The sequence below is a fragment of the Bradyrhizobium sp. USDA 3315 genome (assembly GCF_054056795.1).
In genome coordinates this window covers 5,897,341-6,123,807 of record NZ_JBSRYP010000001.1, presented here as the reverse complement: position 1 = coordinate 6,123,807, position 226,467 = coordinate 5,897,341, and the positions used below count along the sequence as shown (strand labels likewise).

The 226,467-nt window shown below is 64.1% G+C and carries 212 protein-coding genes, 4 tRNA genes, 2 pseudogenes and 2 riboswitches (2 of these 220 cut by a window edge); of the genes and pseudogenes, 99 read left to right on the top strand and 119 right to left on the bottom strand.

The window, feature by feature from the left end; genetic code table 11:
• The 6 genes from tssM to ACVIYL_RS28510 all read right to left on the bottom strand — a co-directional run.
• Positions 1–1,649, bottom strand: the 5' portion of a protein-coding gene (gene tssM / locus ACVIYL_RS28535) for a type VI secretion system membrane subunit TssM (protein WP_456780363.1). It extends 1,903 nt beyond the left edge of the window; only the first 1,649 of its 3,552 coding nucleotides appear in the window; the start codon lies at positions 1,647–1,649; the stop codon falls past the left edge of the window.
• 45 nt (positions 1,650–1,694) lie between these two features.
• Positions 1,695–2,930: a type VI secretion system protein TssL, long form gene (gene tssL, locus ACVIYL_RS28530; RefSeq protein ID WP_456780362.1), complete on the bottom strand. Its 1,236-nt coding sequence runs from the start codon at positions 2,928–2,930 to the stop codon at positions 1,695–1,697.
• A 284-nt stretch (positions 2,931–3,214) separates the two neighbouring features.
• Positions 3,215–4,552 carry a type VI secretion system baseplate subunit TssK gene (tssK, locus tag ACVIYL_RS28525; protein WP_028335406.1) on the bottom strand — a complete coding sequence of 446 codons (1,338 nt, stop codon included), beginning with the start codon at positions 4,550–4,552 and terminating at the stop codon, positions 3,215–3,217.
• A gap of 48 nt (positions 4,553–4,600) precedes the next feature.
• Positions 4,601–5,977 (bottom strand): type VI secretion system-associated FHA domain protein TagH, encoded by a 1,377-nt coding sequence (tagH, locus tag ACVIYL_RS28520; RefSeq protein WP_253608166.1) that lies wholly within the window; start codon positions 5,975–5,977, stop codon positions 4,601–4,603.
• A 12-nt stretch (positions 5,978–5,989) separates the two neighbouring features.
• On the bottom strand, positions 5,990–6,553 hold the full coding sequence (locus ACVIYL_RS28515) for a DUF6931 family protein (RefSeq protein WP_225160378.1): 564 nt from the start codon (positions 6,551–6,553) through the stop codon (positions 5,990–5,992).
• Positions 6,554–6,558: 5 nt separating this feature from the next.
• Positions 6,559–8,427 (bottom strand): type VI secretion system Vgr family protein, encoded by a 1,869-nt coding sequence (locus ACVIYL_RS28510; RefSeq protein WP_253608164.1) that lies wholly within the window; start codon positions 8,425–8,427, stop codon positions 6,559–6,561.
• Between the two features lie 350 nt (positions 8,428–8,777).
• Here ACVIYL_RS28510 and ACVIYL_RS28505 point away from each other — a divergent pair, with 350 nt between their 5' ends.
• The 9 genes from ACVIYL_RS28505 (at position 8,778) to ACVIYL_RS28465 (ending at position 20,744) form a co-directional block, all read left to right on the top strand.
• A complete protein-coding gene (locus ACVIYL_RS28505) occupies positions 8,778–10,091 on the top strand; it encodes a type VI secretion system protein TssA (protein ID WP_456780361.1) in 1,314 nt (437 codons plus the stop codon).
• Positions 10,092–10,219: 128 nt separating this feature from the next.
• Positions 10,220–10,747: a type VI secretion system contractile sheath small subunit gene (gene tssB / locus ACVIYL_RS28500; RefSeq protein WP_092082334.1), complete on the top strand. Its 528-nt coding sequence runs from the start codon at positions 10,220–10,222 to the stop codon at positions 10,745–10,747.
• A gap of 17 nt (positions 10,748–10,764) precedes the next feature.
• Positions 10,765–12,267, top strand: a complete 1,503-nt coding sequence (gene tssC / locus ACVIYL_RS28495; protein ID WP_057019596.1) for a type VI secretion system contractile sheath large subunit — start codon at positions 10,765–10,767, stop codon at positions 12,265–12,267.
• 52 nt (positions 12,268–12,319) lie between these two features.
• Complete coding sequence (locus tag ACVIYL_RS28490; RefSeq protein ID WP_016843423.1) at positions 12,320–12,805, top strand: Hcp family type VI secretion system effector; 486 nt, start codon at positions 12,320–12,322, stop codon at positions 12,803–12,805.
• A gap of 68 nt (positions 12,806–12,873) precedes the next feature.
• A complete protein-coding gene (gene tssE / locus ACVIYL_RS28485) occupies positions 12,874–13,422 on the top strand; it encodes a type VI secretion system baseplate subunit TssE (protein WP_253608162.1) in 549 nt (182 codons plus the stop codon).
• A 1-nt stretch (position 13,423) separates the two neighbouring features.
• Positions 13,424–15,391 (top strand): type VI secretion system baseplate subunit TssF, encoded by a 1,968-nt coding sequence (gene tssF / locus ACVIYL_RS28480; RefSeq protein WP_253608160.1) that lies wholly within the window; start codon positions 13,424–13,426, stop codon positions 15,389–15,391.
• Entirely contained in the window at positions 15,355–16,419 is a 1,065-nt protein-coding gene (gene tssG / locus ACVIYL_RS28475) for a type VI secretion system baseplate subunit TssG (protein WP_456780360.1), read from the top strand. The genes tssF and tssG overlap by 37 nt, the downstream gene beginning before the upstream one ends.
• Before the next feature lie 96 nt (positions 16,420–16,515).
• Positions 16,516–19,152: a type VI secretion system ATPase TssH gene (gene tssH / locus ACVIYL_RS28470; RefSeq protein ID WP_141339672.1), complete on the top strand. Its 2,637-nt coding sequence runs from the start codon at positions 16,516–16,518 to the stop codon at positions 19,150–19,152.
• Positions 19,153–19,157: 5 nt separating this feature from the next.
• Complete coding sequence (locus ACVIYL_RS28465; RefSeq protein WP_456780359.1) at positions 19,158–20,744, top strand: methyltransferase regulatory domain-containing protein; 1,587 nt, start codon at positions 19,158–19,160, stop codon at positions 20,742–20,744.
• Positions 20,745–20,800: 56 nt separating this feature from the next.
• On the opposite strand, the gene ACVIYL_RS28460 is transcribed toward ACVIYL_RS28465, so the two are convergent.
• Positions 20,801–21,430, bottom strand: a complete 630-nt coding sequence (locus ACVIYL_RS28460; RefSeq protein ID WP_141339674.1) for a hypothetical protein — start codon at positions 21,428–21,430, stop codon at positions 20,801–20,803.
• A gap of 129 nt (positions 21,431–21,559) precedes the next feature.
• Here ACVIYL_RS28460 and ACVIYL_RS28455 point away from each other — a divergent pair, with 129 nt between their 5' ends.
• The 3 genes from ACVIYL_RS28455 (at position 21,560) to ACVIYL_RS28445 (ending at position 25,060) form a co-directional block, all read left to right on the top strand.
• Complete coding sequence (locus ACVIYL_RS28455; protein WP_057019602.1) at positions 21,560–22,438, top strand: hypothetical protein; 879 nt, start codon at positions 21,560–21,562, stop codon at positions 22,436–22,438.
• 90 nt (positions 22,439–22,528) lie between these two features.
• Positions 22,529–23,650, top strand: a complete 1,122-nt coding sequence (locus ACVIYL_RS28450; protein WP_229189337.1) for a type II toxin-antitoxin system VapC family toxin — start codon at positions 22,529–22,531, stop codon at positions 23,648–23,650.
• 27 nt (positions 23,651–23,677) lie between these two features.
• Positions 23,678–25,060 carry a hypothetical protein gene (locus ACVIYL_RS28445; protein WP_456780358.1) on the top strand — a complete coding sequence of 461 codons (1,383 nt, stop codon included), beginning with the start codon at positions 23,678–23,680 and terminating at the stop codon, positions 25,058–25,060.
• A gap of 17 nt (positions 25,061–25,077) precedes the next feature.
• On the opposite strand, the gene ACVIYL_RS28440 is transcribed toward ACVIYL_RS28445, so the two are convergent.
• From ACVIYL_RS28440 to ACVIYL_RS28410, 7 genes and pseudogenes are all read right to left on the bottom strand, one after another.
• Positions 25,078–26,013: a hypothetical protein gene (locus ACVIYL_RS28440; RefSeq protein ID WP_456780357.1), complete on the bottom strand. Its 936-nt coding sequence runs from the start codon at positions 26,011–26,013 to the stop codon at positions 25,078–25,080.
• Positions 26,014–26,420: 407 nt separating this feature from the next.
• Positions 26,421–26,878, bottom strand: a pseudogene (locus ACVIYL_RS28435) (cupin domain-containing protein).
• Positions 26,879–27,007: 129 nt separating this feature from the next.
• Complete coding sequence (locus tag ACVIYL_RS28430; RefSeq protein WP_456780356.1) at positions 27,008–28,267, bottom strand: ABC transporter permease; 1,260 nt, start codon at positions 28,265–28,267, stop codon at positions 27,008–27,010.
• Complete coding sequence (locus ACVIYL_RS28425; RefSeq protein ID WP_310881669.1) at positions 28,264–28,959, bottom strand: ABC transporter ATP-binding protein; 696 nt, start codon at positions 28,957–28,959, stop codon at positions 28,264–28,266. Before ACVIYL_RS28425 ends, ACVIYL_RS28430 begins: the two co-directional genes overlap by 4 nt.
• A gap of 23 nt (positions 28,960–28,982) precedes the next feature.
• Positions 28,983–30,155: an efflux RND transporter periplasmic adaptor subunit gene (locus ACVIYL_RS28420; protein ID WP_310881668.1), complete on the bottom strand. Its 1,173-nt coding sequence runs from the start codon at positions 30,153–30,155 to the stop codon at positions 28,983–28,985.
• A gap of 199 nt (positions 30,156–30,354) precedes the next feature.
• Positions 30,355–30,714, bottom strand: a complete 360-nt coding sequence (locus ACVIYL_RS28415; protein WP_253636031.1) for a hypothetical protein — start codon at positions 30,712–30,714, stop codon at positions 30,355–30,357.
• 468 nt (positions 30,715–31,182) lie between these two features.
• A tRNA-Gly gene (locus ACVIYL_RS28410) sits at positions 31,183–31,256 on the bottom strand.
• 491 nt (positions 31,257–31,747) lie between these two features.
• On the opposite strand from ACVIYL_RS28410, the gene ACVIYL_RS28405 reads away from it, so the two are divergent.
• Entirely contained in the window at positions 31,748–32,134 is a 387-nt protein-coding gene (locus ACVIYL_RS28405) for a YciI family protein (RefSeq protein WP_456780355.1), read from the top strand.
• A 73-nt stretch (positions 32,135–32,207) separates the two neighbouring features.
• On the opposite strand, the gene ACVIYL_RS28400 is transcribed toward ACVIYL_RS28405, so the two are convergent.
• Together ACVIYL_RS28400 and ACVIYL_RS28395 are read right to left on the bottom strand one after the other, a co-directional pair.
• On the bottom strand, positions 32,208–32,615 hold the full coding sequence (locus ACVIYL_RS28400; RefSeq protein WP_026192921.1) for a hypothetical protein: 408 nt from the start codon (positions 32,613–32,615) through the stop codon (positions 32,208–32,210).
• Between the two features lie 86 nt (positions 32,616–32,701).
• Positions 32,702–33,499 (bottom strand): lytic murein transglycosylase, encoded by a 798-nt coding sequence (locus ACVIYL_RS28395; RefSeq protein ID WP_038383190.1) that lies wholly within the window; start codon positions 33,497–33,499, stop codon positions 32,702–32,704.
• A gap of 344 nt (positions 33,500–33,843) precedes the next feature.
• Here ACVIYL_RS28395 and ACVIYL_RS28390 point away from each other — a divergent pair, with 344 nt between their 5' ends.
• The gene (locus ACVIYL_RS28390; protein ID WP_225160192.1) at positions 33,844–34,074 is read left to right on the top strand and encodes a hypothetical protein; all 231 of its coding nucleotides are present in this window, start codon (positions 33,844–33,846) and stop codon (positions 34,072–34,074) included.
• An 89-nt stretch (positions 34,075–34,163) separates the two neighbouring features.
• Here ACVIYL_RS28390 and ACVIYL_RS28385 read toward each other — a convergent pair whose 3' ends face one another.
• Both ACVIYL_RS28385 and ACVIYL_RS28380 read right to left on the bottom strand, forming a co-directional pair.
• Positions 34,164–34,391 (bottom strand): hypothetical protein, encoded by a 228-nt coding sequence (locus tag ACVIYL_RS28385; protein WP_016843397.1) that lies wholly within the window; start codon positions 34,389–34,391, stop codon positions 34,164–34,166.
• Between the two features lie 63 nt (positions 34,392–34,454).
• Positions 34,455–34,751: a hypothetical protein gene (locus ACVIYL_RS28380; RefSeq protein ID WP_076831506.1), complete on the bottom strand. Its 297-nt coding sequence runs from the start codon at positions 34,749–34,751 to the stop codon at positions 34,455–34,457.
• A gap of 342 nt (positions 34,752–35,093) precedes the next feature.
• On the opposite strand from ACVIYL_RS28380, the gene ACVIYL_RS28375 reads away from it, so the two are divergent.
• The 4 genes from ACVIYL_RS28375 to ACVIYL_RS28360 all read left to right on the top strand — a co-directional run bounded on the left by ACVIYL_RS28375 (position 35,094) and on the right by ACVIYL_RS28360 (position 38,916).
• The gene (locus ACVIYL_RS28375) at positions 35,094–35,489 is read left to right on the top strand and encodes an NUDIX hydrolase (protein ID WP_076831509.1); all 396 of its coding nucleotides are present in this window, start codon (positions 35,094–35,096) and stop codon (positions 35,487–35,489) included.
• A 525-nt stretch (positions 35,490–36,014) separates the two neighbouring features.
• The gene (locus tag ACVIYL_RS28370; protein ID WP_456780354.1) at positions 36,015–36,203 is read left to right on the top strand and encodes a hypothetical protein; all 189 of its coding nucleotides are present in this window, start codon (positions 36,015–36,017) and stop codon (positions 36,201–36,203) included.
• Between the two features lie 861 nt (positions 36,204–37,064).
• Positions 37,065–38,378 carry a chloride channel protein gene (locus ACVIYL_RS28365; protein ID WP_456780353.1) on the top strand — a complete coding sequence of 438 codons (1,314 nt, stop codon included), beginning with the start codon at positions 37,065–37,067 and terminating at the stop codon, positions 38,376–38,378.
• 337 nt (positions 38,379–38,715) lie between these two features.
• Positions 38,716–38,916 (top strand): hypothetical protein, encoded by a 201-nt coding sequence (locus ACVIYL_RS28360; RefSeq protein ID WP_253608104.1) that lies wholly within the window; start codon positions 38,716–38,718, stop codon positions 38,914–38,916.
• 78 nt (positions 38,917–38,994) lie between these two features.
• Here ACVIYL_RS28360 and ACVIYL_RS28355 read toward each other — a convergent pair whose 3' ends face one another.
• Positions 38,995–40,185, bottom strand: coding sequence for an adenylate/guanylate cyclase domain-containing protein (locus ACVIYL_RS28355; protein ID WP_456780352.1), 1,191 nt, complete (start codon positions 40,183–40,185; stop codon positions 38,995–38,997).
• A gap of 323 nt (positions 40,186–40,508) precedes the next feature.
• Between ACVIYL_RS28355 and ACVIYL_RS28350 the strand changes: the two genes are divergently transcribed.
• Complete coding sequence (locus tag ACVIYL_RS28350) at positions 40,509–43,853, top strand: autotransporter family protein (RefSeq protein WP_456780351.1); 3,345 nt, start codon at positions 40,509–40,511, stop codon at positions 43,851–43,853.
• Positions 43,854–44,043: 190 nt separating this feature from the next.
• Here ACVIYL_RS28350 and ACVIYL_RS28345 read toward each other — a convergent pair whose 3' ends face one another.
• Positions 44,044–45,288 carry an amidohydrolase family protein gene (locus tag ACVIYL_RS28345; protein WP_456780350.1) on the bottom strand — a complete coding sequence of 415 codons (1,245 nt, stop codon included), beginning with the start codon at positions 45,286–45,288 and terminating at the stop codon, positions 44,044–44,046.
• Between the two features lie 22 nt (positions 45,289–45,310).
• Positions 45,311–46,666: an MFS transporter gene (locus ACVIYL_RS28340; protein WP_456780349.1), complete on the bottom strand. Its 1,356-nt coding sequence runs from the start codon at positions 46,664–46,666 to the stop codon at positions 45,311–45,313.
• 118 nt (positions 46,667–46,784) lie between these two features.
• Between ACVIYL_RS28340 and ACVIYL_RS28335 the strand changes: the two genes are divergently transcribed.
• Together ACVIYL_RS28335 and ACVIYL_RS28330 are read left to right on the top strand one after the other, a co-directional pair.
• Positions 46,785–47,711, top strand: coding sequence for a LysR family transcriptional regulator (locus ACVIYL_RS28335; RefSeq protein WP_028335380.1), 927 nt, complete (start codon positions 46,785–46,787; stop codon positions 47,709–47,711).
• A gap of 165 nt (positions 47,712–47,876) precedes the next feature.
• Entirely contained in the window at positions 47,877–48,737 is an 861-nt protein-coding gene (locus ACVIYL_RS28330; protein WP_253608099.1) for a sterol desaturase family protein, read from the top strand.
• A gap of 36 nt (positions 48,738–48,773) precedes the next feature.
• On the opposite strand, the gene ACVIYL_RS28325 is transcribed toward ACVIYL_RS28330, so the two are convergent.
• The gene (locus ACVIYL_RS28325; protein ID WP_456780348.1) at positions 48,774–49,958 is read right to left on the bottom strand and encodes a glycosyltransferase family 87 protein; all 1,185 of its coding nucleotides are present in this window, start codon (positions 49,956–49,958) and stop codon (positions 48,774–48,776) included.
• A 381-nt stretch (positions 49,959–50,339) separates the two neighbouring features.
• Positions 50,340–50,425 (bottom strand) — tRNA-Tyr (locus tag ACVIYL_RS28320).
• Between the two features lie 308 nt (positions 50,426–50,733).
• On the opposite strand from ACVIYL_RS28320, the gene rlmB reads away from it, so the two are divergent.
• Positions 50,734–51,558: a 23S rRNA (guanosine(2251)-2'-O)-methyltransferase RlmB gene (rlmB, locus tag ACVIYL_RS28315; RefSeq protein ID WP_253608097.1), complete on the top strand. Its 825-nt coding sequence runs from the start codon at positions 50,734–50,736 to the stop codon at positions 51,556–51,558.
• 704 nt (positions 51,559–52,262) lie between these two features.
• Here rlmB and ACVIYL_RS28310 read toward each other — a convergent pair.
• From ACVIYL_RS28310 to ACVIYL_RS28300, 3 genes are all read right to left on the bottom strand, one after another.
• Entirely contained in the window at positions 52,263–52,682 is a 420-nt protein-coding gene (locus ACVIYL_RS28310) for a hypothetical protein (RefSeq protein ID WP_253608096.1), read from the bottom strand.
• 98 nt (positions 52,683–52,780) lie between these two features.
• A complete protein-coding gene (locus ACVIYL_RS28305) occupies positions 52,781–53,254 on the bottom strand; it encodes a hypothetical protein (RefSeq protein ID WP_057019618.1) in 474 nt (157 codons plus the stop codon).
• Between the two features lie 255 nt (positions 53,255–53,509).
• Entirely contained in the window at positions 53,510–54,250 is a 741-nt protein-coding gene (locus ACVIYL_RS28300; RefSeq protein ID WP_057019619.1) for a sulfite exporter TauE/SafE family protein, read from the bottom strand.
• Positions 54,251–54,444: 194 nt separating this feature from the next.
• Here ACVIYL_RS28300 and ACVIYL_RS28295 point away from each other — a divergent pair, with 194 nt between their 5' ends.
• The 9 genes from ACVIYL_RS28295 (at position 54,445) to ACVIYL_RS28255 (ending at position 58,161) form a co-directional block, all read left to right on the top strand.
• On the top strand, positions 54,445–54,885 hold the full coding sequence (locus ACVIYL_RS28295) for a hypothetical protein (protein WP_253608095.1): 441 nt from the start codon (positions 54,445–54,447) through the stop codon (positions 54,883–54,885).
• 162 nt (positions 54,886–55,047) lie between these two features.
• Positions 55,048–55,122: transfer RNA gene (locus ACVIYL_RS28290), tRNA-Thr, on the top strand.
• Positions 55,123–55,699: 577 nt separating this feature from the next.
• Positions 55,700–55,957, top strand: a complete 258-nt coding sequence (locus tag ACVIYL_RS28285; protein WP_253608079.1) for a hypothetical protein — start codon at positions 55,700–55,702, stop codon at positions 55,955–55,957.
• A gap of 14 nt (positions 55,958–55,971) precedes the next feature.
• Positions 55,972–56,205 carry a hypothetical protein gene (locus ACVIYL_RS28280; RefSeq protein ID WP_168856709.1) on the top strand — a complete coding sequence of 78 codons (234 nt, stop codon included), beginning with the start codon at positions 55,972–55,974 and terminating at the stop codon, positions 56,203–56,205.
• A gap of 68 nt (positions 56,206–56,273) precedes the next feature.
• Complete coding sequence (locus ACVIYL_RS28275) at positions 56,274–56,519, top strand: hypothetical protein (RefSeq protein ID WP_076831538.1); 246 nt, start codon at positions 56,274–56,276, stop codon at positions 56,517–56,519.
• A 175-nt stretch (positions 56,520–56,694) separates the two neighbouring features.
• On the top strand, positions 56,695–56,883 hold the full coding sequence (locus ACVIYL_RS28270) for a hypothetical protein (protein WP_057019624.1): 189 nt from the start codon (positions 56,695–56,697) through the stop codon (positions 56,881–56,883).
• Between the two features lie 55 nt (positions 56,884–56,938).
• Complete coding sequence (locus ACVIYL_RS28265; protein WP_253608078.1) at positions 56,939–57,118, top strand: hypothetical protein; 180 nt, start codon at positions 56,939–56,941, stop codon at positions 57,116–57,118.
• A gap of 138 nt (positions 57,119–57,256) precedes the next feature.
• Entirely contained in the window at positions 57,257–57,487 is a 231-nt protein-coding gene (locus tag ACVIYL_RS28260; RefSeq protein ID WP_253608077.1) for a hypothetical protein, read from the top strand.
• Between the two features lie 134 nt (positions 57,488–57,621).
• A complete protein-coding gene (locus ACVIYL_RS28255; RefSeq protein ID WP_253608076.1) occupies positions 57,622–58,161 on the top strand; it encodes a hypothetical protein in 540 nt (179 codons plus the stop codon).
• A 36-nt stretch (positions 58,162–58,197) separates the two neighbouring features.
• Here the strand turns inward: ACVIYL_RS28255 and ACVIYL_RS28250 are convergent, their stop codons facing one another.
• The 3 genes from ACVIYL_RS28250 to ACVIYL_RS28240 all read right to left on the bottom strand — a co-directional run bounded on the left by ACVIYL_RS28250 (position 58,198) and on the right by ACVIYL_RS28240 (position 60,673).
• A complete protein-coding gene (locus ACVIYL_RS28250; RefSeq protein ID WP_253608075.1) occupies positions 58,198–59,358 on the bottom strand; it encodes a DUF2652 domain-containing protein in 1,161 nt (386 codons plus the stop codon).
• 101 nt (positions 59,359–59,459) lie between these two features.
• Positions 59,460–60,308 carry an alpha/beta fold hydrolase gene (locus ACVIYL_RS28245; RefSeq protein ID WP_253608074.1) on the bottom strand — a complete coding sequence of 283 codons (849 nt, stop codon included), beginning with the start codon at positions 60,306–60,308 and terminating at the stop codon, positions 59,460–59,462.
• Positions 60,305–60,673 (bottom strand): hypothetical protein, encoded by a 369-nt coding sequence (locus ACVIYL_RS28240; protein WP_229162601.1) that lies wholly within the window; start codon positions 60,671–60,673, stop codon positions 60,305–60,307. The genes ACVIYL_RS28245 and ACVIYL_RS28240 overlap by 4 nt, the downstream gene beginning before the upstream one ends.
• Before the next feature lie 492 nt (positions 60,674–61,165).
• Between ACVIYL_RS28240 and ACVIYL_RS28235 the strand changes: the two genes are divergently transcribed.
• Positions 61,166–61,414 (top strand): hypothetical protein, encoded by a 249-nt coding sequence (locus ACVIYL_RS28235; RefSeq protein ID WP_016843366.1) that lies wholly within the window; start codon positions 61,166–61,168, stop codon positions 61,412–61,414.
• Between the two features lie 69 nt (positions 61,415–61,483).
• Here ACVIYL_RS28235 and ACVIYL_RS28230 read toward each other — a convergent pair whose 3' ends face one another.
• The 4 genes from ACVIYL_RS28230 to ACVIYL_RS28215 all read right to left on the bottom strand — a co-directional run bounded on the left by ACVIYL_RS28230 (position 61,484) and on the right by ACVIYL_RS28215 (position 64,724).
• A complete protein-coding gene (locus ACVIYL_RS28230) occupies positions 61,484–61,723 on the bottom strand; it encodes a DUF6719 family protein (RefSeq protein WP_026192929.1) in 240 nt (79 codons plus the stop codon).
• Positions 61,724–62,672: 949 nt separating this feature from the next.
• Positions 62,673–63,389, bottom strand: a complete 717-nt coding sequence (locus ACVIYL_RS28225) for an outer membrane protein (RefSeq protein WP_057019633.1) — start codon at positions 63,387–63,389, stop codon at positions 62,673–62,675.
• Positions 63,390–63,747: 358 nt separating this feature from the next.
• A complete protein-coding gene (locus tag ACVIYL_RS28220; RefSeq protein ID WP_253608073.1) occupies positions 63,748–64,173 on the bottom strand; it encodes a hypothetical protein in 426 nt (141 codons plus the stop codon).
• Between the two features lie 230 nt (positions 64,174–64,403).
• On the bottom strand, positions 64,404–64,724 hold the full coding sequence (locus tag ACVIYL_RS28215) for a His-rich protein BRANT (RefSeq protein WP_063790156.1): 321 nt from the start codon (positions 64,722–64,724) through the stop codon (positions 64,404–64,406).
• 286 nt (positions 64,725–65,010) lie between these two features.
• On the opposite strand from ACVIYL_RS28215, the gene ACVIYL_RS28210 reads away from it, so the two are divergent.
• Positions 65,011–65,559 (top strand): tetratricopeptide repeat protein, encoded by a 549-nt coding sequence (locus tag ACVIYL_RS28210; protein ID WP_253608072.1) that lies wholly within the window; start codon positions 65,011–65,013, stop codon positions 65,557–65,559.
• 177 nt (positions 65,560–65,736) lie between these two features.
• Here ACVIYL_RS28210 and ACVIYL_RS28205 read toward each other — a convergent pair whose 3' ends face one another.
• The 14 genes from ACVIYL_RS28205 to ACVIYL_RS28140 form a co-directional block, all read right to left on the bottom strand.
• Entirely contained in the window at positions 65,737–66,015 is a 279-nt protein-coding gene (locus tag ACVIYL_RS28205; RefSeq protein ID WP_038381721.1) for a hypothetical protein, read from the bottom strand.
• Between the two features lie 141 nt (positions 66,016–66,156).
• Positions 66,157–66,906: a cation transporter gene (locus ACVIYL_RS28200; RefSeq protein ID WP_253608071.1), complete on the bottom strand. Its 750-nt coding sequence runs from the start codon at positions 66,904–66,906 to the stop codon at positions 66,157–66,159.
• Between the two features lie 151 nt (positions 66,907–67,057).
• On the bottom strand, positions 67,058–67,360 hold the full coding sequence (locus ACVIYL_RS28195) for a copper-binding protein (RefSeq protein ID WP_456780347.1): 303 nt from the start codon (positions 67,358–67,360) through the stop codon (positions 67,058–67,060).
• Positions 67,361–67,389: 29 nt separating this feature from the next.
• On the bottom strand, positions 67,390–67,863 hold the full coding sequence (locus ACVIYL_RS28190) for a cupredoxin domain-containing protein (protein WP_253608070.1): 474 nt from the start codon (positions 67,861–67,863) through the stop codon (positions 67,390–67,392).
• 44 nt (positions 67,864–67,907) lie between these two features.
• Positions 67,908–69,263, bottom strand: a complete 1,356-nt coding sequence (locus ACVIYL_RS28185; protein ID WP_253608069.1) for a multicopper oxidase family protein — start codon at positions 69,261–69,263, stop codon at positions 67,908–67,910.
• Between the two features lie 12 nt (positions 69,264–69,275).
• Positions 69,276–70,700 (bottom strand): TolC family protein, encoded by a 1,425-nt coding sequence (locus ACVIYL_RS28180; protein ID WP_456780346.1) that lies wholly within the window; start codon positions 70,698–70,700, stop codon positions 69,276–69,278.
• A gap of 9 nt (positions 70,701–70,709) precedes the next feature.
• Positions 70,710–71,009 (bottom strand): hypothetical protein, encoded by a 300-nt coding sequence (locus ACVIYL_RS28175; RefSeq protein ID WP_456780345.1) that lies wholly within the window; start codon positions 71,007–71,009, stop codon positions 70,710–70,712.
• Between the two features lie 77 nt (positions 71,010–71,086).
• A complete protein-coding gene (locus ACVIYL_RS28170) occupies positions 71,087–71,530 on the bottom strand; it encodes a hypothetical protein (RefSeq protein ID WP_456780344.1) in 444 nt (147 codons plus the stop codon).
• 127 nt (positions 71,531–71,657) lie between these two features.
• Entirely contained in the window at positions 71,658–74,825 is a 3,168-nt protein-coding gene (locus ACVIYL_RS28165) for an efflux RND transporter permease subunit (RefSeq protein WP_456780343.1), read from the bottom strand.
• The gene (locus ACVIYL_RS28160) at positions 74,822–76,255 is read right to left on the bottom strand and encodes an efflux RND transporter periplasmic adaptor subunit (protein ID WP_456780342.1); all 1,434 of its coding nucleotides are present in this window, start codon (positions 76,253–76,255) and stop codon (positions 74,822–74,824) included. The genes ACVIYL_RS28165 and ACVIYL_RS28160 overlap by 4 nt, the downstream gene beginning before the upstream one ends.
• Before the next feature lie 11 nt (positions 76,256–76,266).
• A complete protein-coding gene (locus tag ACVIYL_RS28155) occupies positions 76,267–76,668 on the bottom strand; it encodes a FixH family protein (RefSeq protein WP_168856722.1) in 402 nt (133 codons plus the stop codon).
• 99 nt (positions 76,669–76,767) lie between these two features.
• Positions 76,768–77,169 carry a hypothetical protein gene (locus ACVIYL_RS28150; protein ID WP_168856723.1) on the bottom strand — a complete coding sequence of 134 codons (402 nt, stop codon included), beginning with the start codon at positions 77,167–77,169 and terminating at the stop codon, positions 76,768–76,770.
• Between the two features lie 87 nt (positions 77,170–77,256).
• Positions 77,257–79,434: a molybdopterin cofactor-binding domain-containing protein gene (locus ACVIYL_RS28145; RefSeq protein WP_456780341.1), complete on the bottom strand. Its 2,178-nt coding sequence runs from the start codon at positions 79,432–79,434 to the stop codon at positions 77,257–77,259.
• A gap of 3 nt (positions 79,435–79,437) precedes the next feature.
• Entirely contained in the window at positions 79,438–79,899 is a 462-nt protein-coding gene (locus tag ACVIYL_RS28140; RefSeq protein ID WP_057019645.1) for a (2Fe-2S)-binding protein, read from the bottom strand.
• Between the two features lie 181 nt (positions 79,900–80,080).
• Between ACVIYL_RS28140 and ACVIYL_RS28135 the strand changes: the two genes are divergently transcribed.
• Together ACVIYL_RS28135 and ACVIYL_RS28130 are read left to right on the top strand one after the other, a co-directional pair.
• Positions 80,081–80,962, top strand: a complete 882-nt coding sequence (locus ACVIYL_RS28135) for a LysR substrate-binding domain-containing protein (RefSeq protein WP_253608062.1) — start codon at positions 80,081–80,083, stop codon at positions 80,960–80,962.
• A 372-nt stretch (positions 80,963–81,334) separates the two neighbouring features.
• Positions 81,335–81,841 carry a hypothetical protein gene (locus tag ACVIYL_RS28130; RefSeq protein ID WP_456780340.1) on the top strand — a complete coding sequence of 169 codons (507 nt, stop codon included), beginning with the start codon at positions 81,335–81,337 and terminating at the stop codon, positions 81,839–81,841.
• Between the two features lie 78 nt (positions 81,842–81,919).
• Here ACVIYL_RS28130 and ACVIYL_RS28125 read toward each other — a convergent pair whose 3' ends face one another.
• From ACVIYL_RS28125 to ACVIYL_RS28090, 8 genes are all read right to left on the bottom strand, one after another.
• Positions 81,920–82,357, bottom strand: coding sequence for a DUF5658 family protein (locus tag ACVIYL_RS28125; RefSeq protein WP_225160229.1), 438 nt, complete (start codon positions 82,355–82,357; stop codon positions 81,920–81,922).
• A gap of 149 nt (positions 82,358–82,506) precedes the next feature.
• Entirely contained in the window at positions 82,507–82,671 is a 165-nt protein-coding gene (locus ACVIYL_RS28120; RefSeq protein WP_168856726.1) for a hypothetical protein, read from the bottom strand.
• A 454-nt stretch (positions 82,672–83,125) separates the two neighbouring features.
• Positions 83,126–84,034: a heme o synthase gene (locus ACVIYL_RS28115; RefSeq protein ID WP_456780339.1), complete on the bottom strand. Its 909-nt coding sequence runs from the start codon at positions 84,032–84,034 to the stop codon at positions 83,126–83,128.
• Positions 84,035–84,174: 140 nt separating this feature from the next.
• A complete protein-coding gene (locus tag ACVIYL_RS28110; RefSeq protein WP_050384760.1) occupies positions 84,175–84,582 on the bottom strand; it encodes a cytochrome C oxidase subunit IV family protein in 408 nt (135 codons plus the stop codon).
• An 8-nt stretch (positions 84,583–84,590) separates the two neighbouring features.
• The gene (locus tag ACVIYL_RS28105; RefSeq protein ID WP_438072362.1) at positions 84,591–85,313 is read right to left on the bottom strand and encodes a heme-copper oxidase subunit III family protein; all 723 of its coding nucleotides are present in this window, start codon (positions 85,311–85,313) and stop codon (positions 84,591–84,593) included.
• A gap of 15 nt (positions 85,314–85,328) precedes the next feature.
• Complete coding sequence (locus ACVIYL_RS28100; protein WP_456780338.1) at positions 85,329–86,033, bottom strand: cytochrome c oxidase subunit 3; 705 nt, start codon at positions 86,031–86,033, stop codon at positions 85,329–85,331.
• A complete protein-coding gene (ctaD, locus tag ACVIYL_RS28095; protein WP_229159874.1) occupies positions 86,030–87,805 on the bottom strand; it encodes a cytochrome c oxidase subunit I in 1,776 nt (591 codons plus the stop codon). Before ctaD ends, ACVIYL_RS28100 begins: the two co-directional genes overlap by 4 nt.
• Positions 87,806–87,888: 83 nt before the next feature.
• Entirely contained in the window at positions 87,889–88,722 is an 834-nt protein-coding gene (locus ACVIYL_RS28090) for a cytochrome c oxidase subunit II (RefSeq protein ID WP_076831602.1), read from the bottom strand.
• A gap of 546 nt (positions 88,723–89,268) precedes the next feature.
• Here ACVIYL_RS28090 and ACVIYL_RS28085 point away from each other — a divergent pair.
• Entirely contained in the window at positions 89,269–90,165 is an 897-nt protein-coding gene (locus ACVIYL_RS28085) for a DUF2189 domain-containing protein (protein ID WP_026192934.1), read from the top strand.
• 413 nt (positions 90,166–90,578) lie between these two features.
• Here the strand turns inward: ACVIYL_RS28085 and ACVIYL_RS28080 are convergent, their stop codons facing one another.
• On the bottom strand, positions 90,579–92,180 hold the full coding sequence (locus tag ACVIYL_RS28080) for a S10 family peptidase (RefSeq protein ID WP_456780337.1): 1,602 nt from the start codon (positions 92,178–92,180) through the stop codon (positions 90,579–90,581).
• 163 nt (positions 92,181–92,343) lie between these two features.
• On the opposite strand from ACVIYL_RS28080, the gene ACVIYL_RS28075 reads away from it, so the two are divergent.
• From ACVIYL_RS28075 to ACVIYL_RS28065, 3 genes are all read left to right on the top strand, one after another.
• Positions 92,344–93,123 (top strand): NAD kinase, encoded by a 780-nt coding sequence (locus ACVIYL_RS28075; protein WP_253608058.1) that lies wholly within the window; start codon positions 92,344–92,346, stop codon positions 93,121–93,123.
• A 105-nt stretch (positions 93,124–93,228) separates the two neighbouring features.
• Complete coding sequence (locus tag ACVIYL_RS28070; protein WP_456780336.1) at positions 93,229–93,774, top strand: response regulator; 546 nt, start codon at positions 93,229–93,231, stop codon at positions 93,772–93,774.
• Between the two features lie 9 nt (positions 93,775–93,783).
• On the top strand, positions 93,784–94,362 hold the full coding sequence (locus ACVIYL_RS28065; RefSeq protein WP_456780335.1) for an Hpt domain-containing protein: 579 nt from the start codon (positions 93,784–93,786) through the stop codon (positions 94,360–94,362).
• A gap of 68 nt (positions 94,363–94,430) precedes the next feature.
• Here ACVIYL_RS28065 and ACVIYL_RS28060 read toward each other — a convergent pair whose 3' ends face one another.
• The 11 genes from ACVIYL_RS28060 to folE all read right to left on the bottom strand — a co-directional run bounded on the left by ACVIYL_RS28060 (position 94,431) and on the right by folE (position 104,204).
• Entirely contained in the window at positions 94,431–95,612 is a 1,182-nt protein-coding gene (locus ACVIYL_RS28060) for a DUF2336 domain-containing protein (RefSeq protein ID WP_456780334.1), read from the bottom strand.
• A gap of 180 nt (positions 95,613–95,792) precedes the next feature.
• Positions 95,793–96,550 (bottom strand): IS5 family transposase gene (locus ACVIYL_RS28055; RefSeq protein ID WP_256558577.1). Its coding sequence is split into 2 segments (ribosomal slippage): positions 95,793–96,214 and positions 96,214–96,550, totalling 759 coding nucleotides; the frame shifts between segments, so codons are not numbered across the junction.
• An 80-nt stretch (positions 96,551–96,630) separates the two neighbouring features.
• Entirely contained in the window at positions 96,631–97,635 is a 1,005-nt protein-coding gene (locus ACVIYL_RS28050) for a transglycosylase SLT domain-containing protein (RefSeq protein WP_456780333.1), read from the bottom strand.
• A 92-nt stretch (positions 97,636–97,727) separates the two neighbouring features.
• Positions 97,728–98,519 carry a c-type cytochrome gene (locus tag ACVIYL_RS28045; protein WP_456780332.1) on the bottom strand — a complete coding sequence of 264 codons (792 nt, stop codon included), beginning with the start codon at positions 98,517–98,519 and terminating at the stop codon, positions 97,728–97,730.
• Complete coding sequence (locus ACVIYL_RS28040) at positions 98,516–100,141, bottom strand: b(o/a)3-type cytochrome-c oxidase subunit 1 (protein ID WP_456780331.1); 1,626 nt, start codon at positions 100,139–100,141, stop codon at positions 98,516–98,518. The genes ACVIYL_RS28045 and ACVIYL_RS28040 overlap by 4 nt, the downstream gene beginning before the upstream one ends.
• Positions 100,131–100,694 (bottom strand): cupredoxin domain-containing protein, encoded by a 564-nt coding sequence (locus tag ACVIYL_RS28035; protein ID WP_057019660.1) that lies wholly within the window; start codon positions 100,692–100,694, stop codon positions 100,131–100,133. The genes ACVIYL_RS28040 and ACVIYL_RS28035 overlap by 11 nt, the downstream gene beginning before the upstream one ends.
• On the bottom strand, positions 100,694–100,873 hold the full coding sequence (locus ACVIYL_RS28030) for a hypothetical protein (RefSeq protein ID WP_016843914.1): 180 nt from the start codon (positions 100,871–100,873) through the stop codon (positions 100,694–100,696). The genes ACVIYL_RS28035 and ACVIYL_RS28030 overlap by 1 nt, the downstream gene beginning before the upstream one ends.
• 115 nt (positions 100,874–100,988) lie before the next feature.
• Complete coding sequence (locus ACVIYL_RS28025; protein ID WP_456780330.1) at positions 100,989–102,239, bottom strand: c-type cytochrome; 1,251 nt, start codon at positions 102,237–102,239, stop codon at positions 100,989–100,991.
• Between the two features lie 13 nt (positions 102,240–102,252).
• On the bottom strand, positions 102,253–102,951 hold the full coding sequence (locus tag ACVIYL_RS28020; protein WP_456781900.1) for a c-type cytochrome: 699 nt from the start codon (positions 102,949–102,951) through the stop codon (positions 102,253–102,255).
• A gap of 115 nt (positions 102,952–103,066) precedes the next feature.
• The gene (hisI, locus tag ACVIYL_RS28015; RefSeq protein ID WP_057019662.1) at positions 103,067–103,495 is read right to left on the bottom strand and encodes a phosphoribosyl-AMP cyclohydrolase; all 429 of its coding nucleotides are present in this window, start codon (positions 103,493–103,495) and stop codon (positions 103,067–103,069) included.
• Positions 103,496–103,523: 28 nt separating this feature from the next.
• Positions 103,524–104,204 (bottom strand): GTP cyclohydrolase I FolE, encoded by a 681-nt coding sequence (folE, locus tag ACVIYL_RS28010; protein WP_016843918.1) that lies wholly within the window; start codon positions 104,202–104,204, stop codon positions 103,524–103,526.
• A gap of 240 nt (positions 104,205–104,444) precedes the next feature.
• Between folE and ACVIYL_RS28005 the strand changes: the two genes are divergently transcribed.
• Positions 104,445–104,891, top strand: a complete 447-nt coding sequence (locus ACVIYL_RS28005) for an iron-sulfur cluster assembly scaffold protein (RefSeq protein ID WP_057019663.1) — start codon at positions 104,445–104,447, stop codon at positions 104,889–104,891.
• A gap of 126 nt (positions 104,892–105,017) precedes the next feature.
• On the opposite strand, the gene ACVIYL_RS28000 is transcribed toward ACVIYL_RS28005, so the two are convergent.
• The gene (locus ACVIYL_RS28000) at positions 105,018–105,941 is read right to left on the bottom strand and encodes a hypothetical protein (RefSeq protein ID WP_456780329.1); all 924 of its coding nucleotides are present in this window, start codon (positions 105,939–105,941) and stop codon (positions 105,018–105,020) included.
• A 282-nt stretch (positions 105,942–106,223) separates the two neighbouring features.
• Between ACVIYL_RS28000 and yidD the strand changes: the two genes are divergently transcribed.
• Together yidD and ACVIYL_RS27990 are read left to right on the top strand one after the other, a co-directional pair.
• Positions 106,224–106,535, top strand: coding sequence for a membrane protein insertion efficiency factor YidD (gene yidD / locus ACVIYL_RS27995; protein WP_076831624.1), 312 nt, complete (start codon positions 106,224–106,226; stop codon positions 106,533–106,535).
• Positions 106,536–106,681: 146 nt separating this feature from the next.
• Entirely contained in the window at positions 106,682–106,849 is a 168-nt protein-coding gene (locus ACVIYL_RS27990) for a hypothetical protein (protein WP_016843922.1), read from the top strand.
• An 81-nt stretch (positions 106,850–106,930) separates the two neighbouring features.
• On the opposite strand, the gene ACVIYL_RS27985 is transcribed toward ACVIYL_RS27990, so the two are convergent.
• Positions 106,931–108,067, bottom strand: a complete 1,137-nt coding sequence (locus ACVIYL_RS27985) for an MFS transporter (protein WP_253609985.1) — start codon at positions 108,065–108,067, stop codon at positions 106,931–106,933.
• 106 nt (positions 108,068–108,173) lie between these two features.
• Positions 108,174–109,460, bottom strand: a complete 1,287-nt coding sequence (locus ACVIYL_RS27980) for an ATP-dependent Clp protease proteolytic subunit (protein ID WP_456780328.1) — start codon at positions 109,458–109,460, stop codon at positions 108,174–108,176.
• Positions 109,461–109,687: 227 nt separating this feature from the next.
• Here ACVIYL_RS27980 and thrS point away from each other — a divergent pair, with 227 nt between their 5' ends.
• Positions 109,688–111,736: a threonine--tRNA ligase gene (gene thrS, locus ACVIYL_RS27975; RefSeq protein WP_456780327.1), complete on the top strand. Its 2,049-nt coding sequence runs from the start codon at positions 109,688–109,690 to the stop codon at positions 111,734–111,736.
• An 84-nt stretch (positions 111,737–111,820) separates the two neighbouring features.
• Positions 111,821–112,384: a nitroreductase family protein gene (locus ACVIYL_RS27970; RefSeq protein ID WP_076831733.1), complete on the top strand. Its 564-nt coding sequence runs from the start codon at positions 111,821–111,823 to the stop codon at positions 112,382–112,384.
• Between the two features lie 109 nt (positions 112,385–112,493).
• Here the strand turns inward: ACVIYL_RS27970 and ACVIYL_RS27965 are convergent, their stop codons facing one another.
• Both ACVIYL_RS27965 and ACVIYL_RS27960 read right to left on the bottom strand, forming a co-directional pair.
• The gene (locus ACVIYL_RS27965) at positions 112,494–114,977 is read right to left on the bottom strand and encodes a putative bifunctional diguanylate cyclase/phosphodiesterase (RefSeq protein ID WP_310881616.1); all 2,484 of its coding nucleotides are present in this window, start codon (positions 114,975–114,977) and stop codon (positions 112,494–112,496) included.
• 178 nt (positions 114,978–115,155) lie between these two features.
• Positions 115,156–116,232 carry a hypothetical protein gene (locus ACVIYL_RS27960; protein WP_253608046.1) on the bottom strand — a complete coding sequence of 359 codons (1,077 nt, stop codon included), beginning with the start codon at positions 116,230–116,232 and terminating at the stop codon, positions 115,156–115,158.
• A 268-nt stretch (positions 116,233–116,500) separates the two neighbouring features.
• Here ACVIYL_RS27960 and ACVIYL_RS27955 point away from each other — a divergent pair, with 268 nt between their 5' ends.
• A complete protein-coding gene (locus tag ACVIYL_RS27955) occupies positions 116,501–117,547 on the top strand; it encodes a patatin-like phospholipase family protein (RefSeq protein WP_456780326.1) in 1,047 nt (348 codons plus the stop codon).
• Positions 117,548–117,550: 3 nt separating this feature from the next.
• On the opposite strand, the gene ACVIYL_RS27950 is transcribed toward ACVIYL_RS27955, so the two are convergent.
• Both ACVIYL_RS27950 and ACVIYL_RS27945 read right to left on the bottom strand, forming a co-directional pair.
• The gene (locus ACVIYL_RS27950) at positions 117,551–117,979 is read right to left on the bottom strand and encodes a CBS domain-containing protein (RefSeq protein ID WP_057019670.1); all 429 of its coding nucleotides are present in this window, start codon (positions 117,977–117,979) and stop codon (positions 117,551–117,553) included.
• A 191-nt stretch (positions 117,980–118,170) separates the two neighbouring features.
• Positions 118,171–118,968 (bottom strand): rhomboid family intramembrane serine protease, encoded by a 798-nt coding sequence (locus ACVIYL_RS27945; RefSeq protein ID WP_057019671.1) that lies wholly within the window; start codon positions 118,966–118,968, stop codon positions 118,171–118,173.
• Between the two features lie 485 nt (positions 118,969–119,453).
• Between ACVIYL_RS27945 and ACVIYL_RS27940 the strand changes: the two genes are divergently transcribed.
• Together ACVIYL_RS27940 and ACVIYL_RS27935 are read left to right on the top strand one after the other, a co-directional pair.
• On the top strand, positions 119,454–120,008 hold the full coding sequence (locus ACVIYL_RS27940) for a PAS domain-containing protein (RefSeq protein WP_057019672.1): 555 nt from the start codon (positions 119,454–119,456) through the stop codon (positions 120,006–120,008).
• Between the two features lie 129 nt (positions 120,009–120,137).
• Entirely contained in the window at positions 120,138–121,871 is a 1,734-nt protein-coding gene (locus ACVIYL_RS27935) for an adenylate/guanylate cyclase domain-containing protein (RefSeq protein WP_456780325.1), read from the top strand.
• A gap of 28 nt (positions 121,872–121,899) precedes the next feature.
• On the opposite strand, the gene ACVIYL_RS27930 is transcribed toward ACVIYL_RS27935, so the two are convergent.
• Positions 121,900–122,286: an ester cyclase gene (locus ACVIYL_RS27930; RefSeq protein WP_253608044.1), complete on the bottom strand. Its 387-nt coding sequence runs from the start codon at positions 122,284–122,286 to the stop codon at positions 121,900–121,902.
• Positions 122,287–122,543: 257 nt separating this feature from the next.
• Between ACVIYL_RS27930 and ACVIYL_RS27925 the strand changes: the two genes are divergently transcribed.
• The 4 genes from ACVIYL_RS27925 (at position 122,544) to ACVIYL_RS27910 (ending at position 127,536) form a co-directional block, all read left to right on the top strand.
• A complete protein-coding gene (locus ACVIYL_RS27925) occupies positions 122,544–123,140 on the top strand; it encodes a tetratricopeptide repeat protein (protein WP_375166734.1) in 597 nt (198 codons plus the stop codon).
• A gap of 201 nt (positions 123,141–123,341) precedes the next feature.
• Positions 123,342–124,493, top strand: a complete 1,152-nt coding sequence (locus ACVIYL_RS27920; protein ID WP_456780324.1) for a DJ-1/PfpI family protein — start codon at positions 123,342–123,344, stop codon at positions 124,491–124,493.
• Between the two features lie 106 nt (positions 124,494–124,599).
• The gene (locus ACVIYL_RS27915; protein ID WP_456780323.1) at positions 124,600–126,957 is read left to right on the top strand and encodes an Orn/Lys/Arg family decarboxylase; all 2,358 of its coding nucleotides are present in this window, start codon (positions 124,600–124,602) and stop codon (positions 126,955–126,957) included.
• A gap of 18 nt (positions 126,958–126,975) precedes the next feature.
• The gene (locus tag ACVIYL_RS27910; RefSeq protein ID WP_141341544.1) at positions 126,976–127,536 is read left to right on the top strand and encodes a GNAT family N-acetyltransferase; all 561 of its coding nucleotides are present in this window, start codon (positions 126,976–126,978) and stop codon (positions 127,534–127,536) included.
• 323 nt (positions 127,537–127,859) lie between these two features.
• Here the strand turns inward: ACVIYL_RS27910 and ACVIYL_RS27905 are convergent, their stop codons facing one another.
• The gene (locus tag ACVIYL_RS27905; RefSeq protein WP_026192947.1) at positions 127,860–128,081 is read right to left on the bottom strand and encodes a dodecin; all 222 of its coding nucleotides are present in this window, start codon (positions 128,079–128,081) and stop codon (positions 127,860–127,862) included.
• 245 nt (positions 128,082–128,326) lie between these two features.
• On the opposite strand from ACVIYL_RS27905, the gene ACVIYL_RS27900 reads away from it, so the two are divergent.
• Entirely contained in the window at positions 128,327–128,908 is a 582-nt protein-coding gene (locus tag ACVIYL_RS27900) for an HdeD family acid-resistance protein (protein ID WP_057017581.1), read from the top strand.
• Between the two features lie 167 nt (positions 128,909–129,075).
• Here ACVIYL_RS27900 and ACVIYL_RS27895 read toward each other — a convergent pair whose 3' ends face one another.
• Entirely contained in the window at positions 129,076–129,462 is a 387-nt protein-coding gene (locus tag ACVIYL_RS27895; protein ID WP_210262721.1) for a COG4315 family predicted lipoprotein, read from the bottom strand.
• A gap of 259 nt (positions 129,463–129,721) precedes the next feature.
• Positions 129,722–130,462 carry a bestrophin-like domain gene (locus ACVIYL_RS27890; protein WP_253608040.1) on the bottom strand — a complete coding sequence of 247 codons (741 nt, stop codon included), beginning with the start codon at positions 130,460–130,462 and terminating at the stop codon, positions 129,722–129,724.
• Between the two features lie 158 nt (positions 130,463–130,620).
• Between ACVIYL_RS27890 and ACVIYL_RS27885 the strand changes: the two genes are divergently transcribed.
• Positions 130,621–131,565: an ornithine cyclodeaminase family protein gene (locus ACVIYL_RS27885; protein WP_456780322.1), complete on the top strand. Its 945-nt coding sequence runs from the start codon at positions 130,621–130,623 to the stop codon at positions 131,563–131,565.
• Positions 131,566–131,642: 77 nt separating this feature from the next.
• On the opposite strand, the gene coaA is transcribed toward ACVIYL_RS27885, so the two are convergent.
• The 5 genes from coaA to ACVIYL_RS27860 all read right to left on the bottom strand — a co-directional run bounded on the left by coaA (position 131,643) and on the right by ACVIYL_RS27860 (position 137,055).
• Positions 131,643–132,575 carry a type I pantothenate kinase gene (gene coaA / locus ACVIYL_RS27880; RefSeq protein WP_253608038.1) on the bottom strand — a complete coding sequence of 311 codons (933 nt, stop codon included), beginning with the start codon at positions 132,573–132,575 and terminating at the stop codon, positions 131,643–131,645.
• A 159-nt stretch (positions 132,576–132,734) separates the two neighbouring features.
• A complete protein-coding gene (locus ACVIYL_RS27875) occupies positions 132,735–134,993 on the bottom strand; it encodes a xanthine dehydrogenase family protein molybdopterin-binding subunit (RefSeq protein WP_253608037.1) in 2,259 nt (752 codons plus the stop codon).
• On the bottom strand, positions 134,990–135,484 hold the full coding sequence (locus ACVIYL_RS27870) for a (2Fe-2S)-binding protein (RefSeq protein WP_253608036.1): 495 nt from the start codon (positions 135,482–135,484) through the stop codon (positions 134,990–134,992). The genes ACVIYL_RS27875 and ACVIYL_RS27870 overlap by 4 nt, the downstream gene beginning before the upstream one ends.
• A 4-nt stretch (positions 135,485–135,488) precedes the next feature.
• On the bottom strand, positions 135,489–136,349 hold the full coding sequence (locus tag ACVIYL_RS27865; RefSeq protein ID WP_253609983.1) for an FAD binding domain-containing protein: 861 nt from the start codon (positions 136,347–136,349) through the stop codon (positions 135,489–135,491).
• Positions 136,350–136,596: 247 nt separating this feature from the next.
• Positions 136,597–137,055, bottom strand: a complete 459-nt coding sequence (locus ACVIYL_RS27860; RefSeq protein WP_456780321.1) for a hypothetical protein — start codon at positions 137,053–137,055, stop codon at positions 136,597–136,599.
• Positions 137,056–137,372: 317 nt separating this feature from the next.
• On the opposite strand from ACVIYL_RS27860, the gene ACVIYL_RS27855 reads away from it, so the two are divergent.
• Positions 137,373–138,983: an ABC transporter substrate-binding protein gene (locus tag ACVIYL_RS27855; protein ID WP_456780320.1), complete on the top strand. Its 1,611-nt coding sequence runs from the start codon at positions 137,373–137,375 to the stop codon at positions 138,981–138,983.
• A gap of 496 nt (positions 138,984–139,479) precedes the next feature.
• Here the strand turns inward: ACVIYL_RS27855 and ACVIYL_RS27850 are convergent, their stop codons facing one another.
• Positions 139,480–140,832, bottom strand: coding sequence for a transposase (locus ACVIYL_RS27850; protein ID WP_456780319.1), 1,353 nt, complete (start codon positions 140,830–140,832; stop codon positions 139,480–139,482).
• A 199-nt stretch (positions 140,833–141,031) separates the two neighbouring features.
• Entirely contained in the window at positions 141,032–143,530 is a 2,499-nt protein-coding gene (locus ACVIYL_RS27845; RefSeq protein ID WP_253608033.1) for an autotransporter outer membrane beta-barrel domain-containing protein, read from the bottom strand.
• A gap of 500 nt (positions 143,531–144,030) precedes the next feature.
• Between ACVIYL_RS27845 and ACVIYL_RS27840 the strand changes: the two genes are divergently transcribed.
• The 4 genes from ACVIYL_RS27840 to ACVIYL_RS27825 all read left to right on the top strand — a co-directional run bounded on the left by ACVIYL_RS27840 (position 144,031) and on the right by ACVIYL_RS27825 (position 149,663).
• On the top strand, positions 144,031–145,470 hold the full coding sequence (locus tag ACVIYL_RS27840) for an IS1182 family transposase (RefSeq protein ID WP_253607763.1): 1,440 nt from the start codon (positions 144,031–144,033) through the stop codon (positions 145,468–145,470).
• Between the two features lie 213 nt (positions 145,471–145,683).
• The gene (locus ACVIYL_RS27835; protein WP_456780318.1) at positions 145,684–146,982 is read left to right on the top strand and encodes a peptidase M15; all 1,299 of its coding nucleotides are present in this window, start codon (positions 145,684–145,686) and stop codon (positions 146,980–146,982) included.
• Between the two features lie 39 nt (positions 146,983–147,021).
• Positions 147,022–148,215, top strand: coding sequence for an aspartate kinase (locus ACVIYL_RS27830; RefSeq protein WP_253608030.1), 1,194 nt, complete (start codon positions 147,022–147,024; stop codon positions 148,213–148,215).
• 227 nt (positions 148,216–148,442) lie between these two features.
• Entirely contained in the window at positions 148,443–149,663 is a 1,221-nt protein-coding gene (locus ACVIYL_RS27825; RefSeq protein ID WP_253608029.1) for an ABC transporter substrate-binding protein, read from the top strand.
• Positions 149,664–149,820: 157 nt separating this feature from the next.
• On the opposite strand, the gene plsY is transcribed toward ACVIYL_RS27825, so the two are convergent.
• The 4 genes from plsY to ACVIYL_RS27805 all read right to left on the bottom strand — a co-directional run bounded on the left by plsY (position 149,821) and on the right by ACVIYL_RS27805 (position 154,927).
• Positions 149,821–150,474 (bottom strand): glycerol-3-phosphate 1-O-acyltransferase PlsY, encoded by a 654-nt coding sequence (plsY, locus tag ACVIYL_RS27820; protein ID WP_253608028.1) that lies wholly within the window; start codon positions 150,472–150,474, stop codon positions 149,821–149,823.
• Positions 150,475–150,508: 34 nt separating this feature from the next.
• The gene (locus ACVIYL_RS27815; protein WP_456780317.1) at positions 150,509–151,654 is read right to left on the bottom strand and encodes an amidohydrolase/deacetylase family metallohydrolase; all 1,146 of its coding nucleotides are present in this window, start codon (positions 151,652–151,654) and stop codon (positions 150,509–150,511) included.
• A 58-nt stretch (positions 151,655–151,712) separates the two neighbouring features.
• Positions 151,713–153,608 (bottom strand): patatin-like phospholipase family protein, encoded by a 1,896-nt coding sequence (locus tag ACVIYL_RS27810; RefSeq protein ID WP_253608027.1) that lies wholly within the window; start codon positions 153,606–153,608, stop codon positions 151,713–151,715.
• Positions 153,609–153,775: 167 nt separating this feature from the next.
• Complete coding sequence (locus ACVIYL_RS27805; RefSeq protein WP_253608026.1) at positions 153,776–154,927, bottom strand: zinc-binding dehydrogenase; 1,152 nt, start codon at positions 154,925–154,927, stop codon at positions 153,776–153,778.
• Between the two features lie 169 nt (positions 154,928–155,096).
• Here ACVIYL_RS27805 and ACVIYL_RS27800 point away from each other — a divergent pair, with 169 nt between their 5' ends.
• The 5 genes from ACVIYL_RS27800 (at position 155,097) to ACVIYL_RS27780 (ending at position 160,312) form a co-directional block, all read left to right on the top strand.
• The gene (locus ACVIYL_RS27800) at positions 155,097–155,693 is read left to right on the top strand and encodes a hypothetical protein (RefSeq protein WP_456780316.1); all 597 of its coding nucleotides are present in this window, start codon (positions 155,097–155,099) and stop codon (positions 155,691–155,693) included.
• Positions 155,694–155,854: 161 nt separating this feature from the next.
• Positions 155,855–156,814, top strand: a complete 960-nt coding sequence (locus ACVIYL_RS27795) for an acyl-CoA desaturase (RefSeq protein WP_225160270.1) — start codon at positions 155,855–155,857, stop codon at positions 156,812–156,814.
• Positions 156,815–157,069: 255 nt separating this feature from the next.
• Positions 157,070–158,689, top strand: coding sequence for an FAD-dependent monooxygenase (locus ACVIYL_RS27790; RefSeq protein WP_456780315.1), 1,620 nt, complete (start codon positions 157,070–157,072; stop codon positions 158,687–158,689).
• Positions 158,690–158,746: 57 nt separating this feature from the next.
• Positions 158,747–159,364: a PilZ domain-containing protein gene (locus ACVIYL_RS27785; protein ID WP_028342942.1), complete on the top strand. Its 618-nt coding sequence runs from the start codon at positions 158,747–158,749 to the stop codon at positions 159,362–159,364.
• Positions 159,365–159,697: 333 nt separating this feature from the next.
• Entirely contained in the window at positions 159,698–160,312 is a 615-nt protein-coding gene (locus tag ACVIYL_RS27780) for a transglutaminase-like cysteine peptidase (RefSeq protein WP_026192955.1), read from the top strand.
• Between the two features lie 290 nt (positions 160,313–160,602).
• Here ACVIYL_RS27780 and ACVIYL_RS27775 read toward each other — a convergent pair whose 3' ends face one another.
• Positions 160,603–161,013: a hypothetical protein gene (locus tag ACVIYL_RS27775; protein WP_456780314.1), complete on the bottom strand. Its 411-nt coding sequence runs from the start codon at positions 161,011–161,013 to the stop codon at positions 160,603–160,605.
• A 98-nt stretch (positions 161,014–161,111) separates the two neighbouring features.
• Between ACVIYL_RS27775 and ACVIYL_RS27770 the strand changes: the two genes are divergently transcribed.
• From ACVIYL_RS27770 to ACVIYL_RS27760, 3 genes are all read left to right on the top strand, one after another.
• A complete protein-coding gene (locus tag ACVIYL_RS27770) occupies positions 161,112–161,741 on the top strand; it encodes a TetR/AcrR family transcriptional regulator (protein WP_253608021.1) in 630 nt (209 codons plus the stop codon).
• Between the two features lie 33 nt (positions 161,742–161,774).
• Positions 161,775–162,305: a bifunctional 3-hydroxydecanoyl-ACP dehydratase/trans-2-decenoyl-ACP isomerase gene (fabA, locus tag ACVIYL_RS27765; RefSeq protein ID WP_456781899.1), complete on the top strand. Its 531-nt coding sequence runs from the start codon at positions 161,775–161,777 to the stop codon at positions 162,303–162,305.
• A 190-nt stretch (positions 162,306–162,495) separates the two neighbouring features.
• Positions 162,496–162,987: a hypothetical protein gene (locus ACVIYL_RS27760; protein ID WP_076830140.1), complete on the top strand. Its 492-nt coding sequence runs from the start codon at positions 162,496–162,498 to the stop codon at positions 162,985–162,987.
• A gap of 456 nt (positions 162,988–163,443) precedes the next feature.
• On the opposite strand, the gene ACVIYL_RS27755 is transcribed toward ACVIYL_RS27760, so the two are convergent.
• From ACVIYL_RS27755 to ACVIYL_RS27745, 3 genes are all read right to left on the bottom strand, one after another.
• On the bottom strand, positions 163,444–163,593 hold the full coding sequence (locus ACVIYL_RS27755; RefSeq protein ID WP_253608020.1) for a hypothetical protein: 150 nt from the start codon (positions 163,591–163,593) through the stop codon (positions 163,444–163,446).
• A 371-nt stretch (positions 163,594–163,964) separates the two neighbouring features.
• A complete protein-coding gene (locus ACVIYL_RS27750; protein WP_456780313.1) occupies positions 163,965–164,477 on the bottom strand; it encodes a hypothetical protein in 513 nt (170 codons plus the stop codon).
• A gap of 155 nt (positions 164,478–164,632) precedes the next feature.
• Positions 164,633–164,947, bottom strand: a complete 315-nt coding sequence (locus tag ACVIYL_RS27745; RefSeq protein WP_456780312.1) for a hypothetical protein — start codon at positions 164,945–164,947, stop codon at positions 164,633–164,635.
• Between the two features lie 87 nt (positions 164,948–165,034).
• Between ACVIYL_RS27745 and ACVIYL_RS27740 the strand changes: the two genes are divergently transcribed.
• Entirely contained in the window at positions 165,035–165,289 is a 255-nt protein-coding gene (locus ACVIYL_RS27740; RefSeq protein WP_456780311.1) for a hypothetical protein, read from the top strand.
• Between the two features lie 4 nt (positions 165,290–165,293).
• On the opposite strand, the gene ACVIYL_RS27735 is transcribed toward ACVIYL_RS27740, so the two are convergent.
• The gene (locus ACVIYL_RS27735) at positions 165,294–165,824 is read right to left on the bottom strand and encodes a gamma carbonic anhydrase family protein (RefSeq protein ID WP_028336118.1); all 531 of its coding nucleotides are present in this window, start codon (positions 165,822–165,824) and stop codon (positions 165,294–165,296) included.
• Between the two features lie 192 nt (positions 165,825–166,016).
• Positions 166,017–166,346, bottom strand: a complete 330-nt coding sequence (locus ACVIYL_RS27730; protein WP_028336117.1) for a DUF6949 family protein — start codon at positions 166,344–166,346, stop codon at positions 166,017–166,019.
• 219 nt (positions 166,347–166,565) lie between these two features.
• On the opposite strand from ACVIYL_RS27730, the gene ACVIYL_RS27725 reads away from it, so the two are divergent.
• On the top strand, positions 166,566–167,276 hold the full coding sequence (locus ACVIYL_RS27725) for a hypothetical protein (protein WP_168856765.1): 711 nt from the start codon (positions 166,566–166,568) through the stop codon (positions 167,274–167,276).
• A gap of 118 nt (positions 167,277–167,394) precedes the next feature.
• On the opposite strand, the gene ACVIYL_RS27720 is transcribed toward ACVIYL_RS27725, so the two are convergent.
• Both ACVIYL_RS27720 and cysE read right to left on the bottom strand, forming a co-directional pair.
• A complete protein-coding gene (locus ACVIYL_RS27720) occupies positions 167,395–167,607 on the bottom strand; it encodes a DUF3126 family protein (RefSeq protein WP_021077729.1) in 213 nt (70 codons plus the stop codon).
• A gap of 150 nt (positions 167,608–167,757) precedes the next feature.
• A complete protein-coding gene (cysE, locus tag ACVIYL_RS27715) occupies positions 167,758–168,585 on the bottom strand; it encodes a serine O-acetyltransferase (protein ID WP_092089661.1) in 828 nt (275 codons plus the stop codon).
• A gap of 182 nt (positions 168,586–168,767) precedes the next feature.
• Between cysE and ACVIYL_RS27710 the strand changes: the two are divergent.
• Positions 168,768–170,159 (top strand): annotated as a pseudogene (locus tag ACVIYL_RS27710) (hypothetical protein); the annotation flags it as partial.
• 3 nt (positions 170,160–170,162) lie between these two features.
• On the opposite strand, the gene ACVIYL_RS27705 reads toward ACVIYL_RS27710, so the two are convergent.
• Positions 170,163–170,915: an alpha/beta fold hydrolase gene (locus tag ACVIYL_RS27705; RefSeq protein WP_456780310.1), complete on the bottom strand. Its 753-nt coding sequence runs from the start codon at positions 170,913–170,915 to the stop codon at positions 170,163–170,165.
• Between the two features lie 57 nt (positions 170,916–170,972).
• Positions 170,973–172,106: a hypothetical protein gene (locus ACVIYL_RS27700; protein ID WP_456780309.1), complete on the bottom strand. Its 1,134-nt coding sequence runs from the start codon at positions 172,104–172,106 to the stop codon at positions 170,973–170,975.
• Positions 172,107–172,340: 234 nt separating this feature from the next.
• Between ACVIYL_RS27700 and ACVIYL_RS27695 the strand changes: the two genes are divergently transcribed.
• Together ACVIYL_RS27695 and ACVIYL_RS27690 are read left to right on the top strand one after the other, a co-directional pair.
• Positions 172,341–172,586, top strand: coding sequence for a zinc-finger domain-containing protein (locus tag ACVIYL_RS27695; RefSeq protein ID WP_018272338.1), 246 nt, complete (start codon positions 172,341–172,343; stop codon positions 172,584–172,586).
• Between the two features lie 7 nt (positions 172,587–172,593).
• On the top strand, positions 172,594–173,796 hold the full coding sequence (locus tag ACVIYL_RS27690) for an FAD-dependent monooxygenase (protein WP_456780308.1): 1,203 nt from the start codon (positions 172,594–172,596) through the stop codon (positions 173,794–173,796).
• A 39-nt stretch (positions 173,797–173,835) separates the two neighbouring features.
• Here the strand turns inward: ACVIYL_RS27690 and ACVIYL_RS27685 are convergent, their stop codons facing one another.
• Complete coding sequence (locus tag ACVIYL_RS27685; RefSeq protein ID WP_456780307.1) at positions 173,836–174,270, bottom strand: twin-arginine translocation pathway signal; 435 nt, start codon at positions 174,268–174,270, stop codon at positions 173,836–173,838.
• A gap of 224 nt (positions 174,271–174,494) precedes the next feature.
• On the opposite strand from ACVIYL_RS27685, the gene ACVIYL_RS27680 reads away from it, so the two are divergent.
• Positions 174,495–174,581: transfer RNA gene (locus tag ACVIYL_RS27680), tRNA-Leu, on the top strand.
• A gap of 169 nt (positions 174,582–174,750) precedes the next feature.
• Positions 174,751–175,071 (top strand): hypothetical protein, encoded by a 321-nt coding sequence (locus ACVIYL_RS27675; protein WP_456780306.1) that lies wholly within the window; start codon positions 174,751–174,753, stop codon positions 175,069–175,071.
• 278 nt (positions 175,072–175,349) lie between these two features.
• On the opposite strand, the gene ACVIYL_RS27670 is transcribed toward ACVIYL_RS27675, so the two are convergent.
• Positions 175,350–176,969 (bottom strand): ABC transporter substrate-binding protein, encoded by a 1,620-nt coding sequence (locus ACVIYL_RS27670; RefSeq protein ID WP_456780305.1) that lies wholly within the window; start codon positions 176,967–176,969, stop codon positions 175,350–175,352.
• A gap of 265 nt (positions 176,970–177,234) precedes the next feature.
• On the opposite strand from ACVIYL_RS27670, the gene ACVIYL_RS27665 reads away from it, so the two are divergent.
• The 10 genes from ACVIYL_RS27665 to ACVIYL_RS27620 all read left to right on the top strand — a co-directional run bounded on the left by ACVIYL_RS27665 (position 177,235) and on the right by ACVIYL_RS27620 (position 189,920).
• On the top strand, positions 177,235–178,365 hold the full coding sequence (locus ACVIYL_RS27665; protein ID WP_456780304.1) for a M20/M25/M40 family metallo-hydrolase: 1,131 nt from the start codon (positions 177,235–177,237) through the stop codon (positions 178,363–178,365).
• Positions 178,366–178,457: 92 nt separating this feature from the next.
• A riboswitch (glycine riboswitch) is annotated at positions 178,458–178,564 on the top strand.
• A gap of 3 nt (positions 178,565–178,567) precedes the next feature.
• Positions 178,568–178,682, top strand: a riboswitch (glycine riboswitch).
• Between the two features lie 66 nt (positions 178,683–178,748).
• Positions 178,749–180,107, top strand: a complete 1,359-nt coding sequence (locus ACVIYL_RS27660) for a D-amino acid dehydrogenase (protein WP_456780303.1) — start codon at positions 178,749–178,751, stop codon at positions 180,105–180,107.
• A 160-nt stretch (positions 180,108–180,267) separates the two neighbouring features.
• Positions 180,268–181,209, top strand: coding sequence for an ABC transporter permease (locus ACVIYL_RS27655; RefSeq protein WP_028336105.1), 942 nt, complete (start codon positions 180,268–180,270; stop codon positions 181,207–181,209).
• A 3-nt stretch (positions 181,210–181,212) separates the two neighbouring features.
• The gene (locus ACVIYL_RS27650) at positions 181,213–182,100 is read left to right on the top strand and encodes an ABC transporter permease (protein ID WP_057019082.1); all 888 of its coding nucleotides are present in this window, start codon (positions 181,213–181,215) and stop codon (positions 182,098–182,100) included.
• Positions 182,101–182,241: 141 nt separating this feature from the next.
• Complete coding sequence (locus ACVIYL_RS27645) at positions 182,242–183,891, top strand: ABC transporter ATP-binding protein (protein WP_253608010.1); 1,650 nt, start codon at positions 182,242–182,244, stop codon at positions 183,889–183,891.
• A 222-nt stretch (positions 183,892–184,113) separates the two neighbouring features.
• Positions 184,114–185,634, top strand: a complete 1,521-nt coding sequence (locus ACVIYL_RS27640; protein WP_253608009.1) for a M81 family metallopeptidase — start codon at positions 184,114–184,116, stop codon at positions 185,632–185,634.
• A 6-nt stretch (positions 185,635–185,640) separates the two neighbouring features.
• Positions 185,641–186,813, top strand: a complete 1,173-nt coding sequence (locus tag ACVIYL_RS27635; RefSeq protein ID WP_016846360.1) for a M20 aminoacylase family protein — start codon at positions 185,641–185,643, stop codon at positions 186,811–186,813.
• On the top strand, positions 186,806–188,224 hold the full coding sequence (locus tag ACVIYL_RS27630) for an amidase (protein ID WP_456780302.1): 1,419 nt from the start codon (positions 186,806–186,808) through the stop codon (positions 188,222–188,224). The genes ACVIYL_RS27635 and ACVIYL_RS27630 overlap by 8 nt, the downstream gene beginning before the upstream one ends.
• Positions 188,225–188,346: 122 nt before the next feature.
• Positions 188,347–189,237, top strand: coding sequence for a crotonase/enoyl-CoA hydratase family protein (locus tag ACVIYL_RS27625; RefSeq protein ID WP_057019086.1), 891 nt, complete (start codon positions 188,347–188,349; stop codon positions 189,235–189,237).
• Positions 189,234–189,920, top strand: a complete 687-nt coding sequence (locus tag ACVIYL_RS27620; RefSeq protein ID WP_456780301.1) for an esterase/lipase family protein — start codon at positions 189,234–189,236, stop codon at positions 189,918–189,920. Before ACVIYL_RS27625 ends, ACVIYL_RS27620 begins: the two co-directional genes overlap by 4 nt.
• Here the strand turns inward: ACVIYL_RS27620 and ACVIYL_RS27615 are convergent.
• The 4 genes from ACVIYL_RS27615 to ACVIYL_RS27600 all read right to left on the bottom strand — a co-directional run bounded on the left by ACVIYL_RS27615 (position 189,917) and on the right by ACVIYL_RS27600 (position 193,411).
• Positions 189,917–190,843 (bottom strand): ketopantoate reductase family protein, encoded by a 927-nt coding sequence (locus ACVIYL_RS27615; protein WP_253608005.1) that lies wholly within the window; start codon positions 190,841–190,843, stop codon positions 189,917–189,919. The two genes, ACVIYL_RS27620 and ACVIYL_RS27615, sit on opposite strands and share 4 nt — an antisense overlap.
• 175 nt (positions 190,844–191,018) lie before the next feature.
• Positions 191,019–191,996 (bottom strand): NADPH:quinone oxidoreductase family protein, encoded by a 978-nt coding sequence (locus ACVIYL_RS27610; RefSeq protein ID WP_456780300.1) that lies wholly within the window; start codon positions 191,994–191,996, stop codon positions 191,019–191,021.
• Complete coding sequence (locus ACVIYL_RS27605) at positions 191,996–192,607, bottom strand: 2-hydroxychromene-2-carboxylate isomerase (RefSeq protein WP_168856778.1); 612 nt, start codon at positions 192,605–192,607, stop codon at positions 191,996–191,998. Before ACVIYL_RS27605 ends, ACVIYL_RS27610 begins: the two co-directional genes overlap by 1 nt.
• Before the next feature lie 99 nt (positions 192,608–192,706).
• Positions 192,707–193,411, bottom strand: a complete 705-nt coding sequence (locus ACVIYL_RS27600; protein ID WP_076830192.1) for a glutathione binding-like protein — start codon at positions 193,409–193,411, stop codon at positions 192,707–192,709.
• Positions 193,412–193,509: 98 nt separating this feature from the next.
• Here ACVIYL_RS27600 and ACVIYL_RS27595 point away from each other — a divergent pair, with 98 nt between their 5' ends.
• On the top strand, positions 193,510–194,532 hold the full coding sequence (locus ACVIYL_RS27595; RefSeq protein ID WP_253639494.1) for a methionine synthase: 1,023 nt from the start codon (positions 193,510–193,512) through the stop codon (positions 194,530–194,532).
• 16 nt (positions 194,533–194,548) lie between these two features.
• On the opposite strand, the gene ACVIYL_RS27590 is transcribed toward ACVIYL_RS27595, so the two are convergent.
• The 3 genes from ACVIYL_RS27590 to ACVIYL_RS27580 all read right to left on the bottom strand — a co-directional run bounded on the left by ACVIYL_RS27590 (position 194,549) and on the right by ACVIYL_RS27580 (position 196,612).
• Complete coding sequence (locus tag ACVIYL_RS27590; protein WP_456780299.1) at positions 194,549–195,172, bottom strand: hypothetical protein; 624 nt, start codon at positions 195,170–195,172, stop codon at positions 194,549–194,551.
• Positions 195,173–195,325: 153 nt separating this feature from the next.
• A complete protein-coding gene (gene gpt, locus ACVIYL_RS27585; RefSeq protein WP_057019092.1) occupies positions 195,326–195,853 on the bottom strand; it encodes a xanthine phosphoribosyltransferase in 528 nt (175 codons plus the stop codon).
• A 6-nt stretch (positions 195,854–195,859) separates the two neighbouring features.
• Positions 195,860–196,612, bottom strand: a complete 753-nt coding sequence (locus ACVIYL_RS27580) for a competence/damage-inducible protein A (RefSeq protein WP_028342907.1) — start codon at positions 196,610–196,612, stop codon at positions 195,860–195,862.
• Between the two features lie 225 nt (positions 196,613–196,837).
• On the opposite strand from ACVIYL_RS27580, the gene ACVIYL_RS27575 reads away from it, so the two are divergent.
• The 4 genes from ACVIYL_RS27575 to ACVIYL_RS27560 all read left to right on the top strand — a co-directional run bounded on the left by ACVIYL_RS27575 (position 196,838) and on the right by ACVIYL_RS27560 (position 201,014).
• Positions 196,838–198,256, top strand: coding sequence for a circularly permuted type 2 ATP-grasp protein (locus tag ACVIYL_RS27575; protein ID WP_168856780.1), 1,419 nt, complete (start codon positions 196,838–196,840; stop codon positions 198,254–198,256).
• Between the two features lie 170 nt (positions 198,257–198,426).
• Positions 198,427–199,371: an alpha-E domain-containing protein gene (locus tag ACVIYL_RS27570; RefSeq protein WP_016846373.1), complete on the top strand. Its 945-nt coding sequence runs from the start codon at positions 198,427–198,429 to the stop codon at positions 199,369–199,371.
• 187 nt (positions 199,372–199,558) lie between these two features.
• A complete protein-coding gene (locus ACVIYL_RS27565) occupies positions 199,559–200,401 on the top strand; it encodes a transglutaminase family protein (RefSeq protein WP_253607999.1) in 843 nt (280 codons plus the stop codon).
• A gap of 187 nt (positions 200,402–200,588) precedes the next feature.
• Positions 200,589–201,014 carry a carboxymuconolactone decarboxylase family protein gene (locus ACVIYL_RS27560; RefSeq protein WP_456780298.1) on the top strand — a complete coding sequence of 142 codons (426 nt, stop codon included), beginning with the start codon at positions 200,589–200,591 and terminating at the stop codon, positions 201,012–201,014.
• A gap of 29 nt (positions 201,015–201,043) precedes the next feature.
• Here the strand turns inward: ACVIYL_RS27560 and ACVIYL_RS27555 are convergent, their stop codons facing one another.
• Genes ACVIYL_RS27555 through pdhA form a run of 3 tightly spaced genes read right to left on the bottom strand, consistent with a single transcriptional unit; the run spans position 201,044 to position 204,232 of the window.
• Positions 201,044–202,141, bottom strand: a complete 1,098-nt coding sequence (locus ACVIYL_RS27555) for a dihydrolipoamide acetyltransferase family protein (RefSeq protein WP_456780297.1) — start codon at positions 202,139–202,141, stop codon at positions 201,044–201,046.
• A 20-nt stretch (positions 202,142–202,161) separates the two neighbouring features.
• The gene (locus tag ACVIYL_RS27550; RefSeq protein WP_456780296.1) at positions 202,162–203,142 is read right to left on the bottom strand and encodes an alpha-ketoacid dehydrogenase subunit beta; all 981 of its coding nucleotides are present in this window, start codon (positions 203,140–203,142) and stop codon (positions 202,162–202,164) included.
• The gene (gene pdhA / locus ACVIYL_RS27545; protein WP_176937213.1) at positions 203,135–204,232 is read right to left on the bottom strand and encodes a pyruvate dehydrogenase (acetyl-transferring) E1 component subunit alpha; all 1,098 of its coding nucleotides are present in this window, start codon (positions 204,230–204,232) and stop codon (positions 203,135–203,137) included. Before pdhA ends, ACVIYL_RS27550 begins: the two co-directional genes overlap by 8 nt.
• A 170-nt stretch (positions 204,233–204,402) precedes the next feature.
• On the opposite strand from pdhA, the gene ACVIYL_RS27540 reads away from it, so the two are divergent.
• Both ACVIYL_RS27540 and ACVIYL_RS27535 read left to right on the top strand, forming a co-directional pair.
• Positions 204,403–204,621 (top strand): hypothetical protein, encoded by a 219-nt coding sequence (locus ACVIYL_RS27540; RefSeq protein ID WP_253607995.1) that lies wholly within the window; start codon positions 204,403–204,405, stop codon positions 204,619–204,621.
• A gap of 341 nt (positions 204,622–204,962) precedes the next feature.
• The gene (locus ACVIYL_RS27535; RefSeq protein ID WP_026192964.1) at positions 204,963–205,256 is read left to right on the top strand and encodes a GYD domain-containing protein; all 294 of its coding nucleotides are present in this window, start codon (positions 204,963–204,965) and stop codon (positions 205,254–205,256) included.
• A 188-nt stretch (positions 205,257–205,444) separates the two neighbouring features.
• Here the strand turns inward: ACVIYL_RS27535 and ACVIYL_RS27530 are convergent, their stop codons facing one another.
• A complete protein-coding gene (locus tag ACVIYL_RS27530; RefSeq protein ID WP_456780295.1) occupies positions 205,445–207,055 on the bottom strand; it encodes an ABC transporter substrate-binding protein in 1,611 nt (536 codons plus the stop codon).
• Positions 207,056–207,353: 298 nt separating this feature from the next.
• On the opposite strand from ACVIYL_RS27530, the gene ACVIYL_RS27525 reads away from it, so the two are divergent.
• Together ACVIYL_RS27525 and ACVIYL_RS27520 are read left to right on the top strand one after the other, a co-directional pair.
• Positions 207,354–208,115, top strand: a complete 762-nt coding sequence (locus ACVIYL_RS27525; protein WP_456780294.1) for a peptidase — start codon at positions 207,354–207,356, stop codon at positions 208,113–208,115.
• 12 nt (positions 208,116–208,127) lie between these two features.
• Positions 208,128–208,889 carry an SDR family oxidoreductase gene (locus tag ACVIYL_RS27520; RefSeq protein ID WP_016846385.1) on the top strand — a complete coding sequence of 254 codons (762 nt, stop codon included), beginning with the start codon at positions 208,128–208,130 and terminating at the stop codon, positions 208,887–208,889.
• Positions 208,890–209,238: 349 nt separating this feature from the next.
• Here ACVIYL_RS27520 and ACVIYL_RS27515 read toward each other — a convergent pair whose 3' ends face one another.
• On the bottom strand, positions 209,239–210,462 hold the full coding sequence (locus tag ACVIYL_RS27515; RefSeq protein WP_456780293.1) for an MFS transporter: 1,224 nt from the start codon (positions 210,460–210,462) through the stop codon (positions 209,239–209,241).
• A gap of 116 nt (positions 210,463–210,578) precedes the next feature.
• On the opposite strand from ACVIYL_RS27515, the gene ACVIYL_RS27510 reads away from it, so the two are divergent.
• Positions 210,579–211,835, top strand: a complete 1,257-nt coding sequence (locus ACVIYL_RS27510; RefSeq protein ID WP_456781898.1) for a NupC/NupG family nucleoside CNT transporter — start codon at positions 210,579–210,581, stop codon at positions 211,833–211,835.
• A 101-nt stretch (positions 211,836–211,936) separates the two neighbouring features.
• Here ACVIYL_RS27510 and ACVIYL_RS27505 read toward each other — a convergent pair whose 3' ends face one another.
• Positions 211,937–212,167 (bottom strand): MGMT family protein, encoded by a 231-nt coding sequence (locus ACVIYL_RS27505; protein ID WP_092089686.1) that lies wholly within the window; start codon positions 212,165–212,167, stop codon positions 211,937–211,939.
• A gap of 352 nt (positions 212,168–212,519) precedes the next feature.
• Here ACVIYL_RS27505 and ACVIYL_RS27500 point away from each other — a divergent pair, with 352 nt between their 5' ends.
• Positions 212,520–215,021 (top strand): arylsulfatase, encoded by a 2,502-nt coding sequence (locus ACVIYL_RS27500; RefSeq protein ID WP_456780292.1) that lies wholly within the window; start codon positions 212,520–212,522, stop codon positions 215,019–215,021.
• 222 nt (positions 215,022–215,243) lie between these two features.
• Positions 215,244–216,593 (top strand): IS701 family transposase, encoded by a 1,350-nt coding sequence (locus ACVIYL_RS27495; RefSeq protein WP_225648232.1) that lies wholly within the window; start codon positions 215,244–215,246, stop codon positions 216,591–216,593.
• Between the two features lie 146 nt (positions 216,594–216,739).
• Here ACVIYL_RS27495 and ACVIYL_RS27490 read toward each other — a convergent pair whose 3' ends face one another.
• Positions 216,740–217,306 (bottom strand): cupin domain-containing protein, encoded by a 567-nt coding sequence (locus ACVIYL_RS27490; protein WP_225163768.1) that lies wholly within the window; start codon positions 217,304–217,306, stop codon positions 216,740–216,742.
• A gap of 99 nt (positions 217,307–217,405) precedes the next feature.
• A complete protein-coding gene (locus ACVIYL_RS27485; protein ID WP_026192965.1) occupies positions 217,406–217,696 on the bottom strand; it encodes an usg protein in 291 nt (96 codons plus the stop codon).
• 392 nt (positions 217,697–218,088) lie between these two features.
• On the opposite strand from ACVIYL_RS27485, the gene ACVIYL_RS27480 reads away from it, so the two are divergent.
• From ACVIYL_RS27480 to ACVIYL_RS27465, 4 genes are all read left to right on the top strand, one after another.
• Entirely contained in the window at positions 218,089–218,403 is a 315-nt protein-coding gene (locus ACVIYL_RS27480; protein WP_038383333.1) for a co-chaperone GroES, read from the top strand.
• A 43-nt stretch (positions 218,404–218,446) separates the two neighbouring features.
• Positions 218,447–220,087, top strand: coding sequence for a chaperonin GroEL (groL, locus tag ACVIYL_RS27475; protein ID WP_244071133.1), 1,641 nt, complete (start codon positions 218,447–218,449; stop codon positions 220,085–220,087).
• A 670-nt stretch (positions 220,088–220,757) separates the two neighbouring features.
• Positions 220,758–220,973, top strand: coding sequence for a hypothetical protein (locus ACVIYL_RS27470; RefSeq protein WP_028352345.1), 216 nt, complete (start codon positions 220,758–220,760; stop codon positions 220,971–220,973).
• Positions 220,974–221,013: 40 nt separating this feature from the next.
• Positions 221,014–221,211 (top strand): hypothetical protein, encoded by a 198-nt coding sequence (locus ACVIYL_RS27465; protein ID WP_057018449.1) that lies wholly within the window; start codon positions 221,014–221,016, stop codon positions 221,209–221,211.
• Positions 221,212–221,229: 18 nt separating this feature from the next.
• Here ACVIYL_RS27465 and ACVIYL_RS27460 read toward each other — a convergent pair whose 3' ends face one another.
• The 3 genes from ACVIYL_RS27460 to ACVIYL_RS27450 all read right to left on the bottom strand — a co-directional run.
• A complete protein-coding gene (locus ACVIYL_RS27460) occupies positions 221,230–221,967 on the bottom strand; it encodes a Crp/Fnr family transcriptional regulator (RefSeq protein ID WP_082653883.1) in 738 nt (245 codons plus the stop codon).
• 337 nt (positions 221,968–222,304) lie between these two features.
• The gene (locus ACVIYL_RS27455; RefSeq protein WP_456780291.1) at positions 222,305–225,667 is read right to left on the bottom strand and encodes an adenylate/guanylate cyclase domain-containing protein; all 3,363 of its coding nucleotides are present in this window, start codon (positions 225,665–225,667) and stop codon (positions 222,305–222,307) included.
• A 225-nt stretch (positions 225,668–225,892) separates the two neighbouring features.
• Positions 225,893–226,467: the 3' end of an SPFH domain-containing protein gene (locus ACVIYL_RS27450; RefSeq protein ID WP_456780290.1), read on the bottom strand. 577 nt of this gene lie beyond the right edge of the window; 575 of the gene's 1,152 nt are visible here — the last part of the coding sequence; its start codon lies off the right edge, out of view — the gene reads right to left on this strand; the stop codon is at positions 225,893–225,895.

The following is a 226,467-nucleotide window of genomic DNA, read 5'->3' as shown; positions in this document are numbered from 1 at the left end:
AGCAAGCGAGGCCTGAACATGCGCTCAAGCGCGGTGTGATAGGCTGCCTTCGCGGGCGACAACAGGCGCGCGTGCTGACTGAGCCCGTAGCGCGCCGACAGTGCGACCGGCTCATTCCGTGAGGCATAGCCGGCCGGGGCGTTCCGCAGCCGATAGAGCAGCGGCAGCACCTTGTCGAGATCGTGATCGGCGATCAGCGTTTGCTTGATGAGCGGCGCCCCGGCGGTCGCATACTCGTTGTCCGCCTGCAAACTCTGCTCGATCAGGTCGGAGTTGCGCTTGTAGCTGGTCAGCCACGCACCGACCAGTCCGATCGCCACCAAACCTATCAGCGACAGCGCCGCGGTCTTGAGGATCAAGGCGCGGCGCACCGCAGCGCGGTCGGTCGAGACCCAGTCGGCCTCGCCGATGATGACCTTCGAAATCAAATCGGCAAGGAAATAGCTCTTGCCGGTTCCGGAGTACGATCCGGCACCGACTTCCTCCGCGCCGAACGTACGCGCCAACGATCCGATCAATTGATCGATCGGCGTGCCCTGCTGGGTGCCCGACGTGAAATAGAACCCACGCAGATTGGCATTCACGTGATACCGTGTCGGCTCAAAAATCTGGTTGAGGAAATCGTGTATCTGCGGCTTGAGCCGCGCCATCTGCGCCGGGAAGCCGAACAACTGCACCCGGTGCTGCGGCGTCGGCTCGTCCTGCAGACGGTCGAGCGTTTCCTCGCTCAGACGCTCCAGCAGGCGATCGAACTCGACCGGGACCTGTCCCACCAGATTCTGGGTCTTGTCGGCGGTCTGGAACGTGGCGCCCCAGACCTGGCGCCGGCCGGCCTCGCTGAGATAGGCGAAATATTCGGTGAAACCGGCAACGAGATCGGCCTTGGTGAACAGCGCGTAGACCGGGAAGCTCACTTTCAGCCTTTGATGCAGCTCGAGGAGCCGCATCCTGATGGCATCGGCATGAAGCGCGAGTTCCTGCTTCGGCAGCGTCAGCACGTCTTCCAGACTGATTGCGACGAGAACGCCGTTGATCGGCTGGCGCGACCGATTTTTTTTCAGGATGTCCAGGAAGGACAGCCAGCTTTCCTTGTCGGCCTTGCTGTTTGAATCCTGGGTCGTATAGCGACCGGCGGTATCGATCAGCACCGCTTCCTCGGTAAACCACCAATCGCAGTAGCGAGTCCCGCCGACCCCGGCGATCGCCGCCGGCGTCGCCCCGCGCGCGAGCGGAAACTTGAGCCCCGAATTGACCAGCGCAGTGGTCTTTCCCGCACCTGGCGGACCGATAATGACGTACCAGGGTAGATCGTAGAGATATCCGGACTTGTTGCCGCTCGCGGTCTTGAGCGTTGCGAGCGCATCCTTCATGCGCTCCTTGAGCACCGGCTCGTCGCTGACAGCCTGGTCCGCAGCGCTGACGCCGTCGGCGATCTCTTTGGCATTCTTGCGTCGCTTGAAGAAATGAAGGCCGGTGATGCCTGCCGCCGCCGCGCCGAGCAGCAGGATCGCGATCTGGCGAACGATGTGATTTTCCAACGGATGCCAGTCGCCGAAAGCAACGAAGGGACCCGCAAGGTAGATCACTGCTCCAAGCGAGCTGAGCCCGACTCCATAGAGAACGATGCGTAGAATGTCCTTGGCGAGCATATTGACCGGTACCTGTCGCTTATCGCGTGAGCTTCTGGCGTCCGCTTATTCGCTACGTTCGATGAAAATTTCGACCCGACGGTTTTTGGCACGTCCCTCGGGCGTCGAATTGCTGGCAATTGGTGAATCCGATCCCTTGCCGTCGACATCAACGCGCGAACCATCGGCCAGGCCGGGTTTCAGCGCGGCGGCAACCGCCTTGGCGCGCTCGACCGACAATTCGAAATTCGAGGGGAAACGCACGGTGCGGATCGGCGAGCTGTCGGTATGGCCAACCACCCGGATTCGCCCCGGCTCCTTGTCGAGCGTCGCCGCGACGCGGGCCGCGATCGGCTTGAAACCATCCAGGATGGTTGCCTGGCCCGAGGCAAACAGTGCGAGATCGCACACCCTGATCACGATGAAGCTCGCGGTCTGATCCGCGGTCATGGCGCACGCCGTCTTCTCCTGCGCAAGCGCGTTGCGAATGCGCTGCAGCTGGGTGATGCGGTCCGGCGGTGGCGGCGGAGGCGGTGGTGGCGGCGGCGCAACGACGCGGCGCTTGAGCTCGATCGGATCGCCGGGATGCAGTGCCAGCGCGACTTGCGCAGCATTCTCGGCGCGGCCAGCCAGCAACGTTCGCAGAACGAAATAGGATCCGGTCAGCAGCGCGGCGACCACGGCCGCCACCAGCCAGACCGGAATGCGCAAGTGCTTCCGCCGACCGGCCAAGGCCTGTCCGCGCCAGTGCGGCGACAGATCGTTGGTCGGCTTGGGCCGAACCCGGCGTAGCGTTTCATAGAGGTTGCGCTGGATCATCTGGAGGTTCGCAAGTCCGCCCGGCGACGTCCGGTGGATGCCCTGGAATCCGAGCGCAAGGCAGGCGTGCTGAAGCTCGAGCACCGGATAGTTGACGAGCGGATCAGTCTTCAAATGGTCGAGAATCTCGAAGAAGCGTACGCCGCCCACGCGCTCGCCGAAGAACCGGCTGAGCATCGAGTATTGGGCCCAGACGTGCCGGTCGTCGGTCGGAATGTGCTGCACAATATCGTCGGCGGTCGCGCACAGGATATACTTTGCCGTATTGGCCTGGTGCTCGGAAATGCCCGCCGAGCGGATATCCTTTTCGAAGAACTTGATGGCGTCGGCGACCTGCTCCATCAGGCTCGCGAATGACGCCCGCATCAGCGCGACGCGCAGCCGGCCGAGCAACTGCAGCAAAGGGCCGCCGGCGCGCATTACCGGATTGGCGTTTGGCGCAACCAGATCGTCGACACGCAAGGGCGGTCCGGGCGGCAGCATCGGTTGCGGCGCCTGAGCCTGCGCCGGCGTCGAAATCCATTCCTCTGAGGGCTGGCTGGTCGGCGGGGCGGCGTAGCTTGCGCTCTGCGGTGTGGGAGAAAATGAGGGCGGCGAAGGGGCACCAGGCGAAGCCATGGGCGATGGTGAGTACGCTGGACGGCTGGCAGGTCCCTCGCCTGCCGGAGGTTGAGGGGCCGGAGCCGGCGGCATCTTCCCGCCGGGGTTCGGACGGATGATGGTCCGCTCACCCCGACCGAAAGGATTAACCGGCTTGTCCCTGTCGGTCATGGCCGCTCTTCCAGGATGGCCCAAAGGTACAACTCAAGCTCCGGCCAGTCGCCGGAAAAATGCATCCCGATCGAGGCCGCTGTGCTGAACTCGGGCCACAGCGGCGACTTGCGATCGAGATAGAAATAGACGTGGTCTGTGATGGCTCGGATGTGCGGTGGCGGCGTCGGCAGATGCACCAAGGTCAAACCCGGCAGGTTTGCGTGCACGATCTCGGTCATTTTCGTGTTGGGCCCGACCTTGAACAGATGCGGGAATTCATTCTGAATCTCCACGAGAGGTCGCCGCGCGGCGACCTCCAGCACCAAGGTCGCATTTCGGAACAACGCGCGATCGCGGATCGGCGATACAAATGCGTTCTGGGCGCGTTCGATGATCTCCAGACGAATCGCCCGCCTGCCCAGCCGCGCGCTCAGGAAATCCTGGATGTCGCGCACCAGGGGCGTGAAGACGTATTCGAGGTTGTCGTGATCGTATGCCGGGTAGTCACGTGCGCGTCGTTCGGTGGTCGCGAAGGTCGCAAGCTCACCGGCAAACCTCAGCAATTCCTCGTACAGCCGCTCGGGATGTACGCTGCCGGATCGCTTGAAATGAGTCAGCACCGGAATGGTCCGGTTCAGTACCTGCAGCACGAGATAATCGACGCTCTGCAAACCGCCGCCGGACGACGGATCGACTGCGTAGCGTGCAAGCTCGTCGAGCTTGGTCTCGACCCAGCCGATGATTCGATTGAGCCAGCCATCGACAACCGGATGCGCGGCGCAGACCAGCATCGGCGGCACAAACTTGTCGTCGAACAGGATATTCTTGTCGCGCACTTCGAGGATGCGAGCGATGCCGAGACCCATGTATCCCGGCTTGCTCGTCTTGCGCAGCTCGAACGACAGGCGTGGATAGACAACGTCGATCTCTTCTTCGATGCGCAGCGCCGAGGTTGAATCGATAAACGTTTCGGCAGTCCGAACGTAGCGACTTGCGCTGTCGGTGCGATCCTCATCCACCTCCCGCGTATTGGGCGCCGCGACCGGCATCATCAGCCAGACGATCTGGCCTGCGGCCGAATCCGGCACTTCGATGGCTTCCGGGATCGGGCTGTCGGCAGGAATATCGAACGGCGTTCCGTCCGGCATGACGCCGGTCGCACTGCGCACGGCGAATTTGCTCTGCTGGGTAAGATCGTTATCGATCTCGAGCTGGGCAAAGCCCCAGGGATACGGTGTCGTGTAACGAACGCGCTTTTCCAGCAGATGCTCGAGATAGCGATCGTTCTGCTGCAAATGATGCGGTCGCAGGAACAGGCCTTCCGACCAGAAAACTTTGCTGTACCAGGACATTCCTACATCCACTTGGCAATGATCGGCGACTGCATCGTCACCGACAGTTCACTTTGACCCCGACTTGTCTGCGCGGTCGTAATATTCGGAGAAATGCAGCATGAAGGTATCGATCGGCGCGCTTTCGTCGCGACCGAGATGCGCGTTCCAGCGCGTCAAAAATTCGTCCCAGAGCTTGCTCTTGTTCGAGCCAAACAAGGATCTTGCGCCGCGCTGAAGCTCGAGCTCGCGCGCCATCAGCGTCGGATCGATACTGGCGATCAGTCCCCGGACGGCATGCTGCATTGCCGCATAAGTCTTCAATTGATGGGTTTTGAGGTCCTTGAAGCCCTGGGCGAAGGCATGCGGCGCATCGAGGTAACTGCGGGTCGGCGGCCCGAACAGGATACGCATCGCGTCTTCCGCGGTCGGCGAGAATTTCAGCGGATTGTTCTCGATGGCCTGGATGGTGGTTTGACTGGTGCTGCGCGTCAGCTGCTTGGCCTGGGTGCGCGCCTGCAGCAGGGCCATCAAGTTTTCCACCGTCATGCGCAGGATGACGCCGAGCTGTTCCGCGAGTTCAGCTTCGGTCTTGTCGGCGAAGAAACCGTCCGGCAGCCCGGCAGCACGTGCGACCAGGCGCGCAAACTCCGGATTGCCGATCGACGCGGCCGTGGCCGGTGCCGGCTCGGCCAGTTGCGGCCGCGGCGCTCCCACATGCCCTGCCGGTGAAGGCGCCGGCGGTGGCGGGGCAGCCGCTTCGTCGTCGGCCCATACCGACGGTCGGCGCGGCGTCGGCATCGCGTGCAGCACGTCGACCGGCGGTTTTGGCGTGGCGACCGGACCGGCTGCCCAGCTCATGTCGTCGTGCAGCGGCGGCTCGCGTTGAGGCATCTGCGGCGAATGGCGGACAGGATCCACACCCGCCGCGGGAACGCTCGCTGCCCAGTCCAGGAATTCCGGATTGACGGGCCGCGCGGCCTCGCGCGGTTTTCGCAACTGCTGCGGGTCGATTGGCGGCGGCACGTCGCGACCGGGAGCCCACAGCTCGTGGTAATCGGCGTGCTGCTGAGCGAGCGGAGCTTGCTGCTGCGCACCATGGCTCGGCGTGCCCTCGGCAGGCTCATCCAGGTCCAGCGAAACGCCAATGACATAGTGGCCGATGACGAGCCGATCGCCGTTGCGCAGCCGATGCGCTCCCCGCATACGCTGGTCGGCACCATTGAGAAAGGTGCCGTTGGTCGAGACGTCGTGCAGCCAGTAGCCGCCGTCGCGATAATGGACCTCGCAATGCTTCCCCGAAATCATCCGTGCCGGATCGGGCAATGTCCAGTCGAGATGGCGGTCCCGGCCAATGTCGACCGAACGCCTTCCGGTGACAGTAAATGACACAGGGCCGCCGTCTGGAAGGTTCGGCTCGTTCTCGATGTTGAAGCGAAGCACCATCACATCGTCTCGTCAGCGTGGAGGGCGCGGTTCGCCGCGTGCCAATTGAATACCATCCTCCAGGCAGGCCGTCATTATCCGGTCCCTGGACTCACGGGTAAGCCGGCAGAGGCCGATCAAAAGGGCTGCGCGAACCGCTCGCGCTGTCTGGTCCGGCTTGGCTTCGACCGGTGCAAATTCCGCGGGAACCACGCTTCCGCCAGACCAACCCGCCGCCAGCGCCAGCCAGGTCGCCGGCTGCTCGGGATCGTTGGCGTTGCCGACCGCCAAAGCCTTGTTGCGCGATTGCTCGTCCGGTTGCCGGACCCAGGTCTCGGCAAAACTGAGCGACCTGCCTTCATTGCCGTCGAAATGGTCGAACATCTGCCGCAACGAGCGACAGCCCCAGGCGACGGCCACGCGCCTGGGGAGCAGATACGCGCAGAAGGATACAGCCTGGTGCCAGTTGCCCGCATCGGCCGCCTCCTGCAGGAAATCCAACGACAGTTTATCCGGAGCGGCTTTGCCGACGTCGTAGCGCGCCAGCGGATAGGCTTCAAAGAGATCGTGGACTGTGCTGAACCGAACCTGATTCATGGCTGTCAGCCGACAATGGTTGGCGTGCCGTGGGCAACCAGCGGGCCGCCGGCCGCGAGCGCCATGGCGGCCTGCGCGGTCATGGTGATGGTTGGCGCGTTGATGACGATGCCGGCTGGAGACAGGATGATCTGGCTTGGGCCAACCTGCAGGGTGATGTTGACGTTGGCCGTGAGGGTGATGCTCAGGCCCGCATCGACGGACTGATCCATCGCCAGCTTGACGTGCTGACCGCCCAATTGGATATCAAGCTTGTCGTTGCCGTTCTTGAGCGTGGTCTTACGAGTATCGCCGCCGAACGCCGCCTCACCGATGGTCCTGGTCTCGGTGTCGCGGACCGTGACGTCGTAGTCCTTCTCGGCGTGCACGGTGATCTTCTCGGACCCCTTCTTGTCCTCGAAGTTCCATTCGTTGTAGCCGCCTCCTCCCTTGGTCGAGTCGGACTTCAGACCCGCAATCGTCTTCTTGGACGGCAGGTCGTAAGGCAGCTTGTATTCATCGTTGTAGACGGTCCCTATCACCAGGGGCCGGTCGGGATCCCCTTCCAGGAATTCCACGACCACCTCCTGCCCGACGCGCGGGATGATCTGACCGCCCCAGCGCTTGCCGGACCAGACTTGCGCCACGCGCAACCGGCACGAGCGCTTCTTCTTCCGATCCCAGAAAAAGCGAACATAGATTTCGCCCAGCGACTCGACGTCGATCTCCTCGCTCGAATTGTCGTCCTTGGTCACCACCTTGGCTGTCTGAATGCCGTTGATCCTCGGCTTCGGCGTCGTCATGGGAGTTCGAAACGGCCGATCGCTCGGCAGAAATTCGTAGCTGCCGAAGTAGACATGCTGTCCGGCGTCGCCGGGGCCGCCAGTGCGATAGGATTCGATGGAAAACGAATGCGCGGCTCGTACCACGAGATATTCGACGTTCTGCGAGTCTTTCGAGTGCTTCTCGAGCTTGGTTAGTCCGCCGGGGAAAAGGTTGACGGCGTCGCCGTTGCCCCGACGGCGCCGATCCATCGCCTGCTCGGCCTGGAGCTGGATCTTCGCATATCGCTCGCCGTCGGACTTCTCCTTGAACTTGCCGGGATAGTCGTAGAACTCCATCTCGGATCGTGTGTAGTGCTCGGAGCCCTTGGCGTCGCTGATCATCTGCGCGTTGGGCTTCTGGTAGTTGTAATCGTTGAGCTCGATCTTCCCGGTGCGGAACCGGCGCTCGGACGCCCATTCATAAATATGCTGCTCGCCGCGACGATCGGAGCCGGTGAGCGGGATGTAGGGGATCTTCGCGAGGCCGTTGATTGGACTGTGCGAGGACTTGGAATCGGCCAGCACCAGCGTGTGCTTGCCGCCTTCATGCTTGAAGAAGTAGTAGATCCCGTGCTGTTCCATCAACCGGCACACGAAATCCAGATCGGTCTCGCGATATTGAACGCAGTATTCGAGCTTTGGACATGAGCCCTCTTCGGTAAGCTTGGACTCATAATCAGTGAAGCCGCGCTCGTTGAAGACTTCCTTGATGATGTCGGGCGCCTTCTTGTCCTGAAAAATCCGGCAATCGGTGGTCCGCGACAGCAGCCACAACCAGGGCCTCAGCACGATCCGGTAGCTGAAATAGTCGTTCTTCACCCCCAGCCATTGGGCTTCCGTGAGAATGCCGCTGAACTCGCGTTCCTTCTCGTGCAATTTGATGGTGAGGGTGCACTGCTTGCCGATGGCCCGATCGAAGTCGAGATCGGCTTCCTCGCTGAGACATTCGATGCGGTATTCGAACAGTTCGCTCAGACCTTCGGCGGCCTCGAACCGGGCAAAAACCAGAACGTCCTTGCCAAGGGGGGTCTTGAGCTCGCAGAGGCGGGTATCCTGGGTAAGCTGGCCCATGTGGGCGTTAAACTCCCTCGTTGACCGCACGAGCTGCGCAACCGGCGCATCGGGCGGTCAAGCACGAACGACCGAAATCCGAGCCGGCCATCGGTGGGATGGCCGGCAAGTCCGCTCGGTGTCACCTCTCCTGACGCGGCAACGCACCCGCCCGGGGAAGCCACTGCGGCACTCATGTAGTCGGTTCCAAGCGCTTGCTGGTTCACGGGAAACCGCCATCATCGCGGGAATGAACCGAGGCCGGCGTTGATCTGACCTACCAGTCAATCGGATCATGATCCCCCGCGTGATCCGCTAGATGTCATGGACCTGGCAGAGGGGCCAGGGGCCCGCAGACGGATCCTCTTTGCATGCTCGACGTCGTATCCCTGACCCAGCCCATCGACCCCGACGATCCCTGCGGGCCAGACCTCGATGCGGCCGGCGACGTCCAGTACCTGAACTTCTTCGCAGCTGCGGAATCGCTGCTGCCGATGTCGTATTTCGAGGTCGTCAACGCGAATGGAGAGCGCGGACGCTTCGACCCGAAGGCCATCGATATTGCCGGCCAGTTCGCCGCTGCGCAGCCCCTGTTGGCTCGCACCCGCGATCTGCGCCTGACCATGCTGCTCGCCAAGTTTTCCATCCTGAACCGCGATCTCGACGACTTCCTCGGCTGCCTGCGGGCAACCACCCTGCTGCTCCGCGAACAATGGGAAGCGGTTCACCCGAGGGGCGAGGACGGCGACTATGCCTTTCGTGCCGTCACCATCGAGGCGATCGACGTGTTTCCGACGGTGATCAACCCGCTCCAATTCCTCCCCCTGATCGAAAATCGAAGGCACGGCAGCCTCAACTACCGTGCCTATCAGATTGCCAAGGGCGAAATTCCCGCCGGCGATGCCGATGTCGACACGCCAGATCTCGGAACCATCGAGCGCATCGTCAGCGAGACCGATCTCGACACCCTCAAGGCGGTGAGCGCCCGCTGTTCCGCGGTCGCTGCCGAGATCGCCGGCATCAAATCGGTTTGGCACGAAAAGTTGAACTCGGGGCAACCCATCAGTCTCGACCGGCTGGCGGGTGTCGCGAATGGCATGGCCGGCTGGCTCGCGACTCTGGTCGCTGCACGCGATCCGGCCGCAATTGCCCCGTCTCCGGACGAGACTGCTCAAGACGGCCCGCAGCCTCCGATCGAAATCGCCGGCGCAGTGATGTCACCCGGACAGGCGTCCGCGGCGCTGGCGGCGGCTGCCGACTATTTCGCTCGAAAGGAACCGTCGAGCCCGGCGCTGTTGCTGGTGCGGCAGGCGCAGGACATGGTTGGCAAATCGTTTATCGAAGTGATGCGGATGCTGATGCCGGCCCACGTCGAGAGCGCCGCCATCAATATCGGTCGCGACAAGGTCTTCGACCTGCCGATCGAGCGCATGGCGGAGTTCGCCACCTCGCTCCCATCCGCGGCCGAAAACGAGGCTCAAGACGCTGTTTTTGCAGCCGAAAACAGAGCCCAGGCGTTGGACCTGCTGAGCAAGGTCGCGTCGTTCTTCCGAGCCGCGGAGCCGTCCAGCCCGATCCCGTTCCTGGTCGATCGCGCACGCGAACTCTCACAGCGAGACTTCCTCAGCCTGCTGAACGAAGTGCTGCCCGAGGGCGCTCTGAAGGCGATCGACAAATCGAATTGAACCCGCCTTCCGTTCGACGGGACTAACTGAACGGAAGGAAGCTCCGCCGACGAAAGACCGAGGCACTTCCCTGCCTGCGTCGTGCAAGTCGGCTTCCGCAGAGATTTTTTTGTGAAGAGGGCAACCCAATGGCAACCGACAGCGGTCAAAAATTCATTCGCCGAAACCGCGCACCGCGCGTGCACATCACTTACGAAGATCCCTACGATGCCGAGCGGCTGATCGAACTGCCGTTCGTCATGGGCGTCCTGTCCGATCTTTCCGGCAACAACCCCGGCATCGAGAAGACGAAGGTCGAGGAGCGCAAGTTCCTCGAGTTCGACATGGACAATTTCGACAACCGCATGGCGGCGATCCAGCCCGGCGTGACGGCGCGCGTCGCCAACCGTCTCAGCGACGGGTCCGACGAAAAGATCTCCGTCAACCTGCGCTTCAACAAGATATCCGACTTCACGCCGGTGGCGGTCGCCCGCCAGGTGCCGGCGACGGCCAAGCTGCTCGAAGCGCGTGAACAGCTCGCCAACCTGCTGCGCTACATGGATGGCAAGGTGGGTGCCGAGGACCAGCTGAAGAAGCTCCTCGCCGATCCTCAACTGATGGCCGCACTGCGCGAGCGCGCGACCAGCCAGTCCACCGAATCCGACAGCAACAGCTAAGGGAAGGAATGGGGACCATGGCAAAAGAAGCAATCCACAAAGAGACCACCGCCAAGGTCGGGACCGTCGAGGCTGACGAGTTCGCCGCCCTGCTGAAGCAAAGCTTCAAGCCGCGCACCGAACGTGCGGCGACCGAAGTCGAGAACGCGGTGTCCACGCTCGTTCAGGAAGCGCTGAAAGATACGAGCGTCATCAAGTCGGACGTGCTCGACACCATCGAGGAGATGATCGCGCGGATCGATCAGAAGCTGACCGCGCAGATGAACGAGATCCTGCACGCGCCCGAATTCCAGGCGATCGAAAGTGCCTGGCGCGGCCTCCACTACCTCGTCTTCAACTCCGAGACCGACGCCAACCTCAAGATCCGGGTGATGAACGTCTCCAAGAACGAGCTGTATCGGAACCTGCGGCTCTATCCCGATGCGCGCTGGGACCAGAGCCCGCTGTTCAAGCAGATCTACGAGTACGAATTTGGCCAGTTGGGCGGCGAGCCGTTCGGCTGCCTGATCGGCGACTACTATTTCAGCCACCTCCCCACCGACGTGCAGTTGCTCCGCGATCTCAGCAAGATCGCCGGCGCCGCGCACGCCCCCTTCTTCAGCGGCGCCGAGCCTACGCTGATGGGAATGGACTCGTGGACCGAACTGTCCAACCCTCGCGACATCGGCAAGGTGTTCGACACGCCGGAATACGCCGCATGGAAGGGACTGCGCGATCAGGACGACTCGCGCTATCTCGGTCTGTGCATGCCGCGCGCACTGGGCCGCCTCCCCTACGGCGCCAAATCGGAGCCGGTGGAAGAGTTCGCCTTCGAAGAGGAGACGGACGGGCACACCGGTGACAAATACGGCTGGATCAACGCCGCCTATGCGATGGCGGTCAACATCAACCGCGCCTTCAAGGAGTTCGGCTGGTGCACGCGCATCCGCGGCGTCCAGTCCGGCGGCGAGGTCATCAACCTGCCGACGCATACGTTCCCGACCGACGACGGTGGCGTCGACCTGAAATGCCCGACCGAGATCGCCATCAGCGATCGTCGCGAGCACGAGCTTGCAAAGGCGGGACTGATCCCGCTGATCCATCGCAAGAACACCGACAAGGCCGCCTTCATCGGCGCCCAGTCGCTCTATAAGCCGAAGAAGTATTTCGGCGACAAGGGCGTGGATGCAACCGCGTCCGACAACCTGTCGTCACGCCTGCCCTACATGTTCGCAGTATCCCGCTTTGCGCATTATCTGAAGTGCATGGTTCGCGACAAGATCGGATCCATGAAGGAAAAGGATGAGCTGACGGTCTGGCTGCAGACCTGGATCAACGAATACGTTGATGCCAATCCGGCCTTGTCGTCAGAAGCTCAGAAAGCGCGCAAGCCGCTGGCCGCTGCGAAGGTTGAGGTCATAGCAAACGAGGAGAACCCGGGATATTACAACGCGCGCTTCTTTCTCCGTCCACACTTTCAACTGGAAGCGATGGACGTCGGTCTCAGTCTCGTTTCGCGCCTGCCAGGCCCGAGCTCCTGACGCCGCGCTATTGCAACCGTCACTCATCAGAGAATTTTGAAAGGGCTATGCTATGGCTGTCGACATCTTTTTGAAACTCGATCCGATCAAGGGCGAGTCGCTCGACGACAAACACAAGGACGAAATCGACATTTTGAGCTGGTCGTTTGGCGAGAGCCAAAGCGGCACGTTCCACAGCGGGTCGGGCGGCGGCGCCGGCAAGGTCGCGGTTCAAGACCTCCACTTCACGCACTTCGTGGACAAGGCGACGCCCGAGCTTTTCAAGGTCTGCGCCAATGGAAAGCACATCGACAGCGCCATCCTCACGGTACGCAAGGCCGGTGAACACCCGCTCGAATATCTCAAGATCGAGATGAAGCACGTTCTGGTCTCGAGCGTCTCGACGGGCGGATCGCACGGCGAGGATCGCCTCACCGAAAACGTCAGCCTGAACTTCCAGAAGGTCAAAATGACCTACAAGACCCAGACGGAAAAAGGCGGCGCCGGCGCGTCTCCGGTGTTCGGATGGGACGTTGCGGCCAACAAGGAATGGGCCTGATCGCAGGCTTCCTGCCCGGCGCCGGTTGTCCATAGCGGCAATCGGCGCCGGCTGTACGGGGACCGTCAATGACCGTTACGCCAAGGAAGGATCGGCTCTCTCCGCCATTGATGCTGGCCTTTCGTGCGGCTCATGACGCGCGCGATGCGCGCAAACCACTCGAACTGCGCGATCAGTTCGGTGAGCGAGTCATAGCGGGACGGCGCAGCGCCGGTCGATTCCCGATCTCGGAGACGCTGCTAAGGCGCGAGGTTTCGCAGGACGTCGAAACTCTCCTCAACACCATTGCCCTCGAATCGACGCTTGACCTGACGGGTCGCAGCTGCGTCCGCACCTCGATCTTGAACTATGGTTTCCCCGATATCGCAAACCGTTCGATCGACGAAGTCACCGACGAGGAGCTCAGCGATGCCCTGCGCATGTCGCTGACGACTTACGAGCCGAGACTCGATCGCAAGTCCATCCGGGTGCGGCGCGACACCTCCGTGGGCCCCGAGCAGCTCAAGCTGCGCTTTGTCGTGCATTCCGACCTGAAGTGCGAACCGCTCAACGTCCCCGTGGAATTCGTCGCAGACGTCGACCTCGACAGCGGCGATATACAGATCAACCGATTATAGCATGAACCGCGAATTCCTCGACTTTTACAATCGTGAACTGTCGCTGCTGTACGAGCACGCGGAAGGTTTTGCCGAGGAATATCCTGGTATCGCCGAGCGCCTCGGCGGTCTGGTCCGCGACCGCTCGGATCCGATGATCTCAGGCCTGCTGGAAGGCGCTGCATTTCTCGCCGCCCGTGTCCAGCTCAAGCTCAAGCACGAGTTTCCGGAATTCACGGCGAACCTGCTTGAGCAGTTGGTTCCGAATTATCTCGCGCCAACTCCGTCCGCCATGCTGGTCAGGATTCAGCCGACCTACGCCGATCCGGCATTGCGCGACGGCAAGAAGATTGCGCGGGGCGCCTATTTCGACGCGAACTATCGCGAAAGGGAACGGAGCCTCGCCTGCCGATTCCGGCTTTGCCGCGATATCGTGCTTTGGCCTTTTGACGTCACCGGCGCCGAATATTTTGCGACCGCGGGCGCGTTGCAGGCCCTCGGGATTCCAGTCGGCGGAGAAGTTATCGCTGGGCTCAGGCTCTCCTTGACGCACCGTACCGCCGCGCGGCTCGACGAGGAGCCGGCGGACGCCGAGACTCGCAACAAACCGGAGACCTGGTTCGCCGGCTGCCGCACCAGCGAACTGCCCATCTACCTGACCGGCGCCGAGTCGGATGCCATCGCACTCTACGAGCAACTGACCTCGAACTGCGTCGGGCTCTATTTTCGCTATCTCGACGATTTCGGCGATCCGGTCGTCATCCGGGCTCCGAACGACTGTGTGCAGCAGGTCGGCTTCAGCGAGAACGAATCCCTGTTTCCGAACGACAACCGGGTCTTTCGCGGCTCGGAGTTATTGCGGGAATATTTCGTGTTTCCGCGCAAGTTCCTTGGCGTCAATCTGACGCAGCTTCGCGCTGTGATGCCGCGGTTGCGCAGCAAATCCATCGATATCGTCTTCGCGTTCGATGAACACAACTCGCGTCTCGCCGCCTCGGTCCGGGCGGATACGTTCAGTCTCTACACCGCCCCGGCGATCAACCTGTTCGAAAAGACCAGTGATCGCATCCCGATCAAGTCGAACACCTACGAATACCACGTGGTGCCCGACCGAAGCCGCTACCTCGAATACGAGCCGCACCAGGTGCTGGAGGTTTACGCGCACTTTCCGGCGGAAAAGGACAAGCGGCGCGTGCGTCCGCTGTACTCCGCCGCCGTCGACAGGACGGCCGGATCGGTCGAGGGACTTTATTACACGGTTCGTCGGCTGCCGCGGCGGCGCACCGTCGAAGAGAAGACCTATGGCGCGGCCTCGGACTATACCGGGACGGACATGTTCCTCTCGCTGCTCGAGCCCGGCGACCCGAGCGGCGACGGATCCGCCGCCGAGCTGAGCGTCCGCGCGCTGTGCTCCAACCGGCATCTCACGGAACATCTGCCGGTCGGCCAGGGCGGAGCCGACTTTCGCCTGCTGGACGACACCTCGCTCGAGCTGATGTGCATCGCCGGCCCCACCCGACCACGCGAGCCGGTGGTGGCGCAGTTGCGCAGCCGCAGCGAAATCGCCAATAGCGGCGTCGTCAGCTGGCGCCTGATCAACATGCTGAGTTTGAACTATCTCGGCCTCGTGGAACGCAGCGGCGGCAAGAACGCCGGAGCACTGCGGGAGATGCTGTCATTGTTCGCCGACCAGTTCGACGACGCGACGGAGCGAAAGATTCGTGGTGTGCGCAGCGTCGAGAGCAGGCCCGTGGTGCGGCGGGTGCGTGAGCGTACCGGCAGTGGCGCAGCGCGCGGCCTGGAGATCACGGTCACGCTTGACGAGAAGGCATTCGAGGGCAGCGGCGTGTTCCTGCTCGGGGCTGTGCTGGAACGCTTCTTCGCCGACTATTCAGGCTTCAACACCTTCACCCAGACCGTCATCTCGACCCCGGAGCGCGGCGAGATCATGCGTTGGCCGGCCCGCATGGGCACCCGGAGGCCGCTGTGACGCTGATCGACCAGATGAAGGCCGAGCCGTGGCGGTTCGATTTCTTTCAGACGCTCCGCCAGCTCGAGCGATGCAATCCGGATCGACCGCGGATCGGCGACAGTGCAGCGCGTCGCGAGGAGTTTGTCGACCTCGGTCAAACCCCCTATCTGGAATTTCCCGCCTCCAATCTGAGCTCGGTCGACGATCGTGATGGCAGGCTCAAAATTCTGGTCAAATTCCTCGGCCTGCTCGGACCGCAGGGCGCGCTGCCGCTGGCTACCACCGATGAGAGCGTCGGCTGGCAGTTGATGCGGGACGACGCTTTCCCCCGTTTTCTCGACCTGCTGAACGGACGCTTTCTGCAGTTGTTCTTTCGAGCCTGGGCAGACGCACGGCCGATCGCCCAGCATGATCGGCCATCCGACGACCGCTTCATCGCTTATGTCGGCTCCTTCGCCGGCCTCGGCTCCGATATTTTTGCCAATCGGGATACCGTGCCTGACATGGCGAAGCTGAGCTTCGCCGGGCTGGTTTCACCGAGAGCGAAATCCGCATCACGACTGGCGCGGCTGCTGCAAGGGCTGTTCGATGTCAGGGTCGAGATCGACGAGTTCGTCGGCACGTGGCTCCCATTCGACCCAAGCCATTGCAGCCGGCTCGGCGGGACGCACGCCAAGCTTGGTCACGACGCGCTCCTGGGCTCGCGTGTGTTCAGCGTCGAAGACAAGATCAGGGTTCGCGTGTTCGTGAAGGATTTTGCTCAATACGAGCAGTTCCTGCCCACCGAAGCGCCGAACCTGTCCGAGCCCCTGGCTGACGCCGCCTACTTCTACATCGGCGACGAACTCGAGTGGGAGGTGGAACTTGCCATTCCGGCGGGAGCGGTTGTCCCGATGAAGCTCGGGCAGAGCGGACGCCTTGGATGGACCAGCTGGGTTTCGCCGAACTGGGCCTCGACCGAGGAGTATCGGCGCGATGCACGCTTTCACCTTGCCGAGCGTCTCAGAGCCCGGCGCAACGCTGCGACTGATCAGCAGCCGATTTGAACCTAAGCATCGCTCCGATTGTCCTAACATCATGGGAATTCGAGCCGATTTCCGCGACGACCCGGCATCGTCCGGGATTGAGCAGGAGGCGCCATCGTGACCGATATCAGCCTTGAGGCCGTGACTGGCAAACTGAACCGGGCCGGCTACGATGCCTTCATACAGGCCCTGCGCCACGCCAAGAGCGTCAGCAACCGTAACGTGGAGCTTGCGCACTGGCTGTTTCACATCCTGCAACAGGAGCGGACCGACCTCAGCCTGTCGGTGGATCACTACAAGCTCGACCGCGCGCGGCTGCTGTCGGACCTCGCGGGCGTCATCAACGGTTTCCGCAAGAACGAAACCGACATGCCGGGCGTCGCCAATTCGGTCATCGATATTCTCGACCGTGGCTGGCACTACGCCACGCTGTTCTTCGGCGAGACCCAGATCCGCACCGGACATCTCCTGGTCGCCGGATTGAAATCGAACGAGATCCGTCGTGCGCTCAACAACATCTCGCAGGAATTCGCCAAGATAAATGTCGACGCATTGGCTGCGGAGCACCGCGCCATCTGGGCAGGCTCCGAGGAGGAGACCATGCGTCCGATGGACGGCTCCGGATTGGCCGGTGCCGGTACTGACGGTACGGACCGGGCGAATCCCAAGGGGACGACGCCGCTCGACCGGTTCTCCCAGGATCTGACCGCCAAGGCCAGATCGGGCCAGATGGACCCGATCCTCGGTCGAGACGACGAAATCCGCCAATTGATCGACGTGCTGATGCGCCGGCGGCAAAACAATCCGATCCTCACCGGCGAGGCCGGCGTCGGCAAGACTGCCGTGGTCGAGGGATTTGCCCAGCGCATTGCCGCCGGCGAGGTGCCGCCGCCGCTGCGCAACGTCAGGCTCTGCGCGCTGGATATCGGCCTGATGCAGGCCGGTGCCTCGATGAAGGGCGAGTTCGAGCAGCGCCTGCGCTCGGTGATCGACGAGGTACAGAACTCGCCTACCCCGATCATCCTGTTCATCGACGAAGCGCACACGCTGATCGGGGCCGGTGGCGCCGCCGGCACCGGCGACGCGGCCAATCTCCTCAAGCCTCCCCTCGCCCGCGGCACGCTGCGGACCATCGCCGCCACCACCTGGGCAGAGTATCGCCAGTACATCGAAAAGGACCCCGCACTCACACGGCGCTTTCAGCCGATCCAGGTCGATGAGCCGGATGTCGAGACCTGTTGCATCATGCTGCGCGGTCTCCTGGGCCCGATGGAGAAGCACCACGGCGTTCGCATTTCGGACGCCGCGATCGTGACCGCGGTCAACCTGTCGCATCGCTACATTCCGTCCCGACAGCTGCCGGACAAGGCGGTCAGCCTGCTGGACACAGCTTCAGCACGGGTAGCCATCAGTCAAAGCGCGACGCCGGCCCTGATCGAGGACGCTCGCGTCGCGATCGCGGCCCGCGAGGCCGAACGATCAGCGCTGGTCAGCGACGGCGATCTCGGGGACGAGAACAGCGAGCGCATCACCACAATCGACGGCGACATAGCGACGCTGAAGGCCAAGCTGTCCGGCCTGGAGGCCGACTGGGCCAAGGAACAGGAGCTCGTCAAGGACATCCGCAGCATTCGCGAAATCCTCTCCGAGAACGGCGACGAAGATCGAGCGACGAAGCGCGTCGAGTTGCGCGGCAAGTTCGAGACACTGGAAGGCATCAATCCGGAAAAGCGGATGATCTATGCCCATGTCGACCAGCAGTCGGTGGCCTCTGTCGTGTCCGACTGGACCGGTATCCCGACCGGCAGAATGATGCGCGACGAGATCGAAACCGTCCTGAAGCTACCCGAAATTCTCAATCGCCGCGTGGTCGGCCAGTCCCACGGGCTGACGATGATTGCGAAACGAATCGAGACCAGCCGCGCCAAGTTGGACAACCCGTCCAAGCCGATCGGCGTTTTCATGCTGGCCGGACCGTCCGGCGTGGGTAAGACAGAAACCGCCCTCGCGCTTGCCGAAACCCTTTATGGCGGCGAGCAGAACATGATCACGATCAACATGTCGGAGTTCCAGGAGGCCCATACGGTCTCGACCTTGAAGGGCGCACCTCCGGGTTACGTCGGCTATGGTGAAGGCGGCCGGCTCACCGAAGCGGTCCGGCGCAAGCCCTACAGCGTTATCCTGCTCGACGAGGTGGAGAAGGCCCATCCCGACGTCCATGAGATCTTCTTCCAGGTGTTCGACAAGGGAGTCATGGAGGACGGCAACGGTCGGCGAATCGATTTCAAGAACACATTGATCATTCTGACCACGAACGTCGGCACCGATCTCATCATGAGCCTGGCGCGCGATCCGAAGTATCGCAACGAGCCGGAAGAACTCGCCAGGCTGCTGCGGCCGGAATTGCTGAAGGTGTTCCCTGCCGCGTTGCTTGGGCGCATCGTCTCGATCCCCTACTTTCCGCTTTCGGACGAGATGCTTGCCGGCATCGTCAGATTGCAGCTCGACCGGATCGGACAGCGCCTCCGCGATAATCACAAGGCTGCCTTCGGCTACGACGATGCAGTCGTCGAGCACATCGTATCCCGTTGCAACGATCCGGACTCCGGCGGGCGGATGATCGACAACATCATCACCAACACGCTGCTGCCCGAACTGTCGCGCGAATTCCTCAGCAAGTCTCTCGCCAAGGAGGAGGTCAAGCAGACGCGCGTCTCGATCGTGAACGACAAGTTTGCATATTCGTGGAACTGACTGCGATGAACATCCAGACCGAGCACCGCCAGCCGACCACCGGCACCACACCATACGATGAGGTGTATTATCCCGGGCATGTCTACGGGCTCACCCACCCGAACCATCTGGCAACGCTCGCTGCGGTCTACGGCATGCAGCCGGCTCCGGTCGAGCGCAGCCGGGTCCTGGAGCTCGGCTGCGGCGTTGGCGGCAATCTGTTGCCGATGGCTTTTCAATATCCGGACAGCGAGTTCATCGGTATCGACCTGAGCGGCGTTACGATCGAACGCGGACAGCGGAACATCGCCGCATTGGGCTTGAGCAACGTCAGGCTTCTGCATTGCGACATCATGGATGTCGACGCTGCCTTCGGACAGTTCGACTACATCATCGCCCATGGCGTGTATTCATGGGTACCACCGATCGTGCGCGAGAAGATGATGTCCATCTTCAAACGGAATTTGGCGCCACAGGGGCTCTGCTACGTCAGTTATAACGCGCACCCGTTCTCGCATCTTCGCGACATGGTCCGCGACATGATGCGCTACCACACCCGGCGCATCACCGGGATGAAGGAGAAAGTGGGACAAGCTCGCGCCATCGTGAAATTTCTCAGCGAAGGATCGAAGTCCAGCTCGGTGCACGGTACAGTCATGCGCGACCAGTGCAACCGCGTGCTCAAGGCTCCGGACGAGTTGCTTTTTCACGACGATCTCGATTCTGGCGCGACGGCGTTCCTGCTGCACGAAGTCGTCGAAGACGCCGGCCGACATGGGCTGCAATATCTGAGCGACGCCGATTTCTCACGACGCTATCTTGCCGGTTACACCGAAGAGGTCCGCGCCACGCTGCAGCGCTTTCCCGAAAGCGAGTTCATGGCGCGCGATCAGTATCAGGACTTCATCGACGGCAACGGGTTTCGGCGTACGTTGCTCTGCCACGAAGGCATCTCCCTTGACCGCAAGGTCGATCTCGACTTCATCACCGCCTTCTATCTGCTGAGCACCACCAGCCCACGTCGCCCCGACGCCTGCCTGACCGACGATTCCGAGATGGAATTTGAAAATCAGGACGGCAGCCGAATCACCGTGACCAATCCGCTCCTGAAGGCCGCACATCTTTGTCTCGGCCGGGCCTGGCCGCGCGCACTCTCGTTCACTGAACTGCTCGATGGCGCCCGGACGCTGCTGGAAGGCCGGCAAACAGCCGATGACCAACGGATATTGACGGAAGCGCTCTATATCCTGGCCTGCAGCGGCGAGGTCTCCTTTCTGAAATCACGGCCGTTTCTCGTGAAAGAAGTCACGGATTGTCCGCAGGCGAGTCTCCTCGCCCGCAGACAGGCGCAGAGCGGCCCGCTGGTCACCAATCTGCTTCACCAAACCGTGCAGTTGGAGGACGACAGGACGCGCCACTTTCTGCAACTGCTCGACGGCTCCCGGACGATCGAGCAAATCACAGCCGAAATGACTGAAACCTTCGGACCGACCATCCAGGTCAAGCAATTGGATGATGCCGGGCAGCCCGCCGAGCCGTTGCTGCTGTCAACCCGACAAAGCGTTGACCGTTCGCTGGCGACGGTCGGCAAACTGGGTTTGCTGGTGGCCTGAGGACGGGCGGCAAGGAGCCGGCCCGTCATTTTGTGGAGCGGACGCCCCACGTCCCATCAGCCGTCGTGGGTGTATTGTTGGCCGAGCAGCCACCCGGTGAGAATGCCGCCGGGTCCGCTGGCATAGACCGCGCTAAGGCCGACACCGGCGCGCAGCATCTGCCATTCATGCTCGCCGACCCAGGGAATGCCGGGATCACCCTTCTGATATTGCGACAGCAACGTTCGGGCGACTTCCGCGGCATTGGCGTAGATCGGGCCGTTCGCCCAGCGGGGTCGCGGCAGGCCCGTCATGCGGCAGTAGAGCGCGGTACAGACATAGGCGGACGCCTCCTCCGCATTGCCGTCAAGGCCAGTACGCAGCAGATCGTAAGCCGCATGCAAGGCCTCGTGGACGATATAGGCTTCGTCCATTCGCCCCGTCGCCGACACGACCTCCAGCGTATTCGCCGCGACGACCGTACCGTCCGCCCGGGTCCGCGCGACGTCGTTATATTGTGCCGCAACATTTGCCGCGAGGTCCGTCGGAACTCTGACGCTGACCTGTCCCAACCGGATCGCGCGAGCGACGTGATGGAACGTTTGCGGTGCAATCGTCACGTGGCTGCCACGGATCGGAAACCGGAAGCGAATGCGTGCGACCGCCGGGCCATTGAGTACGTCTAGCACCCTGCTCCGAAGTGACATCGGATCGTCCTTGCTGTTGACACTGCTCCACGAATGGTGGTCGGCGTTTCCGGTTGGGAGGTTCAGTTGAACCCGGCCCCGGCCGGATCAGACAAATCGGGGACTGGCTTTCACTCGGAGGGCAGCCCCGTGACGACCACCGACCCGACCACGACCGACACTTACCGCAAGATCGCGGCGCGGCTGACCATGCTCCGGCCGCAGATCGATCTGTCGAAATATTTCGCGGGGCCGAATCCCAATGTCCGCCTCTATGACGAGAAGGCCTATATCCGACGCCAATTGGAGAAGTATGGCGTCGCGGCCGCGACGAGCACGCTCGACGGCGTCACGTTCCTGCCCAAGGACTGGGAAGACCTGATCAAGACGCTGCGCATTGCCAAGACGTCGGACGGATTCGACGCCTTCGCCGAAGGCAAAAGCCCGGAGAAGCCGTCGCATTGGGCCCTCGATCTGTCGATGGCAGCCACAATCGGCAAGGGATTCCGGGAGATCTGGCGCCCAAAGCTATCCGACCGGCCGCTCTCGACGCGAGACCTTCCGGGCCGGCACGGCTTCGGGCTCGGGCGCGGCCGAGGGCAATGGAGCGACGACTATAGCGCGCAGTTCGGCAAGGACCCGCAGCCGCAGGACATCACGTCGCTGCATTTCGCGGTAGCGCCGGACCGGGTCAATGTTCACATCGACGAGACCGGCTTCGTGTTTGAGGGCGCAGACGGCGCCCTCACGGTCGGACCGAATTTCGGCCACCACGCCGTCAATGAACTGTTCTGGAAGAGCAATCCTCACCTGCCGCGCTGGGCGATCGATCACATCGACCTGATCCTGCCGAACAGCGCCAACGATTTTTCGCGATTTGGCGTTTCGGTCGACCTGTATCAACGCAAGGACTTGCGCGTCACCGTCACCGGCTCCTGCGGCATTTTCGGAGGATTCGAGTGCTCGGGAACGTTAAGCGTCAGTGGAACGCATGATCTGCTTGGCTCCAAGCCGAAAGGCGCGCGCTGACGATCGCATGTCTGCGATCGAGGGTGCGGCAGAGCCGCTTGAACCGGCGCTTCAGCAGACGCGACTGAGGGATAGGCTCGCCGACGCAAAATGCGTCCTACAGTTTATGCCAATGGTGTTGTTGCAATGGCGCCCTTAAAGCCCCCCGTCTGGCTCGATACCAATATTCTTATAGACATACAGAACGGGCAAAGAGCTGCGGCGAGCACCGCCGAGAAAGCGCTCAGCCGACGCTTCGAGAATGAAATTCTCAATCTGGCCAAGGACGGTCACGAGGTTCTGATCTCACCGCGGGTCAAGTTTGAATTTCTAAAGGGAGCGCGTGCTCAGTCCGGCGAAAAATTGCTCACTGACTTGCGGATCGTCGAAGACAAAATGATGACCCAGGTGCCCCGCGCGCAAGTTTGGAAGTGGGGCAATGAGGGTTTGAATCACGGGCTTTCCGCGTTCGATTCCGATGTTGTTGCCCAGGTCAGGGCAGGCGGAGTGGCTCGCGGCATCAAGAATCCGGTGTTGCTGACCAGGGACAGCGGAGGAACGCTCATTGCGATGCGCAGGAGAGGCGTTCAAGCGCTCGACTTCCGGGCACCGGAGGTGAGACTGAAGGTCCCGCGGAACACACCGACCCCGCCAGAGGTCCCGCCGCCGCCGGCAGGCTCCGTCGCTGGCGAAGGATTTTGGAGCGCGGCCAAGGCCGGCTTCAAGGCGGGTTTAAAGGAGGCTTTCAAGGCCGAGAACATCGCTGCGATGATCCCCGATCTGGTCCTTATGGTGGCTGACAAGGTCGCGGCCCGAGAGGCACTCAAGAACATTCAAGTCAAGTTCATCAAGGAGGGGTTCGCAAAGGGCGTTGCAGCGGGCGTCATGGGTTGGTCCGAGGAGGAAGTTGCATCAAATCTGATGAACCGCATCACCGCGTTCAGAGTTCAAGGTCTGGAAGACCCTGCTGGCATCCTGACGCGCGCGACCATTCTGCAAGTGGCCGAAGCGTACGAAAACTATGCGGTGGTGATTGGATTTCAGTTCAGCTCTGCCAAGGACCTGAAATGGAAGCGCGAGATGGTCGCCAAGGGCTCCAAGATTCTGCATCAGTATGGATATTATTTCGGAACCGATCCGCAGGCGCTATTTGAGTACGAGTTCATCGACAAGCTAGCGTGGACGCTTCAGCCGACCACCAATGCGATAGTTGAACCTGCAATCCGCCACTGAAAACGATCATATTGCTGGTGATTGCTCATGCCGCAATTGAAAGACAAAGTCGGTCGGTTTGCCGCGACGGGTCGCAGCTGCCAGAACTGGAAGCAAGACCAGGAGCTGGTCATCTCGCTCCTCAACAAGATCGCCATTTCCGACGGAGGAGCCGAGACCACGCTCAAACCGCAAATGGTCGTGACGGGTCACGCCAGCGACAGCCTCTACAACTCGATCCTGTATTTCCAGCAGAAGAACTTCCCGGGCACGCCGGACGGCTATATCCGGCCCGGCGGGCCAACATTCACTCGGCTGGTCGACCTCGCGACAAAGGCAGCCGCCAAGCCTCCTCCTCCCAAGGGTCAATGGGACGGGATCGCGACGCCATCCGTCGATGCCGCACTTCGCAAGGGTCTGCTCGACGATTCCAGGCTGGACTACGCGGAAGTCGTCGACATCATCAGGGCGACCGTCACGGACGGCATGGTCACCGCATTCGAGCTGGACGACCTGACCACCATTGCAAACACCTCCAGAACGCTTTCTCCGACTTCGAAGAAACTCATCACGCTCTTCGTCGGCGACGAAAAGAAGAAGTGGCTCGGGGTTGGACCGTACGACCTCAACTCGGATCAAAAGAAGCTTGCCGCGGAGATGGTCTGCGATTTCCTCAAGAACACGAGGACCACGTTCTTTCCGAAGCTCGACCCGCACCGCGTCGGGATAGGTATTCTCAGGCGAATTGCGAAGCCGAGCCTCATAGATCAGGATCAAGCGAGCATGTGCGGTCCGTCCGCGCTGATGTTCAGCTACGCATCCGACAAGCCGGGGCAATATGCGCGGTTCGCCATCGATCTGTATCAGAAGGGGCAGGCAAACCTCGGCCGCCTGCTGATCAAGCCGGGAAAGGACGTGAAAAACTACACGCCGCCCTACTCGCTGGACCACGTCGATTGGCTGACTTGCGCCTCCATTCGCGACTCCGAAAATTGGTTCCTCGATTTTGACGACACCGGCAGAGTAAGCGACGTCGCGGGGATCACCTTGCCGAGCGAAATGGAGCAATGGTTCCGCAAGGCGGGATACCAGGACGTGCGCGAGGAGACCAATCTGAAATTCAGCAAAGGCATCGACAGCGTCAACGAAGCCAACGCCCTGCTCGCCAGTGGATACCGCGTATGCCTGTTCATAAGCGCCAACATGATCGAATATGACGACCAGTCGGACGAAGGCTCGGTGTTGACGCGGCACTGGGTCGTCTTGCGTGACAGGATACAAGTGTCGAATGGAAACGTGACGACAACGATCTTCACATGGGGCAAGGGAGATTACGCGATCCCGCATCCGGGCAAGGGTGGCGCTCAGAAGCCTCTCTCGATTGTGGACTTCCTTATGAATTATTACGGGTACATTGCTGCCAAAGCGTGAGCGGAGAACGAGCGCTCTCACCACGCGTTGAGGTCGGTGACGAGTTGCTTGTCCAGGGACAGGCTTTCCATGCCGCTGGAAAGCAAGATGCCGCTTCGATTATGGTGCCCACTGCCGGGAATGTTCCGCTTGTGGTGCAGGAAGTGACCGACCTCGTGCGCCATGACGCCAATGAACGCCTCGCCATAGTCGAACACGGGTGGATTGCCCTGATCGACAACCACGAAGACCTGCTCGTCGGGCAGATATTCTCCAGCCGCCTCGTTATCCATTGCGTCATAGTCGCCGACGAGAAAACACGTGAGATCGGCGCCGCGTACCTTGAACGGGACGATCTCCTTGCGGAAAACATCCCGCGAGATTTTTGGCCCCAGGGCTTTCCGGACCGTCATCCAAGTCGCCTCTGCCGGGGTGAAGAAGATATTTGCCTGAGCCCCGAACGTCCAGTTCAGCTTGGTGAGGAACCAGGGCACGTCGTCCGGCGTCCATTTCGTGGCGTTGATCAGATTGCCGGATTGATCGAGGTACTTGAGGAATTTGAACGCGATCGTGAAATCCTTGCGCGGCAGAATGGCGACATCCAACTTGATGCTTGTGCTGCCGCGTACGGCTTTAAGCTCGGGAATGCCTTTATCCTTGGGCGAGACCTTGAGGCCGCGCGCAGGGCCGTCCGGCCGTGCAGTGGCATACAGCGCTGTACGCAGACGCAGCAACTGGTCGTCGCGCTCCTGGCCTTTTTGCTCCCTGAAGCGGGTCTTGATGTATTCCTGAGCGACACGTTCGACGTCATCGAGCCGCACATCCTCGACCAGTAATCGATTGCGATCATACGACAGGCCAACGTCCTTGCTGTCGCGGTGACAGACCAGGTTGAAGCCTTCCCGAGGAACGATCATGAAATTTTGCGCAGCGTACACACCCGAATTCTGCAGGAACTGAACGAAGCTCGGCATGGCTCCCCCCCTCCTAATCCACGTACGGGATCTCGCACGGTCCATCGCGCCGGGCATATCCATCCGGGATCATCTTGTCCGGTTGAGCGAGCAAGATAGCGGAAATTGGCCTTGCGAGGCAGTTGATTTCGCTTGGTGTCGTGGAGCAGCAAGGGCGAATGCCGACTCAAGCCGAGCGCATTCGGCCTCGCGATCGCTCAGGGGAAAACGCACAATCACGTCCTGACGCGCGAGCTGGCCCCACAGCGCGTCCGACGACCATTTCTGCGGCTCGGGTCCGCGCGGACCGTCGACCCAGATGAAATACCATTCCGCCATGGACGCGACCAAAGCTCCCTTGCCGGAACATTGGTCCTTCGCCGGCCAATCCGCAACGCCCGATTTCGCGCCCGGCGCGGCTGGTGCGGCTATTCGTACGGCGTGCCGTCCTTGTGCAGGAAGCGGCCGTCGGAGCTCGGGCTCATCATGTCGATGTCGGAGCAGGTGATGACGTCGCCGCGCGAGCGCGAGCCGACCTCGAGATGGGTTGCCGTCATCTGCGATCTGTTGATCAGATGATGCCCGTTGCCGGAGTTTTTTTTGGAAACGCCGCGCAATCGCCGGCGCGCAGCACCGTCTCGCCGCCGTCTTCCACCAGCACCACTTCGCCCGCGAGCACATAGACGAACTCGTCCTCGTCCGAATGCCAGTGGCGCTGGCTCGACCAGTTGCCGGGCGGCAGCCGCATCAGGTTGACGCCGAAGTCGGCGAGCCCGCCGGCATCGCCGAGACGCTGCCGCACCCGCTCGGCGCACGGCGCGGCGAACTCCGCCGGATAGCCGGTCTCCTTGCGTTCCGGCACTTTTGTCAGATCGATCCTGGGCATGGCATTTCCTCGGACGATGGCAGCAAGCGAATGCGCGACCATAAGCGTGGATCTGCGCCTATCGCAATGGCCCGCCCCGTCTCGCAAAGCTCATGGCCACCACCCAGCGACGCGGATCACGCGCCCGGACTACCCGGACCTTAGCAGCGTCGCCGGATCCAAACGCGCAGCCCGTTCGGCGGGCAGAAGACCGAAGACAATACCGACGAGACTGGAGCAGGCGATCGCGATCAACGCCATCTGTCCATTGAACTCGACAGGCCAGCCTAGAGCGGAGGGGATCACGCGTGCGCAGAGGTAACCGACAACGAGTCCCAACAGTCCGCCGATGGTACACAGGAGTACCCCTTCCAGCAAAAACTGTGCGCGGATGTCTTGTGGGCGGGCGCCGAACGCCAACCGGAGTCCAATCTCGTTGATCCGTTCTGTGACCGATACGAGCATGATGTTCATCACACCAATGCCGCCGACCAGCAGGGAGATTCCCGAAAGCGTGGACACCAGCAAGGTGAACTGGCGATAGGCCCGGTCGCTCGTCTGGGCGATCTGGATGAGGTTCTGGATGCGAAAATCGTCAGCCTTGCGCCCCACGATCTTGTGGCGCAGCCGCAGGACTTGCGCAATTGCCGCCTCCGCGGCTTGCATCGATTGAGCGGACTCCGTCTTCACGAGAATGCTATGCACGGCATCCGGGTTAGCCTGGCTGCGTCCAATCGTGAAGATTTTCGCGGACGACAACGGAATGAACATGACGTCGTCCTGGTCCCGACCGGTGAAGTCCTGGCCTTTCTCGGCGAGCACTCCGATCACGAGATAGGACGAACGATCAATACGGACGAAACGGCCAAGCGGGTCGCTGCCCTTGAACAGTTCACGGGCTAAAGTGCGGCCGAGAATTGCAACTTTTGCGGCCGATACAACGTGATCGTCGCTAAGCAGTTGGCCCTCCGCGAGCCTCCACCCCCGCGCTTCAAAAAAATTCGGCGTCACACCGGCTACGAGGGTCGACCAGTTCATGTCCCCTGATATTGTCGTCTTTTGCTCACCGACGAACGGTGCCGCAACGACAATATCGGGCACCTCGCGAGCGATCGCCAGCGCATCAGCCGTTGTGAGCGAGAGGATGGTGCCGGCCTGATGCCGGACGCCCTGCGCGAGTTGCGCACCGGGCTGCACAAGCATCAGATTTGAGCCAAGCGAATTTATCTGCTTCGAGATTTCTGCACGCGCGCCTTCCGCCACCGCAACGACGACCACGACGGCGGCAATGCCGATGATAATGCCGGTCACAGCGAGAATGGAGCGCAATATGTGCGCACGTACCGACCGAAACGCCAGAGCAACATAGCCGAACGATCGCATCGAAATCCCATGTGGATCGAGGCTCATGACGTGACGTGGCGTTCCGGTTCGCCGACGACCGCGCCGTCCCGTAACCTGATGATGCGCCGCGCGCACGCTGCGACCTCGGGGTCGTGCGTCACCAGCACTACCGTGAGTGCGGTGCGCTGCAACTGGCAGAGCAGCGCGAGAATGGCGTCACGCGTGCTCGTGTCCAGCGCGCCTGTCGGTTCATCCGCCAGCAGAAGGTCCGGGCCGTTGACGATGGCTCGTGCGATTGCAACGCGCTGCTGCTCTCCCCCCGACAGTTTTGCGGGCACGTGGTGCATCCGAAGGCCGAGCCCGACCCTTTCGAGCACGGCGCGCGCACGCGCCAGCGGATTGCGCAGCGGCTCGGTCCGGTAGAAGAGCGGCAGCGCGACATTCTCGAGCGCGGTGAGGCGCGGCAACAGGTTGAAGTTTTGAAAGACAATTCCAACGCGTCGATTGCGCAGCTCGCTCAGGCGGATCTTCGACTGCGCAAACACATTCTCGCCGTGGAGAAGGTAACGCCCGCGCGACGGCTGGTCGAGGCAGCCCAGGATCGAAAGCAAGGTCGACTTGCCCGATCCCGATGGACCCACGACGGCGACGAATTCTCCGCGATCGATCTCCAGACAGACGTCCGAAAGCGCCTGAACGGCTTGGTTGCCGAGCCGATGTTGCTTGTGGATATGATCGAGGATGACGAGCGGACTCATGCGCTAACCGCCGGGCGGCTCCACTAAGGTTTGCTCCGATAACCGATGGCGACCCGTTCGCCGATCTTTATATCTGGCGACAGAATCTGGGTCAGGGAATCGCCGCTGGCGCCCAGTGAAACGGCAGTGGACTTCAAAGCGCCCGATTTCATGCGAACCCAGATCACCCCTGTTCCGGGAGTGGGGTGGCTTGCGCCTTCCTGCCTTGGCCGAAAACTCAGCGCAGCATTGGGAACGACTATCGCGTCTTGCTGCTCCTGCACCACGATGCGGACGTCTGCAGTCATGCCGGGAAGCAACAAGCCTTCGGGATTGGGCGCTGAAATCATCACGGTGTAGGTCACCACGTTTTGCACCATCCGTGCCGCCTTTCGGATCTCAAGCACGCGCCCTTCGAACGTGCGCCCGGGATACGAATCGACGCCGAATCGAGCGCGCTGCCCGGTTCGCACCGCACCGATGTCGGCCTCGCTCACCGATGCGTCGACCCGCATGTCCGAAAGATCGCGCGCGATCGTGAACAGCGTCGGCGCCTGCAGGCTCGCGGCCACGGTTTGACCGAGTTCCACGCTGCGCCGGATGACAACGCCATCGATCGGCGATTTGATGATGCTTCGCTCGAGATCGAGCTGAACCCGTTCGAGTGAAGCCCGCGCGGCCGTCACTCCGGCCGCGCGTATCTGCTCGCGCGCCTTGGCCGCGGACAATTCGGAGGCGAGCGACCGCGCCGCCATCTGGGCGCGCTCGGCGTCACGCTGGGAAACGCTGCCGTTTCTGCTGAGCGTGCTCTTGACCTGAAGATCACGCAGAGCGTCATCGTGACGTGCCTGTACGCCCTCGATCGCCGACTTGGCCTCCTCGTGCTGCGCCAATGCGACCTCAAGGGCAGCATCCGCCTCCTTGACCTGGACTTCAAAGGTCGCGCTGTCGAGCGCCGCAAGCGGCTCGCCGGCCCGGACGGGGGAATTGTGATCGGCCATCAACCTCGCGACCTGACCCGACAGCTGGGAGCTGACCTCGACCGTGTCGACCGCTTCGAGCGTTCCGGAAGCGGTGACATTCTGCACGACGTTGTCGCGGGCGATGCTGACATAGCGCAGGTCATCCTGACCGTCCCCGATCGCGGAGACCGGACTATCCGGAGCCCACAACGGATAGGTTGCGGCAACCGCAAGAACTCCCAGCGCTCCACGCACCAGAAGCTTTCGCGGGACGTTCGGTTGATCGACCTTACGAATGATGATCTCACCGCGCCGACCGATGCGGTCCTCCGTGCTGAGAGCAGGCGTAGCTGCCGCGCTTTCCGATGCCGCAGACGGCGCGACGAGACCCAGATAGCCTGGGACGTCGCCACGCCGCCGCGGCCGCGATCCGAAGTGATCGCCCTGGGCCGGATCAGGGCATGAAGACCGCTGTATGTGGACTGTTGGCTGAGGGCGCCGTCTTTCCGGCCGTGACCGGTGGAGGGGTCTTCAGGGTGCCGTTGCCGGGATTGGCATTGGTGTTGGGCTGAGTGAAGTGATGCGTGAGCAACGACTCTACTTCGGCCGCCGGGGTGGTGTGATCTGCGCCGGACAGCGGACTTCCCTGCCCCGGCACGATGTCGGCTGATCGACCATTGGTTTTGACGAACGGATTGCTGGAGGTCGTCAGGCCGCCCGCACCGACCGCCGTGAACAGATGGTCGGATGCCTGGCCGGGGTAAGTGCCCGCGAGCAATGATACGCCCGCCGCAAGGATTGCGAGTTTTCTCATCATCAACTCCTGTTTGGTTTGCGTCGCCGGGGCGCCAAGTTGGCTGACGGCGCCGAACGCTTGAATGCCGTTGACCCGCCGCGGTTCCTATTTCTCGCCGGAATCGAGCAATGTCCGAGATGACGAATGAGATAGTTTCTGACAGGGAAGTCAGAATCGTCGAAGTCGCGAACGATCTCTTCTTCTGAAATCAAGAATTCGTTGAGCACTGCCTACGGACGTGACTCGTCCCGTCGGCATTTGACAGGTCCTCCGTGAAATCGGGTGGCGTTACGGCCAGGGCCATCTCACGCCCGAAGGTCGTCTCACAAAGCTGTTCCGGAAGTTGGCGCAGGACCAGCAGTTGCGATCCGGGCGCTGAGCTGAGCCAGCCATCCGTCGAGATCGGTCTGTGTTTCGAGGAGATCAGCCAGCGAGCGCGGCGTCCAAAGCGCGCCAAATGCACATGACCGTACCGCAAGCGGATGTTGGAGCGGGTGAAGGGAATCGAACCCTCGTATTCAGCTTGGAAGGCTGCTGCTCTACCATTGAGCTACACCCGCATCTCGGGTTCACCTAACACGGCCGGGCGGCGGCCTCAACTGCCCGGCGTGCGTTCTGTTCTCCGGTAAACGAAACCATTTCGCCGCAATCCGGCCGCTTTCCTGGCGCGGCTGGGCCGGAGGCGGCCTTAACAGCGGCGGATTCGGCACCTATATTCGAAGTCCCATCAACAAAGAAAGGAGGTGATCTAGTGTCTTGTCTCAAGCGCTGTCACCTCGCTGGGATCGCCCGCTAGGCCCTGAGCAATCAGCCTGGCATCGGGGCGCTCTCAGCCCTGGACCAGCGAGACATCAAAATCGGGGGCGCGGCGGAAGCTCATCCGCCGCGCCTTTTTGCTGTCTTGGCCTGCGCGATTCGCCGCCGCCATGCCGGACGGCGGGATACCTTGTCGCAACACAGAGACCGTCCGATCCGCTACAGATGAAATGTCGGCTCGGATCGCCGCGAGACGTCCTTGGGCCAGTCGCATCAGAAATAAGGAGCACATCAGATGCTTTATGCCATCCTGGCCTATCACGTCGAAGCCGAGGTCAAATCGTGGAACGCCGAGGAGGACGCTGCCGTGATGACGGGTCTGCGCGAGGTCCATCAACGACTGAAGGGCAAGCTCGGCCCAGCTGCGCGGCTCGGCGATACCCGCAATGCCGGCACGCTGCGTGGGCCCGGCCACGGCATGGTGATCGACGGGCCGTTCTCCGAAACCAAGGAGCAATTGCTCGGCTTCTACGTGATCGATTGCGCCGATGAGGCGGAGGCGATCGCCGCGGCGCGCGACCTGCGCAGCGTCAACCCGTCGGCGGTCTACGAGATCCGCGCGCTGAAGCTCTACATCCCCGGCGCGCCGTTTCCGGAGACCGCGGGCCCGAGCGATGCGTAGCGCGTGATCCCCGCGCAAACGGCTTTAGCGTTTGTCGCGAGGGAAACCGCTTCGCACTTTTCCGGATCATGCCTTAGCGGCTGGAGCGTTTCGGCAGCTTCGGAAGCTTGCTCGGGTCGAACTTCGGCAGCGGCAAATCCGGCGGCGGCTCGGGTGCCACCTCCTGGCTCGGAATCAGCGTCACCTCGAAGGCGAGATCGGGCACGGCATCCGCCCTGCCCGTGCAGGTCGCGATCGCGCCGGTCCAGATGCCCTCGAGCCGCACCACGAGGTCGTCGGTGCCGAACACGGTCGTGCCGTCTCTCGAGTGCCGCTGCGTGGTGAGCACCGCGGAGAAGCGCTCGCCGTCGACCTCATAGGTGCCGCTGTAGAGCATGACCGCGTCGCTGCCCCACAGCCTGCCATCGGCGACGTGCACGATGCCGGTGCCGTCCGCAAGCGACGTTCGAAACCACGCCGCGTAGGTGCCGTTCTTGAGCATGGAGCCGGTCTCCATCTGCTCCGTTTCACAGCGCACGATCTGGGCATCGTTGCGTTAACAGGCGATGAAGGAACTCGCGCCTGCGCTCATTGGCCGTCGATCTGCCGCCCCATGATGGCGATCGCCTTCTGGTAAACGCCTGCCGCGTTCCACGCCTCGATCGCGGCGAAGTTGGGTTCCCCGGGCTGATAGCCGGCACCGGCGCGCCAGCCATGGGCGCGCAGGAAGTTCGCCGTCGAGCTCAGCGCGTTGGCCGCGACGTCGAGATTGCCGGTGCCGTAGGCGAGGACGTTCTTCGGCATGAACTGGGTCTGGCCGATCTCGCCATGCATCGAGCCGCGCGTGCTCCCGGACAAAGTGCCGCGGTCGACGAGTTTCAGCGCTGCATAGAGCTGGTCGGTGAAGAACTCCGGACGGCGGCAGTCATAGGCAAGCGTTGCGATCGAGGACAGCATGTTCTGGTTGCCGCGCTGGCTGCCAAAGCCGCTCTCCATGCCCCAGATCGCGATCAACGGTCCCGGCGGCACGCCATAGCGCTGCTGGATCGAGGCGAACAGCGCGGCTTGCGACTGCTTCAGCGATCGGCCGCGCGCCACGATGGTCGCAGATCCCCGCTTGGCCATGAACTGCTCGAGCGACAGGCCGAAGCTGCGCTGGCCGCGATCCGCTGCAATCGTCGCACTGGCGTAATGGGTCTGCATCAGCGCGGCGATCGCGGTGGCGCCGATCCCCTTGGCGCTCGCCTCGCCCGAGAACTGCTGCTTCCAGGCTTCGAACCCGCCGGGCCCGTTGCCGCACTGCGCCGCGTTCGCTTCAGCCCCCAGCGTTGCAACCATCACGACGATGGCGAGCGCCGACGTCGCAACCTGCCAGCCCCTGATCATCCGAAACTCCTCCGCAAATATGCCGCCGCCCTCGCGGGCGCGGCGCTGACGATGGCCGGATGGACATGACCCGGCGATGAACGGTCCGCCTCAGATTCGGCCTCGGACCGTCACGATATGTCGCTGGCAGCGGATTGGCCATCCCGACCGCCTCAGGCAGGCCGGGACATTTGGCCCCTGCGCCCGGAAGGCGTCACGCGCCGGGCATAACGACGAACACGGCGTGCGTGACGATGCAGATCGCGCGTGAGACTCGCGAAATCCAGTGGTGAACGGCGTGCGATGTAGTAGGTTCTCCGCGGGGACGGCGGCCCCGCTGTCCTCCAACTTGGGAGGCGATGGCTATGATGAAGACCCTGTCACTTCTAGCGGTCCTGCCCTTTATCGGCGTCCTGTCGATGTCGACGGGCCACGCCGCATCCACATGCTCGACCAGCAATTTCGGCATCTCTGCAGTACCGTGCGGGAAGCGGTATGCGGTCAGCTACGAAGCCTGCCGGAAATACGTGATCGAGCATGGCGCATCGCCCGCCGAATCCTGGTGGTACTGCAGCAGTCAAGGCTACACGAAATAGTCGGTACTTCCTGAGCGAGGCTTTTCGCCGCCGCGGACAGCGCGTCGAGCTGCCGCGACGTCGAACACGCGTGCCTGCCGGTCAGCATGTTAAGGCACGTCGCCTCTTCTCACTGGACCGACGGTCTGCGGCCGGTTGAGGAAGAACTCGCGATTGCCGAGCGCGGCCTCCGCATACTGGTCGATCGCCACGATGATCGCCTGCACGTGGTGAAAGCACCAGCCTTCCCGCGTCGCCATGTGCCGGACCTCGGCCAGCGCCTTGATCCAGGGCGCGTGATCATCGCTGTCGTGGAAATACCGAAGCGGCTCTCTCATCTTTTCCTCCGGCACATCACGTCTTGCAGCTCGGCGCGCAGCCGCCGCGTCCCGAGCACTCGGTCATGCACGCGCTTCGCCGGCGGCCAGCTCTCGCTTCGCCGGGCGAATGAAGGCTGACGTCGCGGCGCGACGGCGCGGTGCAACGCTCGCATGCACGATGATCGGATCGCGGTCGCCCAGGACCTCCCGCTCCTCGACCAGGCGGCTCATGACCAGCCGCATCTTCAGGAGGTCCCCGGCGACGAAGGCGCAGTCCTCATCGCGGTTGATCTGCTGGCGCATGATGGCTTCGGCCTCGAGCATGCTGACGCGCAGCGCCCTGATCTGCCTGCGAATTTCGCTGATGCGGTTGTCCATGGCGTCCTCCAATTCCGGGTGGAGGGCAATTAGAACAAAACAAGAACATTGAGTCAAGCAGTGAAAGCCGTCCGTCATGGGTATCGTTATCACGACGCAACCGGGTGAGTTGCAGTCACGGGCCGTAACAGCTTTCACGAATTCAACGTGAGGTACCGAACATCAAGCCGGATCAGAGAAGCCACGGGCGACCGCGCGCGGCGAGGATCGCAGCCGTCAAAGACAAACGGCCGACATACGACTGTGGAACAATGTGGGCATCGAACTTGTCTACACAAATAGACAAGTTAAAATGGGTCGATTCTATTTCGATCATTGCGCAGCAAATGCCCAAGTACTCCGATGCCCAAGTCCTCCAAGCTGGTAGCCGCGAAGCGTGGCAAGGTTCTTCTGGTTAGACGCCGATCTGACGGGCTGTGGATGTTTCCCGGCGGGCGCAGGCGCGCGCGAGAAACCGGGAAGGATTGCCTCAAGCGCGAGATCAAGGAGGAGCTGCCGAAGCTCAAGCTCGGCAGGCTCAGCCTGTGGAAGGAAGTGACGGCCAGGAACAAGCGTTCCGGCCGCAGGATGAGCGACGCGATCTTCATCGCCAAGAACGCCAAGGGCCGACTGGCGATCGGCGACAAGAAGGAGATCGACCGCGCCGCCTGGCAGAAGCCGCGGGGCCTTCGCCTGACGCCGACCTCCCGCTACATCCGCGACCGGCTGTTTCCGAGCAAGCAACGGCGCCGGAGATAGGCGGCGGGATCATCGCTGCTTGAAAGTGCCGCGCTTCCACCCCAAAGAAACGGCCCCAGCGAGGGGCACAAGCTGGGGCCGCGAGTTTACCTTGATCGTCCAGACGCTGCCGGCAGGGACAGCACCGAACGTGTGACAATCATGCTCCGCCGCGTCGGTTCCTCGCCGGAGGGCCCTGGCTTTTTAGCTAGGCGACAACGCACGTTATTTATCTGCGCTCGCTGACCCGCAATTTGACGCGACGTAAGTTTGTTTAATCGTTGCGTGGAGTCATGGAACCGAAAACCGAGATTTGCCCGAAATGCGGGCGCAAACTGGAATTCGCATTGCCTCCGGGCGGCAAGGGCAATCGCCTCTATCGGTGCTTCAATTGCGGAGGCCCGGACCCTCTGAAGGATCACACGGCGGGACGGCTATCTGCCCGGTCTGAAGTCCCCCGAAAAATAACACAGGTTAGTCAGCAACCAATTCCCTCGGCGGTGCTTGTCGCGTACGCAGGCCGCCCTTGAGGTTCATTTGGTACGCGTGACCACCGATGACGGCGAGGTCCAGATCTGGCTTGCCGCAACCTCGCGAGATCAAGCCCTCGATCTGGTGCTGGACGCGATCCCGGAAGGATGGGCCGTGAGCCTCATGCAGCGGCAGCTCACGGCCGAGCACATCTCGATGCTCAACATGATGCTTGGCGAAGCGCGGCGACATGAGATGTCCTGATTCCCCGCGGCGAATGTCCTGACCAGCGCAGCACCCTCTCCGGTGCGCCATCATTGATCGTCGGATACACATCCGCAGACCAAGAGTTCCACCGCAGGAACACCGTACTGATCCGGATTTCCGGAGAGATAGGACGGTCGTAATACCAACCCTGCCGGCGTTGCCGTTCTTTGCAGAGCATTTTTTCACGACTGAGTTTTTTGCAGACCTATTATGACCGGCAGAAAAGGGCCGCCGATGCGACGGCCCTTTTCGATTCAGTGCCCCATGTCATTCGCGCGGCAATGATCCCGGTAACGTACCCAACTCGGTACCAGGCAAAAGAAGGAGGCCGCCAACCGGCGGCCTCCTTCTTGAGTGGCCCCAGCAACCTATGGGGGCCTGGGAGGGCAGGCGCTGGGGCCGTCTACCGGCCCGGTTGGCGCGGTCGGGCCAGGTGAGCTTCCATCAAATGAACAGAGCAACGGCAACCATTGCGATTGGGCAAAGTCCCAATACGACGATGCCCGCTCGAACAATCACTTCGGACATGACATGCGCCCTTCAATGGGGCAGTCAAAATACGCCGCGGCGGAAGCCGCGCAAAGTGCAGTTTGTGCCAGATTTTCCGCGTCCCTCAATCATGCGTCACGGCGGGGAAGTACGCGCCAAGGCGGAGTCGTTGAGACACCAAAACTCACGCGCGAGCCGCCCGGAGATCGCCGAAGAGTGAGGCCTCAGGCGGTAGATTTCGGCCCTGGAGTTTGGCGGCTGCGCCGGCACACCGTGCTGATTTCTTCAGCTTCGCATACCGCCGACGCGTGCTAGGAATGACGTGATCCGCTGCGTATCGGACCACGACATGAGCCAGAACTCGTCAGAATGACCTTCCCCTCCAACCGCCAGAGGCGGCTGTTCAGACTGGTCTCCGCGCGCTGGCAGCGCCGCGCCCTGTTCTTGCTGGGCGGCATTGCGGTCGGCGCGGCGGCCGTCGCGCTGGCACAGCTCGCCGATCTGGCACAGATCGCGTTCGGCGCGGTGGTATCCCGTTTCCATTATGCCTCGCTGGTGCTGACGCCGGCCGGGTTCGCGCTGTCGGTGTTTCTGACCAACCGCTTCTTTCAGAACGCGCAAGGCAGCGGAATCCCGCAGGCGATCGCCGCACGCCATCTGACCGACCAGACCGCGCGCGAAAGCCTGGTTTCGCTGCGCGTTGCCGCCGGCAAGATCCTGCTGACTCTGTTCGGCCTGTTGTGTGGCGCGTCGGTCGGGCGCGAGGGACCGACGGTGCAGATCGGCGCCTCGATCATGTTTGCGCTCGGCCGCTTCTCGCCGCGGCGCCAACCCGGCCTGATCCTTGCCGGCGCGGCCGCAGGTGTCGCGGCCGCTTTCAACACCCCGCTGGCCGGGATCGTGTTCGGCATCGAGGAAATGAGCCGTGCCTTCGAGACGAGAACCAGCAGCCTGATCATCGGCGCGGTGATCGCTGCCGGCCTGACCTCGCTCGCTCTGATGGGCAACTATACGTATTTCGGCACCAGCGCGACGGCCCTGCGCAACGGCACCGACTGGCTCGCGGTCCCGCTCTGCGGCATTGCCGGAGGTCTTGCGGGCGGCCTGTTCAGTCGCATCCTGATCACAATGGCACGCGGGTTTGCCAATCCAGTCGGAAGCGCGATCAAGCGTTATCCAGTCGGTTTTGCCGCAATCTGCGGATTAGCGGCTGCGATTTGCGGGATTGCGTCCGACGGCGCGATCTATGGCACGGGATATCAGCAGGTCAAATCCGCGCTCGAAGCCGGAACACAATTGCCGGCAAGCTTCAGCGTCTGGAAATTCCTGGCGACCACGTTCGCCTCGATCAGCGGCATGCCGGGCGGCATCTTCGCGCCCTCGCTCGCGGTCGGTGCCGGGCTCGGCTCCAACATCGCGCCGCTGTTTCACGGCGCGCCGCTGCCGGCCATCATGCTGCTCGGCATGGTCTCCTATTTCGCCGGCGTGGTGCAGGCGCCGATCACCGCCTTCGTGATCGTCACCGAGATGACCGACAATCACGCGATGGTCGTGCCCTTGATGGCCGCGGCCCTGATTGCGCACGCGAGCTCACGCCTGATCTGCAAGGAAGGCGTCTATCACGCCCTCGCCAAGGGCTTCGTCGAGCGCGCCGCGCCGGCGCAGAAGATCACCTCGATCTGAATTCCCGGCATCAAGGGAAAACGGCCCCGGCATCTTGCGTTGCCGGGGCCGTCCTATTCCCATGCTCACGCCGAACCGCCAGTGCCGATAATCAGGCGGACCCTCTGGGCCTTGAAAATTTCCTGAATGAAAAAGCCTGCCCAGCATCCGAAGATTCGCGCGATCCGGCGTTCCGGAAAACAACACGTGTGAATCCAGCTTGAATAAATTTCGTCTGGAACAAACGGAATGTTTCAGTGACTCTTCATGCGTGAACGCCAGTTCCGGGTTCCTCGGGGAGCGGACTTGTCGCGGCGACGTTGGTCTATGGGCAATCCCTGAGAAAGGGGGAAGCACCATGGTCGAGAACGTCATGACCAACGCCGGCTATTGGCGGGATCGAGCCGCCAAGACACGTGCCAAGGCGGAGTTGTTCAGATACCAAAACTCACGTGCGAATCTTCTGAAGATCGCCGAAGAGTACGATCGTCTGGCCAACTATGCCGAGCAGCAATTACTGCGCGCACCGAGAGTAAACCTGTCCGGCCAATCTCCTTAACGGCAGGAGCCTTTGGACATTGGGCCGTCTTAGCCGGGTGCGTGCGCCGCACGTCACGCTGCTTTGGCCAATCGAGCCTCAGCCCCGATAGGCAAACAGCTCGATCGGCTCGCTGAAACCGCGCACCGAATGCTCGCCGACATGCTCGAGCGCGAAATCGTGCGAGACCAGATCGGCGAAGGCGCGCGACAGCAGCACGTTTCGTCCCAACTGCTTGGTCAGAGCCTCGAGCCGCGAGGCCATGTTCACCGCGGGGCCGATCACCGTGAAGTCGAGCCGGCTGCGCGATCCGATATTGCCGTACATGACGTCGCCGACATGGACGCCGATGCCGTAATTCATTGGGGCGCGGCCCATCATGCTGTTCTTTTCGCTGAGCGCCGCCATCGCTTGCCGCGCCTCGGACACCGCGTGCAGCAGGTTGGCGCAGGCCCTGGGATCGCTGAGCGGGAAAATCGCAAGCAGACCATCGCCGATGAATTTCAGGATTTCCCCGCCGTGCCGCGCAATCGGCTCCGACATCGCGTCGAAATAGTCGTTGAGGAGATCGATGACGTCGTCGCGCGGCCAGGAATCCGAGATCCGGGTGAAGTCCCTGAGATCGCAGATCATGATCGCGGCGCGGACCGTGGTGCCACTGCCCCGCCGCGTCGCGCCTGCCAGGATCATCTCACCAGCATGGGTGCCGACATAGGTCTCGAGCAGCGTCCGCGCCAGGCGGTTCTTCATCCGGATTTCGCTGACCAGCGCCAGCACCGGCAGCACCTTGCGCAGCTCGGCGATGTCAGCGTCATCGAAACCGCCGGACCGGTCGGTCGCGAAGGTCACGACATGCCGCTTGCCGAGCGTATGCAGCAGCGGCCACGCCACATAGTCGGTCAGGCCTTGCGCGCGCATCTCGTCATAGAGCGCATGCGCGCGGCCAGGCGCCCGTTCGAGCCGCTCGCGCACTTCGCCAGCGCCCTGGTGGATTTCGTAGACCGGGCTGCCGATATATTCCGAGCGCTCCCTGACCTCGTAGTCCACCCGCGTGATCTCGGCCTCGCGCTTGCCGTCGCCCCAGATGATCCGGGCGCCGAGCCATTGCGGATGCTGGATCAGCAGATTCATCGTCGCCCGCTTGAGCGGGATGCCGGTTTGCTGGAGCCGGATGCACAGCTCGGCGAAGATATTGTCGATGAAGCGCTCGTCGCGGGTCTCGTTGGTCAGCCAGGCCACAACGTCGCCGCCAGGCTGCGGCGTGACGGATTCGATGTTGGGGGTGTTCATGGCTTGCTCCGGAGCGGCGGGTGGGATCGCGAACCGATATGTCGTGCTTCCCCGCGGTAAGGTCAACGCTGCCAGCGGTAACGTGATCGGACGCGCCGGGCGGCCGGGGCTGGGCATGGCCACCCTGCCCGGCGGTTTTCACATCCGCCGACGCATGCCATCGCGCCCGGCGCAATTCAACTGGTTAGCGATCGATTAATTGCAGCGCGCAGACGTTGCATCATGAACACACCGCGCCTTGTTTCACCTGGGGAACAGCAAGGTTCATTTGTCAGCTCACAGTGAGTCACATAGCGTAACACGCATCCGCTGCCGGCGAATGTTTGCCGAAATGCAACCTGTCGGGCAGCGGCAAGAACAAGGGGCTGAGCGCCATGCGCGAATGCATCGGGGCTGCGACAATCGCACGACACGTTGGTGACACCACACTCAATCCACGCCGGACTGCATCGCAATCCCGCACCCGCGCGGACTTCCAGCGCCTGCTGCTGCTGAGCGCCTCGGTCGCCACGCTCGCGGCGCTGATGCCGGGCTCGGCGGCGGCGCAGACCTGGACCGGCGCCACCAGCAACGACTGGACGGTGGGCTCGAACTGGAACACCGGAGCGGCTCCGGCCGGCGGTGCTACGGTGGTTATTACGCCGGGCTCAAACGTCGTTCTCGGCGTGACCCCTGGGGCGATCGGCACCGCCGGCAGTTTCAATGTTCAGAGCGCGGCTGGCGGAACGACCCACCTCACAATTCAAAACGGCAGCACGCTGACAAGCGGCACGTCCGGGATTTCCAATACCACAGGCGGTACGGCGACCGTCACAGTAACGGGAGCCGGATCGCATTGGAACGCCACTACGATCACCGTCAGCCTTTCCGGTACGGGCACCCTCAACGTCACCGACGGCGCGACCGTCAACTTTACAAGCCGAATCATACTCGGCACCGCGGTTGGGGGCGGCACTGGCACGCTCAATGTCAGCAATGCCACACTGATAAATCACGGCTTCGGCATCAGCGTCGGCAACGCGAACGGCCGGGTGAATTTTGACAACGCCACGTTCCGCGCGGCCATCAACACCCCCATTGTCTCCAGCGGAACGGCTGCCCAGAACAACCTCGCCGCGGGCGGACTGACCATCGATAGCAATGGGTTCACCGTCCTCCAGGCCAATGGCTTCAGCGGCGTCGGCGGCTTGACCAAGACCGGCGCCGGGATCTTCAACTTCACCGGCGTCGGCAACAGCTACACCGGCGACACGGTGATCCAGCAAGGCACGTTCCGGCTGTCTGGCGCCGCCGGCTCCGGTAATGCCGTCGCCACCTCGAGCCGGGTGGTCGATAACGCCGACTTCGATATTTCGGTCATCTCGGACCCCAACGCGCACATCAAGAGCCTCGCCGGCAGCAGCGCCGGCAGCGTCACGCTGGGCGCCAAGGACCTGATCATCACCAATGCGAACGATACGTTTGCCGGCGCGATCAGCGGCATCGGCGGGCTGCAAGTGAGCGGCGGCACGCAGGCTCTATCAGGCGTGCAGGCCTATAGCGGCGCGACCACGATCGCGGGCGGCACGCTGGCGCTGACCGGCGGCGGCGACATCGCCGCTTCCAGCCAGGTGATCGCGAACGGCACGTTCAGCATCGCCGGCCTTTCCGGCGCAGGCACCAGCATCCAGCGGCTGTCGGGGTCAGGCAGCGTCGACCTCGGCGCCAAGACGCTGACGCTGACCGCCGCGAACGACACGTTCGCCGGCGTGATCGGCGGCAGCGGTGCCCTGACGCTTGCTGGCGGCACCGAGACACTGTCCGGCGCCAACACCTATAGCGGCGTGACCACGATCTCCGCAGGCACGCTGGCGCTGACGGGCGCAGGATCGATCAGCAATTCCAGCCATGTGGTGGCGAATTCGGCGTTCGACATCTCCGGCCTCACAAGCGCCGGCACCAGCATCCAGAGCCTCGCCGGCAGCGGCAATGTCGCGCTCGGTACCAAGACGCTGACCATCACCAATGCCAGCGACACGTTCTCCGGAGCCATCGGCGGCACCGGCGGGCTTGCGCTGACCGGCGGCACGCAGATCCTGTCCGGCGTCAACACCTATAGCGGCGCGACCACGGTAACCGGCGGCACGCTGCAAGCCGGCGCGGTCAATGCGTTCAGCGCGGCGTCTGCCATTACCGCTGGCGCCGGCGCCACGATCGACCTCAACGGCCTCAACCAGACCATCGGCGGATTCAGCAACGCCGGCGCGTTGCGGTTCGGCGCGGCGCCCGGCACGACGCTGACGGTCGCCGGCAATTATGCCGGCAATGGCGGCACGCTGCTGTTCAACACCGTGCTCGGCGGCGACGGTTCGGCGACCGACCGCCTGGTCGCGGCAAGCACGTCGGGTACTTCGACGGTGCGGATCAACAATGCCGGCGGCGGCGGCGCGCAGACCGCCGACGGCATCAAGCTGATCGACGTCACCGGCGCCTCCAACGGCGTCTTCGCGCTGGCGGGCAATTATTCGTTGCAGGGTCAGCAGGCGATCGTCGCCGGCGCCTATGCCTATACGCTGCAGAAGAACGGCATCGCGACGCCGGCGGATGGCGACTGGTATCTGCGCTCCAGCCTGGTACCGTCGAGCGATCCAACCGCGCCGACGCCGCGGGGCGCGCCCGCGGGTCCGCTGTACCAGCCCGGCGTGCCGCTTTACGAGAACTACGCCCAGGTGCTGCTCGGCATGAACGCGCTGCCTTCGCTGCAGGAGCGCGTCGGCAACCGCTATTGGGGCGGCAATAGCGGCCCGAGCGAAGCGATGGCGCGGATGGGCGTCACGCCGGCGGCAACGGCCGACAGCTCATGGACGCAATCGGCGTTCTGGGGGCGCATCGAGGGCGGTCAAACCAGCCTGCGGCCGTCGAACACCACGGGCTCGACCTTGAGCAGCGATGACTTCAAGGCGCAGGCCGGACTCGACGGCCTCGCGCTCGAGAACAATTACGGCCGCCTGATCGTCGGCCTCACGCTGCAATACGGCCTGACGACGGCATACGTGAATTCGTTCTTCGGCAACGGCCGCATCCGCGCCGAGGGCACCGGCGTCGGCGCCACCGCGACCTGGTACGGCGACAACGGCGTCTACATCGACGGCCAGATGCAGACCATGTTCTATCGCGGCGATCTCACCTCCGATCTCGTCGGCAGCATGACTCACGGCAATGAAGGCCTCGGTTACGCGTTCAGCGTCGAGGGCGGCAAGCGGTTCACTATCGGCAACGGGTTTTCGCTGACACCGCAGGCGCAGCTCGCCTATTCGAAGGTCGACTTCGACGGCTTCACCGACCGCTTCGGCGCGCTGGTCTCGCTCGGCAATGCCGACAGCCTGCTCGGCCGCGTCGGGTTGTCGCTCAATCACCGGAAGAGCTGGAGCGACGGCGCTCGCTCCGACCTCTACGCGATCGGCAACCTGCACTACGAATTCCTCGACGGCACCAACGTCGACGTCGCGGGCACCGGCTTCGCCAGCGCCAACGACCGGCTCTGGGGCTCGATCGGCGGTGGCGGCAGCTACAGCTGGGCGGGCGGCCGCTACACCGTGTTCGGCGAAGCGACCTACCGCGCCAGCCTGCAGGACGCCGGTGACAACCACAGCTACAAGGGCACCGCCGGCCTCCGCGTGGTGTGGTGAGGCCGCTTCACCTCGCCCCGCGTGCGGGGTCGAGACGAGCGAAGCTGCATGATTTCTGTATAATGGAATAATGCCGCTGATTTGCCCGACGCGTCAAGCTGTCGTGTTCGCCGGCAGGCGCCCGCTACTTTGCATGGGGTTGTTTTCGATATTTTGGCCGTGCGCCCCTGCGGCGGCAGGCTAGCGTACCCTACCCGCCCAACCTATCCACCTCGGCCTTGCCGGCCTTCATCACCAGCGGGATGTGCTCGCCCTGCCCGAGCAGGCACGCCACGTCGCGCAGCGGATTACCCTCGACCACCAGCAGATCGGCAAACGCCTCCGGCGCGATGCGGCCGAGCTTGCCTTCCATGCCGAGCACCTCGGCGCCGATGATGGTCGCGCTGGCGATCACCGCCTGCGGGCCGAGCAGCTCGGCGCGGATCCGGAACTCGTCGCTCTGCAGCCGCTGCGACGGTCCGAGCAGATCGGTGCCAAATCCCATCTTGACCCCGGCCTCGCGATAGATCGCAAGCGAGCGCAGCCCGGCGTCGCGAACGTCGGCGATCTTGGCGACGCTCGCCGCAGGCAGGCCGTACTTCGCGCCCTCATTGGCCAGCGCCTCGTAGGTGACCAGGGTCGGCACCACATAGGCGCCCTGCTCGGCCATCAACCGCGCGGTCGGAAGGTCGATCAGATTGCCGTGCTCGATGGTGCGCACGCCGCAGCGTATTGCCCGCTCGATCGCCTCCGCCGTGTAGGCATGCGCCAGCACATAGGTGTGCCGCGCTCTCGCCTCCGCGACGATGGCGCGGATCTCGTCCTCGGAATAGCCGTAGGCGCCGATCGGATCGGTCGGCGACGCAACGCCGCCGGACGCCATGATCTTGATCTGGTCGGCGCCCATCTGCAGCTCCTCGCGCACCGCCTTGCGCACCGCATCGACGCCGTCGACGACGCGCGCGATGGCGCCGACCCGCACGCAGCAGGAGCAGGTCGGGTCGGCCAGATAGTCCGAGCGGGCGCGCCCGTCGCCGTGGCCGCCGGTCTGGCTGAGCGCGCGGCCGGAGACGAACAGCCGCGGGCCATCAGTGAGACCGGTGTCGATCGCCTGCTTCAGCGCATAGCCGGCGCCGCCGGCATCGCGCACGGTGGTGAAGCCGCGCTTCAGCATGCCGCGCAACAGCATGGTCGAGCGCAGCGTCACCAGCACGTTGGCCATCCGCGCCTGCTGCGACAAATCGAGCTCGACCGCGACCGCATGGACATGCAGGTCGATCAGGCCGGGCATCAGCGTCTTGCCCTTGAGGTCGATGACCCGATCGGCGGAAGCCTCGATCGGCCGGTCCGACACCTCCTTGATCAGGCGGTCCTCCACCAACACGTGGTGGCCTTCAAGCAGATCGGACCGCAGCGGATCGAGCAGCGCGGCATTCTTGAAGAGGTTCGTAGCCATGATGATCTCCCAGGCGCCGCGATCACGCGGCTTCGCTTGCGATGTCTTCCAGCGACCGGCCGCGCGTCGGCACGCCCATCAGCACCACGGTCAGCGCGCCAATCAGGAGGACGGACGTGGTGACGCCGAACACGCCGGCAAAGCCGAAATTCGGGTAGAGGTAGCCGACCAGGATCGGCGCCACGATCGCGCCGATGCGGCCGATCGCGGAGGCAAGCCCGGCACCCGTGGTCCGGATCGATGTCGGAAACACTTCGGCCGTGTAGGCATAGACGCCCGCATAGGTGCCGTTCATGAAGAACGACAGCAGCAGGCCGGCCGTCATGATCTCCGCATCGCTCTTGGCAAAGGCGAGCCCGAGCGCGCTGACGCCGCCGAGCAGCATATAGGTCGCAATCGTCGCCTGCCGTCCGATCCGCTCATTGAAAAAGGCGGCGGTGAAATAGCCCGGTACCTGCGCGCAATACATCGCGAGCGAATAGCCGAAACTCTTGGTGATGCTCATGCCGTTCTGCACCAAGAGGCCGGGAATCCAGACGAAGAAGGAATAGTAGCTGAAGGTGATCGACAGCCACATGATCCAGGTCATGGTGGTGATGCGCGCCTGCCGGCCGGCGAGCAGCGCGGCAAAATTGCTCAACAGCGTTCCCGACGAGGCGACTGGCGCGGCCGGCTCGGCGACCGCAGGCGGCAGCGCACGGCCCTCTCGCGCGAAGCTCGCCTCGATCCGGTCGAGCACTGCTTCGGCTTCCTTCGCCCTGCCCCGGCTTTCCAGCCAGCGCGGCGATTCCGGCAGCGATCTCCGCCACCACAGCAGCATCACGACAGGCACGGCCGTGATGACCAGCACGATGCGCCAGCCGTTCTCGTAGGCGGGCACGATGAAATAGCCGAGCAAGGCGGCGGCGACGAAGCCGAACGAGAAGAAGCCCGCCAGCGCGCCGGTGAAGGCGCCGCGGTAACGCCGCGCCACGAACTCCGCGAGGTACGGCGCGATGATCGCGCTCTCCGCGCCCGTGCCCATGCCGGCGACGACGCGCGCGGCAAAGAACGCCGGCCAGCTATCCACCGCCGCGCTGACCAGCGAGGCCGCACTGTAGAGCGCGAGCGCCGACATCATCACCGCGCGGCGGCCGATCAGGTCACCCAGCGTCCCCGCGAGCAGCGCGCCGAACAAATAACCGACGAAGGTGCTGCTGCCGAGCACGCCGGTCTCGACATTGGTCAGCCCCCAGGCGGTGCGCAGCACCGGCAGGATGAACGCCAGCACGGCGGCATCCATCGCGTCAAAGAGATAGCCGAGGCCGCCCATCAGCAGCAGGTGCACGTGGAACCGCGCGAACGGCAGGCGCTCGATGCGCGCCGAGATCATCGACATGAAAGTCCCCCCTCGCCCCGCGGCGGCACGCGCCACAGGGTCAGCCGGGTAATGATAGACAAAGCAATATTATCCGAATAATTTATAATCGTTATCTGGCACATCACCCTTGTGAATATTGCTCGTGTCCTTCCGCACGCTCGACCTCAACCTGCTGAAAGTCTTCGAGGCGCTGATGACCGAGGGCAGCGTCACGCGCGCCGCCAGCGCGCTGACCATGACGCAGCCCGCGGTCAGCAACGCGCTCGCGCGGCTGCGCGACGCGCTGGGCGATCCCTTGTTCGTGCGCACCGCGAGCGGGATCCGCCCGACGCAGCGCGCCGTGGCGCTGTGGCAGCCGATTGGCGATGCTCTCGAACATGTCCGCCACGCGCTCGACGAGGACGCCTTCGATCCGCGACAGACCCAGGCCGAATTCATCCTGTCGATGTCCGACTACGTTGCCTCGCTGGTAATGCCGCGGCTGCTCAACCGCTTCAGCGAAGTGGCGCCGTCCGCGCGCATCCACACCGTGCCCAACACCATCCTGGAGATCGGCGACCGGCTCGAGGACAACCGCGTCGATTGCGTGCTCAGCGTCTATGTCAACGAGGCGCAGCAGCCGCCGGCCGTGATCCGCTCACGCTCGCTGTGGACCGTCGAATATGCCTGCATGATGCGGCGGGACCATCCGCTGGCCAGGCAGAAGCGGCTCAACACCCGGAGCTTCCTTGCCGCCAAGCATGTCGATGTCAGCCTCGCCGGCAAGACGCTGCCGACCTACGACCAGTTTCTCGCCTCGCGCGGGCTGTCGCGCAATCTGGTCGCGACCGTCAACCACTACAATGCCGCCTACGAGATCGTGCGCCAGTCCGACCTGATCGCCGTGCTGCCGCGCGATCTCAGCGCCCAGTCCCGCCACGCGCCCCATCTGCACGCCATGCCGGTGCCGCTGCCGGCGCCGCCGCGCATCGTCAGCCTGTTCTGGCACCAGCGCAACGACACCGTCCCCGCGCAACGCTGGCTGCGCGAGACGCTGGTGGAGATGTTCGCAAGGATGGAGTGACGCGGTGGGATTGGGGCATGCGGACGAACCCGGCTCCCGGACACCGGTGATCCCCGTAGCGGCACGGGGATGCTGATTAACGCTCCCACAACCCGGGTTTCGTTTCCGATTGACGCCATCGGGGACCGGGGTGGTAGGCTGTCGCCATTTCACGTGGCCATTTGAATGCGCGAGTTATTGGAACAATATCAGCTTTTGCTGGCGCCCCTGATCTTCGTGCCGTTCGAGCAACTCTTTGCAGCGAGGCAGCAGAAGATCTTCAGGCGTGGTCTTTCGACCGATATGGCCTTCCTGTTTCTCAACGGCTGGCTGGTGTTCATCGGCGTGACCGCGATCATCGCACTGGCGACGCTGGTCAATCAATCGATCCTGCCCTCGGCCGTCAAGCAGGCGGTCAGCGATCTCCCGTATTGGGCTCAGGCGCCGATCGCGATCGTGATCGGGGACCTCGGCATCTACTGGACCCACCGCATCCTGCATGTCGTGCCCGCCATGTGGCGCATCCATGCCGTTCATCACGCCGTCGAAGAGCTGGACTGGCTCGCCGCGATCCACCAGCACCCGCTTGACGTGACCTTCATGAAGGTTGGTTCGCTGTTCCCGCTGTTCGCGCTCGGTTTCTCCGCGGAGGCGATCGGGACCTATCTTGCGATCTACTACTGGCAATCCTGGCTTGCGCACGCCAACGTGCGCCTGGGCTACGGCCCGCTACGCCATGTCCTGGTGTCGCCGGAGTTTCATCACTGGCACCACAGCAGCGAGCGGGAAGCCAGGGACAAGAACTACGCCGGGCTGTTCTCGTTCTACGATGTGCTGTTCGGCAGCCTCTATCTTCCGGAAGCGCAGAAGCCGACGGCATTCGGCGTCGATCATCCGATGCCCACGAGGTACCTGGCGCTTTTGGCCTATCCATTTTTCGCCTGGGCCTCGATGCTCAAGCGCGACGATCCGTCGGGCACCAGGCACCCGGTTGGCGCGGAGGCTGTGCCCGGCACGGCAACGCCGCCAGCGCAGCAGGACGGCTGATCCTAATGATCTTCGCGACTGTTCGCGATCGGAACACTAGCCTCCGACGGTCGCGGATTTTTGCAACTCCTCGCCTGTAGCTGTCTCGCCGGCCTCTTGCCGGTATCTCATCCAGATCAGCGCGATCACGGTTGCGCACATCATGGGGCCGAGAGGCGTGCGCACGAACGGGAAAGCGTATCCCAATACGAAGACGACGCTGACAGCGATCCGGAAGGCGCTTCGACCCGAACGCGACGCGAGGCGGCCCGCGCTGGCGTTCATGAGAAAGAGCAACGCGACCACCAGGATCGGCATATCGTAGATCGCGAAGTAAGGAGAAATCAGCGGCGTTGCCGCCAGGAGGCTCGCGGCCTTTACGGCGAAGCTGACATGGCCGCGCCACAGGATCAGCACTCCAATCGCAACCACGGATGCGATGGCGACGTGGACCGCCATCGCCAAACCGTAGCCGAGGCCGGCGTCTCTCAAGAGCCCATAGATACTCTGCAGTTTGTACCATGGCAGCGCGCCACTGAGGTGGAATTGCGTCGTGGCGAAGGTGGCGGCGGCGCGGAATCCATCGAAGGTATCCCAACCGAAGATCAGCCCGGCGAGCAGCAGGAGGACCGGAATCACCAGAGCGGCGGTGATGACGACGCGCCAACGTCCGGTGGCGATCAGCACGAAGGGAAGCAGCACGCCATACTGAGGTTTGAAGATGAGCAGCGCGATCAGGATTCCACTGAGAAGCGGACGCCTGTCCAATGTCAGCAGGATGCCGCCGAGCAGCGATGCGGCGAGCAGTGCGCTTTGGCCGGAAATGAAGTCGTAGAATACTGGCGGAGCAGCGAGTGCCAGCAGCAGCGCGGCGGAGCGTGGCCGGATGGCATGAACGACGAGCAGCCAGCAAGACAGCTTCGCTGCGCTCCAGACCCAGAACGCGATCGGAAACGGCAGCAGCGCCAGCGGCGCCACAACCAGGAAAAACACCGGCGGATAAAAGAACGGAACCGGTACCTGATCGTAAGGATACGGAGCGTGATTGAGGGATTGCAGCCGGAGAACAAGTTGCTGATGCAGCTGCTCCCAATCGTAGGCCGCCGCCGCATGGCCTTCGAGCGCCATCGCGCCCGCGCCCCAGAAACATGAAAAATCGATTCCGGCCTGGCCGCCACCACCGACAAATGCCGGTATCGAAACCAGGATCGAGACCCCGAGCAAGATGACGCAGGCAACCATCAGCGCCGGGTCATCTCCTGCAGAAGCGTCCCAGTGCAAAATTTTCTTCATATCCTCTGAAACGGCTCAATCATGAAATGGCGCAATCTACCATTGCACTCGCGGGCCGAGCAACGGAACGCCGGCGGCGGCTGGAGCTGTTTGCGCGGATAGGGTGAAGAAGCGGGTGTCGAATGGATGAGCGGGCTGTGGCCTAGCTTCGCTCACGTCGCTACGATGGAGTTTTCCGGGCTTGCCGAGCCGTGGGTCGCGAAGCGCCTCATGCCTCGCCGATACAGCCCGCCGTCGCCCTTCGGGCTATGGCGTGGCAGCCTTCACTCACTTCGCTACGATGGAGTTTTCCCGGCCTGCCGAGCCGTAGCTCGCGAAGCGAGCGAAGGCTGGTGGGGGAGGCAGGACTCGAACCTGCGAAGCCATGAGGCGGCTGATTTACAGTCAGCTCCCTTTGCCACTCGGGACACTCCCCCGTCCAACAGCATCAGACCGGCCGCGCGAGTGGCGGCGGACCGGTCATCGAAATGACGCTGATAACCGGCCGACCCGAAGCGGGTGCGCGGTCGGGCGCGTTTATGGGGGAAGGCGGTCCCCAAAGTCAACCAAGCCAGCCATCTAATTGGGATACTTTTGCAGGCTCGGGCGATCTCTGTTCCAAAGTAGTGAGTCTTGCGGCTAGATTCTTGTTTTGTCGCGTTTTCTTCACGCGAACCGGACCCCACTTCGCTCGAAAACGCTGTGTAAAATTGCCAATATTCAGGAGCCGTGACACAAGCCTCACATGAGCGATCGCGACCGCAAACCCAATTTCCGAGGCAAGGGCGGTAAACCCTTCCAAAAAGGGCCGAAATTCGGCCGCCCGCCGGCCCGGCGGGAACGCGAATCCGGTTCCGACGGGCCGGTGATTCTGTACGGCTGGCACACCGTGTCGGCGGCGCTTGCCAACCCCGACCGCCATATCCGCAAGCTTTACCTCACCGAGAACGCGGCCAAGCGCCTCGCCGACGAAGACATCGCGACCCGCGTCACCCCCGAGATCGTCCGGCCCAGCGAGATCGACCGGCGCCTCACCCCCGATGCGGTGCATCAGGGCCTCCTGGCGGAGGCCGATCCCCTGGCCTCGCCCGGCATCGACACGCTGGCGCTGGAGGGCATCGTGCTGGTGCTCGACCAGATCACCGATCCGCACAATGTCGGCGCCATCCTGCGCTCGGCCGCGGCGTTCGCGGTGAAGGCGATCGTCACCACCGCCCGTCACAGCCCGGAGGCGACCGGCGTGCTGGCGAAGTCCGCCTCCGGCGCGCTCGAGTTGGTGCCTGTTGTCACCGTGCAGAACCTGGCGCGCGCGCTGAACGAGTTGAACGAGCGCGGCTTCCAGACCGTCGGCCTCGACAGCGAGGGCACCGAGGATCTCGGCAAGGCCGCGCTGCAAGCGCCGCTCGCGCTGGTGCTCGGCGCCGAAGGCAAGGGCTTGCGGCAATTGACGCGCGAGACCTGCCGCCTCGTCGCCCGCCTCGACATGCCCGGCGAGATCAAGAGCCTCAACGTGTCGAACGCCTGTGTGCTCGCGCTCTATATCGGCGCCAGCCGGCTCGGGCTGATGTGAATCGGGATAGGGGGGAGCCTCGCAGCCCCTCCCCTCCCACACCACCGTACATACGGGTCCGTATACGGCGGTTCGCTGGATTAAGCGGCAAGAGTTGTTCTGTTGCCGCCGTAGTTTGGGTGTCAGCAATCGTCGCGCCAGCTTCGACTCCTCTGATCAGCGTCAGTCAGGGTTTCACCCCTTCCCGCCGTTCCGAGGCCAGTTGCCCGGAATTCAGTCGCATGGCCGATGCGATATCGCTGCATCTACTCGTCACTTCCAGCGTTCAGGCCTTCGGCGAAACTCGTTCCGCCTACTATGCCCTCTGCTGACTTCTGCACTGCGGTCAGATCGCCTTACGACGACCTCAGTCTCGTTGCCGAGACGCAGCGCAGATCTCCCGAGGTAAGATCGACCGCCTTCGCCGCACGCCCGCCGGATTTACCACCCCGGCCCTTGATGACCGTGGACTTCGCGATCACGTGCTCGCTCGTCCGGCCGGGTAGGCCTCGTTATCCGGTTTTTGTCCATCGGGCCGCGGCTTTGCTCCACGCTTCCTTCAGACCCCACCTCGCGATGACGCCCTTGCGCTTCGCTAATCCTTCACCGTCATCAGGCTGGATAGAGGACTTCCACCTCCAAGCTGCCGGTCATGCTCGGCACACACGACAAACGCCCGCTCGCGTGACGCGAACGGGCGCTGATGTCTCGAACTGACGATCGGATCAATAGTAGCGGCGCAGCACCGGATGGCCGTAGCGGCCGTAGCGATAGCCGTAGTGCGAACGATAGCCGTAGTGATGGCGGTAGCCGTAGTGACGGTAACCATAGCGGCGATAGCCGTAATACGGGCGACCATAGCCTTCGCGGTAGTACGGACGCGGTGCCCAGTTGCCCGGACCGGTGTAGGTCGGTCCCTGGTTGACGTAATAGTATTGCTGCGCCGCGCTGGGATAAGCGGCATCCGGGTCGGGCAGACGTTCGACGGCGCCGTAACCGTAACCGTAGCCATAGCCACCGCAACCACCGCAGCCGTAATTCACGACGGGCGCGGAATAGCCGCAAGGGTTGAAACCGCACGCCATTGCGGGCGCGGCCACCATGACGGCCACCGCCGCAATCAGTCCTTTGATCATTTGACGCATTACTCTCTCCTGTAGGTCTCTCTGTTCGTCGTCGCGTAGCTCTTGATGGCTATTCAGGATCCCCGTTTCGCGGGGCTCTTGATTTCGGGCAGTCGATTTCAGAATCCTCGGGGTCGCGGTGGCCGCGGGAACGGGCGCGGCAGCGGCCGCGGCCCGTTGAACTCCGGCGCGTAGATCACCGGCGGCGGATCGACCGGCACGTTGGACTGTGCCGGCAGCGGAGCCGATTCCGCGCCCCACGATTGATGGTAGCTCTCGGCCGGCTTGGGCAGGCGGCGGTTGGCCGGCGGCTCGATCTCGAGGCGGCCGTAACCCGGCATGCGGCCGAGGCTCGGATAATAGTGGCCGACATTCGGCTGGGGATCGATCGGGCGGCCGCCATAGACGGTCGGCACCATCGACTCGTTGCGAGCGAGCCCCATCGCGCTTTCGACCACGGCGTAGGAGGCGTCGACGCCGTTAATGATGATCGGCACGCCGGGCCGCACCGGCACGACAATGTCGAAGCCGCCGCCGGCCAGCGCCGTCGAGCTCATCGCAGCCAATATCGCCAGCGCAAGACTTGCGCGCATGTTCACCCAGCGTCCCGAATTGTTCCACCACAACCTAATCCAACGGCTTGGCGGAAGGGTTAAGGACGCCGGCCAAACTGCCGGTAAGCCTAACGCGTAAGCATCGGCATCCGGTCAATGCGGCCGTGCGGAATCAGAAATCGTTAACGGGCGCCCGGGAGCATGAGCCGGAAAAGTGCGAAGCGGATTTCCCTCGCGACAAACGCGGGACGCGTTTGCGCGGAGATCATGCTCAAACAAAGAGCCGCCTACCCGTCAGGTGAAGGCGTTCTCGACGATCGCGTGGACGCCGATCGCGATCGTGACCGCGCCGACCGCCATTTGCAGGCCGCGATTGGCCCAGGTCAGCCAGCGCGCCGAAGCTGCCAGCGGCACCGCGATCACGCTGGACAGCACGCCCATGCCGATCATGGAGCCGATGCCGAACAGCGCGACATAGCCGAGCCCGATCACCGGACTTGGGGCCTGCGACACCGTCAGCACCAGGAGCGCCGCCGAGCCGGCCATGCCGTGCATCAGGCCGACCAGGAGCGTGCGCCAGCGGAAGCCGTGCGCATGGCTGTGCGCGGCGCGGACGTGCGGCACGGTGGACGCACGCGCCACGGTGGACGCAAGCGCCACGGTGGATGCGGCTTCACCGGCATGGCTGTGGGCGTGGAAGTGCGTCGTGCCGTCGCCGTGCGAATGGGTGTGGAAGTGCACGCGGTCGCGCCACAGCCGCCACCACACATGCGCGCCGAGGCCGACCAGCATGATACCGACCGCGGTCTCGATCGGCTGTGCGACCGTTTCCGGGATCGCGCGCCCGAGCAGGATCGCGGCGCCGGCAAAGATGAACAAAGTGAGCGTGTGGCCAAGTCCCCAGGTCAGCCCGTGCTTGACGATGTCACCGACATGGCTGCGGCGGGCCGCGATGCTCGATACCGCCGCGATATGATCCGGCTCCAGCGCATGCTGCATGCCGAGCAGAAAGCCAAGACTCAAAATTCCGAACATCAATCCCCCGCGTCGGCACCGACATCAGTCCGTTCACCGCTGTACACGCAATTCTCGTCAAAGGCAGCATGCTCCGGAACGCATCATGCGCACGAACCTGGTGAACTTCACACTGCTTTGAACACAGGGCAAGGCCGCGCTGGAACAGGCACGGCACCGCGAGATTAGCTCTCGACGACGAGAGGAGATTTCGCATGACACAATTCAAAATCCTCGGCGCAGCAGCCCTGCTCGCCTCGGCGCTGGCGAGCCCGGCGATGGCGCAACAGACGATCGGCACCCCCGCGCGCTGCTCGAATGCCTGGCCGGACGCCCGATGCCAGGCGATGGCACCGGGCACCACCCGCACCGCCTATCACCAGCGCATCGGTCGGCGGGACCAAGGCTGGCAGGGCAGCTACAACCGCTATGACCCCGGCCCGTTCGCGCCCGTCGACGCCGCGGCCCGCGTGGCCGGTGGCGTCGTCGGCGGCGCGGTCGGCACGGCGGCTGCGGTCGCCACCGCCCCGTTTGGCGGCCCCGATTATGCCCGCGCCCCGATCGGCGGCGCCGAATATGCGCGGCAGAACGGCTTTGTCTGCACCCCCGGCACCTGGTTCCGCGGCAGCGACGGCCGCCAGCATCCCTGCCAGTAGCTCAGCTGATTAGGCCGACGGCGCAAAAGGCGGCCCGCGGGCCGCCTTTTGCTGTCGGGCCGATACGGGGGCGCGATCGCTTCTCGCCTGCTCGGTTCAAGCCTTGGTTCTGGCTCTGGCGCGCCAAGTCTGCTATGCGAGCGCGCAAATCATTCCCAATTCGCCGGCTTAGCTCAGCGGTAGAGCAGCAGTTTTGTAAACTGAAGGTCGGGGGTTCAATCCCCTCAGCCGGCACCAATTGGCTTGGATTTCCGGTGCTGTCTTGGCCATGGCGAGATAGCTTCAGTCTGCCGAGATCGACCGTCGACCGCAGCAGCCGCGCCAGCTCGCAGGCGAATACGGCAGTTCCGAGCATGGGGAAGCGTGCTTCGACGCTGCAGAGCCGTCCTGAGCATGCTTCTTCGATGCCGACGCCGAAGCAGTCCGCTGCTGCAAATCCCTTGATGACCCCGTGAACGCCGACCGTCCTGCGGCCGATGCTGCCTTCAAACCGAAGTGCCTGGGCATCGCGTCCTCCATCAGATATGCGCGGCCTACGCCGCGTCGTTCCCGGCTGCGATTCGAACACGTCGTCGCGATTCAATCAAAGCGCTTCGCCTGATTGCCCACAATGTACAAAGCGAGCCGTAGTATTCCGGTTGTCGGGAGTGCCACATCGTCGATCGCACTCACCGCTAGCCAATACAACGACCCTGCGCTTCGCAATGTTTTGCAGGAAGCGCTAGCGATAACGTTGAGCACTCTCGCGACGACTACTTGTGATTTTGTTCCCGCTGGCTATTGTTCCGGCACTTTCACCTTTGGGAATTTCAAAATGAAGATTGTTTTCTGCACCGCGATTGTCCTGTCCACACTCGCCGTCGCTCCGGCGAACGCCAGGGAGCGCAATGACAGCCCTCACTCCCAGGCCTGCATGGCCAAGAACGGCTTCAATCTCGACATGTGGCGCGCTCACTCCGCGGGCACCGACGCGCAGGTCCTGAGGTACATCCAGTGTCGGGATCGGGTGTCCGCAGCACAGGCCAAGGCGATCGGCATTCGCGACCATAACTTCAGCGCGGGCTATCGATGAGCCTCGAGGGTGAGATGAAAATCGGACTCGCCCTTGCCTTCCTTGCCATCGGCTGCATCCCGGCAAGCGCCGCAGGCTGGACCTGCTCCGCCCCGGGTCTGATCTCCGGGTCGTATGATGGCGGCGATAGCGCCTACATCCATCTCACCGGCTTCCCGAACGGCAACAACTATCCTGTCGCGAAGAAGGGCAGCCGGGCCACCGGCACGACGAAGATCGGCACCCGCTTTGTCTGCACCCAACGCTAAGGCACACCGCCAATCCTGATCGGCCTGAAATTATCGCCGACCAGACTTCACCATTTTGAGGAATCACCATGAGATTGCTGATCTTGCTCGCAACCTTCGCCGCCACCATTTCGGCGGCCACCGCCGAAACCGCTGTCGAGCGCCAATGCGCGTCGGGCAAATGCACCTGCACCTACATCGCGTCGACCTGCAAGACCTGGAATCGCACCCATGGCGGCGACCTCGCCATCTGCGACAGCTACCGCGAGAGCTGCCTGCAGAGCGGCCGATGGGACGACAGAAACCGCCACATCGACGTGGTGGTGAAGCGCTGAGGCAGTTCGCCCTTTCCGAACCGGCGCTGCGCCGCAGGGCCGGTTCGGAAAGCCGCTGCGACACTCCCCTGGCAGGAATCGTGGGATCCTTCCCGTAAGATCACCCATCCCTCGCCTTGCTTCTGTTCTTGCGGCCCCAAACGGGGTATGCAGAATGCGGGGTGGGACTCTGCCAATGACCTATTTGATCCTTGCCCGAGATGGCACCAGCCGAATCGTGCTGAAGCGCGACAGCGAAGACGCGGCCGAGAAGAAGGCTCGCGAGCTGAAGGAGATGGGCTGGTTCGAAGTCGAGGTCCGCGAGGACAAGACGGCGCCGGTCACGTCGGCTCCCCCGGCGGATCGTCCACCGACGCTGCAATGACGCTTTGATGAACCTTTGCCGGGTGGCCCTTACAGATATGTGAGGAGCCGCCACGATGTCCGACACAGCACATTACCGCTTCCAATCCGATCAGGCGCGACGGCTGGCCCGGCAGGTGACCGACGCCGCGGTGCGCGACAAGTTGCTCGAAATGGCCGAGGAATATGGCCGCTACGCCGACCTGATCGAGGCCCGCAGCATCGAGCAGGTGCCCGCCGCGATAGCGGCTCATTAGGCTGGCCCCCGCCCCGTTCCGGACGGCTCACCGGTTCGTCCTCTCCTGATGCTCGTCCTCAAGGTGAGGCCAAATCCGCTCGACAACGCCCTGAGGATTTGTTCGGAACATTATGCCCTTTCACGCGATTTTCCTCGCATGAGGGTCCGCGAATCCGACCGCAATCTGCTGCTTCTGGGCACGTTCACGCTGCTCAGCGTGGCCGCGGCCGGCCTCGTCGCCCTGCTCGATCCGGCACCCGCGCCGGCGAACCCCACGCCCCGGCCGCCCGCGAATCACGCGTCGGCATCGGATCAGGGATTGGCCCAGACCCCGGTCCGGATCGTCGGTACCCCGTTCGTCCCGAACACCAATCCCCGTCAACGCTGACCGTCCACGCCCGCGCGGCGTGTCACAATTATGTCACCGCGCCTACCAAACAGGCGTCTTCGTCAACCATCATGATGGCGAGCGCTTGATTCCGCGCGGTTGCTTTGCTGGAATCCGCGCGCTCAGGGTGCGCCATGAAGTGGATGAAAGAACGCGATCTCCTGATCGCGCAGACAATGGCTTTCGTACAGTCGGTGAAGGGCAAGCTGCCCGACGCCGAGCTGCCGGCGCCTGCCCCACGGACGGCGACGGCGACGGCGCCTGCAGTCCAGCCGGCCGCCACGCCGCCCTCCGCTACACCTGCCCCCGCCGCCGCGTTGCCGATCGCCGCTGAACAGGCCTTGGCCGAGGCGGTCGCCACGCTCAGCGTCAAGGCTGAGGTGCGGGCTGCGGTCGTGCCGCCTCCGCTTCCGGCGCCGACCGTGATCGAGGGCCTGCCCCCCGCTCCGTCGCCTTTGGCGGTGACGGTCGTCGAAATCCCGCCTCAACCGGCGCAGCTGCCGCACTTTGCCAGGCTCGACATCAGCGGCGACTTCGGATCCGAGGTGCGGGAGCGGGTTGCCAATTTCCGCGCACAGCAGCAGCGCTTCCTGAAGGAGCGCGAGGAATATTGCACCACGACCATGGCCAAGGTCCGCGCCGCGATCAACGAGCTGCCGCGCTCGGGCAAGTAACGCAGCCCCATTAGACCCCGGACTGTGCGTTGGGCATCAGCCGCGCGCGCCCGATTTCACCGGCTCGGTCAGGAAGCGTCCGCTCGATCGCGTCAATGCCGGCTCCTCCACTGCATCGAGGGCGGGCTGCTCCCCTTCCAGCATGGATCGCAATCCGGCGATCGCCTTGGTCATGCGTTCGGCATATTTCACCGCGGCGCCGTCGACGAACTCTCGATCCTTTGGTTTCGGTTTGGCGACCCGCAGCTCCAGATGCGTCATTCCGTTTGGACCGTCCAGAACGGCGCGAGTCATCACGATCCGCGGCGCGCCGGGAATCGGAAGCGTGATGCCCACCGTGAAATAATCGGTCGGACGCCAATCGAGCATCTCCTCAACGACGGTATGGTTGCCGTGCATACAGTGGTTCCTGGTGCCGGGACCGCGTCGTCCCTTGCCGGAATCCTCGACGATGGTGTCGGCGTCCCACCATTTCTGCCATTGCCCGGGCACGGTGAAAAACTCCCAAACAGTCTGCCGCGGCGCGGCGATGTCGAATTCCAGCATGACGTAGGCATCGTCGCGCGTCACCTGCATCCGGGTTTGCGCGTCTTCCTGCCGCCACGCCGCTTCCAGATCGCGCGCCCACAGCGTGACGTCGCCGATGACGTCGATGGTTTCGCGATGGGCGATGAGACCCTGGGCGACCGGATCGACACCCATCGCGCGGATGGCCGCGTCGCTGTAGAGCGCGTAGGCGCGTCCGCCGACCTTCTCACCAACCGTGTTCTTGAGCAGCCGGTGGACCAGAATGACGTCGCGCCCGGCGAGCTCCTCCCTGCCGCCCATCTTCTGCTTCACCATCTCGCCATGATGGACCACGAACTTGAAATCGAGATCGCCCATCGCGACGCAGGCCTGACACTCGCAAGTCGAGGCCTGGCGCACGTTGCGCAGGCGCCGGCGGAATTTGAAATAGGCGCCCTCGATCGCGTCCTGCAGCAGCGAGCCGTCGATCTTTTCGGCGGTGGTGTAGACGAACGCGGCGTCGCCTTCGAACTTGGCGAGGCGGAATGGCGGGCGCAGCGCTTTCACCACCGTATCCATGAAATCGGCGATGATGTCCTGCGCATGGTCGAGCTCGACCGCCGCAAGGAAATTGGTATAGCCGGAGATATCGGCAATCGCGAAATAGGCCGCTTCAGCCTTCGGAAGCATGGGGACCTCCTGCGCAACCGGTTCACGCCCAATCGTGCGGATGCGCAGTCTGTCATACCGCGCCGCCCGAGGTCGAGGACCAAAGCAACCCTGGGCGTGCGCTAGCGGCCGCCGATCTTCTCCAGCACCGGCAGCAGGTGCTTGAGAAACTCGCCCGGATTCTCGCTCATCGGGAAATGGCCGAGGCCCTTCATGATGGTGGCCTCAGCCCCGGCAATGCTGTTCGCCACCGCCAGCGTCTCTTCCGGCGTGCAGGAATAGTCGTACTCGCCCGACAACAGAAACAGCGGGCAACGTCTGGTGTCGATCTCGGCGATGCGGGCGCGGATGTCGCCGTCGACCTTGTAGAAATAGAGGTCGCCCTTGAACACGCCGGGCCCGCTCTGCATGTAATGCCACAGCGTCTCCCACCGCTCCTTGTCGGGCGCGTCGGGGCCGACGAGGCCCGAGACGATGGCGGCGGCGACCTCGCCGCCATGCACGTCCGGCCGGTGCAGGAAATTCAGGTCGTAATAGGGATCGACATGCGCGCCGGCCTGCAGGCCGATGATGGCGCGGAAGCGTTCGGGATGCTCGAGCGCGAGATGCAGCGCGATCCGGCCGCCGATCGAGCAGCCGATCACGATCGGCCTGTCGAGGTCGAGCGCGTCCATCACCGCCAGGATCATGGTCGTATATTGCGCGGAGGTGAGCTGGTACTCCTCGTCGTGCCAGCCCTGCGGCGGCGACGACTTGCCGTGCCAGGGCATGTCGAAGGCGATGACGCGATGGTTGCGCGTGACGCGCGCATCGTTCATCAGGCCGCGATATTGCCGCCCGTCCGCGCCCGCGGTGTGCAGGCAGAGCAGCGGCGTGCCCTCGCCCGCCTCCTCGACATAGACGCGGTGGGCCCGGCCGAACAGCTCCAGATGCATGTAGCGGCCGACGATCGGTTCGAACCTGGCGCTCATGCGGCGACTCCCTCGCGGCGCAGCTTGCCGAGCGCCTCCTTGAAGTAGCGCAGGTTCGCCATGAAGATCTGCAGCTCGCCCTCGGCCTTCAGCACACGGCGCTTGATCAGCGCCATCAGGTCGTTCGAGCCCGGCGGCGGCCGCCGTTCGCAGAACCGGTCCCACTCCTCGTCCGAGGTGCGCAGCGCGAACGACGACGAGGGCATCACGAACGGCCCCTTCGTCACCGCGACGATCCGGCCCTCATGGATCGCGATCAGCCAGGCGGCCGCGCCGATCTCGAGCAGGAATGTCGTGGTGAGATAGCGGCCGCGCCGCACCAGGCCGGCGTCGCCGTTGACCCGTTCCTTCAGCGTGTCGATCATGTCAGCTCCCCGATCGCGGCCCGTCCGCGCAGGGCGCAGCGGGCGCTTGTTCTGCCGACAATGATGGGAGCAATGCCGGTGCCGTCAATCGCCAGCGGCGCCGCGCGGCCCTCGCGTTTTCGGGTGGCCACCACATACGAATTTTGGCGGGAGCCGGGAGATCTAAAGCCAGGACCAGACCAGCGCCACGTTGGCGGCGCAGGCCGCAAGCAGCGCAACCGCAAGCGTGAGCTGCACGCGTTCGTAAGGGGGCTGGTGGATCGCTCTCATGGCCGGAGCATCCGGCGATTCTACCCGGAGAGTCCCGGGGATTCTTTTTTCGGGGGTTTACCACCCGTTAAGGACTCAGGGCCATTCCGTGAAAGGGCCGAAATGACTCATATTTTCAGATACTTGCCGCAAATGCTCGCTCACGGTTCCGTGATCGGAACGGCGATATTGCCTGAAACCCAAAACGGAGGCTGGCGTTGTCGGTTGTTTGGGGAACGACGAATGCCGTACGCGCTGTTTTATCAGGACGCCAAGCTGAGCAAGGCCTACCCGACCGAGGCGGATGTCTGGACGCTGGCCAGGAAATCCGGCCTGGTGGTGGATGCCATCTCCGAGGAGAAGTCCGCGCCCCGCCCGGTGCTGGATAACGACTACGAGATCCGGCCCTGTCAGCTCGAGCCAAACGAGGATCCGGCCAAGAACAAGGCCGATGCCGATCGCGAAGCGCGCCTGGAGCCGCGGTTGAACTGATCAGACGTTAGGCTGGCCGGCGGCGCGCAGCGGCGGGCCGGGAATGCGATGGGTGCGGTCGCCCCGCGCCTATGGCGTTGCCGTCGCCAGCGAGGCCTGTTCGGCGGCGAGCGAAACGCAAATCTTCCGCCGATGCAGACCCCGGATCGCGCCGGTCACCTTGAGCACCTTGCCAGCCGAGCAGGACGCATCCTGCACGAACACGACCTCATAGGGCGCGAGCGCCAGGGGTTCGGATTTGAGGATGGTCTGGGCAAGGCACGGCACGGAGACCGCAGAGAGGATCAGCCCTAACGCAAAACTACGCATGTTCGTTTGTCCACCAGCCCGGCGATCGCATAATAGCGCAGCACGATGAAAGTTCCGTGCAATGCAGGAATTATTTTTTGCATTGCACGATCAGGCCTGAACATCAGGTGAATGTGGGGTCGTAGCTTCGGTGGAGCGGAGCGAAATCCGGGGACTTCGCTCGTCGAATCGGCTGCCCCGGATTACGCTGCGCTCGATCCGGGCTACGGCTATACCGCATCCGCCGTCATTCCGGGGCGAGCGGCTGGCCAATCGGGATAGGGGGGAGCCTCGCAGCCCCTCCCCTCCCACACCACCGTACATACGGGTCCGTATACGGCGGTTCGCTGGATTAAGCGGCAAGAGTTGTTCTGTTGCCGCCGTAGTTTGGGTGTCAGCAATCGTCGCGCCAGCTTCGACTCCTCTGATCAGCGTCAGTCAGGGTTTCACCCCTTCCCGCCGTTCCGAGGCCAGTTGCCCGGAATTCAGTCGCATGGCCGATGCGATATCGCTGCATCTACTCGTCACTTCCAGCGTTCAGGCCTTCGGCGAAACTCGTTCCGCCTACTATGCCCTCTGCTGACTTCTGCACTGCGGTCAGATCGCCTTACGACGACCTCAGTCTCGTTGCCGAGACGCAGCGCAGATCTCCCGAGGTAAGATCGACCGCCTTCGCCGCACGCCCGCCGGATTTACCACCCCGGCCCTTGATGACCGTGGACTTCGCGATCACGTGCTCGCTCGTCCGGCCGGGTAGGCCTCGTTATCCGGTTTTTGTCCATCGGGCCGCGGCTTTGCTCCACGCTTCCTTCAGACCCCACCTCGCGATGACGCCCTTGCGCTTCGCTAATCCTTCACCGTCATCAGGCTGGATAGAGGACTTCCACCTCCAAGCTGCCGGTCATGCTCGGCACACACAAAAAAGGCCGACCCGAAGGCCGGCCTTTTCATTGATGCGATGAAGCCGCGATCAGTAGCGGGAGCCGACCGGGCCACCCCAGCCGAAGCGGTAGTTGACCCCGAGCTTGACGGTGTGCTCGTCGTTCCGGAAGCTCGTGCCGACGAGGTCGGCCGGGCCGCTAGTGAAGTTGGTCTTGCCGAAATTGTAGTACTGGTATTCGGCCTTCGCCGACCAGTTCGGGGCGAACATGTATTCGAGGCCCGCGCCGACCGTATAGCCGTCCTTGTGGCCGCCATCGGTGGTGAAGGACGCCGGCACGCCGCCGACCGACGCAGTGATGTTGTTGTTGTCGCGCCAAGCATAACCGCCCTTGGCGTAGAGCAGCGCCGGACCCCAGGTGTAGCCGAGGCGGCCGGTCACCGAACCGATCTGGTCGGTATTGCCGGTCACCAGCGTTCCGCCCGGGAGCAGCACGCCATTGTTCGAGGAGCTGGGCAGCCAGGAATACTGCGCCTCGGCGCCCATCACCCAGTTCGGGGCGAACTGATAGTCGAAGCCGCCCTGCACGCCACCCATGAAGCGCGCGTCGCTGCCCATCAGGTTGTTGCCGTCGGTGAACGCGCCGCCGACATGGCCGCCGATATAGAAACCGGTCCAGTTGTAGACGACGGCGGGGGCGGTATAGGGCGGCGGTGCCTTGGTATAGGTGCGGGCCGGCATGTCAGCCGCAAACGCAGGGCCCGCAAGGGCGGCCAGCGCGACTGTGCCGAGCAAAAACTTCTTCATTTCTGATCCCCGTTACTAACGCTGCGCTGTTAAGCCAAACAACGTGACCTCAATTAGGTTGCTTTGGGGCAATGCCGCACCCGTGATGTTTCCGAGTTGTGACAGGGTCGCAACAACGCCCGTTTGTTCCCTGGCACAGCAAGATTTTTCACCGGTTAAGCAACCGCATCTCGGCTGGATGTAGGTCGCAGACGGCTAAGTTGAAGTTCAACGCTCCCCGAAAAGTGATCGGAGTTCGCTAACGTTTCGATCAGGCTTGCGACAAGCCGCCGCGCAGAAGCGCGATCAGATCGCGCTTCTGCGTCTTGTTCGGGCATGATCTTTTCGGAAAAACCGCTTCACTTTTCCGGATCATGTCTTAGCGCGACATCTTTTCCAGTTCCGGAAATGCCGCGTAGGTCGCGCCGGCGCAGGGCTCGGCGGGGTTGTCGAGGATGCGGTCGAGCCGGCCGTCGACAAACAGGACACCGCGCTCCCGGGCGGCGCGGTAACTGCCGTCGGTATCCTTCGCGCTGTAGCGCAGGCACACGACGTAACGCAGCCGGCCGCCGACCGTGCGCTGCGCCGGCTCGGCGATAGCAGCCTCGCGGACCCCGACCGGATTGTTCAGGTAGGTCCGCATGAAGGCTACGATCTGGTCGCGGTAGCGGTCCGGGAACGGCTGGTTGGCGACGCCGCGATCGTCGGTGAAGGTGGTCGGCCCGCCGCCGTCATCGCTGGTGAGGCAGCCGGCGAGCGGAAGCGAGAGCAGCAGGATGGCTGCCAGTTGTGATGAAATCCGCAAACGACGCTGTTCCCTGAGTCCCCGGAGGCGTCTCATAAACTGCCGGGCGGCCGAAGGGAATTCGCAACTCGGTTATTCCTCGCCCGGGTTCACAACCGGAGCCAGACGCACTCCGGCCCGTCGCCATTGGGGAAGCAATGGACGGACGGGCCGGTTCTGCATCCAAAAGGCGCAGCGGGGCAATGTGGATCGAAACTACGCCCCTCGGATCAGATTCAACCGCGCTTGGGTCAGCCGCGTTTGGCCGGCGCGACGTGCTTGGTCGCGACCTTCGCGTGGACGTGCTTGGTCGCATGCTTCGGCGACTTCACCTTCAGCATGCCCATGTGCTTGTGGTGGCGGTGATGGCGATAGTGCTTGTGGTGCATCTTGGCGTTGGCGTTGCGCACCTTCGACGGCAGCTGCTCGCTCTTGATCACGGGAGCGGCCTTGGTCGCCGGGGCAGTCGTGGTCGCCGGCGCGGGCGTTGCGGCCTTGCCGGTCTCGACGGCGAGCGCGGGCGCTGCGATCACGGACATGGCGAGCAGCGCGGCGGAAATCGTCTTCAGCATGATGGTCCTCCTCGTCGGGATCGAGAGGTCTCCGGCCGGATGGTCGGCCTCACCGATCAATGCACGTGACCTTATGGGCCGCGCACTGAACCCGTTCTGAAGGACCCTGACGGACTTCATTCATGTGCATGACATCTCTGTCATGTTTTCTCCTCTACGGCCGGAAAAGCAGGATCACGCAATCGTGGGATCGGCCGGGAATGTTCTGCACCCCTGGGTGTTCAAGTCATCAGGCTTCGGTGTAGGATTACCGAGCACGATCAGGAACGATCAGGAGCAACCAGGAATGAGCAGGAAGACGAAGTTTTTGGGCCTCGCAGTGCTCTCGATGACGCTCGCCTCCGGGCCGGTCATCTCGGCCTACGCCGCGGGCAGCGACAATCCCTCGCCGCCGGCTTCCGACAGCGGCAGCAGCAAGGGCAAGAAGGCGAAGAAGGACAAGAGCTCCGCGATCGACGATCAGAAGTTCCTGGCCGGCTATCGCGCCGCCTACACCACGATCTACGACAAGCACGACTATACCGCCGCGATCGAGCAGCTGAAGGCGCTCGGCCAGGATGATCGCGCCGACGTCGCCAACCTGATCGGCTACTCCTATCGCAAGCTCGGCGACTACAAGGTCTCGCAAATCTGGTACGAGCGCGCGCTCAAGGCCGACCCGGCCCATGTCCGCACCTGGCAGTATTACGGCCTCTGGCAGGTCGAACAGGGCAACCGCGATCAGGCGCAATACCATCTGAACCGCATCGCCCAGCTCGCCGGCACCAGCAGCGACGAATATCGCTCGCTCGCCGCAGCGCTGGAGAAGCCCCCGGGCACCGGCCTGGTTTACTGAGTTAAGGCAACCGCTTCCTACATCGAGCCGGCGTGGCCACGACGACCGCGCCGGCTTTTTGCTGCGTAGCTGCGTAGCGCACAGCGAAACCCATCATGCTTCCGCGCGGATCGGAGGTGATGGGTATCGCTTCGCTCCACCCATCCCACGGATCAGCATAAACGTTACGGATGAAGATTACGGATAATGCTCGAGGCGACGATCGGGCTTTTGCGGGCGGCTCGCCCCCACCGTGTTGCCCGCAGCGCCGGCATCCGGCTTGGCCGGACGCGCGGCCTTCTCCACCGGCGGCCCGCTGTCGCCGGTCTTCTTGGCGCTGTTCAGCGCCTCGCCGGTGGTGGTCACGTTGGCGGCCTGCCCGGCCCCCGCCGAGCCGGCCGAAGGGCCGGAGCTTTGCGCCAACACGGTTCCCGATAGCACCAATGCCGCCATCAGTATTGCCGCGTTGATTGTCATGGAGGGGGCCTTCTGCACTCGAATGATGCACAGCAACGCGCCGCTGCCGCAGACGTTCCCCCGGTGCCATGATTTAAGGTAAATGCAAGGCGAATGTCCGCGCCCACCTCCGGCGGGAGTGCGCAGGCGCTTCCAGCTCAGTCAGCCATGCGCCGCCGCCGGGTCGCGCTGCGCAGCCTCGCGATATTCGGCCCATGCCTGCCGCAGGATTTGCACCGACGAGGTGAGGAATATCGTCGCCATCACGGTGGCGACGGCAAGGTCAGGCCAGGCCGAGACCGATCCCCACACGCCGAGGGCGGCCGCCATCACGATGAGGTTTCCGATCGCGTCGTTGCGCGAGCAGAGCCAGACCGAGCGGACATTGGCGTCGCCGTCCTTGTACGGCAGCAGAAGCAGAACCGATCCTAGATTGGCCGCGAGTGCCAACGCGCCGATGGCGCCCATCACCTCGGCTTTCGGCACGCCGAGCACGAACGTCTGGTAGACGGTCGAGCCGAACACCCACAGCGCCATCAAGCTCAGCGACGCGCCCTTCAACAGCGCTGCGGAGGCGCGCACACGCAGGCTGGCGCCGATCACCGCAAGGCTCAGTCCATAGGTGACCGTATCGGCAAGGAAGTCGAGCGCATCGGCCTTGAGCGCCTGCGATCCGGCAAGCTGACCCGCGATCATCTCGGTCAGGAACATCGCACCATTGATGCCGATGACCGTCCAGAGCACGCGCTTGTAGCGCGGATCGAGACCGTCAAAGACCGGAACGCCGCCTGAGCAGCCGCACGAAGCGGCCGCGCCATCGCGGTCCCCTGCCCGCACACGAGCCTTGATCGGCAGCGTCAGCGGCGGTGGCGCGCAGCATTCGGTCGTCTTCTGCCCGCAGCAATCGTTCATCGCTCGTCCTTCCAGACGACAGGATAAGGCCAGCCACGTAACGCATTCAAGCCGATCCATCTGGAACAGCTCCGGCGATCATGCGTCGCGGGTTCAAGGGCTGCCGGCTGCGTTCAGCCGACAGCCCAACCTGCTGATGCGGGCCGTCGCCTCATTTCGCCTTCTGAATCGCGGTGACGGTGTAGCCGCTGTCGCCCTCCTCGGCCTCGAACCGGACCTTGTCGCCGACCTTGACCTGCTTCAGCAGCGCCGGATCCTTGACCCGGTAAACCATCGTCATCGGCTCGTCCATGCCAAGGGTCTTGGCCGGGCCGTGCTTGAGCGTGATCTTGCCCGCACCCTCGTCGATCTTCTTGACCTCGCCATTGATCGCGGCGGCCTGCGCGAGCGCCGCGCCCAGGGTCAGAGCCAGCGCGAACGCGCCGGCGCCGGCAAGTTGGATCATCCTGTTCATCATTGTTGTGCTTTCTTTCATTGCTGGTTTCATTTCACGATGACGCGGCCGGTCATCCCGTAGTCGCGGTGATCCGGGATCAGGCAGGAATATTCAAACGTTCCGGCCTTGGTGAATTTCCAGACGATCTCCGCACTCTTCTTCGGTGCGAGGCGAACGCCGTTCGGATCGTCATGCTCCATGTGCGGATGCTTCTTCATCACTTCGGCATGCTTCAGATTCTCTTCGGTGGTCGCGAGCAGGAATTCATGATCCTCGGTGCCGGCATTGCGGATCACGAAGCGGATCTGCTCGCCGCGCTTGACCTCGATGCGGAACGGCGTGAACTCCATTTCCTTCATCTCGACCTCAACCGTGCGCGAGGGCTTGCTCGGATCGCCGGGCTCGCCGGCCGAATAGGATTCATGGCCGTGCTTCTCGTGGCCGCGCGATGGCGCGGCGGTGACGGACAGCGCAATCAGCACGATGCCGATGCTGGTGAGTTGCTTCACTGGATTCTCCATTCTGTGTTTGATGCTTGCTGGTCGTCGGATGGCGCTTTGATCCGCTACATCTTCATCCCCTTCATCGATGGCTTGGCTTTTCGCCCGGGCGCCGCCGGCGGCTGGCGCGCGGGCTCGGCGGCGGGCGCCTCGACCTCATAGGCAACCGTGCCCGGCGGATATTTGTACGGTCCGGGATCGGCGTAATCGTCGCGGCCGAGCCCTTCGCGGATCTTCATCACCGTGAACATGCCGCCCATCTCGATCGGCCCGAATTGTCCGGTGCCGGTCATCATCGGCAGCGTGTTGTCGGGCGCGGGCATCTCCATGTTGCCCATCGCCATCCCGGTCGATCCCATCGCCATCGCGTCGGGCGCGAGCTTGCCGACCGCCTTGGCCAGATCCTGGCGCGACACGCCGATGAAATTTCTGACGTCGTGGCCCATCGCGTTCATGGTGTGGTGCGACTTGTGGCAGTGGAACGCCCAGTCGCCCGGATTGTCGGCGAGCATGTCGAACGCCCTGACCGCGCCGACCGGCACGTCGGTCGTGGTCTCCGGATACTGCGCGCTGTCGGGCACCCAGCCGCCGTCGGTGCAGGTCACCGCGAAATTGTGCCCGTGCACATGGATCGGATGGTTGGTCATGGTCAGGTTGCCGATCCGCACGCGGATCCTGTCGCCGAGCCGGATCGGCATCGGATCGATGCCGGGATAGACGCGGCTGTTCCAGGTCCACATGTTGAAGTCGGTCATCTCATTGACCTTCGGCAGATAGGTGCCGGGGTCGATGAGGTAGCTGCTCATGATGAAGACGAAGTCGCGGTCGACGGGCCGGAACGCCGGATCGCGCGGGTGCACGATGAACATGCCCATCATGCCCATCGCCATCTGCACCATCTCGTCGGAATGCGGGTGGTACATGAAGGTCCCGCTGTGCTTCATCTCGAACTCGTAGACGAAGGTCTTGCCCGGCTTGATGTGCGGCTGGTTGAGCCCGCCGACGCCGTCCATGCCTGACGGCACGATCATGCCGTGCCAGTGCACCGTGGTGTGCTCCGGCAGTTTGTTGGTGACGAAGATGCGGACCTTGTCGCCCTCGACCGCCTCGATGGTCGGTCCCGGAGCCTGGCCGTTGTAGCCCCAGAGATTGGCCTTCATGCCGTCGGCGAATTCGCGCACCACGGGCTCGGCGACGAGATGGAATTCCTTCCAGTCGCCGTTCATCCGCCACGGCAGCGACCAGCCATTGAGCGTGACGACCGGCCGGTAGTCCGGCCCGCTGGCGGGATGTAGCGGCGGCTGCATCACCGCCTTGTCCATGGTCGGCGCTTCGGGAATGGCGGCGGCCTGGACGCGGCCGCTGACCGCGCTTGCCGTCACCAGCGCCGCGCTGCCCAGAAATCCTCGTCGTGAAAACATGTGCTGCTCCATTCAATGACCGCCACCGGCCGCGGGCTGCGCGGCCGAGGCGATGGAAGACGGTGTCGATGCTGCGCCGGCCGAGCCGCCGCCGTTGATCGCGGTCTGCAGCTCGGATTGCGCCAGAAGGAAGTCGCGCTTGGCGTCGATCGCCGCGCGCAGCGAGGCGAGCCGCTGCCGCGCTTCGGTGAGCAGCGCGAACACGTCGACCTGCATGCTGGAGAAGCGCAGCTGCATCTCCTCGGTGATGATCTGGCGCAACGGCAGCACCTCGCGCTGGTAATGACGCGCGATGTCGTAGGTCGAGCGGTAGACGCGGTAGGCGTCGCGCGCCTCGGAGCGGATGTTGATCGCCTTCTCGGTCAGGCGGTTCATCGCCTGGCGGTAGGTCTCCGCCGCCTGGCGCACCCTCACCTCGCCGCCGTCGAAGATCGGAATCTGGAACTGGACGTCGAAGCCGCGCTCCCTGAACGGCGGAGCTTCGGGATCGTGGGTGCGCTTGTCGATGCCGGCGACGTCGAGCAGTGTGACGAAGCGCGTCGCCTCGGTGAGATCGAGCGCCTTGGCGAGCGCCACGATTTCCATCCGCGCGATCTGCAGGTCGACGCGATGGCCAACCGCCGCGACCTCGATCGACGGCTGTTCCAATGGCCGCTTCGGCAGCAATGGCAACTTGCCGGGAATCCGGAAGCCGAGATCGCCGTCCCACAATCCGAGCAGGCGCGCCAGCCGCTCGCGCGAACTCGTCGCATTCTGCCGCGCGCTGGCGAGGTCAGCGGTGATCTCGGCGTAGAACACCTGCTCGCGGGCCTGGTCGAGCTTGTTCATGCCGCCGGTCTCGCCGAGCTTTTTCGCGAGCTGCGCGGTGGACTCGGCGGTCGCCTTCGCATCCGTCAGCAGCCCGACCATCTCATTTGCCGCGACGGCCGCGACATGGCTGCGCCGCACCTCGGCGGCAAGCCGCAAGGTGGCGAGCGCGGCCTTGAGCTGCGCCTGGCGGAAGCGCTCGCGCGCGATCTCGGAGCGGGCCGGAAGGGTCGCCAGCGCGAGGATGTCGCCGACGACCTGCCGCTCGACCTCGCTGGCGCCGTTGCCGGTGATGCGCGAGACCGAGAAGGTCGGGTTCGGCGGCAGGCTGTCGGCGACGAGATCGGTCTCCGCCAGCGCCAGCTCGTTATAGGCGGCCTGCAGGCCCTTGTTGTTCAAGAGCGCGACCTGCACGGCGGCATCCGCGGATAGGTTGCGCGCGAGCAGCCGCTGCACCGCGGCGCCGGCGGTCGCGGCCTCGTCCGCGGTGCGAACAAAGGCGACGTCCTTGCCGATCGCCTGCCCGGTGACCTCGGAGACCACGCCCATGCCGCTGTCGGACGAGAACGACGCGCATCCCGCGAGCGCTGACGTCAGCAGCAAAAGCGGCGCGATGGCCAGATGTCGCATGGCGCCCTCCTAGTGTTCTGACTTGGCCGGCGGCGTCACGCCGTCGTTGCGCTCGCGCCAGGGCAGCGGCGTCGCCGGACGCAGGCTGCTGTAGGGCGCGATGGTCGAGCGGTAGCCGACACCGGCCCTGCCCGTCGACGAATCCGCAGGATCGCCCGCGACGGCAACCGGCCGGCCGTCGGCCATGCAGCCGGCGAGCGGCGCGGCGGCGACGATGACGGCGGTCAGCCGCGATAACAGTATGGATTGCGCGCGCCGGCCAAGCCAGTTGGCCGCGGCGGCGAGCTTCGCCCCGAGATGCGAAAACATGGATCTGTCCCGATCATCAAATGAGTCACAGGCATGCGCACGCGAGCGCGCGGCGCAGCCACGATGTCAGCGAGAGATCAGGCGATGGGGGGACGATAGAGCCGCGCCGGAGCCTCGCTCCACAGGCCCCGGGTGGGCTCGGCGAGACGGGTCGCGATCGGGTGCAAGGGACTGGCGACGAAAGGAAGATCGGCCGGCAGCGCCGACACGCACATCAAGGCGCAGCACGGCCCCGGCGCGTTCTTGCCGTCGTGGCTGTGCTTGGCCGGCGGTTCGGCGGCATCGGCGGCGTGGTGCAAATGCGTGCCGCCATGATCGCGCGCGGCAGCATCGGCGTGTGTCACCGGCATCGCGCCATCATGCACATGCGTCATCACAGCCGGCTGCACCTCATCGGTCAGGCACGGAAACGGCGCCCCGAATGCAAGCGCGAAGGACGGCGCGAGCACGCAAAACAGATAGGCCAGGATGATGGAACATCCCGCCCGCAACCGCCCTGATCTCGTCAATCGCACCAGCACCCGCTTCGCATCTCCGACCGCCGCAAGCTAACCGCAAATCAGCTCGCTGCAAACCGCCATCAGCTATATACCCCCTTGGGGTATCATTCAATCCGATTTGAAACTACCAACAGGCGTCATGTTTCCATCACATCCTTGCCTGCTGGCGCGCGGCGCAGGAAGCAACTTCGGGTGCCGACACTCTCGCTTCGATCTTGATGCCCTTCACGCCGGCGAAGATCGCGGGAATCACGATCAGCGTCAGCAGCGTCGACGAGATCATACCGCCGATCATCGGCACCGCGATGCGCTGCATGATCTCCGAGCCGGTGCCGGTGCTCCACATGATCGGCAACAGCCCGGCCATGATGGCGACCACCGTCATCATCTTCGGCCGGACGCGCTCGACCGCGCCCGCGATGATCGCGCGATTGAGGTCGTCACGATCGATCGTGCGTCCCTCCTCAGCGCGATGCGCGGTGATCTCGCCCAGCGCCTGGTTGAGATACATCAGCATCACGACGCCGGTCTCGGCGGCGACGCCGGCGAGCGCGATGAAGCCGACCGCGACCGCAACCGACAGGTTGAAGCCGAGCGCCCACATCAGCCAGAAGCCGCCGACCAGCGCGAACGGCAATGACAGCATCACGATCATCGTCTCCGCCACCGAGCGGAAATTGAGGTAGAGCAGCAGGAAGATGATCGACAGCGTCACCGGCACCACGATCCTGAGCCGCGCCGCGGCGCGTTCGAGATATTCGTACTGCCCGCTCCAGACCACGTAGGTTCCGGGCGGAAACTGCACGCCGGCCTGCACCGCGCGCTGCGCGTCCGCGACATAGCCGCCGAGATCGCGATCGCGGATGTCGACATAGATGTAGGTCGCGAGTTGCCCGTTCTCGGTCCGGATCGTGGTCGGCCCGCGCGCCGGCGCGATGTCGGCGACCTCGCCGAGCGGCACCGCGCCGCCCGCCGGCATCGGCACCAGGATGTCGCTGGCCATCGCACCCGGATTGTCGCGCAAATCGCGCGGATAGCGCATGTTGACGGTGAAGCGCTGGCGTCCCTCGACCGTCGTGGTCACGCTCTGCCCGCCGAGCGCAGTCGCGATGGTGTCCTGCACGTCCTGCACCGCGATGCCGTAGCGCGACAAGGCCTCACGCTTCGGCGTGATCTCGAGATAGTAGCCGCCGAGGCTGCGCTCGGCATAGGCCGACGAGGTGCCGGGCACGCCCCTCACCACCTGCTCGACCTGGCGGGCGAGCTTGTCGATCACGGCAAGATCGGGACCGATTACCTTGACGCCGACCGGCGTCCGGATCCCGGTCGAGAGCATGTCGATGCGCGCCTTGATCGGCATGGTCCAGGCGTTGGAGACACCGGGGAATTGCAGCGCCTTATCCATCTCGGCGATCAGGCGGTCGAGCGTGAGGCCGGCGCGCCATTGCACTTTCGGCTTCAGATTGATGATGGTCTCGAACATCTCCGACGGCGCCGGATCGGTTGCGGTCGCGGCGCGGCCGGCCTTGCCGTAGACCGAAGCGGCCTCCGGAAAGCTGCGGATGATGCGGTCCTGCATCTGCAGCAGCTCGGCCGCCTTGGTCACCGAAATCCCCGGCAGCGTGGTCGGCATATAGAGCAGCGTGCCCTCGTTGAGGTCGGGCATGAACTCGGTGCCGAGCTGCCGCGCCGGCCAGATTGAGACGGCGACGGCGCCGAGCGCCAGCAGGATCACCAGCGTCTTCGCCCGCAACACGCCGTTGATGACCGGACGGTAGATCCAGATCAGGAAACGGTTGATCGGATTTCTGTGCTCGGGGACGATCCTGCCGCGGACGAAGATCACCATCAGCGCCGGCACCAGCGTCACCGACAACAGCGCCGCCGCCGCCATCGCGAACGTCTTGGTGAACGCAAGCGGCGAGAACAGCCGCCCCTCCTGCGATTCCAGCGTGAAGATCGGCATGAAGGACACGGTGATGATCAGCAAGCTGAAGAACAGCGCCGGTCCCACCTCCGCCGCGGCCTCGATCAGGATCGCGACCCGCGACCTGCCGGGCTCGGCGCGCTCCAGGTGCTTGTGCGCGTTCTCGATCATTACGATCGCCGCATCGATCATGGCGCCGATCGCGATCGCGATGCCGCCGAGGCTCATGATGTTGGAGCCGATGCCGAGCAGCTTCATTGCGCCGAACGCCATCAAGACGCCGACCGGCAGCATCAGGATCGCGACCAGCGCGCTGCGGACATGCAGCAGGAACAGGATGCAGACCAGCGCGACCACCGCGCTCTCCTCCAGCAATGTGCGCTTCAACGTGTCGATCGCCGCATAGATCAAATTGGAGCGGTCATAGACCGGCACAATCTCGACCGACTTCGGCAGGCTGGTCGCGATCTCCGTGAAACGCTTCTTGACGTTCTCGATCACATCGAGCGCGTTGACACCGAAGCGCTGCAGCACGATGCCGCTCGCGACCTCGCCCTCGCCGTTCAGTTCGGCGATGCCGCGCCGCTCGTCGGGGCCGAGCTCGACGCGGGCGACGTCGCGCAGCAGCACCGGCGTGCCGCTGTCGGTCTTCAGCACGATGTTGCCGAGATCGTTGATGTCCTTCAGATAGCCCTTGCCGCGGATGACATATTCGAACTCGGAGAGTTCGACGGTGCGGCCGCCGACATCGGCGTTGCTGGCACGAATCGCGTCGCGCATTCGCTGCATGGTGATGCCGCGGTCGCGCATCCGCTGCGGATCGAGGATCACGTTGTACTGCTTGACGAAGCCGCCGACGCTTGCGACCTCGGCCACGCCTTCCGCCCTGGCAAGCGCGAATTTCAGGTTCCAATCCTGGATCGTGCGGGTGTCCGCAAGGTTCAGCTCTTTCGACATCACGGCATACTGGTAGACCCAGCCGACCCCGGTCGCGTCGGGCCCGATGGTCGGTGAGACGCCGGCCGGCAGCCGCGACGCCGCGCCGTTGAGGAATTCGAGCACGCGCGAGCGCGCCCAGTAGATGTCCGTGCCGTCCTCGAAGATGACATAAACAAAGGACACGCCGAAGAACGAGAAGCCGCGCACGACCTTCGACTTCGGCACCGTCAGCATCGCCGTGGTCAGGGGATAGGTGACCTGGTCCTCGATCACCTGCGGCGCCTGGCCGGGATATTCGGTGTAGACGATGACCTGGGTGTCGGAGAGATCGGGGATCGCATCGAGCGGCAGATGCAGCAGCGCGTAAAGGCCCGCGGCTGCCGCAAAGCCGGTGCCGAACAGCACCAGCAGCAGGTTGCGCGCCGACCAGGCGATGACACGGGCAATCATCGCCGGTCCCCCGTCCTGTCGCCCTCGCCCGCCTGCGCAGCACCGGCCTCGGCGAAGCCCTTGATCGCCGCCTTCAGGTTGCTTTCGGCATCGATCAGAAACGTCGCTGATGTCACGACCGCATCGCCCTCGGCGATGCCGTCGCGGATTTCGACATAGCCGTCGCCGCGCCGCCCGAGCTTGACCTCGCGCGGCTCGAACCGCCCGTTGCCGCGGTCGATCAGCACGGTCTGGCGGCTCCCGGTATCGAGGATGGAGTTCTCCGCCACCGCGAGCACCGGCGCCGGGCTGCCGGTGTCGATCTCCGCGTCGACATACATGTCCGGCAGCAGTGCGAGGTCGGCATTCTGCAATTCGATCCGCACCCGCGCGGTGCGCGTCTCCTTGTTGACCTGCGGATAGATCACGCTGATCCGGCCGACGAAACTGCGGCCCGGATAGCTGCGCGCCCGCACGGACACGTTCTGCCCGACCACGATATTGCCGAGATCGCGCTCGGCAACGTCGACCAATGCCCACACGACAGAGACGTCGGCAATCCGAAACAGCACGTCGCCGGGCTGCGCGCGCATGCCCTCGATGGCGGCGCGCTGCAGCACGATGCCGTCACGCGGCGACAGCCACTGGATCGCGATCGGAACCGTCCGGCTCTTCTCCATCTCGGCGATGACGGGTTCGGGAACGTCGAGATTGGTCAGCCGCTGCTTGGAGCCGCGCCCGTAGGGCTCGATGTTCGCAGTCGCCTTCGACGTGATGGTCGCGACATATTCGGCCGCAGCGGACGATATTGCCGGGCTGTAGATCTCCATCAACGGCTGGCCCTTCGTCACGCGGCTGCCGGTCGTGACGTCGGCGACTTTCTGCACATAGCTCTCGGCGCGCATCGCGATGACGGAGACGCGCCGTTCGTCGAGCTGGATCGTGCCGGGTGCGCGGACCAGCGTACGGATGCGGCGCATCTGCGCGGGCTCGGACTTGACGCCGCTGCGCTGGATCCTGCCGGGCGACAGCGTGATCGAACCGTCGTCGCTGTCATCGCCGTTATAGACGGCGATGTAATCCATTCCCATGGAATCCTTCTTCGGCACCGGCGAGGTGTCGGGAAGTCCCATGGGATTGCGATAATATTTGACCTTGCGCTCGCCTTTCGCGGCGGGCGCGCTCGCGTCTGCCGATTGCCCGGCCCCGCCCTCGTCATCGGCAAACACCGGCAGATAGTCGCGCCCGTCAGGCGTCTTCTTCGGTGTCGCCGAATAGAGCGACTTGCCGTCGGGATCGCGGTAGTAGATCGGCGCAGCAGTCTCCGCCGCCCGCGCGACGGAGACGACCGCAGCGGTTGCCGGCCGCGGCGGCAGGTCGCGGCCGATCCATGCGGCGCCTGCCGCTGCCGTGATCGCAGCGGCAGCGCCGGCCCATGTTAAGGCGCCCATTGCTCGGCGGCTCATTGCTCGGCCGTGACGACGAGCTTGTTCTCGACCGCGCCGGTCTCGCCCTGCACCTTGGCGCCGAGCGACAATTGCCAGCGGCCGGCCATGCCGAAGGTCGCCTTGAACCGGTAGGTGCCGGGTTCGGTGCCCGGCATCGGCGTCACCTTGGTGGCCATCTCCTGCATGCCGTCGGGCGCCATGTCGAGCCGGGTCGAGAAGATGACCGCGTCGGGCACGGCTTTCCCGCTCGTCTTGTCGACCAGCCGCACTGTGACGATGCGATCGGCACCCGCCTTGACGGTCGGCTGCACGAGCTGGAATTCGTAGTTCTTGATCTCGGCGTGGGCAGACATGCCCGTCACGGCAACGCCGATCAGCGCGGCGGCGGTGGCGCGCGCCAGGTGGAAAGACTTCATCGTGATAATCCTCGATACGTCTGATGAGCCGCGTGAGCGGCATGCAAAGGCACGCGCGCCATTGGCGCACGCGTCAGCGATCAGGCGCTGGCGCGCCCGTCAGACGGTGGTTCGAGGCGGATGGTCGGGAGGTTTGGCGCCAAGGCCGTCGAGCAGACGGTCGTCATGGGCGGCGATCCGGCTGCGCAACGGATCGCGCTCGATCAGCGACATGGCGCCGGCGGGCACCGGCAGCGAAACGCTCAACATGCAGAGCGCGAGGAACGGACAGTCGTCGCAGCCCTTGCTCTTGCCCTGGTCCGGACAGCACGGCATGTCGTCGGCCAGCGCCTGCTCGGACATCGCCTGTCCAGACATGGCGTGATCGTCCGGCATCGCCTGCATCGCAGCGGCCGAGGCATCCGGCATCATCCGGGCAAATGCCGGCGCCACGGGCGCGAGCAACAGCCCGGCTGCGACGAGCAGCAGAATCCAGAGATTGGCGAGCCGCCTCAGATGCATGCCCGCTTCTCGCACGGATCAGTGCACGGCGCAAATCCGTCCGGCTTCACGATCGCGCCAGCACCCGGGGGAGGCTCTCACTCGCCCCTAGGTCTGCTTCAATACCGCCGGATCGACCGGCATCTTGCGCAGCCGCTTGCCGGTCGCCGCGAAGATCGCGTTGCTGATCGCCGGCACGATGCCCGAGGTTCCGGTCTCGCCCATGCCGCCCGGCGGCTCAGTGCTCGGCACGATATGGACCTCGATCGCCGGCGCCTGATCGATGCGCAGCATCTGGTAGCTGTCGAAATTGCTCTGCTCGACGCGGCCGTCCTTGAGCGTGATCTCGCCGTAGAGCGCCGCCGTGACGCCGAAATTGATGCCACTCTGGAGCTGCGCCTGCACCGTGTCGGGATTGACCACGGTGCCGCAATCCATCGCACAGACGACGCGGTGGACACGGACCGAGCCGTCCTTGGCGACCTCGACCTCGGCGACCTGCGCGAGGTAGCTGCCGAACACGAATTGCAGCGACACGCCGCGTCCGCGCCCGGCCGGCAGCTTGCCGCCCCAGCCGGCCTTGGCCGCCGCGAGCTCGAGCGCCGCCTTGGCGCGCGGCGACTTGCCGAGCAGCCCGCGGCGGTAGTCCACCGGATCCTGCTTCGCCGCCGCCGCCAGCTCGTCGATCACGCTTTCGGTGACGAACACGTTGTGCGAGGGCCCGACGCTGCGCCAGAACGCGGTCGGAATACCCGGCGGTTCGACCCGGACATATTCGACATGGAAGTTCGGAATGTCGTAGACGAGATCGATCGCGCCCTCGGTCGTGTCGGGATCGAGCCCGTTGCGGAACGCCGGCGGCGCCCATCGCGCCAGCACCGACGAGCCGGCGAAGCGGTTGTTCCAGGCAACCGGCTTGCCAGATGCATCGAGGCCGACCGCAATCCGGTCGCACCAGTAGGGCCGGTACATGTCGTGCTGGATGTCCTCCTCGCGGGTCCACACCACCTTGACCGGCGTATCGACCTGCTTGGCGATCTGCACGGCGCGAATGACACCATCGACCTCGAGCCTGCGGCCGAAGCCGCCGCCGAGCAGATGATTGTGCACCACCACCTTCTCCGGCGGCATGTTCAGCACCTTTGCGGCTACCGCCTGGGCACGAGAGAGCGCCTGGCTGCCGACCCAGATCTCGCAACCGTCGGAACGCACATGCACGGTGCAGTTCATCGGCTCCATCGTCGCATGGGCGAGGAATGGCAGTTGATAGGTCGCCTCGACTTTCGTCGCTGCGCCCGCCATCGCCTTGTCGGCGTCGCCGATATTTTGCGCGACCGTGCCCGGCTTGGTGCTGGCGGCTTCGAGCTCGCGCGCGATATCCGATGTGGCGAGCTTGGCGTGAGGGCCCTCGTCCCACTCGATCGTGAGCGCCGCCAGACCTTTCTTCGCCGCCCCCATGTGGTCGGCCACCACCGCGACTGCGTCGTCGAGCGTCACGATCTGGCGCACGCCCTTGACGGCTTTTGCCGCCGCATCGTCGACGCGCTTCACCCGCCCGCCGAACACCGGCGACTGCGCCAGCGTCGCGACCTTCACCCCGGGCGGCCTTGCGTCGATGCCGTAGACCGCCGTGCCGTTGATCTTGGAGGGCGTATCGAGCCGCTTGGCCGGCGTGCCGATCAGCTTGAACTCGGCCGGGCTCTTCAGCGTGACATTCTCCGGCACCGGCATCTGCGCCGCGTCAGTCGCGAGTTCACCGTAACCCAGCTTGCGTCCAGAGGCCGCGTGATGCACCTCGCCGTTCTCGGCGCGGCATGTCCCAGGCTCGACGTTCCAGCGCTTCGCCGCGGCCGCGACCAGCATCGCTTTCGCGGTGGCGCCGGCTTTGCGCATCGGCTGCCAGGCGCCGCGCATTGCGTTCGAATTGCCGGTGGCCTGCACGCCGAGCAGCGGGTTGGCGTAGAGCTTGTCGCTCGGCGGCGCGTGTTCGAGCCGGACCTGCGTCAGGCCGATCTCGAGCTCCTCGGCGATCAGCATCGGGATCGAGGTGTAGGTGCCCTGCCCCATCTCGACATAGGGCATGGTCAGCACGACCTTGCCGTCGGCGCCGATCCGGACGAAGGCATTCGGCGCGAAGCCGTCGGAGGCCGCCGCCTCGCTCTCGCGGCTCGCGAACGGCAGGCTCACGCTGAGCAGCAGACCGCCGCCCGCGATCGCGCCGGCGCGGAGGAAGTTGCGCCGCGACAGGTCGGCAGCGCGCTCGGACAGATTGTCGATCAGCGTCATGGCTCAACCTCCCGACTGCGCGGCTTGCTTGATGGCTTCGCGAATGCGCACGTACGTACCGCAGCGACAGATATTGCCCGACATCGCTTCATCGATATCGGCATCGGTCGGCTTCGGCTTGCCCGCGAGCAGCGCGGAGGCCGACATGATCTGCCCCGACTGGCAGTAGCCGCATTGCGGCACCTCATGCGCGAGCCAGGCGTCCTGGATCTTCTTGCCCGCCGGCGTCATGCCGACCGCCTCGATGGTCGTGATCCTGGAGTCGCCGATGCTGTCGATGGTCGTGATGCAGGAGCGCACCGCGGTATCGTCGAGATGCACCGTGCAGGCGCCGCACAGCGCCATGCCGCAGCCGAACTTGGTGCCGGTCATGCCCAGCACGTCGCGCAACACCCAGAGCAGCGGCGTGTCGCCGTCGGCATCGACCGAATGACTGGTCCCATTGATCGTGATCTGGAAGGGCATCGTGACACTCCTGTCTGGTTCAGGCTCCGGCGGGATTGCGTCCCTCCGGGCGAAATCGGCAGCATTTCGAAGCAATCGGACGGATCATCGCGCTGATTGCTCACTTATGGTAATAAATATAGTTCAGGCACCCCATAAGTAGCGCCTTGATGCGCAGTGAAACAACCATTGGTTTATAATCATGGATCGACTGACCAGCATGTCCGTGTTTGCCCGCGTCGCCGATCTCGGCTCCTTCACCGCGGCGGCCAAGGAGTTGCGGATGTCGCCGACCATGATCGGCAAGCATATCCGCTTTCTCGAGGACCGGCTCGGCTCGCAATTGATCAACCGGTCGACCCGGCGGCAGGGCCTCACCGAGCTCGGCCGCAGCTATCTCGATCACTGCAAGCAATTGCTTGAACAGGCCGAGGCCGGCGATGCGCTGGTCGAGGAGGCCCTGAGCGCGCCGCGCGGCAAGCTCCGCATCGCGACCTCGGTCGCCTTCGGGTCGTACAGCCTGGCGCCTGCACTGGTCCGCTTCATGAAGAAATATCCGGAAGTCTCGGTCGACCTCATCCTCAGCGACAGGATGGTCGATCTGCTCGAGGAAGGGCTGGATGCGGCGATCCGGGTCGGCACGCTGACCGACTCCACCATGATGTCGCGCTCGCTGTCGCCCTATACCGGCGTGGTTTGCGCAGCGCCGAGCTATCTCGCCGAACGCGGCACGCCGACCCATCCGGCAGATCTCGCCCGCCATGAATGCCTACGCTACCCCGGCTGGTCGGACGGGCAACGATGGACCTTCTCCGGGCCGGAGGGCGAAGTGCATGTCGATGTCGCGAGCCGCCTCTTCATCAACAGCGCGTTCGGCATCCGTTACGCGGCGCTGGCGGGCGCCGGCATCGTGCTGATGCGCGACGAGCTGCTGGCCGAGGATATCGCCGCGGGACGGCTGCAGGTCCTGCTGCCGGACTACGCGACGCAGAGCCGCGCGCGCCAGATCTTGTGGCCGAAGCATCGCAAGATGACGCCGAAGCTGCGCGCGCTGATCGACTTCATCGTGGAGACCTACGGCTGAGACAGATCGCCGCGGCCAAACCGCTCAACGCGACTGGCCAAGGTTGTAACGTCGCGACGGAGCGCGTAGGATGAGAATGTGCAATGAGGCCGTCGCGCCGACGCCGGGCGGCTTTCGTTCAAGTGAGGCGCGACATGCTGCCTGCCGAGGTTTGGACGCGCCTTCCCATCTCGAGAATTGAAGATCTGAGCGACGCCGTTCGCGGCGCGGGCCTTGACGCGACCTAGATGTCCAGCGGTCATCTCTCGGGCAGTCTCGTCTTTTCGAGCTCGGACGGCATCGAGTGCGGCAGCGGATTGATCGACGGAGGACAGTGCCGCGCCCACCGGATCGATCGGTGGACGTAACCGAATTTAAGCAGGAGATACACCGATGCTTGACTTGAAGCGTACTACGATGCTTGCAGCGTCCATCCTCACCGCCTCGATCATTGCGGCGATGCCGGTTGAATCCGCGTCTGCAACGCTGCTCGGCGCGATGCCGATCGGTAATCACGTCGCGCAATCATCCGACGTCGTTGCAGTCCGCGCGGCCGGCCGCCGTGGCGGCGCAGCGGTCGGTCCCCGCGGAGGTGCCGTCGTTCACCGTGGTGGCGCAGCCGTTGGGCCGCGCGGTGGCGCCTATCGCGGCCGCACCGCCGTCGTCGGGCCCCGCGGCAACGTCGCGGTTCGCGGCCGGACGGTGGTGGGAGGCGGCGGATGGGCGCGTCCGGGCCGGTATTACTGGCCAAGGGGCGGCGCAATCGCGGCCGGCGCAGCCATCGGGGTCGTGACGGCGGCAACGGCCGCGGCGTGGGCCGGTGCTGCGCCGGCGCCCGGCATGTGCTGGTACTATACCGATCCGTCTCGCACGCAAGGATTCTGGGACTACTGCCAGTAATCGCCGCAGCGGGCGAGCCGATGCGAAGCCAGTGATGTCTCGCGCCTGCCCTGGCGGAGGCACCACTGGTGTTTCTCGCTACTTCGTGCTTGCGATGATCAGAAGATTATTGAGTACGGGCGTGCAGCAAAACGCCGCCACGATCGCGATATTGTAGGGGTTGTTGCTGCGCCAAAGCAGCCACATCATGAAATAAGTCAAGCCGAGCTTCGGGATAAGCCACCAGGGGCCGAGCCATGTCTGAGCGACATGCATGAACGGGTTCAACTCGCCGAGGCCGAGATTCAGGATCGTGTTGGTGGTGTAGAGATCGGCGATGCCGAGAAGCAGCACGGACAGCACGAGGAGCGTCTTGGCGAGGTAACGTGGCCCCAGAATAATCTCGTAAGCAAATGCGGCGCCCCCCGGGACGTTTCGCTTGAACCACGACTGCGCGGCGTCATTGGTCGCGAAAATCTTCAGATGTTCCGGCTCGCCAACGGGCTTGCTTGTGTCGGTATAGACCCAGACTTTCATTCGATTGCTCAAACAACTCTTTTCAAATCATAAAAAGTATCATCTGCCGAGATGGTCATCTCGGGAGACCAAGGTAGCTCTGCCGTCGCCGTAAGGATGATTCCGGAGAGTGGCGTTGCGTTGGCCTCGAGGTGCCGCTTCAGGGCGGTTCAATCGTTGCGGCGCTTCAGGTCCAAGCGTCCGATGCGTTCATCAATCAGTCGATTTAGTTTCTCGTCCCGCCGTGAATTCTTCCTAAACAGCCCGCCATGCAGCCGATAGGCAAGAAGGAGCAGGACAATAGCAGTGCCCCCGAGATAGTAGGACCAGTCCATTCTTGAACCGCGCCTGGTTGCTGCAATGGGCGAAGCTTAGGGCGAGCCTGTCCTACTTGTCCAACGCTATCCTGTGCGCCGCACCTGTCCGTGCCCGAATGGATTGGCCTGATTTATGCTTGGAAATGGCCACATGCGGAGGACGCGCGATGAGGCGGGACCTTTTGGTTATTTGCGGCGGAATGCTGGCCACGGGCGCCATCGCCTGGATCCTGTTGGGCAACCCGACGAGCGGGCCACATATGCACGGGCTCCAGACGATGTCGGCAGATCAAGACTTGAGACTCGTCTCCCAGCGAAGTCCATATATGCGAGACGAGCGCTAGGGCCGTCCCTGGCGGGAGCCCCGCGAAAATTCAATCACTGAGCTGCCCGGCGGCGCAAGCCCGCCCGGCAACAATATTCGCTTTTTCAGAATACCGCCCTGCGCGGCTGTCGATTCGAATGCGTCCAGTCAGTGAGACTGAGCGTAGGGTGCAGCATTCATCAGCAGCCCCCCAAAAAGCAGGACCAGATAGAGCATCGAAAACACGAACAAGCGACGAGCAGGCCGCCTTTCCTTGTCGTCGCTCCGGCGCAACTGCCATGCGAGAAAAATCATGATCGCTCCCAGCGTCGCCGCGGCCGCGCCGTAGCCGGCGCCCGCGAACCCCAGTACACAAGGCAGCAGTGAGATCGGAACCAAGAGCATGCAATAGAGAAGAATCTGGCGCTTTGTTTCTGTCTTGCCAGCCACGACCGGCAACATCGGCACACCGGCACGGGCATATTCTCCAGCAAGATTGAGCGACAGTGCCCAGAAGTGGGGTGGCGTCCAAAGGAAGATGATCAGAAACAGGATGAGCGGCTCGAGCCCGACATGTCCCGTGACCGCAGCCCAGCCAATCACCGGAGGGAGCGCGCCGGCGGCACCGCCAATGACGATATTCTGCGGCGTTCGGCGTTTGAGCCACATCGTGTAGACGACGACGTAGAAGAAGATTGTGAAAGCAAGCAGCGCAGCAGCGGCCATGTTCAGCAAGGTGCCGAGGGCCAGGACCGCGCACGTGCCGAGCATCAATCCGAAGACCAATGCTTCCGGGCGCGATATGCGGCCGCTGGGAATTGGACGGATGGCGGTGCGCGCCATCACCGCATCGATGTCGGCGTCGTACCACATATTGAGCGCAGCTGCGGCGCCAGCTCCCGCGGCTATGCAAAGAAGAGCGGCGAACCCGGTGAAGGGATCGATGCCGCCTGGTGCGACCATGAGACCGACCAGTGCGGTAAAGACGACCAGCGACATCACGCGCGGTTTCGTCAGTGCGACGTAGTCTCCGATGTTGGCATAGCTCCGGCGAAGAATTGAACGATTGATTTGCACGAGACTAATTCCTCGTCGGTTCGAAAAAACCATCGGCCAAAGGCCTGCATCGCAGGGTTCCGGACGATCTGGCGAGTCCTCCGCCTTCAGGACGCCTTGCCTTGTCCAGCATGACCCACGCGGTCATGGCCGTCCCATTCTTAGCTTGCTGACGCGAAGAACATGACCCGAAGCAGGTGCGTATAGTCGGATTCGAACATCATGATCCCGACAAAAACCAGCACCAGCACCGGCGGCAACAGGATGGCGTAGGCCAACGCCAACCGCTCCCAGGCCATGTGCATGAATACAGCGACGATCAGGCCGGCCTTCAGCACCATGAACAGCAGGATCAGCGACCATCGCAGGTGGCCGTGGATACCAAAATAGTCGACGAGATAGGAGCAAGTGCTGAGCACGAACAACCATCCCCAGACCACGAGATAGAGCTTGATCGGGTGCTGCTGGCCCTCTGCATGCGCGGCGCCCGATGCCACCGCACCATGCACATAGCTGTGTAGCGCATGCTGTGCTGCCTGCCCTTCCACATGTACCGCTGCTTCTGTCATGCGCGACCTCACCAGAGATAAAAGAAGGCAAAGATGAACACCCAGACCAGATCGACGAAATGCCAGTACAGGCCCATGATTTCGACGATCTCGTAGTAGCCCTTGCGGCTCGTGAAAAAGCCGCGCCGCTCGACGTCGAAGTCTCCCCGCCAAACCTTTCGCGCGATGGCGATCAGGAAGATCACACCGATGGTCACGTGGGTGCCGTGGAAGCCGGTGATCATGAAGAAGGAAGCGCCAAATTGCGGTGCGCCCCACGGGTTGCCCCAGGGCCGCACGCCCTCCATGATCAGCTTGGTCCATTCGAAAGCCTGCATTCCGACGAACGTCGCGCCGAATGCCGCGGTGGCCAGCATCAAGGCGGCCGTTTTGACGCGATCCCGGCGGTAACCGAAGTTGACGGCCATCGCCATCGTCCCGCTGCTGCTGATCAGGATGAAGGTCATGATCGCGATCAGGATGAGCGGGATGTGCTGACCGCCGATATTGAGCGCGAATACTTCGCTGGGGTTGGGCCACGGCACGGTCGTCGACATTCGCGCCGTCATGTACGACAGCAGGAAGCAGCTGAAGATGAAGGTGTCGCTCAGAAGGAAGATCCACATCATGGCCTTCCCCCAGGACACGTTCTTGAACGCGCGCTGGTCCGAGGCCCAGTCGGCGGCGATGCCGCGCAATCCGGGTATCGTTCCGGGCAGCGCCTTGGGGGTTGCGAATGTGGTTTCGGTCATCGCTTCCTGCCCTCGCTAGGTGAGCAACTGGCGACAGATGTCGACGAAATTGTCGGTCCAGCCCGTCAGCAGGCCGAGCAGGACCAGCCAGACCAACAACAGGAAATGCCAGTAGATGGTACAAAGCTCGACGCTCAGGCGCATCTGCGTCATCGGCGCGCCGCGCCACAGTTTTACGGTCGCCCTGCCGAGCGCCACCAGGCCGCCGGTCACGTGCAGCCCGTGGAGCGCGGTGATCAGATAGAAAAAGGAATTGGCCGGATTCGACGCCATGACATAGCCGGCGACATTGAGCTGCTGCCACACCACGAGCTGCCCGATCAGGAACATCACGGCCGATGCACCGCCGACCAAGAGGCCCGCGATCAGGCCCTCATGGTCGTCGCGGCGCGCGGCCATCAGCGCCCATTGCAGCGCCACGCTGCTGATGACGAGGACGCCGGTGTTGAACCAGACTAACTTCGGCAGCGGCAACTCGCGCCAGTCCACCATGGTGGTGCGCATCGAGTAGGCGCTGATCAGGAGCGCGAACAGCGAGCCGACCACCGCGAGAAAAACACCGAGGCCGATTTTCGCCGCCGGCACCGAAGAGCCGAGATCGCCGCGAAGATCCACGGCAATGCCCTGCTCCAGCCACGGCTTGGCGGCCAGCCGTTGCTGCGAGAGCCACCATCCCGCGATCGCTGCAATCGTAGCAATGAACAGGACGATGGCACTCACGGATGGGCTCCCTGGGCCAGCACCTTGGCCGGCGGTTCATTCTGCGGGATGAAGTCCCTCGCGGAACCGGGCACGCTGTAATCGTAAGCCCAGCGATAGACGACGGGGAGCTCCTTGCCCCAGTTGCCGTGCCCCGGCGGGGTCTCCGGCGTCTGCCATTCCAGCGAGGTGGCACCCCAGGGATTGCCGCCCGCCTCTCTTCCCTTGAACAGGCTCCAGACCAGATTGAACAGGAAGACGAGCTGGGCGAACCCGACAATCAGCGCCGCCACGCTCATGAACGCATTGAGGTCATGGGCGGAGGCCGGGACGAACGAGGTCTCGCCGATGTCGTGATAGCGACGCGGCATCCCGAGCAGGCCAAGATAATGCATCGGGAAGAACACCGCATAGGCTCCGATGAACGTCACCCAGAAGTGGAAGCGTCCGAGCGCGTCATTGAGCATCCGCCCGGTGACTTTCGGATACCAATGATAGATCCCGCCGAACACGGCCATGATCGGCGCAATCCCCATCACCATGTGGAAGTGCGCGACGACGAACATCGTATCCGACAGTGGAACGTCGACGACAACGTTGCCGAGGAACAGCCCCGTCAGGCCGCCATTGACGAAGGTGACGATGAAGCCGAGCGCAAACAGCATCGGCACCGTGAGATGGATGTCACCGCGCCAAAGCGTCAGCACCCAGTTGTAGACCTTGATCGCGGTCGGGATCGCGATGATGAGCGTCGTGGTGGCGAAGAAGAACCCGAAATACGGGTGCATGCCGCTGACATACATGTGGTGCGCCCACACAACGAAGCTCAGCGCCCCGATCGCCACGATCGCCCAGACCATCATGCGATAGCCGAAGATGTTCTTGCGCGCGTGCGTACTGATCAGATCCGAGATGATGCCGAACGCCGGTAGCGCGACGATGTAGACCTCGGGATGGCCGAAGAACCAGAACAAATGCTGGAACAGGATCGGGCTGCCGCCGCCATACTTGGTCAGCTGGCCCATCTCGACCAGTGTCGGCATGAAGAAGCTGGTTCCAAGGAGGCGGTCCAGCAGCAGCATCACCGAGGCCACGAACAGTGCCGGGAACGCCAGCAGCGCCATCACGGTGGCGGTGAAGATGCCCCACACCGTCAAGGGCATGCGCATCAAGGTCATGCCGCGGGTGCGGGCCTGCAATACTGTTACCACGTAATTGAGCCCGCCCATCGTGAAGCCGATGATGAACAGGATCAGCGAGGCCAGCATGAGAACGATGCCCCAGTCCTGCCCGGGGGTACCGGAGAGAATCGCCTGGGGTGGATAAAGCGTCCAACCGGCGCCGGTCGGCCCGCCCGGCACGAAGAACGTCGCGGCCAGCACCAGCACCGCGAGCAGGTAGACCCAATAGCTCAGCATGTTCACGTAGGGGAAGACCATGTCCCGCGCGCCAACCATCAGCGGGATGAGGTAGTTGCCGAAGCCGCCAAGGAACAACGCCGTGAGCAGGTAGATCACCATGATCATGCCGTGCATGGTGATGAACTGAAGGTACTGGTTGGCATCGATAAAGGAGAACGTGCCGGGAAACCCCAGTTGCAGCCGCATCATCCACGACAGCACCAGCGCAACCATTCCGATCGACATCGCCGTGATCGAGTACTGGACGGCGATCACCTTGGCGTCTTGCGAAAAGACGTACCTCGTCCACCAGCTGTGCGGATGATAGAGCTCGACCTCACCTACTTCGGCGGGCGGGATGCCTGCGACCTCATCAAACGGGATATCGACCATCGGAATACCCTCCTTGGTCTTCCGCTCAGCGACGAGTTCACTTCATATCCGGCCGAACATCCGGCCGATCCTCGTCGGCATGTTCATTCGCTGCCAGTCTTGTACGCGGCCTTCGCGACGTTGCGCTGGCCGGACAAGGCGGCGAACGTGTGCTGCTTGTCCAGCCACGCGTGATATTCCTTCTCTTCTTCCACGACGACCTTGCTGCGCATCTGTGCGTGCGCGGCACCGCAAAGCTCCGCGCAGAGGACGTCGAAGGTTCCGGTCCGGGTCGGCGTGAGCCAGTAGTAGGTCACCGAGCCAGGGATCATATCCATCTTCGCCCGGAACTCGGGCACGTAGAAATCATGCAGGACGTCGATCGAGCGGAGCAGCACCTTCACCGGCTTCCCGACCGGCAGATGCAGATCCTCGTTTTGCACGACGATGTCGTCCTGCCCGTTCGGATCATTGGGATTCAACCCGAGTGGATTGTCGGAGCTGATCAGGCGCGCATCTGAGGTGCCGAGCCGGCCGTCCTTTCCCGGAAGCCGATAACTCCACATCCACTGTTGTCCGACGACCTCGACGTCGGTCGCGTCGGCGGGAACGGTGACGAACTGGTGCCAGACGATGAGGCCCGGCGCCAGCATGGCGACGACGCCGATCGCGGTGCCGATGCTGAGCCACCATTCGAGCTTCTTGTTCTCGGGATTGTAGTGGGCGCGCCGTCCCTCGGTGTGGTGAAAGCGCAGGACGCAATAGGCCATGAACACGATCACCGCGCAGAACACCGCTCCGGTGATCCAGAATGTCAGGTTGATCGTGTGGTCGATATAGCTCCAGTTCGAGGCAATCGGGGTCCACCACCAGGGGCTGTAGAGGTGGAACAGCACCGAGGCGACGGCAACCAGGAGCAGTAAAATCGCTACAGCCATCCCTCATTCCTCCTTGCCATTGAAGGCTGCGGAGACGAACGAAAGGGCGGAGCTCACGTCAGAGGGATGGTCTCACGTTCACCATCACCGTGGCTTTTGCCTCGCCCATTCTGCCGGTCGCGATGCTGGGACATGACAAAAACTCAACGTCACGGCCGCAACCTCATCGGAGCTGGGGGCGTCAAGCATCAACATGGTACCCATCGAGCCAGACGTCAATAGAGGAGTAATGCCCGCCGCTGTCCGGCGCGTGTTGGCAGGAATGCATTGGATGCCGCGAACACTGATCGGCCCTCCCCAATCGCATGGTGCATCGCAAGACCTCGTTTGTGCATCTGCACAATTCTCCCGACCGCATTCGCCACCTTGCTTCTGCCGCGCATCGGACTAGTTTTACTTGACCGGTTGCGACAGACGTCGTCCGGCAAGCTCCTTCTGGTTGAATCTGATTTGCCGGACTCAGTCGCGATTTTCGCGCATGAGGCGGATGTGCGTGCGTTGATGGCGCTCCGTTCCCCTGCGGCCACAAGCAAGGAGACCGGAACCATGACCACGGTGTTCGCACGACCCAAGCTGCAATTGTTTGGCGTCTCTACCGCCTTCGTCGTTCGCAAGATCAGCCTTTCCGACCTGGGCGACGCGTTGCGCCTCGGCTGGGAAGACTTCAAGGCCATCCCGACCCACGCAATCGTCCTGTGCGTGATGTATCCCGTGCTCGGACTTGTCCTGTTCAGACTTGTGCTTGGCTATTCGGTGCTGCCGCTGCTGTTTCCGCTCGCCGCCGGCTTCGCCCTGATCGGTCCTTTCGCCGGCCTCGGCCTTTACGAACTGAGCCGACGGCGCGAACGCGGAGAGGAGCCAGGAGCCTGGGATGCGATGCAGGTGCTGCGCGCGCCGTCGTTCGGCGCCATGTTCGAACTTGGCGTTCTTCTGTTCGTTCTGTTCGGGGTCTGGATCGCCACCGCGGACGCGATCTACATCATGACGTTCGGTTATGCGCCGGCTGCGAGCATCCCTGATTTCGCAAAGCGCGTGTTGACGACGCCCGAAGGCTGGTCGCTCATCATCGTCGGATGCGGCGTCGGCTTCCTTTTCGCCTTGGTTGCCCTGTGCGTCAGCGTCGTCTCCTTTCCACTGATGCTCGACCGTCATGCGACCGCGATCGATGCGATCCGCACCTCGATACGGGCCGTGATGATGAATCCAATTGAGATGGCCGCGTGGGGATTGATCGTTGCGGTATTGCTGGCCGTGGGCTCACTGCCATTCTTCGTCGGTCTCTGCGTCGTTCTGCCGGTGCTTGGTCATGCGACCTGGCATCTTTACAGGAAGGTGGTCGAGCCTGACCGGAATCCTCCGCAAGAAGAGCCCCGCCCGCCGATCGGTCACCGCTACGCGGCCGATTTCCCGGCCTCCCTCTTCCCGTGGAGCCGTGAGCGCTAAGCGTTTTCGCGCGAAGCGGCTACCGGTTCGCGTGAAGAAAACGCGTCAAAACAAGAACCGGCGCGAGCTTGATCGCTCCCGCGGCAAGCGGACGTAATTTATTGTCGCGCCGCGGCCTGGCCGGCGACGAACCCCGACATTCCGCGAACCATTGCGCGATGTTGGAACGACGAGGTCCGCTCCCAACTTCCGCTGCGGACTTTCGCCGGGACGACGAAGGTGGATGTCGGCCGTGTCACACTATCGATGTCGTCCTGGCGAAAGCCAGGACCCATTACCCCAAGCGGCATTTGTTGCGCGACGCCGGGGCCGCGATCCCGTTCACAATCGAATTTGGTGGTTATAGGTCCTGGCTTTCGCCAGGACGACGACCGTATTTGCAGCGACGGCGCAATCCACACCGCCACATCCCCTTACCTCATCAGCGCCTCGACCTCCTTGCGGAACGCCTGGCGCGAGCCGTCGCGGGAGTAGAACATGTGGCCGCCGGGATAGACCGCGAGCCTGGTGCGGCTCGGGCCCGCGAAGGCCGGCAACTGATCGAGGATGATCTTCGAGGCGAAGTACGGCGTGGCGAGATCGAACAGGCCGTGGCCGACCAGGAGTTTCAGGTTGGGGTCGAGCGCCAGCGCCTGGCGAAGCTGCGTCACCGACTCCGCCGGACTGATGCCGTGACCGAACTCCCAGGCCTTGTTCACGCTTTCGCTGAGCAGATGATAGGAGCCGTCCGGCCGCCAGTTCAGCTTGCGCGTGGTGAGGTCGACGGCGGCGCTGGTCAAAGGCGCCATCAGCGGATCGCCGGACGGATCGTTGAAGCGGAAATAGCTGGAATCCGGATAGGGATCGAAGCCCTCGATGGAGGCGTCGTAGCGGCCGGTCACCTTGCCGCTCTTGCGATCGAACTCGCGGCGGAATTCGCCGATGTCGAAGCGGCCGGCCAGCCTGCGGCTCACCACCTGATCGATCCCGGTCAGGCTTGCGACCTTGTCGGCGAGCCGCGTGGTGGCCTCGGTGTCGGCCTGCCCCTTGACGAGGTCGAGCAGGAAATCGCCGCGCGCGTAGCTCTCGACGTCGGCGAGATCCTCGCGCGTCACCGGGCCCTTTGCCTGTCGCGCGACCGCCGCCATGGTCGGCAGGCTTGCGACATATTGCAGGAGGCTGGAGCCGGTATATTCGCGGAAATCGAGCACCGGCGAGATCAGCACCAGGCCGCGGACGCCGACGCCCTGCTGCATCTGCAAATTGCGCACCACCTTGGGCCCGCGAATGCCGCCATAGCTTTCGCCGACGAGATATTTCGGCGAGGTCAGCCGGTCGTATTTCTCCAGCCAGCGGCGGATCACCAGCGCGACCGAATTGGCGTCGCCGTCGACGGTGAAGAAGCGCTTGCGCGCCTCCTCCGAGGTGGTGACAAAGCGGCTGTAGCCGGTGCCGACAGGGTCGATGAAGACGAGATCGGTGAAATCGAGCCAGGTATCGGCATTGGCCTGCAGCTCGGGCGCGGCCGAGGACACCGCGCCGTCGAACGGCAGCCGCCACGGCCCGACATTGCCCAATTGCAGCCAGGCCGACGCGGAGCCCGGACCGCCGTTGAACAGGAAGGTCACCGGCCGGTTCGCCTTCTCGGCGCCGTCGAGCTGGTAGGACGTATAAGCGATGTCGGCCAGCGGCTCGCCCTTGTCGTCGAACACGCGGATCGAACCCGCGGTCGCGCTGAAGTTAAGGGTACGGTTCGGCAGCGCGACCGATTGCTTGGTCGTGGAGTCCGGCGGCAGGCGGTGCTGCTCGGCTGCAGGGGCATTGGCAGCAGTGCCGGCGCCGGAGCCGGCCTCGCCGCCGCGTCCTGCCCGCCCTTTCTGGCCGCTCGGGTTCTGACCACCTGGGTTCTGGCCGCTTGGGGCCTGCGCGCTCGGCGACGGCGATGGCTGCGGGACGTCATCGTCGGCTCGCGCCGCGGTCGCAAGGCAGGCCACCAGCAACGCCGCGGCGAACCGTGTCGCAAGACTGTTAGCCATATCGTTCACTCCCTGCGCCCCAATTTACGCAATCCAGCAACAAACTGCGCTAGTTTGGCGGCGCCGGCGTGGCATGCGGTCCGTTCCCGGACCATCTCGACAAGGCCGCCCGGGATGTATAGACGAGCGCGGCGTGTTCCGTGCCAAACGAGTTCGTGAGCGAATGGCCAGCTCCAAGCGGTATGACAAGATCGCCTTCGTCGCCAGCGCGAGCGTGGAAGCGCAGTCGGCGCTCGAGCAGCTGACGGAAATGTACGGCAACCATCTACCCGCGGATGCCGACGTCGTGGTCGCGCTCGGCGGCGACGGTTTGATGCTGCAGACGCTGCACGCCAACATGCGCAGCGGCAAGCCGATCTACGGCATGCACCGCGGCACGGTCGGCTTCCTGATGAACGAATATTCGACGCATGATCTGCGCGCCCGGCTTGCCGCCGCGCGGGAGTCGCTGATCAATCCGCTGTTGATGCGCGCGACCGACATCCACGGCGCCGTGCATCTGCATCATGCCATCAACGAGGTCGCGTTGTTCCGGCAGACCTACCAGGTCGCCAAGCTGCGCATCCTGATCGACGAGCACGAGCGGATGCCCGAGCTGATGGCCGACGGCATCCTGGTGGCGACGCCGGCCGGATCGACCGCCTACAACCTCTCCGCCCAGGGGCCAATCCTGCCGATCAACGCGGCGCTGTTGGCGCTGACCCCGATCAGCGCGTTCCGGCCGCGGCGCTGGCGCGGCGCGCTGCTGCCGAATTCCGCCTTCGTGGTGATCGAGGTGATCGAGGGCGAGAAGCGCCCGGTCGCCGCGGTCGCCGATCATGACGAGGTCCGCGACGTCCGCCGGGTCGAGGTGTTGTCCGACAAGACGATCGCGATGCGGATGCTGTTCGACCCCGGCCACTCGCTGGAAGAACGCATCCTGCGCGAGCAGTTCGGCTACTGACGGCGTCTGCCTCCTTGCCCGGCAACCAATCATTAACCCCGGGCGGGATATGGTTAACGTCGGGTAATACCGCATTGGCCCGGTATGCCCTATCAGGGCCGGACCATGTATCGCATCGATTTCAACAAGCTGCGATTTTTGATTTGCGACGACAATCCGCACATGCGCCGCATCCTGCGGACGCTGCTGCATTCGTTCGGCGCGCGCGAGGTGTATGAGGCCGAGGACGGCGCCACCGGGCTCGAGATGTATACGCACTACGTGCCCGACATCGTCATCACCGACTGGTCGATGCCGATCTTCGACGGGCTCGAGCTTGCGCAGATGATCCGGCAGCCGGAATCCAAGGGCAACCCCTACGCGCCGATCATCATGCTGACCGGGCATTCCGAGAAGCGCCGTGTCACCGTGGCGCGCGATGCCGGCGTCACCGAATTCTTGGCCAAGCCGATCTCGGCCAAGGGCCTCTACCAGCGCATCATGAACGTGGTCGCCAACCCGCGCCCGTTCATCAAGACCAAGACCTATTTCGGCCCCGACCGCCGCCGGAACACCACCAACACCTATATCGGCCCCGAACGCCGCGGCAGCGGCGAGGTCGAGGTGCTGCAACAACCGTCGCTGCTCGAAAAGGCGCGCTCGGCCATCTAGGACATCGCCATGGCGAAAGACAAACCCGGGACGATCGAGGTCAAGAGTTTCGGCACGCACCACGTCATCACGCAGCCCAATCCGCTGCGCAAGATGCTGCTGCGCGTCCCCGAGAGCGATCTCGACGATCCGGTCGGCCGCGCCGAAAAGGCGCTCGCCGGGCTGTCGGGCGAGTTCAAGGAGTGGATGACGATCGAGGCCGACCGCCTCTCCGCCGCACACGCCACCGTGCTGCGCGAGGGCTTCAGCGACAAGACGCGCGAGGAGCTGTTCCGCGCCGCGCATGACATCAAGGGTGATGCCGCGACATTCGGCTATCCGTCGGCGGCCGCAGCCGCGGAGAGCCTGTGCCGCATCATCGAGCACGCGCCGGATCTCGGCGCCGTGCCGCCGCAGCTGATTGCGCACCACATCAACGCCGTGCAGGCGATCGTGCGCAACCGCACCAAGCTCGACACCGCGGTCGTCGCCGGCGTGCTGAGCAAGCAGCTCCGCGGCATCGCCGACGAATTCCTGACCCACGCCAACCGCGACCGTCCCGAGCACCTCGAGGCGATCCTCGCGCCGAGCATCGCGCCCGGCGAATAGCCGCGCGGCCGGCTGCTCGCGTTGCGCAGCCCGCTCAAGCATCCATCGATGGGAAGGAAGCGCGGCCCTCAGGCCGCGATGAGATCGTCGTCGTAGGGCAGCACCGCGATGGCGTCTTCCGCGGCGAGCTCCTCGCAGAACATCCGTGCGTCCTCGCGGGCCGATTCGGTCGCAAAGCGGCGCAGCAGGATCAGGAGCGGCTCGGCCGCCGAATGATCGGTCTCGCAATGCGTCAGCACCCGCTCCACCATGCGGCGATGCAGCCGCGCCGCGCCGTCACCGCTGTCGACATAGCCGACCTCGTGGCTGGCCTCGAGCGCGACGCGGAACGCGGCGTAGGTGGATTCCGGCAAGCCGGCGCGGCGCAGCAGCGCCTGCAGGCCGTTGCCGCCGCGGTCGTTCAACAGCGCGGAGACGCGGCCATAGGGCAGCCCGGACAGTTCGGCGAGCGCCGCCCCGAACAGATCGAGATTGCCCGACAGCAGCGCGCGCAGGATCAACCCGGCGGTCAATTGCCCGGTGGCGCGCAGATGCGTGATCAGGTTCTGCATGTCGTCGCCGAAGGCGCGCGCGGCGATGTTCACCGTCGAGCGCTCCCTGGCCTCGCCGGCGATCCGGCCGGCCCGATCGCTGCCGAGCCAGTTTCGCGCGACGACGAACTGCGCCAGCGTGTCGGAGAGCTTTGCGACCAGCGCCAGCCGCGTTGCCGACGGCAAGTCTTCCAGCTGCAGCATCGATTCCCTGATGGCGGCGAGATGGCCGTGGCGCTCGACGATGCGATCCCAGGAGAACGGCGCGAGGCCGGCGTAAGGATTCTCGATCAGCTCGAGCGCGGCGGCCGCCGAGCCGACCTCGGCAATCGCGGCGGCGACGGAGGCCGGCAGATTGGTGCGGCGCGCGATCGCGCACTGCATCTCGTCGGAGCCAGTGGCGACGATGTCGACGAGGTCGGCATCGATTAAGAGCGGTGAATGTTCCAGCACCGGCAGCGCGATCGCCGGCTGGTCGGCCGACAGCGCCTGCACGATTGCGGCAGGTGCGTCCGCGCTGCGCGCGAACACCTCGGCCATCGCCTGCCGTACCAGCGGCGACGGGTCGTCGAGCAGCATCAGCAGCGCGCCTTCGGCTGCGATGCGGTCGTCCTCGGTGAGATCCGAGATGAGCCAGGCCCGGGCCAACGCCCGCGTTGCCTCTGCTCGCTCACCTGCAGGAGCGGTCCTAATCCAACTAATAAACTGCCGAACGATCATGGTCCTTCCGGCTTACGCAACGAAACGGCATCGACATACGACGCCACTGCAAGAAAAAATAAACCATGACGCTTAACAAAGGGTTCACCATAAACGTTTGGGATTATTGACGTTTCGTTAAAGCCGCAATGGCGCGCGGCTTCGCGCGCGCAGCAAGACAGCGCTAGGACGAATCCACATTCAGCGGAGCCAAATGCAGATTGCGGCGAGGTGGACGAATGCGAGGAAGTAGTCTGCTCGTCGGTCATATCGCGTGGCAAAGCGGCGGAAGTGTTTGAGCTTGTTGAAGCAACGCTCGATGCGGTTGCGTAGCTTGTAGATCGTCTCGTCATGCGGGATGGGGATCTTACGAGAGCGGGTTGAGGGGATTACCGCTTCGGCGTTCATGTCCGCGATGGTCGTGCGTAGATCATTGTTGTCGTAGGCCTTATCGGCCAACACGGCCTCGGCCTTGAAGCCTTCGAGCAGGGCTTTTGCGGTGAGGTTGTCGTGTCGTTGTCCGGCGGTGAGCATGAAGCGCAGCGGCCGACCGAGGCTGTCGCAGAGCATGTGGATCTTGGTGGTCAAACCACCTCGGGAACGCCCCAGTTCCTGAGTTTTGGCCCCCCTTTTCCGCTCGCAGCCTGCTGGTGGACACGAACCAGAGTGGTGTCGAGCATCAGGTATTTGTTGTCGCGATCCTTGATCAGCTCGGCAAACACCTTCTCCCAAACGCCAGCCTTGGCCCAGCGGGTGAAACGCGCGTGTACGCTCTTCCACTTGCCGTAGCGCTCCGGCAGGTGCTGCCAGTAGGCGCCGGACCGCAGAACCCACAAAACCCCGTTCACGAACAGGCGATTGTCGACACCGCTGCGGCCGGGATCGCCCACCTTGCCTGGCAGCAGAGGCGCAATCCGAGCCCATTGCGCATCACTTAGCTCATAGCGCTTCACACCCATCAGCACGCTCCGAATCAAAACGTCCGGAACGCATTGATTCAGCATCATTCAGCTATGGGAATCCTGAATGTGGATTGGTCCTAGCCGTTGCTGTAGGTGCCGCTCGGATCGCTGAACAGGTCGAGCCGTCCGGGCGCGCGGACCTTCGGCGTCGCCGATGACGTCAGCGAGGCGGAATTGCCCCACAGCTCCTGCACCGCCGGCGAGATCGGCTCCGAGCGGTCGCCGGCCTGGTAGAGCGAGCGGAAGGTCGGCGCCGGCTGTGCCGATGCCACAGCCGAGGTCGCGGCGACGGGCGCGGCCGACCGGGAGTCCGGGAAGGTCGAGAGATAGGACGCGGTATCCATGGTCAGCGCCGTCGTCGGCGCGGTGCCTGCGATCGCGTAAGGCGACATGGTGTCGCCGCCGGCCGCGGCGAAGGCGGTGCGCGTGTCCTGGGAGTTCGCGGCCGCGGCGTAGCGCGTGGTCAACACCGAATAGACCTGGCTGACGCTGCGCGCGTTGCCCGACCTGTCGTAGAAGATCGACTGGTTGGCGGCTGCCGCCTTCGGAAACATCGCGGCCGCATTGGCGCTCGGGCTGTCCTCGGCGCTCGAGATCAGCTTGCCGGCGCCGCCGACGCCCATGAAATGGGCCATGTACAGTTCGGCATCGGTCGGACGGCGGCCGAGCTTGCCGGTAAGCTTGAAGCTGTTGGACTGCGTCAGCACCGCCGCCATCGAGGACGCCGCGTCCGGATCGTCGCGCAGCTTCATGACCGCGGCGCGCGCCGAGGGATCGCTGACCGAATAGCTGCCGTCGGAATTCCTGGTGATGGCGTCGGCATACTGGCCATAACCGAGCTGGCTTCCAGCCTCCTTGACGGTGCCGAGCCAGGTCTGGTCGATGAATTGATAAAGTCCATGCGCCGACGAGGTCGTGGCGCCGGCCCGCGGGTTGAAATTGGATTCCATCTTCGCGGTCGTGAGCAGATATTCGAAGCTCGTGCCGGTGGTCGCGGCCGCCTGCTTGATCGAGCTTGCGACCTTCAGGCGCGAGGAATCGACACCTGCCGAAGCCGTCGCATTGAAGAGGTCGACCGCCATCTGTCCGGGTGCCTTGCCGGGCGCCGGCAATCGGCACCCATGTCCGGTCAAGGTGCCGTAATTATGGTTAATGGCGCGTTAATAGCGCCGGTTCAGGGCTGGGCCTCGTAGTAATGCGCGACCTGGTCGATCTCCTCGGCCGTCATCTGGCGCGCGATGTTGCGCATCTGCTGACTGATATCGTTGCGGCGGGCCCCGGATGCAAAGGCCTCGAGCTGCGCCTTGATGTAGACCGCCGACTGGCCGCCGAGCCAGGGGCTTCCCGCCTTGTTGTCGACATCGCCGTGGCAGGAGCCGCAAGGCGCGATGTTGCGCATCGGGGCGCCCGTCACCACGATCGCCGGCGCGGGACGCCCGGTATCCAGATTGTTCGAAGGCACCCGCGGCAGATAGGCGTAATAGGCCGCGACATCCTTCATGTCCTGATCGCTCATCGCCGCCGCGAACGGGCTCATCACCACGCTGACCCGCGCGCCGGTCTTGAAGTCGTTCAGCTCCTTGTAGGTCACCGCAGCAAATTGCCCGGCGAGGTTCGGTGAATGGGCGTCGCTGACGCCCTGCGGTCCGTGGCAGATCGCGCAGCGCTGCGCCAGCGTTGCGCCCCGCCCGATCGAGACCTGATCTGCCTTGGTCAGCATCTCCGATGTCATGACGACTTTGGACGTCTTGAAATCCGGCTTGATGCCGGCCTCCTGCACGGCGGCACGCGGAACGCCGGCAGCGCTGCAGATCGCATCCCAGACGCCGGCAAGCTTCAAATTGGGTTGCGCCAGCGGCAACCAGATCAGGCCTGCGACGGCCGACAACACAGCGATGGCAACCGTGATGCCGACGCTGGCGCCGAACCACGGATTGCGAAGCGAGAACAGCGGCTGGTCGCTCATCGGCCGGCTCCGACATAGACCGCGGGCACGCTGGTCTCGTTCAGCGCCATCAGCTGCGCGATCGGGAAACCATAATTCACCACGGTGAGACCGACCATCAACGCGAGCCACAGGCCGAATGAGTTGAGCGCGACCGGAATCCGCGCGGGCATGTGCAGCGGCACCGCGAAGCGGTACGCACCCGCCTCGCCTCGCGCGCCGAACTGCCCGCGGATCAGCACCAGCAGGAACAGCAGGCCCGATATCAGAAGAATGAACCCGCCGATTGCCGACATCGTGACCGACAAGGCCTGCGGCGAGATCGCCGGGTTGGCATAGTCATAATAGGCCATGCGGCGCGGCATGCCGAGAATACCGACATAGTGCCACGGGAAGGTGGTCACGATCATGCCGATGAACCACAGCCAGAGCTGCGTGCGCATCAGGCCAAAACTGTCCAGCGCACGGTCGGTCAGATGCGGCCACAGATCATAGGCGATGGCGAAATACATGATGACGATGGCGCCACCGAAGATCAGGTGGAAATGGCCGGTGATCCACTGCGTGTTGTGCACGGTGGCATCGAGCTGATAGCTCATGTTGATCAGACCGCCGGCGCCTCCGAAGCCGAGCATGACCAGCGACAGCGCCGTCGCCAGCATGATCGGATTGGACCATGGCAGCGCGCCGATCCAGCCGAAGGCGCCGCGGCCACCGCGCAGGCGGCTGGCAATCTCCGCCGAGGCGCAGATCGTGAACACCGTGAGCAGCGTCGGCAGCGCGACGAGGCCGGTGAACACGGAGTGCATGAACTTGAATCCGGCGCCGACCTGCGGATCGGCAAACAGGTGATGCACGCCGATCGGCATCGCCACCACGACGAACAGGATGAACGAGATCCGCGCCATCGGGTCGCTAAAGAGCCGGCCGCCGATCGCCCGCGGGAAGATCGTATAATAGGCGATGTAGGTCGGGATCAGCCAGAAATAGACGATGGCGTGCAGCGTCCAGGAGAAGAAGACGCGGGCCAGCCCCGCATCGATCGTCGACTTCAGCCCAAGCGCCACGGGCAGGATCTGGAACAGGATCTCAAGCGCCGCGCCGACCGCGGTCCAGCCCCAGAGCAGTGAGCCCGCAACATTGGCATACATCGCAAGCGGCACCGGCTTGCCCGGGTTCTCGCGCTTCCAGATCACGAAATTGGTCACCATCAGCGCGACCCAGATCCATGAGCCGACCACGACCATGACGACGCCGATGTAATAGAAGGGATTGCCGACCATCGGCGGATAGAAGGTGTAGAGCACCGAGGCGAGCCCGAGCGACACCGGGATCATCGCGACAACGGCGCCGACGGCGACCAGGAAGAAGCCCACCCAGGCCCAGCGCCGTCCAACCAGCTCTTTCTCGAGCGAGGCTTCGGTGATCGCGTAACCGAATCCCATCGCGATCAGTGTCGGGAATACGTATCCCATCGCCGAGCCATGGGCGGTGACCGAGCGATAGTAGAATTCCGGATTGAAATGCCAGGCGTTCAACGGGCTGCGCACGAACATCTGCCAGGCGCCGAGCACCAGCGCGACGCCGAACACGATGAAGGCAAGCCAGAAATGCGCCGCGATCAGTCGCTTGTTAATCAACACAGGTCAGCCTCCGCTTCGCTGCCGCCATGTCACGGAACGCAGCCTTGTCGACCACCTTGACCTTGCCCCACATGCCCTGGTGGCCGATGCCACAGAATTCCTGGCACGGCATCACGTGATCGCCCGGCGCCTTGAAGCGCACCGGCAGGTCGGTGACGTAGCCCGGCACCAGCATCGTGTTGATGTTGGTGCCCTCGATCAGGAAACCGTGGACGACATCGGCGCTGGTGGCGCGGAAGGTGATCGGCGTCTCCGCGGGCACCACGATGCATTGCGGTGTGAAGGAATATTGCTGGCCAATCGCACGCACGGTGACCGATCCGTCGGCCAGCATTTCGCTGCCGAGATTGCTCTCGACGAATTCGCCCGACAGATGCAGCGTCTTGGGATCGGCGGTTTCGACCCGGCCCTGCGGCATCGTCGCCTGATGGATGCCGATATAGGTCGCCATGCCGACCAGGACGCCGACAATGACGATCGACAGCGTCGCCCAGCGCCGCTCGATCCGTGCGGCAACGGCCTCACCGAGGCTGTGGTCAGTCTCGCTCGCCATCAGGGAACGCTCCGCGGCAGGAAGACCAGCAGATAGAATGCAAACCACAACCCGACCACGACGGCCGTCGCAATGCCCGCGACCGCGACCGCGCCACCTGGACCGGCGCGTACGATGGTCTCGACATCATCGTCTTCCGAGCCCGATGCCGGCGGTTGCGGCGAAGACGAGTTGATCATGATCGCGCTCCCCTTAACGCGCGACGAGACGAGGTTGACTAGTCATCGCGCTTTAGCTCCTTTGTTTGAGCATGATCGTTTCGGAAAACCGCTTCGCACTTTTCCGGATCATGCTTTAGTTCAGCGTTGCTGCCCGCAGTTCGTTGGCCTGCCGCGCCGACACCGGCTCGCCGCGATTGCCCCAGGCCGTTCGGATGTAGGTCACGACAGCCGCGACCTCGTCATCCGACAGCTTCTGCGCGAACGGCGGCATGCCGTGGGGCATCGGATTGCCCGACGTACCCGGCGGATACCCGCCATTGAGCACCATCCGGATCGGGTTCACCGCGGAGACCATCTGGATCGACTGATTGCCGGCAAGCGGCGGATAATCCGGCGGCATGCCCTGCCCGGTCGCGCCATGACAGCTTGCGCAGTCGCGGTCATAGATCGACTTGCCAAAGGACAGCAGCAGACTGCTCTCGGCCGACGGCAGCGAAGTCGACGCCTTCTCCGGAGGACCGCCCTGCGCAAGGCCCTTCAGGTAGACCGCCATCGCGCGCGCATCATCATCATTGAGATATTGCAGGCTGTTGTAGACGACCTCGGCCATCGGTCCGTACACGGCGCCCTTGGCGGACACGCCCTTGCGCAGATAGTCGACGATCTCCTCGATCGTCCAGTCGCCGAGCCCCGTCTCCTTGTTGGAGGTCAGCGACGGCGCGTACCAGTTCTGCATCGGGATCAGGCCGCCCTCGAAGGCCTGCGACTGCTTGCTGCCGCCGAGCGCATTGATCGGGGTGTGACACATCCCGCAATGACCCAGCCCCTCGACCAGGTAGTTACCTCTATTCCACTCCGCCGACTTCGTCGGATCAGGCTTGAACTCGCCTTCCCTGAAGAACAGCGTGCGCCAGCCGAGGATCAGCGAGCGGTTGTTGAACGGGAATGTCAGGTCGTGCGGCTTGTTGAGCTGCCTGACCGGTGGCACCGTGCGCAAATAGGCGTAGATCGCGTCGCTGTCCTCGCGCGTCACCTTGGTATAGGAGGCGAACGGCATCGCCGGATAGACCAGGCCGCCGTCGGGAAAGCGGCCATTGTGCATCATCTGGTAGAACTGATCGGAGGTCCACGTGCCGATCCCGGTCTGCGGATCGGGCGTGATGTTCGACGTGTAGAGCGTGCCGAATGGCGTCTTCATCGGGAGGCCGCCGGCGAAGGTCTTGCCTTCGCGCGCGGTGTGGCAGGCGATGCAATCGCCGGCGCGTGCGAGATACTCGCCCTTGGCGAGGACGGCCGGATCGGCCGCCTTCTGCTGCGCCGCTGCTCCAATCGGCGACAATGCCAGCATCAGTCCGACAAGCAGTCCTGTTAAGGTTCGCGACATCGGCACGATCCCTTCAATGCAGTTCGCTGCCGCATTCGAGCGGCATCGGAAGGCTGCCTCGCGGCGCGAAGGATGGATCCGCCGGCGCCGGACGCGAGGACAGATAGGCGGCCACCGCCTTCACGTCGTCCTCCGTCAGCAGGCCCGCGACGATCTGCATGCAATCGGGAGCGAACGCGGTCCGCGTGCCGTAGCGCCAGCCCCCGAGTTGGCCGCTGATATAGGCCGCGCGCAGGCCAAGCAGGCCGGGAATGCCGGGCTCCATGCCGCCCAATGTGGGACCATGGCAGGCCGAACAGGGCGGAATGCCGTGCTGCGGATCGCCGTTCTTCACGATCGTCTCGCCGCGCGCCAGGATCTCCTTGCTGTCGACCGGCGGGACCGGCGGCGGAAATGCCGGCCTGAGCGAGGCGAAATATTCAGCGATCTTCTTCAGGTAATCGTCGGTCTGAAACTCCAGCAGGTAGTTCATCGGCGGGTATTTCCGCCGTCCATCCCGGAATGCGATGAGCTGGTTGTAGAGATAGCCTGCCGGCTTGCCGGCCAGCCGCGGGAAATAGGCGTCGCTGGTGCCCTCGCCTTCGGCGCCGTGACACGGCGCACAGGCAAGGACGCGCGCGGCCATCGTATCGGGCGCACGCTCGGTCGTTTGCGATTGCGCCTCGCCGATCGGCCACACAGCCCAGGCAAAAAACCCAACAAGCGGTATCAGGCGATGCGCCACAGTTCACCCCCAGTGACGACCCTGCGCAACGGCTTGCGCATGGCGTAACAGGGGCCACGAAGTACACGACTTCGCCGCGCTGTACTTGATTCAGATCAATGATCTATTTGCGATAGACCTGCGCCGGATCGAACAGCTTCTCGGCGTCGACAAAGGACAGGCTGACATGCCCGCCCTCGTCCTTCACCGCGCGATAGAAGCAGGAGCGCCGTCCTGTGTGGCAGGCGGCGCCGATCTGCTCGACCTTGATCCACACCGCGTCCTGATCGCAATCCATCCGGATCTCGACCACGCGCTGGGTCTGGCCCGAGCTCTCGCCCTTGCGCCACAGCGCATTGCGCGAGCGGCTGAAGTACCAGCCTTCGCCGGTCGCGATCGTCTTGCGCAGGGCCTCGTCATTCATGTGCGCGACCATCAGCACATCGCCGGTCGCGGCATCGGTCGCGACGCAGGTCACAAGGCCTGCCGCGTCGAATTTGGGCTGGAAGGCCAGCCCCTCCTCGCGGTCGTGATCGTGGGTCGCTGCGGACACGGAAAACCTCGCTCAGGAAAATGCGAGGTTACCGGTTCGGTCCTCGCACCAGGGACAAGAAACGCTGCTGCTCCGCCGGATTGTCGCGGAACATGCCAGTGAAGCGGCTGGTGAAGGTCGATGCACCATGCTTGGCAACGCCGCGCACCGACATGCAGGTATGCTCCGCCTCGATCAGCACGGCAACGCCGCGCGGCTTCAGCACCTCGTCGATCGCAGCCGCGACCTGCGCGGTGAGATGCTCCTGGGTCTGCAGACGGCGGGCGAAGATGTCGGTCAACCGCGCCAGCTTGGAGAGGCCGACGACGCGCTCCACCGGCGTATAGGCAATATGCGCCTTGCCGTAGAACGGCATCATGTGATGCTCGCACTGCGAGGTGAACTCGATGTCGCGGACGAGGACGAAATCGTCGTAGCCGGCGGTCTCGCCGAAGGTGCGGTTCAGCACCTCGGCCGGGCACTGGTGGTAGCCCTGATAGAGCTCGTCATAGGCCTCGACGACCCGGCGCGGCGTGTCGAGCAGGCCCTCGCGGCCGGTGTTCTCGCCGATATAGGCGAGCAGCGTCTTCACGGCGTCCTCCGCCTCCGCCCGCGACGGGCGCGGCTGGTCGGCACGGACGGCCGCCGTCATGAATTCTGAGGGGTCGAGCTCGCCGGGCTTCGCGTCGGCCGGCTTGTTGGGGCGAATCGATTTGATCAAGGCGTCCATGTCTTCTCCGTTCGACCGGCCCTCGGATTTGACCTTGGTCCGGATGTGTCACCGGGCAGACGGGGCGGATGGTTCGACCGCCGGGCGCCTGAGTCCCACAATTGTAGCACCGCCGCGGCGGAGGTGGGCCGCGGTGGCTGCATGGCCGGGCTATGTTTCCGGCGTTGCCGCCCATATATAGGACGGTGCAACCCAGCCGCCAAGAGCGCCCGGCACCGCCGGAACCAGGCATCTGTCCCCATGCTGAACGACATTTACAACAAGCGGATCATCGAGTTGGCCGGCAATATTCCGCGCCTCGGACGGCTGGCCGACCCGGACGCCAGCGCCACCGCCCACTCCAAATTGTGCGGTTCGACCGTCAAGGTCGACCTCAAGATGGACGGTCCCGTGGTGACGGATTTCGCCCATGACGTGAAGGCCTGTGCGCTCGGCCAGGCCTCCTCCTCGATCATGGCGAGCCGGGTGGTGGGCTCGACCGCGGACGAGCTGCGCGAATTGCGCGAGACGGTCCGCAAGATGCTGAAGGAAAACGGCCAGCCCCCGCAGGGCGGCAAATGGGCCGATATCGCGCTGCTCGAGCCGGTGCGCGACTACAAGGCCCGCCATGCCTCGACCCTGCTGACCTTCGATGCCGTGGTCGATGCGATCGGCCAGATCGAGGCCAAGGCGAAGCAGCCGGCGTAAAATTGCATGTCAGGTCATTCCGGGGCGATGCGCAGCATCGAACCCGGAATCTCGAGGTTCCCCGATGCGCAATTGCGCATCTGTGGTCCGCTTACGCGTCCCGGAACGACGCGACAATGTGCGTTCTTACTGCGCGGGCTGGACCGGCGCCGGCGCCGCGCTGCCGCCGGTCGGCACCACGACCTCGGCGGTCTTGGTCGCTCTCGCCTGCGACGCCTCGCCCTCCATCGCGCTGCTCAAGAAGCGATCGTTGTTCTTCGGCTTCGCCTCGGCGACGGGAATTGCGTTGTCCTTGGTGTTGTCCTGCCGCGGCAGCACGTCGGCAACCGCATCGGTGGTGATGAGATTGGTCAGCCGCAATTCGGCCGCCGACAATTCGTGCAGGTCTTCCCACGGCGGCACGCTGAGCGAGAGCGCCAGCAGATCACCTGCGCCGCCCATGTCGAAGGTGTACTTGGCAAGACGGCCGATATCGCGCTCGACGATCATCAGGTCCTGCGCGGTGTAGCTCGCGGCCTTGGCGTCGTCGGCGCGATCGCCCATCCAGATCTGATGCACGCGGACATGGGCGGCCGGCGGAACGTAGCGCGTCTTGCCCGACAACAGCAGGAACACGCACATCGACTCGCAATAGGCATCCGGCAGAACGCTCGCGCGGCCACCCTGCGCGGCCTGATTGACGACGCTGGTACCGACCGTGGTCAGCACGCCGAGACCGCGGAAGCGGCGGCCGAGCGCGATCGCGTCGTTGACCGAGCCGCCGCTGGAATCGAGCACGACGGTGGCGCCGTTGAGCTGGCGGCCGCGCGCGAACTCGTCGAATTCCCTCGGACTATCGGCCGTGATGATGCCGACCGCGGACACCCAGCCGCGGCAATTCGGCTGGCAGGCGATCCAGCTGAACTTCATCGGCAGCTTGCGCTCTTCGAGGGTCGAATTGGCCTGCGCAGAACCGCCCGCCATGGCGGCGGTGCCGGAAGCTGCGAAGCAAAGAGCAACGGCGCCGGTAAGCGCCCAACTGCGCAACGAGAGCGACTTGACGAGCCTCAATTTGGTTCCTTCCCCCAAGCCCTTGGTGATGCGAGCGGTGGCAATGGCCCCATGGCAGTGCGCCACGATTCTGTCAGCGGCGCGTTATGGGAACGGTAGCGTTGCTGACCCGGACCGTCCATAGAGCCCTTGCTGCAGCGCCATCGGTGCTGTGCAATAATAACGAACTGTGGCGTAAATATCTGCAACAAAACAGTTCCTTGGCTTGGAACCCCCGCAAGACTACGTACATACTTGCGTATGCCGCCGACAAACCATTCAACGACACACCATCCACGATGCATGGACTGTGCCAGCACCATGCGCCGCTTGCCGCGCAACCTCGGCCGCGCCCTGATCTGGATCTACCGGCACACGCTGTCGCCGCTGGTCGGCTACAACTGCCGGCATCTGCCGACCTGCTCGGTCTATGGCGACGAGGCGATCGAACGCTTCGGCCTGTGGGGCGGCGGCTGGATGACGCTGGCGCGGCTGCTGCGCTGCCAGCCCTGGGGAACATCCGGGATCGATAATGTCCCGCTGACGAAGCCGCCCGGGGCACGCTGGTACCTGCCCTGGCGCTATGGCCGCTGGCGCGGCGTCAACGAAGGCTGACGCGGCGCCAACAACGGTTGACGCGGCGTCAACGACAATTGATCGGTTGCTGCGGCACGTCCAAGCGCAGCGCGCATTGCTGCCCGGCGGAACTGTGGCGATAGTTGGCGCATTGTTTCATTGCCCCCTTTGGGGAGGAAACAACAATGCGCTGGAAAATCAGCCACAACGGTCATGATCCCCGGCAGATCGACTTGCTGGCCGTGCTTGCCTTGCTCGTCGTGATCGTCGCCGCCTACGGCTACTTCACCCACAATCCGAACAAGCCGAGCACGACGGCGTTCATCGTGCCCAGCCAAAGCGTGAGGTGGTGACGCGCAGTCGAGCTCCCTGATGTTCCGCACGCGGATCGTTGTTGGGATGCTCTCGCGAACACAAACGTGAAAGCCAACCGTTCACTCGGCTGCGGCGGTGGCGGCCGTCCGTCGCGGCCGCGTAACGACCACGACCGCGAGCGCCGCCGCGACGAAGGCTGTAGCCACGTAGCCTGCGCTGTGCAGCCATTCGCGGGCGAACAGCAAGCCGCCGATCGCGGAGCCGATGGCCTGGCCGATATACAGCACCGAGGTATTGAGCGAGACCGACGCCGAAGCGAGCGCCGGCGCCGCACCGACCAGGCGTACCTGCTGCATCGAATTGGTCGATGCAAAGCCGAGGCCCCACACCGCGACGGAGGCGGCCATCAGGGCGTAGGCGCCGGCGCTCAGCGCCCAGCCGGCGACGCCTGCGAGCAGCAGCACGGTGAACAGGACCGAGGTTTTCCAGGCGCCCCACGAGTCCACCACGCGCGTTGCGATCACGATGCCGACGAACCCGAAGATGCCGTAGAGCGCGAACACGATCCCGACGGCGTCCGCATTGGCGCCGGTCAGTTTGGCGAGCAGCGGTCCCATGAAGGTGAACACCACGAACTGGCCGGACATCTGCAGCGTCGTGATCGACAGCAGCAGAATGACCATCGGATTGCGGCCGAGATCGACCCAGGTTCTGAGGTCAACCGGCGCGCTGTGCAGTCCGCCTGGCAGCCGCCACCACAGCAGCAGGGAGCTGACGAGCCCGGTCAGCGCGATCGCGCCATAGGTCGCGCGAAAGCCGTAGCGGCTTGCGATGAAGGTGATCAGCGGCAGCCCGATCGCGGCAGCAAGCGACCAGCCGAGGAAGATGTAGGCAATCGTGCTACCGCGCTTCTCCACCGGCACGATCAGTGCCGCGGTGCCCGCCGCCTGCGGCGTGTAGAGCACGCCGACCGCGAGCATCACCAGCCGAATGATCAGGAGGCTGTCGTAGTTCGGCACAAAGGCGGATGCCGCATTGGTCAGCGTCAGCACCAGCAGCGTCGCCGTCAGCAAGGCCCGCCGCTCGATCCGGCTGGTCAGCCACGCCGTCGCCGGCGAGCCCACGCACAGCACGATCGCGCCGAAGGTGATCAGGAGACCCGCGGTGTGGATCGTGACGCCGAGTCCGTCGGACAACTCCGCCAGCATGCCGGCCGGCGCCAGCACCGAGCAGCCGGTGACGATGTTGCCGAGCATCAATGCGGTGGGAGCGAAGCGTTTCACGCCGCGTTGTTAGCAGACGCCGAGATCGATGCAACTGCATCTAAATGCATGGCACCTTATCGAACGGCGCCTCTTGCGCTCATCGCGACGGCGATGCCGCCGGCACCGCACTAACGCTCGGCGACGCGGCGGCCGGCAACGGGCTCGCAGGCTTCGGGCCGGCGGTCGCCGCCGGGCATGATGCCAGAAGCTGCGTCCACCCCTGCTCCAGCCCGGTGGTGCCGATATCGAATGTCGCAAGGCCGGACTTGACGTCAGACTTGGCGTCGAGCTTGGCGTCGGTTGCCGGCGCGCTTTCGCCGATCTGCAGATGCGGGGCCGCGAGCATCGCCTTGACGATGTCCGAGGTCACCGCCTCGCTCCAGACCTCGTATTTGCCGAACCGCGCCGACCGGCCGAATGCAACGGTCCTGGTCGCGCCGGCCATCATCAGCACCGTGCTCTTGCCGGCTGCCCCCTCCTCAAACTCGCGCACGAACATCAGCCGCCCGCGATCCTTGCTCTCGCAGAACAGCCGCCACTCCATCATGCGGAACGCACTGCCGTCGGCCCTTTTCTGCTGCACGATCTTGCGAACATAGGGCCGTGTTTCCTTCTCCACCGCCCACAGGGTTTCCGGCAGCGGCCGCGTATCGATGCCGAATCGATAAAGCTCCGGCCGCGTCAGCACGTGCAGGTCCTCGAACTTCACGGACTTGATGAGGTCGCTGAGCTCATGGCTGATGCCCATCGCCGCGAGGAATACATTGCGGTCGCGATCGGCGCTCACCATCTCGCGCCGCCTGAAGTCCGCGACGACCTGCGCAGGCGGATGTCCGTGCACGACGAACATCAGCTTGGAGTTATGCACCGCGAGCACCGAATCGGGCGCCACTTCGCGGCTGGTCGCGCCCAGGAACAGATAGGCGCAGGCCGACACGCACATCGCGTTGCGCGTGGTGAGCTCGGCCTCGACCTCCCCCTTGGCAGCCTTGATCTTCAGGCAGGCGGCGTCGATCTGCGTGCCGGTGGAACAGGCCGGCACGATGGTACGGCCGACCCGGGCGATTGCCTTGTGCGCGCGCAGGAACCGCGCGATCCCATAGGACTGCTCGACGTTTCCGCCCGGCGAATGAAGGTAGATCGGAAGCTGCCTGTCCTTGTTGGCAAACAGGAAGGTGCGAATCCGCTGCGCGGCTTCCCGATCGATCTCGCCTTCGATCGCGATCCAGCGATCGCAGCCGGCGCCGCAGGCGTTCGCCGGCCCATGGGCGAGATAGATGGTCAGCTTCTTCGCAAATCCGGCCTTCTGGACCGATGTCTCTTCCGCCCGCAACACGCCCGGGATCAGAAGCAACGCCACGAAAAACAGGAGACGGGAAAACATGAACCTTGCGGATCGCGCGATGGCGGAAAATGGAGGCCGGACGTTAGACGATGATCGGCAGCGTCGCAACGATCCGTGGCGTCGCCTGCAGCCGAGCCTTGTTCAAATCCGCGCGGCCGGAGGCCCATTTTCTTGATATTGCCGGATTGCAGGCGTCAAATCCCCTGCTATACCGCTGCTTTCCGCTTACCTGCGCTCGTTCGCAGGAGTGAGCTACAGGAGACACCATGGCCGATACGCCACCCAAATCCGAATCCGGATTCCAGTACAGCCTCTCTAACCTCAAACCCGCAGAACCCGTGAACAAGATCGTCCTCACCTTCCCTGACGGAGCGAGGCGCGATTTCCCGAAAGGGACCACCGGTCTCGACATCGCCAAAGGCATTTCGCCCTCGCTCGCCAAGCGCACCGTCGCGATGGCGCTCGACGGCACGCTTGCCGACCTCAATGATCCGATCGAGGCCGACGCCAAAATCGAGCTGATCGGCCGCGAAGATCCGCGCGCGCTGGAACTGATCCGGCACGATGCCGCGCATGTGCTGGCGGAGGCCGTGCAGTCGCTGTGGCCGGGCACCCAGGTCACGATCGGCCCGGTGATCGAGAACGGCTTCTACTACGACTTCTTCCGCAACGAGCCGTTCACCCCGGAAGATTTTGCCGCGATCGAGAAGCGGATGCGCGAGATCGTCGCGCGCGACAAGCCGTTCACCAAGGAAGTCTGGGATCGCGAGAAGACCAAGCAGGTGTTCCGCGACAAGGGCGAGGCCTTCAAGGTCGAGCTGGTCGACGCCATTCCCGGCAACGAGCCGATCAAGATCTACTTCCAGGGCGACTGGTTCGATCTCTGCCGCGGCCCGCACATGACCTCGACCGGCAAGATCGGCAACGCGTTCAAGCTGATGAAGGTGGCGGGCGCGTATTGGCGCGGCGATTCCAACAATCCGATGTTGACCCGCGTCTACGGCACGGCATTCGCCAGGCAGGAAGACCTCGACGCCTATCTCAAGCAGATCGAGGAAACCGAGAAGCGCGACCACCGCAAGCTCGGCCGCGAGCTCGACCTGTTCCACTTCCAGGAGGAAGGCCCGGGCGTGGTGTTCTGGCACCCCAAGGGCTGGACCATCTTCCAGCAGTTGATCGCCTATATGCGGCGCCGGCTGCTCGGCGACTACGACGAGGTCAACGCTCCGCAGATCCTCGACAAGGCGCTGTGGGAAACCTCGGGCCATTGGGACTGGTACCGCGAGAACATGTTCGCGGCGCAGTCCGCCGGCGACGAGGCCGAGGACAAGCGTTGGTTCGCGCTGAAGCCGATGAACTGTCCGGGCCATGTGCAGATCTTCAAGCACGGGCTGAAGAGCTACCGCGACCTGCCGTTGCGGCTCGCCGAGTTCGGCGTCGTGCATCGCTACGAGCCGTCGGGCGCGATGCACGGCCTGATGCGGGTGCGCGGCTTCACCCAGGACGACGCCCATGTGTTCTGCACCGAGCAGCAGCTCGCCGACGAGTGCCTCAAGATCAACGACCTGATCCTGTCGACCTACGCCGATTTCGGCTTCGACGGCGAGCTCACCGTCAAGCTCTCGACGCGGCCGGAGAAGCGCGTCGGCACCGACGAGATGTGGGATCACGCCGAGCGCGTGATGGCGACGGTCCTGTCGGAAATCAAGGCCAAGGGCAGCAACCGCATCCGGACCGAGATCAATCCGGGCGAAGGCGCGTTCTACGGACCGAAGTTCGAGTATGTGCTGCGCGACGCCATCGGCCGCGACTGGCAGTGCGGCACGACCCAGGTCGACTTCAACCTGCCGGAGCGGTTCGGCGCGTTCTACATCGATCATGACGGCTCGAAGAAGGCGCCTGTCATGGTGCACCGCGCGATCTGCGGTTCGATGGAGCGCTTCATCGGCATCCTGATCGAGCACTATGCCGGCAACTTCCCGCTCTGGCTGGCGCCGACCCAGCTCGTGGTCACGACCATCACCTCCGAAGGCGACGAGTACGCCAAGGTGGTGGCGGCGACCGCGCGCCGCGCCGGGCTGCGGGTCGAGATCGACCTGCGCAACGAGAAGATCAACTACAAGGTCCGCGAGCACTCGCTGGCCAAGATCCCGGCCCTGCTCGTCGTCGGCAAGAAGGAAGCCGAGACCCACTCGGTCTCGGTCCGCCGTCTCGGCAGCGAGCGGCAGACGGTGATGCCGACCGATGAGGCGATCGCCGCGCTGGTCGATGAGGCGACGCCGCCCGACGTGAAGCGGGCGCGATCCGTCGCCTGATCTTCACAATCGGTCTAAACTGGCTTTCATTGGCTCGGTCGTGCCCCCATCTTGGGGGCACGACTCCCCTTGAAGGACATCTCCGTGCCCGATGCCATTGAACTCCTGAAGACGCGCCGCTCGATGAAACCGCGCGAGATGACCGGCCCGGGCCCGTCCGCGGCCGAGCTCGAGACCATTTTGACGATCGGCGCACGCGTACCCGACCACGGCAAGCTCGCGCCCTGGCGCTTCATCGTGTTCGAGGGCGATGCCCGCGCGCGGGCCGGCGACGTGATCGCAAAGGTCTTCGCCCGGAAGAATCCCGGGGCGCCGGCCTCCGACATCGAGGTCGAGAAGAAACGCCTGACCGACGCGCCGCTGGTGATCGGCGTGGTCTCCTTCACCAAGCCGCACCCCAAGGTGCCGCCGTGGGAGCAGGAATTGTCGGCGGGCGCCAGCGCGATGAACATCGTTACCGCGGCGACCGCGCTCGGCTACGGCGCCTGCTGGCTGACCGGCTGGTTTGTCTTCGACCGCGACGTGCTCGACGGCCTCGGCCTGAAGCCGGACGAGAAGCTCGCCGGGCTCATTCACATCGGCACCCCGACCAGGCCGAGCGAGGACCGCCCGCGCCCGGCCCTGTCCGATATCGTGACGCGGTTCTAGGGTATAGCCTTGTAGCCCGCATGAGCGGAGCGATATGCGGGACACTCGTCCCGGGTGTCGCTTCGCTCACCCGGGCTACAAAAGCCCTCGCCATTGTCGGGCATGACGACTACGCCGCCTTCGACGCACGCTCCGCAAAGCCGCTCAGCAAGGCCGCGATCTCGCCGGCCGGTCTCGCCGCGCTGAACAGAAATCCCTGCACCTCGTTGCAACCTTCGGCGCGCAGCCAGTCGAGCTGGTCTGTCGTCTCGACCCCTTCCGCGGTCGTGGTGATCCTGAGGCTGCGGCCAAGGCCCGAGATCGCGCGCACGATCGCGAGGCAATCGGAGCGCCGCGCCAGATCCTTCACGAAGGAGCGGTCGATCTTGATCTTGTCGAACGGGAAGCTGCGCAGATAGCTCAGGCTGGAATAGCCGGTGCCGAAATCGTCCATCGAGATGCTGACGCCCAGTTCGCGCAGCTGATGCAGGATCGCGAGGTTGGCCTCGGTTTCCGCCAGGAACACCGACTCGGTGATCTCGAGCTCGAGCCGCCGCGCCGACAGGCCGGAATGCGCCAGCGCCGAGATCACGGCCTGGACCAGATTGCGGCTGCGGAACTGCACCGGCGACAGATTGACGGCGACCTTGACGTCGGCGGGCCACTTGATCGCCTCCGAGCAGGCTTCGCGCAGCACCCATTCGCCGAGCGCGACGATCAGGCCGATGTCTTCGGCAACCGGGATGAACTCCGCAGGCGAGACCATGCCCTTCTGCGGGTGCCGCCAGCGCAGCAGCGACTCGAAGCCAGAGATGCGGTCGGCCGCGATGTCGACCAGCGGCTGGTAGTGCAGCTCGAACTCGCCGTTGCTGAAGGCCGCGCGCAGATCGCGCTCCATGTCGCGGCGCTTCTGCGCCTGCTGATCCATCTCCGGTTCGAAGAAATGATGCACGCCGCCCCCCTCGGACTTGGCGCGGTACAGCGCCATGTCGGCATTGCGCATCAATTCTTCCGACGTCGTGCCGTCGCCCGGTGACAGCGCGATGCCGACGCTGGCGCCGACCACGACCTCGAGCCCGTCGATGTTGTAGGGCGCGCTCAGCGCTTCGATCAGCCGTTCGGCGAAAGCGCTCGCCTCGTTCGGCGAAACGTCGGCCGCAAGCACGATCGCGAATTCGTCGCCGCCGAGGCGGGCCGCCACATTGTCGTCGCGGACCACCTCGCGCAGCCGCTCCGCCACCAGCTTGAGCAGCCGGTCGCCCATCGGATGCCCGAAGGAGTCGTTGACGTTCTTGAACAGGTCGAGGTCGATGCACATCACCGCGACGCGCTTGTTGCCGCTGCGGCCGCGCTCCAGCGCCTCGCGCAGGCGCTCCTGGTAGAAATCGCGGTTCGGCAGATTGGTGAGCCCGTCATGGTGCGCCATATGTGCGATCCGCGCTTCGGCGGCGCGGCGCTCGGTGATGTCGACCACCGCGACCAAATAGCCGTCGCGGCCCTCGAACGCCACCTTGCGTCCGAAGGTCAGCACATGGATCTCGCTGCCATCGGCCCTGATGTGCCGCCAGTCGCGGCTCGATTGATAGACGTCGCCGATCTCGCGCAAGGCGGCGCTGTGCACGCTCCACTCATCCACCGGCCAGATCTGGCGCAGCGTCATGCCGAGAAACTTTTCCCGGCTGTATCCATAGTGCTGAACGGCGGCGTCGTTGACGCTGAGGAATTCCATCGTGCCGGCGTCGAACACCCACATCGGCATCGGGTTGTTCTCGAACAGCAGGCGGAACGACAGCTCGCGCTGCTTCAGCGCGGTGACGTCGGAGACGGTCAGCGACAGCATGTCGCCGAACGCCGTGACGCCGAGCCGCAGGCAGCGATCGCCGCTGTCGATCTCGAACTGCCCGCCCGGGCCGCCGCCGACAAATCCACGCAGACGGCTCATCACCGCTGACGCCGCAAGCGGGTTGCCGCCGGCGCTGAGCCGGCGCCACAGCAATTCGGTCGCAGGCTGCATCAGCAGCCTTGCGGCGCCCTGGTTGAGATGCACGATCTGGAAGTCGGCCGGCTCGCCGCGCGCATCGCGGATCGCGGCGAGCGACAGCACGCCCTCGTCGGTGGCCGAGAAAATCGTATCGAGCAGATTGTACTGCGCATTGCGCTCGTTGACATAGACGCCGACCAGGATACCGCCCCAGCGCGACCGCGTCGGCAGCGCCAGCACGTCGAAGGTCCGCACCAACCCGTCGCGGACGCAATGCGCCGACGCCAGATAGGGCCGGCAGTTCTCGCGCGCGTTTGCGGCGGCTTCGGTCAACGCGGTGGCGCAATCCGGCGGCAGGGCGCTGAGCGGAATGTCCCAGCGCTCGTCGTTCAGCCATGTCTGGACATAGCGGCCGGCGTGCGAGACGCTGAGCATGCCATCTACGCTCCGCAGCAGCACGATATGATCCGCGAGCCGGCCGAGACTGCCGAGCATCACGTCTTCATAGTGCGGCAGCTTTTCGCCGGGACGGACCGCGGCCTGCCACTTGCGTTGCAGAACCGGTACGTCGGCGAACATCTCGGAATTGAATTTGGCCGATGCTTTTGCTGATTTCTTGTTGGCCATGACCATGGCGCGCCCCACGCAAACACTAGTCCCCGCGACATCCAAGTCATGCCGCGGCTTAACGTCATGTAAAAATAGGCAGGCCCGGCTTCGCCGCGAGCGATTATGACGGCTCAAATTCGCGCGATGGTTAGTTCACATTAGAGACTATGACAGCTGCATGAAATGCAGGGCCGGCCGGACGTCAGCGCGCCACGACCTCGACTTCGCCATCGACACCGTTGACGACATTGAAGGGACGCTCGAACACCTTGCCTTCGTTCTTGGCGATCGCGCGATACTCGCCCTCGGAGAGCACGACGCGCGGGAACGCGCCGATCGATTCCTTGATCACGTCGCCGCCCGGCGTGATCACCGACCAGGCGGTGTTGGCGAGCGCCTCGCCGCCCCGCTCGCTGACCAGCTTGAGCGTGATGACGGCGGCGCGATGGGTGACGGTGACGTCGGTCAGCTTGCCCGCCGCGACGCGAATGTCGGAGCGCACCACCGAGTTGGCGTCGCCATAGTTGGAGACGATGTAGTAGGTGCCCTCGGGCAGCAGCGCGACGTCGCCGGCTGCAACGTTCGGCACCATTGGTCCACGGTCCGAACCGTCGAACTGGCTGCCCTTGTAGATCGCGAACGAGATCTGGTTGGCGGGGATCTTGCTGCTGCCGACCCGACCCTCGATCCGCAGGCCCCCGGCCGGGAGCACGAACGACTCGCGGTCGGTCTCCGACTTCAGACTGACGGCGCGCACCGCGCTGACGAGGCCGAGCGCGACATGGACGACATAGTTGCCGGGCGGCAGCACCACGTTGGGCGTCGCCCCGCGCTCTTCGCGGACCAGCTTGTAGGTGCCGTTGTCGTCAGGCTTGTCGGCGAACACCCGCCACACCAGCCCGGCATTGATGACCGGCAGGTCCTTGCCGTACCGCGCCGTCAGCGACAGCACCGCCTGCCCCGCGGCCGGCGAGCCGGCCGGCGGCACAGCTACCACCGGCGGCACGGTCGCAATCGAGGGCTGGACGATGGTCGGCTGGTTCAGCGGACCGGGCAGAACGGGCCCTGAACCGCCGCCCGATGGCGGCGCCAGGTTGAGTGCCGGACCGGACGGCACCTCCGGGACAGAAGCGGGCGGAATCGGCGGCGGCCGGTCGCTGAAGAACTGTGCAGATACGGAACCGGGGATCAGAGCCAGCAAAAATGCCGCAAGCGTCAGCAGCGGAAGGAGCCGCATGCCCCGCCCGCATCCGCCGATGCCGTTGCCCCTCGAAGTCATCTCCATGCTTTTCAACGAAAACGCGGCAAATTCAAGCCTTCGTCCAAGGGGCGTCCAAGGCTTTGTCACAGTCCGGGCGGGCGGCGTCCGCCATTTGGAACCGCGCGATCAAGCCGATGTTAGCTCTACCGTCGCGGTCCAGTCACATTCCCTGCCTACCGCGGACTACCCGGGGCATGAATCATGCCTGTGGGAATAACCATGAAGACGGACGACGCTGGCGCAGCCATGCTGCGCAGCCTAGTCTCGCGCTGGCAGGAGATTTGTCGTGTTGGATAGCTGGATGGGCCGAGGCCACAAGAGCTCCGACGGCCCCGACAAGGTAGGCCTGGGAACGGTTCGCCGGCCGGTCATCGGGCTTGCGCTCGGCGGCGGCGCCGCGCGTGGCTTTGCCCATATCGGCATCATCAAGACCCTGCTGGCCCACGGCATCGTCCCCAATGTGGTGGTCGGCACCTCGATCGGCTCCGTGGTCGGTGGCGCCTATGCGGCCGGCCATATCGAGACGCTGGAGCAATGGGCGCGCGGCCTGCAGCCGCGCAGCGTGCTCGGCTACCTCGATATCCGCCTCAACGGCTCCGGCCTGATCCGCGGAGCCAAGCTGGCCGCCGAGATCGAGGCGGCGCTTGGCCAGGTCATGATCGAGGACCTCACGGTCAAGTTCGCCAGCGTCGCCACCGAAGTGCGCACCGGGCACGAGATCTGGCTGACCCAGGGCCGCGTGGTCGACGCCATGCGCGCCTCCTACGCCCTGCCCGGCATCTTCGCGCCGGTCCTGATCGGCGACCGCTGGCTGGTCGACGGCGCGCTGGTCAATCCGGTGCCGGTCTCGGCCGCGCGCGCGCTCGGCGCCGAAATCGTCATTGCGGCGAACCTCTCCAGCGACGTGTTCGCGCACTCGACCACGATCTACAATCACGGCCCGTCCGCCGCGCCCGAAGTGACGGTTGCGGTGACCGCCGAGGCCGAGCTCGAGCCGGAGCCGCCGAAGCGCCGGTTTGGCCGCTTCTTCTCCGCCGAACGTACCGTGAAGCGGGAGTTTTTCGGCAGCGCCAGCCGGCCCGGCATCTCGAGCGTCATGGTCGACGCCTTCAACATCATGCAGGACCGCATCACCCGCGCACGCCTTGCCGGCGATCCGCCTGACATGCTGATCTCGCCGCGGGTCGGTCAGATCGGCTGGTTCGACTTCCACCGCGCCGACGACCTGATCGCGCACGGGATACGCGCCGCCGAACGCTCCATCAGCGCAATCGAGGAAGCGATCGACATCCTGGCGCCGCCGTCGAGCGGCGCGGACAGCACCGGGAAGTAGCGCTCAGGCGGTCTTGATGTAGTCGCGCAGCGCCTCCTGCTCGCGCTCATATTCCTCGACGCGCCGCTTGACGATGTCGCCGATCGAGATCAGCCCGACCACCTTGCCGTCCTCGACGACAGGAAGATGGCGGAATTTCCCCGTGGTCATCATCTCCATGATGCCGCTGACCGTATCGGACTCGCGGCAGCTCACGACCTTCTTGGTCATGACCGCGCTGACCGGTTCGTCCAGCGCGCCCGCGCCGCGCTCAGAGAGCACGCGCACGATGTCGCGCTCCGACAGGATGCCCTCCATGCGGCTCTGCTCCATCACCAGCACCGCGCCGATCCTACGCTCGCCGAGCAGCTTGACCGCGGCCGAGAGCTTCGCGCCGGGCGCGACGCTCATGACCTGATGGCCTTTTGCATCGAGAATGGAACGTACCGTCATTGTCGGCCTCCCTGAATCCGCTCGTGCCCCGCTTGAGCGGAGCCGAGCCTGTTCGCCAGAGTCTTCAATCAACAGTTCCGCGCCGATTTCGGTTCCGAGGCGCGGTGAGTAGCAGGGCTCGATTTGTCGGCCCGCTTTGTTTCTGCGTCACAAAGATGATGGAGGAATTCGATCCAGGCCGCAAGCGGCGATCAGACGCGCCCCGACTGATCCACCGACGACGCATCTGCAGCATCGTCCCGCGTGCGCGGCACCGGATCGAACAACGAGAACAGCAGCAGTCCGGCGAGGAAGCCGCCGATATGCGCCTGCCAGGCGACGCTCGCGCCCTCGCCGCCGAGCGACAGCGAGGTGGCGCCGAACAAGATGTTGACGCCGAACCATATCGCCAGGAAGGCGAGCACCCGTCCGTTGCGCAGCGCCCGCCACAGCGACAGCGCAGGCACCTTGGCCGCCGCCTCGGCATCGCCACGGCTGAACGACAGGAAGCTGCCCTTCACAAAGGCAAAGCGGATCGCCGCCGCCATCGTGCCCGACACCGAAGCCGACGCTCCGATCATCGGCGCGATCGCGTGCTCATGGGTCAACAGATGCGCAAGCGCGCCGGCGGCCGCCGTTACCGCCATGAAGACAAAGAAACGCAGCGCGCCGAACCGCCGCGCCAGCGCGCTGCCGAACGGCAGCAGCCACAGCACGTTGAAGCCGATATGGGTGAGGTTGGCGTGCAGCAGCGAATAGGTGACGAAGGTCCAGACCTTGGCGCCTTCGCCGCCCGGAAAGGTGATGTCGAGCAGCGTTGAATCGTAGCGCTTCGGGATGAAGCCGAAGACGTCGATGGTCCAGTTCTCCAGCTCCGGCGGTAGCAGCACCCGCAGATGGATCACCGCGATCAGGAGGATGTAGGCGGTGAGCGCCGGCGGCAAGGTCAGGATCGGCTCGCGCGGCGCCTCCGGCGGCGGCGCGAGCGGGGATTCGGGATGGGAGTCCAAGGGGTCGGCGACCTCGATGCGGCGGTGGATCAGAGATAGGCGGCTTTCGCACCCCTGTGCAAGTGCACAATCCCAAAATCGGACACCGGATGTCGCGCAGTGCGGAATCGGGACAAAAGAAAAGGGAGGGCGCTGAGAACGCCCTCCCTGATCGGCTGGTCTTCTCGTGCCCCGGAGGGATCGGGAAACGTCCCCACCCCTCCCCGCACGGTGACCAAACTGTTTGACGCCACCTGTGTACCAACGGCGCCGGCGCTTGGGGCAGCCGGCGCGAACGGGAACGCGCGGACCCTACCCACTGGTTCCGCGGGGGCCAAGGACATAGTTAAATTTACGTTAACAACACAAAGCTGCCGATAAGCCGCCCAAAGCGCGGCCACGGCATGGACGCTGCACAGCCTTCCCTGCACAACAGAGAAGGGAAGGCGCCTGAGCAAAACCGGGACAGATGTGTCCCGCCGAGACAGGTGCCGGGCAAGGTTTAGATGAAACACAGCTCGAGCCGCGAGTTCTTCGCATATTGGAATGCGAAGCGCGGCACCGCACGTGCACCTGACCGGAGTGAGTTCGAGCCGTCCGCGGTACGCGAACTGCTGTCCGACATCTTCGTGCTGTCCTATGACGGCGAGACCCGCTTTCCGTTCCGCGTGGCCGGCACCCGCACCTCCGCCCTGCTCGGCTGCGACCTCAAGAACCGGAGCTTTTCCGCCCTGTTCACCGGCGCGAGCCGCGGCGAGATCGAAGACATCATCACCTGCGTCGTCGAAGAGACCCTGCCGGCCATCGCCGGCATCACCGCCACGACCGAGAGCGGCGCCAAGGCGCATCTCGAACTGCTGCTGCTGCCCTTCACGAGCCGCGTTCATATGCCGGCGAGCCTCACCGGCCTGCTCGCCCCGTTCGAGGACGACGTCGGCCGGCTGCACGACCTGGTGCTGACCTCGTGGCGTTACCTGCATCCCCAGGAGCGGTTCGTGCCGCGGACCCTGCGCAAGCTGGCCATCGCGCGCGGCCTGATGGTCTACGAAGGCCTCCGCTAGCTGCCGGCGCCCGCCTTGGGACGGGATGGCAGGCGCCGGTCGCTTGCACCCCGCCCCGCGGAACTCTATTAGCTGTCTGGCCGTCACGGCGGGGTGGACCCGCTCATTGCAGCTGCGGCCGGGCTGGGCATGTTTCGGAATTCGATCAGGCAAAAGATCGTCGGCATTGCCGCGGGACTCATCATCCTCGCGGTGATCACGTCGCTGCTGTCGATGGTGATGGCGGGCCAGGTCGGCCATCTCCTCGACGAGCTCACCAACCGCTACATCCCCGCCTATGGCCACCTCGCCCGCGTCAACATCCGCGCGCTGGAGCGGTCGCTCGCCATGCGCCGGATGATGATGGCGAAGATGCAGGCGCCGGGCGAAGATTCCGGCTACGAAAGCGCGCGCAAGGCCTTCGACGAGATCGAGCCCCTGATCAAGCGCGAGGCCGACGCCGCACGCGTGCTGATCGATGCGATCATCGCCGATCCCTCGACGCCATCCGACAACGCCGCGCTCGGACGCCTCGATGACCGCATCGACAATGCCGTCAACGACCTCTTGATGCGCCTGAACGCAGAGAACAAGACGCTGCTCGAGCAAATCGACGCCAAGGACTTTGCGGCGGCGAAAGCGACCACGCTGCGCGCCGACGCCCTGCGCGACGACTTCAACACCAGGATCGAGAGCATCCGCGCCGACATGCTGGCGCAGGTCGCTTCGGCCGCCGCGAAGGTGATGAGTGCCCAGCAGCGGGCGATCATCATCTCCGGCGTCGTGACCGCGATTGCCGCGATCCTCGGCTTCGTGTTCGCGATGCTGGTCGGCAGCGGCATCACGCGTCCGGTGATGCGCCTGCTCGAAAGCACCCGCGAGGTCGAGGCGGGCCGCCTCGACGGCGCTATCACCATCACGACCCAGGACGAGATCGGCCAGCTGTCGGCCGCCTTCAACCGCATGATCGAGACGCTGCGCCACAACCAGCGCATCCGCGAGACGTTTGGCCGCTACATCAATCCGCGGATCGCCGAGGGCCTGCTCGAACAGCCGGCGATCGCCGCGACCGAAGGACAGCGCCGCGTCATGACGGTGATGTTCTGCGACATGAAGGGCTTCACCAGCCTGAGCGAGGGCGTGACGCCGAGCGGCCTCGTCAAGATCATGAACCTCTATCTGTCGACGATGTCGGCGCCGGTCCATGCGCACCGCGGCATCATCGACAAATATATCGGCGACGCCATCATGGCCTATTGGGGCGCGCCCTTCGTCGAGGAGGCCGAGCAGACCCATCTGGCCGCGCTTGCCGCCATCGACATGATCGGCCAGGTCAACCAGCTGCGCAAGGATCTGCCGGAACTGCTCGGCGTCCGCGTGATCCCGGCCGATTGCGACATCCGGATCGGGATCGCCACCGGCGAGGCCCTGGTCGGCAGCATCGGCTCCGAGTTCATGATGAGCTACACCGTGCTCGGCGACACGGTGAACCTCGCCTCGCGGCTGGAAGGCGCCAACAAGTTCTACGGCAGCCGCAGCCTGATCTCGGAGGCCACCGCCGCGGCCTGCGCCGCAACCATCGAGCTGCGCGAGATCGACCGCCTCGTGGTGATGGGGCAGACCCAGCCGGTCGCGGTGTTCGAGATCCTCGGCAAGAAGGACGAACTGACGCCGGCGCAGACCGAGTTGCGGCAGCGTTACGCGGACGGTCTCGCCGCTTATCGCGAGCGCCGCTGGGATGACGCCGAGCAAGCCTTCGCCGCCGCGCTGGCTGCGGCGCCCGGCGACGGCCCGTCGATCGCCATGAAGGCGCGCGTCGCAGCGTTCAGGCAAGATCCGCCAGCGGCCGACTGGGACGGCGCCTGGCATCTGGAGCGGAAGTAGCCGCGTCACGCTCATCCCGGCTCTGCCGCTACAGCTGGGCCTCGATCGCAGCCTTGTCGATCACCGACCAGACCTGCACGATCTTCCCGTCGCGGAATTCGTAGAACACGTTCTCGGCGAAGGAGACGCGCTTGCCGTTGACGCCGAGACCGAGAAACGTGCCGTTCGGCGAACAGTCGAATGCCAGCCGGCTCGCGACATGGGACGCATCCGACACCAGCAGAACGATGTTGAAGCGAAGGTCCGGGATGTCGCGAAAATCCCCTTCCAGCATCGCGCGATAGCCGGATAACCCGAACCGCCGGCCGTTGTGGCACACATCCTCGTCAACGAACTGACCGAGTTGCGGCCAGTCCTGGCGATTCAAACAGGCAATGTAGTTCCGGTAGATCTCGGCGAGGTCCGTTTTCATCATCGATCGTCCTCCTTGCCGCGGGTCCAGATGGCCATTGAGCATCTGAGTGCGATTCTAACACCGATGTTAGTTTCGACTCCGATGTCCGATGGCGCGAACGAAACACTCGGCCGGCGTGCACGTGAAAGCGCGACGTCCCGAAGAGACAGTGCGATTGCCGCTTCGGCAAACAATTTCTCAAAACGCGCGGAATGTCTCCCGCGATCGGGAGTTAGTGCTTCAGGTCAATAACTGTCCTTGTCAAATCGGAGGCGTACATGATCAAGTCACCGATGATGCTTGCGGCATTCCTGACAGCGCCGATCATTCTGTTCCCACCGCAGACCGCCGTCGCGGCTGGCGGAGGTGGCGGCGGTGGTGGTGGTGGCGACCCATACGGGTCGAGCTACGGCACTCCCGCGCCGTCCTATCCCCAGCAAAAGGACAGAAAGACCACGCACAAGATCAAGAAGCCCGTCAAGCAGTCCGGCTTCGAAGACCCGGCGTTCCGCGACGGCTATCGCGCAGCCTATGCGACAATCTACGAACGCAACGACTACACCGCCGCGATCGATCAGTTGCACGCACTCGGCCGCGATGATCAGCCGAACGTCGCGAACCTGATCGGCTACTCCTATCGCAAGCTCGGCGACTACAAGCAATCGCAGGTCTGGTACGAACGTGCGCTCAAGGCCGATCCGAACCACGTCCTGACGTGGAATTACTACGGCCTGTGGCAGATCGAACAGGGAAACCGCGACCAGGCGCAGTATCATCTGCAGCGGATCGCCGAGATCTGTGGCACCGAATGCGAAGAGTATCGGACGCTGGCGGCGGCACTGGAAAAGCCGCCGGGTACGAACCTCGTCTACTGAGCGCGTCGCGTAGCCCGCATGAGCGGAGCGACATGCGGGGAAGGACCGGCCCCGGATGTCGCTGTCGCTCGTCCGGGCTATGCCTGTGAGCCGCATTGTTCGCGTGTCCGTTTTTGCGGGAATTTCGCCGTTTTGGTCGACGTGGCCGGCGAGTAGCTTGCGTGCCGGGCGACGCACGCGGATACGTTGAGATCGATCATCATGACCTGGCGGCTTCTCGCGTGGAGCGGCATCGCCGTTGCCGCGCTGGTTCCAATCATCGGCGGCATCTGGCTCTTCACCCCGCCCGCCGCATCGGCGTTCCGGGTTCCGCCTCCGATCGCCAAGGCCGAGCAGGATGCAACGCTCGCGGCGCTGAAGCCGCCGAAGCGGTCGCGCCCCCAGATCGCGATGCTCGGCATCAACGACATGACCGAGACCACCGACTATCTGATGCCCTACGGCATCCTCAAGCGCGCCGATGTTGCCGATGTCGTCACGCTGGCGACGGGACCCGGTCCGGTCGCGCTATTCCCGGTGCTGAAGGTCGAGCCTGATGCGACCATCGCCGCATTCGACGCCGCACATCCGGACGGCGCCGACTACGTCATCGTGCCGGCGATGAGCCGCGACGACGATCCGGCGGTCATGCAATGGATCCGGCAGCAGGCGGAGAAAGGCGCTGTGATCGTCGCCGTCTGCGCCGGCGCCAAGGTGCTCGCCTCGACCGGCCTGCTCGACGGCAGGCGCGCCACCACGCACTGGTTCTACCTGAAGAACTGGCGCAGCAAACATCCCGCCATCCAATACGTCGCCGACCGCCGCATCGTGGTCGATCGCGGCGTCGCGACGACGACCGGGATTTCGGCCTCGATGCCGATGTCGCTGACCCTGATCGAGGCGATCGCCGGCCGTACCAGGGCTGAGGCCGTCGCGCGCGAGATCGGCCTGCCCGGCTGGGACGCGCGGCATGACAGCAACGCCTTCAAGTTCACGCGTCCCTTCGCGCTGACCGCCATCCGGAACACGCTGGCGTTCTGGAACCGGGAACAGCTCGGCCTCGCGCTGGCTCCCGGCGTCGACGAGGTCTCGCTGGCGCTGGTCGCCGACAGCTGGTCGCGCACCTACCGCTCGCATGCCGTGACGTTCGCCGCGACCGGCGACGCGGTGACGACCCGCAACGGCCTGCGTATTTATCCGCAAGTCGTGGCGCCGGATTGGTCCGCAGATCGTCTGCTGCCCGCGGTCGGCACCGCGCCGCCCGCGCAGGCGCTCGACCGGGCGCTTGCCGGGATCGAAACACGCTATGGCCGTGATACGGCGGACTTCGTCGCCATGCAGCTCGAATACCCACGGGCTGACGCCGTGCAGTGAGGGATTGCGTCCCCAACAACGTATTCGATCCTCCATCCGCTCCATTGTCATCTGCCCGTCATGAATTGTGCCGACACGTCAGCGCCGGACCAGTTCGGGGACACGCATGGACTATTTCAAACGCTTCAACTTCCTGTTCGCTGCGCCGGTGTTCGAGGCCGACGACCTCGAGGGCATCCGCTTCAACCAGATCATCGCCGAGATCGAGCGCTCCGGCTTCGAGGTGGTTCGTGCCCGCAAGCTGGAAGATGCCGAGATCGCGGTGCAGACCGACGCCGCGATCGGCTGCATGGTGGTCGATTGGGGCAAGAAGGGCCTTGAGGGCAAGACCGCGGCGCTGATCAACCTGATGCGCCGGCGCGGCCTCGACTTCCCGATCATCCTGTTGATCCGGCGCAAGCGGTTCGAGGACCTGCCGGTCGAGGTGCTCGATTTCATCGACGGCTACGTGTTCCTGTCCGAGGAAACCCCGCCCTTCATCGCCAAGAACCTGATCTCCAGGCTGAAGCAATATGCCGAGAATTTGAAGACGCCGTTCTTCGGCGCGCTGGTCGACTATGCCGAGGAAGGCAACCAGCTCTGGACCTGCCCGGGCCACAATGGCGGCGTGTTCTACAGCCGCAGCCCAATCGGACGGGTGTTCGTCGAACACCTTGGCGAAGCGGTGTTCCGCGACGACCTCGACAATTCCGTGCTCGACCTCGGCGACCTCCTCACCCACGAAGGGCCGGCGCTGCGGGCGCAGAAGGAGGCGGCCCGGATCTTCGGCGCCGAGAAGACCTACTTCGTGCTCAACGGCACCTCGACCTCCAACAAGGTCGCGCTCGGCTCGCTGGTCACCGACGGCGACCTCGTGCTGTTCGACCGCAACAACCACAAGGCCGCGCATCACGGCGCGCTGCTGATCGGCGGCGGCATCCCGGTCTACGTGCCGACGGTGCGCAACGCCTGGGGCCTGATCGGGCCGATGCGCTGGGACCTGCTCGACGAGGGCACGCTGCGCGACCACATCCGCAAGCACCCGCTGGTCAAGGACGAGAACGCCTGGAAGAAGGAGCGTCCGTTCCGCGTCGCCGTGGTCGAGCAGTGCACCTATGACGGCACCATCCACTCGGCCGAGATGATCCTCAAGCGGATCGGCCATCTCTGCGACTACATCCTGTTCGACGAGGCCTGGGCCGGCTTCATGAAATTCCACCCGATCTATGCCGGCCGCTTCGCCATGGGACTGTCCGATCTCGGCCCCGAGGCGCCCGGCATCATTGCGACCCAATCGACCCACAAGCAGCTCGCGAGCTTCTCGCAGGCCTCGCAGATCCACATCCGCGACCGCCACATCAAGGGCCAGAAGCGCCGGGTCGAGCATCGCCGCTTCAACGAAAGCTTCATGCAGCACGCCTCGACGTCGCCGTTCTACCCGCTGTTCGCCTCGCTCGATGTCGGCGCGCAGATGATGAAGGGCCGCTCCGGCGAAGTCTTGTGGGACGACACGATCCGGCTCGGCATCGAGCTGCGCAAGAAGATCCGCGCCGTGAAGCGCGAGTTCGAGGAGAAGGAGACGCGCCCCGAGCGGCGCTGGTTCTTCGAGCCGTTCGTGCCGGACCGCGTGAAGATCCCCGACGTCGCGCGCGAGAACGGCGTGCACAATGTCGCCTGGGAGACGATCTCGACCGATCAGCTCGCGACCAATCCGTCCTACTGGCAGCTCAGTCCCGGCGAGACCTGGCACGGCTTTCCCGAGCTGACCGCGGGCTTCGCCATGACCGACCCGAACAAGCTCACATTGCTGACGCCGGGCTTCGATCACGCCACCGGCGCCTACACCGATCACGGCATCCCCGCGCCGGTGGTGGCGCAATATCTCCGCGAGAACCAGATCGTCGCCGAAAAGAACGACCTCAATTCCCTGCTGTTCCTGCTGACGCCCGGCGTCGAGGCCAGCAAGGCCGGCACGCTGGTCTCCGGGCTCGTCGCCTTCAAGAAGCTGCACGACGACAACGCGCTGCTCGAGGACGTCATCCCGGAATTCTACCGCCGCCGTCCGGGCCGCTATGCCGGGGTGCGGCTGCGCGACCTCTGCGGCGACATGCACCGCTTCTTTCGCGATGCCGGCGTCAGCGCGCTGCAGGCCAGACAGTTCATGCCCGAGCACCTGCCCGAGATCGCGATGTCGCCGCGCGAGGCCTCGCGCTATCTGGTGCGCAACGATGTCGACTATCTGCCGATCGACCAGATCTTCGGCCGTATCGCCGCGACGCCGTTCGTGGTCTACCCGCCCGGCATCGCCACCATCGTGCCCGGCGAGCGGCTGTCGGAACGCAGCAAGCCGATGATCGATTATCTGAAGGTGTTCGAAGCGAGCTTCAATGCGTTCCCCGGCTTCGAGGTCGAGGTCCAGGGCATCTACAAGGAGATCGACGACTCCGGCCGCGTCCGCTTCTACACCTATGTAGTGTCCGAATAGGCGAACGGACGCAACACAATGGAGAATGATCACAAGATCACCGTCCGCCCGTCCCGCGACAGCGACGTCGACGCCATGCTGTCGATCTACCGCCACCACATCCGCCGCGGCGTCGAGGAAAGCGTCGACGACAGCGGCACGCCGGAGCCCGACGATCTGCGCGACCGCCGCAAGAATCTGCGCAACACCCGCCTGCCCCACCTCGTCGCGATCTGCGACAGCGAGGTGGTCGGCTATGCCTATGTCGTGCTGTTTCGCAAGCGTCCGGCCTACCGCTACACGGTGAAGCATTCGATCTACGTGCATCACCGCTTCACCGGCCAGCGCGTTGGCGGCCGGCTGCTGCAGGAGTTAATCGACACCTGCGCCGCCGCCGGCTTCCGCCAGATGATCGGCTACATCGACAGCGACAACGCCGCCTCGCTCGCGCTGCACGACCGCTTCGGCTTCGCCCGCGTCGGGCATTTGCCCGGTGTCGCCTATCGCTATGGCCGCTGGTCCGACACCATGATGGTGCAGCGCTCGCTCGCCGCCGGCGCCACCGCCCCGCCGCCCCCCGCGCCGCTGTCGCGACGGTGATGGGCACGACACTTTCCATTCGTCGTCCCGGCGAAGGCCGGGACCCATAACCACAGGATTGGATTGGCAAGGAAGGCTGTGGCCCCAGCGTCGCGCAATAATCACCTTCGGTGGTTATGGGTCCCGGCCTTCGCCGGGACGACAGCGAATGTGTTGCGCGGCCGGTGAGTCATACACCGGCATTCTCGCGGCCTCTGCAGCGCGAGTTTTGCATTTCGTTTCGCCGCTCTGATGACAGAGGGCGCAGGGAAAGCCGGATGCCGATCGCACCCATGGGTCCCGAGTAATCCTGCAGGCTGCAAGGCGCAAGCGACCTGAACGCCCTACTCCAGCGTAAAGCCGACCCGCAGCGCCACCTGATAGTGCCGGATCTTGCCGTCCTCGATATGGCCCCGCGTCTGCACCACCTCGAACCACTTCATTTCCCGGATCGTCTTTGACGCGCGGCTCACGGCGTTCTCGATCGCCGCCTCGATGCTCTTGTCCGATGATCCGACCAGTTCCAGGATTTTGTAGACGTGATCCTTGTCGTGCGTGGCGGGCATGTCGACCTCCTCTGTGGATGCGCGATCCGGACCGCTTGCGCTGCGGTTCGGACAGTCCATCGTCCGATGCGGGCCGGCCATCGTCAAAACCGACGAATGCTGCGCGGCAACACGCCGGACGAATTGAATCAACGTGTCGCGGCGCCTTTGGTGCCAGCATGCATTTCGTGCCAGCTGCGCACCCGCCCTTGTCCGTGCCTTGACCTATGGTAGCATGGTTTCATCAAGTATTCGGGAGCGATACGATGTCCACTGCGTCCAGCTCACCCGCCACACCTCCTCACAGCCTCGGATCCGGGCTTTCCAACCTCCGCGCCAAGTGGGGCTGGATCGTCGCCCTCGGGGTGATCTACCTGATCGCCGGCGTGCTCGCCTTCGGCAGCGTCTTCTTCGCCACCGTCGTCAGCGTGCTGTTCGTCGGCGCCATGATGATCGTCGCCGGCGTCGCCGAGATCATCAACGCGTTCCAGTTCAAGACCTGGGGCAAATTCCTGTTCTGGCTGCTGCTCGGCGCGCTCTATGTCGTGGCGGGCTTCATCACCTTCGAGAACCCGCTGCTCGCCGCGGCGACGCTGACGCTGTTCCTCGGCATCGCGCTGGTGGTGTCGGGCATCGTCCGCATCTTCCTCGCGTTCGGCATGAACTCGGAAGCGCCGTGGGGAATGGTCGCGATCTCCGGCCTGATCACGCTGGTGCTCGGCGCCATGATCCTGGCGCGCTGGCCGGTCTCGAGCCTCTACGTGCTCGGCATCTTCCTCAGCGTCGACCTGATCTGCGCCGGCGTGAGCTGGATCAGCATGGGCATGGCGCTGAAGCGCAGGGCGTGAGGCGCGATCGTCGCCTCAGGCACGATCGACGGGTGGGTTAGCCAACGGGTCCGCTCGCAGGGCGGCCCGATGGCAAGCTCCGCGTGACGCGCCGCACGTTTCATGCGCGGAGAGATGGCGGGTTACGCTTGCGCTAACCCGCCATACCCTCAATCCACCTGCAAGCCTCAGGGCTGCGCGAGGTGCCAGGCGCCGTTGAGAAAACCGTCGCCGGTGATGTCGCCGGCCTTCTGGTCCTTGGCGAAGGTATAGAGCGGCTTGCCCTTGTAGGCCCACTGCTTGGAGCCGTCGTCACGCGAGATGATGGTGTAGCCGCCTTCGGCCTTGTCGCTGGCGTCCGCCTTCAAGACCGGCCAGTTCGTCGCGCACGGGCCGTTGCAGGCCGACTTGCCTTCGGAATCCTTGTCGAAGGTGTAGAGCGTCATGCCCTTGGCGTCGGTGAGGACGGAGCCCTTCGCGGTGGTTCCGGTCTTGGTCGGCGGCGCGGCAAAGGCCGCCGAGGCGAACGCAAGCGACACGGCGGTGGCGAGCGCGAGCGAGATCGATGTCTTCATGATGTCTCCTGTTCGAATGCAAATGGCTTGCATGCGTAAGGACGCCGAAGGGCGCGCACTATTCCGCTGACGGCGCGCGAAGAATTTTCGGGACGGCGATCAATGCGAGGGGAATAAAGCCGCAGGCGCGTGCCGATACCGTCCCGTAGCCCGCATGAGCGGAGCGACATGCGGGAGCCGCCCCGGATATCGCGGAGCCTGTCATCGGGCGCGCGTTCGCGCGACCCGTTGGCTCATCCGGGCTACAACACCGAATATGCTACCGCCTGATTTCCTCGACCGCGCGCACCAGCGGGCGGTCGGAGAGCTGGATCGGGCCGGAGAACGGCGTGCTCATTTCGAGGATCAGGTAAATCGCGGCCGAGATCAGCGCCGCGGCGGCGACGGTGGTCGAGATCACCACCGCGTTGCGCGGCGCGCGAAAGCCGAGGGTGGCGAACATCAGCGTCAGCCACCCGACCAGGATGCAGATCAGCGGCGACGGAAACGAGCCGTCGGACTGCTCGACAAAGGTCCAGCGCTGCTGCACCGCCTGCCGATAGACCGAGCGCGCGTCGTTCCACAGCGCGACCTTCTGCTCGTCGTCGAACCGCAGCTCGCGGAGGCTGGTGCCGACCTCGTCGAGCAGGCGCTCGGACACCGCGCTTGCCCTGGAGATCGGAACATCCTTGAGCACCTGCTCGACATAGGCGAGCAGCCGCTTGCGCGGCTCGTCGGCGCTCGGACCGAGCGGCCGCAGGCCGCGATCGAGCAGGATGAGGTCGGTGGCGAAGACATGCAAATTGCGGTCGACCGCCACATAGGTGTTGGCGGCACTATTCATCATCAGGCCGAGCAGCAGCGACGGCATGGTGACGAACAGCGTCGCGACCAGGCGTACCGAGGTGTTGGTCTCGTCGCTGCGGTGATGATCGGCGAGCCGGGCATGGATCGCCATGGTCGCAAGCGCGGCGCCGCCGAGCAGGGTGAAGATCAGGACGGCGACGATGAATGCAACCACGGCTTGCGAAAACCTGCGAGAGAATCAGGTCCGCAGGATAGCAAGGGACGCCCAATGGTGCATGTCCGGTTGACTAGCCGCCCCCACGCGCTATCCAGTCCGGACAGTTTGGGGGACGCCCGGCGAGAGCGCGAGGGGCACTCCAGAGGAGATACCACGTGCATATCGTCGACGACAGCGAGGTCAACCGCGTCCTGAGCTGTCCGATCCTGATCGAGGCGATCGAGGCCGCGCACCGACGGCCGAAGATCGCGGTGCACGACGGCTATCTCGGCGACGACAAGGGCCAGCAGCTGGTGACGCGCAGCGCGGTCGATGCCGGCCGCTTCATGATGACCAAGCTCTACACCAGCTTTCCCGGCAACCTCGCCCACGGCAAGCTGCCGGCGGTTCAGGCGGTCTGCGTGCTGTTCGACGGCAATGACGGGCGTCCGCTCGCGGTGATGGACGCCGCCGAGATCACCCATTGGAAGACCGCCGCGGACTCCGCCCTCGGCGCAAAACACCTGGCGCGGCCGGATGCCGAGACGCTGCTGGTGGTCGGCGCCGGCGAGATGGCGCGCTGGCTGGTGCGCGGCCACCGCACCGTGCGGCCGCGGCTGAAGCGGGTGCGGGTCTGGAACCGGACAGTTGAACGCGCCCAGGAGCTCGCCGCGCTGCTGGAAGGCGACGGCATCGCGGCCGAGGCCGTCTCCGATCTCGACGCCGCGACACGCGAGGCCGACATCATCACCACCTGCACCCGCTCGCGCGAGCCGCTGGTCAAGGGCGCCAACCTTAAGCCCGGCACCCATCTCGATCTGGTCGGCGGCTTCACCCCGGAGACCCGCGAGTCCGACGACGAGGTGGCGCGGCGTTCGCGCATCTTCGTCGACCGCCGCGAATCCGCCTTCGATGGCGTCGGCGACATCCTGCAACCGATCGCGAGCGGTGCGATCACCGAGAGCGACGTGCTCGGCGATCACTACGATCTCGCCGGCGGCAAGGTCGCCGGGCGGCTGTCGGATAGCGACATCACCTTCTTCAAGAACGCCGGCGGCGGGCATCTGGATCTGATGACCTGCGAGACGGTGCTTGCGCAGCTGGGGAAGGAGCTGCGGTAAGCGGAACTGTTCTGTAGCCCGCATGAGCCAACGGGTCGCACGAATGCGCGCGCCCCGTTGGCTCATCCGGGCTACATCTACATCTCGCGCAGCCAGACCTCGCCGATCGAGTGATCGGCGCGCTTGCGCAGCACGACGTCGGCCCGCGTCCGCGTCGGCAAGATGTTCTCCCTGAGATTGGCGCGATGATGCTCGCGCCACAGCCGCTCCGCGACCTCGCGCGCGTCACCCGGCGGCAGGTCCCTGTAGTGGTGGAAATAGGAGGCGGGATTCCGGAACGCTGTCGGCTGCAACCTGAGGAAGCGTTCGACATACCAGGACTGGATGTCGGCCTCATCGGCATCGAGATAGATCGAGAAGTCGAAGAAATCCGACACCACCACCGGCGCCGTGCCGCGCGCCAGCAGCACGTTGAGGCCCTCGAAGACCAGGATGTCCGGCTGCCGGATGACCTGGCGTTCCGACGGCACGATATCGCCGATCAGATGCAAATAGACCGGCAGCTCGAGCTCGCGTTCGCCCGCCTTCGCCGCCGCGAGAAATCGCAGCATGCGCGGCAGGTCGTAGCTCTCGGGAAAGCCCTTGCGCCGCATCAGCCCGCGCTCTTCGAGAACACCGTTGGCATGCAGAAAGCCGTCGGTCGTCACCAACTCGACCCGCGGATGATCGGCCCAGCGGGCCAGCAGCGCGCACAGCACGCGGGCAAAGGTGCTCTTGCCGACGCCGACGCTGCCGGCCAATGCAACGATGTAGGGCGAACGGCGTGCCGGGCGGCCGAGAAACTCCGCCTTGACGTGCGCGAGGTTGCGCGCCGCCGCGAAATGCAGGTTCAACAAGCGCGTCAGCGGCAGATACACGTCGCTGACTTCGGCGGAATTGATCGGCTCGTTCAAGCCGCGCAACGCCGCGAGATCGGCGTCCGAGAGCGTCAGCGACGTGCTGGCGCGCAAGGCCGCCCAATCGCTGCGGCCGAAGATCATGTAGGCGGACAGCTCGTCGGGGTGGGTCATCTTAGCCGTTCACGGTGAGCCTGATGCGGCGAGTAGCCCGCATGAGCGAACCGACATGCGGGAAGCTCTCCCCCGGATATCGCTTCGCTCATCCGGGCTACACGGTAACCGCTGTAGAACCGCAGGGCGGCTTGCGAACCGCAACCCGCCCTACGTTCCCTACTCCGCGGCCTGCTGCGTCGGTGCGTCCAGCACCTCCGACACTTTCGGCGGAGACATCGGCAGACTGTAGAAGCGTTTGCCGAGCGCGTTGTGGACGGCGTTGGCGACCGCGGCCATCACAGGCACCAGCGGCACCTCGCCGACGCCCTTGACGCCCTGCGGATGCTTCGGGTTCGGCACCTCGACCAGCGCGCAGTCGAGCATCGGCAGGTCGGAGCAGACCGGCATGCGATAATCGAGGAAGCCGGGATTATCGACCTTGCCGTCCTTGTTGTAGATGTACTCCTCGTTCAGCGCCCAGCCGATGCCCTGCGCGACGCCGCCCTGCAGCTGGCCCTCGACATAGCTCGGATGCACGGCGCGGCCGACATCCTGCACGGCGGTGTAGCGAACGACGCGGACGATGCCGAGATCGACATCGACCTCGACGTCGCAGATATGGGTGCCGAAGCCGCCCTCGGCGCCTTGGGTGTTGAGCTGCACGCTGGCGCCGATCGGACCGCCCTGCGACGGCGCCTTCTCGGCGAGATCGGCGAGCGTCAGCGGCTCGAACTGGCCGGCATTCGGGCTCACCGGATGCGCGGCGCCGTTCTCCCACTTCACGGCTTCAGGGTCGATCTCCCAGAGCTTCGCCGCGCGCTCGCGCAAGGTCGCGATCACCTTGTCGGCCGCCTGCGTCACCACCATCGAGGAGGCGAACAGCACGCGGCTGCCGCCGGTCAGGTTGGAGAAGCCGACGGTCTGGGTGTCGCCGATGATGACGGAGACGCGCTTGTAGTCGATGCCGAGCAGCTCGGCGCAGATATTGGCGATGCCGGCGCGCGAACCGCCGATGTCGGGATGCCCTGTCGTGACGACGACGTTGCCGTCCTCGGTGATGTTGACCTGCGCGGAGGATTCACCGCCGGCGTTGAACCAGAAGCCGGAGGCGACGCCCCTGCCCTGCAGCTTGCCGAGCGGCGCGGCATAATGCGGATGGTTCCTGGCGGCTTCCAGCGTCTCGATATAGCCGATGCGCGGGAACACCGGGCCGTGCGCCGCTTTGGTGCCTTCCTTCGCCGCGTTCTTCAGCCGCAGCGCTAAGGGGTCCATCTTGAGCGCCTCGGCAAGCTCGTCGAGCACGCATTCCACCGCATAGGCGCCGATCGGCGCGCCGGGCGCGCGATAGGCCGCGACCTTGGAGCGGTTGGAGCAGACGTCGAACCCCTCCGACAGCACATGCGGGATGTCATAGGGCGCGAAGCTGCACCCGACCGCACCGCGGATCGGCGAGCCCGGGAAGGCGCCGGCCTGCAGATAGAAGCTGCCATGGGCGGCGACGATGGTGCCGTCCTTCTTGGCGCCGATCTTCACCGTGCTCTTCGAGCCCGAGGTCGGCCCCGTGGCGCGCATCACCTCCTCGCGCGTCATCACCATCTTGACCGGGCGACCGGATTTCTTGGCGAGCAAGGTCGCGAGCGGCTCGAGATAGACGATGGTCTTGCCGCCAAAGCCGCCGCCGATCTCGGCGGGGATGGCGCGGATGTCACTCTGCGGGATGCCGGTCAGCATCGAGGTCATCGCGCGCACCATGAACTGGCCCTGGCTCGACGACCAGATCGTGGTCTTGCCGTCGGCCGCGACCGAGATCAGGCAGGCATGCGGCTCGATATAGCCCTGGTGCACCGGGCGCGTGGTGAAGGAGCGCTCGATGACGACTTCGGCATCCTTGAAGCCCTGCGCGATGTCGCCCTTCTTGGATTCGAGGCGGCCCATGATGTTCGAGGGCTTGCCCTCGAATCTGTTGAACTCGTGCAGGATCGGCGCATCCGCCTTCAGCGCGTCGTCGATCTCGATCGCCCAGGGCAGCACCTCGTAGTCGACCTCGATCAGCTTGCAGGCTTCCGCCGCGATCGCCTCCGTGGTCGCGGCGACGGCGGCGACGGGATGGCCGGGGAACAGCGCCTTGTCGCGCGCCATCACGTTGCGGCACATCCAGCGCATGTCCTGGATGCCGAGCATGACGGCGCCCTTCTCGATCGTGAAGTCGACGATGTCGCGCGAGGTGACCACCGCCTTGACGCCGGGCAGCGCCTCGGCCTTGGCGGTGTTGATCGACCTGATGCGGGCGTGCGGATGCGGGCTGCGCAGCACCTTGCCCCAGATCATGCCGGGCATGGTGGTGTCGGCGGCAAACGCCGCGCGGCCGGTCACCTTGTCGACGCCATCGGGCCGGATGGTGCGCTGGCCGATCCATTTGTTGTTGACGACGTTCATGGGCGGGTCTCCACCATTCCTTGCCGCATTTCAGCCGCGGTCTCCATCACCGCGCGGACGATCTTGTCGTAACCGGTGCAACGGCAGAGATTGCCGGCGAGCCAGAAGCGGACTTCCTCTTCGGTCGGGTTGGAATTTTTGGCGAGCAGCGCCTCGGAGGCGACCAGCATGCCCGAGGTGCAGATGCCGCACTGGAGCGCGGCATGCTCGAGGAACTTCTGCTGCAGCGGATGCAGCCGATCGCCCTTGGCCATGCCCTCGATGGTCCCGATCTCGTGGCCCTCGGCCTCAGCCGCGAGCATCAGGCAGGAGCAGACCAGGCGGCCGTCGAGCGTGATCGAGCAGGCGCCGCAATCGCCGGACGCGCAGCCCTCCTTGGAGCCGGTGAGCCCCAATTGCCCGCGCAGCGCGTCGAGCATGGTCTCGTACGGCTCGCACAGGAACTCGACCGGCTCGCCGTTGACTGAGGTGGTGACGTGCAGTTTCGCCATGGTGCTAGTGTCCTCCCGCGCGCTGGGCGGCGATCGCGGCGGTGCGCTTGAGCAGCACGCCGGCGGTTTTGGTCCTGTAGGCGATGGTGCCGCGCTTGTCGTCGATCGGACGACAGGCGGCGCGGCACGCGGCAGCGGCGGCTTCGAGCGCGGCATCGTCGAGCTTCGAGCCGATCAGCGCCTGGGCGGCAGGCTCAACCAGCAGCGCGGTCGGTGCCACTGCACCGAGGCCGACGCGGGCCGCGGTACAGACGCGATCCTTCAAGGTCAGGCTGACGCCGATGCCGACCACCGCGATGTCCATCTCGGTGCGCGGGATCATCCGCAGGTACGCGTCACCCGAGCCTTTCGGCCGCGGCGGTAACGTGAAGCTGACCAGGATCTCGCCCGGCTTGAGGTTGGTACGGCCAGGTCCGGCCGGCACATCCTCAACCTTCATGTCCCGCCGGCCGTTCGGACCCTGCACGGTGACGACGGCACCCGCCGCGATCATCGCCGGCACGCTGTCGCCGGCCGGTGAGCCGTTGCAGAGATTGCCGCCGGCGGAAGCGCGGCCTTGCACCTGCTTGGAGCCGATCAGGTTCACGGCCTCGAGCACGCCGGGCCATACCTTGCCAAAGCGCGCATGCTCGGCGAGCTCCATGCCGGAGACGGCGGCACCCACGCGGAAACCGCCATCGGCGGTTTCGCTGATTTCGGTCATCTCGCCGATCTTCTTGATGTCGACGATCAGTCCCGGCCGCACCAGGCCGGAGCGCATTTGCACCAATAAGTCGGTGCCCCCTGCCATAACGCGGGCGGCACTCCCGGCGGCAGCAAATGCGCCAATCGCTTCGTCAAGCGTGCGCGGTGCTACGTATCGGATATCGGTCATGACGGTTCTTTCGGTCTCCCTCGACTGCTTGTTCCCTTAGGATTTGCGGGATGTGGCCTTATTGCTGGCCGGCAGACCGCGAGCCTACACGGCGGATCGGGGTCCGAACAGCCTGCGAGGTGCGGCAGGAAGCGCAGGCTCCTATGCAGGATGCGGACTTGTGCGTGCCGGCGGCGGCGCGCGGCCTATGCTTCGTGGCGCTCGCGACCGGCCGCGACGAGGCCGCCAACCAGATCGGTCAGGCCTGACCGCGTTTGCCGGAGCCGATACCAAGCATCGAGAACATCCCGATGATGAGCAGCGCCGCCGGAATGCACCACCACAACACATAGCCGAACATGTATTCGAAGATCGTGCGCCGGTAAGGGGGAAGCGGATTGGGCAGCGCGCCGGCACGCTGCATCTGCTCGATCTTCTCCTGCGAGAGCTCGTGGTAAACGTTGAGCGGGCGGCGGTTGAGGTCTCTGCCGGAGCCCTTGACCATCAGGGCATAGTAGCCCGTCATCTTGTAGGGCAGGATGAAGGAGTGCGTGAGGCTCACATAGCCTAGCGCGAGCGCTTCGCCCTTGGGACCCTTCTCGGTCAGGTCCTGCAGCTGCTGGTAGCTGTATCGCGTGCCGAACTCCGCGGCGCGTACGTCCTGACCGGACACTGCCATGCCGATGAACATGAGAAGAACGAGCAGACCGCGGCGCATGGCGTCTTGCCTCTCAAAGGGACGCGGCGGTTCGACCGCCTAATACTCATCAGGCAAGCTACCGGAAAGGTGTCCAACCCCGGCTAACCCAGGCGATACAAGTGTCAGCAGCCGGTTAAGTCCTCCTCAACCTCGTCGGCGCGTGCTGCTCGCGGCGAAGCCCGGAACCAACGCCTGCTCGGCGACCTGCTCAAGCAGTGAGCGCACACGGCTGCGCAACCTCGCAACCGGACCAAACGCGATGGCGCGGCTCTTGCTTGCTTTCAACAACGGATTGGTGAAGCATGCCGGCGCAATGACAGATCGGGAGACGGCGAATGGTCGAATTCTCGCGCAGAACGCTCCTCAAGCTTGCGGCCGGCGTACCGCCGGCCATCGCGGCGCCGGCCATCCTGTCATCGCGCGCCCTTGCCGCGGGCAAGGGCAAGACCATCACCGCCGTGATGCATTCGGACCTGCGCATCATCGATCCCGGTTTCACCACCGCCTACATCACCCGCGACCATGGCTACATGGTCTACGACACACTGCTCGGCATCGATTCGAGTTTCAAGGTCCGCCCGCAAATGGCGGACTGGACGATCGCGGACGACAAGCTCACCTACACCTTCACGCTGCGCGACGGCCTGAAATGGCATGACGGCGCGCCCGTCACCGCGGAGGACTGCATCGCCTCGCTGAAGCGCTGGACCGCCGTCGACGGCATGGCGCAGAAGCTGGCCGAATTCACCGCTTCCCTCGAGGCGAGCGGGCCGAAGACGATCGTGCTCAAGCTCAAGGAGCCGTACGGCCTCGTGCTGGAGTCGCTGGCAAAGCCTTCCTCCTATGTCGCCTTCATGATGCCGAAGCGGCTCGCGGAGACGGCGCCGGGCAAGCAGATCGCCGAGCAGATCGGTTGCGGGCCGTTTAAATTCATACAGGCGGAATTCCAGCCGGGCGTGAAGGCCGTCTATGAGCGCAACGCCGACTACGTGCCGCGCAAGGACAAGCCGGATTGGCTGTCGGGCGGCAAGGTCGCGAAGGTCGATCGCGTCGAGTGGGTCACGATGCCCGACGCGCAGACCGCGATCAACGCGCTGCAATCCGGCGAGATCGACTTCCTGGAACAGCCGTCGGTCGACCTGCTGCCGGTGCTCGAGGCGAACTCCGACCTCACCGTGGCCGTGCTGAACAAGTTCGGCTTCCAGATCGAGGGCCGGATGAATTTCCTGCACCCGCCATTCGACAACGCCAAGGTCCGCCGCGCCGCATTCCTGGCGATGAACCAGAAGGACGTGCTCGACGCCACCGTCGGCAACGCGAAATATTACGAGATCTGCGGCTCCTATTTCGCCTGCGACACGCCGCTCGCCAGCGACGCCGGCGCCGAGACGCTGATCAAGGGCAACGGCATGGCCGAGGCGAAGAAGGCGCTGGCCGCCTCGGGCTATGACGGCACGCCCGTCGTGATCATGATCCCCGGCGACGTGCAGACGCTGAAGGGGCCGCCGACGGTCGCGGCGCAGCTGTTGCGCGCGGCCGGCTTCAACGTCGACGCGCAGGTGACGGACTGGCAGACCGTGGTGAGCCGCCGCGCCAGCCAGAAGCCGCCCAAGGAAGGCGGCTGGAACCTGTTCTTCACCTTCACCGGCGCGACCGAGGTGATGAACCCGATCGTCAACAACCAGATCGCCGCGAACGGCAAGCGGGCCTGGTTCGGCTGGCCCGAAGACGCCAGGCTCGAGCAGATGCGCGACGCCTATGCGCGCGCCACCTCCCCCGAAGAGCAGAAGAAGGTCGCGGTCGAGATTCAAAAGCAAGCCTACGAGCAGGTGATCTATATTCCGCTCGGCCAGTTCCGCTTGCCGAGCGCCTGGCGCAAATCGCTCACCGGGGTGCTGGAAGGCCCGGCGCCGCCGGTGTTCTGGAATGTCGACAAGACCGAATAGGACCAGCGGCGCGAGCGACGCGCGCCGCTGATCAACGTTGGGCCAGCCGATGCACGTCGGAAGGTTCATCGTTTCAGCCGCCTAGGCGCTTCACTGCTCTCGCTTGCGGGCGCCGCAAAATATCGAAAACAACCCCATGCAAAGGAGCCGACGGCCGCCAGCGTTCGACCGGGCACGTTCGACCGGGCAACTGTTCGACCGGGCAACTGTTCGACCGGGCAACTTGACACGTCGGGCAAATCAGGAATATATTTCCAATATTCCGAAATCAGCCTCCCCCTCCAGCCGAACCATTGGCTGCGACTGCGCATCATTCGCAGCACCCCAGCCTTGCCGATAACGAGGGCGTGGGCTCACAAAAGTCCGCTTCCGACGGCGATGCAGCAATTGCCATGCTGGATCGTCGTCCACTGCTTTTGACCGATTCCGTTGAAAAAGGCCGGCAGTTTTCGTTGTAATAGCTCCGTCGCGACGTGGCCGAACTGCTCTACCGACCCTATGCGAGCCTCGGGCTGGGCATCGGGATCAGCTTGGCCATCTTTCGAAGGTTCTGGACGGTGGCTGCGAGGATGAACTCGTCGCGCGCGCCGTTTGGGCCTCGTAAACGCAAACGGTCGAGCTTGAGAATGCGCTTGAGGTGCGCGAACAGCATCTCGATTTTCTTGCGGAGCCGGCGCGAGGTGCCTCCCTCCCACGACCTTGCGATCTGGCGCGCCATGTCGCGAGCGCCCTCATAGATCGAGCGCGGCACTCTCCGTGAAGCCTGCTTGGGGCAACACCGAGCCTTCAATGCGCATCGATCACAATCGCGCTTGCTGGCGAGGTAAAGCATGGTGGCACCATCATTCACCAACGTTCCGGTCGTGGTAAGAACTTTGCCACCAGGGCAACGATAGATGTCCCCAGCATGGTCATAGGCGAAGTCGTCGCGCGAGAAGATCCCATCTGTGCGGGCCGACTTGTCGAAGACTGTAACGTGCGGCTCGATGCCGTGCTCATAGACCAGCCAGGCGAGCATCTCGGCCGAGCCATAGCCGCTGTCACCGAGGAGCCGGCTCGGATAGAGATCAAACCGCTCCAGCGAGCGCTCAATCATGCGCTTGGCGGCCAACACCTCCGCCTGCCGGATTGCCGTCGTTGCCTCAACATCGACGATGATCGCATTCTCGATGTCGATCAGGTAGTTCGTCGAGTAGGCGAAAAACGCTTGGCCGCCGTGCGCCCCCGTCCAGCGCGCCGCCGGGTCGGAGGGCGACACGAACTTCGGGGTAACCTCGGTCGCGGCTCCGAAAGCGGCATCATCGAGGACAGCCAGATACTCATCGATTGCTCGGCCGGCAGCCTCCGGCGGAAGTCCCTTGTCGCCTTCGATCCCCTTCTGCCGATTGGCATCGGCCTTGATCAGGCTCGCATCAACTGCAAATCCTTCACCGCCGACCAGTCGCTCCTCGATGCAGCGGCACAAGACGCTCTCGAACACGCGACTGAAGAGGTCGCTCTGCCGGAAGCGGCCATGCCTGTTCTTGGAGAATGTCGAGTGATCCGGCACCGCCCCATCCAGACCGAGCCGGCAAAACCACCGGTAGGCCAAATTGAGGTGAACCTCATCGCACAGCCGCCGCTCCGATCGGATGCCGAAGCAGTAACCGATCAGGAGCATCCGGATCATCAGCTCGGGATCGATCGAAGGTCGGCCGATGCTGCTGTAGAAAGGCGCCAGCTCCTGCCTGACCCGTTCAAGGTTGACAAACCTGTCGATCGACCGGAGCAAGTGGTCGGCGAGGATATGTCTTTCGAGCGAGAACTCATAGAACAAAGCAGCCTGGTCTACTTGTCGATGCCCCATCATGATCTTCAGTCCTGCCAACTAGACAGACTGAATCACTGATATCACTGCGTCGCAACAGCCGTCTTTTTCAACGGAATCGGCCCGTTCGAGACATCCAGCGATATCCGCTCTGTGGCCGCTATCGGGGGAAAGCGGAAGTCCCCCGGCGCGCGCAATTTTGGGCACAGACTGGCACGGCTATCCAGTTGCCGCGGGTCGGTTACCGGCTTCTCGCACGAGCGTTCGCGCGCCATCGCTCCGGGAGGCTCTGCGGCGAGGCGGCCGGTTTCCACTGCAGGGACACGACCCAGTTGTCGAAGACCGTGTTGAAGCTCCCGGACTGGTACGAGAAGTTCTCGCCCGCCGGCCAAAAGTAGCCGGCCTCGGCTGCGTAGGTAAAGAGCGTCCAGGTATGGGGCTTCTTCCAGAACGCGTTGCCGCCGTCCGGGTCCCCGTCGAGAGCGCTGAAATCGAGGAAGAGCCAGAGAGGTGCATTCTTGGTGCCGAGGTTCGTATCCGGCGAGTTGAACTGCAGCGCGTTCCAGTAGATCCCAGGTCCGGCTCCGGGATCAGCATCGTCCACGAGCTTCTGCAGCCGCCAATAGAAGCTCGCGTCGCCGGTCATAGTGGTCTCGCCGGTGAACGTGATTAGGCCAGCCTGCGGGCCTGCCTGGATGATGCCGCTGATTGAGGTGGTCCCGCTGATTGTTCCGCTCCCTTGTAGTGTGCCGCCGGGAGCAGGCGAATCGGTGCCGGTCGCTGCAATGGTGACCGGGCCCGAGACCGTCCCACCGTTCATGAACAGTGTGCCCGACTCGCCGACAACAACCGCGCCGGTCACCGTGCCGGCGACCTCCAGCGTCGCCGCGTAGGATACCAGCACCTCGCCGGCACCCGTTGCTGATCCACCGGTACCGCCGGCAATCAGCGTACCCCCATTGACCCTGATCAGACCGGAAAGCATGCCGCTGCTGTCTGCACTCAGGGTCAGCGTGCCGGGACCGAACATCGTCAGGCCCGCCGATCCCTCGATGGCGGCTGCGATCTGCGAACTACCGCCGGTAGCATTGGTGTAGATCAGGCCTTCTGCCGCGCCGAACGAAAGGCTCGCAGTAGCGATGCTGCCGCCGTTCATGATGAGGCCCGCGGCGTCGCCGCTCGCCTGGCTTCCGACCAGAATGCTCGCATCGCCGCCCGTAATCGCCCCGCCGTTCACTTCGAGCGCCGCCACCTGCGGCACACCGCCGCTCTCGACCGCCTGGCTGTCGACGACCTCGTAGACGGCATCGGCCGGAACATCGTTGATGCTGACATTGGTCGACGACACGGTCGCCGCGCTCGCGAAGCCCTCGGAGGGCGAATAGGTCAGGAACTTGCCCGAGCTGGCCGCGTCGTCGTCCTCTCCGAGAATGTAGGGAGCGACGATCCCGTTCATGACGATGGGCAGGTTTGCTCCCGTTCCTGCCACGAACACCTGTTGCGTCAGCCCAAGCTGGGCCATGCCGCCGCCCGGCACGATAACAAGAGTTCCGCCGGAGTTGCGGACAATGTTCGTCAGGGTACCGTCGTCATTGCCCCCGATTACGACGCGATAGTTGCCGCTTCCGGAAAGCTGCAAGGCGCCTCCCGTAGAGCCGATGACGAACGTCGCCAGAGATCCCGAGGCGATCTGCACATCGACCGTCGCGCCGTCCGAACGAAGCTCGAGTATTCCGCCGTTCGTCACCGTCACCCTGAAGCTGCCAAATGGTGTGCCGGATGTCCGGGTACTTGCCAGCGTCCCAGCGCCTACGGTGTTGTGTCCTATCAGCTGGTTCGTGTTGGTGAGCAGGAGCGTGCCTTCGCCGTATTTGTGGAGGCCGCCCAGCCCGGAGATCGGCGCGACGACGGTCAGCGTGCCGCCGTTCGTATTGATGACCTTAGGCTGGTTGATCGTCCAAGTGCTGGGTTCATATCCGGATGTCGAGGGCAGCGCCGACGGCGAGATCGCCCAAGCTTGCCCCTGCCAGAGCACGGCGTAGACGCCCCACCCGGTGAGCGCGTCGGTGACGACCTGGCTGTAGTCTTCGGAGGGTAGCGGCAGATTTTCCAGCGTCCATCCGCTGGGCATTTGCGCGATCTGGACGGTCTGCGGATTGCTAGACGGGAGGTTGGGTACGTTCTCGAACGAGGCGGGGAAAGCGTTGTTGATGGTGATCGTGCCGCCCGTCAGGTTCACCGTGAGCGGCGCGAGGACGTGGCCGCCGTTATTTTCCATGTATCCCTTCGTCGTCTGGGAAACGGAATACCAGCCAACCGCGAAATTGGCCAAGACGATCGTCTGCGGACTCTCGGACACGTTCGTGGCCAACTGATCGGCAAGCCACGCGAGGTCCGGATTAGAAGTGCTCGTCAAATTATAGAGATCAGGCCCGATTCCGCAGGCCGACAGATAGTCGGCCATCCCGCTCGTCATGCCGTCCACGAAGCTGCCGCTCTCGCTCGACGTCCGCACCAAGCCCGCGACCACCCTTTCAAGGTTGATCGCCACGGGGTCGTCCTCGCCGTCGTAGACCACAGGAGCAACCTGCGTGAAGCCGTTTGCCGACAGCCAGTAAAGGCCCATGACCATCGACGTCGGGCCGCAATAGGCTTCACCGTCCCCCGGCAGGCTCTGCCCGAAGGGCCCGAAATCGGTCTGGATGATCGAAGGCGTGCTCTTGATGGGGTCTTTCCACATGGGGCTGGTCCACTCCTGTCCGACAAGGCCACGGTACGCGCTTGACCCGCAGGTTAATGTCCCGTTAATTGCGAGACACAACTTGTGAATACTTTAGCGTGTCGATACACTCCAAGAGTGTAGAGCGGAATCTTGAAAGTACGCAAGCTGGGTCTCCAGCCTGGCCGGCAGGGACGGCTTAGGAGTTCAAGCGCGGGCGCCGAGCGGCAGCATGTTCATCGTGAGTGGCGCATATCTGCCACCAGCGGCGATGTCCTGCGGCAGGGCCTGATAACAGGTGGTGTCGCGGCCGGTCCGCGTAACGCGAACGTCTACTTCTGAGGCGTGCTGCGAATCCTGGAAGTAGCACCTTTGAGATATGGCGACCGGCTCTGAAGATGTCCGTTCATTGGGGTAGACCGGAAGTACCCGACTGATTGCTAAAACGACGCCTTTGACCCTGGCTGTGTGAAAACGCTGGGCTGCTGTTATGATTCTCCTGTGATTCTTTGGGGGAATCGATGAGGCGCTTCGTTGAAGAGGCGGATCGTGGACAGCGGTCGCTGTTGCCCGAATGCCTCGATGACTTCATTGACGAGAGCAACCCTGTTCGCGTGATCGACGTATTTGTCGATGCGCTCGGTTTGGCTGAGATGGGCTTTGAGGGTGTGGAGCCGGCGGCCACCGGTCGGCCGTCGTACCATCCCTCGGTGCTCCTGAAGCTTTACATTTACGGTTATCTGAACCGGGTACAGTCGAGCCGGCGGCTGGAACGAGAGGCCGGGCGCAACGTCGAGGTGATGTGGCTGCTGGGTCGGCTCGCTCCCGATCACAAGACGATTGCGGACTTCCGCAAGGACAACGGCCTGGCGCTGCGCAGGGTATGTGCGCGCTTCGTCGAACTCTGCCGAGAGATGGGTCTGCTGGCGACGGCGAGCGTCGCCATCGATGGCAGCAAGTTCAAGGCCGTGAACAACCGGGACAGGAACTTCACGCGCGCGAAGATGGAGCGACGGCGTGCTCAGTTGGAGGAGAGCGTCGCGCGCTATCTGAGCCAACTTGACACGGCCGACCGCCAGGAGCCGACCGAGGCCCTGGCCACGAAGGTGACGAGGCTTACCGAGAAGCTGACGAAACTGAAGGAGGAAATGGGCAAGCTTGCCGTCTACGAGAAGCAGATGCTTGCGTCACCCGACCAGCAAATCTCCCTGACCGACCCCGACAGCCGCTCGATGGCGACGAGCGGGCGCGGCTCTGGTGTTGTCGGCTACAACGTACAGGTCGCCGTAGACACCGAACACCATCTGATTGTGACGCACGAGGTGACGAACAGCGGCTCGGATCGGGCACAACTTGCCAATATGGCCAAGCGGGCGAAGGCTGTTCTGAAGACTGAGACGCTCGAAGCTGTAGCCGATCGCGGCTACTTCAACAGCCCAGAGATCCTTGCGTGCCACGAAGCGGGCATCACGGTAACTCTGCCCAAACCGCTAACGTCCGGCGCTAAGGCAGACGGACGCTTCGGTAAACAGGACTTTGCCTATTTGCCAGAGGAGGACGTCTATCGCTGCCCGGCCGGGGAGCGGCTATCATATCGCTATACGAATGAAGAAGACAGCAAGGTGCTGCGGCGCTACTGGACCACGGCCTGTCAAAGCTGTTCGCTCAAGACCCAATGCACGCCTGGGTCAGAACGGCGGATTACGCGATGGGAGCATGAGCATCTGCTCGAGGCTGTGCAGCAGCGCCTTGATGCAAGCCCGCACGCCATGCGTCAGCGCCGCGAAACTGTCGAGCATCCGTTCGGCACCATGAAGGCCCGCATGGGAGCGACACACTTCCTCACCAAAACGCTTCCGAAAGTGGCGGCCGAAATGGCGCTCTCCGTCCTGGCCTACAATCTGACACGGGTCATGAACATCGTCGGGATCAAGCCGCTGATGGCTGCGATCGCGGCATGACACCAATCCAGTCCCGACTGCCTCGGGACTGGCGTTTTTACACGACCAAGACCCAGAGCGGAAATCAGAGCTCGATCGCTGCGAAAATCACCGAACGCAGCAGCACGCACCGTGCCGGGTTGCTCGCGGCCGCGCGTTGCGGTCGGGCAACACTTTCTGGAAAAGCGTAGCGCCAACGGCTTCCGCCCATTGCGCAATTCCATTTTGATCCGAATGATCGATGCCGTCGCGTGCTGGGCGGTGCAACAGGGCTCGGATCGAGCCCTTGGAGGCTACGGGGTGATGAACCCGCGGCGAATTGCGACTCCGGAGTTGTGCGGGACGGTCGTTCTCGCAGGGTGGCTCCTTGCCTGGCTTGCCGGCTCTGCCGGCATCGGGAACAGCGGCGCAGTGTCCATCGGGGACCTCGCACCATCTCTCGCCGCCAACGCCGAACTGGCCGATACGCGACAGGCCACGGCAGTCGACAACGTCACCAAAGTAAATGCTGAAGCAGCGATGGCTGCAGAACCCCTAACGGGGCCGGCGTCCGACACGATCGCCCCGCCGCAGGCAGGCGTCATGGGTAATGCTGTCGCCAACGCCGATGCGGCGATGGCGGTTGAATCGGTGCCGGCGACGCCCCCTGATGCGACAGCAACCTCGAGCGAGCCGAAGTCAATCGTCGTGGCTGCCTTGCCGGATTCGTCGCAGACGCTGCCGGTCGAAACATCGCCGGTGCAGGCGGCGACGGCGAGCCCGCCTCCAGTGTCTGGTGACACCGAGGAGGCCGCGAGACCCCTCGATATTTTCGAGGAGTGCCTCGTCGTCGATGTCTGCATCGACCGGTACCTGTGGGCGCTCTACCAGCGGACGCCGAAGCAAGACACCATCAGCGTACAAGAGCAGCGGAAAGTGACCGTCAAGAAGAAGCGCAAGACGGTGACTGTCACCAGGACGTTCACCAGGCGCGTCGATAACGATTTCACGTGGAAAGATCCGAAGGCGGCGGAACGAGTGGGCATGCCGATGATCGACTACGTGATTGGAGGGGTGGATCGAAACTTCAAACTCAAGCTGTTTCACGCACTTTACGCGGCGGAGCAGGCCGGGTTGGCGCCCGGCATCACCAGCGCGTTCCGCGATGACTACCGTCAATCGATCGCGAGCGGCCTGAAGGCGGCGTCCGACAAGTCATACCATGGAGGGAGCTTCCGCGGCGGCTATGGCCACGGGCTTGCCGTCGATGTCGTGAGCGTCAAAGGCGCGACGCGGGCGGAGCGTTGGGTCTCCACCGAGGCCCTTTGGAAATGGATCGATGCGCGTGGACCGGATTTTGGAATCGGGCGACCGTATCTCGATCGAGATCCACCGCATGTCGCGCCGATCGACGGCAAGGAATACGCCGCTCACCGCGGCGGGACGAAAGCTCAGCACGCGGAAGCGGATCGCAAGAAGCGCGACCGGGGCGCTGTGCGGGTCATGGCGAAACGATCAAAGACCGCAAAGGCGTCGAAGGGGAGAACGATCTGATCGGGTTCAGCTGCGCCTTCCAACACGACGCGGGCAACAATGCCTAGCAATTCCATCATCGTGCAAAAATACGGCGGCGTCTGTCTCGAAACACCGGCAAGAATCCGCGCGGCCGCGAGCAGTGTCGCCGATTTGCATGGCCGTGGTCATCGTGTCGTGGCGATCGTTTCCGCGATGGGCAAGACCACCGATGAACTCGTCAGGATGGCCTATCAGGTCAGCCCGTATCCCAATCGCCGCGAACTCGATATGCTGTTGACCACCGGCGAGCGCATCAGCATGTCCTTGATGAGCATGGCGCTGTCTGATCTCGGCGTGCCGGCGATCAGCTTTACCGGCAGTCAGGCCGGTGTCATGACCGACGGGTCCCATTCCTCCGCACGCATTCTGGACGTGCGGCCCATTCGCGTGCGCGAAGAACTCGATCGTGGACGCATCGTGGTTTTGGCGGGCTTTCAGGGCGTGAACCCGCTGACCAAGGAAATCACGACGCTTGGCCGAGGTGGCAGCGATACCACCGCGGTCGCCATGGCTGCGGCGCTCAAGGCGGAGTGCTGCGAGATCATCAAGGAGGTCGACGGAGTTTGCTCGGCTGACCCGCGCATCGTCGCGGACGCAAAACCCTTGCGTCAGCTGGATTTCGCATCCCTATCCGAAATGTGCTTCTGGGGCGCCAAGGTCCTGCACTTTCGCAGCGTGGAGCTGGCCCACAGCCAAAACGTGCCTTTGGTCCTGAGAAAGTGGGGCGGCGCGCGACACAGCACGCAAGTGATGAAGGAGGTCGCAGACATGGAGAACGGAAAAGTCCTGGCCGTCAACTCGATGGCTCGCATCGAGCATGTGGAGATCGATTCGGCGGACCTCAATCAAGGCTTTGAGAAGTTCGCGCAGCATCTCCAGCAAAATGGCTTGCCTTGGCCGCAACTCCTCGCCTCGGCTTTCACCGCCGAAAAAACCCGCATCATGATGACTTGCGATTCGGAAACACTCGACGCGTTGCTGCGCACACTGGATCGGAGCAAAGACCTGCGCAAACAGCGCGAGACGCTGAGTTCGGTGAGCCTCACTTGCTTCGGCGGCATTTCCTCGGACCTGCCGTACAAGGCGGTTCAGATTCTGCAACGCCACGGAATCATCGCCGACAAGTATGTTTTGTCATCGCATTCGGTAAGCTTCTTTGTTCCGGTGGAGAGCCGTGAGGCCGCGGTCATGGCCTTGCATTCGCTGATCTAGTTGAAATTTGGCAAGGGTCGGGAGTATTTCCACGCCGCTTCGGGCAAAACGCCCGATGACATTGCGAGACCGCCTGCACGCGCGAATGCTAGGAGTCTGTTACGAGGGAATGCTTGCGCGGCAGCAGGCAGCCAAGCGCCGGCGCCTCCTCGACGGTCGTACCACGCCTGCCACAACCCGGTGCGCGGATGACTCGCCATCATGACTGCCGACCGTGGAGCCGCGCGATGCGCAAGGGCTGGTTCAGGCCGACAATCGGAGTTGCGATCATCAGCCTCGGTCTGCTTGCTGCGGCCGATCTGTTTGCCGAAGGCCGCAAATACGATCCCGGTGCCAGCGATACCGAGATCAGGATAGGACAGACGATGCCCTATAGCGGCCCGGTGTCGGTATTCTCCGTCATCGGCAAGGTGCAGGCCGCCTACTTCCGGATGATCAACGAGCGGGGCGGCATCAACGGCCGCCGGATCAACCTGATCTCCTACGACGATGCCGCGACGCCGGCGAAGACGGTCGAGCAGGTCCGCAAGCTCGTCGAAAGTGACGAAGTCCTGTTCATGTTCCAGTCGGTGGGCAACGCCCCCAACATCGCGATCCAGAAATATCTCAACGACCGCCACGTTCCCCAGCTCTTCGCGGGCGGGCGGTCGATGCGGTTCGAGGATCCCGTCAACTTTCCCTGGACCATGGGATTCGCGCCGAACCTGCGGACCGAGATCCGCGTCTATGCGCGTTTCATTCTCGACAATTACCCGAACGCCAGGATCGGCCTGCTCTACCAGAATGACGAGAGCGGAAAGGAATATCTCGCGGGGCTGAAGGACGCGCTCGGCGCGCGGGCGCCGGCCATGCTGGCGTCCGAAGCCCCCTATGACATGACGGACCCGACCATCGACTCGCAGGTGGTCCGGCTCAAGGCTGCGGCGGTCGACGTGCTGATCGACATGGCCGCGCCGAAATTCGCCGCGCAGGCCATCCGCAAGACCGCCGAGCTCGGTTGGAAGCCGCTGCATTTGCTGGGTGTCGGCTCGTCCTCGATCGACGCGGTGCTTGTGCCGGCGGGGATCGAGCACGCTCGCGGGCTGATTTCGGCGAGCTCGTTCAAGGAAGCCACCGACCCGACCTGGGCCGACGATGCCGGCATGAAACGATGGAGCGCCTTCATGGCCTCCTACTACCCGGAAGGCGACCGGAACAGCCTCTTCACGACCTACGGCTACAGCGCCGCCGAGCTGCTGGTGCGCGTGCTGCACCAATGCGGCGACGATCTCTCGCGCGACAACATCGTGCGCCAGGCCGCGAGCCTGAAGGATGTCAGACTCGATCTGCTGTTGCCCGGCCTCGCCATCAATACCAGCCGCGCCGACTATCGCGTGGTGAAGGAGTTCCGGATGATGCGCTTCACCGGTGAGCGATGGCAGCCCTTCGGGCCGGTCGTCGCCGACTAGAGCCTTCCCCGTTCCGATTGAATCGGAACGGGATTCCATATCCATGGTTCAAACGCGTTTTCTTCACGCACAGCGGTACCGACTTCGCTCAGGAGCGCTCAAGGCCGGATCATCGGATTGATCGACCGGCCTTCCCTGAGGAAATCCGAACCACTTATCAATGCCCGAGCCGCGCCTCCGTGCCGGCCAGCAGCCGCTGAATGTTGGCACGATGGCGCACGATCACGTAGATGCCGCCTGCGATCACCAGCAAGCGATAGGGCAACGGTTGCTCCAGGCCGCAGACGAGGACGATCGCCGTCAATGCCGCCAGCATCGAGCCGAGGGAGACAATCCGAAAGACAGCCACCACAGCGCCAAAGGCCGCCGCAGCGCCGAGGCCGACCGGCCAGGACATCGCCAGCAACACGCCGAGCCCGGTCGCAGCGGATTTGCCGCCGGTGAAATTCAGCCAGATCGAACGGCCGTGCCCCAGCAACACGGCAAGCCCGGCCAGGCAGACAGCCCAGGACACGCACGTTTGCGGATCAAGCGCTGCCGGCGGCGTGACGGACGGCAAGGTGTACAGCCAGGGATAAAACCAGCGGGCGAACAGGATTGCCGCCACGCCTTTCAGCACGTCGACAAGGAGCACCGCCAATGCGGGCCACTTCCCCAGGGTTCGCAATACGTTCGTTGCCCCGGTGGATTTGGAGCCCTGCTGGCGGATATCGATGCCCCTCAGCAGCTTCCCCGCCAGATACCCCGACGGCGTCGAACCGAGCAGATAGGCGATCGCCAGTCCAGCCACACCCGCGATCCAGAAGACCATGTCAGTCACCTCGACGCCCTCAGCGGCGCGTCCATCAATCCTGACGCGGATGCCACCAGCGTCCGCCGATCACGACGCCTTCGGATGCGATCTTGCGATCGCCCGTTAAATGCTCGCCGACCACATCGACATAGTCGAACGTCCCCTGCCGGACCGAGAGCAGCGTGGCGTCGCCGACGCTGCCCGGCTTGAGGCTGCCGAGCTCCGGCCGCCGCAACGCCATCGCGGCATTGACGGTGGACGCCGCGATCACGTCCGGCAGCGGCATCCCCATGCAGAGGAATTTCGACATCATCGTCACCTGGTCGAATGCCGGGCCGTCGATGCAGAGCTGATGGATGTCGGAGGAGATGGTGTCGGGATAGAAGCCGTTGGCGAGCATCGCGCGCGCCGTCCTGAAGGCGAACGAGCCCTTGCCATGGCCGATGTCGAACAGCACGCCGCGCTCGCGCGCCTCCAGCACGACCTGCTTCACCGTGCCCTGCGCGGTCGCGGGCGTGTTGGGGAACGGACGGAACGCATGGGTCAGCACGTCGCCCGGACGCAGGCGCGCGAGCACCTCCTCATAGCTCGGCGGCGGATGGTCGATATGCGCCATCAGGGGCATGCCGACCTGCTCGGCAACCTCGAGCGCGATCTCGAGCGGCACCAGCCCCGAGGTGCCCGAGGCGAACAGGCCGACCCGCACCTTGATGCCGACGATCAGGTCGCGGTTCTCGTCGGCGACGCGCGCCGCGTCGATCGGATTCATCAGCCGCAGCTCCTCGCTCTCGCCGACCATCACGCGATCCGAGAAGCCGAAGATGCCGGCGTGCGAGACGTGCAGATAGGCGAGGATGCGGACCTGGCTCGGCTCGATCACATGCTTGCGGAAGCCGGCAAAGTTGCCCGGGCCGGCGCTGCCGGTGTCGACCGACGTGGTGACGCCGGAGTTGCGGCAAAACTCCTCCGCGTCGATGCCGAGCGAGGTGCCGCCCCAATAGACATGGGTGTGCAGGTCGATGATGCCCGGTGAGACGATCAGCCCCGAGACGTCGCGGACCTCGGTGGCGGGATCGGCTTGCAATTCGCGGCCGAGCGCAGCGACCTTGCCCGCGGCAAAGCCGATATCGGTCACGGCGTCGAGTTTCTGCGACGGGTCGATCACCCGTCCGCCGCGCAGGATCAAATCGAAAGGCATCGTGTTCTCCGGATTCGGTCCGGCACGATGGTCGACTTCGCCGGCGCCTGCAAGCCGCTCAACCGACGCGGGCCTGCTCAGAAACCGGCGCGGTCGCTGTCGCGCGATCCGCGCCCTCGTCGGCGACCATGTCCGATCCCTTGTCCGCTCCGTTGGCCGACGCGACGATGGCCGCAATGGCGGGATTATGCACCGCCTCCGAGGCAGCAATGGTCTCGCGGGCCCAGCGGTACGAGGATTCGAAGATTTCCTGATGACGGTCGAAATCGGTGACGTCGATGCCGTCGGGCGTCGGCGGACGCATCACCATGTCGAGCGGCGTGGTCGGCAGCGTATCATAGCGCTGATGCGCAACGAGGCTTCGCCACAGCACGTTGACGGCGCTCGGCGCGGCCGGAAGCAATTTCTTGCGGAACGGCGTCAGCAGCGATGCAAGCAGCTCAAGCCGCCCCGGCAGCGCGGCATAGTCGACGTCGAACATCTCGGTTGCCGGGTCTCCGAAATGGACCACCAGATTCGGTCCGCTCTTCATCTGGTGCATCTGCGCCAGCGGAACGTTGTCGACGAGGCATCCGTCGACCAGCATCGAGCCGTCCCTTGTATAGAACGGCGGCAGCAGACCGGGGATGGCGCTCGACGCCCGCACCGCGTGCCACAGCAGACCGGTGCGGATCAATTCGAGACTGTGCGTCGACAGATTGGTCGCGACCGCCGCGAACGGCCGCCAGCAGTCCTCGATCCGGCAATTGTGGCCGTACTGATCGGCGAGCGCGGCATCGAACGCCTTGTGGTCCAGCAAGGCGTAGCGCGGCCAGGTCGGGCGGCGGAAGCTGCGACTGGAGACGAAGATCTCATGTGTGCCGCGCTCGAGATGCTCGGCGTCGTAGTTCTTGGCAAAGCCCGCCGCCATCGCCGAGCCGACGCTGGTGCCGACAAAGATGTCGAACATCGCGCCGCGCTCACGAAACGCCTTGTAGACGCCGACATGCGCGGTGCCGAGGCTGCCGCCGCCGCCGGCGACAAATCCGACGGCGCGACCGCACAGGAAGCGAACCAGGCTGTCGATGTCGAGCTGGTCCTCGAGCGCGACATGATGATGCATGAAGCAGGGCAGCCGCGCCAGCCACGCCGCGGTGCCGCTGACTTCGTGGCGCCTGACGTCATGAACCCGGACGAGGCGCCGCGTCGACGCCGGATGCACGGCGCAGGCGAAGCGTTCGATCTCCGTCAGATCGGGCGTCGGCGCATGGCCACGGCAGGCGAACACGACAAGATCGGCCTGGCGGATGGTTTTGCGCGCCCACTCCGATGCGTCGGGACCACCGAAATAAGCCACCAGCGGCGCGTCGTACTCGATCCTGTTGAGCCAGTCGGCGACCTCGGATGCGTCGAGCGCGCGGCCGGGAAACATCGCCTGAACCCGCGCGAGGTCGACGATCTCGGCACCGGCAGCGGCAAGGCCTTCGCGTAACCTGTGCTCAAAGGCGGCAGGCACCGGTTCCCGTCCGCCCGGGATCAGCGCGACGGTGCGCGCCTTCGGCGACGCCCGGAGCGGCAACAGGCGCGCAGTCTCGGTGGCAAACCGCCGCGCGAGCGCAGCCAGCAGCGCCTCGACGATCTCGGGCGTTTCCCGCGCCAGCGTCGTATAGGCGGCGCGCGTCAACACCAGCACGCTGGTGTCGCGGATCGCAATCACATTGGCGGTGCGCGGGATGTTGGCAAAGAAGCCGATCTCGCCGACCAGTTCGCCGGCGCGAAGTTCCGCGATCGGTTCGGGATGACTGGTTCGGTACACCGCGAGCGCGCCATGAAGCACCAGGAACAGCGCGTCGGAGGCGCCGCCCTGCTCGACCAGCAGCTCGCCGCGCACGAGGTCGCGCCGGGTCATTGCGCCAAAGGCGATCAGCCGCTGCTCCGCGCTGAGGGTTCTGAACAGCGCGAAGTCCTCGGACACGTTTCCCCACGCAAACGTCGCGCTCGGCGGCACACGGTTCGAATGCATGATCCGATGTTAGCGCCGGGCCGTCGTCCCGGCGAGCGATATCAGGGCCCAATCGGCCGCACCATGGACACAAATCCTTGGGAGCACTGCAGCAGGATTTGCAACATCCGCCATCTGATTCACCCGACCAGTTCCGGCCACGGCACGATGGTCGACTTCACCGTCTTCATCGCCATTGCGTCGGCAACCGCGCGGGCGACGCCATCCTCGGTGAACGGATAGATCGTCTGCATGTCGAGCCAGGGATATTTGTTGCGCGTGCGGTAGAGCATGTCGACGCCGAGCGGCAGGTCGTTGCCGGTAAAGCCCCAGGAGCCGAGCACGTTGAGATCCTTGGTGCAGATGCGGTGCCACGAGGTGTTGATCGAGCCGGCATCGGTGAACTGCCCCATCTCGACATAGGTGCCGCCGTCGCGCAGCATCTCGATGCCCTCGGGGCCGGCGGTCGGATGGCCCGAGCAGTCCATGACGAGGTCGGCGCCGAAACCGCCGACGATGTCACGCACCGCCTTGATGCGCTGCTCCGGCGTCTTGAGCTGCTCGATATCGACAGTCGCCTCGGCGCCGAACTTGCGCGCCAGCGCAAGGCGCGGCGCCTCCGGCGCGCCGACGCAGATCACGCGCCCCGCGCCCATTTCCTGCGCGGCGGCGACCGCGAGGATACCGATCGGCCCCGAGCCCTGGATCACCACCGTGTCGCCCCAGCTGAAACCGCCGGCGCGGGTGGCGCGGTTGAAGGCGCGGATGCAAGAGGTCAGAGGCTCGGAAAGCGCACCGAGCCGCAGCGACATGTCGTCAGGCAATTTGTAGATCTTGGTGCCGGGCAGCATGTCGAGATCGACATAGACATATTCAGCCCAGCCGCCCCACATGTGCGGCGCCTTGTCGAAGCCAAGATAGCGGCCGTAATAGACCGGCGTCAGGCACTTGTTGGCGCTCTGGGGATAATGGATGCAGTAGTAGCAGCGGCCGCACGGCATCAAGGGCGGGATCATCACCTTCGATCCCACCTGCAGCGGCTTGCTCATGAAATCCTCGGTGAACTCCGCGCCGCATTCCACGATCACGCCGCCGAGCTCGTGGCCGAGCGTGAACGGCCACGGCAACGGCTTCGGCCAATGTCCCTTCAGGATGTGCAGATCGGTTCCGCAAACGCCACAGGCGCCCACCTTGATCAAGGCCGCCTTTTTGCCGATTTCCGGCCATGGCACTGTCCGTATTACCGGCTTGGCTCCAGGTCCATCATGCGTGCAGACGCGGATCTGCTCCATCGGTTCGCTCTCCCTGTCCTTGTCGTTGGGCCGGGTTCGGCCGAGCCGACTTTAGGTCAGGACGATTGGGATGTCATGAAGGCCTGTCATGAAGGTCTTCATGACAGACCTTGGCGGAACGAGGCGCTTCTAGTCCTGGCGGAGTAATTTCCGCAAGGAGGCATCGATTGTGAAAGCAGCCGAGGGCGAATTGGCTGGTAGCATTGCGGGGAACGACACCATGAATCCTGGTATCGAAGGCATCGTCGGCATGTACGTCAAGTTGGGCGAACTGGACACGCTGCAACGGATGAAGGAGCATCGACAGGGCTTGCTCGACCAATGCGTCGATACGGCGAATTTCAGCTTCGATGTGACGAGATCGATCTACAGGAGCGACCTCGAGGTGATCGAGGCGGGCATCGAGAGCCTGTATGGCGAGATCATCGGCCATGTCGACGTCATCAACGAAAAAAGGATTTCCGGCTGGGCGCTGTACAACCAACACCCCGACAAGAGGGTCGCGATCGATATCTACTTCAACGGCAACCTCGTTGGCGAGGTCGTCGCCGATCAGTTCCGCAACGATCTTCTCAAGCTCAACAAGGGCGATGGACACCATGCCTTCGTCTTCGTGCCGCCAAGCGGATCCTATCAGCCGCCGCTGCAGATTGAGGTCCGCGCGGCGAAGCGAAAGGTGCTGAAAGCCGTGGCTGTTGAACCACCAGCGGCGGCAGTCGAACCGGAAACGGGTGTCGAACCGGAAATGGACGCCGAGGCCAAATAACCTCACCGCGCCGCTTCCGCACACCCCGGATCCGCCGGGTGCCGCCACCCGGCTGAAGCCGCCGCAGACGCCAATACGGGCTGCGACATGACGGACGTGCGCGGCCGATTGACAGCGACGATCGCTTCACCGCAACCTGCGATGCAACCTCAGGTGACGGAATGAAGCCGCAACCCGGCTCGGAGCGAATCTTCGTGGACGCCAGCACCGATCCACTGGACGGGCGCGTGCGATGGGCGCCGGCGAAATCGCTGTGGCTTGGCAGCATGACCGCGGTCGCGATCATCCTCGGGCCGCTGCTGTTCACGTGGAGCGCGTTCGCATTATTCATCGTCACCAGCGCGATCACGCTGTGCTTCGGGCATTCGGTCGGCATGCACCGCCGCCTGATCCATGCGAGCTTCGACTGTCCGCTGTGGCTGGAGCGGCTCTGCGTCTATCTCGGCACGCTGGTCGGGATGGCCGGCCCCTACGGCATGGTGCGGCTGCACGATTTCCGCGACTGGGCGCAGCGCCAGACGGCGTGCCACGACTACTCCTGCCACCGCGCCGGTTTCTGGCGCGACGCGTGGTGGCAACTGCACTGCACGCTGGTGCTGAAACACCCGCCCGAATTCCGGCTCGAACGGCGGCTCGCCGATGACCCCTTCTACGCCTTCGTCGAGCGAACCTGGATGTGGCAGCAATTGCCCTGGGCGATCCTGTTCCTCGCGATCGGCTCGTGGAGCTGGCTGGTCTGGGGCATCTGCGTCCGCGTCGCCGTCTGCGTCACCGGTCACTGGCTGATCGGTCATTACTCGCATCGCAAGGGCGGACAGACCTGGATCATCGAAGGCGTCGCGGCCCAGGGCTACAATGTCGGCATCGCGGGCCTGATCAGCATGGGCGAAAGCTGGCACAACAATCACCACGCCTATCCCGGCTCCGCGAAGCTCGGGCTGCTGCCGGGTCAGATCGACCTCGGCTGGTGGTTGATCAAGGCATTCGAAGCCGCAGGACTCGCGAGCAACATCAAGACGCCGGACAATCTTGCGCCCCGCCCGGGCGCGCGCCGCGTCGACGAACCAGGCAACGCCGATGCAGTCGCGCCGCGACATCGCGGCCGCGCATTGTTCCAGTAATCCGCAGCCGCGCATCTTCCGTTGCGGATCGAACGCCACGCAGCTATATACGCCGCGTCGGAAAAGGCAGACTTGGTTTGGTAAGCCCAAGTCCTTTCGGATCGAAGTCCTTTCGAGAACGAAAGCTCTGGTCTTCTGCCTCATGCATGAGATCCCCACGACGAACACCGGACGCCATCCAGGCGCCCAATGTTCGTCCGTGTGGTTCTCAACCCGACGAACCGCTCCGGTCGAACACCGACAAAGGAGCAGTTCATGCACGCCAGCCGCCCCCTTCCCCATGATGTCGTGATTGCCGGTGCCGGCCCGGTCGGCCTGCTGCTTGCCTGCGAGCTGCGGCTCGCAGGGTGCTCGGTGCTGGTGCTGGAGCAGGCCGCCGACCCGCATTCGCCGCTGAAACGGCTCCCCTTCGGGATGCGCGGCCTTTCGGCGCCCAGCATCGAGGCGTTCTATCGTCGCGGGATGCTGGATGACATCGCGGCACGACAGCACGCAAAGGATGGCTCGGGCAGCAGCGCATCGAATGGCGCGCATTGGATGCAACAGCCGCGCCGCCCGGCCGGCCATTTTGCCGGCATCCAGTTCTTTCACGATGATCTCGACACGTCGAAGTGGCTGTTTCGTCTGCCGAGCCCGGCAGGCACCAGCATGGCGGTCGAGATGGAGGCGCTCGAATCCGCCCTCGCCGCGCGCGCAACCGCGATGGGGGTTGAGATCAGGCGCGGCACAGGCGTCGAGGCGTTCGAACAATCGGATGATGGCGTGATCGTTCGCGACGGTGCCGAGACGTTCCACGGACGCTGGCTGGTCGGCTGTGACGGCGGCCGCAGCATGGTGCGCAAGGCCGGCGGCTTTGAATTCGTCGGCACCGATCCCGAGTTCACCGGCTATTCGGTCGAGGTCGATATATCAGATCCGGACAAGCTCCGCACCGGCCGTCACTACACGCCGACGGGCATGTATACCTACGCACGGCCCGGCACGATCGCGATGGTGGAGTTCGACGGCGGCGCCTTCCACCGAACCCGGCCGATCACGCGCGAGCACGTGCAGGCGGTGCTGCGCCGCGTCTCCGGCACAGACGTCACGTTGACGGCGCTCCGGCTTGCCACCACCTGGACCGATCGCGCCTGCCAGGCGACGGATTACCGCAAGGGGCGCGTGCTGCTCGCGGGCGATGCCGCGCACATTCATTCTCCGCTCGGCGGCCAGGGGCTCAATCTCGGGCTTGGCGATGCGATGAACCTCGGCTGGAAGCTCGCGGCCACGATCCGCGGCGACACACCGGTGGACCTGCTCGACAGCTACTCGCGTGAGCGGCATCCGCTGGGCGCGCAGGTGCTGGACTGGTCGCGCGCCCAGGTCGCGCTGATGCGGCCAAGCCGAAGTTCGCGCGCGCTCGAAGCCATCATCCGCGACCTGATCGCGACATCAGACGGCGCGACCTACTTTGCCGAGCGCGTGTGGGGCGTTACGCTGCGCTACGATCTTGGCAGCAACCATCCGCTGGCGGGCCGCAGCGCCCCCGACTTCGAGTTCGTTTGCGGGGCTAAGCTCGGCGAGCTGCTCAGAGATGGTCGCGGCCTGCTGCTGGACTTTGATCGGCGCGCGCCCCTGCAAACGCTTGCCGATCGCTGGCATGGGCGGATCGGCTATGTCGCAAGCGACGCGCGGGATCGGCTGGGCCTTAATGCCGTGCTCGTACGCCCCGACGGCTTCGTCGCATGGGCCGCCGACACCGCCCCCCACATCGATGAAGCCGCTCAGGTCATGTCGCGGTGGTTCGGCGAACCTGATGTGCGGCCCTGCCCCTTCCACTCACACTTCTCTTGCACCGTGTGCGAGTTCCCTGCCTCAACCGTAACGCCCCGTTAACCCTATCAGCCTTAGGGTCGTCGGGGCTCCGAATGGACGGTGGCCGGGTTTGTCGTGATGTCGTTTGCACAGAAGAAAACTACCGTCGTCCCCGTAGCCGAGGAGCGGCGGCGCTTCCAGCGCGTCAAGGTGCACCTGCTCGGCCGCTACATGCTGCCCGACCGGCGCGAGTTTCCCTGCCAGATTATCAACATGTCGCCGGGCGGCCTCGCTTTGCTGGCGCCGGGCATCGGCAATGTCGGCGACCGTGTGATCGCCTATCTCGACCATATCGGCCGGGTCGAGGGACGCATCACCCGCATCATCGACAACGGCTTTGCGATGACGATCGGCGCCACCGCGCGCAAGCGCGACAAGCTCGCCGCGCAGCTGACCTGGCTCGCCAACCGCGACATCCTCAATCTGCCCGAGGATCGCCGCCACGACCGTATCGTGCCGCGCAACCCGATCGCCCTGCTGACCCAGGAAGACGGCACGCGGATGACCTGCCGCATCATCGACCTTTCCTTGTCCGGTGCTGCGATTGCTGCCGAGAACCGCCCGCCGCTGAAATCGCTCGTGATGCTCGGGCGGGTACAGTCCCGCGTGGTGCGAAATCTCGAGGAAGGCTTCGCGCTCGAGTTCGTCCACGAGCAATCGGCGGAAACGCTCGAAGAGAGCGTTACCGCGAGGTAAAGCGAAAAACCGCTCAAAACCGCTTTTTTTGCCCGCGAAGGCGGCCACCGGTGCACCGGTGGCCGCCGTCGGCGCGTTTGGCCCGGTGAAAATCGGCGGTTAACGGCCGCAGCGTTTGGCGCAACAAACCGCGCTGGCGCAGCGCGCGCGGCGTTAATGCATAAAATTTGAATCAATTGCAGTTGTTTCAAATTTTACGCGAATTCGATTCAAGTACAGTTCGAATTCGCCGCAGGTTTTACCAGTATTCGCGTCAAATCTACTTTGCGTACTTAGCGGCGGCGCAAAAGCTTTGTGCGAAACGTGGTCCCAACAAGAAGAACGGGGGCCACGATGTTTGGGTTCAGGGGACAGGGGAAAGGTTTGGCGGTTGCCGCCATTCTGTTTGCGACGTGCGTGTCGGCCAAGGCCGGCGACGTGGTCTACGCCAGCCTGGGTGACGTTGCGCGTTCGCCGATCGGCTGGGTCGAATTCTGTGCCGACAATCCGGGCGAATGCCGCGGCGGCGCGACGCAACCACGCGACATCGTGTTGTCGCAGACCGCTTGGCGGGACCTCGTACGGGTCAACAAGTGGGTCAACGAATCCATCAAGCCGATGACCGACATGGATCATTGGGGCGTGATCGAGAAATGGTCGTTGCCATCCGACGGTTACGGCGACTGCGAGGACTACGTGCTCCTGAAGCGCAAGATGCTGATGGACGCCGGCTGGCCCCGCGAGGCGCTGTTGATCACGGTGGTCCGCGACAAGAAGGGCGAAGGCCACGCGGTGCTGACGGTGAAGACCGACAAGGGCGAGTTCGTGCTCGATAACCAGAACGAGAGCATCGTCGCCTGGACCGACACTGGCTACCGCTTCGTCAAGCGGCAGTCGCAGGGCGATCCCAATGTGTGGGTCTCGCTCGGTGACAACCGCCCGGCAGTTGCAACGGCAAGCTCGCGCTGAGCAGAACAGGAAATTTCGAGTTCGCGACCCGGTCACATCCCCACCCCTCCCCGTCCCAGACCGGTTCGCGCGCGGCCACCCTTCCCCCAAAGGGTGGCCGCACCTTTTTTGAGCGGCGTCGACCGACGCCTAGTGTGCTGAATGCGAAGTTCGTGCGATTTCGCGGCAGCCACTTTCACGAACTTCGCATTCATAAAGCACACTAGAATCATAAGTTTGCTAGTGTCCTTATCGAATCCGAAGTTCGCTCCGAAGGTGCGGCAAATGATGCGAACTTCGGATTCGGGACACTAGAAGAACCGCTCGAGAAACGCCGCGGTCTCGTCTGAGATGCCGACGATCTTGTTGGTGGCCTGGCGATAGAATTTGAAATTCAGTTCGGTCTCGGGCCGGCCGTCGCCCCAATCCTTGAAGCGCCTGAGTTGGTCGCGCCCGAGCAGCCGCGCCGCGGATGCGGTGCGTCTGACCGTGATGCTGACGCGCGGCGTCTGCCTGATGATGCCGACCTTGCGCGGTGTCGCGTCGGCCGACGCGACGATCGCGCGGGCGATCAGGCCGTTGCCGCCCTCGTTCTCGCTCGCGAACACGAACACGATGTCATCGGCCGCGATGTGCTTGCCGCCATACATGGTCTTCTGCGCGGTGAAGGTGAACACCTTCGCCCGCGCATTTCGGATCTCGGTCTTGATCGCAAACGCCATCGCATCCTTTCACCGGCTCGCTTTGTCATCCGCGTCGGCGGCTTGACATCCTAGCATCGGAGCGATTGAATTGAATTCAATTCAGCGAAGGGCCCACGATGGACGCGGCGAGCCTCGGGACACGGGAACGATTGCTCTCGGCAGCGCAGGCCGAGCTCATCGAGGGCCATGGGCACCTCGAGATGCAGGCCGTCGCAAGGCGGGCGCAGGTCTCGGTCGGGCTCGCCTACCACCACTTCGGATCGAAGGCGGGCCTGATCGCCGCCGTGGTCGAAGGCTTCTATGAACAACTTGATGCAGCGGCGTTCGGCGGTGCCAAGCTGTCCGCCACGGACTGGGCGGACCGGGAGAAGGAGCGGATCGGCGCCTATGTCGCCTTTCACTATGACCACCCGTTTGCGCCCCTCGTGATCGGACCGCTCAGCCCCGCGCCCGAGGTGCTCGATGTCGAGACCGCCTTCACCGGCCGGCAGCTTGCAGCCGGCGCCCGCATGCTCGAGGCGGCCCAGCGCGACGGGATCGTGCCCGGCGGCATCGACCCTCACCTCACCATTGCGCTGATGATCGGCGGCATCCGCCAGGCGCTGATCGGCGCGCTCATGAGCGAAAGACGGCCTGATCCGGCAAGGCTGACCGGCGACATCTGGGCCTTCATGGCCGCCGCGCTGCGCTTGCCTGCCAAACCCCTGTCCGCGCGGCCAGGAGCCACGCGGCGCAGCCGCAGCTAAGCTTCACCCAGAACCCAAACATCGATGGCCATCTTGTTCAATCCGCACGATTTTCACGCACCGCAATCGTCCTACAGCAAGCACGATCTGCTGCGCTCGAGCGAAGGCGGCTATTTCGGCCCGGGCAATGCGCAGCTGCCGGCACCGCCGATGCTGATGATGGACCACATTACCGAGATCAGCCTGGACGGCGGCGCGTTCGGCAAGGGCCACGTCGCCGGCGAACTCGAGATTGCGCCGGACCACTGGTTCTTCGCCTGTCACTTTGCCGCCGACCCCGTGATGCCCGGATGCCTCGGCCTCGACGCCATGTGGCAGATCATCGGTTTCTGGCTCGGCTGGTCGGGCTCGCCCGGCAAGGGCCGCGCGCTCGGGGTCGGCGAGGTCAAGTTCAGGGGGCACATCACGCCGGATGTCAGGCTGGTGCGCTATGAGGTCGACATACGCCAGGCCAGGCGCGGCCGGCTGGTGCTGGGCATCGCCGACGGCCGGGTGCTCGCAGACGGCGCTTGCGTCTATCTGGCAAAGGACATGCGGGTCGGCCTGATCGCGCCCAGAGGCTGAATTCGGGGAGGTTGAGTTCGGGTCGGCCAGAGGCCGATCGTGCCTCGAGCAGGCCGGGCAGCACGGCCGAAAACTAACATATGATACAAATTTCGCTGCTGCCGCAGTGGTCTACACACCCCCCCGGTTTTGCCCGCGCCGGGGTTTGTGCTATTTCGAACCTTTCAATTGATGTCCGGTTGTTGGTCGCATGGTCGAACTTGCCCCCCGGAATTCACAAGCCAGCAGCCTGATTGGCGTGCAGCCGATTGCGATCGGCGCCGTGGCGCTGGTGCTCGTGCTGTTCGGGATCGGCTCGATCGCGCTGTGGCGCGCCTACACCGGCAACGTGCCGGAGACCGACCGCATGGTCGCCGCGCGGCAGTTGCAGGCGCGGACCGCGCAGGTCTCCGAGGCCCTGGTGGAAAAGACCAAGGGCATGGAGGCGACCCAGCAGGAATCCATCGACCAGCTGCAGGAGGTGCAGGACCAGCTGCAGACCATGCGCAAGCAGCTCGCCTTGCAGGCGGCCGATGCCAAGAGGCTCTCCGACCAGGTCGCCGCGCTGACCGAACAGGTCGAGGGTTTGCGCCAGTCGCTGGCGAGTGCGCAGGCCAACGAGCCGGCCGCCGAGCCCGCGCCCCGCAAGCGCTCGAAGGCCACCCGTAGCGCCAACCGGAAGCGCCACAGGTCGCGCGGTTGACGCCCCCGCAGACCCCGCCCACCCAGGTGACCAGCCATAAAAATGCGCCAAATCCCGAGCAAGATCATCATCTAACGGGAACTTTCGCGCTCGAGGGCTGCCGGCGGCGGCCGATCATGAGTGCCCGTTACCGTGAATTAATCCTGACTTTGTAAACTGGTTCACATATCGGCCTTCGAATCCGAGTCATCTTCGAATGACCGGATGGCGTGAGCCGATTTCAATATCCGGGGCTGGCAAGGTCGTTGACGGTATACTACGTCGACGGCCTTGTTTTTTGGGGTCCTTGAATCCCGCTCGCGACCGCCCGGCAGGAAAGCTCCGGCTCGAGATCCCGAAGGCGGCCCTCGCCGCGCGAAAGATGCAGACCGCCTGAAGAAATACGGCGTGCTCGGCTGACAACTCTGGATGCGCAGCGTCACCGCGGCCAAAGCCGCGGCGAACGGAATTGCCGCCCTATTCGGTGCGATCGCGCGAGACGCGACCACCTCGCAGTCGCAGCCGCGCAAGCTTCGGCTCGAGCTCGCGCAGCATGTAGATCAGCGCAACGGCAAGGCTCGCAACAACCACCATGAGCAGCAATGTCAGGTCCGGAATGGTCAGCATCTTTGATGTCCTCTGGGCCCGGCTTCAATCGCGGCCGGGCCATCTGTTTTCGCGGCGCGCTCACGCACGGACTTCTGCAAGGCGGTGCAAGCTGCATACCAGTGTCCCGAATCCGAAGTTCGCATCATTTGCCGCACCTTCGGAGCGAACTTCGGATTCGATAAGGACACTAGCAAACTTATGATTCTAGTGTGCTTTATGAATGCGAAGTTCGTGAAAGTGGTTGCCGCGAAATCGCACGAACTTCGCATTCAGCACACTAGTGCGCGACAGAGAACGCGGCGGCCGGGCATCGAAACGCCGGCCGCGCCGATCATTGCAAGACCATCAGCATGGCGAGCGAATGGACCGGCCATGCATGAGCGAATGGCTCAATTGCAAACCTGCACCGGCCGAACGCGCCAGCCATACGGTGTCATCACGCCGCGGCGCACGACGTAACAACCGCCGTAACCGTAGCCGTAGCCGTCGTCATAGCCGTAGCCCGCGTAGTATGGATTGCCATAGTAGCCGTCATAGTAATCGTAGGCGCCATAGCCCAGCCCGAAGCCGACCGCTGCCGCCGCGAGCGGATAGCCCCAGCCGCCGCCCCAGCCGCGCCGATAGTAGCCACCGTTCCAGCCGCCACCACGCCAGCCTCCACCGTGCCAGCCGCGGCCGGCCCAACCGCCGCCGCCGATCGCAGCCGACCGGAAGCCACCGCCTCCGCCCATCGCCCGGAATGCAGCGCCGCCGCCGTGGAAGCCGCCAAATCCGCCGCCGCGGAAGCCGCCACCACCATGAAAGCCGCCGCCACCGAAGCCACCGCGTGCCGACGCAGCATCGACGGTGAACAGACCGACCGAGGCCGTCGCCAGCAAGGCAATCATCGTTTTACGCAACATTACCCGTTACTCCTCTTTTCAAAGGCTTTGTTTTCAAGCCTCCTCCGCCGCGTCCTGCGTATGCTAGCTCAATCTAGGACCGCGGCTTCTACCGCGCGCCTATGTCGCGCTCACATCTGCGCGACCCGCGTTCATCAAAGCACGGCCGTCAGAAGTTAACAGCCGCGGCAGATGCCTTTCGTACGGCGCTCGACTTTTTCGTTCTTGTCGGCGATGGCCTTGTCGACGCTCTCGGTCGTCGTTGCCGATCCGGTGGTAACGCCTCTGCCGGTATTGGGGCCGCCGGAGGATTGCGCGGTCCCGGCGCTGTTGGTCCCGGCCGGCGGCGACGTGGCTTGCGGCGATGTCGGGCTGGCTGACGAAGGGCTGCCGGTCCCGGCGCCGCTCCCGGTACCTTGGGCGACGGTAACCGCGGGCGTCAGCACAATCGCGATTGTCGCGAGCGCGGTGGTGACAGATAATTTGCGCATGGCAATTCTCCCTTGCGGACGTCAACGAGTCCGCAAAAGGCCGGTTCCCGCAGGCGTTGGAGCAATACAGTTTGGGAGCAATGCAATTTGCGCAAGCTGATCGAGTTTGACGACGACACTTTCGACAAGCTGAAACAGCTGGGGCGCGACCGGATGGCGACCTGGCAGGAGCTCGCCGACGAAGCTTTCGCCGACCTGCTCAAGAAGCACGGCATTCCGATTGACCTGAAGGATGCACTGCGCAAGAGCGCAAGAGTTCAGGAGGCAACGAGACCGCAAGACGCAGCGAAGCCTCGCACCACGGCAGCGAACGCCGCGCGCAAGCGCGGCCGCAAGCGCTGAGGCCTCAGCCGATCTTCTTCAGTCCCGCTTTGTATTGCGGACCCCTGATCGCGTAGGACTTCGCCGGCCGCGACAACGCCTCGGCCTGCGCAGCGTCAAGCGTACGCACCACACGCGCGGGCGCACCGATGATCAGGGAATTTTCCGGAAACTCCTTGCCCTCGGTGATGACGGAGCCGGCACCGACCACGCTGCCGCGCCGGATCCGCGCGCCGTTCATCACGATCGATCCCATCCCGATCAGCACGCCGTCTTCCAGCGTGCAGCCGTGCACGATCGCATTGTGCCCGATGGTGACGTTGTTGCCGATGCTGAGGGGAAAACCGGGATCGACGTGCAGGGTGGAATTGTCCTGGACGTTGGAGCCCTCGCCGATCTCGATCCACTCATTGTCGCCGCGCAGCACGGCGCCGAACCAGACGCTCGCGGCGGACTTGAGGCGGACCTTGCCGATTACAACGGCATTGTCGGCGATGAAGTAGCTGCCGTCGGCGGGAAGATCGGGCGCCTGCCCGTCGAGTTCGTAGATCGCCATTGAGGTCTCCCTGGAGCGTTTTCGAGCGAAGTGGACACCGGTTCGCGTGAAGGAAACGCGTCGAAACGAAAATCCAGAGCTTCGGTTTCTGATTCAATCAGAACCGAAGCCCTGATCGCAGGAGACCTTGGCACGACGGCCGACATGGTTTCAAGCAAGCGCGACCGTGATCGGCCGCGGATCATGATCGGATCAGGCCAGCACGCCCGCAGCGCGCAGCGTCATCACGAAGAAGGTGCCCGACATCAGGCTCCAGAAGCCGGAGATGACGGTTGCCATCATCACGAATTCGAAGCGGCGGCGCTCGATGCGCGCCCCGCGCAGCGTGTTGCGCATGATGATGAACGGTGCGGCGAAGACGAGGAACGGGACCGCGGCGAAGGTCTTCGGCGCCGCGCCCTCCTGCAGCAGACCGAAACCGGCCGGGCGCTCCGCCATCGCCTGGTAACCGTTGGCCAGCGCGCCCGCGAGCGCGAAACCGATCAAGAGCGAGAACAGGGAATTCAAGGTATCGGGCGACATCGGAACTTCCGCTACGCAACAGGCCACCCGCCCTGCTTCGCAGAATTGGCAGCCTGCCGCCACATCATCCTTAAGGAAAGGTTAACCGGACACATTAGGCGCGGCGTTTGCGCATGGCCATTCGGTCCCGGATTCCATTGGAATCGTACGGAAATTCCCCGCTACGTGGCATATTCGGCAGATGATTCGGCCACTCCCGACCTGATCTCAGCCTCGCTCATGACGCTTCTCTCGACCGCCCAACATCTCGCCCGCGACACCCGCCGCAACCCGCGCGCGCATCTCGTTCCGATCATCGCCTCGGCGGTGATCGCGGCGGGCGCGGTCGCGCTTGTCGCCTATCTGCTGTGGCCGACCTACACGACCATCCCGCCGAGCGATCCGTCGCGGCTGCCGGTGAGCGTCGGCGGCACGCTGTTCAACGTGCCGACGATGGCGGTGCGCATGAAGATCCAGCGCCACTCCGGGCCGCAGGAGCGCGTCGATTTGAGCTTCCTCTATCCGTCGCTGGACGCGCCCGCCGCTCCGAAGCACTACAGCGCCGATACGGTCGATGACAAGGTGCAGCCGATCGACAGGATCTTCGTATCGATCGCGGCGCACCACGATTCACTCGCGCCGGACATGCGCCTGCGCACGATCTATCCGCGCTATCTCGACGAGCGCGCAAACATTGATGACGGCCTGACGGCGCGCGCGTTCCGCGACGGCACGCCCTATGGCGGCGAGGACCTGTTCACCGCGAGCGAGCCGCAGCTGACCGCGCGCTGCACGCGCGACACCTCGACGCCCGGCATGTGCCTGAGTGAGCGGCGCATCGACGGCGCCGACCTGATCTTTCGCTTTCCGCGCAGCTGGCTCGCGCAGTGGCGCGACATCGCCACCGCGATGAACCGTCTCTCCGCGCAGATGCACAGCGCGAAGGGATGACACAGTCATTGCAAGCGGAGCGACGTGTCCGCGAAGGACGGTCGCTCCAGCGCAAAATCGCTCTGCAATTTTGTCGCGAGTTCGTCGTAACGACGTGTGAAGGCGAGGCTGTTCCGCCTTACTCGGCCAGATCCTCTTCCAGGATCGCCATCTGGAACTGGAACGAGCGATCATCGTCCTCGTCGTCGACGAACAACACGCCGATGAACTCCTCGCCGATATAGACCTCGGCCGAGTCGTCCTTCTTGGGCCGCGGCACCACGCGGATCTTGGGATTGCTGAACACGCGTTTGAGATACGCGTCGAGCTTCCTGACTTCCTGAACGTCCACGGCCGTCTCCAATCGGGTCGATGATTTTCGGGGGAGTTTTAGGACGAGACGGCAAAGATCGCCAGAGCCTTTTCAGGCTTTGGCGACGTGATGTTGCGCACACGACTCTTGCTTGGGCGCTTTTTCGCCGCGATCAGAAAGCGAGTGAAATCAAAGCCCGATCGCGCTGAGCATCTGGTCCATGGTACGCGACGGCTCGGCACAGCCGGCCTCGCCGACGATTTTCGCCGGCACGCCCGCGACCGTGACGTTGTGCGGCACCGGCTTGACCACGACCGAGCCGGCCGCGATGCGCGCGCAATGACCGATCTCGATATTGCCGAGGATCTTGGCGCCGGCGCCGATCAGCACGCCGTGGCGGATCTTCGGATGGCGATCCTCGTTCTCCTTGCCGGTGCCGCCGAGCGTGACGCCATGCAGGATCGAGACATCGTCCTCGATGACCGCCGTCTCGCCGCAGACGAAACCGGTGGCATGATCGAGGAAGATGCCGCGGCCGATCCTGGCGGCCGGGTTGATGTCGGTCTGGAACACGGCCGAGGAGCGGCTCTGCAGGTAGAAGGCAAAATCCTTGCGGCCCTTCTGATAGAGCCAGTGCGCGAGACGGTGGGTCTGCAGCGCGTGAAAGCCCTTGAAGTAGAGCAAGGGATCGATGAAGCGCGAGGTCGCCGGATCGCGGTCATAGACGGCGACGAGATCGGCGCGGAACGCGTTGCCGATATCGGGCTCATCGCGCAGTGCCTCGCCATAGGTCTGGCGGATCAAGTCGCCCGACAGCGCGGCGTGATCGAGCCGCTCGGCAATGCGATGGACCACCGAATCTTCCAGCCGCTCATGATGCAGCACGGTCGCATAGATGAAGGATGCGAGTTCCGGCTCCCGCCGCAGGATGTCCTCCGCCTCCCCGCGGATTCGATCCCAGATCGGATCGAGCGCCGCAAGCTTGCCTCCCTGCGGATTGACCTGATGAACTGCCATAGCTGCTCTCGCAATTCGGTTGTTCTGATGTGCGTTATAGCACGATGGACCCAGCGCGTCCCGGGATGGCTCAGTACGGTAAACCCCAGCCGAACACCCCCGGGCCGGCGTCTAGGGGAATTGGTCGGGATTTTGCCGAAATCAAGCCGTGCTTCTGCAACTATTGGCGGATTTCGTCCCCCGTGTGGTTTTGGGCATGGTCGGCCCCAATAAAAGGGGGAAACATCATCAATACCCGGAGTTTAGGTGCCCGCCTGACCGATGCACGGTCGGTCTGGATCGCGACCATTGCCATCCCCCTCCTGCTGCTCGCCCCTGCCTTCTGGAACGGCTATCCGCTGCTCCAATGGGATACCGGCGGCTATCTGGCGCGCTGGTATGAGGGCTACCTGGTGCCGAGCCGGTCCACGGTATTCGGCATCTACCTCCATGTCGGCGAGACATCGGATTTCTGGCTCAACCTCGGCATCCAGACCCTGGCGACGCTGTGGATCCTGCAGCTGACGCTGCGCGTGCTCGGCCTCGCCCGGCCGGTCCGGCTGATCGCGATCAGCCTCGCGCTGATCGCAACCACCGCTTTGCCCTGGCTGGCCAGCATGCTGCTGACCGACATCTTCGCCGGCCTTTCGGTGCTCGCGCTCTTCATCCTCGTCCTGCACGGCGAACGGATCTCGACGCTGGAGAAGGCGGTGCTGTTCGGGTTCATCGCGTTCTCGGCCGCCACGCACAGCGCGACGCTGGCGGTGCTGCTCGGCCTGTGCTGCGTCGGCTGGATGCTGCGTCCGTGGCTCGGCCGCCGCATTCCGGTCGCGGGCCTGGTACAAGGCAGCCTGACCACCGTCGCCGGCGCGGCGATGCTGCTGGCGGCGAACTTTGCGCTGTCCGGACAGCTGGCCTGGACGCCCGGCGGCTATGGCGTCGCCTTCGGCCGCATGCTGCAGGATGGCATCGTCGCGCAATACCTGCACGATCATTGCGCGACGGAGAAGCTGAAGCTCTGCCCCTATCGCAACGAGTTGCCGCCGACCGCGGACGACTTCCTGTGGGGCCACAGCATGTTCAACACGCTCGGCCGCTTCAAGGGACTGAATGACGAGATGGGCACCATCGTGCTGCGCTCGCTGGCCGAATATCCGGAATGGCAGGCAAAGGCGGCGCTGACGGCAACCGCCGACCAGCTCATGCACGTCGCGACCGGTGAAGGCACCAATGGCTGGATCCCGCATACCTACGGCATCATCGAGCGCTACATTCCCAAACAGGTCCGGCCGATGCGCGCGGCGCGGCAGCAACGCTGGCATCTCGACTTCACCGCGATCAACCGCATCCACGTGCCGGTCGCGCTGGGCTCGATGCTCCTGGTCGTCATCCTGTTCGGCCGCGGACTGTGGCAGCGGCGGCTCGACGATCTGACGTTGCTGGCGGGCACGGTCACGCTCGCCTTGCTCGGCAATGCCTTTGTCTGCGGCGTGATCTCGGGACCGCACGACCGCTACGGCGCGCGCATGGTGTGGGTCGCGACCTTCGTGGTGCTGATCGCGGCCGCGCGCGCCTTCGCCAGGGATGAAGCCGACGATCTATTTTCGCCGCGACAGGAAGTCGGTGACCCCGGTCTTGTAGACCTTGTCGCCGACCGCCCGCATGTGATCGCGGTTCGGAATGTCGAGCACCTCCGAACCCGGAATGATCCGGCCGAGCGCTGACGCCGAGCCCGCTATCTCGTCCTTGCTGCCGACCGCGATCAAAACCGGCACGCGGATGCCGGCCGCCTCCTCGCGCGTCATCAGGCGGCGCGAGCCGCGCAGGCAGGCGGCGAGCGCGCGGCGGTCGGAGCGGGTCTGATCGGCAAAGGCGCGGAAGGTACGGCCGACCGGGTCGGTGACATCGTCGAGCGACGGCGCCTCCAGCGCCAGCGCGACCGCCTCGCCGGGGCCGCCGCCCTCGATCAGTCCGATGCCGATCCCGCCAAGGATCGCCGAGCGCACCCGATCGGGATTCTCTCGCGCCAGGATCGCGGTCATCCGCGAGCCCAGCGAATAGCCCATGATGTCGGCGCGCGCGGTTCCGAGATGGTCCATCAGCGCGATCACGTCGCCGGCCATGGTCGCGATCTCGTACTGCGCGGCATCGTAGAGCTTGGCGGATTCGCCGTGGCCGCGATTGTCGAGCGCGATCACCCGACGGCCGGCCTTGACGAGATCGGACACCCAGGTCGGGTAGATCCAGTTGACGTTCTTGCTCGAGGCAAAGCCGTGCACCAGCACGATCGGTTCGCCCGCGCCTTCGTCGATAAAGGCAATTTCAACATCGCCGTGATGGAAACTCGGCATCATCCATTCCGTTTGTTCTTGGGATTTGCGATTGGCGATCGACAGGCGACCGCAAGCCTAACCCTGGGCGGGCATACTCGCCAAGGTAGCCTGAGCGGCCATCTGCCGCTTCAGGCGCAGCACCTTGCTTCGTCTGAGCCACCAGGCGGTGGCCCGTTCGGTGGTGGCCTTGATCGACGACAGGAAGCCGAACAGCGCCAGCAGCGCGCCGAACAGCCACATGGTGAGATTGAATGCGCCGGCCGCCAGCAGCAGCGCGCCGCGGCCGAGCAGCTTCAGGATCGCGCGGGTCTGGCCGCCCTTGACCTCGGCGATCCGCGCCGCCCGCGCGATCTCCCTCGGATTCTCGGCGACCTTCAGCGTATCCCGCGCAGCGCGAACCCCGGCCGCCTCGCCGATGCGCCCGACGTCCTTGGCGACGCGCACCAGCGCGCCGGCCTTCTCGGCGCGGAAGGCCGCGCGGATCGCGGTTGCGGTTTCCATCGGCCGCAGCACCGAGCCGGATACGACCGCCTCGCGCAGCGCCGGCTGATTGACGACCTCGCGGGTCGAGCGTCCGGCCCATTCGATCATCCCCTCGCTCAGCCGTCCGGCCTTGCGCGTATCCTTGACCAGCGTCAGCCCGGCGCGCAGCGGCCCGGCGCCGCCGACCGACACATAGGTGGCCGCGGTCACCGCGAGCCCGGCGGCCGCGAGGCCGAGCACCAGCTGGTCGGTGTCCTCGCCCATCACGAGGTGCTTGCCCTCGCGCACGACATCCCTGACATCGCCGAATACGAACAGGTCGCCGGCGACCGTGCCGGACAGGCTTGCGACATCGTCGGCATTGCCGGTCACCAAGCCCGTGGCGAAGCCCTTGGCGAAATGCATGCTGGATGATTGCTCGGCGCGCGCGTCATCGACGCGCTTGGTGAGGTCATCACTGAGCGCGATGTTCTTCTCGCCGGCGAGTTCGACAAAGCTGGCCGCAAGGTCGGCATCGCCGGAGGCCAGCGCCGCCTCGATATTGTCCGAGATCAACGCCGGGTTGTTGCGCAGCACGGAATTGAGCCTGATGTCGGCGAGCGCAGCGGGATCGTCCCGCGCCGCCAGCACGGTGCCGGCGTCACGGGCGTGCGGCCAAATAGCCGCGCCCACGGCAGCACTTGCTGCCACGCCGACCACCGCCAAGCTGACGCGCACCCGATTCATCCCGATAAAACCTCTAGTTTTATTCGCCTTGGAGATAGTGTGCCGTTTTTGCGACACAACGGCTCCGACCAAAGGAGGGCTTCTCTGGGACGACAAGATTGTGTCGAATTTGCATGAGCAAATGAGCCATCGGGGCTCTAGGAATCAACTGTTCCCGCCAGTATGGTGCGCGGCATTTCGCGATGCCGCATGCTGTTGATTGCGTCTGCCCATCGTTGCCATCAAGGTGAGAATATGTCCGACCACGTCGTCCCGCACTTCCATAACGATGCCGGTGTCTCGGTGATCGAAATCGGATCGCAGGAGTTCATGTGCGTCGGCGCCAACCCGCCGTTCGACCATCCGCACGTGTTCCTCGACCTCGGCAATGACAACGAGATTATCTGCCCGTACTGCTCGACGCTTTATCGCTTCGCATCCGACCTCGCGGCCGGCGAAGCGCGGCCGCCGGAATGCGTGCTGAAAGACAAGGTCGCCTGACCGCTCCGTGGCGCTGACGCGAACCGTCATCGTTGCAGGCGCCGGGATCGGAGGACTGACGGCGTCGCTGACACTGGCGGCACAGGGCTTTCGCGTCGTCGTGCTGGAGAAGGCCGAACGGCTCGAGGAAGCCGGCGCCGGCATCCAGCTCTCTCCCAATGCCAGCCGCATCCTGGTCGAGCTCGGGCTCAAGGAACCGCTTGCGCGGCGCGCGGTCACGCCTGAATCCGTCAACATCCTGAGCGCGCGGGCCGGTGGCGAGATCGCACGGATGCCGCTTGGCCAGGCCGCCGAGTTCCGCGCCGGCGCACCCTATTGGGTAATCCACCGCGCCGACTTGCAGGCCGCGCTGCAGGCCGCCGCGAGCGACCATCCCGATATCGATCTGCGGCTCGGCTGCCAGTTCGAGGATGTGACCAAGCATGCGCGAGGCCTCACCGTCGTCCAACGCCGCGGCAATTCACGGCAGGAGGAATTGGCCGTCGCGCTGATCGGCGCCGACGGCATCTGGTCGTCGGTGCGCGGGCATTTGTTTCCGGATGTGCAGCCGCAATTCTCCGGCCTGATCGCCTGGCGCGGCACGCTGGACGCCACCGCCCTGCCGCGTGAATACACCGCACCGCGCGTGCAGCTCTGGATGGGACCGGACGCGCATCTCGTCGCCTATCCCATCTCGGCCGGACGCCAGATCAACGTGGTCGCGATCGTATCGGGCACCTGGAACCGGCCGGGCTGGAGCGAGCCCGGCGACATCGACGAGATCAAGGCTGCATTCGCCACCGCGCGCTGGCCCACTACAGCGCGGATGCTGATCGGCGCGGTCGACGGCTGGCGCAAATGGGCGCTGTTCACCCTGCCCGACATCGGCCGCTGGAGCGAAGGCGCGGTGACGCTGCTCGGCGATGCCGCGCATGCGATGCTGCCGTTTGCCGCCCAAGGCGCCGGCATGGCGATCGAGGATGCGGCCGTGCTCGCCAAGGCCTTGAGCGACAGCACCGGGGAAAACACCGCGGGCATTCCCGCCGCGTTGAAGCGCTACGCACGGGTGCGGCGCGGGCGCGTGCTGAAAGTGCAGCGCCTGGCGCGACAGCAGGGCCGCATCTATCATTTGCGTGGGCCCGCGGCGATCGCGCGCGATCTGGCGATCCGCGCCATCGGTCCGGAGCGCATGCTGGCGCGGCAGGACTGGATTTACGACTGGCGCGCCTGAGCTCGGCCAATCACGACCGACCCGTCTGGAAACGCCGGCTTAGTGGACGAGGCCCCGTGGCGCGCGCGGGCCCTTCGCCGCCGGCGTGGGGGTAGCGGGGGCAGCGGCCGCAGGCGTGTCCGGCGGGCTTTCATGGCACTTGCCCTTGCGCCAGGCCTCATCCGCCAGCTTCTGCTGGGAGTGGATCGAGATCAGCTCGTTGCGATAGACCATCTCGGAGACGACAGTACCGCCGACGCCGGTCTCCGCCTTGGCCATCAATTTTTCCTGATCCGCCGCGCGGGTCTTGAGATTGCTGCGCTCGTTCTCGAGCTGCTTGCAATCATAAAGCTCGTACTTGGCGGGATCGGCGAATGCCGACGGCACGGTGTCGCCGATCTGCGCGCAGCCGGAAACGCCCGCGGCCGAGGCGAACAGCGCGATGACGGCCGCCGCGCGCGACAGCTTCAGGCGGCGTGGGAAACGAACGGACATTCAGCTTTCTTAACCGGACAGTGTTGAGATTGCCTAAAGCAGCCACCGGTGTCCGGATTGAGGCTCAATCGCGGCGGCGCGCTGCTTATCCCAATGCCCGGCCGCCGAGGCAAATGGAATTGCGGGCCGCCGCTTAAGCCTTTGAAAGCTCACCTGTTAGCACCGGATAATGACAATTCCACTCGGCGCCCAAACGCGCTAGAAATCGGCGCGCCTGGCGCAACGCGGACGTGGCGGAACTGGTAGACGCAAGGGACTTAAAATCCCTCGATGGCAACGTCGTGTGGGTTCGAGTCCCACCGCCCGCACCAACCTTCGCATGCCACGCGCACCCGAGCGGGCCAGCGTCGTGTTTTCCGGCTGTGGCGCAGTTCACACGCCGCGGTCGCTGTCTGTCGTAGTCTTGCCCGCATTGGAAATTCCGGCCGCGCATTTTCGCGGCTGTTGCATTTCGAAATCAATTTTTGTCGGAGATCGGCGATGGAGATTGCGAAGCGCAATCGGATTGCAAACTGCAATCGGATTACCAGCGAAACGGCGCGCGATCATGGTGCCTTTACTCTCGAACACTGCGACGATGCGGCTCATTGCAGCAACGGGCTCGATGCCCAGAATTTCCGCGACGCTGCGCCCGACGACCGCGCGATCTACCGGCGATGGATCCGCGGCGCGATCATGGTGTACGGACTGCTCGCGTTTGCCGCTGGAGCGGTGGTCTGGATGAGCGGAACCGGCATCGGACAGACACAGCTCACGAGCTTGTCGAGCCCGAGCAGCATGAGACCAGACCACGGCGATTAGCGGTCGCCGGTTCGGAACCCGCACCCTGCGTATTCGTTGTCATGCCGCAATTGGAGCATGACGATGCCGAACGACGATCCATCCGCGCAGCGCGCAACCGACCAACCCGATCAGCGCAAGGAGCGCCCCTCCCCGCCGCAGCACGCACCACAAGGCGGACCACCGCTCAGCGACGGACTGGAGCAGCTCCGCGACAGCCACACCTGACACGCGACAGCGCGAAAAAGAAAAATGGCCGGGACAAGTCCCGGCCATTTGTTTTGCGTCAAGCCGCAAGCTTACTCGGACTTGTCGATATTCCAGAAGATCGGCGTTGCCGGGCCGTCGAGCACACCGGTCAGCGACTTCCGCCATGCGCTCGGAATGGTGTACTGGCCGAGCGGAACGTAGATCACCTGATCGTAGGCCTCGGTCTGGATTTCCGCGGCGATCTTCTTCTTTTCCTCAGCCGAGCCGGCGCGCGCGAACTTGTCACGCAGCTCCTCGATCTTCGGGTCTTCGGCCCAGCCGAACCAGCCGCCATTCTTGCCGCGACCGGTGATCGACGCGTTGACGATCGGATCGGAGACGTCGGCCGCGACCCAGTTGGTGAAGAACATGTTCCAGCCGCCTTCCTTCGGCGGCTTCTGGCTGGCGCGGCGGGTCACCACGGTCTGCCAGTCGGTGGCCTGCAGGTCGACCTTGAAGCCGGCCTCGCGCAACTGCTGCGCAGCCACGACCGGCTGCGCCTTCAGCGTCGTGACGTCGCCCGGCGCCATAATCACCACGGGGGTGCCGTCATAGCCGGATGCGGCAAGCGCCTTCTTGGCTTCCGCCAGGCCGTTGCCCTTCACCAGCGTTTCGGCCCCGACGTCGGTCTCGAGCGGCGTGCCGCAGACGAAGAAGGCGCCGCAGACCCTCTGGTACTTGGCGTTGCCGACCAGCGCGTCGAGCACGTCCTTCTGGTTCATCGCCAGGAACGCAGCCCGGCGCACCTTCGGATTGTCGAACGGCGGATAGAGAAAGTTCATGCGTCCGAGGGTCTGGAAGCCGAACTTGTTGAGGACGTCGATCTTGAGATCCGGATTGGCTTCGAGCACCGGCAGCATGTCGAACGGAAGGTTCTCCATGAAATCGATGTCGCCGGATTGCAACGCGTTCACCGCGGTCTGCGCATCGGCCATCGTGACCCACTCGACGCGGTCGACCTTGACGACCTTGCCGCCCGCGGTCCAGCTCGCCGGCTCCTTGCGCGGCACGTAGTCCTTGTTCTTCTCATAGACCGCCTTCACGCCCGGCTGGAATTCCGCCTGCACGAATTTGAACGGTCCGGAGCCGATCTGTTCCGGGATCGGCTTGTCCGGCGGCGTCTCGGCCAGACGCTTCGGCATCATGAACGGCACGCGCGATGACGGCTTGCCGATCGATTCCAGCACGAGGCCGTAGGGTTCCTTCAGCTTCAGCGTGATGGTCTTGGCGTCGGTCGCCTCCAGGCTCGCGACGAAGTCCATCAGCTTCTGGCCCATGCCGTCGACCTTGCCCCAACGCTGCAGCGAGGCGACGCAGTCTTCCGCGGTGACCGGCGCGCCGTCGTGCCACTTCAGACCGTCGCGCAGCGTGAACGTGTAGGTCAGCTTGTCGTCGGAAACCTTCCAGTCCGCCATCTGCGGCTGGATCTTGAAATTGGAATCCGTCGCCAGCAGCGTATCATAGATCATGTAGCCATGATCGCGGGTGATGTAGGCCGTGGTCATGATCGGATCGATGACGCGCAGATCCGAGTGCATCACCGCGGTGATGGTCTTGCCCGCGGCCATCGCCTGCGGCGCGAATGACAATTCCTGCGGCGCGAACGACAGCGCGAGCGCCGTCAACGCGGCCGCTAGCGTGCGGTGTTTCCAACGCGAGATAGGGAACATGCAATCTCTCCTGACGTGTAACTGGTCAAAGCCGGCTTATTCGTTATGCATGTGGTTCGTTATTTAGGCGAACTAACATGCTGTATGGCTTGTGAAATCGAGACTTGCACCAAGCGCCAAGCGCGTCAATCGGTTTCAGGTCGCATCGGACGTACACAAACGAATGAGGCCGCGCGCCAGATTTTGGCTTTACAAAATCGTCGGCTGAGATTTTCGTAACGCGCGCGCGATGCCGGCGCCGTCAGAACAACAAGAGAGAACAACGATGAACCCCGCCAATCTCCCCTTTGATTCCGAAACGATGCTGCAGGGCCTGCGCAGCTGGGTGGAATGCGAAAGCCCGACCTGGGACGCCGCCGCGGTCGAACGCATGCTCGATCTCGCCGCCCGCGAGATGGCGATCATGGGTGCGACGATCGAGCGCATCGCCGGACGCCAGGGCTTCGCGGGCTGCGTCCGCGCCCGTTTTCCCCATCCGAAACAAGGCCAGCCCGGCATCCTGATCGCCGGCCATCTGGACACCGTTCACCCCGTCGGCACCATCGAGAACCTGAAGTGGCGGCGCGAAGGCAACAAGTGCTTCGGGCCGGGCATCTTCGACATGAAGGGCGGCAACTACCTGTCGATCGAGGCGATCAGGCAATTGGCGCGCGCCTCTTTCACGACTCCGCTGCCGATCACCGTGCTGTTCACCCCCGACGAAGAGGTCGGCACGCCGTCGACGCGCGACATCATCGAGGCGGAAGCCGCGCGCAACAAATATGTGCTGGTGCCGGAGCCCGGCCGTCCAAACAACGGCGTCGTCACCGGCCGCTATGCGATCGCGCGCTTCAACCTGGAAGCCACCGGCAAGCCCAGCCATGCCGGCGCAACGCTGTCTTCCGGCCGCTCCGCGATCCGCGAGATGGCGCGGCAGATCATCGCCATCGACGGCATGACCACCGAGGACTGCACCTTCTCGGTCGGCATCGTGCATGGCGGCCAGTGGGTCAATTGCGTCGCAACGACCTGCACCGGCGAAGCGCTCAGCATGGCCAAGCGCCAGGCCGATCTCGACCGTGGCGTCGAGCGCATGCTGGCACTGTCGGGCACCGCCAACGACGTGACCTTCAAGGTGACGCGCGGCGTCACCCGCCCGGTGTGGGAGCCCGATGCGGGCACCATGGCGCTCTATGAAAAGGCAAAAGGCCTTGCTGCAGCGATGGGTCTCGATCTGCCGCACGGCAGCGCCGGCGGCGGCTCGGACGGCAACTTCACCGGCGCGATGGGCATCCCCACGCTCGACGGCCTCGGCGTTCGCGGCGCCGATGCACATACGCTCAACGAGCACATCGAGGTCGACAGCCTCGCCGAACGCGGCCGCCTGATGGCGGCACTGCTGGCGACGCTGGACTGACATCGATTTGCACTGCACAACACGTTGGCACTGCCGGATCGAAATTTAGCCTTGTCCATTTTTAAGGCTTCGCCTACGGTCCGGCCGTCCAACGCGACGATGCGGGAGAGATCGAAGCGACAACGTTCGTGTTGTTGCCTTCGGCGCCGACGGAGCAACCGCCCCGGAAACTCTCAGGCAAAAGGACTGTATCGTCAGGACGATCTGGAGAGAGACGAACATGGCCGCACATCAAGGGCCATGACGTCCACCGAAGGGGATAGTTCGCTTCTGGCCCCGGCCCGATGCGGATCAAGCTCTCAGGTACCGTGACAGATGGGGCGCCGAATGCCGGTTTGACCGGTGGTTCGGCGACTCTAACCCACGGGAGCCTGACAACCATCATGCCACATATCGCGATTATCGGCGCCGGCATCACCGGCGTAACGACGGCCTATGCCCTGCTTGAACGCGGCTACAAGGTGACTGTCCTTGACAGGCATCGCTACGCCGCGATGGAAACCTCGTTCGCCAATGGCGGACAACTCTCCGCCAGCAATGCCGAGGTATGGAACAGCGCCGCGACCATTCTGAAGGGGCTGCGCTGGATGTTGAGAAGCGACGCGCCGCTGCTGATGAACCCGAAGCCGAGCTGGCACAAATATTCCTGGATCGGCGAGTTCGTAGGCCACATCACGCGCTATCGCGGCAACACCATCGAGACCACGAAGCTCGCCATCGAAGCGCGCAAGCATCTGTTCTCGATCGCAGAGCGCGAAAACATCGCCTTCGATCTCGAACGCCGCGGCATCCTGCACGTCTATCACGACAGGGCCGGCTTCGAAGCCGGCCTCAAGGTCAACACGCTGCTGCAGCAAGGCGGGCTCGACCGCCGGCCGGTGACCCCGGACGAGATCCGCGTCATCGAACCCGCGCTGCAGACAACCTGCTATGGCGGCTTCTTCACGCCGTCCGACGCGACCGGCGATATTCACAAATTCACGCGTGGGCTTGCCGACGCCTGCATCCGCCGTGGCGCGAGCTTCGTCCATGAAGCCGACGTCGACACGATCGCACACGGCGATGACGGCTTCCGCATCGGCTGGAACGAAGCTGCTTCACATGATGCTGCGGTCGCGACGCGACAGCAGCTACAGGCGGACGGGATCGTGATTTGCGCCGGCGTGGCGAGCCGCCACTTCGCCAGCCTGCTCAACGACCGCGTCAATGTCTATCCGGTGAAGGGCTATTCGATCACGGTGCAGCTCGATGCGCCGCAAAGCCGGAATGCGGCCCCAACCGTCAGCCTGCTCGATGAAGCTGCGAAGATCGTCACCAGCCGGCTCGGCGCCGACCGCTTCCGCGTCGCCGGCACCGCCGAGTTCAACGGCTTCAACCGCGACATTCGCGCCGATCGCATTCAACCGCTGGTGGACTGGGTGCGGCATCATTTCCCGGAGATCGATACGTCGAAAGTCGTGCCATGGGCGGGCCTGCGCCCGATGATGCCGAACATGATGCCGGTGGTTCGCGCCGGACGGATTCCGGGCGTGTTCTACAATACGGGCCACGGTCATCTCGGCTGGACGCTGTCGGCGGCGACGGCGCAGATGGTGGCCCAGGCGATCGACGATTGGCGCGACCTCGACACGCCGCCGATGGCGCCGTCGTTCGGCGCCGGGCTCGATGTGCCCGCCGACGCGCGCAAAGCTGAAATCAATCCACCTTCCAGTGGACTGCTTCGAACTTCACCGGAGGAATAATCGCGGCCAACAGGACTGATTAGCTGCACCGCAAAATCCGCAGCACCGATGGCATGGGACTTGCTCAAGTTCTACCGTGAGTCTGCTACCATCTGTGCTACGGTCTGGTGTGCAACGGTCCCGCTGCGGACTTCATCGACCACAACCCAACGGATCAAATTTGCTCGGATATCTGCTTCGCCGCATCCTCGCCGCCATTCCCGTGATGGGCGTGGTGGCTCTGTTCGTGTTCCTGTTGCTGCGGCTGACGCCGGGCGACCCGGCCGCCATCCTCGCCGGCGACAACGCGACGCCCGAACAGCTCGAACGCATTCGGACCTCGCTTGGTCTGAACGAGCCGATCTACATCCAGTTCTACACCTGGATCGCCAAGTTGCTGCACGGCGACCTCGGCGTCTCCCTGATCTCGAACAAGCCGATCCTCGAAATGATCGTCCCGCGCCTCGAGCCCTCGATCTCGGTCGCGCTGGCCACCATCATCCTCTCGATCCTGGTGGCGGTGCCGCTCGGCGTGATCGCGGCGTGGAAGCACGGCACCTGGATCGACCGCTTCGTGATGGGGCTCTCGGTGCTCGGCTTCTCGGTGCCGGTGTTCGTCATCGGCTACGTGCTGATCCAGATCTTTGCGATTGATCTGCGCTGGGTTCCGGTACAGGGCTTCAAGAGCATCTCGGCCGGCTTCGGTCCGTTCTTCCAGCGCCTCATCCTGCCGACCTGCACACTCTCCTTCATCTATGTCGCGCTGATCGCACGCATGACGCGGGCCTCGATGCTCGATGTGCTCGGCGAGGATTACGTGCGCACGGCGCGGGCCAAGGGCATCGGCGAGACCGGCGTGCTGCTGCGCCATGCGCTGCGCAACGCCGCCGTGCCGGTCATCACGGTGATCGGTTCCGGCTTCGCGCTGCTGATCTCCGGCGTCGTCGTCACCGAGAGCGTGTTCAATCTGCCCGGCATCGGCCGCCTCACCGTCGATGCGGTGCTGGCGCGCGACTATCCGGTGATCCAGGCGATGATCCTGTTGACGTCGGGTATCTACGTCGCGGTCAATCTGTTGATCGACCTCGCCTACACCCTGCTCGATCCTCGTATCCGGTACTGAGCAATGGCGATCGAAACCCTTCCCGAATCCTCGCTTCCCGTCACCCGGCCGTTCCGCGTCAAGTTCGGCTTCCTGACGTCGACGCCGATCATCGCGGTTGCGACGATCAGCCTCGCCCTCATCATCCTGATGGCGATCTTCGCGCCGCTGCTTGCGCCGCACGATCCTCTGCTGCTGACGCCGTCGCAGCGGCTGAAGCCGTCGAGCGCGCAATATCTGCTCGGCACCGACGCTTATGGCCGCGACCTGTTGTCGCGCATCATCTACGGCGCACGGATCTCGCTGGTGATCGGGCTCGGCGCCGCCGTCTGCTCGATCGCCATCGGCCTTCTGATCGGCCTCGTCGCCGGCTTCTTCCGCTGGGTCGATGCGGTGCTGATGCGCGTGATGGACGGCTTGATGGCGATCCCCGCCATCCTGCTCGCGATCGCCGTGGTGTCGCTGTCGGGCGCCAGCATCTGGACCGTGATGGTCGCGATCACCATCCCCGAGATCCCGCGCGTGGCGCGGCTGGTGCGCTCGGTGGTGCTGACCGCACGCGAGGAACCTTATGTCGAGGCCGCGATCTCGCTCGGCACCAGCCTGCCGAAGATCATGTGGCGGCATTTGATGCCGAACACGATCGCGCCGCTGATCGTGCAAGGCACCTATGTCTGCGCGTCCGCGATCCTGACCGAGGCGATCCTGTCGTTCCTCGGCGCCGGCATCTCGCCGGAAACGCCGACCTGGGGCAACATCATGGCCGAGGGCCGCGCCTATTTCCAGGTCAAGCCGTCGCTGATCTTCTGGCCGGGGCTGCTGCTCTCGATCGCCATTCTCAGCGTCAACCTGATCGGCGACGCCGCCCGCGACGCGCTCGATCCCCGCATGAAGCAGCGTGAGGGCAAGTGACGGCTTCAGCTCTTCTGAAGCCGTCATTCCGGGGCGATGCGAAGCATCGAACCCGGAATCTCGAGATTCCGGGTCTGGTGCTGGCGCACCATCCCGGAATGACAGTGGGTAAATTCCTTCGCAGCGCCAAGAGACCCTGACATGACCAACGTCGTCCTCGACATCAGCAATCTCGTCGTCGGCCTCGGCCGCAAGGCGGATGCGCATCGCATCATCGACGACCTCTCGCTGCAGGTACGTGAAAGCGAGACGCTGTGCCTGGTCGGCGAAAGCGGCTCGGGCAAGTCGGTGACATCGCTCACCGTGATGGGCCTGCAGCAGAAGGGCACGCTGGTGCCGTCTGGCGGCAGCGTCAAGCTGGTCGGCGAAGAACTGCTCACCGCCAGCGACCGGCGGCTGCGGCAACTCCGCGCCACGCGGATGGCGATGATCTTCCAGGAGCCGATGACCGCGCTCAATCCCGTCGTGCCGGTCGGCCGCCAGATCGACGAGGTGCTGCGCGCCCACACAGATCTCGATGCCCGCGCACGGCGCCAGAAAATCCTGGCGATGATGGAGCATGTGCGGCTGCCGGACGTGGAGCGCATCTTCTCCTCCTACCCGCACCGCCTCTCGGGCGGTCAGCGCCAGCGCATCATGATCGCGATGGCGCTGGTGCTGGAGCCGAAGCTCCTGATCGCGGACGAGCCGACCACCGCGCTCGACGTCACCACCCAGAAGCAGATCCTCACCTTGATCCGCGACCTGCAACGCGATCACGGCACCGCGGTTCTGTTCATCACCCACGACATGGGCGTGGTGGCCGAGATCGCCGACCGCGTCGCGGTGATGCGGCACGGCCGCCTGGTCGAAACCGGCCCGCTGCAGGACGTGCTGCGCAATCCGAAGATGGAGTACACCCGCAACCTCTTGTCCTCGGTGCCGAGCCTGGTGCCGCGCGCGCCGCGCCCGGAGACGACCGAGCCCGTGGTGCTGGAAGCCAACGAGCTCAGCAAGGTCTACCGGGAGCGGTCGCTGTACGGCAAAGCCCGCGAGGTCGCCGCCGCCAGCAACGTCACGCTCACTCTGCGCAAGGGCCGCACCCTCGGCATCGTCGGCGAAAGCGGTTCCGGCAAGTCGACGGTCGCGCGATGCATCGTCCGCCTGATCGATCCGACCTCCGGCGGGGTGCGCCTCGCCGGCCGCGAGATCTCCGACCTGTCGCGCCGGCTGTTGCAGCCGCATCGCCAGAAGATCCAGATCATCTTCCAGGATCCCTACCGCTCGCTCAATCCGCGCGTCACCGTCGGCGAGAGCATCGCGGAAGGCCCGGTCAATTACGGCATGCCGCGCAAGGATGCGCTGGCGCGCGCGCGCGAGCTGCTCGAGCTCGTCCATTTGCCGCCCGACGCGATCTCGCGATATCCGCACCAGTTCTCCGGCGGCCAACGCCAGCGCATCGCGATCGCGCGCGCGCTGGCGCTCGATCCCGACGTGCTCGTCGCGGATGAGGCGGTGTCCGCGCTCGACGTCTCGGTGCAGGCGCAGGTTCTGGATCTGCTTGACGAAATCCAGCGCCGGCTGGGCATCGCGCTGCTGTTCATCACGCATGATTTGCGCGTCGCCGCACAAATCTGCGACGACGTCGCCGTGATGCAACATGGCCGCGTTGTGGAGCAGGGACCGGCCGCCGAGGTGCTGACCAATCCGCAGCAGGCCTATACCCGCGCGCTGCTCGATGCGGCGCCCGGACGCGGCTGGGATTTTGCGAATTTCCGCCCGGTTTCGGAAGGCATTGTGGCGACGGCCTAGGTCTTTAGCCTCAAGCCTTTCCGCCCACAGGGCATGCAAATCCGCTGGTGCTCCCCGGCTTGCGCTGGGCGCGACGACACGCTTAACGTCGCGCGCTAGAGCGTGGCCCTGAAGGTGGACGCCGGTCTTCCCCGGAGATCACGCTCCAACCAACGAGATGAGATCATGACGCGCGTCGTTATGATCGCATCATGATCGAAGAAACGTATCGAGACCGACTTGATGACCCGCATTGCCGTTGGCGGCTTCCTGCACGAGACCAATACCTTCGCACCGACGAAGGCAACCTATGACGATTTCGTGCATGGCGGTGGCTGGCCGTCGATGACGCATGGCGCCGACGTGCTCAAGGTCATGCGCAAGATCAATGTCGGCCTCGCCGGCTTTGTCGAGGCGGCGGAAGCCAATGGCTGGGAGCTGGTGCCGACGATCTTCGCCGCGGCGAGCCCGTCGGCGCATGTCAGCAAGGATGCGTTCGAGCGGATCGTGACGGAAATGGTCGACGGCATCGCCGCGGCCGGACCGATCGATGCCGTCTATCTCGACCTGCACGGCGCCATGGTCACCGAGCATTATGACGACGGTGAAGGCGAAACGCTGGCCCGCGTGCGCAAGGCGATCGGCAACGACCTGCCGCTGGTGGCGAGCCTCGATCTGCATGCGAACGTCTCGCCAAAGATGATCGAGCATGCCGATGCGCTGATTGCCTACCGCACCTATCCGCATGTCGACATGGCCGAAACCGGCCGCGCCTGCGCCCGGCATCTGGCGCTGATGCTCAAGTCCAGGCAGCGCTTCGCAAAGGCATTCCGGCAACTGCCGTTCCTGATCCCGATCAGCTGGCAATGCACCAACGACCAGCCGACCAAGGGCATCTATCAGAAGCTCGCCGCACTCGAGAGCGACGCGGTGCCGACGCTGTCGTTTGCGCCGGGCTTCCCGGCCGCCGATTTCAGGGATTGCGGGCCGAGCGTATTCGCTTACGGCCGGACCCAGGCCGATGCGGATGCCGCCGCCGACAAGGTCGTCGCCCTGGTCGAGAGCCATGAGGACGATTTCGACGGCCGGATCTATTCGCCCGACGAAGGCGTGCGGCTGGCGATGGAACTGGCGAAATCGGCCAGCAAGCCGATCATCATCGCCGACACCCAGGACAATCCCGGCGCCGGCGGCGATTCCGACACCACCGGCATGCTGCGCGCGCTGGTGCGCAACAAGGCGAGTGCCGCAACCGGCGTGATCTACGACCCGCAATCCGCGAAGGCCGCGCACAGCGCCGGTGTCGGGGCATCAGTCACGCTCGAGCTCGGCGGCAAGTCCGGCATTCCCGGCGACGCGCCATACCGGGAGACTTTTGTCGTCGAACAGCTCTCGGATGGAAAATTCGTGGCTCCCGGTCCCTATTTCGGCGGCCGCGACATGGACATGGGCCCCTCGGCCTGCCTGCGGGTCGGCGACGTCCGCGTCGTGGTCGGCTCCTACAAGGCCCAGCTTGCCGACCAGGCGATGTACCGCTATGTCGGCATCGAGCCGACGGCACAGAAGATTTTGGTCAACAAGAGCTCGGTGCACTTCCGCGCCGATTTCGAGCCGATCGCCGAGAAGCTCTTGATCTGCGCCGCTCCCGGCGCGATGCCCGCCGATACCGCCACGCTGCCGTGGAGACATTTGCGTCCCGGCATTCGTATCAAGCCGAACGGCCCTACTTTCACACCCACCTCCCCATCACGCACAAACGGATAGAGAGCCATGCCGACCATTGAGCGCATCGACAGTTTTGCCGACGAACTCACCGCCATCAGACGGGATCTGCATGCACATCCCGAGATCGGCTTCGAGGAGGTCCGCACCTCGGGCATCGTCGCCGACAAGCTGACGAGCTGGGGCATCGAGGTGCATCGCGGCCTCGGCGGCACCGGCGTGGTCGGTGTGCTCAAGGGCAAGGGCAACGGCACCAAGAAGATCGGCCTGCGCGCCGACATGGACGCGCTGCCGATGGAAGAGAACACCAATCTGAAGTGGCGTTCGACCATTCCCGGCCGCTTCCACGGCTGCGGCCATGACGGCCACACCACGATGCTGCTCGGCTCGGCGCGCTATCTCGCCGAGACCCGCAATTTCGACGGCACCGTGCATTTCATCTTCCAGCCGGCCGAGGAAGGCCTCGGCGGCGCCCGCGCCATGATCAAGGACGGCCTGTTCAAGCAGTTCCCCTGCGACGAGGTCTATGGCCTGCACAACGCGCCGGACCTCAACCATGGCGAGATCGCGATCCTGCCGGGCCCGGCAATGGCCGCAGCCGACTTCTTCGACATCAGGATCCAGGGCTATGGCGCCCATGGCGCGATGCCGGAGCGTTCCAAGGACGCGGTCGTGATCGCAATGACGCTCGGACAGGCGTTGCAGTCGATCGTCAGCCGCAACGTCGATCCGCTGCAGGCTGCGGTGCTGTCGATCACGCAGATCCATTCCGGGTCGGCGTACAACGTCATTCCCGGCGAAGCCTGGATGTGCGGCACGGTGCGCTGCTTCTCCGACGAGATTCGTGAGCTGATCCGCAAGCGCATGCGCGAAATCTCCGCCGGCTTTGCGGCGGCATATGGCGCCGAAATCTCGGTCGAGATCCGCGACGGCTTCAGCGTGCTGGTGAATCAGGAAGAGCAGTCCCGCGTCGTCGAGGAAGTCGCGCGCACCGTCGTCGACCCCGCCAAGGTCATCACGCGCTCGACGCCGAAGATGGGCAGCGAGGATTTCGCCGACATGATGCAGGCCATTCCCGGCGCGTATTTCTGGGTCGGCCATGACGGCTCCGTGCCCGTTCACAATCCCGGTTACGTTCTCGACGACAAGATCCTGCCGATCGGCGCCAGCATGTTCGCCCGCATCATCGAGAAACGCATGCCGGCAGGTGCGCATGCATAAGCCCAAAGGGGACGCCATCACGTCGCTGCACGATCTCTCCGCCGTCGACCTGCTCGCCGGCTATCGTGCCAAGCAGTTCTCGCCGTCCGAGGTGCTGGAGGAAATCATCTCCCAGGTCGCGACCTGGGAGCCGCACATCAAGGCGCTGTATCTGTACGACCCGGAAGGGGCGCGGAAGGTCGCCAGGACCTCGACCGAGCGCTGGCAGCAGGCCGAGCCGGCCGGCACGCTCGATGGCGTTCCCGCCACCATCAAGGACAATGTCGCGACCAAGGGGCAGCCGGTGCCGCTGGGCGCGGCGAGCGTCAAGCTGGCGCCCGTGGAGAAGGATGCACCGCCCGCGGCGCGGTTGCGCGAGGCCGGCTGCGTGATCTTCTCCAAGACCACGATGCCGGACTACGGCATGCTGTCGTCGGGCCTGTCGTCGTTCCATCCGCTGACCCGCAATCCCTGGGATGTCAGCAAGAACCCCGGCGGCTCGAGCGCCGGCGCTGGCGCGGCAGGTGCCGCCGGCTATGGTCCCTTGCATCTCGGCACCGATATCGGCGGCTCGGTGCGGCTGCCGGCCAACTGGTGCGGCCTCGTCGCATTGAAGCCGAGCCTCGGCCGCGTGCCGATCGACCCGCCCTATGTCGGCCGCGTCGCCGGTCCGATGACCCGCACCGTCGATGACGCCGCGCTGATGATGAGCGTGCTGTCGCGTCCCGACCGCCGCGACGGCATGAGCCTGCCGGCGCTCGAGGTGAACTGGAAGGCGCTGGAGAAGTCGCCGCGCAAGCTGCGCATCGGGCTGATGCTCGACGCCGGCTCCGGCCAGAAGGTCGAGAAGGAGGTTCGCGAGGTCGTCGTGAAGGCTGCGAAGGCGTTCGAATCCGCCGGCGCCGTCATCACCGAGATCGACGGCATCCTGACGCCCGAGATGCTCGAAGGGCTCGACAATTTCTGGCGCGCCCGGACCTGGGATGAGCTGTCAAAACTGTCGCAGGCCGACCGCGGCAAGACCCTGCCCTACATCCTCAACTGGGCAGAGGCCGGTGCAAAGCTCTCCGGCGTCGATGTGGTGCGCGGCTTCAACATGACGATGGCGATCCGCGCGGCCGCCGCGAAATTGTTCTGCGAGGTCGACTACGTGATCTCGCCGGTGTCGCCGGTGGTGAACTTCCCGGCGGAGTTCGCAGCGCCGCTCAACGACCCCGCAAAGCCGTTCGAGCACATCTGCTTTACCGTGCCGTGGAATATGTCGGAGAACCCCGCGCTGTCGATCAACGGCGGCTACGACAAGAAGGGCTTTCCGATCGGCGTCCAGATCATCGGCCGCCGCTTCGACGACATCGGCGTGCTCGGCATGGGCAAGGCGTTCGAAAGCCTGCGCGGCCCGCAGAAGCCGTGGCCGACGCCGCCGAAGAAGTAGCGCCTCGGCCTTCCAAATTGTCATGCGCGGGCTCGACCCGCGCATCCATCTTCTTCATAAAGAAGAGATGGATTGCCGGGTCGAGCCCGGCAATGACAAATAAAAGGAAGGAAATCATCCCCATGGCGTATGAGACGATCAAGTACGAGGTCGCCGAGCAGATCCTGACCATCACGCTGAACCGGCCCGACAAGCTCAACGCCTTCAACGCCACGATGCAGCAGGAGCTGATCGACGCGTTCGACAAAGCCGACAAGGACGACGACGTCAGGGCCATCATCGTGACCGGTGCGGGCCGCGGCTTCTGCGCCGGCGCCGATCTCTCATCCGGCGCCAACACGTTCGACCGCGATGCGCGGCGCGGCCCGGTCAAGCGCAATGCTGACGGCAGCGTCGACTACAGCGATCCGCAGGTGCGCGACGGCGGCGGACAAGTGACGCTGCGCATCTTCAAGTGCCTGAAGCCTGTCATCGCTGCGGTGAACGGCCCGGCGGTCGGCATCGGCGTCACCATGCAGCTTGCGATGGATATCCGCATCGCCTCCGACGCCGCGCGCTTCGGCTTCGTGTTCTCCCAGCGCGGCATCGTGCCGGAAGCCGCATCGAGCTGGTTCCTGCCGCGCATCGTCGGCATCTCGCAGGCGCTGGAATGGTGCTATTCCGGCCGCGTCTTCCCGGCGCAGGAAGCGCTCGCCGGCCGGCTCGTCAGCAAGGTGGTGCCGCCGGCCGATCTGCTGCCGACCGCGCGTGCACTCGCCAAGGAGTTCGCGGCCAAGACCGCGCCGGTGTCGGTGGCGCTGATCCGCCAGATGATGTGGCGCATGATGGGCGCCGACGATCCGATGGAGGCGCACAAGGTGGACAGCCGCGGCATCTATGCCCGCGGCCGCTCCGACGACGTCAAGGAAGGCGTGGTGTCGTTCCTGGAAAAGCGCCCCGCGCAGTTCAAGAACAAGGTGTCGTCGGACATGCCCGACTATTTCCCGTGGTGGCAAGAGCGCGACTATAAGTGAACGAACGGCGTCAAGCGGCGTCCACACTTGACGGCGTCGTCCTGCTGCACGGCATCAGCAGGACGGCGCGCTCGTTTCGCAGGATGGAGCTGGCACTGAAGGCTGCCGGCTTTGCCACCCTCAATCTCGACTATGATAGCCGGCGCAAGCCACTCGACGTGTTGGCCGAGGACATCCGCCCCTCGCTCGATCGATTCGCAGAGAGCCTCGACGGCTCCGTGAACTTCGTCTGCCATTCCATGGGCGGGCTTCTGGTGCGCGTCTATCTGGCAAGGCATCGCCCGGCGCGGCTCGGCCGCGTCGTGATGCTGGGCACGCCGAACGGCGGCAGCGAGATCGCCGACCGCCTGAAGAACCTCGCGGCTTATCGCGCCTATTTCGGTCCGGCCGGGCAGCAGCTCGTCACCCGCCGCGATGCCGCGACCAGCGCGCTGCTGCCGCCGATCGATTATTCCGCCGGCATCATTGCCGGCAACCGTTCGGTCTATCCGATCACCTCCATGGCCCTGCCGCGGCCGCATGACGGCCGGGTGTCGGTCGCCAACACCAGGCTCGAGGGTATGGCCGATCACATCGTGATCCGCACCTCGCATCCCTGGCTGGTGCGCAACGCCGATGCGATCGCGCAGACCATCGCGTTCTTGCGAGAGGGGCAATTCAGCACAAATCGTCAGGTGGACTAGGCGTGGGCGTTACCCATCCTGTGCAGCTTGAGCATGGCATAGACCGCATTGTTGGCTGGCGTAGGAATGCCAAGCGGGCGGGCGAACTCCACCACCTTTCCGGCGAGCCAGTCGAGTTCGAGCCGGTTGCCGCGTTCGAGATCGTGCAGCATGGAAGCCTTGAAGGTGGGCGGCGAGGCTTCCGCGAATTTCATTCGGTCCTCGGCAAAATTCTCCGGAATGGGAACGCCCCTGGCACGGCCGACCGCCACCACCTCGCTCATCAGGCTGTAAAAGAACGCTCGCGTATCCGGGTCGGCCAGGATCGGCCCCAGCGGCTGGCGAGTCGTTGCGGTCGCGCCTGATAGTCCGACGAGGAATACAAATTTCTGCCAGCGCTCGCGGTCAATCCCGTCGGACACCGAGATGTCGATGCCGGCCGCTTGAGCGGCGTCGGCAAAGGCCTTGAGGCCGTCATCGGGCTTACCGTCGGTTCTGCCGCAGACCATGCGCGCGAACTGGCTCGTGTGGGTGACGACGCCAGGCGCGGACAGCACTGTAGCAATGTAGGCACTTCCGGCGACCACATTGTCGGCGCCGAGAATCGGGGCGATCCTCTCGGCGCTATCGACCCCGTTTTGCAGCGGGATCACCCGGGTGCGCGGTCCGACCAGGGGGAGAGACAACCTGGCTGCCGTCTCGCTGTCCCAAAGCTTGACCGCGAACAGCACGATATCGACCGGACCGACCGTGGCAGGATCATCGGTCACGTTGGGTTCGGGCAAATGAAGATTGCCGAGCACACTCTCGACCTTGAGACCGTTCTTTCTGATCGCCTCGAGGTTGGAGCCGCGTGCGATAAAGAACACGTCGTGCCCTGCCGCGGCCATACGTGCTCCGAAATAACCGCCGAGGGCACCGGCCGCCATCACAGCGATACGCATGTCATATCCTCCCCCCTGCAACGACACTCAGCCGGCAGAGGATATCACGCGACGGACCTGGGTTCGATTCCTTGAACGCCGGGCCCATCGCGTCATTTGGCTGCACTGCAGAATTTGGTCTGCTATCGGTGCATGGCGGACGCTGGCAAGCCGCCTGCCCGACGGATCTATGGCTTCACGGCCTCGTCAGCAGCGCCACACGCCCGATCGCCTTGCGCTCGATCAACAGCCGCATCGCCTTCGCATAGTCTTCCAGCGGCAGCCGGTGCGAGATATTCGGCCGCACCCGGCCGGCCTCGGCCCATTCGCTCAGCGCCTTGAACCTGACCTCGCCGAGCGCGGGATCCTTGCGCACCGCCTCGCCGGCGCGAACGCCGAGCACGCTCGCGCCCTTGATCATCAACAGATTGGTGCGGGCAAGACCGATGCCGCCGGTGAAGCCGACGACGAGAATCCGCGCGCCCCAGTTGATGCAGCGCATCGAGTTCTCGAACACCTCGCCGCCGACAGGATCGAACACGACATCGGCGCCGCGACCGTCGGTGAGGCGCTTGACCGCATCGCGGAACGGCTCGCGCGCATAGAGCACGAGATGGTCCGCGCCACGCGCCTTGGCGATCGCAAGCTTCTCCTCGCTCGAAGCCGCGGCGATCACGGTGGCGCCGAGCAGCTTGCCGATCTCGACCGCGGCAAGTCCGACGCCGCCGCCGGCGCCATGCACCAGCAGCACCTCGCCCGGCCTGATCTGCCCGCGATCGATCAGCGCATGATAGGCGGTGCCGTGCGCGGCCAGGAAGGTCGCGCCTTCCGCGTAGTCGAAAGTCGACGGCACCGGCACGAGCTGCGACGGCGTTGCAACCGTCTCGTCGCAATAGGCGCCGAAGCGCATCTTGACGATCACCTTGTCGCCGACGGCGACACCGGATGCTCCATTGACCTCGACGACATCGCCGGCGGCTTCCGACCCCGGCGTGAACGGCAGCGGCGGCTTGAGCTGGTACTCGCCCGCGGCCATCAGGATGTCGGGAAAGTTGATCCCGGCGGCCCGGATCGCAACCCGCACCTGGCCCGGCTGCAAGGGCACCGAGGCAAAGTTCTCGAGCTGCAGACGCTCGGGCGGGCCGAGCTCGCGGCAAACGACGGCTTTCGGCATCAGGCGGCCCGCGCCTTGAGGCGTGCCAGCGCCTCGCGGATCAGCGGCAAGCGGTCGTTGCCGAAATACATGTCGGTCTTGTCGAGATAGATCGTCGGCGAGCCGAAGCCGCCGCGCGCCATCACCTCCTCGGTGTTGGCCTTGAGTTGATCCTTGATCGCCTGGTCGCCGATGCCGGCAAGGAATTGCGCCGGATCGATCCCGAGTTTAGTGCAGATCTCGGTCAGCACCGCATCCTGCGAAATGTCCTTGTCGTCACCCCAATAGGCCTCGAACACCGCGCGGGCGAACGGCACCATCTTCTCGTTGCCGAGAAGGATGCAGCCGCGCATCGCCTTGACGCTGTTCACCGGGAACACGGTCGGCGGCATCTTGATCGCAAGGCCGGCCGAGCGCGCCCAGTCGGTGAGATCCTTCTTCATGTAGCGCGCCTTCAGCGGCACCGGCTTCTCGCGCTGCGCGTAGACCGACGGGTTGACGGTGTTGAAGATGCCGCCGACCAGGATCGGCCGCCAGGTGATCGGAGCGTCGAACTCCTTCGCGAGCGGCTGGATGTTGTGCCAGGCGAGATAGGTCCACGGGCTGGAGCAGTCGAAGAAGAATTCGATCATGGCGTTTCCCTTTGTCTTTTCCACATTCATTCTCGTCATTCCGGGATGCACCGCAAGGCGCAGGGCTCGCGACTGTGTCGCGCCGCGGAATAACGGGCATCATTTCTTCTCGACCAATTCCTTCGCACGCTGGCCGAACATGTTCTTGCGTGATTCCTCGTCAAACGGCTCCTTGACGAATTTTCCGATCGCAAGCCCCGCCTGCACCTGCGGGCGGGCGCGCACGGTGGCGTACCAGCGCTTGATGTTCGGGAAATCGTCGAGGGTAAAACCCTGCGCCTTGTGGGTCATGGTCCAGGGGAAGCAGGCGATGTCGGCGATCGAATAGTCGTCGCCGGCGATATAGGCGCCGGTCCTGCCGAGCTGGCGGTCGAGCACACCATAGAGCCGCGCGGTCTCGTCGCGGTAGCGCTCGATCGCGTAGGGAATCTTCTCGGCCGCATAGAGCGCGAAATGGCCGTGCTGGCCGAGCATCGGCCCGAGGCCGCCCATCTGCCACATCACCCATTGGATGACGTTCGACCGCGCACGCAACTCCCGCGACAGGAAACGGCCGGTCTTGTCGGCGAGATAGATCAGGATCGCGCCGGTCTCGAACACCGAGAACGGCCCGCCGCCGTCGGCCGGTTGATGGTCGACGATGGCGGGGATCCGGTTGTTCGGGCTGATCGCCAGGAATTCGGGCCGAAACTGCTCGCCGGCGCGGATGTTCACCGGGATCACCTTGTAGGGCAGCCCCAGTTCCTCCAGCATGATCGAGATCTTCCAGCCGTTCGGCGTCGGCGCGTAGTGCAGATCGATCATCGGCGTTCTATTCCCATCACAAAGACTTTTGTTGTTCTGTACCTCCACCTTAGGACATGGCACACAGGCCCTCAATCAGAACCCAACGGGAGGCACCCATGCTGTTTCCAACGACGATCGCAGGCTCGCTGCCGAAGCCGGAATGGCTGGCGGAGCCGAACATGCTGTGGGCACCCTGGAAGTCGGAGGGCGCCGAGCTCGCCCGCGCCAAGCGCGATGCCACGGTGCTGGCGGTCAAGCTGCAGGAAGATGCCGGCGTCGACATCGTCACCGAGGGCGAGCAGGCGCGCCAGCATTTCGTGCACGGCTTCCTGGAGCGGATCGAGGGCATCGATTTCGCCCACAAGGTCGAGATGGGCATCCGCAAGGACCGCTATAAGGCGATGGTGCCGCAGGTGGTCGCACCGCTGCAGCTCAAGGGACGCGTCCACGAGAGCGAGGCCCGTGCGGCGCGCGCGCACACCAGGAACCGGCTGAAATTCACCATGCCCGGCCCGATGACGATCATCGATACCATCGCCGACAAGTATTACGGCGACCGTGTGAAGATGGCCTTCGCTTTCGCCGAGCTTTTGAATCAGGAGGCGAAGGCGTTGCAGGCCGACGGCGTCGACATGATCCAGTTCGACGAGCCCGCCTTCAACGTCTACATGGACCAAGTGCGCGACTGGGGCATCAAGGCGCTGGAGCGCGCCGCCGAAGGCCTGACCTGCGCCACCGCCGTGCACATCTGTTACGGCTACGGCATCAAGGCCAACACCGACTGGAAGCAGACGCTTGGCGGCGAGTGGCGGCAATACGAGGAGACCTTCCCCGTCATCGACAAGAGCACGATCCAGCAGGTCGCGATCGAATGCCGCAACTCGAAGGTGCCGATCGAACTGCTCGCGGCGCTTCCCGGCAAGATCGTGCAGGCCGGCGTGATCGACGTCGCCAGCGACGAGATCGAGACCGCTGAGGACGTCGTCAAGGTGATCGAGGCGGTCGCGAGGCACGTGCCGAAGGGCAACATCATCGCGACCACCAATTGCGGCATGGCGCCGATGCGGCGGGACATCGCGGAAGCCAAGCTGATCGCGCTGGGCGCCGGTGCCAAGCTGGCTCGGCAGCGGCTGGCGTAAGGATGACGCCGGCCGATCAACCCAGAACGGCCATCGCGCTCGGATGCAACACCGGCCGGTAGCCGGCCTGGAAGGCGCGCAACGTCGATGGCGGCGTCAGCAGCATTGCCGGCTCCGGTACGTCGGCCCGGCCGTAACCGGCAAACGACCAGCGCAACATGGCGCCGTCGGCGACGAGGTAGCTGTCCCCGCTCGCCTGCACCATCGTCCCGTCGGGCAAGTCGCGCAATCGCGTCGGCAGCGGATGCAGCCGCTTCTTGCCGCGGTCGAGCCGCTCGGCATGCAGCACCGCATCCATCGCCTTGGCGCTGAGATCGCTCACGCCGTTGCCCTGCTCCCAGCAGCTGCGAAACCGCTTGGCATCGTCACGGCGGCAGTAGAAGCAGGGCCGGTGTCCGGCCGCAAACGCGGTGGCCTCATCGAGGAAGAACAGCTCGGTCCAGCTCTGACGGCTCATCACCTTGCGCCGCCGTCCCCTGAACTCGCAGACGCAGGTGAGCCAGGCCGGGCTCGACCAGCGCTTGTTCAGAAGCGTGCGCGTCGCCGGATCGTGGATGATGCCGCGATTGCCGGTGAAGGTGCCGCGATGGTCTGAGGCGACGATGTCGCCGGTGGGCGTGACGCGGTTTTGCAGGGGCATGTTTCTTACTTCCCCCTCGCCCCGCTCTTGCGGGGAGAGGGTTGGGGTGAGGGGCTTGTCCGCAAAGATAGTGAGAGATGAACTCGCGGTGACTCCCCCTCACCCGATCGCTCCGCGATCGACCTCTCCCCGCAAGCGGGGCGAGGTGACTCCTCACGCCGCCCCGTCGCGGATCGGCGGCTGGAACGACAGCGCGGTATCCCAGGGAAAGTAGATCCAGGTGTCCTGCGACACCTCGGTGATGTAGGTGTCGACCAGCGGCCGGCCCTTCGGCTTGGCGTACACGGTCGCGAAATGCGCATCGGGCAGCAATTGGCGCACCAGCCTGCCGGTCTTGCCGGTATCGACGAGGTCGTCGACGATCAAGAGCCCCTTGCCGGTGCCGCCGCCGAGCTTGGCAGTCTGCTCCGAAATGCCCTTGAGCACTTTCAGGTCGCCCTGCTTGTCGTGGTCGTAGCTGGCGACGCAGACGGTATCGATCACCCGCAAGCCGAGCTCGCGCGCCACGATCGCTGCGGGCACCAGCCCGCCGCGGGTGATCGCGATCACCGCTTGGAACGGGCCGACCTCATTGAGCCGCCAGGTCAGCGCCCGGCAGTCCCGATGGAATTGATCCCACGAGACCGGAAACGGCCTGCCGGCTCGCTCCTGTGCACTCGGTTCGGAATTTCGTTCAGCCATATCGTCTCAACCCGCCGGCTTCTTCTGCGCGGCCTGCACTTGCTTCAGCATCTCCTTCACCGCGATCATCGCCGCGGCGAGCTTTTCCGGATCGCGCGAGCGGACCACGAGATTGGTGTTCGGCTTCTGGTTCTCGTCCTGGAACGGATAGCTGCCGATGATGGTGTCCGGATTGGCTTCCGCGATCGCCCGCAGCGGGCCGCCGATGTCGCCTTCCCGCGCGTCGGCCCTGACCGAGTCCGACAGCATCCGCACGCCGGATTTCAGCGTCGGCGCCACGATGTCCATCATCGCCTGCATGATGGTGGGGATGCCGGCCATCACGATGACATTGCCGAGCTTGAAGCCCGGCGCCAGGATCGTCGCGCTCTGAATCAGCTCGGCGCCGTCAGGCACCCGGGCCATCCGCAGTCGCGCCTCGTTGAGGTCCTGCTCGCTCCAGCGCTCCCTGAACCGCGCCACCACCTCGGGGTGATGATGGATATCGACCCCGAACGCCTTCGCCACGCTGTCGGCGGTGATGTCGTCATGGGTCGGCCCGATGCCGCCGGTGGTGAACACGTAGGTGTACCTATGCCGCAGCGCATCAAGGGCGGAGACGATGTCGGCCTCGTCATCGGCGACGACGCGGACCTCCTTCAGGTCGATGCCGATGTTGGTCAGGTATTCGGCGATGAAGCCGATGTTCTTGTCCTTGGTCCGGCCGGACAGGATCTCGTCGCCGATCACCAATATCCCCGCCGTGACGATCTCGCTCATGGTCTCATTCCCTAACTTGATCCCCTGACATTGCCGATCCAATGCCTTGATGTCACGGGGTTTTGCCGCCGAATTAAGCAGACCTCAGCCGGTTTTTCGGGCAGGCCTTCCACTTCACCCATAGCAAATGCCGCAAGCCAATGCATATCGCGCTGGCCCGCCCCTTGCTACCATCCCATCAAGTCATGCACTGTGTCACATGGCTTGGGAGGGCAGTCGGGCTATATGGCAGTCGCGTTCGATGAGATGAATGGCCTCGGCGAGGATCTCCGCCCGGCCTACCAGGAGCTCTCCCGCTGGCTCAAAGAGACGCCGCCGGATGCGCTCGAATATCGACGCCAGGAAGCGGAGCTCTTGTTCCGCCGGATCGGCATCACCTTCGCGGTCTATGGCGACGCCGAGGCCCAGGAGCGGCTGATCCCCTTCGACGTCATCCCCCGCATCATGTCGGCGACCGAGTGGACGCTGCTGGAGAAGGGCCTCAAGCAGCGCGTGCTCGCGCTCAACATGTTCTTGAAGGACATCTATCACGGCCGCGACATCCTGCGCGCCAACGTCATCCCCGAGGACCTGATCTTCCAGAACCCGGTGTTCCGGCCGGAGATGAACGGCCAGGACGTGCCGCACGACATCTACGTCCACATCGCCGGCATCGACATCATCCGCACCGATCCCGACAATTTCATTGTGCTGGAGGACAATGCGCGCACGCCATCCGGCGTGTCCTACATGCTGGAAAACCGCGAGATCATGATGCGGCTGTTTCCGGACCTGTTCGCGCGGCACCGCGTCGCGCCGGTGGACCGTTATCCGGACGAGCTGCTGTCGGCGCTGCGGTCGGTCGCGCCGCACAGCGCCTCCGCCGAGCCGACAGTCGCGCTGATGACGCCGGGCGTCTACAACTCGGCCTATTACGAGCACTCCTTTCTCGCCGACAAGCTCGGCATCGAGCTGGTCGAGGGGCGCGACCTCATCGTCAAGAACGACGAGGTGTTCATGCGCACCACCGAGGGGCTGAAGCGGGTCGACGTGATCTACCGCCGCGTCGACGACGATTTCCTCGATCCCCTCACCTTCCGGCCGGACTCCGCGCTCGGCGTCCCCGGACTGATGTCGGCCTACGCCGCCGGCAACATCACGCTCGCCAATGCAGTCGGCACCGGCATCGCCGACGACAAGGCGATCTATTCCTACATGCCGGACATCGTAAAATTCTATCTCAGCGAGGAGCCGATCCTGAAGAACGTGCAGACCTGGCGCTGCCGCGAACCGCAGGATCTGTCCTATGTGCTCGACAACCTCGCCGACCTCGTCGTCAAGGAGGTGCACGGCTCGGGCGGCTACGGCATGCTGATCGGCCCCGCCGCCACCAAGGCGACGATCGAGGCGTTCCGCGACAAGCTCAAGCGCGAGCCGGAAGGCTTCATCGCCCAGCCGACGCTGGCGCTGTCGACCTGCCCGACCTGCACCGACAAGGGGCTGGCGCCGCGTCATGTCGACCTCCGCCCGTTCGTGCTGACCGGCTCCAGCCACACCACCATCGTGCCCGGCGGGCTGACCCGCGTCGCGCTGAAGGAAGGCTCGCTCGTCGTCAATTCGAGCCAGGGCGGCGGCACCAAAGACACCTGGATACTGAGTGAGTGATTTGAAGCCAAACGCGCTGCGCGAGCCCTCCCTCCCCCTGCAAGGGGGAGGGTCGGGGTGGGGGTCGGCCGCATACGCCGAATGGAGAGAAAACCCCCACCCGCCGCTGCGCGTCGACTTCCCCCTTTCAGGGGGAGGTGAAACACGTTTCGCCTTGTAGGGACTATCGCATGCTGTCGCGCACCGCCGAAAACCTGTTCTGGCTGGCCCGTTATGTCGAACGCGCCGAATATCTGGCGCGCACCATCGATGCGACGTTGCGCGTCACCGCGCTGCCCGCGGCCTATGTCGGCAAGACCAATGAGTGGGATTCCGCACTGCTCACCGCCGGCGTCGGCGCAAGCTTCTACGATCACTATGAGGAAGCCGACGAGCGGAACGTCATCGAGTATCTCTCCTTCTCGTCGGAAAATCCGTCCTCGATCAAGAACTGCATCGAGGCGGCGCGGCTCAATTCACGCTCGGTACGGACAGCGCTGACGTCGGAGATGTGGGACACCATCAATTCGGCGTGGATCGAGCTGCAGGCGGTCTGGAACAAGGGTCCCGCCAACCGCGAGGAGCTCGCCAAATTCCTGCGCTTCGTGCAGGAGACCTCGCTGCGCTTCGACGGCTCGGCCTACCGAACCATGCTGCGCAACGACGCCTACTGGTTCTCGCGGCTCGGCGTCCATCTCGAGCGCGCCGACAACACGGCGCGGATTCTCGACGTGAAGTATCACATGCTGTTACCCGAGGAGGAGCATGTCGGCGGCCCGCTGGATTACTACCAGTGGACCTCCATTCTGCGCTCGGTGTCGGCAACGACCGCCTATCACTGGGTCTACCGGGAAACCCTGAAGCCCTGGCTGATCGCCGACCTGTTGATCCTCAACGATACGCTGCCGCGCTCGCTTGCCAGCTGCTACAGCAACCTAGTGCGCAACCTCGACCAGATCGGCGTCGCCTATGGCCGCCAGGGCGCCTCGCAACGCCATGCCCGCGGCATCAGGAACCGGCTCGAGCACAGCAACATGGACGATATCTTCCAGCACGGCGTGCACGAATTCATCCAGGAGTTCATCGCGGACAACTCACGGCTGGGTGAGATCATCACCAAGCAATATCTGATCTGACCGGTTTTGAGGCAAAATCTCGTCATGGCCGGGCAAAAGCGCGAAGCGCGTCTTTCGTGACATAGGTGACCCCCGGCCATCGACATCTTGATTTCGCGGCCGATTAGGAAGAAAGACGTGGGTGCCCGGGAAGGGTCCGGGCATGACACTCCTGCCCTGAAAAGACCGATTGAACACCGGTTGAGCCATGCGCCTGCGGATAGCCCACACCACCACCTATCGCTACGAGCCGGCGGCCTCGGGCGTGATCCAGATTCTGCGGATGACGCCCGGCAGCCATGACGGCCAGTATGTCGCGGATTGGCAGATCGACGTCTCGACCGATTCCCGGCTCGACACCCATGAGGACGCCTTCGGCAACGTCACCCATGTGCTGACGCATGGTTCGATCAGTGACCTCACGATCCATTGCGAGGGCCTGATCGAGACCCAGGATACCGGCGGCGTGCTGCGCGGCAGCGACGAGCGGTTTCCGCCGAGCCTGTTCCTGCGTCCCACACCGCTGACCGACCTCAACCCGGCAATGACGGCCGTCGTGCGCGAGCTGCGCGCGGAAGCCGGCGCCGACGTGCTCGGTTTCCTGCACGCGCTGATGGTGCAGATCTACGAGCACATGACCTTCGACGAGGACCCGACCAACAGCGCCACCTCGGCCGCCGAGGCGTTCGCGCTGAAGCGCGGGGTCTGCCAGGACTACGCGCACATCCTGATCGCCTGCGCGCGCGCCGGCGGCGTTCCGGCGCGGTTCGTCTCCGGCCACTTCCTGCGCTCCGATGGCATGGTCAACCAGCAGGCCGGCCATGCCTGGGCCGAGGCCTTCGTGCCCGATCTTGGCTGGATCGGCTTCGACGCCGCCAACGGCATCTGCACCACCGACGCCCATGCCCGCGTCGCGATCGGCCTCGACTATCTCGGCGCCGCCCCGGTCCGCGGCACCCGCTATGGCGGCGGCAACGAGACGCTGACGGTCGCGGTCAAGGTCGACCAGGCCGGCCGTCCAGGACAGTGGCAGAGCCAGACGCAGTCGTAGGGCTGATCCCTCTCCGCGTCCGTCATTGCGAGCCAACGGGTCGCGCGAACGCGCGCCCGATGACAGGCTCCGGGAAGCAATCCATCTGATCGCTTGCGGAGGCATGGATTGCTTCGCCGCTTCGCTCCTCGCAATGTCCGCAGGGGTGCTATGATCGCTGCTTCAAACCACACCAGCGGGACAAGCCATGGCCACCGTAAAACTGCTTTCCGACGACGAGCTCTCGGCGGAAGCACGCGCCGTCTTCGACGACATCCGCAAGGCGCGGAACTCGGACTTCGTCAACAATTTCTGGCGCGCGCTGGCGCATGATCCGAAGACCCTGCGGCGGACCTGGGAGAGCATCAAGGAGGTGATGGCACCCGGCGCGCTCGACCCGAAGGTCAAGGAGATGCTCTACGTCGCCGTCTCGGTGGCCCACGGCTGCAGCTATTGCATTCACTCGCACACCGCGAGCGCCCGCGCCAAGGGCATGACTGACGCCGAATATCAGGAAATGCTGGCAATCGTCGGCATGGCCGCCGAGACCAACCGGCTGGTCACGGCGCTCGGCGTACCGGTCGACGAGGCCTTCCTGGTCGATGCACCTGCGGAACGAAGCCGGGAGCCGTGACGGCCCTGCCTGTCTCGCAATGAGTGATGTCACGAAATGCGCTCAACGTCGGATTTGAGGACAACCAGGAAACGGGCAGCTTCGCCGCCCGTCACCACCCGATGATCGAAGGTCAGCGATAGCGGCAGCGTGCGTCGGACCGCAACCTGCCCCCGAAGCGCGACCACGCGCTCCGAAATCCGCCCGGCGCCGACGATCGCCGTCTGCGGCGGCACGATGATGAGATTAGCAAACCGGCCTCCGATCATTCCGAAGTTCGACAACGTGATCGTCGCACCGCGCAGTTCCTCCGGGGGTATCGCGCGCGCGATTGCGTCGGCTCGCAGACGGTCGAGTCCGGCCCGCAGGTCCGATACACTCCGCTCCGCGACATTGCGCAGCACGGGAACGATCAGGCCGCCGCCGGTGTCGACGGCGATGCCGAGATCGATGCGCTCGATCAGGCGCCGTTCTCCTGTACCGGAATGATACCAGGCATTGAGCGCGGGCTCTGCCTTGCAGGCAGCGGCGATCGCCCGCGCCAGGCGGATTGTCACGTCCTCGCCCTGCCGCCAATCGTCGATGTCGGCCTCATCGGTGACCGTCGCGGGGACGATTTCCGCATGCGCTGCCGTCATGCGTTGGGCCATCGCGCGGCGCAAGCCGCGCAGCGGCTCGGCGGGTCCGCTGTGAGACATCCGCTTCGCCGCCCTCTCAACGTCGGCCCGCGTGATGGTGCCGCCGGGCCCGGTCGCCTCGACGAGATCGAGCGCGACGTCAAGCTTGCGCGCAAGGGCGCGCACTGCCGGAAACACTTGGGCTCCCTGCCCGCTGGGCGGCGAAGCAGTTACTGGCGCCGGCCGCTGCTCGCCGGTGTCGAGTTCGCCCACAATCGTGCCGGTGTCCTGCCCTGCGTCCTCGGCAAACTCGACGAGCGGCGCGCCGACCTTCACGATATCGCCCTTGGCACCGAACAGGCGCGCGATGCGTCCGCTCGACGGCGCCGGTATCTCGACCACCGCCTTGTCGGTCTCGACCGAAACGAGCGGCTGATCGGTTACGACGTGATCGCCCTCGTTGACGTACCAGGTGACGATCTCGGCTTCTTCAAGACCTTCACCAAGGTCTGGCAACGTGAACTGGCGCATGGCACAAGGTCCGTTGGTGTTCAGTTGTACTGATGCGCCTTTCGGGCTGCGGTCACGATGCGTCCGACCGACGGCATGTAGCGTTGCTCGAGGCGGGCCATCGGGACGATCGTGTCGTAGCCGGTGACGCGGGTCACGGGTGCGAGCAGCGAGGATAGTCCGCGCTCGGCGATCATGGCTGCGATCTCCGCGCCAAATCCGCCGGTGTGCGCGGCCTCGTGCACGATGACGCAGCGCCCGGTCTTTGCGACCGACCTGAGCACGGTGTTTTCATCGTAGGGCTTGAGCGTGGCGAGGTCGATAACCTCGGCAGCGATGCTCTCGTCGGCGAGCGCGTCCGCTGCGGCCATCGTTTCCTTCAGCATCGCACCCCAGCTGATCAGCGTGACGTCGCGACCTTCCCTCTCGACAAAGGCGCGATCCATCGGCAAGGCTTCGCCGTTGTCCTCGACCTCGCCTTTCACGGCGCGGTACAACCGCGTCGGCTCCAGGAACACCACCGGATCGGGATCGCGGATCGCGGCGAGGAGAAGTCCATAGGCGCGCTCCGGCGACGAAGGCATCACGACACGCAAGCCCGGAATGTGGGCCAGCATCGCCTCAGTGCTCTCGGAATGATGCTCGGGTGCGCGAATGCCGGCACCATGCGGCGTGCGCAGAACCATCGGACAAGTGAGCCGTCCCTGGGTACGGTTGCGCATCCGTGATGCGTGGTTCACCAGCTGATCGAGACAGGGATAGATAAATCCCATGAACTGGATTTCGCCGACCGGCTTCAGTCCCTGCGCGGCCATGCCGACGCAAAGCCCGCTGATCAGGAGTTCGGCAAGCGGCGTATCGAGGACGCGCTCCGGACCGAAGCGCTCCTGCAAGCCGACGGTCGCGCGGAAGACGCCGCCGTTGACGCCGACATCCTCGCCGAGCACGACCACATCGGGATCATCCGCCATCGCGCGGCCGAGCGCCTGATTGATGGCTTCGACCAACGTGAGTTCAGGCATCGTCCTCTCCCGCGAGTTCGCGACGCTGCGCGGCATACGCCTCGGGCAGATCGGCATAGAGGTTGTCGAACATGGTTTCTGCTCGGCGTGGCGGCGTCTTCAGATAGCGCTCCACCGCCGCCTCGATGCGCTCATGGCACTCGGCGGCAAGCCGCTCCTCATCCGCCTTGGTCCACATCTTCTGACCCACAAGATAGGACCGGAGGCGCGCGATCGGCTCTTCCTTCCAATGCGCCTGGACTTCTTCGGCCGAACGATAGCGCAATGCATCATCTGACGTCGTGTGATCGCCGAGCCGATAGGTGACCGCTTCGATGAAGTGAGGGCCCTTGCCGTCGCGGGCAGCGGCAATGGCCTCCTCGGCCGCTGCACGCATCGCCACCACGTCACTCCCGTCCACCTGCTCGCCGCTGAACCCGGCGCCGATAGCCTTCTGCGCCAGCGTCTCGGAACCCGTCTGCAGACGCAACGGCACCGATATGGCCCATTGATTGTTGGTGGCGACGAACACGAGCGGCAATTTGTGAACGCCGGCGAAATTCATGGCCTCGTAGACATCGCCTTTCGAGGTGGCGCCGTCGCCGAACATGCAGACGGCCACGCGCGGCTCCTTGCGCAACTTCAGGGCGTAGGCAACGCCGGCGGCATGCGGCGCCTGTGATCCGACGGGAACGCAGAACGGGAAATCGTGCACCGGACCGGAGAATTGATTGCCGCGTTCATCGCCGCCCCAGAACAGCAGGATCTCCTCCAGCGCGACGCCACGCCAGAGCAACGCGCCGTTGTCGCGATAGGAGGGCAACAGAACGTCATCCTCCCGCATCGCACTCGCGATGCCGACCGACACCGCCTCCTGGCCGAGCGAAATGGCATAGGTTCCCAGCCGACCGGTGCGCTGCAATGCAACAGCCTTTCGGTCGAACAGACGCAAGAGCACCATCGACCGGTAAAGTTCGACCAGCAGCTTGGCATCGGTGGCGAAGGCAGGAAGCGGCCGCTCTATCGAGCCGTCGGGCGCGAGGTAATTGCGGCGGCGCACCTCAAAGCGCGCAATGACGGGGAGCTCTTCGTTTGCTCTTTTGCTGGCCACGCGCTCATTCCTGGAGCGGTTCTGCCTCCCACATTCAGTTATTTGGTGTTAGGGCCGCGACGATGCAATACCGTGGCAGCATCGCTCTTGGCGCACGCGTCAGCGGCCGGGTCGTGAGGATCGATCGACAGGATCCGTGGAACAGCGCCGCGACTGCGGTATAAGAGAGCATGGCAAATGGTCAGGTTGTCCTCGTAACAACTGCACCGTTGGACGGCGGCCCGCCGGTCCGCTCGGTCTTCTTCGTAGCCGAAGGAGACGCGGCAAAGGCTACGGCGATCATTGCGGACGTGATGGCCCCCAATGAAACGGTCGAAGCGTTGGGGCCGCTTCCCGAAGCGGCTGTGAAGGCGCTCGGGTTGAAACCCGGTGACTACACCCACACCTGACTTGCATCGGATAGCTGTCCGGCGCGCGATGGTCTGCGGCCGCATCCTTGCGCAGAGGGTGTGATCTTGACGCGGCACCCTCGCTTACGCGGTCCCGATCACAACGCGGGGAGCCCTCTTTCTCGAGCAAGGGACATGGCGTAATCTGCAGCGAGCTGCCCTTGGACGGGACGGGCCGACGTCGCCGTTTGAAGTAACGGGCAGCGGTCAGGCCGTCGGCAGGCATCGCAGTCTGAAAGCAGCGCCTGCCTTATGTGGCGCTCCCTCAACTTCAACATGAAGCAGGTTGGCCTGCCGCGCGCGCGGCAGACAAGGGCAGTGCTTAACCCTTGGAGGACGACATGGCGACATTCATATTGAGGATCGACTGGACCGACCAGGGAATTCGTAATGTCAAGGAAGCTCCCAAGCGCAGCCGAGCGGCGAAAGAACTCGCCAAGACTCTCGGTGTCGAAATCAAGGAGGTCTATCTCACCTCCGGCGAGCATGACATCCTTCTCCTCGCCGAAGCACCGCTCGGCGACAACATCACAAAGCTCGCGCTTGCCCTCAGCTCTCTGGGAAACATACGCACTTGCACCTCACGGGCCTGGCCGGAGGCGGAGTGGACCAAGCTGATATCCGAGCTCCCGTAGCTACGTCGGATATCCCGATGGATCTCTGCGCGGCCTGACTGACGGGCGCCGTCGCAGACTTGCCCCGGCGATCGGCGCGGGAGTGCGCGCATGCGCAGGACCAGCCGCGGCTTTGGTCGTGTGAATAAATAAGGATACGAAGCGCACGAGGGCAACGGCACACGTCGTCGCCGGCGGGCCACCACGCGCTACTTATCCAGCCAGACATCCTCGAAGCGCAGATTGTTGTACTGGCTGTTGTCGTGCGGATGGAAATTCTTCACGTAGGGCTGCCAGCAATTGCCGGCCGATGAGTGCAGGATGACCGGCCGCGCGGCGTCGTCGACCAAGAGGTGCTCGATGTCGAATACGATCTTGCGGCGCTTGTCCTTGTCGACCTCGCGCGACTGCGCCGCCAGCAGCTTGTCGACTTCGGCGTTGCAATACTGGGTGTAGTTGCGCTCGGAGTTGCAGGAATAGTTCTCGACCAGATTGCCGTCGGGATCGTCGACGCTGACGCCGGTGACGTTGAGGCCGATGGTGTAGTCCTTGCGCTGCAGCCGCGAGTACCAGCGCGGCGTGTCCAGAATGTCGAGCTCGGCTGTGATGTAGATCTTCTTGAGCTGGTCGCCGAGGATCACCGCCGGGTCGCGATAGGTCGGCAGATTGCGGGTCTGGATCTTGATCGACAGCGGCTTGGCGTCGCTGTAGCCGAGCTTCTGCATGATCGCCTGTGCCTCGGCGAGGTTCTTTCCGGTATCGGGGCCGTATCCCATCAGCGTCGACAGGATCTCCGGCGGCATGCCCCACTCGCCTTCGGGCTTGGCCTGCATCGCGCCGCCAAGCCGCCCGCTGCCCTCGAACAGGATACCGTTGAAGGCCTTGCGATCCAGCGCCAGCGACATCGCCTTACGGATCTCCGGATTGTCGAACGGCGGATTGACGCGGTTGACCAGAAGATTGATCTGCAAATTGGTCGAGGTCATCTCGCAGATCGCGTTCGGCGCCCGCGCCTTGACGTCCTTCATCAGGGGAATGCTGACGTCGGACGGAAAGGTGATGTCGTAGTCGCCGGTCGCGAATGCCAGCATCCGCGTGGCACGGCTGTCGATCGAGCGCACCGTGATCTCGTCGAGATACGGCCGGTCCTTCTTGAAGTAATCGGGGTTACGGACCAGACGGATCGAATCACCGCGCCGGAACTCGACGAACTTGAACGGCCCGGTGCCGACCGGTTTGGTGCGCATCACCTGCTGCGGCACGTGGCAGGGATAGACCACCGAGAAGGCGCTGGCGAGCAGCGCCAAGAGACCGGGCTGCGGCTCGGTCAGCTCGAAAGTGGCCTCATCGTCGCCATTGATGCTGACATCCTTGAGCTTCGAGTACCAGACCTTGCGCGGGTTGCGCTTGAAGTCCTGTGTTTTGACGTCTTGGGTCTCGCTCTTGCCGATCAGCATCCGCCAGGTGCACTGCACGTCCTTGGCCGTGAACGGCTGACCGTCATGCCACTTCACGCCGTGCCGCAGCTTGAAGGTAAGCTTTGTGTTGGTCTGATCCCACGACCAGCTCTCGGCGAGATCGGGGATCACGGTGTCGATGCTTTCGTGCACCTTGGCCGGATCGAACACCACGAGGTTGTTGAAGACGGCCGCGAACGGCATCACCGAGGCGATGGTGGATTCCTCGAGCAGCGAGGTCGAGGGCGGATTGTCGTTGTGATAGAGCCGCAGCGTGCCGCCCTGCTTCTGCGCCGATGCAGGGCTCGCGGCCATCGCCGCGATACCCAATGCCACAATGCACGCGGCCAGTTTGAACGACATTCCCGCCTCCCGAAATTTCTTGTTGTCGTCGGTTGCAGGCAGTCGAGCACAACACCCCGCCCCTCGCAACGACGCGAGGCCAAGATCATTGCCGGCTGCGCGCCACGCAGAGCGAGACCGGAATGCTCGCGACCTCGATGGCCGGAACAGGGCACCCGGACGGACCATCGCCAGGACCGGCGCCCGGCCCACGTGACCGGCCATCGCACGTCCCGTCACGGGGAATTGGGGTTGGATGCATCCTCGAAATTGGCTACTAGTTTCCCGCCGAGAAACTCGGACCGTCTGAGGGCTTTAAATGACCTATTGCTGCGGAATTCTGGTGCGCGACGGGCTCGTCATGATCGCCGATACCCGCACCAATGCCGGCCTCGACAATGTCTCGACCTTCCGCAAGCTGCACATCTTCGAAAAGCCCGGCGAGCGCATCATGGCGATCGCCAGCGCCGGCAATCTGGCGATCAGCCAGTCGGTGCTGTCGACCCTGACCGAGGGTATGGAAAATCCGGACACCGGCGAGCTCGAGACGCTGATGAACGCCCCGACCATGTTCCAGGCGGCGCAGCGGATCGGCCGCGCCATCCGCTCCGTGCACGCCACCGAGGGCGACGCGCTGCGTGCCGAGGATGTCTCCTTCGACGTCTCGTTCCTGTTCGGCGGCCAGATCAAGGGCTCGCGGATGCGCCTGTTCATGGTCTACACCGCCGGCAACTTCATCGAATGCACCACCGACACGCCGTACCTGCAGATCGGCGAGCACAAATACGGCAAGCCGGTGCTCGACCGCGCCATGCATTACGACGTCGAGCTCTACGAGGCGCTGAAGACCGGGCTGATCTCGATGGATTCGACGATGCGCTCCAACCTCGGCGTCGGCCTGCCGATCGACGTGCTGGTGGTGCGCACGGACGCCTGCGAGGCCGATCTCAATCACCGCATCGAGGCCGGCGAGCCCTATTTCCACGACCTGCGCTCGCGCTGGTCGGCGGCGCTCCGTGCGGCGCACCAGAACATTCCACGCCCACCCTACAAGAACGAAACCGAAGCAAAAACCAAGTAAGAGGAAACTCGGATGACTGAGGCAACCAGCAAGATCGCACTCGTGACCGGCGCCGGCACCGGCGTTGGACGCGCCGCGTCGCTCGCTTTGATGGACAAGGGCTACACCGTAGTGCTCGCCGGACGCCGCATGGAGATGCTGGAAGAGACCGCCAAGCTCGGTCCCGCCGGCAAGAGCCTGTGCGTGTCGGCCGACATGGCCAACCCGGCCGCGATCGCGGCGCTGTTCGACAAGGTGAAGGCGACCTATGGCCGGCTCGATGTGCTGTTCAACAATGCCGGCATGGGCGCGCCGCCGGTGAACTTCGAGGATCTGCCGCTCGAGCAATGGCAGGCGGTGGTCAACACCAACCTCACCGCGCCGTTCCTGTGCACCCAGCACGCCTTCCGCATCATGAAGGACCAGAAGCCGCGCGGCGGCCGCATCATCAACAACGGCTCGATCTCGGCGCATGCGCCGCGGCCGTTCTCGGCCGCCTACACCTCGACCAAGCACGCCATCACCGGCCTCACCAAGTCGTCCAACCTCGACGGCCGGATGTATGACATCGCGGTCGGTCAGGTCGATATCGGCAATGCCGCGACCCCGATGACCGACCGCATGGTCAACGGCCCCGGCGTGCTGCAGCCGGACGGCACCACCAAGCACGAGCCGCGCATGGACGCCAAGGCGGTCGGCGATGCCGTTGCCTACATGGCCGGCCTGCCGCTCGACGCCAACGTGCTGTTCATGACTGTGATGGCGACCAAGATGCCGTTCGTCGGCCGGGGCTGATCTGCTCCTTCTCCCTGCTTGCGGCAGGACTATCGCGACGGCCGGCCGGGCTTGTCCCGGCCATGCCGTCGCAGGGGCGCGCCGCCAAAATATCGAAAACAACCCCATGCAAAGGAACCGGCAGCTGCCGGCTTTCGACACGGCAACTTGACACGTCGGGCAAATCAGCGATACTTTTCCATTATTCCGAAATCCCGCAAGTGCCCTCGCTCCGGGGGATATCACATCTGTTGCAGCCGGAGCCGATTCCGTCATTGCGAGGAGCGTCAGCGACGAAGCAATCCATATCTCCGCATGCGGTGAGATGGATTGCTTCGCTTCGCTCGCAATGACGGGTGGAGAGAACTCCCTACTCCAGCTTCTCGACGTCCCGCAGCGTCGGGAACAGCTTCATCCAGAGCAGCGCGACCGCAACCGTGGCGACGCCGCCGAGGACGGCCGACGGCACGGTGCCGAGCAGCGCCGCGGTGACGCCGCTCTCGAACTGGCCGAGCTGGTTCGACGCGTTGATGAACAGGAAGTTCACCGCGCCGACACGGCCGCGCATCTCGTCGGGGGTGGCGAGCTGCACCAGCGAGAAGCGGATCACGACGCTGATCGTGTCCGCAGCGCCGAGCACCGCGAGCGCCAGCGCCGACAGCCACAGCCAGTGCGACAGCGCGAACACCACCGTCGCGACGCCGAACACGATCACCGCCTGGAACATGCGCATGCCGACGCGGCGGTTGATGGTGTGCCGCGCCAGCACCATCGTCATCAAGAGCGCACCGACCGCGGGCGCGGCGCGCAGGATGCCGAGGCCGAGCGGGCCAGCTTGCAGGATATCGCGCGCATAGATCGGCAGCAGCGCGGTGACGCCGCCGAACAGCACCGCGAAAAGGTCGAGCGAGATGGTGCCGAGGATCGCCGGATTGCTGCGAACGAAGGTGACGCCGGCAAACAGGTCGTCCGACGACCCGCCGTTCTTCACCGGCGCCTGCTGCAACCGGCCGATGCCGCCGGTGAGCAGCGCGCCGAACAGCCAGAACACCATCATGATGCCGTAGGGCGCGCTCGGCATCAGGGCATAGGCAAAGCCGCCGAGCGCGGGTCCGGTGATGGTCGCGACCTGCGCCGCGCCGCTCGATATCGCGGTCGCCCGCTGCAGCGAGCCTTGCGGCGCGATCAGCGGCAATAGCGCGGCGGTCGCCGGACTCTCGAACGCGCCGGCGATCCCGAGCACGAAGGTCGCGACGAAGATCTGTATCTCGGAGATGGTGCCGGCAAAAGTGCTTCCGGCAAGAAACAATGCGGTCAGCGCCTCCGCGATCTGGCAGGCCTGCACGACGCGCTTGCGCTCGAAGCGGTCGGCGGCGTGGCCGGCGACGAACACCAACAGCGCCGTCGGCAGAAACTGCACCAGTCCGACCATGCCGAGGTCGAACGCGCTGCCGGTCAGATCATAGATCTGCCAGCCGATCGCCACCGCGCCGATCTGGCTGGAGAAGCGCGACAGGCTGCGCGACGACAAGAAGAACAGGAACGGTCTGTGGCCGAGCAGATCGCGGGCGCCGGCCGGCGTGGCGGAGGACATGGATGATTGCGTGGCCGAGCGCCTGCAACTTGTCAATGGCAGGAGAGAGAACGCGCAACAGCATTGCGCTGCGCGAGGCCCCTGCCCATAATCCCGCGAGAGTTCTTGGGGGCGTGATGCTGCAGTTGCAATCGGCGTTCGGCGTGGTGGCGTTGCTCTTGATTGCCTGGGCGCTGAGCGAGAATCGCCTGAAGGTGTCGCTGCGCCAGGCGTCGATCGGGCTTGTCGTCACGATCGTCACGGCTCTGGTGCTGATCAAGGTGCCGCTGGTGACGCAGGCCTTCGGCGCGATCAATGACGCGGTCGGCACGATCGCGGCCGCGACGCGCGCCGGCACCGCCTTCGTGTTCGGCTATGTCGGCGGCGGCCCCGCGCCGTTCGATCCCAAGGCGCCCGGCTCGGATTTCATCCTCGCCTTCCAGGCGCTGCCGATCGTGCTGGTCATGAGCGTGCTGACGACGCTGTTGTTCTATTGGCGCGTGCTGCCGCCTGTTGTGCACGGCATGGCCTGGCTGCTCGAGCGCACGCTCGGCGTCGGCGGCGCGGTCGGGCTCTCGACCGCGGCCAATATCTTCCTCGGCATGGTCGAAGCGCCGCTCTTCATCCGCCCCTATCTGGCGCAGCTCACCCGCAGCGAGTTGTTTCTGGTGATGACCGGCGGCATGGCCGGGATCGCCGGCACGGTGCTGGTGCTGTACGCGACGCTGCTGGCGCCGCTGATCCCGGATGCGGCCGCGCATTTCGTCATCGCCTCGGTGCTCGGCGCGCCGGCCGCAATTTTGGTGAGCCTGATCATGGTGCCGGAAACGTCGGACAAGCGCACCGGCGGATCGCTCGACAATCCCGATATCCAGGTGTCGTCGACGATGGACGCGATCGTGAAGGGCACGGCAGCCGGGCTCGAGCTCTTGATGAACATCATCGCGATGCTGCTGGTGCTGGTTGCGCTGGTGTATCTGGCGAACGCGATCATCGGCCTGCTGCCGGAGATCGGCGGCGCGAAGATTTCGCTGCAGCGCCTGCTTGGTTACGTCATGGCGCCGGTGTGCTGGCTGATGGGCCTGCCCTGGCCGCAGGCGATCACGGCCGGAAGCCTGATGGGCACCAAGACCGTGCTGAACGAGCTGATCGCCTATGTCGACCTGTCGAAGCTCGGCCCCGACGCGCTCGATCCGCGCTCGCGGCTGATCGTGCTCTACGCGATGTGCGGCTTTGCGAACTTCGCGAGCCTCGGCATCATGATCGGCGGCCTCGGCATCATGGCGCCCGAGCGGCGCGACGAGATCAACGCGCTCGGGCTGAAGTCGATCGTCTCAGGCACGCTGACGACCTGCCTGATGGGCGCGATCGTGGGGATGTTGACGCAGGCGTAGTGGCCCGGATGGAGCCAACGGGTCGCGCGAACGCGCGCCCGATGACAGGCTCAGCGCAATCCGGGGCGGTGCTGACGCGATGAAGCTCCCCGTCAAGCGGATCATTGTTGGGCCGGCCGACGGCGCGGACGCACGTAGCCGCGCATTGAGCCGTCGCTTGCAATAACGCGATGACAGGGGATCGATGGGTCGTAATTCGTGCGCATTATGGCACCAACCGCGCGTGCAGCCTTCGGATTGCCGGCTTTAGCAGCGACAGCTTTGTACGTCATAGCCTTCCCCTTTGGGATCTTGCGCACGATGTCGCGGACCTTATCTGAAAAGGTTTTCATCGGCCGAGTGTAGCAGATTTCTCAGAGGGTTTTCGCCTTTTTACTTGCGGTTGGAACGAGCGCGTCGCGTTGGCACGGAAGATTCGACCGGACGTGCCGGTGTTAGTTTCGAAGTGCGCGCCGCCGTCTCAACATTGTGGGCAGCTATTGGCCCCTAGCGTCGTTTGCCGCGCAGTGCCGGCGTGGACGCAAACGGAGCATTGCGGACATCGACCGGCGGCTCCGCCCGATGCGATTCGACGTGAATGACCCGAAGCGGACGTCGTTGACTTAAATCAACAACTGGTGGTTTAGTCCGAAGCACAACGGCTTTCCGACGTCGATGCATTCCGGGCACAAGGAAGCTTCAGTGATGAGCAATTTCAAGCCAGCGTCTTCGAAGCTGACCAGTAGAGGAACCTTGCTTGCAGCGACTTCGCTATTTTTCCTAACAACGACGGCATACGCGCAGCAAATCACGGGTACACCGGGTGCACCTAGCGCCACCATCACGATCGATGGCAAGCAGCTACCACCCGACCCTCCGAAATTCGGCGGCGTGATCAATGAAACCGCCAAGGAATCAAAACCTTATTGGCCGCCATCCGTCGTGCCGCCTAAGGGTGCGCCGAACGTGCTCTTGATCATGACTGACGACCAAGGTTACGGCGTGTCCGGCACTTTTGGTGGTGTCGTTCCGACCCCTGCCATGGATCGCGTCGCCAAGGCCGGTTTGCGTTATACGCAGTTTCACTCAACGGCACTTTGCTCGCCCACGCGGGCAGCCCTGATTACCGGTCGCAACCACCACTCGGTGGGGTTTGGCGTGATCGGTGAAATGTCAACCGGCTATCCCGGCTACGATTCCGTCATCGGACCTGAGAGCGCGACGATAGGGACGATCCTCCGAGACAATGGCTTTGCTACTTCGTGGTTCGGGAAGAACCATAACACCCCGACGTATCTTTACAGCGCTGCCGGACCGTTCGACCAATGGCCGATCGGAATGGGTTTTGAATATTTCTATGGCTTTATGGGCGGCGAGACCGACCAGTGGACGCCCTACCTTTTCAAGAACACTACTCAGATTTTCCCGTGGGTCGGCAAGTCGGGCTACAACCTGACCACCGATATGGCCGACGAAGCAATCAACTACATGAAGGGTCTGAACGCGGCGGCGCCCGATAAGCCATTCTTTGTCTACTATGTACCCGGAGGCACGCATTCGCCGCATCAGCCGAAGAAAGAATGGGTCGACAAGTTCAGGGGCAAGTTCGACATGGGGTGGGAAAAGCTGCGCGAGCAGATTTTTGCCAACCAGAAGCGGCTCGGAGTAATCCCTGCGAACACTCAACTGACGGCTTGGCCTGATACCCTACCGAAGTGGGATTCTCTCTCGTTCATTCAAAAGAAGCTGTATGCACGCGAAGCCGAGGTATTTGCCGGATATGCGGCCTACACCGACAACGAAATCGGCCGTGTCATTCAGGCCGTTGAGGACATGGGCAAGCTCGACAACACGCTGATCATCTACATCAGTGGCGACAATGGCACCAGCGCCGAAGGTACCCTGGAAGGCACTCCCAATCAGATGACCGCGTACAACGGCGTCCTGAAACTTCCAGAAGCTGAACTGATGCGGCACTACGAGGACTGGGGCTCCGACAAAACCTATCCGCACATGTCGGTGGCGTGGTCATGGGCCTTCGATACGCCTTTCAAATGGACGAAGCAGGTAGCCTCGCATTTCGGTGGCACGCGGCAGGGGATGGCAATCTCATGGCCCGGTCACATCAAGGATGTCGGGGGCATTCGCTCCCAATTCCACCACATCATCGATGTCGTACCGACGATTCTTGAGGCCACGGGCATTCAGGCTCCGGGGACGGTCAACGGTATTGCGCAAAAGCCCATCGAGGGCGTGAGCATGGCCTACACGTTCGAACAAGCCAACGCCAACGCGCCGTCAAAGCGCAGCACGCAATACTTCGAGATGTTCGCGAACCGCGGCATCTACCACGATGGCTGGTACGCGTGCACGACGCCTCCAGCGCCGCCGTGGCTACTTGGCACGGCCAAGCTTCCTGAGATCAACGATTACAAATGGGAACTGTATAATCTCGCCGAGGATTTCTCACAGAGCAACGACGTTGCCGCCAAAAATCCCGACAAGCTGAAGGAGCTACAGACGCTGTTTCTTAGCGAGGCGGGCAAGTACCAGGTCTTGCCGCTGGACAACTCCGTGCTTCCGCGCTTGATCACTCCACGCCCCAGTGCGACCGCCGGGCGAGCCGTGTTCACCTATAGTGGTGCTAATCCCGGCATTCCGGTCGAAAGCGCCCCCAACATTATGAACAAGGACTTCAAGATCACTGCTGAGGTAACCGTCCCGCCGGGCGGAGCTGAGGGTATGATTGCAACCCTTGGCGGCCGGTTCAGCGGGTATGGCCTTTACTTGCTCAAGGGCAAGCCCGTCTTCGTTTACAACATGCTGGATTTGAAGCGATACCGCTGGGAGAGCGGGGTAGGCGCGCGGGACTGGCTGGGCACTGCGCTCAAGCCGGGCAAGCACACTATCGTGTTCGACTTCAAATATGACGGGCCTGGCTTCGGCAAGGGTGGCACCGGGGTGCTCTCGGTGGACGGCAAGGAACTTTCCCGTCAGTCGATTCCGCACTCAATTGCATTTCTCATGGCCATCGACGAGTCCTTCGACATCGGAATCGACACCCGTACAGGAGTGGATGATAGCTACAAGCTGCCGTTCCAATTTACCGGCAAGATCGACAAGCTGACATTCAACCTCGGGCCAACGCAGCTCTCGAGCGACGATCAAAAGGTCATGCGACACGCGCTTGAAAGAGCGCGGGATTGATCGGCGTAACCTCGCCGAATTTCAAGCCCGCGCGGATCAAGAGTACGTCGATATCCGCTCTTGGCCCATCGCGACATCTTGCGTTGCCGCAGGAACTTGGTCGCTATCGGGGCAAAGCGGACGTAGAGTCACGCCGACGGTTTTATGCGTACACGGCCTAGCACTACTTTGGCAGATTGTTGATTTTGCCGCGTTTTATAGGATTCCCGAATCAATTTTTCAATGATTCATGGGTGGTCGGCTCTTGGAGGGCTGACCATGCCGAGATGGGAAGACGAACTCGAACGCTGGCTAATGCCGTTCTTGGACCGGCTGGGTCATAAGACCCGGCAGCGGATGTGTCCTCTGTATGTTGCGGGATTGATCGGTCCGGGCGATCGCAAGAGCGTTCAGCCGATGGCGGAACGCCTTGCCACGAGCAACTACGACCAGTTGCACCATTTCATTGCGGACGGTGTCTGGGATGCGACGCCGCTGGAGACGGAGCTGCTCAACCAGGCGGACCGACTTGTCGGCGGCAGGGATGCGATGCTGGTTATCGATGACACCTCACTTCCCAAGAAGGGTGAGCGATCGGTCGGTGTTGCGGCTCAATACGCGTCGGCTCTCGGTAAAACCGCAAATTGCCAAACGCTGGTGTCTTTAACGCTTGCACGCGGCGAAGTGCCAGTGATGGTCGCGTTACGTCTCTTTCTGCCTGACAGCTGGACAAGCGACATGTCTCGTTTGAAGCGCGCTCGCGTGCCAGTCGAACACCGAACGCCACGGTCCAAGCCGGAGATCGCTTTGGCCGAGATTGACCGCGCGATGGCAGCCAACATGCGCTTTGGATGTGTGCTGGCGGATGCAGGATACGGCCTCAGCGCACCGTTTCGACAAGGGCTAACAGAGCGCGGGCTGACCTGGGCTGTCGGTATCCCTCGGCACCAGAAAGTGTATCCGGTCGATGTGAAGCTCATTTGGCCGATCACCAAAGTCCGTGGCAAACCACGAAAGCACCACGTGCCCGATATCTTATCGATTGCGGCCGAACAAATGCTGGCCAGCGCCAAATGGAAAACCCTGAGTTGGCGTAGCGGGACGAAAGGTCGGCTCAAAGCTCGATTTGCTGCTCTCCGTGTCCGCACCGCCGACGGCCCTCCGCAGCGAATATGGGATAAAGGTCAGCAGCATCTCCCAGGCGACGAAGCCTGGCTCATTGGTGAGCAACGTGCCTCCGGGGAGAAGAAATACTATCTCGCCAATCTTCCGGCGGCGACGGATCTGCGCACGCTGGCCGCCACCATCAAGGCACGGTGGATTTGTGAGCAGGCGCATCAACAGCTGAAGGAGGAGCTTGGACTTGATCACTTCGAAGGGCGGTCATGGCAAGGTCTTCATCGCCACGCCTTGATGACAATGATTGCCTACGCCTTCCTGCAACATCGTCGCCTCGCATACGCGGGGCGGAAAAAAAAGAATCAACGGGCCTCCGCCTCAGCCAACCATGCCAGCCGTACGTCACGCCATCGTCGATCTCATCCTTCGGCCGCCGCCTCAGCAGTGCCCATATTGCCGAAAGGAAATCCCTGAAAAACAGCGGCGAAAACACAATCTGCCAAAGTAGTGCTAGAAAATCGGCATGCCCGGGCTTGACCCGGGCATCCATCGACCAAGGAGAATCTTTCGAAGCAAGCTGGATGGCCGGGTCAAGCCCGGCCATGACGGCCGCGAAAAGCCTACGCCTTCAACTCCACCGTCTTGAACTCGGCCGGCAGGATCACCTCCAGCAGTTCGACGTCGTCGGAGTAGTCCAGGATCATGTGCCGGATGCGCGGCGGCTGGGTCCAGGCGCTGCCTTGCTGCATCAGCGTCTCGCCCTCGCCTTCCATGTAGGTCTTCACCCAGCCCTTGAGCACATAGACCATCTGGAAGTCGACGTCGTGGAAGTGCAGCTTCGACACCTCATCGGGATTGCACGGTCCCTGCAGCCGGATGACGTGTGCCTGCGCGAGGCCATGCGAGGCGGCGGCGATGCCGAGGTCGCGGTACTTGGCGTAGGCGCGCAGCCCGTCGGCCTTAAAGTCCTCTTCGCGGTGATGGCTGATCGCGACGCGCTGCTTCGGCCGCGCCTTGGCTGCAGCTTTCGGCGCGCTCTTCTTGGCCGCCGAGACGCGGCCTTTCGACTTGATGGTCTTGCGCGCGGACGATTTCGCGGACGTCTTCTTGGCGCCTGCGCCAAGCCCCGACCATTTCTTCTTCACCGCGGTCTTGGCTGCCGATCTTGATGCCGTCTTCTTGGCCATTGTTTCGCCTCCCGTCTTTTTGTGACGGAGAGAGGCTAACACAAGTCGCGCGCCGCGAGGCGAGCAAAGGCGCACAGCGCGCTTTTGCCTCCTTGCCAGCTAATGCAGCCGGAACACGCCGTCGACGGCACGCAGCTCGGCCGGCTTGACCAGCTTGGAATGCGCCACCGTCACCGAAAACAGCGGGCCTTCGAGCTTCGCTTGCCAGAACGCGAGGAAATCCTGCAGCGCCGGAAATTTCGGAAACAGGTCGTAGTTCTGCCAGACATAGGTCTGCAGCAACGAGGGGTGATCCGGCATCCGATAGAGGATTTGCGCCGTCGTCAGCCCGTACCCCAGCAACTGCTTCCGGAAATCGTCGGAAACAACCCCACCAACTCGCGAGACCATGCCAACCTCCTGTGACGGAGCGCATTCACGTGGTGGCCGACCTCCCCGCCGGACCACCGGCAATGGATGCGCTCACATGAGAGAAATGTGACGCACGCGACTAACCCATCTCAAGCCTAAATGTTTAATAGGTTGTTGAAATTTCTTGCGTTGGCAGCAGCTTACCGCATCTGCTAATAGCCGCAGCGCCCCACGGGGCGGTATTAAGGATGCCGAAATGATCTCGGTATCCTTTTGGCAGCCGACACTTACGAGTGCCAATTTTTCTGCTAGAGGCACTTGCCCGCCGCCAAGGCTTGGCCTATCTCCTGCCCAGCCAGTCTGGCACTCGCTGGACTGGACTGCTAACTCTCCAAAAATCTACAGCATCTACAAATGTTTAGGAGGACTGCATGAAATTCCGTCCGCTTCACGACCGCGTCGTGGTCAAGCGTATCGACGCCGAAGAGAAGACCGCTGGCGGCATCATCATTCCGGACAGTGCCAAGGAAAAGCCCTCGCAGGGCGAAGTCACCGCTGTCGGCCCGGGCGGCCGCGACGAAGCTGGCAAGCTGATCCCGATCGACCTTAAGGTCGGCGACCGCGTCCTGTTCGGCAAGTGGTCCGGCACCGAGGTCAAGATCGACGGCGAAGACCTGCTGATCATGAAGGAAAGCGACATCATGGGCGTGCTCGACGTCCCCGCTTCCAAGAAGAAGGCCGCCTAAGCGCCTCTTTCCCTCCCAGTAAATCATTCCAAGGAAAACCCAGATGGCAGCTAAAGAAGTCAAATTCTCCGTTGACGCGCGCGACAAGATGCTGCGCGGCGTCGACATCCTCGCCAACGCGGTGAAGGTCACCCTCGGCCCCAAGGGCCGCAACGTGGTGCTCGAGAAGTCGTTCGGCGCTCCCCGCATCACCAAGGACGGCGTCACCGTCGCCAAGGAGATCGAGCTCGAGGACAAGTTCGAGAACATGGGCGCGCAGATGGTGCGCGAAGTCGCCTCCAAGTCCGCTGACGCGGCCGGCGACGGCACCACCACGGCGACCGTGCTCGCCCAGGCGATCGTGCGGGAAGGCGCCAAGTCGGTCGCCGCCGGCATGAACCCGATGGACCTGAAGCGCGGTATCGACCTCGCGGTCGAAGCCGTCGTTGCGGACCTCCAGAAGAACTCGAAGAAGGTCACCTCGAACGAGGAGATCGCCCAGGTCGGCACCATTTCGGCCAACGGCGATGCCGAGATCGGCAAGTTCCTCGCCGACGCCATGAAGAAGGTCGGCAACGAGGGCGTGATCACGGTCGAGGAAGCCAAGTCGCTCGAGACCGAGCTCGACGTCGTCGAGGGCATGCAGTTCGACCGCGGCTACATCTCGCCCTACTTCGTCACCAACGCCGACAAGATGCGCGTTGAGATGGACGACGCCTACATCCTGATCAACGAGAAGAAGCTCTCCTCGCTGAACGAGCTGCTGCCGCTGCTCGAGGCCGTGGTGCAGACCGGCAAGCCGCTGGTCATCGTCGCCGAAGACGTCGAAGGCGAAGCGCTCGCCACCCTCGTCGTCAACCGCCTGCGTGGCGGCCTGAAGGTCGCGGCCGTCAAGGCTCCGGGCTTCGGCGATCGCCGCAAGGCCATGCTGCAGGACATCGCGATCCTGACCGGCGGCCAGGCCATCTCGGAAGACCTCGGCATCAAGCTCGAGAACGTCACGCTGCAGATGCTCGGTCGCGCCAAGAAGGTGATGATCGACAAGGAGAACACCACGATTGTCAACGGCGCCGGCAAGAAGGCCGACATCGACGCCCGCGTTGCCCAGATCAAGGCGCAGATCGAGGAGACCACCTCGGACTACGACCGTGAGAAGCTGCAGGAGCGTCTCGCCAAGCTCGCAGGCGGCGTCGCGGTGATCCGCGTCGGCGGCGCGACCGAGGTCGAGGTGAAGGAGCGCAAGGATCGCGTTGATGACGCGATGCACGCGACCCGTGCGGCTGTCGAGGAAGGCATCGTCCCGGGCGGCGGCGTCGCCCTCCTCCGTGCGTCCGAGCAGCTCAAGGGCCTGCGCACCAAGAACGACGACCAGAAGACCGGCGTCGAGATCGTGCGCAAGGCGCTGTCGGCTCCCGCTCGCCAGATCGCGATCAACGCCGGTGAAGACGGTTCGGTCATCGTCGGCAAGATCCTGGAGAACAAGACCTACAACTACGGCTTCGACTCCCAGACCGGCGACTATGCCGACCTCGTCAAGAAGGGCATCATCGACCCGACCAAGGTCGTGCGCACCGCGATCCAGAACGCTGCCTCGGTTGCCGCGCTCCTGATCACCACGGAAGCGATGGTTGCCGAGCTGCCGAAGAAGAACGCCGGCGGCCCCGCGATGCCTCCGGGCGGCGGCATGGGCGGCATGGACTTCTAAGCGACGAAGTCGTCCCGGACGCGGTGCAGCGCGAAGCGGTGCACCGCAGAGCCGGGATCTCGCTCAACGACAACGAAATGCAAAACCCCGGCAGCGATGCCGGGGTTTTTGTTTGGGGCAGGCTCGCCGGGCGACTTACCAGGAGCCTTACGCTGCTCACAGCATGCACGTTATTCACAACACTCTCCGTAAATATACGTTGGTCTGAGTTGACAATTTCAAAAAAAATTTCGCGCGAGAGTCGCAAACCGAACCGACAGCGTCATCTTCGTCCCGCACAGTAGGCTCGGGACAAGATCGAAGTTCACTCTCAACAATCTGAATTGAGCACGGAGCGTCAGCTCCCGTGACGCGGGCAAGCGTTGCGGAGAATGCTTTCACTTGCGAGGGAGGCAGTGCAGTGAGCGAAAGCGACAAGGTTTTCAGCCGAGCCGCCTGAAGAAGCGGCGTTGAAGTCACATCGAGGATTCGTTCAAGGAGGGACCTGGCCGGTTGGAAGAAGCCCAGTGACGAGAGCATGCAGCCCCCACTGCCCGATGCTCCGTCAACCGCCGCAGGTGCGCGATGCCCCCCCAACTACCCCGCGCACCGATCAGGCCAATCCAACCGGCCGGACTATTCTGCAAGGCAACAGGCAAAAAGCAAAAGGCAATATGGGAGGGAGGCGCTCATGGGCATGGTGATGGTCAGATGTCCGCAAACCGGGCACGCGATTTCCACCGGAATCAAGACCGATCGCGAGAGCTTTCGACGCAGTACCGTGTTCTTCTCGCGCACGCCCTGTCCATTTTGCCGCGCGGATCACGCCTGGTTTGCGCGGGACGCCTGGGTCGACGAGCCGAGCATCCGCGTGCGGCGACGCCGCGGCGGCGGTTCACCGGCCTGAAAGTGGCCACCACTTTTGACGACCGCGATGGAGGGACACCATGGCGCAGGTACAGATCTCGACCGAAACGTCTGCCTGGCTGCTGCAGGCCAAGGACTTTCTCGATGAAGCACGACGGCTGAAGCCCGGTCCGAAGCGCAATGAGTTGCGCGAGACCGCAAAGGTGCTGCGTGAGATTGCGGAGCTCGAAAGGGTATCCTCCCCGACACGGGAGCTTGATCGGCGGCCGGGAAGCTGATCGCAGCAGGGAACGCGCTCACACGGCGTCGTCAGCCTCGATTTCCGGGATACCCGGATCGTTAGCCGGCGCCATTCCTCGCGTTCGAACCCTGTCGCCCGAGAAGATCTCCTCGGCCTCGATACGCATGACGCGATGGCATTCGCACGCCGCCGCCAATAGCCGCGCCCGGTCGATCTCGATCTGGCCTCGTTGATCTGACCTGATCGCACCGCGCTTGCGCAGATTGCCCATCAGCAAGGTCACCGTCGTTCGTCGCACGCCGAGGATTTGCGACAGCGCTTGCTGGGTCAGCGGGAGGACGTCGCTGTCGACGCGGTCGCGAAGCTGAAGCAGCCAGCGCGCCATCCGCGCCTCGACCGGGTGGAGCGCATTGCAAGCGGAGCCGAGCTGAAACTGGATCAGCATCGATCTGACGTGCTTCTGGATTGCCTGCCGAATCCCCGGACTGCGCCCGAAAGCGGCGTGAAAGCGCGCCGCCGGAACCCGCGAGGCGGTACCAGCCGCACGAACGACGGCGGTAATGCCTGACGGCGAGGCTCCGAGAACCGAAAGACTGCCCACGGCCCCTTCGCATCCGACCACGCCGGTTGCGACCGTCTGCCCATCCGCCATGTCGATCATCAACAGGATCGCGCCGCTGTGAGGAAAGAAGACGTAGTCGATCTCGTCACCGGCGCGCGCCAGGACTGCATCCTGTTCGAGCGCAACGGTCTCAAGTTCGGGTCTCAGGAGGTCCAGATCCGCCGGCGACAATGTCGCGAGAAGGCGATTACAAGTTCCACCGGAAATGCTCACCTGCGGGAACGTCAAGGGTCGCACAGCATACTCACTCAAACACGGGATCAAAAACATATTCCAAACGTTTGACCGCAAGGCGGAATTCTCCGCGGCGGCGTCCTTAAAGTTAGATGCAAATGCGCCGCCGGACGCAATAGCAAAATGCACATCGTTACACCGTAGAACTTCGGGAACCCAACAGTTCCAGTTTCGCATCGCTCGCGCCGCGCGCGACATCCGAACCTGCTCTTTCACTATCTGCGCGGGCGCAGGAAGGTAGCGGACGCGGTGTGACCGCTCGCTGCGGCACCCGTCAAGACGCGCGCGAGTGCCGGTCCGGCCACCGACGCGCCTGCGCGAGCAGTTCCTGCGCGTCCTTGATCTCGGCAAGGTCGAGCGCCGGATCGAAACCGGCGAGCACCGGCGCCAGCAATTGCGATATCTCCTCTGCCCGGCCGCTGCGGCTGTAAAGACGTGCAAGTCCCAGCGCGCTGCGCAGCTCGAACGTCCTGGTCTGCTGCCTTCGAGCAATCTCGAGGGCACGGCGGAAGGCATCCTCGGCGCCGGACATGTCGGGGCTGTGACGATGCGACAGCAGCCCAGCCTGCACGCGGTACAGCTCGGCATCCAGCCAGTGCTGCCCGGACTGCTCCGTCGCCTCGATCAACTCATTGATGATGTCGAGCCCGGCATCGACATGCCCGGCCTCCGCATTCGCCACGGCAATCTGCAATCCCCAGAACGGTTCACAGAGATAGCAGTCGTTCTCGTGAAGCAACGACCAGCCACGCTGCATCTCCGCGAGACCTGCGGCGCGGTCGCCGGCACGCCACTTCTCCAGACCATTGAGATAGGTGCCGGCGGCGACGTACAACGGCATCGTGTGGTCGCGCGCCAGGCCGAGGGCCAGGATCGTGTCGGTCTGGCGCAACCTGCTGCCGCACAGCCCGTCGAAGACGGCCTTGTGAACCAGCGCATTGGCGTGCGCGAGCGCGCGCTGCTTCCCGGCGACGTCCACGGCCGCGCCCGCGAGCTGCCGTGCCCGATCGATCTCGCCACACGGCCAAAGCACCAGGGCGAGAAATCTCATGATGACGAACGGCAAGTCGAGCGTCGACGCCTTGAAGGTTGCCGGATCCGGCTCGGTCGCATAGGCCGCGAAGGCCTGCTCGAGATGGATGCCCGCGTTCACGTACTCGCCCGCGAACCAGCAAGTCACCCCGCTGGCCCAGCGCGCGATGATGGTCGCCACCGGCGACTGCGGATGCCGTTCCGCTGCGCCCATGATCGCCTCCGCCAGCTCCCGCATCGGCGCGAGCTCGCCGTGGGTCAAGCAGGCGTTGAAGAGGCCCGACTGGATCGGCGCCAGTTCGATCGGATCATCGATATCGGAGGCGAACTGCCGGGCGCGCGTCCAGGCGGCGACGGTCTCGGGCGCGCTGTGCCCGAGACTGCCCCGCAGCGCGCGGCCGTAGGCGATTTGCAGATGGAGCCGGCCGATCATCCGATCCGGCTCGTCGGGCAGTTCATCGGCGATGGCGACCGCCTTGCCGAGATGCGCGATCGCCTCGCAATAGGCCGAGCGCTTCAGCGCCTGCTGACCGGCCTTGCGCCACCACGCCAGCGCGGTCTCGCCGAGCCCTGCCTCGGTGAAATGGTAGGCGACGACTTCCGGCTCGATCTCGGCCATCTCGGCAAACTTGTCGCGCAACACATCGCCGATATGCTTGTGAAGCAATTGCCGGCGGCTCTTGAGCAAGCTCTCGTAAGCCGCTTCCTGGACCAACGCGTGCTTGAAGCTGTAGCTTGCGTCCGGCGGCACGCCCCGGCGCAGCAGCAGCTCGGCCTCTTCGAGCTGGGCAAGCGCCGCGGCAAGCGTCAGATCGTCGCGCCCTGCCACGCTGCGCAGCAGCGCATATGAGAACTCGCGGCCGATCGCGGCGCCGATCTGCGCCACCTCCTTGACCGGCGCCAGCCGGTCGAGCCGTGCCATCAGCGAGTCCTGCAGCGTTGCCGGGATCGCCAGCGGCGGCAGCGGATTGTCGAGGCGATAGCGCCCGGCCTTCTCGACCAGCAGCCCCGACTCCATGACCATCTTGGTCAGCTCCTCGACGAACAGCGGGACACCGTCCGTCCGCTCGACGATCTGCGCCATCATCTCGCCGGGCAGCAACCGGCCGACGGTCACCTGCTCGATCAGCGCGCGCGTATCCTGCCGGTCGAGCCGATCGAGCCGCAGCAGGCTGACATTGGCGAGCCCTGCCCATGGCGGCTCGAACTCGGGCCTGAACGTCATTAGCATCAGGATCGGCAGTCCTCTGATCCGGTCGACCGCGAGGTCGAGCAGCTCGAGCGATGTGGCATCGGCCCAATGCACGTCTTCGCAGACGACAAGCACCGGCTGCTGCCGGGCAAGGCCCTCGAGCTGGTCGAGCAGCGCTGCGAATGTCTGCCGCCGCTGCTGCGCCGGGCTGAGGCCGAGCGGCGGATAGCGGTCGCCGGTCGGGATCGACAGCAGCGCTGCGATCAGCGGTGTCACGGAAGGCACGTGCTGCGTGCCGAGCGCCAGCATGGCTTCGAGCTTGTCCAGCTTCTGCTCCGGCGCATCCTCCGACCTGATACCGGCGGCGCGCTCGAGCTGGCCGACAAAGGGATGCAGCGCGCTGTTGGTGTGATAGGGCGAGCATTGATACCGCACACGGCGGTGTGTTCCGGGCGCCAGGCTGTCGGAGAGCATCGCCACGATGCGCGATTTGCCGATACCCGCTTCGCCCGATATCAGCACCGCCTGGCCCTGGCCCTGCCACGCCAGTTGCTGGCGCGACAGCGCAAATTCGATCTCCGCCTTGCGGCCGACGAAGCCGATCGAGCGCGCGGTGCGCACCGCCTCGAAACGGCTTTCCGATGCCGGCTCGCCTTCGACGGCCCACACCGCGATCGGCTCGGAGATACCCTTGACCTCGCGGCGGCCGAGGTTGCGCAGCGTGAACAGATTGCCGAGCAGCCGGCGGGTCGAGGCCGCCACGACGACCACGCCCGGCTCCGCCAGGCTTTGCAGCCGCGCCGCGATGTTCGGCGCATCGCCGACCAGCGCCTGCTCCTCCGACGCGCCGCCGGAGACGAGGTCGCCGACCACGACAAGCCCGCTCGCGATTGCGATCCGTACCGCAACGCCCTCTTCCGCGCGGGTCTCGAGCTTGCCGATTGCAGCGATGACATCGAGGCCGGCGCGCACCGCGCGCTCCGCATCATCCTCGTGGGCGCGGGGATAGCCGAAATAAGCAAGGATCCCATCGCCGATAAATCTGGCTACGGCGCCGTCATATGTCGTGATCACCTGCGCACAGGCTGCGCGATAGGCGCGGATCACCTCCCACATGTCCTCGGGATCGAGACGTGCCGATAACGCCGTCGAGCCGACCAGATCGCAGAACATCACGGTGAGGTGGCGGCGCTCGGCATCGTGCGGTGAAACCGGCGCGGCGATCAGTTCGGCTTGATTGAGATCGGCGATCGCGCGCAGCATCTTGCGGCGATGGCCGAGCAGGACGCCGAGCCTGTCGAAGTCTTCATCCGTCAATTCGGGAAGAACGCCGAGGTCGATCCCGTTCTCGGCAAAACGCAGCGCGTATTGCCCAAGTCCCAGCTTCTCGAGCCATTCCGCAATCTGCTGCACTGGCTTCACCGACGGGTTGACGGCTGGCCGAATGGACCACGGTGCATGAACGTTATCGCAATCTGACCGGAGTGGCACCTCTGTTTTGCGGCCCGGAGCCGGACATGCGAATTGGGCCGTGGCGGTGCCCCGTTACAGCCGTCTGCACGCTAACATTCGTACGATTGCCGTCGGTCCGTCCCGGCTAAAAAATCGAAGGGCCGCCCGTGGGCGGCCCTTCCTGTCTTACGCGCTCTCGGGCGCCTTGAGACGCACCAGCTTGGTCAGCAGCGCATCGAGGCCCTGGCCCTCGCCCGCATGCAGGTCGATGCGGCCGACCTTCTCGACCAGACGCTCGAGCGACTCCAGCTCCTTGAGCCGCAGCAGCAGAGGGTTCTCCTCCATCAGCCTGGCGGTGTTCAGGAGCGAACGCGTCGCCGCGGTCTCCTCCTGGCGGCGGATCAGGTTGGCCTTCGCCACCCGCTCCGCCTCCACCACCTTGTTGACCAGCTCGCGGATCTCGCCGGGCAGGATCACGTCCTTCACGCCGAGCTCGGTGACCTCGACACCGCTGTCCGCGACACGATCGCGGACGAAGTCGCGAAGCTCCGTGTCGAGCGCCGTCTTCGCGGACAGCACCTCGTCCAGCGTGCGGCCGGCCACCGCCTCGCGGATCGCGAACTGCACCAGGCGGTACAGCCACGCATCCACGTCGGGCACCGTTGCCACGACCCGCTCGGGATCGATGATCCGGCGGAACGCGGTCAGCGTCACGCGCAGCGCGATGCGATCCTTGGTCAGCATCTCCTGCGCCGTGATCT

What these genes read in the sequence shown, in the direction of transcription:
- ACVIYL_RS27500 (WP_456780292.1), top strand. Translation starts at nt 212,520, where the DNA reads ATGAGCAATTTCAAGCCAGCGTCTTCGAAGCTGACCAGTAGAGGAACC.
- ACVIYL_RS28275 (WP_076831538.1), top strand. Translation starts at nt 56,274, where the DNA reads ATGAGATTGCTGATCTTGCTCGCAACCTTCGCCGCCACCATTTCGGCG.
- ACVIYL_RS28425 (WP_310881669.1), bottom strand. Translation starts at nt 28,959, where the DNA reads ATGAGTCCGCTCGTCATCCTCGATCATATCCACAAGCAACATCGGCTC.
- ACVIYL_RS27735 (WP_028336118.1), bottom strand. Translation starts at nt 165,824, where the DNA reads ATGGCGATCTACGAACTCGACGGGCAGGCGCCCGATCTTCCCGCCGAC.
- ACVIYL_RS27795 (WP_225160270.1), top strand. Translation starts at nt 155,855, where the DNA reads ATGAAGCCGCAACCCGGCTCGGAGCGAATCTTCGTGGACGCCAGCACC.
- ACVIYL_RS28165 (WP_456780343.1), bottom strand. Translation starts at nt 74,825, where the DNA reads ATGATTGCCCGTGTCATCGCCTGGTCGGCGCGCAACCTGCTGCTGGTG.
- ACVIYL_RS28265 (WP_253608078.1), top strand. Translation starts at nt 56,939, where the DNA reads ATGTCCGACACAGCACATTACCGCTTCCAATCCGATCAGGCGCGACGG.
- gpt (WP_057019092.1), bottom strand. Translation starts at nt 195,853, where the DNA reads ATGGCTGAACGAAATTCCGAACCGAGTGCACAGGAGCGAGCCGGCAGG.
- ACVIYL_RS28365 (WP_456780353.1), top strand. Translation starts at nt 37,065, where the DNA reads ATGACCTTCCCCTCCAACCGCCAGAGGCGGCTGTTCAGACTGGTCTCC.
- ACVIYL_RS28185 (WP_253608069.1), bottom strand. Translation starts at nt 69,263, where the DNA reads ATGTTTTCACGACGAGGATTTCTGGGCAGCGCGGCGCTGGTGACGGCA.
- ACVIYL_RS27555 (WP_456780297.1), bottom strand. Translation starts at nt 202,141, where the DNA reads ATGCGCCAGTTCACGTTGCCAGACCTTGGTGAAGGTCTTGAAGAAGCC.
- ACVIYL_RS28090 (WP_076831602.1), bottom strand. Translation starts at nt 88,722, where the DNA reads ATGGCTGTAGCGATTTTACTGCTCCTGGTTGCCGTCGCCTCGGTGCTG.
- ACVIYL_RS28405 (WP_456780355.1), top strand. Translation starts at nt 31,748, where the DNA reads ATGCTTTATGCCATCCTGGCCTATCACGTCGAAGCCGAGGTCAAATCG.
- ACVIYL_RS27825 (WP_253608029.1), top strand. Translation starts at nt 148,443, where the DNA reads ATGCGCAAGGGCTGGTTCAGGCCGACAATCGGAGTTGCGATCATCAGC.
- ACVIYL_RS28035 (WP_057019660.1), bottom strand. Translation starts at nt 100,694, where the DNA reads ATGGCGAGCGAGACTGACCACAGCCTCGGTGAGGCCGTTGCCGCACGG.
- ACVIYL_RS28395 (WP_038383190.1), bottom strand. Translation starts at nt 33,499, where the DNA reads ATGATCAGGGGCTGGCAGGTTGCGACGTCGGCGCTCGCCATCGTCGTG.
- ACVIYL_RS28120 (WP_168856726.1), bottom strand. Translation starts at nt 82,671, where the DNA reads ATGGACTGGTCCTACTATCTCGGGGGCACTGCTATTGTCCTGCTCCTT.
- ACVIYL_RS28045 (WP_456780332.1), bottom strand. Translation starts at nt 98,519, where the DNA reads ATGAGCGACCAGCCGCTGTTCTCGCTTCGCAATCCGTGGTTCGGCGCC.
- ACVIYL_RS28385 (WP_016843397.1), bottom strand. Translation starts at nt 34,391, where the DNA reads ATGAGAGAGCCGCTTCGGTATTTCCACGACAGCGATGATCACGCGCCC.
- ACVIYL_RS28065 (WP_456780335.1), top strand. Translation starts at nt 93,784, where the DNA reads ATGGCGAAAGACAAACCCGGGACGATCGAGGTCAAGAGTTTCGGCACG.
- ACVIYL_RS27695 (WP_018272338.1), top strand. Translation starts at nt 172,341, where the DNA reads ATGTCCGACCACGTCGTCCCGCACTTCCATAACGATGCCGGTGTCTCG.
- ACVIYL_RS27750 (WP_456780313.1), bottom strand. Translation starts at nt 164,477, where the DNA reads ATGTTGCGTAAAACGATGATTGCCTTGCTGGCGACGGCCTCGGTCGGT.
- ACVIYL_RS28380 (WP_076831506.1), bottom strand. Translation starts at nt 34,751, where the DNA reads ATGGACAACCGCATCAGCGAAATTCGCAGGCAGATCAGGGCGCTGCGC.
- ACVIYL_RS28025 (WP_456780330.1), bottom strand. Translation starts at nt 102,239, where the DNA reads ATGTCGCGAACCTTAACAGGACTGCTTGTCGGACTGATGCTGGCATTG.
- ACVIYL_RS27850 (WP_456780319.1), bottom strand. Translation starts at nt 140,832, where the DNA reads ATGATGGGGCATCGACAAGTAGACCAGGCTGCTTTGTTCTATGAGTTC.
- groL (WP_244071133.1), top strand. Translation starts at nt 218,447, where the DNA reads ATGGCAGCTAAAGAAGTCAAATTCTCCGTTGACGCGCGCGACAAGATG.
- ACVIYL_RS27870 (WP_253608036.1), bottom strand. Translation starts at nt 135,484, where the DNA reads ATGGCGAAACTGCACGTCACCACCTCAGTCAACGGCGAGCCGGTCGAG.
- ACVIYL_RS28280 (WP_168856709.1), top strand. Translation starts at nt 55,972, where the DNA reads ATGAAAATCGGACTCGCCCTTGCCTTCCTTGCCATCGGCTGCATCCCG.
- ACVIYL_RS27670 (WP_456780305.1), bottom strand. Translation starts at nt 176,969, where the DNA reads ATGTTCCCTATCTCGCGTTGGAAACACCGCACGCTAGCGGCCGCGTTG.
- ACVIYL_RS27950 (WP_057019670.1), bottom strand. Translation starts at nt 117,979, where the DNA reads ATGACGGTACGTTCCATTCTCGATGCAAAAGGCCATCAGGTCATGAGC.
- ACVIYL_RS27600 (WP_076830192.1), bottom strand. Translation starts at nt 193,411, where the DNA reads ATGATCGATCTGCACTACGCGCCGACGCCGAACGGCTGGAAGATCTCG.
- ACVIYL_RS28490 (WP_016843423.1), top strand. Translation starts at nt 12,320, where the DNA reads ATGGCTGTCGACATCTTTTTGAAACTCGATCCGATCAAGGGCGAGTCG.
- ACVIYL_RS28510 (WP_253608164.1), bottom strand. Translation starts at nt 8,427, where the DNA reads ATGGGCCAGCTTACCCAGGATACCCGCCTCTGCGAGCTCAAGACCCCC.
- ACVIYL_RS27515 (WP_456780293.1), bottom strand. Translation starts at nt 210,462, where the DNA reads ATGTCCTCCGCCACGCCGGCCGGCGCCCGCGATCTGCTCGGCCACAGA.
- ACVIYL_RS27730 (WP_028336117.1), bottom strand. Translation starts at nt 166,346, where the DNA reads ATGTCGCCCGATACCTTGAATTCCCTGTTCTCGCTCTTGATCGGTTTC.
- ACVIYL_RS28295 (WP_253608095.1), top strand. Translation starts at nt 54,445, where the DNA reads ATGACACAATTCAAAATCCTCGGCGCAGCAGCCCTGCTCGCCTCGGCG.
- ACVIYL_RS27905 (WP_026192947.1), bottom strand. Translation starts at nt 128,081, where the DNA reads ATGCCCGCCACGCACGACAAGGATCACGTCTACAAAATCCTGGAACTG.
- ACVIYL_RS28030 (WP_016843914.1), bottom strand. Translation starts at nt 100,873, where the DNA reads ATGATCAACTCGTCTTCGCCGCAACCGCCGGCATCGGGCTCGGAAGAC.
- ACVIYL_RS28330 (WP_253608099.1), top strand. Translation starts at nt 47,877, where the DNA reads ATGCGCGAGTTATTGGAACAATATCAGCTTTTGCTGGCGCCCCTGATC.
- ACVIYL_RS28300 (WP_057019619.1), bottom strand. Translation starts at nt 54,250, where the DNA reads ATGTTCGGAATTTTGAGTCTTGGCTTTCTGCTCGGCATGCAGCATGCG.
- ACVIYL_RS28260 (WP_253608077.1), top strand. Translation starts at nt 57,257, where the DNA reads ATGAGGGTCCGCGAATCCGACCGCAATCTGCTGCTTCTGGGCACGTTC.
- ACVIYL_RS27780 (WP_026192955.1), top strand. Translation starts at nt 159,698, where the DNA reads ATGTTTGGGTTCAGGGGACAGGGGAAAGGTTTGGCGGTTGCCGCCATT.
- ACVIYL_RS28515 (WP_225160378.1), bottom strand. Translation starts at nt 6,553, where the DNA reads ATGAATCAGGTTCGGTTCAGCACAGTCCACGATCTCTTTGAAGCCTAT.
- ACVIYL_RS27520 (WP_016846385.1), top strand. Translation starts at nt 208,128, where the DNA reads ATGACTGAGGCAACCAGCAAGATCGCACTCGTGACCGGCGCCGGCACC.
- ACVIYL_RS28180 (WP_456780346.1), bottom strand. Translation starts at nt 70,700, where the DNA reads ATGCGACATCTGGCCATCGCGCCGCTTTTGCTGCTGACGTCAGCGCTC.
- ACVIYL_RS28060 (WP_456780334.1), bottom strand. Translation starts at nt 95,612, where the DNA reads ATGATCGTTCGGCAGTTTATTAGTTGGATTAGGACCGCTCCTGCAGGT.
- ACVIYL_RS28240 (WP_229162601.1), bottom strand. Translation starts at nt 60,673, where the DNA reads ATGATCGACACGCTGAAGGAACGGGTCAACGGCGACGCCGGCCTGGTG.
- ACVIYL_RS27835 (WP_456780318.1), top strand. Translation starts at nt 145,684, where the DNA reads ATGATCGATGCCGTCGCGTGCTGGGCGGTGCAACAGGGCTCGGATCGA.
- ACVIYL_RS27915 (WP_456780323.1), top strand. Translation starts at nt 124,600, where the DNA reads ATGGACTATTTCAAACGCTTCAACTTCCTGTTCGCTGCGCCGGTGTTC.
- ACVIYL_RS28250 (WP_253608075.1), bottom strand. Translation starts at nt 59,358, where the DNA reads ATGCTTCCGAAGGCTGAAGCGGCCTATTTCGCGATTGCCGATATCTCC.
- ACVIYL_RS28345 (WP_456780350.1), bottom strand. Translation starts at nt 45,288, where the DNA reads ATGGCTACGAACCTCTTCAAGAATGCCGCGCTGCTCGATCCGCTGCGG.
- ACVIYL_RS27920 (WP_456780324.1), top strand. Translation starts at nt 123,342, where the DNA reads ATGACCTGGCGGCTTCTCGCGTGGAGCGGCATCGCCGTTGCCGCGCTG.
- tssC (WP_057019596.1), top strand. Translation starts at nt 10,765, where the DNA reads ATGGCAAAAGAAGCAATCCACAAAGAGACCACCGCCAAGGTCGGGACC.
- ACVIYL_RS28200 (WP_253608071.1), bottom strand. Translation starts at nt 66,906, where the DNA reads ATGAACGATTGCTGCGGGCAGAAGACGACCGAATGCTGCGCGCCACCG.
- ACVIYL_RS28285 (WP_253608079.1), top strand. Translation starts at nt 55,700, where the DNA reads ATGAAGATTGTTTTCTGCACCGCGATTGTCCTGTCCACACTCGCCGTC.
- ACVIYL_RS28125 (WP_225160229.1), bottom strand. Translation starts at nt 82,357, where the DNA reads ATGAAAGTCTGGGTCTATACCGACACAAGCAAGCCCGTTGGCGAGCCG.
- ACVIYL_RS28505 (WP_456780361.1), top strand. Translation starts at nt 8,778, where the DNA reads ATGCTCGACGTCGTATCCCTGACCCAGCCCATCGACCCCGACGATCCC.
- ACVIYL_RS28105 (WP_438072362.1), bottom strand. Translation starts at nt 85,313, where the DNA reads ATGACCGAAACCACATTCGCAACCCCCAAGGCGCTGCCCGGAACGATA.
- thrS (WP_456780327.1), top strand. Translation starts at nt 109,688, where the DNA reads ATGGCCGATACGCCACCCAAATCCGAATCCGGATTCCAGTACAGCCTC.
- ACVIYL_RS28400 (WP_026192921.1), bottom strand. Translation starts at nt 32,615, where the DNA reads ATGCTCAAGAACGGCACCTACGCGGCGTGGTTTCGAACGTCGCTTGCG.
- ACVIYL_RS27925 (WP_375166734.1), top strand. Translation starts at nt 122,544, where the DNA reads ATGATCAAGTCACCGATGATGCTTGCGGCATTCCTGACAGCGCCGATC.
- ACVIYL_RS27900 (WP_057017581.1), top strand. Translation starts at nt 128,327, where the DNA reads ATGTCCACTGCGTCCAGCTCACCCGCCACACCTCCTCACAGCCTCGGA.
- ACVIYL_RS27790 (WP_456780315.1), top strand. Translation starts at nt 157,070, where the DNA reads ATGCACGCCAGCCGCCCCCTTCCCCATGATGTCGTGATTGCCGGTGCC.
- ACVIYL_RS27860 (WP_456780321.1), bottom strand. Translation starts at nt 137,055, where the DNA reads ATGCGCCGCGGTCTGCTCGTTCTTCTCATGTTCATCGGCATGGCAGTG.
- ACVIYL_RS28415 (WP_253636031.1), bottom strand. Translation starts at nt 30,714, where the DNA reads ATGAGAAAACTCGCAATCCTTGCGGCGGGCGTATCATTGCTCGCGGGC.
- ACVIYL_RS27770 (WP_253608021.1), top strand. Translation starts at nt 161,112, where the DNA reads ATGGACGCGGCGAGCCTCGGGACACGGGAACGATTGCTCTCGGCAGCG.
- plsY (WP_253608028.1), bottom strand. Translation starts at nt 150,474, where the DNA reads ATGGTCTTCTGGATCGCGGGTGTGGCTGGACTGGCGATCGCCTATCTG.
- ACVIYL_RS28050 (WP_456780333.1), bottom strand. Translation starts at nt 97,635, where the DNA reads ATGGCGGTCGACCTCTTCAATGCGACGGCTTCGGCAGGTGTCGATTCC.
- ACVIYL_RS28450 (WP_229189337.1), top strand. Translation starts at nt 22,529, where the DNA reads ATGCGTCCTACAGTTTATGCCAATGGTGTTGTTGCAATGGCGCCCTTA.
- ACVIYL_RS27485 (WP_026192965.1), bottom strand. Translation starts at nt 217,696, where the DNA reads ATGGTCTCGCGAGTTGGTGGGGTTGTTTCCGACGATTTCCGGAAGCAG.
- ACVIYL_RS28310 (WP_253608096.1), bottom strand. Translation starts at nt 52,682, where the DNA reads ATGCGTCAAATGATCAAAGGACTGATTGCGGCGGTGGCCGTCATGGTG.
- ACVIYL_RS28465 (WP_456780359.1), top strand. Translation starts at nt 19,158, where the DNA reads ATGAACATCCAGACCGAGCACCGCCAGCCGACCACCGGCACCACACCA.
- ACVIYL_RS28145 (WP_456780341.1), bottom strand. Translation starts at nt 79,434, where the DNA reads ATGACGCTGATCGACAATCTGTCCGAGCGCGCTGCCGACCTGTCGCGG.
- ACVIYL_RS28140 (WP_057019645.1), bottom strand. Translation starts at nt 79,899, where the DNA reads ATGCCCTTCCAGATCACGATCAATGGGACCAGTCATTCGGTCGATGCC.
- ACVIYL_RS28085 (WP_026192934.1), top strand. Translation starts at nt 89,269, where the DNA reads ATGACCACGGTGTTCGCACGACCCAAGCTGCAATTGTTTGGCGTCTCT.
- ACVIYL_RS27540 (WP_253607995.1), top strand. Translation starts at nt 204,403, where the DNA reads ATGGCAAATGGTCAGGTTGTCCTCGTAACAACTGCACCGTTGGACGGC.
- tssL (WP_456780362.1), bottom strand. Translation starts at nt 2,930, where the DNA reads ATGCTGCCGCCCGGACCGCCCTTGCGTGTCGACGATCTGGTTGCGCCA.
- ACVIYL_RS27845 (WP_253608033.1), bottom strand. Translation starts at nt 143,530, where the DNA reads ATGTGGAAAGACCCCATCAAGAGCACGCCTTCGATCATCCAGACCGAT.
- ACVIYL_RS27465 (WP_057018449.1), top strand. Translation starts at nt 221,014, where the DNA reads ATGGCGCAGGTACAGATCTCGACCGAAACGTCTGCCTGGCTGCTGCAG.
- ACVIYL_RS28340 (WP_456780349.1), bottom strand. Translation starts at nt 46,666, where the DNA reads ATGTCGATGATCTCGGCGCGCATCGAGCGCCTGCCGTTCGCGCGGTTC.
- ACVIYL_RS27665 (WP_456780304.1), top strand. Translation starts at nt 177,235, where the DNA reads ATGAACCCCGCCAATCTCCCCTTTGATTCCGAAACGATGCTGCAGGGC.
- coaA (WP_253608038.1), bottom strand. Translation starts at nt 132,575, where the DNA reads ATGACCCACCCCGACGAGCTGTCCGCCTACATGATCTTCGGCCGCAGC.
- cysE (WP_092089661.1), bottom strand. Translation starts at nt 168,585, where the DNA reads ATGGCAGTTCATCAGGTCAATCCGCAGGGAGGCAAGCTTGCGGCGCTC.
- tagH (WP_253608166.1), bottom strand. Translation starts at nt 5,977, where the DNA reads ATGGTGCTTCGCTTCAACATCGAGAACGAGCCGAACCTTCCAGACGGC.
- ACVIYL_RS27815 (WP_456780317.1), bottom strand. Translation starts at nt 151,654, where the DNA reads ATGCCTTTCGATTTGATCCTGCGCGGCGGACGGGTGATCGACCCGTCG.
- ACVIYL_RS27675 (WP_456780306.1), top strand. Translation starts at nt 174,751, where the DNA reads ATGGAGATTGCGAAGCGCAATCGGATTGCAAACTGCAATCGGATTACC.
- ACVIYL_RS28445 (WP_456780358.1), top strand. Translation starts at nt 23,678, where the DNA reads ATGCCGCAATTGAAAGACAAAGTCGGTCGGTTTGCCGCGACGGGTCGC.
- ctaD (WP_229159874.1), bottom strand. Translation starts at nt 87,805, where the DNA reads ATGGTCGATATCCCGTTTGATGAGGTCGCAGGCATCCCGCCCGCCGAA.
- ACVIYL_RS27830 (WP_253608030.1), top strand. Translation starts at nt 147,022, where the DNA reads ATGCCTAGCAATTCCATCATCGTGCAAAAATACGGCGGCGTCTGTCTC.
- ACVIYL_RS27855 (WP_456780320.1), top strand. Translation starts at nt 137,373, where the DNA reads ATGGTCGAATTCTCGCGCAGAACGCTCCTCAAGCTTGCGGCCGGCGTA.
- ACVIYL_RS27550 (WP_456780296.1), bottom strand. Translation starts at nt 203,142, where the DNA reads ATGCCTGAACTCACGTTGGTCGAAGCCATCAATCAGGCGCTCGGCCGC.
- ACVIYL_RS27745 (WP_456780312.1), bottom strand. Translation starts at nt 164,947, where the DNA reads ATGCGCAAATTATCTGTCACCACCGCGCTCGCGACAATCGCGATTGTG.
- ACVIYL_RS27960 (WP_253608046.1), bottom strand. Translation starts at nt 116,232, where the DNA reads ATGACTTCGAGGGGCAACGGCATCGGCGGATGCGGGCGGGGCATGCGG.
- ACVIYL_RS27470 (WP_028352345.1), top strand. Translation starts at nt 220,758, where the DNA reads ATGGGCATGGTGATGGTCAGATGTCCGCAAACCGGGCACGCGATTTCC.
- tssB (WP_092082334.1), top strand. Translation starts at nt 10,220, where the DNA reads ATGGCAACCGACAGCGGTCAAAAATTCATTCGCCGAAACCGCGCACCG.
- ACVIYL_RS27480 (WP_038383333.1), top strand. Translation starts at nt 218,089, where the DNA reads ATGAAATTCCGTCCGCTTCACGACCGCGTCGTGGTCAAGCGTATCGAC.
- ACVIYL_RS27725 (WP_168856765.1), top strand. Translation starts at nt 166,566, where the DNA reads ATGACGCTTCTCTCGACCGCCCAACATCTCGCCCGCGACACCCGCCGC.
- ACVIYL_RS27660 (WP_456780303.1), top strand. Translation starts at nt 178,749, where the DNA reads ATGCCACATATCGCGATTATCGGCGCCGGCATCACCGGCGTAACGACG.
- ACVIYL_RS27490 (WP_225163768.1), bottom strand. Translation starts at nt 217,306, where the DNA reads ATGGCCAAGAAGACGGCATCAAGATCGGCAGCCAAGACCGCGGTGAAG.
- ACVIYL_RS28195 (WP_456780347.1), bottom strand. Translation starts at nt 67,360, where the DNA reads ATGAACAGGATGATCCAACTTGCCGGCGCCGGCGCGTTCGCGCTGGCT.
- ACVIYL_RS27980 (WP_456780328.1), bottom strand. Translation starts at nt 109,460, where the DNA reads ATGTTTTCCCGTCTCCTGTTTTTCGTGGCGTTGCTTCTGATCCCGGGC.
- ACVIYL_RS27785 (WP_028342942.1), top strand. Translation starts at nt 158,747, where the DNA reads ATGTCGTTTGCACAGAAGAAAACTACCGTCGTCCCCGTAGCCGAGGAG.
- yidD (WP_076831624.1), top strand. Translation starts at nt 106,224, where the DNA reads ATGGACTGTGCCAGCACCATGCGCCGCTTGCCGCGCAACCTCGGCCGC.
- ACVIYL_RS27580 (WP_028342907.1), bottom strand. Translation starts at nt 196,612, where the DNA reads ATGAGCGAGATCGTCACGGCGGGGATATTGGTGATCGGCGACGAGATC.
- ACVIYL_RS27705 (WP_456780310.1), bottom strand. Translation starts at nt 170,915, where the DNA reads ATGCCGAGTTTCCATCACGGCGATGTTGAAATTGCCTTTATCGACGAA.
- ACVIYL_RS28360 (WP_253608104.1), top strand. Translation starts at nt 38,716, where the DNA reads ATGGTCGAGAACGTCATGACCAACGCCGGCTATTGGCGGGATCGAGCC.
- ACVIYL_RS27570 (WP_016846373.1), top strand. Translation starts at nt 198,427, where the DNA reads ATGCTGTCGCGCACCGCCGAAAACCTGTTCTGGCTGGCCCGTTATGTC.
- ACVIYL_RS28430 (WP_456780356.1), bottom strand. Translation starts at nt 28,267, where the DNA reads ATGAGCCTCGATCCACATGGGATTTCGATGCGATCGTTCGGCTATGTT.
- ACVIYL_RS27930 (WP_253608044.1), bottom strand. Translation starts at nt 122,286, where the DNA reads ATGATGAAAACGGACCTCGCCGAGATCTACCGGAACTACATTGCCTGT.
- ACVIYL_RS27840 (WP_253607763.1), top strand. Translation starts at nt 144,031, where the DNA reads ATGAGGCGCTTCGTTGAAGAGGCGGATCGTGGACAGCGGTCGCTGTTG.
- ACVIYL_RS28005 (WP_057019663.1), top strand. Translation starts at nt 104,445, where the DNA reads ATGCTGAACGACATTTACAACAAGCGGATCATCGAGTTGGCCGGCAAT.
- ACVIYL_RS28080 (WP_456780337.1), bottom strand. Translation starts at nt 92,180, where the DNA reads ATGGCTAACAGTCTTGCGACACGGTTCGCCGCGGCGTTGCTGGTGGCC.
- ACVIYL_RS27590 (WP_456780299.1), bottom strand. Translation starts at nt 195,172, where the DNA reads ATGCCCCTGCAAAACCGCGTCACGCCCACCGGCGACATCGTCGCCTCA.
- ACVIYL_RS28155 (WP_168856722.1), bottom strand. Translation starts at nt 76,668, where the DNA reads ATGAAGTCTTTCCACCTGGCGCGCGCCACCGCCGCCGCGCTGATCGGC.
- ACVIYL_RS27605 (WP_168856778.1), bottom strand. Translation starts at nt 192,607, where the DNA reads ATGATCGAATTCTTCTTCGACTGCTCCAGCCCGTGGACCTATCTCGCC.
- ACVIYL_RS28135 (WP_253608062.1), top strand. Translation starts at nt 80,081, where the DNA reads ATGGATCGACTGACCAGCATGTCCGTGTTTGCCCGCGTCGCCGATCTC.
- ACVIYL_RS27560 (WP_456780298.1), top strand. Translation starts at nt 200,589, where the DNA reads ATGGCCACCGTAAAACTGCTTTCCGACGACGAGCTCTCGGCGGAAGCA.
- ACVIYL_RS27910 (WP_141341544.1), top strand. Translation starts at nt 126,976, where the DNA reads ATGGAGAATGATCACAAGATCACCGTCCGCCCGTCCCGCGACAGCGAC.
- ACVIYL_RS27565 (WP_253607999.1), top strand. Translation starts at nt 199,559, where the DNA reads ATGCGCCTGCGGATAGCCCACACCACCACCTATCGCTACGAGCCGGCG.
- ACVIYL_RS28150 (WP_168856723.1), bottom strand. Translation starts at nt 77,169, where the DNA reads ATGCATCTGAGGCGGCTCGCCAATCTCTGGATTCTGCTGCTCGTCGCA.
- ACVIYL_RS28130 (WP_456780340.1), top strand. Translation starts at nt 81,335, where the DNA reads ATGCTTGACTTGAAGCGTACTACGATGCTTGCAGCGTCCATCCTCACC.
- ACVIYL_RS28305 (WP_057019618.1), bottom strand. Translation starts at nt 53,254, where the DNA reads ATGCGCGCAAGTCTTGCGCTGGCGATATTGGCTGCGATGAGCTCGACG.
- ACVIYL_RS27965 (WP_310881616.1), bottom strand. Translation starts at nt 114,977, where the DNA reads ATGGTCATGGCCAACAAGAAATCAGCAAAAGCATCGGCCAAATTCAAT.
- ACVIYL_RS27595 (WP_253639494.1), top strand. Translation starts at nt 193,510, where the DNA reads ATGCTGTTTCCAACGACGATCGCAGGCTCGCTGCCGAAGCCGGAATGG.
- ACVIYL_RS27525 (WP_456780294.1), top strand. Translation starts at nt 207,354, where the DNA reads ATGACCTATTGCTGCGGAATTCTGGTGCGCGACGGGCTCGTCATGATC.
- ACVIYL_RS27755 (WP_253608020.1), bottom strand. Translation starts at nt 163,593, where the DNA reads ATGCTGACCATTCCGGACCTGACATTGCTGCTCATGGTGGTTGTTGCG.
- ACVIYL_RS27760 (WP_076830140.1), top strand. Translation starts at nt 162,496, where the DNA reads ATGGTCGAACTTGCCCCCCGGAATTCACAAGCCAGCAGCCTGATTGGC.
- folE (WP_016843918.1), bottom strand. Translation starts at nt 104,204, where the DNA reads ATGGACGCCTTGATCAAATCGATTCGCCCCAACAAGCCGGCCGACGCG.
- ACVIYL_RS28205 (WP_038381721.1), bottom strand. Translation starts at nt 66,015, where the DNA reads ATGACAATCAACGCGGCAATACTGATGGCGGCATTGGTGCTATCGGGA.
- ACVIYL_RS27530 (WP_456780295.1), bottom strand. Translation starts at nt 207,055, where the DNA reads ATGTCGTTCAAACTGGCCGCGTGCATTGTGGCATTGGGTATCGCGGCG.
- tssF (WP_253608160.1), top strand. Translation starts at nt 13,424, where the DNA reads ATGAACCGCGAATTCCTCGACTTTTACAATCGTGAACTGTCGCTGCTG.
- ACVIYL_RS27510 (WP_456781898.1), top strand. Translation starts at nt 210,579, where the DNA reads ATGCTGCAGTTGCAATCGGCGTTCGGCGTGGTGGCGTTGCTCTTGATT.
- ACVIYL_RS27700 (WP_456780309.1), bottom strand. Translation starts at nt 172,106, where the DNA reads ATGAATCGGGTGCGCGTCAGCTTGGCGGTGGTCGGCGTGGCAGCAAGT.
- ACVIYL_RS28075 (WP_253608058.1), top strand. Translation starts at nt 92,344, where the DNA reads ATGGCCAGCTCCAAGCGGTATGACAAGATCGCCTTCGTCGCCAGCGCG.
- ACVIYL_RS27615 (WP_253608005.1), bottom strand. Translation starts at nt 190,843, where the DNA reads ATGCGTATCGCTGTGATGGCGGCCGGTGCCCTCGGCGGTTATTTCGGA.
- ACVIYL_RS27875 (WP_253608037.1), bottom strand. Translation starts at nt 134,993, where the DNA reads ATGAACGTCGTCAACAACAAATGGATCGGCCAGCGCACCATCCGGCCC.
- ACVIYL_RS28175 (WP_456780345.1), bottom strand. Translation starts at nt 71,009, where the DNA reads ATGTTTTCGCATCTCGGGGCGAAGCTCGCCGCCGCGGCCAACTGGCTT.
- ACVIYL_RS28215 (WP_063790156.1), bottom strand. Translation starts at nt 64,724, where the DNA reads ATGCTGAAGACGATTTCCGCCGCGCTGCTCGCCATGTCCGTGATCGCA.
- ACVIYL_RS27495 (WP_225648232.1), top strand. Translation starts at nt 215,244, where the DNA reads ATGATTCATGGGTGGTCGGCTCTTGGAGGGCTGACCATGCCGAGATGG.
- ACVIYL_RS27685 (WP_456780307.1), bottom strand. Translation starts at nt 174,270, where the DNA reads ATGTCCGTTCGTTTCCCACGCCGCCTGAAGCTGTCGCGCGCGGCGGCC.
- ACVIYL_RS27505 (WP_092089686.1), bottom strand. Translation starts at nt 212,167, where the DNA reads ATGAAAACCTTTTCAGATAAGGTCCGCGACATCGTGCGCAAGATCCCA.
- ACVIYL_RS27940 (WP_057019672.1), top strand. Translation starts at nt 119,454, where the DNA reads ATGAAACACAGCTCGAGCCGCGAGTTCTTCGCATATTGGAATGCGAAG.
- ACVIYL_RS28230 (WP_026192929.1), bottom strand. Translation starts at nt 61,723, where the DNA reads ATGCGTAGTTTTGCGTTAGGGCTGATCCTCTCTGCGGTCTCCGTGCCG.
- tssE (WP_253608162.1), top strand. Translation starts at nt 12,874, where the DNA reads ATGACCGTTACGCCAAGGAAGGATCGGCTCTCTCCGCCATTGATGCTG.
- ACVIYL_RS27985 (WP_253609985.1), bottom strand. Translation starts at nt 108,067, where the DNA reads ATGCTCGGCAACATCGTCACCGGCTGCTCGGTGCTGGCGCCGGCCGGC.
- ACVIYL_RS28070 (WP_456780336.1), top strand. Translation starts at nt 93,229, where the DNA reads ATGTATCGCATCGATTTCAACAAGCTGCGATTTTTGATTTGCGACGAC.
- ACVIYL_RS27895 (WP_210262721.1), bottom strand. Translation starts at nt 129,462, where the DNA reads ATGAAGACATCGATCTCGCTCGCGCTCGCCACCGCCGTGTCGCTTGCG.
- ACVIYL_RS27650 (WP_057019082.1), top strand. Translation starts at nt 181,213, where the DNA reads ATGGCGATCGAAACCCTTCCCGAATCCTCGCTTCCCGTCACCCGGCCG.
- ACVIYL_RS28460 (WP_141339674.1), bottom strand. Translation starts at nt 21,430, where the DNA reads ATGTCACTTCGGAGCAGGGTGCTAGACGTACTCAATGGCCCGGCGGTC.
- ACVIYL_RS28110 (WP_050384760.1), bottom strand. Translation starts at nt 84,582, where the DNA reads ATGACAGAAGCAGCGGTACATGTGGAAGGGCAGGCAGCACAGCATGCG.
- rlmB (WP_253608097.1), top strand. Translation starts at nt 50,734, where the DNA reads ATGAGCGATCGCGACCGCAAACCCAATTTCCGAGGCAAGGGCGGTAAA.
- ACVIYL_RS27645 (WP_253608010.1), top strand. Translation starts at nt 182,242, where the DNA reads ATGACCAACGTCGTCCTCGACATCAGCAATCTCGTCGTCGGCCTCGGC.
- ACVIYL_RS28245 (WP_253608074.1), bottom strand. Translation starts at nt 60,308, where the DNA reads ATGAGCGCCAGGTTCGAACCGATCGTCGGCCGCTACATGCATCTGGAG.
- ACVIYL_RS28225 (WP_057019633.1), bottom strand. Translation starts at nt 63,389, where the DNA reads ATGAAGAAGTTTTTGCTCGGCACAGTCGCGCTGGCCGCCCTTGCGGGC.
- ACVIYL_RS28325 (WP_456780348.1), bottom strand. Translation starts at nt 49,958, where the DNA reads ATGGTTGCCTGCGTCATCTTGCTCGGGGTCTCGATCCTGGTTTCGATA.
- ACVIYL_RS28390 (WP_225160192.1), top strand. Translation starts at nt 33,844, where the DNA reads ATGATGAAGACCCTGTCACTTCTAGCGGTCCTGCCCTTTATCGGCGTC.
- ACVIYL_RS28355 (WP_456780352.1), bottom strand. Translation starts at nt 40,185, where the DNA reads ATGAACACCCCCAACATCGAATCCGTCACGCCGCAGCCTGGCGGCGAC.
- ACVIYL_RS27610 (WP_456780300.1), bottom strand. Translation starts at nt 191,996, where the DNA reads ATGCCGAAAGCCGTCGTTTGCCGCGAGCTCGGCCCGCCCGAGCGTCTG.
- ACVIYL_RS27775 (WP_456780314.1), bottom strand. Translation starts at nt 161,013, where the DNA reads ATGGCGTTTGCGATCAAGACCGAGATCCGAAATGCGCGGGCGAAGGTG.
- ACVIYL_RS28255 (WP_253608076.1), top strand. Translation starts at nt 57,622, where the DNA reads ATGAAGTGGATGAAAGAACGCGATCTCCTGATCGCGCAGACAATGGCT.
- ACVIYL_RS28235 (WP_016843366.1), top strand. Translation starts at nt 61,166, where the DNA reads ATGCCGTACGCGCTGTTTTATCAGGACGCCAAGCTGAGCAAGGCCTAC.
- ACVIYL_RS27575 (WP_168856780.1), top strand. Translation starts at nt 196,838, where the DNA reads ATGGCAGTCGCGTTCGATGAGATGAATGGCCTCGGCGAGGATCTCCGC.
- ACVIYL_RS28440 (WP_456780357.1), bottom strand. Translation starts at nt 26,013, where the DNA reads ATGCCGAGCTTCGTTCAGTTCCTGCAGAATTCGGGTGTGTACGCTGCG.
- ACVIYL_RS27990 (WP_016843922.1), top strand. Translation starts at nt 106,682, where the DNA reads ATGCGCTGGAAAATCAGCCACAACGGTCATGATCCCCGGCAGATCGAC.
- ACVIYL_RS28210 (WP_253608072.1), top strand. Translation starts at nt 65,011, where the DNA reads ATGAGCAGGAAGACGAAGTTTTTGGGCCTCGCAGTGCTCTCGATGACG.
- ACVIYL_RS27630 (WP_456780302.1), top strand. Translation starts at nt 186,806, where the DNA reads ATGCATAAGCCCAAAGGGGACGCCATCACGTCGCTGCACGATCTCTCC.
- ACVIYL_RS28160 (WP_456780342.1), bottom strand. Translation starts at nt 76,255, where the DNA reads ATGGGCGCCTTAACATGGGCCGGCGCTGCCGCTGCGATCACGGCAGCG.
- ACVIYL_RS27805 (WP_253608026.1), bottom strand. Translation starts at nt 154,927, where the DNA reads ATGGAGCAGATCCGCGTCTGCACGCATGATGGACCTGGAGCCAAGCCG.
- tssK (WP_028335406.1), bottom strand. Translation starts at nt 4,552, where the DNA reads ATGTCCTGGTACAGCAAAGTTTTCTGGTCGGAAGGCCTGTTCCTGCGA.
- ACVIYL_RS27625 (WP_057019086.1), top strand. Translation starts at nt 188,347, where the DNA reads ATGGCGTATGAGACGATCAAGTACGAGGTCGCCGAGCAGATCCTGACC.
- ACVIYL_RS28375 (WP_076831509.1), top strand. Translation starts at nt 35,094, where the DNA reads ATGCCCAAGTCCTCCAAGCTGGTAGCCGCGAAGCGTGGCAAGGTTCTT.
- ACVIYL_RS27635 (WP_016846360.1), top strand. Translation starts at nt 185,641, where the DNA reads ATGCCGACCATTGAGCGCATCGACAGTTTTGCCGACGAACTCACCGCC.
- ACVIYL_RS27640 (WP_253608009.1), top strand. Translation starts at nt 184,114, where the DNA reads ATGACCCGCATTGCCGTTGGCGGCTTCCTGCACGAGACCAATACCTTC.
- ACVIYL_RS27535 (WP_026192964.1), top strand. Translation starts at nt 204,963, where the DNA reads ATGGCGACATTCATATTGAGGATCGACTGGACCGACCAGGGAATTCGT.
- ACVIYL_RS28270 (WP_057019624.1), top strand. Translation starts at nt 56,695, where the DNA reads ATGACCTATTTGATCCTTGCCCGAGATGGCACCAGCCGAATCGTGCTG.
- ACVIYL_RS27935 (WP_456780325.1), top strand. Translation starts at nt 120,138, where the DNA reads ATGTTTCGGAATTCGATCAGGCAAAAGATCGTCGGCATTGCCGCGGGA.
- ACVIYL_RS28190 (WP_253608070.1), bottom strand. Translation starts at nt 67,863, where the DNA reads ATGGAGAATCCAGTGAAGCAACTCACCAGCATCGGCATCGTGCTGATT.